Raw genomic sequence first — 225,997 nt, 5'->3', positions numbered from 1 at the left:
GGCGCGCCGCACGAAGCAACGCGTGGCGGGTGGACGTCGAGCTTCAGCTCGCCGGGCTTCAGCGAGCAGGCGGCCGCCACCAGCGCCGGGTCGATCTCCTCGCCGAAGCTGAGCGGCACCGGGGCGGCGAGGCGGGTGGCCACGACCGCACCGGCCTCGCGCACGATGTCCATCGGCACGAGGCCCGCTTTCTCCTCGAAGACCAGCCGGTCACCGCTCACCGGCCGGCCGTAGCTGGTGCCGGCGCGGGCCAGGACGAAGGCCGTGCCGACATTGGGATGGCCGGCGAAGGGCATCTCGGCCTTGGGCGTGAAGATGCGCACCTCGGCGGTATGGGCCGGGTTCTTCGGCGGCAGCACGAAGGTCGTTTCGGCGAGGTTGAACTCGGCCGCGATGGCCTGCATCCGTTCGCTCGACAGACCCTGTGCATCGGTGATCACGGCCAGCGGGTTGCCCCCGAACTGGCGGTCGGTGAAGACGTCGACGGTGACGAAATGGAGTTTCATGATTCCAAATCTGGCATGGCGCGCTAATCTCGACGCATGACCAAAGCTCAGGCCGCTCCCAAAATCTCCTACGATCACGGCGTCTCGGACAAGAAGCTGATCGGCGAGACGATCGGCGTCTTCTTCGACCGCACCGTCGAAACCCATCGCGACCGCGAGGCGCTGGTGGTCCGCCACCAGAACGTGCGCTGGAGCTGGGGCGAACTCGGCCGCCGGGTCGACGATCTCGCCGCCGGCCTTCTGACGCTCGGGCTGGAACGAGGCGACCGGGTCGGCATCTGGTCGCCCAACACGTCGGAATGGACGCTGGCGCAGTTCGCGACCGCCAAGGCGGGCCTCGTGCTGGTCAACGTCAATCCGGCGTACCGCCGCGCCGAGCTCGAATACGCGATGAACAAGGTCGAGTGCAAAGCGCTGATCCTGGCGCCTGCGCTCAAGACCTCGAACTATCTCGAGATCGTCGACGATCTCGTGAAGGCGAAGAAGCTGCCGCACCTCAAGCACGTGATCCGGCTCGGACCTGAAAAGACGCCGGGCATGCTGAACTTCGACGATGTGGCGACCGCCGGCGGCAACGCCGAGAAGGCCCGCATCGCCGAACTGGCGCCCAAGCTGCAGTTCGACGATCCTATCAACATCCAGTTCACCTCGGGCACCACGGGCTTTCCCAAGGGCGCCACGCTCAGCCACCACAATATCCTGAACAACGGCTACTTCGTGGGCGAAGGGCTGAAGCTCACGCCAGAGGACCGGCTCTGCATTCCCGTGCCGCTCTATCACTGCTTCGGCATGGTGATGGGCAACCTGGGCTGCCTGACCCACGGCTCGACGATGGTCTATCCGTCCGAGGCCTTCGATCCGCTGGCGACCCTGCTGGCCGTGGCCGAGGAGCGCTGCACGGCGCTCTACGGCGTGCCCACTATGTTCATCGCCCAACTCGACCATCCCGACTTCGCGAAGTTCGATCTCAAGAGCCTCCGCACCGGCATCATGGCCGGCTCGCCCTGTCCCATCGAGGTGATGAAGAAGGTGCAGAGCCACATGCACATGGGCGAGGTCACCATCGCCTATGGCATGACCGAGACCTCGCCGGTGTCGACGCAATGCGCCACCGACGATCCGGTCGAGCGCCGAGTCTCGACGGTGGGCCAGGTCCTGCCGCACATCGAGATCAAGATCGTCGACACCGAGGGGCGGGTGGTGCCGCGCGGCGAGACCGGCGAGTTCTGCACCCGGGGCTACTCGGTAATGAAGGGCTACTGGAATGACGAGGCCAAGACGAAGGAGGCCGTCGACGAAGCCGGCTGGATGCGCACCGGCGACCTCGCGACGATGGACGAGCAGGGCTACGTCAACATCGTCGGCCGCCTCAAGGACATGATCATCCGCGGCGGCGAGAACGTCTATCCGCGCGAGATCGAGGAATTTCTGTACCGCCACCCGAAGGTGCAGGACGTGCAGGTGATCGGCGTGCCCGATCCGCGCTATGGCGAGGCAGTCTGCGCCTGGATCAAGCTCCATGCCGGCCAGACCGCGACCGACGAGGAGATCCGCACCTTCTGTCAGGGCCAGATCGCCCACTACAAGATCCCGCGCTACATCGAGTTCGTGCCGGAATTCCCCATGACCATCACCGGCAAGATCCAGAAGTTCGTGATGCGCGAACAGACGATCGAGAAGCTCGGGCTCACGGCGCAGAAGACGGCTTGAGGCTTCCGAATTCACCGACTGTGAATCGATTGCAGGCATTCTTGTGACCCTTTGAGGGAAGGCGCAACGCGTCCGGTGGTCCGTCGTTGTCGGCGGGTCCGACATCCACCGGGGCGTGTTGCTCGTGAAGTCCGTCGCTGTCGTTTCCGCCGATCCGTTCGGCCACTCGCACAACAGATATCGTTCCGCTCGAAAGGCGCCGCTGGTTCGCATCGCGCAGCCCGCGAGTCGCTTTCCCGCTTTCGATCATCTTCGTGTCTTCGTAATCGCGCTCGTCGTCCTGCAGCATGTCGCGCTGGGCTACATGGCCGGCGGTCAGGCGGTGTCGGGCGGCTCCTACACCAATGGCAGCGCGCCGGTCGTGGACATGGCGCAATGGTCCGGCTTCAACGTCATCGTCACCTGGACCAACGGCTTCTTCATGCCGTTGATGTTCCTGCTGTCGGGCCTGTTCGTGCGTCCGTCGCTGGCGCGCAAGGGGCTGCGCCAGTATCTGCTCGATCGTGCCGTGCGGTTGGGGGCGCCCTTGCTGGTCGGTGTCGTGACGATCGTGCCGCTCTCCTACTACGCCGCGCACCTGTTGAGCGGTGGCGGCGACAGCTTCGCGACCTTCTGGAAACACATGGTGACGGTCGGACCGTGGCCCAGCGGGCCGCTCTGGTTCGTGGGCGCCCTGTTGGTGTTCGACGCCGCGCTGGCGATGATGCTCGCGCAGGATCGCGTGTGGGCCTTTGCGCGCCGTACCGGCCAGTTCCTCGACCGCATGCCGGCGGGCGCGTGGCTGATGTTCTTCATCGTCGCCTGTGCGGCGGCCTACCTGCCGTTCCATCTCGCCTTCGGCACGTCGCACTGGCTGACCGCCGGTCCGTTCGGCATCCAGTCGAGCCGCATCGGCCTCTACTTCCTGTCGTTTGCGGCGGGCGCTTTCGTCGGCCCGGAGCGGCTGGCGCGCGCCTTCGAGCGGCAGTGGGTGAGGTGGCCTGTGTTGGCCACGATCGCGACGGCCGCCTTCTTCGCGCTCGACGGACGGCAGGTTCCCGCGTGGGTCGATGGCGTGATGCTGGTGCTGTTCTCGACGATCACGGCGTTTGCTCTCCTGGCGCTCGCCGTCCGGTTCTCGCGTGAGTCGGGCGCCGTGGGAAACAGCCTCAGTGCCAATGCCTACGGCATTTATCTCGTTCACTGGCCGATCGTGCTGTGGCTGCAACTGTTCCTTGTATCGACGCCGCTTTCCCCGCTGGCCAAGGGAGCGCTCGCCGTGACGCTGGGCTTCACCTTGAGCTGGGCCGCCTCGAGCCTGCTTCGCCGACTGCCGGGCGTGGCGCGCGCCGTCTAGCCGGCCGTTGAAGCAGGATTTTCGGCAGGAGCGGGGGCGCAAGATCGATCCGTAGGCGGTACCATGGTACCTGATTTGGGGGGTGCGACTCCAGCTTCGATTGTTTCGTTTATTTCGGTTATTTCGTTTGCTGGTCAGGACGCTGTAGATTTTGCAGGCAAATCGGCGATTTTCGTGTTGCGAAGGATTCGCAATCGCGGTAGAAAGACCCGTCTTCGAAGGAAGATCGTAAGCGTCTCACGTGAGGCAACGCAGTCAATCGTCGTGGCCTTCAACGTCCTGGCCGCGACCCTGCGTGAGACATAAATCTTGTTTTCATATCTCGGATTGCGCCGTCTGCCGGCGCGTTACGCTGCGATCGTTCTGCCCCTCGTCCTGTCGCTCATCATGACCTTCGTCGTGTCGGGCATTTCGACGGCCCGCAGTGCCGGCCTGTCGCCCGGCTTCGTCGCGACCTGGATGAGCGCCTGGGGCCTGTCCTGGCTGGTCGCGTTTCCCGTTCTTCTTGCCGTCATGCCGGTCGTGCGGCGGATCGTCGGCCTGATCGTCGAGACCCGGCCAGGCTGACGAACGGCTTCCTCAGGGTCGGTGCGCCTCCAGGAACATCCTGATGTGGCGCACCGCGAGGGGGACGCGCTCGGGCGTGTCCTTCCACGGATAGAGCGTGACCTGCGAATTGGGCGCCAGCATCGCCACTTCCATCGCGACCTTGTAGGGATGCGGCGGGCTGTCGTCCGGCGCGACCAGGATCGGCGTCCTGCAGGCCTTCACGAACTCGCGCGGCACGGTGAACACGAAGTCGGACTTCTTCGTGTACATGTTGGTGAGGAACTGGCTCACCTGGTCCATCGTGACGTCGGGGCGCCTGGCCACGAAGTCCGGACCCCAGCCCTTCATGTTGTTGTCGTAGAACTGGTTCGGCAGCTCGGGCCGGAAGCCCGAGGGCTGCGTCAGCACGGCGGCGATCACGCGGTCGCCGACCCGCTTGATCAGGTTCCAGATCATCGGCTGCCCGATGCAGTAGCCCAACACCATGAACCGGTCGGCCCCGAGATGGTCCATCAGGCCGACATGGTCGTCGGTGAAGGCGTCCCAGGTGCGCTCGATGTCGAGCGGACCGGTCGACTGGCCGCCATTGGCGTTGCGCAGGTCGGCCACGATGCAGCGGAAGCAGTCGCTGAATTCCTTCATCGCGCTGAACGGATGCGTCCTGTCGAGCCCGCCGATCGTCGAGTTCAGCCCGCCACCCGGAATGATCAGCAGCGGCAGGCCCGAGCCCGCCTCTTCATAGTGAATGCGGACGTCGCCTTTTTCGTAGAACGGCATGGTGTTTCTCCCTGTCGGGAGCGTGCCACGCGGCGCATCAGGGTGCAAAGGCGAGGTATTGTCGCCAATGCACAATCGGCGGTAGTGCAGTCCTTCCCGTGACTGCTACGGTGACGCACGCGAGGGAGAGAGCAACGGATGAAGAGTCTGGGACGTCGTGAGGCGCTGCTGGTGCTCGGTGTGACAGTTGCGGGATGCACTCCCGAGCAGAAGGCCGTCACGCAGTCGAACGTGGCCGCTGGTTCACAGCGAAAGCTCGGAAGAGTCGTCATTGCGGTATCGGTTGGTGCGCAGCAGCTGACAGCCGCTCAGAACGCATCGCTTCTCCAGATCCCCGAACTGAGGAGAGCCTTCGAGGACAAGTGGCCACCTCTTGGAATCCCGGTCGAGGTCGTCGATGCCGAGCAGGCGGTCGCCTCCAACGCGAGCTTCCGAGCCAACCAGGTGCTCACTTTGTCTCAGGGGCGCGGCAAGATCCGCGGAAGTTTCGTCGAAGATTACGAAATCGCCGCGAACCTCTATGACGCCGCCGCGCGCAAGATAGTCTGGCGCGCGACGACCGAACTGCCGGATTTCTGGAGGGCGAGCCACACGGCCTCGGCGCGTCCGGCTGCGGCCGATCGCTATGTCGACAGCCTGACCGCGAAACTGAGGGAAGACGGATTCATCTGATGGAACCGCAAACATCCGTGTCGAGGCGGCGGCTCCTGCTGGGTGCGGGCATCGCCGTCACGGGTGCCGTTCTGGCGGCCTGTGCCGAGCCTTCTTTCGTGCTCGAGCCCGTCGCGGCGGCGCCCCCGCCCGTGAAGATGCAGCGCCTGCTGCTCTGGCTCCCGCCCGATGACAAGGCTGTCGACTGGCCAATCTTCGCGCGACAGCTCGCCTCGGTGCTCGCCCCCTATGGTGTGTCGGTGGAGACGGGCCGCTCCATCCGCCTGTCCCTCTCGCGCAGCGACGACCAGAAGGCGGCAATCGCCAGCTTCGATCCGACCTACCGGCTGGAGATCGACATCGCCGATGCGACGTCGGTGGGAAGCGGCACCGTCACGGCAGCATCGATCATCGTGATGGGCGCGCTCTATCGCGGCAGTAGCCGGACGCCGGTGGCCAAGTTCCACCATCACGCACGGTCCCGGACCGTGCCGGAACTCGTGCCGCAGCTCGTCGAGATGTTTCGGAAGGGGGGCTACCTCTAGCCCAGCAGCCGCTTCACCACGTCAAGCTGGATGTGGGCGGCGTCGACCATCTCGGCGATCGGCACGCTCTCGTTGGCGGCATGGCCCTGTGCGCCGGAGCCGGGGCCGAAGTTGATGATCTCGATGCCGTCGTCGGCATAGTAGCGGCCGTCGCTCACGCCGGTGGCGTTGAGGAACTTCACCTTGCGGCGGCTGTGGGCCTTCACCGCCGCCTCGAAGGCGCCGACGGCCGCGCCGTTCTCGGGCGCGAAGAAGCCGTTGGTGCCGGTCAGGAACTCGACGCCATACATCGACTTCGGCTCGCCGACGCTGTCGACCACCTTCTTCAGCTCCTTGAACGCGTCCTTCACCTTCTCGTTGGGCAGCAGGCGACGGTCGATCTCGACGGTGCAGGCCGAGGGCACGACGTTGGTGTTGTGCCCGCCATGGAACATGCCGATGTTCACCGTCGACTTCATCGCGCCCGAGACGCGATCCGCCAGCGCCTTGTCGTAATAGGAGCTGAGCGCGCCCACGAGGCGCATCATGCGCAGGATGGCGTTGTCGCCGGCCGCCGGATTGCCGGCATGCGCCGCGCGGCCCTTGGTGGTGAGGCGCGCCCACATCACGCCGCGCTCGGCCACGATCAGGTTGTTCTCGGTCTGCGCGCCCAGGATCAGGGCGTCCGGCCGGACCTTGCCGCTCTTGCGCAGGTACTCCATGCCTTCGGGCCCGAGATTCTCCTCGTCGGCCACGAAGGTGAAGATCAGCTCGCCGGCAGCCGGGCCGCCGCGGCGCGCGATCTCCTCGGCGATCCAGATCTGCACGGCCATGCTGCCCTTGCAGTTGCCGGCGCCCAGACCGTAGACCAGACCGCCCTTGACCAGCGCCTTGTAGGGATCGCTCTTCCAGTTGGCGCGTTCGCCGACGCCCACCGTGTCGACATGGGCGTTGAAGGCGATGACGGGGCCTTTCGCCTTGCCCTTCATCCGCGCCACGACATTGTCGACGCCCTTCTTGTGCGTCGCGATCTCGACCTTGTAGCCCGCCTTCTTGAGGCGCTTGGCCGTATAGGCGCAGATCTCGACCGAAGTGCCGGGCGGGTAGGGGCTCGGCAGCGCGATCAGGTCGGACAGGATCGAGACGAGTTCGGACTGCATCTTCTTCGACATGAATTCGAATTCCTTATTCAAACAATCCCGTCATCCCGAGCGCAGCGAGGGATCCTTATCGATCAACAAGGATCCCTCGCTGTGCTCGGGATGACACAGATCAACGGTTCGCCAGCTCGGCCAGCACCTCGACCAGGACACGGGCGCCGGCGGCGAGGTCCTGCGGGGTGGCGTTCTCGATTTCGTTGTGGCTGATGCCGCGCTCGCAGGGAACGAAGATCATGCCGGCGGGGCAGAGATGGGCGATGTGCATGGCGTCGTGGCCGGCGCCCGAGGGCATGTCCATGTTGGAGAGTTTCAGTTCGTTGGTCTTGGCGCGCACCAGGTCGACCACCATCGGATCGAAGTTGGTCGGCGGCACCGCGGTCACGCGCTCGATGGCGGCGGTGCAGGGCGCGGCCTTCGCCGCGACGATCTCCTTCAGCTTCTTCTCGTGCGCCTCCAGGACCGCATCGTCGGGATGGCGCATGTCGATGGTGAAGACCGTCTGGCCCGGCACGGTGTTGGGCGATCCCGGCGCCACCTCGACGCGGCCGATGGTGAAGCGCAGCGTGTCGTCCGTGTCGGTCGTGGCCTCGTACATCGCCTGCGCGATGCGCAGCGCCGTGGCGAAGGCATCCTTGCGGGCGGCGCGCGGTGTGGTGCCGGCATGCGCCTCCTCGCCGTGCGTGGTGACGATGTAGCGGCGGCTGCCCTGGATCGCGGTCACGACGCCGATCGTCTTGCGTTCGTTTTCCAGTCGCGGGCCCTGCTCGATATGGGCTTCCACGTATCCGTCGAGCGCGAAGCCGGGCTTGCCGCCCAGCATCGGCGCGGGGGCCGTGTTCAGGGTCTCGGCGAGCGCGTCCTTCAGGACGACGCCCTTCCAGTCCTTCGCCTGCAGCATCTCGGCGAGGTCGTAGTGGCCGGCGAACACCGCCGAGCCCATGGCGCCGGGCTGGAAGCGCGAGCCCTCCTCGTTGGTCCAGGCGACGGCGACGACGGGGCGGCGCGTCGTCACGCCGGCATCCTCCAGCGCTTCCAGCGCCTCGAAGGCCGCGAGCACGCCGTACATGCCGTCGAACCGGCCGCCGGTCGGCTGGCTGTCCATGTGCGAGCCGCTCATCACCGGCCGCGCCTTCGGGTCGGAGCCTTCGCGGCGCACGAAGAGATTGCCGATCGCGTCGGTCGAAACCGCGAAGCCGCGCGCCTTTGCCCAGGACCCCAGCAGGTTGCGGGCCGCGGCGTCCTCGGCCGACAGCGCCTGCCGGTTCACGCCGCCCTTGGGCGTGCCGCCCAGCTTCGCCATGTCGGCGTGGCGTTGCCACAGACGGTCTTCCCGGATCGCGTCGGCTGCGCCCATTTGGCCTCCCCAAGCTTGTCGCGCGAGCTATAGCCGCGCCATAGTCGCGCTTCAATCGCCCGACCGTTGGGCGCCGCGTTTCCGGGGGCCTCATGCACAACCATCTCGACCGCAACCTGATCGGCTACGGCCCCAACCCGCCGCATGCGCAGTGGCCGGGCGATGCCCGGATCGCGGTCAGCTTCGTGCTGAACTACGAGGAAGGCGGGGAGAATACGATCCTCAATGGCGATGCCGCCTCCGAGGTCTTTCTCACCGAGACGCCGGGCGGCACGCCGATCGAGGGCGGCCGCGATCTCTCGACCGAATCGATGTACGAATATGGCAGCCGCGCCGGTTTCTGGCGCATCCTGCGGCTCTTCCAGGAGCGCAACATGCGCTTCACCTCCTGGGCGGTCGGCCGCGCGCTGGAGCTCAATCCCGCGGCCGGCAAGGCGATGGCCGAGGCGGGGCACGAGGTCGCCAGCCATGGCTGGCGCTGGATCAACTACAAGGACTTCACGCTCGAGCAGGAACTCGACCATATGCGGAAGGCGGTGAAGGCGATCGAGCAGTCGGCCGGCCGCGCGCCGGTCGGCTGGTACACCGGCCGCTTCGGCCTGCACACGCTCGAAGCCGTCATCAAGCATGGCGGCTTCCTCTATTCGAGCGATTCCTATGCCGACGACCTGCCTTACTGGGTGAAGGTCGGCACCGAGCCGCACCTGATCATTCCCTACACGCTCGAAGTGAACGACATGAAGTTCGGGGTGGCGCCGGGTTTCACCGCGGGCGACGGCTGGCTGCAGGCGATGAAGGACAGTTTCGACGTCCTCTATGCCGAGGGCGCGCGCGCGCCCAAGATGATGTCGATCGGGCTGCACTGCCGCCTCGCCGGACGCCCGAGCCGCGCCGCCACCCTGGCGCGCTTCTTGGATTATGTGGCGTCGAAGCCCAAGGTCTGGGTCGCCACCCGCGAGGAGATCGCGCGGCACTGGATCGAGACGCATCCGGCCGCCAAAGCCTGATTCGGGGCGGCGCCGTTACAATTGAAACACGAAAAGACTCGCGGCCCGGTTGCGCCGCGGGACGCCGGGCGGGCGCCGCCAACGTCGCGAGGAACCATTTAAGCCCGGCCGGCCGTCATTTCATCGACATCGGTCTGGTCGCGGCTGGGCCTGCGCTGTCGCTGCAAATCCCGCCCGGCCGCCGGGCGGCCGGGGTTTACCCTGGGGATAAATTCGTGTGAACAATGACGGGCCGTGAACACTCTTCATCCCGCCACTCTGTCGATCCTGCTCGCCGCGCTCTGCGTCGGGCCGGGATGCGCGAGGAAGCCGCCGCAGACGGCCGCTGTGCCGCAAGGCCCGACGGAGCACGAGCTGTACGTCCAGTCGCGCAAGGATGAGGTCGTGCAGGCGCTTGCGGTCTGCGAGAGCGGAAGCTGGGGCCCGCATTCGACCCGCATCAGCGGCGGGCGGGGGTCCTATCACGGCCGCTTCCAGTACACGGCGCGCACCTACATCACCCTGCAGCAGCGCCGCGATGGCACGGTGCTCACGCCGCAGGAAGCGATCGAGGCGGCACAGGATTACGAGAAGGCCGCCGCCCTCACCTCATGGGTGATGTTCGACCAGGGCGAGACCTGGCACTGGCCCCTGTGCAACCGCAAGCTCGGCCTCACCACCAAGGTGCGGGAAATCAACGCCCTCTAATTCCAGGGCCGTCGTCTCGACCGAAGCCCCGAAGGGGCGCAGCGGAGAGACCTTCTCTCCACCAAAAGCTGGCTAATCGTCGAGAGAAGGTCTCTCCGCTACGCCTCGCTGCGCTCGGCTTCGGTCGAGACGACGGAATCTTCAATGCAGCTCGCTGCAGAACTCCTGGATGCGCGTGCAGCCCTCGCGCAGGCTCGCCATGTCGGTGGCGTACGAAATCCGGAAATAGGGGCTCATGCCGTAGGCGGCACCCTGCACCGTGGCGACATGCTTTTCCTCGAGCAGCGCCGTGACGAAATCGGTGTCGCTGGCGATCTTCTTGCCGCCCTTCGTCGTCTTGCCGATACAGCCCGCGATGTTGGGGAACACGTAGAACGCGCCTTCGGGCAGGTGACAGGTGATGCCCTTGGCGGCGCGCAGCATGGCCACGACCTCGTCGCGGCGCTTCTGGTAGTCGGCGGCGCGTTCCTTCAGGAGATCCTGCGGGCCGTTCAGCGCCGCAGCGGCGGCGGCCTGGCCGATCGTCGAGATGCCGGAACCGATCTGGCCCTGCATGTTGGTCATGGCCGCAATCATCGCGCGCGGACCGCCCGCGAACCCGACCCGCCAGCCGGTCATCGCATAGGCCTTGGACGCGCCGTTGACCGTCAGGGTGCGATCCTTGAGCGCCGGTTCGACCTCGGCCACCGTGCTGAAGACCGCGTCGCCGTACACCAGATGCTCGTACACATCGTCGGCCATCACCAGCACGTGGCTGTGCTTCAGGAGCACGTCGCAGATCTGGCGCATCTCGGCCGGCGAGCAGACCGCGCCCGTCGGGTTGTTGGGGAAGTTGAGCACCACCCACTTGGTCTTGGCCGTGATGGCGGCGTCGAGATCGGCGGCGCGCAGCTTGAACTGATTGTTCTCCGGACAGGAGACCGACACCGGCTTCGCGCCGGCGATCACCGCCTGGTCGGCGTAGGAGATCCAGCCGGGGGCGGGGATGATGACCTCGTCGCCCGGATTCACGCTGGCCATCAGCGCGTCGTACATGATCTGCTTGCTGCCGTTGGAGACCATGATCTCGTCCAGCGCATAGTCGAGATGGTTGTCGCGCTTGAACTTCCGCTGGATCGCCTCCTTGAGCGACCTCACGCCGTCCTGCGGCGGGTACTTGGTGTCACCTGCCAGCGCCGCCTGGTGCGCGGCCTCGATGGCATGGGCCGGGGTGGGGAAGTCGGGTTCGCCCGAGGACAGGCCCACGATCTTCACGCCCTGGGCGCGCAGATCGCGCACCTTGCGGGTCATCGCGGCCGAGGCCGACACCTTCACGTTCTTCAGACGATCGGCAACCTCGAACATGTGTCCCCTTGCTTCAGCTCTTCTTGCGAATGGTGAGCGCGATGCCGCCCAGGATGGCCGCCGACGCGAGCAGCAGCCGCGCGGTGATCGGCTCGGCGAGTAGCACCGCGCCCCCCAGCGCGGCAATGGCCGGCACGCATAGCTGTATCGTCGCGGCTGAGGTGGCGGACAGCGCCGGCAGCGCGGCGTACCACAGGACATAGCCCAGCCCGGACGTCACCGCGCCCGAGAGGACCGCGTAGATCAGGCCGGTCTGGTCGGGGCTGGTCCCCGTCGCGGCCGCCAGGCTGAGGATCGCGGCGAAGGGGACGGCGCGTATGAAATTCCCGCCGGTCGCCGCGGTGGCATCGCCGGCGCCGCGTCCCAGCAGGGAATAGATGCCCCAGGCGAGCCCGGCCGCCAGCATCAGCCCCGCCGCCAGCGGCGGCGGCGCCGAGAGGCCGGGCAGCAGCAGCCAGACGAGGCCTGCGATGGCGATCAACACACCGACCAGGCGGAGGCCTTTCAGCCGCTCGCCGGCGAACAGCCCGTAGCCGGTCATGGTGAGCTGTACCGCGCCGAACAGCAGCAGGGCACCGGTCGCGGCGGTGAGGTCGCGATAGGCGAAGGAGAAGCAGACCGCGTAGGCAAAGAGCATGGCCGCCATCGGCCAGCTGCCCGCCGCCAGCGGCCGCTTCCCGCGGGAGCGCAGCAGGATCCACAGGATGAGCGCGCCGGAGGCGAGGCGGATCGAGGTAAAGCTCGCGGCGTCGATCGAGGTGTCGCGCAGCGCCACACGGCACAGCAGCGAGTTGCCGGCGAAGGCCAGCATCGCGAAGACGATCAGGAGGGCGGTGCGCGCCGCTCCGCCCTCCCGGGCCATTTCAGTTCGCAAGCCCGTAGAGCTTCATCGCATTGTCGCGCACGATCTTGCGCTTCACCTCGGGCGAGACGCCGGTCAGTTCCCGGGCCAGGAAATCCTGGCTGTCGGGCCAGATGCCGTCGGGATGCGGGTAGTCCGAGCCCCACATGACATTGTCCTCGCCGAGATGACGCAGCAGTTCGATGCCCACCGGATCGGTCTGGTAGGTGGCATAGAACTGCCGGTGCCAATATTCCGAAGGCTTCATCTTGAGGTCGAGGTCCTGGAACTGGTCTTCCCATTCGAGGTCCATGTGCTGCAGCACATAGGGGATCCAGCCGAGTCCGGCCTCGCCGATCACGATCTTGAGGTTGGGATAGCGCGCGGGAGCACCCGAATAGATCAGGCCCATCAGCATGGTGCTCATGTGCATCTGAAAGCCGGTGATGTGCACGGCGAAGATGCGGCGCTGGATTTCGGGCGTGAACTTCGTGACGTCGGGCGAGCGGCCGCCGATCGTGTGGAAGTGCAGCGGGATGCCGGTCTCGTGGCCGAACTTCCACAGCGGCTCCCAGAACGGATCCCAGAGCGGCGTCATGTCGGGACGGTTGGCGATGTCGAGCCCCTTCACGCCGCGCTTGGCACACCGCATCGCCTCGGCGACCGACTCCTCCATGTCGTAGTTGGGGATATTGGCCAGGCCGACCAGCCGGTCGGGTGCCTGCGTGCAGAAATCGTGCAGCCAGTCGTTGTAGATGCGCAGCATGACGATCGCGGCTTCCGGATCGTTCAGCCGGCCGCTCGATCCCAGCACGCCATACAGCACTTCGGCCTGCACCCCGTCGCGGTCCTGGTCCTTCAGGCGATGGTCGACCTCGGTCAGGCGGCGGATGCCCTTCTTGCCGTCGCTGTAGAGGCCGGTCGAGGCCATGCGGTCGGAGCGATGGATGATGCCCGGCACGTACTCACGTCCCGCCGAGCCCATGCCGTTGACCAGTCCGAACTTGGCGCCGTTGGCGCTGGTCCATTCCGGTCCCTTGGGCCCGTCGACGACATGCGGCATGCGCCCTTTCATCGATGCGGGTGCGTTGCTGGTGAAGAGATCCGGCGGCAGCCAGATCAGGTCGATATGCCCATCCGCGGAAATCACGTCGTATTTCATCGTTGGTTCCTCCCGGGCGCCCATTCCTCTGGAGTCGTCCTTCTTCTAGAGTGCGCCGCCTGCCTGTCCGTCGCAATGGGATGACAATGACCGAAACCGAGTGGCTTACCGAGTTTGCGTCCGCGTTGAAGAGATCCGACATCGATGCCGCGACCGCGCTGTTCGCCGAAGAATGCTACTGGCGCGACCTCGTCGCCTTCACCTGGAACATCGTGACGCTCGAGAGCCGCTCTGCGATTGCTGAAATGCTCGAGGCGCGCCTCGGCGATGTGAAGCCCGAGTCCTTCGAGCTGTCGGGCCGGCCGGGCTGGTTCACCTTCGAGACCGCGCAGGGCCGCGGCACCGGGCATGTCCGTCTGAAGGACGGCAAGGCCTGGACCTTCTTCACCGCGCTGATGGAGCTGAAGGGCTTCGAGGAAAAGAAGGGGCCGTCGCGCGAGAACGGCACGCAGCACGGCGCCTTCAAGGATCGCGTGACCTGGACCGACCGCCGCAAGGCCGATGCGAAGGAACTGGGCTACGACCGCCAGCCCTACGTGCTGGTGATCGGCGGCGGGCAGGGCGGCATCGCGCTCGGCGCCCGCCTGAAGCGGCTGGGCGTCCCGACCCTGATCGTCGACAGCAATCCACGGCCGGGCGATGCCTGGCGCAATCGCTACAAGTCGCTCTGCCTGCACGATCCGGTCTGGTACGACCATCTGCCGTACCTGCCGTTCCCCGATCACTGGCCGATCTACACGCCCAAGGACAAGATGGGCGACTGGCTCGAGTCCTACACGAAGATCATGGAACTCGATTACTGGTCGTCGGCCAGGTGCAAGAGCTCGTCGTTCGACGAGAAGAAGGGCGAGTGGACGGTCGTCGTCGATCGGGACGGCAAGGACGTGACGCTGACGCCGAAGCAGCTCGTCATCGCGACCGGCATGTCGGGCTTCCCGGAGATTCCGAACTTTCCCGGCGCCGAGCGCTTCAAGGGCAAGCAGCATCATTCCAGCCACCATCGTGGCGGCGAGGGTTGGGCCGGCAAGACCTGCGTCGTCGTGGGCTCGAACAATTCCGCGCACGACATCGCCGCCGACCTGTGGGAGCACGGCGCCGACGTCACCCTGCTGCAGCGTTCGCCCACGCTGGTCGTGCGCGCCGATACGCTGGCGCGCAACCGGCCGCTCTATTCGGAGGAAGCGGTGGCCTCCGGCATCACCACCGAGATTGCCGACCTCACCACGGCCTCGATGCCGTACGGCGCCCTTCCGACGGTGGCGCAGCCGGTAATGGAGCGGATCCGGCACGAGGATGCGGATTTCTACGCGCGGCTGGAGAAGGCGGGCTTCAAGCTGACCTTCGGCGAGGACAATACCGGCATCGGCCCGATGTATCTCCGCCGCGGCTCCGGCTACTACATCGACGTCGGCGCCTCGGAGCTGATCGCCGACGGCCGCATCAAGCTCAAGTCCGGCGTGGAGATCGAGCGCCTGACCGAGGAGTCGGTCGTGCTGAACGACGGCACAGAACTGAAGGCCGACCTCGTCGTCTATGCCACCGGCTACGGCTCGATGAACCAGTGGGCCGCCCAGCTGATCTCGCCCGAGGTCGCCGACAAGGTCGGCAAGTGCTGGGGCCTCGGCTCCGGCACCGCCAAGGATCCCGGCCCCTGGGAGGGCGAGCTGCGCAACATGTGGAAGCCGACCGCGCAGGAGAACCTGTGGTTCCACGGCGGCAACCTGATGCAGTCCAGGCTCTATTCGATCTTCCTGTCGCTGCAGCTCAAGGCCCGCCTCGAGGGCCTGCCGACGCCGGTCTATGGCCGGGCGCCGGTGCATCACAAAGCGTGATCGAGGGCGGGGACGCCAGGCGGATTGGCGACGTAGACTGAAGAGCATGCATCGCTCGACCCGCCGCCTCGTCCTCTCGCTCGGCCTCCTGCTGGCCGCCGCGGGCTGCTCGTTCAACATGGGCGAGCCCAACCTGCCGCAGACCGACTTCCGCGCGGACCTGAGCGGTGCGCGCGAGGTGCCGGCGACCGACAGCAAGGGCGAGGGCTATTTCACCGCCACCTACCGGCCGTCGACCAAGGTTCTGGAATACAGGATCAATCTGGTGCGCCTGAGCGGCCCGGTCCGCCAGGTGGGGCTCTACGGCCCCGCCGCGCCCGACCAGAATGCCGCGCAGGTCGTCTGGATCGACATCCCGTTCTACGCCGACCGGTCGACCGTGAACGACGGCGTCACCCTCACCGAGCAGCAGGCCAAGGAAGTCCTGGCCGGCCTCTGGTACGTCAACGTGCTCACCGAGAAATATCCCGACGGCGAAATCCGCGGCCAGATCCTGCCGCTTAAAAGGTAGGTACCGGACCAAAAGGTCCTTGGTCACTCATTTGGCTGCGGTGAAGACGAAGGTTCAGATCTTTTCCCGAAGCCATTTCACGAGTTCATCGAAGCGAAAATTGCCAGTCTCGTGAAGATTCGAGATGAAAGCGTAGGTTTCGCCGGGGGGCACGTCCAATTCGACGTTGTTGATGGCCAGGAAAGTATAGACCGCTGCAAAGGCCGTGCGCTTGTTTCCATCAACGAACGCGTGACTCTGCGAAAGGCTTTCCCAGAGTGCGGCCGCTTCTTCGATAAGGTCTGCGTAATAGCCGGTCTGCGGCCGGAATAGCGCGGCTTCAAGAAGGCCCGGATCACGTAGGCCCGTTGATCCGCCGTATCGATCAATCTGGTCGGCGTGAATCGCCAAGACATCTGCAAGCGTGAGGTAATCCCTCACTGCGCCAGCTTCTTGTAGAGTTCCGCGTACTTCGCATGGCTGCGCTGATAGGCTTCCATCACATGAGAGCGTGGTCGGCCAAGTCGGCGCTTCTCGAGCAAGTCGATCAACGCTTCATCCACCAGCGCCTGAAGCTGGCGACCCTCTTTTTCAGCCAGGCGTCGCACTGCGGCCAAAGTCTTGGCATTGACCTGCGTCGCGAATTTCTCTCGGGTAGAAGCCATGTCCGCCCTCCATCTTGATGCATCATGATACATCAAGACGGGAGGCGCGTCAGTCGAACTTCAGCTTCCAGTCGATCCATTCGCACAGGCCGCGGCCCATCACGTCCTCGAGGTCGCGTCCCTTCAGCCAGGGAAGTTCCTCGGTGAAGAAGGTCACGCACTGGCGGTAGGTGCATTGCATGCGGGTGATGTCGGTGCCCCAGAAGAAGCGCTTGGGACCGAAGGCGTCGAAGATGCGGTGCAGACCGTCCTGGATGTTCCGGAACGGATAGCCCTTGGTGGAATAATGCGGCGCGCCGGTCGCCTTGACCGCGACGTTGGGCAGCTTGGCCAGCGCCACCAGCTTGTCGAGATGGATGAAGGCTTCTTCGTCCTGCCCGTGACGGTTGAGGCCGCAATGGTCGACGATCATCTTGAGGTTCGGGTGCTTCTCGGCGATCTCGCGGAACTTGTCGGGGAAGATGCCGCCCATCGTCGCGACCGGAATGCCTTCCTTCTCGGCGGCCGGCCACACCCAGTCGAGCAGCCCGTCGTTCAGCCACTTTTGCTCGGCCGGCTGCAGCAGCGCCCAGCGCAGGCCCATCATGCCGGGCTGGTCGCGCCAGCCCTTGATGCGGTTGCGACTCTCGGGGGCTTCCAGCGGGAACTGGCCCATCACCGCGAAGCGCTCGGGGTATTTCCGTGCGGCGTCGAGGGCCAGCTGGTTGGAGGTCGGATCCCAGCTGTAGGGCGGATGGATCAGCGCGGCAGCGACGCCGGCCTCGTCCATCTCCTTCAGCGCCTGCTCGGCCGTGAAGCTCTCGACCTTGCGATGCAGGCCCGAGGGCGGCGTGACGGTCTGCGACCAGATGTGGATCTGCGCGTCGACGATCTTCATTCGAGCTTCCTCAGTTCGGGGTCGGTGCCGCGGCGTCGAGCAGCTTCTCCTGCTTGAGCTCGCTCCACAGCTCGACCGGAATCTTCACGTTCATGTAGGCCACGTTCTGCTTCACCTCGGCGACGCTGAGCGCACCGGGGATGACGGAGCAGAAAGCCGGGTGGAACAGCGGGAACTGCATCGCCGCGGCACCGAGCGGCACGCCGTGCCGCTGGCACACCGCTTCGATCTTCTGGGCCTTCTCGACCAGGGGCTGCGGCGCGGCAACATAATCGTGCGTCGCGCCGGTCTTCACGTTGCCGGTCAGGATGCCGGAATTGTACGGCCCGCCCAGGATCACCGAGACGCCGCGCCGGGTGCATTCCGGCAGGAACTCCTCCAGCGCGCCCTGTTCCAGCAGCGTGTAGCGCCCGGCCAGCAGCATGCAGTCGAAGTCGCCGGCCTTGATGAAGCGCGTGCTGGTGTCGCTCTCGTTGATGCCGACGCCGATGGCGGAAATCACGCCGGCCTTGCGCAGCTCGTCGAGCGCGCGGAAGCCCGAGTCCATCACCGTCTTGAAGCGCTCGTCGAGGATCGCGCGGTCCTTGATCGTCCAGAAGTCGACGTCATGGACCAGCGCGATGTCGATCTTGTCGAGGCCGAGCCGGAAGTGCGAATGCTCCAGCGAACGCATCACGCCGTCGTAGGTGTAGTCGAACTGGGGCACGAAGCCCGGCAGGCCGTTCTCGCGAAAATCCTTGGGCAGCACTTCGCCCGGCTTCCGCACATGCAGGATCCGGCCGATCTTGGTCGAGAGCACGTAGCTGTGCCGCGGCTTTTCACGCAGCGCCGCGCCCATGCGCAGCTCGCTGCGGCCGTAGCCGTAGAACGGCGAGGTGTCGAAGTAGCGGATGCCGGACTCGTAGCCGTCGTTGGTGAGCTGCACCGCCTCCGCATCGGAGATGGTGGCGCGAAAGCCACCCATCGGCGCGCCGCCGAGACCGATCTCGGTGACTTCGAGTTTCGTTTTTCCGACGTGCCGGCGCTTGAGCGCTGTCATGTTCGTTTCCTCCGAGGACGGGGGAGAGTACGAATTGCCTCCGGCCAACGCCACAGGAGATCAAATGAGCGACGAGCGCCTCGTTCTGCACGGCAGTTTCACGTCGAGCTCGAGCTACAAGCCGATGCTCTTCCTCGCGCTTTCGGGCCTGCCGTTCTCGTTCCGCACGGTCAACCTGAAGAACGGCGTGCAGAAGGAAGCCGCGCACCTCGCGATCAACCGCTACGGCCAGGTGCCGGTGCTGCAACATCGCGGCCTCACGCTGGTGATGTCGAACGTGATCCTCGACTATCTCGCGCGCACCACCGGTCACTTCGAGCCGAAGACCGAGCAGCATCGCTGGCAGGCGCGCGAGTGGCTGTCGTGGGAGAACGACGCCATCACCAACGTGGCCCGCGTCCGCCATTTTGCACGCTTCCGTCCCGACGTGTCGCAGGACATCGTGAACTTCTTCCGGCCGGGCGCCGAAGCCGCACTCGACTTCGCCGACAAGTCTCTGGCCGGCCGCGAATGGCTGGTGGGCGATACCTGCTCGATCGCCGACATCGGCTGCTGGGGCCGCATGGTCTTCGCCCACGAAGGCGGCCTGTCGATCGATTCACGGCCCAACCTCGCGGCGTGGCGCGACCGCATCAAGGCGCTGCCGGGCTTCGCGCTGCCCTACGATCTGATCCCGAAGAAGGATACGGAGTTCGCGGGGCGCTGAACTCTCCTCACCTGCCTGCTTTCTTTTTGCCTAGATTGCAGGAATAGTTAACCCAGTGACCTTCCGCTCTTACCTCGCGCTGGCCTTTTTTCTTGCGATCGTGCCTGCCTCCGCTCGCGCGGCGGATTGCGTCAGTAGTCAAGCTGACTACGACAGTAAGGGGCGGTTCTCGGAAACCCTGTCGATCATTGCAGACACGTGCGGGCCGCTGAAGATCATCGATCGGCGTAGAGACGACGCGAGGCTCCAGGTCAATATCTACGCAACCTATGTTGTGTTCGATCCCCCGACGAACACTGCCGAACGGCGCTACAACGAGTGGGTGGAAAAGCATACCGAAAGTATGAATTTTTCCGACCCGATCGAGTCGCTGACCTCGACCGAAGTCGTCCACACTCTGGGCGGTTACTTGTATCGGTCACCGAATTTGCTTTCGGCATTGGTCGCCGGTTGGATTTGCTGCGGTGCTCATGGGAGCGCGTGGATGGACGCGCTTAATGTCAACCCTGAGACAGGACGAGATGTGGCATTGAGCGAATTGGTCGAAATCGAACCAACCGCAAATTTCTGCTGGGAGCAATTCGCACAACTCGCCGGTCCGATTGAGGATCAAGGCAAGATATTCAGCCAGCGCTATCCTCGTGAGGGATTCGTCGATGTCATGCAGCGGCTAGGCGTTTGGAGCGTGGGTGAGTACGGGCTCGGTACCTATTTTGGTTACTTGCTGGGTTTCGCTGGCGCTGAATTCGCCTGCATAATCAAGACGGAAGATCTGGCTCGACTGGTCAGACCCGGCATTTCCGTTCCGCCTTAGCTCTCTCAAACCAATCCTCGCGGCATGGCGCGACCGCATCAAGGCGATGGCGGGCGTTTGCGTTGCTCTACGAGAATCCCGAAGAAGGATACGGAGTTCGAGGGGCGTTAACCGTCATCTCGACCGGAGCCGCGCAAAGCGCGGCGTAGCGGAGAAATCTTCTCTCGACGATCTGCCGTCTTTTCGTGGAACGAAGGTCTCTCCACTACGCGCCTTCGGCGCTTCGGTCGAGACGACGAAACTGGTTAAGCCGCCTGCTGCCCTTCGACCGTCGGGCCTTCGCTCATGGTCGTGGTGCGGCGCATGTCGCGGACGATGTTGAGGTCGTCGAAGCGGCGGACGCGGTGCATGGTGGTACGGTTGTCCCAGATCACGAAGTCATGCTTCGTCCAGCGGTGGACGTAGACGAACTCGGGCTGCGTCGCGTGCTCCATCAGGTCGCGGATGAAGGCCATGGCCTCGGGCCGCGGCCAGCCGACGATGGCGCCGATATGGGCCGAGAGAAGGAGTGACTTTCGGCCGGTGACCGGATGCGTGCGCACCAGCCGGTGCAGCACCGGCTTCATGCGGTGGCGCTCCTCGTCGGTGAAGTTGGTGAAGCCGAGCTGGCCGCGCGAATAGATCAGCGAGTGCTCGCAGACCAGGTTCTCGATCTCGGCCTTGGTCGCGTCGTCGAGCGCGTCGTAGGCCGCGCGCATGTCGGCGAACTCGGTGTTGCCGCCGTCGCGGGTCACGATGCGGCCGCTCAGCAGCGAGTAGCGGGCGGGCACCACGCGGAAGGTGGCGTCGGAGTGCCACAGCCGGTTGCCGAGAGCGGCCATGCGGCGGCGGTCGTCGCGCTCCAGCTTCCTGTTCTCCTTGTCGAGGTTGGAGACGTCGGCGAAGGCATTGTGCAGGCGCATGTCGGCGGCCGTCATGGCCGTGTTGGCGCCCGCCTGCAACGGACCGAAGTTGCGCGTGAAGTCGAGCTGCTGCTCGTCGGTCATGTCCTGGCCGGGCAGCACCAGCACGGCGTACTTGTCCATGCCGGCCTCGATCGCCGCGACATCGGCCGGCGTCAGCGGCCGTGTCGCGTCGATCCCGGTCATCCGCGCGGCGAACTGGGGCTGCAATGGCTGGAGAGGTTCGATCTGCATTCGCCAAGATGAACATGGCGGGCCATGTCGAGAAACGCCTTTCCTGCAGGGCGGCCGCGCGCAAACCGCCGCCCGCCCGTCGGCCGCGTGCAAGGCCGTCGGAATCTACGGGCTGTCGGCGTCGCGAGCCCGGGCCAGGAACGCCCGGTTGATCGGGCTGTGGGGCTTCAGCGCCAGCCGCTCATGGGCAATCGCCTCAGCGGCGTCGGGCATCTTGCCGCGCAGTGCGGCCTCGGTCAGCGTCCAGTCGATGACATCCCGCTGGGCGTGACTGCCGCCGAAGGCGTTGGCGATGAAGCGCACGGGATGCAGCAGCTCGACCGCGGTGCGGTAGTCGCCGTTCCAGAAGGCGCTGAAACCCTCGATCAGCGGGAGTGCCGTCGCACGTCCCCAGCCGGCGCTTTCGCTCACGGCTCGGTTGTTCTCACGATAGGCCTTCGCCAGTCGCGCCACGTCCTCCTGCCGGTCGGCGCCGAGATAGGACATGACGGCGTGCCAGTCGTTGAAGGGATAGGTGTTCCCGTCGGCGTGCGCATCCCATGCGGCTGCCAGTTCGATCCAGCGATGGCCCACGTCATGGCCCGCCAGGTGCAGTCTCCACAGCAGCGCGCTGGCATCGACCATGTCGAGCGCCACAGCGCTCTTGTCCTTTCGGATCGGGCCGTCATAGAGCGCCAGCACCTGGTCTGTCTGAGCGAGGTCGAGATGATACAATGCACGGTGCCACCAGTTGTGGACCTTGAAGAAGCAGGCGTCACCCGCCCAGTAGGGCTCGCGCGCGCTCATCCAGCCAATTCCGTCCTGCGCCCGACCCTGCATCTCCATCACGTGAGCCACCGCGTGGTGGGCCCAGCAATCGAGAGGCTGAAGGTCGAGCGCGTGCCGGCCGGTCTCCTCCGCGCGGAGATAGTCGCCGGTCTCCTCCAGACCGAAGGCGAGCATGCCGAGCAGGATGGAGTAGCCCGGCATGTCGGTGGACCAGGAGGGCAGCGCGCGCGCGATGCGGTCGCGCAGGTTGCGCGCGTTGGCCCGGAAAAAGTCCATCTGGTGGCCGACCTGCAGCGCGATCAGGTCGTGCGGGAAACGCATGCTCAGCCGGTCGAGGGTCAAGGCCGCAAGGGTCCAATTGCCCGCCACCATGTGCTCGAGGGCCGCAAGGTGCCCCGCCTCGCGCTCATCAAGGGAGAGGTTCCTGATTTCGCCGATCGCGGCCCGCGCCTGGCCCACGGCGTCCGGCTCGGTCGCAAGTCCGAGCAGATGGGCTTGCAGCAGGTGCGCCATCGCGAAGAGCGGTGCAGCCTCAATTGCCTGCGCGAGCAGGGTCAACGGGTCGCCGTGATAGACGTTGAACGCCTCGACCGCCTTCTCGTAAAGCGCGGCCGCCTCGGCCGTCGCGCCTGAAAGCGCGTGTCCTTGCCGATCCTTGGTCATGGTGTCCTCCGCGGAACGGCGCTGCTTGCTGTTTCGGCCGCTAACGCAGGGCGGCCGCGATGTTACCACCGTCCACGGTCGTGACAGCGCCCGTCGTCTTGGCCGCCTTGGCCAGCGAAACGAAAGCCTGTGCGACATCGTCGGCCGTCACTTCGAGGCCGAGCAGGTTGCCGCCCATATAGTCGGCCTCGCTGAGGCCGCGCGCCTTCGACCGCTGGGCGATCATCTCGTCCGTCAGGAGACCGGTGCGGATGCGGTCGGCGTTCACGGCGTTGGCGCGGATGCCGTCGGCGCCATGGTCGAGTGCGTACTGGCGCATCAGGAACAGGGTCGCGGCCTTGGGCAAACCATAGGGGCCGAAGTCCGGGCCGGGATTCACCGCCTGCTTGGAGGTGTTGAACAGCAGGCAGCCGCCAAGCCCCTGGGTGCGCATGATGCGGACCGCGTTCTGGGCCACGCTCTGGTGCGCCCAGAAATTGAGTTCGAAGCTCTGGCGCAGCACCGCTTCATCGACATCGCCGATGCGGCCCTGCCAGGCAGCGCCCGCGTTGGAAACCACGATGTCGACGCCGCCGAAGGTTGCCGCGACCTTGTCGAAGGCGGCTCGCACCGATTTGGGATCGGTGACGTCGCAGGCGACGCCGAAGCCCTTCACCTTGGAGACGTCGCGATCGAGCACCGCAACCTCGGCGCCTTCGCGGGCGAAGGCGGCCGCCGTCGCGGCCCCGATGCCCGACGCGCCGCCGGTCACGACCACGATGCGCCGCGCCAGCGGCTTCTCGGCCGCGGCGCTGAGCTTGGCCTGTTCGAGCGACCAGTATTCGATATCGAAGATGTCGGGCTCGGGGATGCACTCGTAGGTGCCGAGCCGCTCGGCATCGGCGATCACCGCCACCGTCGTCTCCGCGAGATCGGCCGCGATCTTGGCGTCCTTCGACGTGTTGCCGATGCCGAACAGGCCGACGCCCGGCACAAGTGCCACGCGCGGGATCGGGTCGAGTTCCTTCTTCGCCGTGATCTGCTTGCCGTTGTAGCGCGTGAAGTAGGCGTGATAGTCGGCCGCGAATTTCTCGAGCGCAGCCTTCGTCTCGCTCTTGAACGTATCGAGCTTGCCGGCTTCCGGCGCGGGCGCGACGAAGGCCACGTTCTTGGTGCGGATCGCATGGTCGGGAGTCACCGGACCCTGCTGGCTGTAGCGCGCGATCTCCTTGCCGTTCACATAGGCCAGGATCTCGGGCGAGCTGCGGAACTCGAAGACGAACCGTTGGGCGGCTTCGCGGCCGCCGGCCTTGGCGGGCAGCGAGAACAGGCCGCGCAGGATCGGCGCGATCTCGGCGGCCGTCGCCGGCGTTGCGGGCAGGGTGGCGCCCGGGAAGATCTTGCGCGTGGCCTTGGCCAGGCGCTGCTCGGCCATCGTCACGAGATCGATCATGCGGACATAGGCTTCCTCCGCCGTCGCGCCCATCGAGAAGATGCCGTGCTTCAGCAGGATCAGCCCTTCGACGTCGGGATTGGCGCGCGCGATCTCGGCCGTCTTCTTGGCCAGCGCAAAGCCCGGCATGACGTAGGGCACCAGCGCCGCGCGCTGGCCGTAGAGATCGGCCGCCAGCTCGGCGCCGTCGGGCTGGTCGGTCAGCGCCAGCACTGCGTTGGAATGCGTATGGTCGATGAACTTGTGCGGCAGGAAAGCGTGCAGCAGCGTCTCGACCGACGGGTTGGGCGCCTTGCTGTCGAGCAGGTTGGCGCGCTGGACGTTCACCATGTCCTCGTCGCTCAGCGCCTGCAGCCCCTCCAGTTCGCGCAGCGGCGCGAGGCGGACGGCGGGCAGGCCGGGCGCTTCGATCGTGCCCATGTCCCAGCCGCTGCCCTTGACGCAGAGCACGTCGAGCGCCTGGCCGGTGACGTCGGCCATGCGCGTCTTCACCGAGGTGTTGCCGCCGCCGTGCAGCACCAGCTTCGGCTCGCCGCCCAGCAGGCGCGTGGTGTAGACCCGCAGGGCCAGGTCCTCGCCGATGCCCTTGGCGGCATGGCTGGCGATGGCTTGCTGGGCGTCGTCGTCGGACCAGAGGTTCTTCATGGCGCTGCCTATTCTCCCGGCTCGATCCCGGCGTCCTTGGCGATCTTCACCCAGGTCGCGATCTCCTGCTCCTGGTAGGGCTTGAACTGCGCAGGTGTGCGCGGCTCGACCGTGAAGCCCAGCTTGTCGATCTTCTCGATCACCTCGGGCTTCTGCAGGCTCTTCACGATCTCGCCCGAGAGGCGGTCGAGCGCGGGTTGCGGCGTTGCCGCCGGCGCGAAGAAGGCGGCCCACGACGAGGCGTTGGCGCCGGTCACGCCCTGCTCCTCGAGCGTCGGGACATCGGGGAGCTGCGGATTGCGCTTGGCGCTGCCGATCGCGATGGCGCGGATGGTGCCCGCCTTGATCTGCGCCAGCACGCTGGGCAGCGTCGAGTTGGAAATGTCGATGCGGCCACCGACCAGGTCCTGCACCAGCGGCGGCGCGCCGCGATAGGGGACCTGGGTCATCTTGATGCCGGTGCGGGCCATGAACAGCTCGGTCGAGAGGTGCGAGCCCGAGCCGATGCCGGTCGAGCCGTAGTTCAGCTCGCCCGGCTTGGCCTTGGCGAGCGCGATCAGCTCCTGGATGTTCTTCACCGGCAGGTCGTTGCGCACGACGAAGACATGCTCGAAGGCGCCGGCGCCGGCCAGCGGCGCGAAGTCCTTCACCGCGTCGTAGCCCGGGTCCTTCAGCATGAACATGTTGTTGCCATGCGTCTGGTTGTTGCCGAACGTGATCGTCTGTCCGTCCGGCTTGGCCTTGGCGATGGCGCGCGTGCCGATGGCCCCGGCGCCGCCCGAGACGTTCTCGACCACGACCTGCTGGCCGAGCGGGCCCGAAATGTCGGCGGCGACGATGCGGGCGATCACGTCGGTCGGGCCGCCGGCCGGATAGGCCACGACCATCTTGATCGGACCGCTCGGTTGCCAGGCCAATTGTGCGTTCTGGGCGAAGGCCGGCCCAGAGAAAACAGACTGGGCGAAGGGCGCGGCGAGCAGGCCGGCGCTGAACAGACGACGCTTGATCATAAATCTGCTTCCTAGGCGTGTGAAATGACGATCTTGCCGAAATGCTTCTGGCTCTTGAGATGCCGGTAGGCGGCCTGGGCTTCGGCGAACGGAAACACCTTGTCGATGACGGGCTTCAGGCCGTTCGCCTCGATGGCGCGGTTCATCGCCTCGAACATCTGCGTGCTGCCGACATAGAGGCCCTGGACCTTGAGGTTGCGGCGCAGGATGGGCATGGGATCGAGCGTCGCCATGCCAGACAGCAGTCCGATCACCGCGATCGAGCCGCCCAGCCGGGTCGCCAGGAAGGAGCGCGGCAGCGTGCCGGCGCCGCCAACCTCGACCGTGATGTCGGCACCGCGGCCGCCGGTCAGCTTCAGCGTTTCCTGGTCCCAGTCCGGCACCGTCTTGTAGTCGATCACCGCCTCGGCCCCCATCTGCTTCAGCCGTTCGGCCTTGGCGGCGGAGCTTGAGGTGCCGATGACGCGGGCGCCGAACATGCGGGCGAACTGCAGCGCGAAGATCGAGACGCCGCCGGTGCCCTGGATCTGCACCACGTCGCCCGCCTTGATATGGCCGATCTCGACCAGCGCGTTCCACGCCGTGACGGCGGCGCAGGGAAGGGTGGCGCCTTCCTCGTAGCTGAGATGCGCCGGCAGCTTCACGACGCCTTCTTCTTCCAGCACCGCGAGTTCGGTCAGCATGCCATCGATCGCGCCGCCCATGGCGGAGGGCATGGCGCTCTCGCTGATGGCGCCGCCGAACCAGCGCTGCATGAAGCAGCCCGCGACCCGGTCGCCGACCTTGACCCGGCTGACGCCCGGCCCCACCGCGACGACCTCGCCCGCGCCGTCCGACAGCGGGATCAGGTCGGGCTTGGGCGCCGAGCGCGCATACTGCGCCTCGATGGTCAGCAGATCGCGGTAGTTGAGCGAGGTCGCCATGACCCGCACCAGCACCTGCCGCGGCCCCGGCGTCGGATCCGGCCGCTCGGCCAGGGTGAGCGAGTCGATGCCCTTGGGGGCGGGGATGACGTAGCACTTCATGGGGTGGCTCCTGTAAGCGCAGGCGCTTGAATGGCGCACAGTATGACGTCCCGCACGATGGTGGCGGTGCAGGCGGGGTGCGCCGTCGTCACTTGGCGTCGCCCTTCAGTTCGATGATGGTCTTGGCCATGACCGCCTCCTGGTCCCAGGGGAACAGGATCCAGGTGTCCTGGCTGACTTCGGTCACGTAGCTGTCGACGATAGGCCGGCCGGCGGGCTTTGCATAGACCGTGGCGAAATGCGCCTCGGGCAGCATGGCGCGCACGGCGCGGGCGGTGACGCCGGTGTCAACCAGGTCGTCGACGATCAGCCAGCCGGCCCCCTTTTCCTGCTCGGCGGACGTGCCTTTCAACAGCTCGACCTTGGCGCCGCGCTCCATCCGGTCGTAGGTCGAGCAGCAGACCGTGTCGATCAGCCGGAGGTTCAGTTCACGTGCGACGATTGCCGCCGGCACGAGGCCGCCGCGGGTGATCGCGACCAGGCCCTTGAACGGTCCGAGGTCGGCCAGCCGCCAGGCGAGCGCCCGGGCGTCGCGATGCAGTTCCGTCCACGAGACGGGGAACATCCTGTTGTAGCCCGCGCTTCCCGCCATGCGATTTCGTCCCTGGACCCTGTCCGGTTTGGCTTGCCCCTTCGTGAGGGCTGCACTAACACCTTCGGCCGAAGCATAGAAGCATATGCCACAGGGAAATTCGGCAGGGGACCGCTGCATATGGGATTTGAGCTGACGCCCGCTTTCTGGAGCGGCCTGACCCAGATCATTCTGGTGAACATCATCCTGTCGGGCGACAACGCGCTCGTCATCGCGCTGGCCTGCCGGAACCTGCAGAAGAAGCACCAGCGGCCGGCCATCATCATCGGCAGCGGCGGCGCCATCCTGCTGCGAATCCTGTTCGTCCTGATCGTCGACTATCTCTTGTCGATCCCGTTCCTGAAGCTCTGCGGCGGCCTCCTGCTGCTGTGGATCGGCGTCAAGCTGGTGCAGGGCGAGGAAGAGAACGAGGACGGGGTGAAGGCCGCCAGCTCGCTAGGCTCGGCGATCCGCACCATCATCATCGCCGACGCGGTGATGAGCCTCGACAACGCCATCGCGATCGCCGCCGCCGCCAAGGGCGACACCACGCTGATGGTGCTGGGTCTCATCATTTCCATTCCGCTGATCGTGTTCGGCGCTACGCTGATCATGGCGCTGCTCAACCGCTTCCCGGTCATCGTCATCGCCGGCGGCGCGCTGCTGGGCTGGATCGCGGGCGAAGTGCTGGCCACCGACCCGGGCTATGCCGCCAAGCTCACCGCCATCACGCCGCATGCCAAGACGATCCTGGAAATCGGCTGTGCGGTGCTGGTCGTGGCCGTGGGCTACTTCCTCCAGCACCGGGCGAAGCAGAAGCACAAGGAGCACGATCCGGTGGATCTGGCGACCGACAAGGGCAAGGAGTAGCGACCATGCACAAGATCAATGCCATCCTCGTCGCGGTCGACGGTTCGGAGACCTCCGATCGTGCCGTCCAGCATGCACTCGACATGGTCGCCACCGGCTGCGCGGCCGAGCTGCATCTGCTGAACGTGCAGCCGAGCGTCGGCGGCGCCGTCTCGAGTTTCGTGTCGCGCGAGCAGATCGATTCCTATCACCGCGAAGAGGGCGAAAAGGCCCTCGCCTCGGCAGTGGCGATGGCCCAGAAGGCCTCGGTGACGGCCAAGACGCATGTCGGCGTCGGTCGCCAGGGCGAGATCGTCGCCGACTTCGTGCGGAAGCTCGGCGCGGGCCTGGTCGTGATGGGCACGCGCGGCCATACCGGCCTCACCGGCGTGCTGCTGGGCTCGGTGGCCCAGGACGTGATCGCCCACTCGAAGGTGCCGGTCACCCTCGTCAAGTAGCCATTTCGGCCGCGACGGCGTAGAACGCGGGCCCTGCAGGAGGACCGCGTTTGGCCGAGGAGATGTGGCGACACGAGGCACTGGCGCCCTATGCGACGCTGCCGTGGCAGAGCAAGGGGCGGTATCATCGCGAGGCCGAGTCGCCGAGCCGGAGCCCGTTCCAGCGCGACCGCGACCGCATCATCCATTCGACGGCGTTCCGGCGGCTGAAGCACAAGACCCAGGTCTTCGTGTTCCACGAGGGCGACCACTACCGCACCCGTCTCACGCATTCTCTGGAGGTCGCGCAGATCACGCGCACGATCTGCCGCGTGCTGCGCCTCGACGAGGATCTCGGGGAGGCGGTGGCGCTGGCCCACGATCTCGGCCACACGCCGTTCGGCCATGCCGGCGAGGAGGCGCTGCACGGCGTCATGAGCCCCTATGCCGGCTTCGACCACAATGCCCAGACGCTGCGCATCCTCACCAAGCTCGAGGACCGCTACGCCGAGTTCAACGGGCTGAACCTGACCTGGGAGACGCTCGAGGGCGCGGTCAAGCACAACGGCCCGCTGCTGACGCCCGGCCGGGCGCTGGGCGAATTGCCGGCCGCCATCGTCGACTATTGCAAGGACCACGACCTCGAACTGGACGGCCATGCCGGACCGGAGGCGCAGGTGGCGGCGCTGAGCGACGACATCGCCTACAACAACCACGACATCGACGACGGGCTGCGCGCCGGCCTGTTCGAGGTCGCGGACCTGCTCGACCTGCCGCTGGTCGGCGAGATGTTCTCGCTGGTGAGCAGCAAGTATCCCGGCATCGACCAGACCCGCCTGATCCACGAGGCGGTGCGCCGCGTGATCAACGCCATGGTCGAGGATGTGGTGGCCGAGACGCGCCGCCGGCTGGCCGAAGCCGCGCCGAAGTCGGTGGCCGAAATTCGTGCGCTCGGCCGGCCCGTCGTGGCTTTTTCCGAGGCGATGGCGGCGACCGAGAAGACCGTGAAGCGCTTCCTCTACACGCGCATGTACGAGCACTGGAAGCTCAACCGCTCGCATTCCAAAGCCCGCCGCGTCGTGGTCGACCTGTTCAACCTGCTTTTCGCCGAGCCCAACTGCCTGCCCTCGCCGTGGCGCGAGAAGGCCGAGCAGGCGGGGACCCACGCCCGCGCCCGCGTCGTCGCCGACTACATCGCCGGCATGACCGACCGCTTCGCCCTCGACGAGCACCGGCGCCTGTTCGACCTGTATTCCTGACCCTCAATGGAGCGCGCCACTCCGGTGGCGCTCGTGCTCATGAGGCGCCACCGGAGTGGCGCGCTCCAAGGGGCCAGGCCTACGTCCGGATGACAAAAGGCGCGGATTCGGCAATACCCGGCGCATGAATCCCTACCGTCATTTCATCGGCGAGATCGTCGCGGCCCTCCAGTCCATGCAGGCCGCGGGGGAATTGCCCGAAAAGCTCGATTTTTCCGCCATCACCGCCGAGCCGCCGCGCGATCCGGCGCATGGCGACATCGCGACCAACGCCGCGATGGTCCTGTCGAAGGCGGCGGGCAAGAAGCCTCGCGACATCGCCGAGCCGCTGCTGGCGCGCCTCAAGGCCAATCCCGACGTGGTCGACGGCGCGGTGGCGGGGCCTGGCTTCCTCAACCTCAAGATCGCCGACGGGTTCTGGCGCGCGCGTCTCGGCGACTGCCTGAAGGCCGGCATCGCCTATGGCGATTCGACGATGGGCAAGGGCGCCAGGGTGAACGTCGAGTATGTCTCGGCCAATCCGACCGGCCCGCTGCACGTCGCGCATGCGCGCGGCGCCATCGTGGGCGACGCGCTGTCCAACCTGCTGCACAAGGCGGGCTTCGACGTCACCAAGGAATACTACATCAACGACGCGGGCGCCCAGGTCGACAAACTCGGCCAGTCGACCTATCTGCGCTACCGCGAGTCGCTCGGCGAGAAGATCGAGTCGATTCCCGAGGGCCTCTATCCCGGCGAGTATCTGAAGGACGTGGGCGCCGCGATCGCAAAGCGCGATGGCGCGCGCTGGATCGGCAAGCCCGAGGCCGACTGGCTGCCCGAGATGCGCGCCTTCGCCATCGCCACGCTGATGGCCGAGATCAAGGCCGACCTCGAGACGCTGGGCGTCCATATCGACGTCTTTTCGTCGGAGCGCGCCCTGGTCGAGAGCGGCGCGGTCGATCGCGCCTTCGAGGAGCTGACGAAGCAGGGGCTGATCTACCAGGGGCGGCTGGAGCCGCCGAAGGGTCAGCTTCCCGACGACTGGGAAGACCGCGAGCAGACCTTGTTCCGCGCCACCCAGTTCGGCGACGAAGTCGACCGGCCGCTCAAGAAGTCGGACGGAAGCTGGACCTACTTCGCCAACGACATCGCCTATCACCACGACAAGTACCGCCGCGGCTACGCCGACATGATCGACGTGTGGGGCGCCGACCATGGCGGCTACGTCAAGCGCATGAAGGCGGCGGTCAGCGCCATCACCGGCAAGCAGGGCGAGCTCGACGTGAAGCTCTGCCAGCTGGTGCGGGTGATGCGCAACGGCGAGCTGGTGCGCATGTCCAAGCGCGCCGGCACCTTCGTGACCCTGCGCGACCTGCTGGACGAGGTCGGCCCCGACGTCGTGCGCTTCACCATGCTGACGCGCAAGAACGACGCGCCGTTCGACTTCGATCTGGTGAAGGCCACCGAACAGTCACGCGACAACCCGGTCTGGTATGTCCAGTATGGCCATGCGCGGACCCGCTCCGTGATGCGCCAGGCGATGGCCGCGGGCATCGCGATCGACGGTCTCGACAGTGCGCCGCTCGACCGGCTGTCCGATGCCGGCGAGCTCGCGCTGATCCGCATGATCGCCCAGTGGCCGCGCCAGGTCGAAGCGGCGGCGGTGGCCCACGAGCCGCACCGCGTCGCCTTCTATCTCTATGACCTGGCGGCCGCCTTCCACTCCCACTGGAACCGGGGACGGGAGGAGCCGGGCCTGCGCTTCGTGATCGAAGGCGACTCCGATCTCACGCGGGCGCGTCTGGCATTGGTACAGGGAATCGGATTTGTGATAGGATCAGGTTTAAAGGTCTTCGGCGTCACACCCGTCGATGAAATGAGATAACGAATGCATGTTCGCCGGTCCCCCTCCGGCGACGGACCAACGATCTACCGGCCCAACGAGTCGGTAGCTGTGCGGCTCGATCCTCCGCCTCGGCCCGTCGCGCATGAACCCGATTCCATTCCCCCGCCTCCCCGGGACTCGCTGCTCATGCGGGTCAACCGTCGACGCGGCCAGATCCTCACGGTGATGGTGTCCATCGCCGCGGTCGCGAGCTTCGGATCGGTGGTCTGGTGGGCGCACAACCAGGACGTCAAGGCGGGCGGTCGCGGGCTGGAACCGCTGGTCGTGCAGGCGCCGACGACGCCATCCCGCGTCAAGCCGGAGAATGCCGGCGGCCTCGTGCCGCCCAACCAGGACAAGGAAGTCTTCAACCGCATCTCGCCCGGCGCCGTGCCGACGCAACCCGAGAAGCTGTTGCCGGTCGCGGTGACGCCCAAGCTCCCGCCCACCGGCCTGCCCCTGCCGGCGGCGCCGAAGGAAGTCGAGGCGGCCAAGACGCCGACCCCGCTGCAAACGGCCTCGACCGCCGCAGCGCCGGCCGTCCCCGAACCGAAGGTGCCTGCCAATCCGCCGAACATGCAGCCGGCGACCAATACGCCGACCACCACCGAGAGCGGTCCCAGCATCGCCAGCCTGATCGAGAACATGTCCGGCCCGACCGGCGGCTGGCGAATCCAGGTCGCTTCGGTGAAGAACGAGGACGTCGCCAAGTCGACCTGGGCGCGCCTGCAGAGCGCCCACGGCGAGCAGCTGGCGAGCCTGCGCATGCAGGCGGTCCGCGTCGATCTCGGCGAGCGCGGCGTCTGGTACCGTGTGCAGGCCGGCCCGCTCGACGAGAAGCAGGCCCATTCCGTCTGCGCCTCGCTGAAGGCCCGCAAGACCGACTGCGTCTCGGTCCCGCCCGCGCGGTGAGGTCTCTTCGATGAGCCGGCCGCGCGCGCTGATCCTGGGCTGCGCCGGGACCGAGCTGTCGGCGGAGGAGCGCGCCTTCTTCCGCGACGCCGATCCGCTGGGCTTCATCCTGTTCGCCCGCAACATCGACACCGTGGAGAGCACCCGTCGCCTGGTCGACGACCTGCGCTCCTGCGTGGCGCGCGGCGAGGCGCCGGTGCTGATCGACCAGGAGGGCGGCCGGGTCGCCCGGCTGCGTCCGCCTCAGTGGCGCAAGGCGCCGCCCGCCCGGCTGCTGGGCGACCTCTACGCCCGCGATCCCGATGCCGGGCTCGAGGCGACCAGGCTCAATTCCCGGCTGCTGGCAGCGGACGTGGCCTCGGTCGGCTGCGACGTCGATTGCCTGCCCGTGCTCGACATCGCCTATCCCGAGACCCATGCCGTGATCGGCGACCGCGCCTATGGCGACCGGCCCGAGCCGGTCGCGGCGCTGGGCCGGGCCGCCGCCGAGGGGCTGATGGCCGAGGGCGTGATGCCGGTCATCAAGCACATTCCGGGACATGGCCGGGCCACGGTCGACAGCCACGAGGCGCTGCCGACGGTGACGGCCTCGCGCGCCGAGCTGGAGCGTACCGACTTCGTGCCCTTCAAGCTGCTGTCCGACCTGCCCTGGGCCATGACCGGGCATCTCCTGTTCGAGGCGATCGACCCGAAGGACTGCATCACGGTTTCGGCAGGCGCCGTGCAGGACGTGATCCGGACCCACATCGGCTTCGACGGGCTGCTTCTCTCCGACGACCTCTCGATGCAGGCGCTGGGCGGGTCGCTGGGCGACCGCGCGGCGCGGGCGCTGGCCGCCGGCTGCGATATCGCCCTCCATTGCAACGGTCGGATGGCCGAAATGGTCGAAATCGCGGGCCGTGCCGGCCCGATGACGGGGCTCGCCCATCGACGCTTCCAGGACGGGCGCAATTTCCTTGCCCGTCATCGCGACCCCGCCGGTGCCCGCGGGCTCGCCGAGGCGGCCTGCCGAGTCGCCGAACTCCTGCCGGAATGGGGATAAGGCAGGGCCAAATCATGTGGCGGTAGGCGCTTCCGCTGACTAAACCGGGACAGCATGACCGAACCCGCCAGCCCGCCCCCCGAGGAGGCGCCCGTCGCCGATGGCGCCGCTGCGCCGGCTGACGCGACTCCGGCCCCGGGCGCCGCGGCCGACGCCTTCGCCGCGACCGGACCCGACGTCATCGCGCCGGGCGAGGGCGAGCTGATCGTCAATCTCGAAGGCTTCGAAGGTCCGCTCGACCTGCTGCTGAGCCTGGCCCGCGACCAGAAGGTCGACCTGCGCAAGATCTCGATGGTGGCGCTGGTCGATCAGTACCTGGTCCATATCCACCAGGCGCGCCGCATGCGACTGGAGCTGGCGGCCGACTATCTCGTGATGGCGGCGTGGCTGGCCTACCTGAAGTCGCGCCTGTTGTTGCCGGAGCCGCCTGCCGGCGAGGAGCCGTCGGGCCAGGAAATGGCCGACGCGCTGCAGTGGCAGCTGCGCCGCCTCGAGGCGATGCAGGAGGCCGGCGCGCGCCTGATGGCACGCCCCCAGCTCGGCCGGGACATTTTCTCGCGCGGCCAGCCCGAGGGCATCGTCGTCGTGCGCCGCGCGGTGTGGGACGTGAAGCTCTACGACCTGTTGAGCGCCTACGGCTCGCAGGTCAGGCCGAAGGACGCCGACACCTACCAAATCAAGCCGATGGAGTTCTTCTCGGTCGAGGAGGCGGCGGAGCGTCTCGGCCGCATGCTGGGCATCGCCATCGACTGGCAGTCGCTCGAAGCCTTCCTGCCGGCCGGCCTGACCGATCCCGCGCGCCGCCGCTCGGCGATCGCCGCGACCTTCGTTGCCGGCCTCCAGCTTGCCAAGGACGGCCAGATCGAGCTGCGCCAGACCGAGCGCTTCGGCCCCATCCATTTGCGTAAACGCACCGACCAGCAGTGACGGTCCCCGACATGTCAGACATCGAAAACGTCCCCCCCGAGATCGAGGACCCCGACACGCCCGCGCTCGTGCCCGAACAGGCCGCCGCCAAGGACGAGGCTGGCAAGGACGACGACAAGAAAGAGGAAGAGGCCGTCGAGGACGATGCGCCGGACCAGTCCGATGACGATGATGATTCGGACGAAGACGACGAGGATGAGTCCGGCGACGACGAGTCGGACGATTCTGGTGACGATTCGGATGATGACGATGGGTCCGATGACGACGACGATTCGGATGACGACGACGATGATGACGAGTCCGATGACGACGAATCGGACGACGAGGACGAGGACGACGACGAGGAAGAAGACGGCGACGAGGACGGGGCGGGGGACGACGAAGAGGACTCCGACGGGCAAGAGAGCGGCGAGGATGGCGGCGATGCCGGGAAGCCGGCAGATGCCGCTTCGCTAGAGGAAACTGCGGCGTCCGACGCGCCGGTCGAGGGTGTGCCGGTCGAGACCGTGGCGGTTGAGGCGGTCGAGGCCGTTGCGGTCGCCGCCCTGTCCGCGGCGGCTGAAGATGCCCCGGCCGGCGAAGTGACCGATGTCGTGTCGCCCGATCATGCCCAGCATCTGCGGCTGCTCGAGGCCCTGATCTTCGCCGGCACCCAGGCGCTGGGCGAGAAGGAGCTGGTGGACCGGCTGCCCAACGATGCGGACGTGAAGCGCCTGCTGGCCGATCTCGCCGAACTGTATGCCGGTCGCGGCGTGAACCTGGTGCAGGTGGCGGGCGGGTTTGCCTTCCGCACGGCGCCCGATCTCTCCGAGAAGCTCAAGATCGAGAAGCCGGTGACGCGCAAACTGTCGCGGGCCTCGGTCGAGACGCTGGCCATCATCGCCTACCACCAGCCGGTGACGCGCGCCGAGATCGAGCAGGTCCGCGGCGTCGGTCTCAGCAAGGGCACGCTCGACCTGCTGTTCGAGCAGAACTGGATCAAGCCGATGGGCCGCCGTCGCGCGCCCGGCAAGCCCGTGACCTGGGGCACGACGGATTTTTTCCTCGAGCATTTCGGCCTGCCGAGCCTGGACGATCTGCCTGGCCATGAGGAATTGAAGGCCGCCGGCCTCTTGGATGCCCGCTCGCAGCCCCCCATATTCAGACCGGATGAACCCGATCTGCCGCTCGAACCGACGGAAGATGAGGCCGACGAGCCCCTCGCCGTCGAGGAAGGCCCCGCGGAGACCGGGCGCTGACGCCCCGGAACCACCTTATTCGATAGGTTGCCGGGGCTTCGGAACGGGTGCCATAATCGGCGCACGTAATTCGACACGCCGATTGCAATCGATCTTGGGAGCATTGTGAAATGGGAAGCTTCAGCATCTGGCACTGGCTGATCGTGCTGGCCGTCGTGCTGCTGCTGTTCGGCGGTCGCGGCAAGGTCTCGCAGCTCATGGGCGACTTCGGCAAGGGCCTCTCGGCCTTCAAGAAGGGCGTCGGGGGCTCGCAGGAAGAGACACCGCCGCAGGCTCAGCCGGGTACGCAGCCGGGCGACAGCGCCAAGCCGATCTCGGCTCAGGCGACGACCACGCCGCCGAACGGAACGGTCCACCACCAGGATAGCGCCGCCAAGGTCTAAAAGCGGCGTCGTGAGGGCCTGAACGGCCATGTTCGGTATCGATAGTCCCGAGTTACTGGTCATTGCGGTCGTGGCGCTCGTCGTCATCGGCCCCAAGGAACTGCCCGGCCTGCTGCGCAGCTGGGGCAAGTGGATGGCCCAGATGCGCGGCATGGCCTCGGAATTCCGGGGACATGTCGACGAGATGGTGCGCCAGGCCGACCTCGACGACGTGAAGCGACAGCTCACGGCCACCCCCGGCCTCGACCTGCAGGCGCTCGACCCGACGCGCGAGATCAAGAGCGCGTTGCAGGAAGGCATGGCCGAGGGCGAGAAGGCGATGGCCGAGGCCAAGGCGCAGTTCGACAATAACTTGGTCGACAATCCTCTGGCCGAGCCCGAGTCGGCACCGCAGGTCGCGGCCGAGTCCCAGCCGGCGCTCGAGAGCCCCTCGGCGACGCCCCTCGCGGCCTCCGACGCGACACCGGCGATCGAGCCGGCTGCCGCCGAGACGGCCATATCCGAAGCCCCGGCGCCGGTCGTTTCGACCGAGGACAAGCCGGCCAAGGCCGTCGCGGCCGGCTGAGCGCCAACTTGCGCTTTGAATTGCGCGCCAAAGGGCGGCATAACGCGGCTCCCAAACCGCGACGTACATTGTGACCCAGGCGCACGACGGACCCGAAGACGACAAGCCGATGCCGCTGCTCGATCACCTGATCGAGCTGCGCAAGCGGCTGATCTATGCGCTGATCTGCTTCTTCGCCGTCTTCTTCGTCACGTTCTATTTCGCCAAGCCGATCTTCTCGTTCCTGATCCAGCCGGCGCTGGCCGACGGCTACAAGGTCATCGTCCTCGACATCTTCGAGTTCTTCTTCGTCACGGTGAAGCTGTCGGCCTTCGTGGCGCTGATCGTGGGCTTCCCGCTGATCGCGGTGCAGATCTGGCTGTTCGTCGCGCCCGGACTCTATCGTCACGAGAAGCGGGCGTTCATCCCGTTCCTCGTCGCCACGCCGTTCATGTTCTATGCCGGCTGCGCGCTGATGTACTATGTCGTGCTGCCGTACGTGATCAACTTCATGCTGACGCAGTACGCGCCGCCCGACATCGAGAAGACGCTCCGGTCGTCGGACTATCTCGAACGCATCCTGCAGCTCGTCTTCGCCTTCGGCTTCGCCTTCGAGGTCCCGGTCCTGCTGACCCTGCTGATCCAGGTCGGCATCGCCACCACCGAGGGGCTGAAGTCCAAGCGCCGCTATGCCGTCGTCGTGGCCTTCGTGATCGCCGCCGTGCTGGCGCCGCCCGACGTGGTGAGCCAGATCGCGCTCGCGGTGCCGCTGATGGCCTTCTACGAGATCAGCATCCTGATCGGCGGCGTGATCGAGCGGAAGCGTGCGGCCGAAGAGAAGGCCACCGAAGAGGCCGAGAAGAAGGCCGAGGAAGCCGCAAAGGCCGACCAGGCGACCGGTAGCTAGCCATGCACGACATACGATTCATCCGGGAGACCCCCGAGGCGTTCGACGCCGGCCTGAAGAAGCGCGGCCTGGCGCCGCTGTCGGCCGAGATCCTGGAGATCGACCGGCGCCGCCGCGCGGCGATCTCCGACAGCGAAGCCATCCAGGCCAAGCGCAAGGCGCTCAGCCAGCAGATCGGCATGGCCAAGCGCAAGGGCGAGAACGCCGACGCGCTGATGGCCGAGGTCGCCGCCCTCGAGGAGAGCCTGAGGGCCGGCGAGCGCGAGGCGAGCCGCCTCGACGAGGAACTGCGCCTGCGCCTCGAGGTGGTGCCGAACCTGCCGTTCGACGACGTGCCCGAGGGGGCCGACGAGACCGGCAACGTCGAGATCCGCCGTGTCGGCAACCAGCGCAACTTCAGCTTCGCGCCGAAGGATCACGTGGCGCTGGGCGAGGCGACCGGCGAAATGGATTTCGCCGCCGCCGTGAAGATCTCCGGCTCGCGCTTCGTGTTCCTGAAGGCGCATCTGGCGCGGCTGGAACGGGCGCTCGCGCAGTTCATGCTCGACCTGCACACGGTCGAGGGCGGCTACACCGAGGTCAATCCGCCGCTGCTCGTGAAGGACACCGCCGTCTACGGCGTCGGCCAGCTGCCGAAGTTCGCCGAGGACATGTTCCATACCGACAACGGGTTCTGGCTGATCCCCACCGCCGAGGTCTCGCTCACCAACCTGGTGAACGACATGGTGCTGGACGAGAAGGAGCTGCCGCTGCGCTTCACGGCGTTCACGCCGTGCTTCCGTTCCGAGGCCGGGTCGGCCGGCAAGGACACGCGCGGCATCATCCGCCAGCACCAGTTCCCCAAGGTCGAGCTGGTCAGCATCACCACGCCCGAGCAGGCGGCCGCCGAGCACGAGCGCATGACGGGCTGCGCCGAGGAGGTGCTGAAGCGCCTCGGCCTCGCCTATCGCACCGTGGTGCTGTGCGGCGGCGACATGGGCTTCGGCTCGCGCAAGACCTATGATATCGAGGTCTGGCTGCCCGGCCAGAACGCCTATCGCGAGATTTCGAGCTGCTCGAACATGGGCGACTTCCAGGCCCGCCGCATGAATGCGCGTTACCGTCCGAAGGAAGGCAAGGGCACGCGCTTCCTGTGCACGCTGAACGGCTCGGCGCTGGCGGTCGGCCGCACCCTGGTCGCCGTGCTGGAGAACTACCAGAACGAGGACGGTTCGGTGACGGTGCCCGAGGCGCTGCGCTCCTACATGGGCGGGCTCGAACTCATTCCCGCGCCCCCTGCGGCGTCTGCGCCGGCCCGGAAATGAAGGTTCCCAACCTCGCCAAGGCACGCATTCTCGTCACCAACGACGACGGCATCCATGCGCCGGGTCTCGAGGCGCTGGTCGAGATCGCCACCCAGCTGTCGAGCGACGTCTGGATCGTGGCGCCCGAGGTCAACCAGAGCGGCGCCGGCCATTCGCTGTCGCTGTCGCGGCCGATCCGCGCGCGCGAGGTCAGCGATGGCAAGGTCGCGGTCGACGGCACGCCGACCGACTGCGTGCTGTTCGCCGTCAAGCACCTGATGAAGGACCGCAAGCCCGACCTCGTCCTGTCGGGCGTCAACCGCGGCACCAACATCGCCGACGACGTGACCTATTCCGGCACCATCGCGGGCGCCATGGAAGGCTGCCTGCTGGGCATTCCGTCGATCGCCTTCAGCCAGGCCTACACCCACGACCATCCGGTGAAGTGGGGCACCGCGACGGCCCACGGTGCCGCCGTGGCGCGCCGCGTGCTGGCGCTCGACTGGCCGCGCAACGTGCTGGTCAACGTCAATTTCCCCGATGTCGTGGCGGGTTCGGTGAAGGGCGTGCGGGTCACGCACACCGGCACGCGCGGCTTCGGTGGCCACATCGTCGAGCGCAAGGATCCGCGCGGCGGCACCTACTACTGGATCGGCTACGCCCCGCAGGAGAGCGAGATCGACGAGGCGAGCGACATCGCCGCCGTCCGCTCGGGCCACATCTCGGTGACCCCGCTGCACCTCGACCTGACGCACGAGAGCATGCGCCGGAAGCTCGTGGCGGAGTTCGAGGCGGCGCCCGTCGAACTCGACTGAGGGGGCTGCGTGAACGTCCCCGCCATGCAGCGCCTGATCGCCGAGCTGCGCAACTCGGGCATCACCGACGAGAACGTGCTGGCCGCGATCGCCTCGGTCGACCGCGAGCGCTTCGTGACCCAGACCTTCGCCGAACGCGCCTGGGAGAACACGGCACTGCCCATCGCCTTCGGCCAGACAATCAGCCAGCCGCTGGTGGTCGCCGCCATGACCGAGGCGCTGCGGGTCGGGCCGCGCATGAAGGTGCTGGAGATCGGTACCGGCTCCGGTTACCAGGCCGCCGTGCTGGCGCGGCTGGCGCGCCGCGTCTACTCGGTGGAACGCTTCAAGCCGCTCTCCAAGGCCGCCGAGCGCCTGCTGCTCGACCTCGGCATCTACAACGTCGTGGTCGACATCAACGACGGCAGCAAGGGCTGGCCCGGCCAGGCGCCGTTCGACCGCATCATCGTCACCGCCGCCGCCGAGGAGCGCCCGCAGGCGCTGATCGACCAGCTCGCCGTCGGCGGCATCCTGATCGTGCCGGTGGGCCGCGATCCCACCTCCCAGGTCGTCGAGCGCATCGTGAAGAACGAGAGCGGCCTGCAACGCGACACGCTGATGCCAGTGCGGTTCGTGCCTCTGGTTGCAGGCCCGCTGCCGGTCCTCGGTCAGGGCTGAGCGCGCGCGGACGCTCCGCTTTGGCGGAGCCCGCTGATGCGCTACACTTTGGGCATGAAGAACGCCCCTCGCTTCCCCTCGCGATGGGCCGGCCACGTGCATACGCTCGGTACAATGGCGGTGCTGTCGGTCGCGCTCGGCGCTTGCAATACCGTCATGGGTGCCCGTGAAGGCACCATGGAATATCCCGGGTCCGCCGCCGGCCCCAATGCCGTTCCCGTCTATGTCGTGAAGGACAAGGACACGGTCGACGGCCTGTCGCGCCGCTATGGCGTGCCGTCGCAGACCATCATCGACCGCAACAATCTCAAGCCGCCGTACACGATCAAGCCCGGCCAGTCGCTCGCCATGCCCGGCGCCCGTTTCGTGCAGGACAGCTACGGCGAGCCCGCCAGCCAGCAGACCGCCGCCGCCAATCCCAACGCGCCGTCCTCGGTGAAGCGCGAAGGGCTGGCGCCGCCGCCGGGCGCGCAGGGCCAGGGCGAGGCGCCGCGCTCCGCCGCGCCCGCGGGCGAGCCCACGCCGCTCAGCAAGGCCTCGCAGTCCGTCACCGTGCCGGCCACGCCGCCGGCGCGGATGATCTGGCCGGTCAACGGCAAGGTCGTCTCGAGCTACGGCACGTCGGGCGGCCAGAAGAACGACGGCATCGACATCGCCGCCGCCAAGGGCACGCCCGTGAAGGCCGCCGAGGGCGGCAAGGTCGTCTATGCCGGCGGCGAAGTTGCCCGCATGGGCAACCTGCTGCTGATCGAGCATTCCGGCGGCTACATCACCGCCTACGGCAACAACGAAGAGCTGCTGGTGAAGAAGGGCGACACGGTCAAGAAGGGCCAGACCATCGCCAAGGTCGGCAATTCCGGCGGCACCGCCAATCCGCAGCTCCACTTCGAGGTCCGCCGCTCGGGCAAGACCATCGACCCGACGACGGTGCTCGGCGCGCAGTGACGGGCGTCGTTCGCCGTCCCGTGCGCAACCCCCTCACCTAACCTCTCCCCCCTAACGGGGGCGAGGAACATGACTTTGAAACTCCTCTCCCCCGATAGGGGGAGAGGCTGGGTGAGGGGGTTACTCGAAGACCTCGGCCTAAACGATCTTCCCGATCATCTTGTACTCGCCCTTGCGGTCCTCGATTTCGAGGACCCAGAGGTCGGGATCGCGGGCGACCTGGCGGGCGATGTAGGCGTCGGCTTCGGGCTCTGTGACGGGCGAGGGGCCGGTACCGCGGCTCCAGGCCGGCTCGTCGCCCAGCGTGCTGGTCTGCGTGAACACGGTCACGCCCGCCTCGAAGCGGTTGATCTTCAGCAGCACCGTTCCGACGTCGGGATCGCCGCGCCGCACGACGGCGGCCGGAATGAACGCGCGGTCGCACAGACGTATTTGCGCGCTGACCCAGAGTCCGGTGGTGAGCCCCATTACCATGCGGCCTTCATGGCGGGCGCCGACCGGCCCGTCAAACGCGGGCTTCGCCCTTGCCCCAATACGGGCTTCGCCCTTGCCCCAACCCGGGCTTCGCCCTTGCCGAGGCGGACAGGTTCGGCCAATACAGCGCGCTCCATGGCCGATCCTCCTCTCCTTGCTCTCAGCGGCATCCGCTTCCATCTCGGCGACCAGTCCATCCTGGCCGGCGTCGATCTGGGAATCGGTCCGGGCGAGCGCCTGTCGCTGGTCGGCCGCAACGGCGCGGGCAAGTCGACCCTGCTGCGCATCCTGGCGGGCGCGCCGATCGCCGATTCCGGCGAGCGCTTCGCCCAGCCCGGCGCCACCGTCGCCACCCTGCCGCAGGAGCCGGACTTCACCGGCCACGCCACGGTCGGCGATTACGTCGCCTCGGCGCTCACCGATTCGCTGGGGCCGGACGATTATCGCGTCGCCGCCATCCTCGAGGACATGAAGCTCGACAGCGGGCGCGATCCCACCACCCTGTCGGGCGGCGAGGCACGGCGCGCGGCGCTGGCGCGCGTGCTGATCGGCGAGCCCGACGTCATGCTGCTCGACGAGCCGACCAACCATCTCGACCTGCCGACCATCGAGTGGCTGGAGGAGAAGCTCTCGAAGTGGCGCGGCGCCTATGTGCTGGTGAGCCACGACCGGCGCTTCCTCACCAACCTGACGCGCGCCGTGCTTTGGCTCGATCGCGGCATCGTGCGCCGCCTCGACAAGGGCTATGGCGAGTTTGAGGCCTGGTCGAACGACATCATCGAGCGCGAGGCGACCGAGCGGCACAAGCTCGACCGGCTGATCGAGCGCGAGACCGAGTGGGCCGGCAAGTCGATCCGCGCCCGCCGCACGCGCAACGAGGGCCGCCTGCGCGCGCTTGCAGCGCTCCGCCAGCAGCGCAGCCAGCAGATCGGCCCCGTCGGCCGGGCCAGCATCGAGGCCGGCAGCGCCGAGGCCTCGGGTGCGCTGGTCGTGACCGCGCGCAACATCACCAAGCGCTGGGGCGACAAGGTCATCGTCGAGGATTTCTCGACCCGCATCTTCCGCAAGAACCGCATCGGGCTCATCGGGCCGAACGGCGCCGGCAAGACGACCCTGCTCAAGATGCTGATGGGCGAGCTCGAGCCCGATAGCGGCACGGTGAAGCTGGGCTCGAACCTGATGCCGGTGGTGATTGACCAGCGCCGCATCGGCCTCGACCCCGACAAGACGCCTTGGGAGACTCTGGCCGACCGCAACGACCATGTGCTGGTGCGCGGTCATCTCACGCATGTGATGACCTATCTGCGGGAATACCTGTTCCGCGACGAGCAGGCGCGTCAGCCGGTGCGCACCCTGTCGGGCGGCGAGCGCAACCGCCTGTTGCTGGCGAAGGCGCTGGCCGCGCCGTCGAACATGATCGTGCTCGACGAGCCGACCAACGATCTCGACGCCGACACGCTCGACCTGCTGCAGGAGGCGCTCGACGATTACGACGGCACCGTCCTGCTGGTGAGCCACGACCGCGATTTCCTCGACCGGCTCGTCACCTCGACCATCGTGCTCGAAGGCGACGGCACGGCGACCGAATATGCCGGCGGCTACAGCGACTACGTGAACCAGCGCGGGCCGCGCGTGGAGCCAACGGGCGTCACGCCGTCACGCGCGAAGGACAAGCCGGCCGCGCCAAAGGCGGCAGGGCAGGGCAAGGCCCGCCTCGGCTACAAGCGCGAACGCGCCCTGGTCGAACTGCCGAAGAAGATCGAGGCGCTGCAGGCCGAGATCGCCACGCTACAAAAGGCGCTGGCCGATCCCGACCTCTACCGCCGCGATCCCAAGTCCTTCCAGTCCAAGACCACCCGCATCGGCACCGCCCAGGCCGAGATCGAAGCCGCCGAGACGGAATGGCTGGAACTCGAGATGCTGCGCGAGGAATTGAATTCGTGAATCGTGTTCCTCTCCCCCGATAGGGGGAGAGGTTAGGTGAGGGGGTTAAACGGGGTGCGTCGCCCCCTCACCCAGCCTCTCCCCCTATCGGGGGAGAGGAGTCTGAGTTCTACTTTTTCTTCCGCTCGTAATGCGCCGCGATCATCAGCGCGGTCGCGACGGTCACCTTCTTGCCCGTGGGAATGTGCAGGAACTCATTCGGCCCATGCGCATTCGAATGCGGGCCCAGCACGCCGGTGATCACGAACTGCGTCTTGGGGAACTTGTCGCCCAGCATGCCCATGAACGGGATCGTGCCGCCTTCGCCCATGTAGGCGACCGGTTGGCCGAACGCTTCCTGCGAGGCGTCGTTCACCGCTGTCTCCAGCCACGGTGCCAGCGGCGGCGCGTGCCAGCCGCTCTGGCCACCTTCGCCGGCATCGAACTCGACGGTGGCGCCATAGGGCGGATCGGACTCCAGCGCCTTCTTCATGGCCTTCACGGCCTCTTTGGCGTCGAGCGTCGGCGGCGTGCGCACGCTGATCTTGGCCTCGGTGTAGGGCAGCAGCACGTTGCCGGCATCGACCGGCTCGGGATAGCCCGCCATGCCGACCGTCGCGAGCTGCGGCCGCCAGGTGCGGTTCAGCACCATCTGGCCGAGATCCTCGACCATCGGCCTGGTCGTGCCGGCGAAGGGGAACTTGCGATAGACCTCCTCGCCCAGCACGCGCGCGGCTTCCGAGGCCTGGGCGATGCGCTGCGGCGGGATCTGCACGAACAGCTCCGGCAGCTTCATCTCGCCGGTCGCCTCGTCCTCGAGTCGCGTCAGCAGCGCGCGCGTGATGCGGAAGGAGGAGGGCACGATCCCCGACGCGTCGCCCGAATGCACGCCCTCGTTCAGCACGGTCACCTTCAGCGTGCCGGCCGCGATGCCGCGCAGCGACGTGGTGAGCCACATCCGGTCCCAGTCGCCGCAGCCCGAATCGAGGCAGACCACCAGCGACGGATCGCCGATCCGGTCGAGCAGGTGGTCGACATAGAAGGGCAGGTCGTAACTGCCGGATTCCTCGCAACCCTCGATCATGATGACGCAGCGGGCGCGCGGGATGCCCTGCTCCTTTAGAGCCAGGAGCGCCGCGAAGCAGGCATAGATCGCGTAGCCGTCGTCGGCGCCGCCGCGGCCATAGAGCTTGTCGTCCTTGCGCACCGGGATCCACGGCCCCATGCCCTCGGCCCAGCCCTTCATCTCGGGCTGCTTGTCGAGATGGCCGTAGAGCAGGACGGTGTCGCCGTTGTCGTCCCCCGGGATCTCGATGAAGATCAGCGGCGTGCGGCCCGGCAGCCGCACCACCTCCATCGTCGCGCCCGCGAAGGCCGCCACATGCGGCCGTGCCCAGTCGGTCATCAGCGTGACCGCCTGCTCCATGTAGCCGTTCTCCTCCCACTTCGGGTCGAAGGACGGCGATTTGTTGGGGATGCGGATGTACTCGGTGAGGGACGGCAGGATCTGGTCGTCCCAGAAGCTGCCGATGAAAGTCTTGAGCTGGTCGGGGTTCATGGGCGGAGTGTAGCGCCGGAAGTCGAGCGTGTAAGCCGCGCTATCTAGCTTGAGGAATTGTCAGACACCCAACCGAGGCGGAGTTCGATCCCGGCGAAGGTCTTGCTGGTGGAGATTGCTCCGGGCCTGATCACAGTCATCCCGATCTTGGTGGTGAACGCACTGAAATCCTCGAAGCATGCGGGTTTGAGCGGGGCTTCGGGTATTGCGGCGAAGGAGTGAACGAGGACGATGGCCCGTTTGCATTCGAACCGCTTGGCCTCGTAGATCGAGGCACAGGTTCGATGGAATAGTTGATAGTAGAAACCATCCGAGTCTGCGGGATTGATTTCCAGGATGCCGCAAAGGGCGTTGAAGCGTTCTCGTCGATTGCGTGTGCTTCTTTGGCGCGCTGCCGTGGCCTCGGGAGGTTCGCCCGCTTTCTCGTCGGGCTTGCCCTTGAGCCAGTCTTCCACCAACTCGCCGAATGGTTCGTCGACCTTTCCTTCAATCCCCAAAATGGCGTTGCCTTGCTTCAGCCGCACGAGTGCCAGCAAATCCGTCTGGCTGGGTCTGCCTCGTCCCGGCAGTTCCGTCTCACGCTCAAAAAACCCTTCTAACAAGTCTGCGTCTCGCCACTCGTCAGCTTGGTCGAGCACAGCTCTTACTGAGGGGGGAAAGCCCTTGGCTTGTATCCAAGAACTGGAAAGTTCGTAGGCGCTACGACCCTTTTTCCAGTGCTCTTTCTTGCCAAGGCTCGGGATGATTTCGTCGGGTTTTTCGATGGCAATCTGAAAGTTCGGCATCGATACAATATCCTCGCCCATTCAAGCCATCTCAACTCCGGGTATTAGACCTCCGGCAGTTTTTCACGTCCAGTCTTCTCCGTGACCTTGGAGTCTGGGGCCGCGTCCGCCTTCTTCTCCGCTTCTTCCGATTTCTCCGACTCGCCCTCCTGGGGCCTTTTTGTCTGTTCCTCGACGGGCTCTACCGGTTTTAGGGCCTCGTCCGTCACGGGCTTCTCAGTGTCGTCTTTTACTGGCTCTTCGGCTTCCGTATTCGCGGACTCCTCGTCCTCGACGACGGCTCTTGCCTCTTCATTCGCGGGCGTTTCGGCTTCCGAGTTCGCAGGCTCCTCGTCCTCGACGACGGCCTTTACCTCTTCTTTCGCGGGCTCTTCGGCTTTCGTGTTCGGGGGGCTCTCGGCCTCATCTTCGGCAGGCTTCTCCGCTTCGTCCTTCGCCGGCGTCTCGGGCTCGGGCGTCGCAGGCGCCATCGGCTCGATGTTGGCGGGATCGAACCATGTCGCTGCTTTGTCGAAAGCGGCGACGAGGGCGGCGGCTTCGGTCGGATCGACCAGGGTTTCGAAGCCGTGGAGGATGTTGTTGCGGATGCGGCGCAGCGTATCGAGCTGGCGCAGACGGTCCTTGGACAGGTTGAAGCGCGGATCCTCGAACAGGCTGTCGAGCGTGGCGGCCCGGTCGTCGGCCATGTCGGCCTGGCGCTTGACCTCGCGTTCGAAGTTCACGGCGGCGTTCAGCACCGCCTGGTAGGGCATCTTGAGGTCGAGCAGCTGCTTCGGCGCCAGCGCTTCCACGGGGGTCCGCTTGGTGGGGGCGTGGGCGAGGTTGCGGAACAGCGGGCGCTGGCCGTCTTCCGGCTTTTCCGGCTCGGGTTCGGGCAGGGCGCCCTGTTCCTTCAGCTCCTCGATGCCGACCCGGATGCTGACGAAATCGTTGGCGGGCTTGGGGGCAGGCTTTGGCGCGGGCTTCGCCGCAGGCTCGAGGGCGGGTGCCGGGGCGGGGACAGGGGCCGGCTCCTCGGCCGGCTTGGCGACGGGCTCGACGATGGGCTTGAGGACGGGCTCGACCAGTGGCGCGGCGATGAGCGCGGGCGCGGGCTCCGGTTCCTTCTCCTTCTCCGGCGCTTTCTCGGGGGCGGGGAGCTTCAGCGGCTCGGGAGCGGGGGCGCTGACGGCCGCCGGCGCCGGCGGCTCCGTCCGTGCCGTGCGTGCGGCGCGCAGGACCAGGCCCTGCGCCGCCAGGATGCAGAAGAACGCCACGCCACCGGCCGTCACGCCGTCGAGCGGCATCTGCTTCGCCTGCGCGACCAGCGTGCCGTAGGCGCCGCCGCCGGCCAGCGGGAGCACCAGCTCTTTCAGCACGCGTAGCGCGATTGGCGTACTGCCAGCCTTCTTCTTGTCCATCTGCCCCAATCCATTCGGCCCCGTCCATGCGGTCTGCTCCCGCGTGGCCGGACAAAGCCCGCGCCGTACTAACAAACCTCGGCAGTGCGACCAAGCAGCGGGCAAGCGGATGGCGGGGGAGAACAGGGTCCCCGGCTGAGTTGACGCCAACGGACCGGTCCGCTACCCCCTCGCCACCCCGAAGGACCCCCAAAAAGTGCCCGATTCCGCCGCTCTTCCCGCTTCCGACGCCCGTCTGGCCGGCCATCCCGCCGGGCTCAGGCGCACGTTTGCGATCATCTCGCATCCTGACGCCGGCAAGACGACGCTGACGGAAAAGCTGCTGCTGTTCGGCGGCGCCATCCATGTCGCCGGTGCCGTGAAGGCGCGCGGCGAGGCGCGGCGGGCGCGCTCGGACTGGATGAAGATCGAGCAGCAGCGCGGCATCTCGGTCACCACCTCGGTGATGCATTTCGAGTATGGCGGCGCCGTCTTCAACCTGCTCGACACGCCGGGCCACGAGGACTTCTCCGAGGACACCTACCGCACGCTGACCGCCGTCGATTCGGCGGTGATGGTGATCGATGCCGCCAAGGGCATCGAGGCGCGCACCCGCAAGCTGTTCGAGATCTGCCGCCTGCGCGACGTGCCGATCATCACCTTCATCAACAAGATGGACCGCGAGTCCAAGGACCCGATCGAGCTTTTAGACGAGGTCGCCTCGACCCTGGCGCTCGACGTCTCGCCCATGACCTGGCCGACCGGCTCGGGCCAGAACTTCAAGGGCACCTACGATCTCAACAACAACCGCATGCTGGTGTTCGACAACACCGACAGGAGCCGCATCGGCGAGGTGATCGAGAACTATACGATCGCCGATTCCGACTTCGCCGAAGAGGTCGAGCTGGTGCGCGCGGGCTATCCCGGCTTCGATCTCGAAAGCTATCGCGCCGGCCACCTGTCGCCGGTGTTCTTCGGCTCGGCCTACAACAATTTCGGCGTGAAGGAACTGCTCGACGCGATCGCGGCCTGGGCGCCGCCGCCGCGGCCGCAGCCCGCCGAGCCGCGGCCGATCGAGCCGACCGAGCCCAAGGTCTCGGGCTTCGTGTTCAAGGTCCAGGCCAACATGGATCCCAACCACCGCGACCGCATCGCCTTCCTGCGCCTGTGCAGCGGCAAGTTCCGCCGTGGCATGAAGCTGACGCAGATGGGCACCTCGAAGGTCCTGTCGGTCAATTCGCCGATCCTGTTCTTCGCCCGCGAGCGCGAGATCGTCGACGAGGCGTGGCCCGGCGACATCATCGGCATTCCCAATCACGGCGTGCTGCGGGTCGGCGACACGCTGACCGAGGGTGAGACGCTGAAGATCGTCGGCATCCCGAACTTCGCGCCGGAAATCCTGCGCCGCGTGCGGCTGGAGGATCCGATGAAGTCCAAGCAGCTCAGGCGCGCGCTTGAGGACCTGGCGGAAGAGGGCGTGACCCAGGTGTTCCGCCGGGTCATCGGCGGCGACCATATCGTGGGCGTGGTCGGCGAACTGCAGCTCGACGTGCTCAAGACCCGCGTCGAGGCCGAGTACAACGTCCATATCGACCTGGAGCCCGCGCCGTTCGAGACCGCGCGCTGGATCTCGGCCGAGACCAAGGCCGACCTCGAGGAGTTCATGTCGGCCAACCGCGGCGGCATGTCCGAGGACCGCGACGGCTCCCCGGTGTTCCTCGCGCGCAATGCGTGGGAGCTGGGCTACATCGCCGAGAAGAGCCCCAAGGTGAAGTTCTCGGACATTCGCGAACGCGCTTAGAGTCTCTCCGAGTCGGATCGAATCACCAACACCCACCTCATGCTGAGGAGCGCGCCGACGGCGCGCGTCTCGAAGCATGGGCACGAGCACCATGTCTGTTGCCGATCCTTCGAGACGCGGCCTGCGGCCGCTCCTCAGGATGAGGTGGTGCGGGTCATCTTGGCTCTGAATAGCAGCACGCCCATAACGCATGGCTCCGGGCTTTCCGTGCCCGGCCGGGTGTGAAAGTCTTACCGTCCCCTTACACAAGCAGCGGGACGGGCCATGCACGACATCGTCATCCGGGGCGGCACCATCGTCGACGGCACGGGCGCGCCGGCGTTCCAGGGCGATGTCGCACTCTCCGGCGACAGGATCGTCCAGGTCGGCGGCAAGGCGGGGCGGGCCAAGCGCGAGGTCAAGGCCGAGGGCCGGCTGGTCACGCCGGGCTGGGTCGACGTCCACACCCACTATGACGGCCAGGCCACCTGGGACCCCGTGCTGGCGCCGTCCTCCTGGCATGGCGCCACGACCCTCGTGTTCGGCAATTGCGGCGTCGGCTTCGCGCCGGTGCGAGCTGAGCACCAGACCGCCCTGATCGAGATGATGGAAGGGGTCGAGGACATCCCCGGCATCACACTCACCGAAGGCCTGAAGTGGGACTGGGAGAGCTTCCCGGAATATCTCGACGCGCTGGAGCGCCTGCCGCGCACCATCGATATCGGCGCCCAGGTCGCCCACCATCCGCTGCGCGTCTACGCGATGGGCGAGCGCGCCATCAGGCGCGAGAGGGCGACGGCAGAGGATATCGAGCTGATGGCGCGGCTCACCGAGGAGGCGCTGAAGGCCGGCGCCGTCGGCTTCACCACCAGCCGCACCGACCAGCACAAGACTCTGGCCGGCGATCTGGTGCCCGGCCGCTACGCCGAGCATGAGGAGCTGATCGCCATCGGCAAGGCGATGGGCAGGGCCGGCGTCGGCACCTTCGGCTTCCTGTCCGACTTCGACGACGAAAAGGCGGAGTGGAACTGGGTCCGCCAGGTCGCCAAGGAGAGCGGCCGGCCGGTGTGGTTCCTGCTGACCGACCGCAGCTACGACCCGCAGCGCTACAAGCGCCTGATGGAGGGCGTACGCGCCTGCCGCGCCGACAACCTGCCGCTCTATGCCCAGGTCGCGGGACGCCCCGTGGGCCTGACGCTGGGCCTCAACACCTCGCTCAATCCGTTCGGTCTGCGCGAAGGCTATGCCGAGCTGGCGCATCTGCCGCCGGCCGAGATGCTGGCGGAGCTGCGCACGCCGGAGGTGCGCCGCCTGATCCTGTCGCAGGAGGCCTCGCCGCGCCTGCTGGAAGTGCTGCCGCCGCTGTCGCGCCAGATCGCGACGCGCTGGGACCGCATGTATCCGCTGGGCGACCGGCCGGACTACGAGCCCGCGCCGGAGCGCAGCATCGAAGCGCTGGCCAAGGGCGCCGGCGTGACGCCGCAGGAATATTGCTACGACTATCTGGTCGGGGCCGAGAACCGCATGGTCTATTTCCCCGTCACCAACTACGTGCACGGCGATCTCGAGGTCGTGCGCGAGCTGATCGAGGATCCGCACACCATCCTCGGCCTGTCCGACGGTGGCGCGCATTGCGGCGTGATCTGCGATGCCTCGCTCAACACCTCGATGCTGCAGCACTGGGTGCGTGACCGCTCGCGGGGCCCGCGCCTCGGCCTCGAGTTCGTGGTCAAGCGCATGACCAGCAGCACCGCCGACTTCTACGGCTTCACGGATCGCGGCCGCCTGCAGGTTGGCAAGAAGGCCGACGTCAACGTCATCGACTTCGACGGCCTCAACCTGCACAGCCCGAAGATGATCTTCGACCTGCCGGCCGGTGGCCGCCGCCTGGTCCAGAGCGTCGACGGCTACGACATGACCATCTGCTCCGGCACGCCGATCTTCGAGAAGGGCGTCGACACCGGCGCGCGTCCCGGCAAGCTGGTTCGTTCGACGGCGTGAACGAAAGGGGAGCGCTTGGCGCTCCCTGTTTTGTCATCCTGAGCGTCAGCGAAGGATCTATCGCTCGCCAGGGAGTGCTCCGGTCGATCGGCAAGGTCCTTCGCTGACGCTCAGGACGACAGGGCTTTCCTACTTCTTCGGCGACCAGCCGTAGGCCTTGGCGCAGGCGCCGCCCATCAGCATCGCGCGTTCGCTGTCGCTGAGGGTCTTCGTTTCCAGGAACGGCTTCACCGCCTGCTCGTAGTTCACGACGGCGAAGGCGCGCGTCCAGTCGGTGCCCCAGAGGCAGCGTTCGAAGCCCCAGGCGTCGAAGATGCGCTTCAGCGGATCCCAGATATCGGGGAACGGATAGGGCTGCCTGGAGAGCGTGCAGGCGCCGCTGATCTTGATGACTGCGTTCGGGCGTTTCGCGAGGTCGAGGATCTTCGGCAGGTCGGCCCAGGGCTCGGCGGGCGCGGGCGGGACGCGCGGCTGCAGGATGCCGAGATGGTCGACGATGAACCGCGTCTCGGGATGGCGGTCGATGATCTGCATGCCTTCGCCGACCCGGCCCCAGAACAGGAAATTGAGCGGCAGGTCGTACTGGACGGCGGCCTTGCAGATGCGGTCGAGGCCGGGATGATCGGCGCCGCGCTTTTCCTCCTCGCGCAGGAAGATGCGGATACCGACCGCGCCCGGCGTCTCCTTCCACTTGGCGATCACGTCGGCCACCTTCTCGTCGTCGGGATCCACGGGCTTCACGATGGCCATGCGGGTCGGGTGACGGCGCGCTACGTCCTCGGCGTAGCTGGCGTCATAGCGGTACATGGCGAAAGGCGAGATCATGATCGCGCCATCGACGCCGACCGCGTCCATGGCTGCCACCATCTCGTCGCCCGTCACGTGCGCGGGCCAGTTCGGCACGGTGGCCCACGGCCGCTGCAGCGTGTTGGCCTCGTAGGCATGCACCTGGGAATCGATGATCGGCATGGCGTGTCTCCTTCCTTCTCATATTCCTCTCCCCCGCGAGGGGGAGAGGTTAGGTGAGGGGGCGAGTCGAGGCGTGCGTGCGCAACCCCCTCACCCAGCCTCTCCCCCCTATCGGGGGAGAGGAGTTTGAACACTACTTCTTCTTCCGTTCCGTCACCGGCACGGTGACGTCGTCGGCACGCAGCTGCAGCAGCTCGTCCGTCTTCAATCCAAGCAACTCGCCCAGCACGGCATCGGTATGCTGCCCGAGGGTCGGTGCAGGGCGCTTGATCTCCGACTTGCCGCCGGTGTGGAGGCGGATGGGCGAGATCGGCACGCGGGTCTTGCCGCGGCGCGGATGGTCGACATCAACCCAGAAACCGCGCGCCTCGAGGTGGGGATCGTAGGCGACCTCGCGCGCGGTCTTCACGGGAGCGCAGGGGACACGCGCCTCGGTGAGAGCGGCCAGCACCTCGTCCTTGGTCTTCGGCAAGGTCCAGGCGCCGACCATGTCGTCGATCAGGTCCATGTTCCGGGCGCGGCCCGGCGTCGTCATGAACTCGGGATTGGTCAGCAGGTCCTGGCGGCCCAGCATCTCGCACATCGACGTCCAGTGCCGCTCGGCGGAGGTGAAGATCGCGACATAGCCGTCGCGGCAGCGATAGGTGTTGTAGGGCGCCATCGCGAGGGCGGGGTGCCGGTTGCCGGTGCGGTCGGGCACGTTCTTGTCGCCATCCATCACCGCGCCCAGCGCCGAGGCGATCGAGATCGCACCGGCCTCGTGCATGGCGACCTCGACCCGCTGGCCCTTGCCCGTGCGCTCGCGCTGGACGAGCGCGCCCAGGATGCCGGCGCAGAGATGGATGCCCGCGAGGAAGTCGCAGACCGCGGCGCCGGCCTTGGTCGGCGGCCCGTCGGCGTCGCCGGTCGCATTGGTGATGCCGCTCATCGCCTGGATGGTGACGTCCATGGCGGCGAGGTCGCGATAGGGGCCGTCGAGGCCGAAGCCCGAGCTGCCGCCATAGACCAGGCGCGGGTTCAGCTTGCTCAGCACCTCGTAGCCGAGGCCGAGCCGGTCCATGACGCCGGCCGCGAAATTCTCGATCAGCACGTCGGCCTTCTCGACCAGCGCCAGGAACAGCTCCTTGCCGCGCGGCTGCTTGAAGTCGAGGACGACCGACTCCTTGTTGGAGTTCAGCATGACCAGCGGATAGGGCTCGACCTCACGCTTGCGCCGGCGCACCACGTCGCCCTCGGGCGGCTCGATCTTGAGCACGCGGGCGCCCATGAAGGCGAGCTGCAGGCCGCAATAGGGGCCGTTGTAGATCTGCCCGAGATCGAGGACGAGCATCCCGTCGAGCGGCCGTCGAATCTGGGGCTGGGTGGTCATGGCGTTTTCTCCGGTCGTTCCCCGGACTGTAACGCGATCCGACGGCGCAGGTAGCGCGCCGTGCGTTTCCGATCCGTTGTGCGAGCCGACAGCGGCCTTTAAGAGGGTGCAGCATGAGCACCATCACGCGAATCGACTGCGGCCCGCGCATGAGCGAGGCCGTCATCCTGGGCAACCGCATCCATTGTTCGGGCATGATTCCCGAGGATACCAGCCTCGACATCACCGGCCAGGTCCGGCAGGCGCTGGCCGAGATCGACTCGCTGCTGGCCAAGGGCGGCAGCGACAAGTCGAAGATCCTGACGGCCACGATCTGGCTGAGCGATATCTCGGATTTTGCCGCCATGAACAGGGTTTGGGACGCCTGGGTCTCGCCCGGCCACACGCCGGCCCGCGCGACGGTCCAGGCCCGGCTGAACGACCCGGCCATGAAGGTCGAAATCATGGTCGTCGCGGCGATCTAGCCTCTGCTAAGGTCCCGCCCGCTTTTGAAGTTTCTTCGAGGAGAGAGAATATGAGCATCAAGCGCATCAACGTCGGCGCCCGCATGAGCAGCGCCGTGGTCCATGGCGACACGGTCTATCTCGCCGGCCTCACCGCCGACGATCCCAAGGCGGACGTGAAGGGCCAGACCAAGCAGATCCTCGACAAGGTCGACAAGTTCCTGGCCGAAGCCGGCACCGACAAGTCGAAGGTGCTCTCGGCCAACATCTGGCTGACCGACATCTCTACCTGGAGCCAGATGAACGAAGTGTGGGACGCCTGGGTCTCCCCCGGCAACACCCCGGCCCGCGCCACCGTCGAGGCCAAGCTCGCCGCGCCGGGTCTCAGCGTCGAGATCATGATCCAGGCCGCCAAGTAAACGCGGACCTGTTTCAGGAGAAGGGCCGGCATTCGCCGGCCCTTTTGCTTTTTGGGACGCTGCCTTGACGGAATTGTCCAGCGTCGGCTTCTATCCGCCAGAACTCTGGGGAGAGGGTAGATGGTGGTGAAGAGCGTACTCGCAGGTCTGTGCCTCGCGGGACTGTCGTCGGTCGCACTGGCACAGGACAACCCGCAGCCTTACGGCAAGGGCTTCGACAGCTGGAATTTCTCGCGCGTGAAGGAGTCGAGCGGCGTCACCAACTGCCGGGCCTTCCGCCGCGTCGGCGGCCGCGACGACATCATGGCGATGCGCACCGACGGCCACTCCTATCTCAGCGTCCGCGCCGAAGGTCGCAAGGGCAAGTTCCCCAACTCCATCGTCGTTCCCCTGCGCGAGCCGGCGAACGGCATGCAATGGGATCTGCTGGTCGAGGCCGACGGGAAGCGCATGTGGATGACCCTGCCGCCGGCGGCGATCGAGACCATTGCCGCGAAAGGCGGCTACGCCGTCCTGCTGGGCGGCAGCGAGGATCGCGACGACGTCACCCTCGGCAAGAGCGCCCCCGCCGCCTGGAAGCGCGTCAAGGAATGCATCGTCGCCTCGGGCGGGTGAGTTCTCTCATCAACGGAGAAGGCCGGCGACTGCCAGCCCTTTAGTTTTTTATCTACTGTTCACCTAAGTAGTATCCTCATCCTGAGGAGGCCGCGCAGCGGCCGTCTCGAAGGATGGGCAACGCACCCGATCTACGTTCGCCTTTTGGCGAGCGTTTGAATGGACCCGAAGTCCCCACGGATCAGCGCCTCCTTTTTGGCGCGTGACCAGCCTTTCACTTGTCGTTCGACCGCAATGGCGTCGGTAATGTTCAGGAAGTGCTCGGCCCAGACGAGATGCACTGGCAATCGTTTCGCGGTGTAGCCACCATAGGCCCCGCTATTGTGCTCGGAAACGCGGCGATCGAGGCCAAGGCGCGCGGAGCCGACATAGTAGCTGTCGTCGGAACAATTCAGCATATAGACGTAGGCACCCGGCTCTTCTGACATTTGCACGATCTGGCCTGTTGCCCATCCTTCGAGACGGCCGCTGCGCGGCCTCCTCAGGATGAGGTTGTGGGGTGCTTATTCTTCGAGCCGATGAGGTTCGAAGCAAGTAACCCCGTCAACCTTTCAGTTGATCGGCCCGATGATCTTGCCCGGGTTCATGATGTTGTCCGGGTCGATCGCCTTCTTGATCGCGCGCATCAGCGACATCGCCTCGCCGTGCTCGGCGTAGAGGTACTTGATCTTGCCGAGGCCGACGCCGTGCTCGCCGGTGCAGGTGCCGCCGAGATGCTGGGCGCGGGCGATCATGCGGTCGTTGAGGCCTTCGGCGCGCGGCAGGTAGGTCGGGTCGTTCGGGTCGACCATCATGGTGAGATGGAAGTTGCCGTCGCCGACATGACCGACGATCGGCGCGTAGAGACCGTTGGCCTGGATGTCCTTCTGCGTCTCGAGGATGCATTCGGCGAGCTTGCTGATCGGCACGCAGACGTCGGTTGCCCACATGCCCCAGCCCGGTTTGTAGGCCTTGGCGGCCCAGGCGGCGTCGTGGCGGGCCTGCCACATCCTGCTGCGCTCCTCGGCCTGGTTGGTCCAGGCGAAGTCGCCGCCGCCATGCTCGGCGGCGATGGCCTGCACCATCTCGGCCTGCTCCTTCGTGCCGGCCTCGGTGCCGTGGAATTCCAGCAGCAGCAGGTTCTTCTGCGGCAGCGTGAGCTTGGAATACTGGTTCACCGTGTCGACGGTGTAGGTGTCCATCAGCTCGATGCGCGCCACCGGGATGCCGGACTGGATGGTCTGGATCACCGTGTTGACCGCGCCCTCGAGGCTATCGAAGGCGCAGGTCGCTGCGACCATCGATTCCGGCGTGCCATAGAGGCGCAGCGTGATCTCGGTGATGACGCCCAGCGTGCCCTCGGAGCCCACGAACAGCTTCACCAGGTCGTAGCCCGCGCTCGACTTCCGCGAGCGGCGGCCGAGCTGCATGATCCGCCCGTCGGGCGTCACGACCTGCAGCGACAGCACGTTCTCGCGCATCGTGCCGTAGCGCACGGCGTTGGTCCCGGAGGCGCGGGTGCTGGTCATGCCGCCGATCGAGGCGTCGGCGCCGGGATCGATCGGAAAGAACAGCCCGGTCGCGCGCAGATATTCGTTGAGCTGCTTGCGGGTGACGCCGGGCTGCACCACCACGTCGAGATCGGCCTCGTTGACCTGCAGCACCTTGTTCATGCGGCTGACGTCGAGCGAGATGCCGCCGTTGGGGGCGCTGATATGGCCCTCCAGCGAGGTGCCGGTGCCGAACGGGATGATCGGGGTCTTGTGGCGGGCGCAGAGCTGGACGATCTGCTGCACTTCCTCGGTCGATTCGGCGAAGACCACGGCGTCGGGCAGGTGCGCTTCGTGATACGAAATGTCCTTGCCGTGCTGTTCGCGCACGGCGTGCGCGGTGCTGACCCGGTCGCCGAAAAGCGCCTTCAGCTCGGCGATCGTGGCATCGACGTTGAGGGCTTTCGCCTGGGCCGCTACAGCCATGTTCGTTCTCCTAGCGTAAGCCGTTTGGATACGCTCAAATGGGTCCAAAGCCAACCTGAGGAAACCGACCCATGCGCGACGTCTACATGATCGGCGCCTACACGACCGTCTTCAAGAAGCACCCGGGCCTGAGCTTCGGCGACCTCGCCCGGGAGGCCTATCTGGGCACCCTGGCCGATGCCGGCATGGACCGGGGCAGCGACATCGAGACGGGCTGGCTGGGCAATTGCGGCATGGGCTTCTGGGGCCAGAACTCGATCCGCGGCCAGGCGCTGTTCCAGCCGCTGGTCGAGGAGGGGCTGTTCCCCGAGCGGGTGCCGATGTTCAACGTCGAGAATGCCTGCGCCACCGCCTCGACCGCCTTCATGGGCGCCTGGAAGGACGTGCTGGCCGGCACCCACGAGCTCACCTTCTGCCTGGGCGTCGAGAAGCTGTTCAGCCCGGAGGCGCCGGAGCGGACGGCGGGTCTCTTCAACCAGGGCTACATCACCAGCCAGCACGACCGGCTGGTCGAGGAGATGAACCGGGTGGGCAAGATGGTCGGCTCCGAATTCAAGCCGGGCGATGACCGCACGATCTTCATGGATACCTATGCCATGCAGGCCAAGTGGCACATGTGGAAGTACGGCACGACCCAAGCCCAGATCGCGGCCGGTGCCGCCAAGAACCACAATTACGGCGCGCTCAACGAAAAGGCGCAGTACCGCTTCCAGATGACGCCGCAGTCGGTGATGGAGGACCGTCCCGTGTCGTTCCCGCTGACCCGTGCCATGTGCGCGCCGATCGGCGACGGCGCGGCGGCGGCGCTGCTCTGCTCGGCGGAGTATCTCGCGAAGCAGCCCAAGCAGGTCCAGGACCGCGCCGTGAAAATCGCGGGCGTCGGATTCTCGGGCGGCATGTACCGCAACCTCGACGCGCCCGGCCTGACGCGTGCGGCCGCCGACAAGGCCTACCGGATGGCCGGGCTGGGGCCGGAGGACATCGACGTCGCCGAGGTCCACGACGCCACCAGCTTCTGCGAGATCTACCAGTGCGAGATGCTGCGCTTCTGCCCCGAGGGCGAGGGCGGCAAATTCGTCGAATCGGGCGCCACCGGTCCGGGCGGCAAGCTGCCGGTCAACACGTCGGGCGGCCTGGTCTCCAAGGGGCATCCGGTGGGTGCCACCGGCCTGTCGATGCTGGCCGAGCTCGCCACGCAGTTGCGCGGCGAGGCCGGCGAGCGTCAGGTGAAAGGCGCCGAAGTCGCGCTCGCCGAGAATGGCGGCGGCGTGATCGGCATGGAAGAGGCCGTGGCCTCGGTCGTAATTCTCACGAAAGAGTAGAGGACAGACATGACAATCCGCTTCGACAATCGCGTCGCCATCGTCACCGGCGCGGGCAACGGGCTCGGCCGCGCCCACGCGCTGCTGCTGGCCAGCCGCGGCGCCAAGGTGGTCGTGAACGATCCGGGCGGCGCGGTCGACGGCAAAGGCGGCGGTCACGCCGCGGCCGACAAGGTCGTGGACGAGATCAAGACGGCCGGCGGCCAGGCCGTCGCCAACTACGATTCCGTCGCCGAGGCCGCGACCGCCGCCAACATCGTGAAGACCGCCGTCGATGCCTTCGGCACGGTCGACATCGTGGTCAACAATGCCGGCGTCCTGCGCGACAAGACCTTCCACAACATGACGACCGAGGATTTCGAGTTCGTCGTGAAGGTCCATTTCCTCGGCACCGCCTATGTGACGCACGCGGCCTGGCCGATCCTGCGCGCCAAGGCCTATGGCCGCATCGTCGTGACCTCCTCGAACTCGGGCATCTACGGCACCTTCGGCCAGTCCAACTATGGCGGCGCCAAGCTCGCGGTCGTGGGCTTCATGAACGCGCTCCGGCTCGAGGGCCAGAAGTACAACATCATGATGAACGCGCTGGCGCCGATCGCGGCCACGCGCATGACCGAGAGCCTGATGACGCCCGAGGCGCTGGCCAAGCTCAAGCCCGAGTTCGTCTCGCCCATGGTCGCCTATCTGTGCAGCGAACAGTGCCAGCGCACCGGCGACATCTGGAGCGCCGGCGCCGGCACCTTCGCGCGCATCGAGTATCGCGAGGCCGAGGGCCTGCGCATCGACGGCCGCGCGCCGACGATCGAGGACGTGGCTGACAATATCGAGAAGATCGCCGACGTCTCGGCCAGTCGCGTCTTCCGCACCTCCGGCGAGGAAGTCGCCGCCGTCGTGAGCGGCTCCTGAGCGCCGAGGCGTCTACCGCCATCGCACCGGCAGCAGATCGGCTGCTGCCGGTCGCGAAATGGCTGATGCGGGAAGGCCGGCTCATCAGGAAGCCTGACACCTTCATCGAGCAGCTGATGAACCGCGTGCTCGAAGCCGGCGTGCCGGTCTGGCGCATGTATGTCGGCCTCCAGCTCGTCCATCCGCAGCTGCAGGCGATGGGTTATCTCTGGCGGCGCGGCCAACGCGTCGAATCCGTGGCGCGCGCCTACGGCATCCAGTTCACCCCGGCCTATATCGGCAGCCCGACGCAGGAGGTGCGTGAAGGCGGCACGCCCGTGCGTTACCGGCTCGACAAGCTGACCGAGCGTCACCATCACGTGCTGCACGAAGTGAAGGAGGGTGGCGGCACGGACTACTTCTCGCTGCCGATGCACATCCGCCGCGACGGGCCGCTGCCGGTCGTGGCCTTCGCGACCGACCGCAAGGAGGGGTTCAGCGAGGCCGATATCGACGATCTCACGCGCCTCGTCGACATGATGGGCGCCGTGACCGAGATGCACATCGAGGAGAGTGTCGCCCAGACCGTCGCACAGACCTATCTCGGTCGCCAGGTGGGCGAGCGCATCCTGCACGGCATGATCCGTCGCGGCGACGGCGAGGAGATCCGCGCGGTCCTGTGGTTCTCCGACCTGCGCGACTTCACCGGCCTCAACGAGCGCCTGCCGCCCGATCAGGTGCTCGAACTGCTGAACAACTACTTCCAGCTGGTGGGCGACGCGCTCGCCGGGCATGGCGGCGAGATCCTGAAGTTCATCGGCGACGGCGTGATGGCCTATTTCCCGGCCGAGGATGCGCTGTTCATGCCGATGGTGACGGCGGCCGCGCTCGATGCCGCGCGCCAGCTGATCGCCGATGCCGAGGCCGCCAACGAGGCGCGCGCGACGGCCGGCGCCGAGCCGATGAAGTTCGGCATCGGCCTCCATGTCGGCACCGTGACTTTCGGCAATATCGGTACCGAGGACCGGCTCGATTTCACCGTCATAGGCTCCGCCGTCAACCGCGCCTCGCGGCTGGAGGGGCTCACCAAGGCCCTCGGCGTCCGCGTCTGCGCCTCCGCCGAATTCAACGCCGATTGCCCGCGCCCGATGAAGTCGCTCGGCAAACACCGCCTGCGCGGGGTGCGCGATCCGGTCGAGATCTTCACGCTGCCGGATTGATTGAGGGGCCTTCAGACCTTCGTCTTCCAGCCTTCGATCCAGGTGAGGGCTTCCTCGTCGGGCAGGGGCTGTTCGGAGGCGTCGATTTCGAGGCGGTCGCCGACCTTCCGGGCGCCGCAGCGTTCCAGCGCCTGGTCGACCTTCTTGCCGCCGCCGCAGAACGTGTCCTGGTAGGTCATGTCGCCCAGCGCGATGACGCCGTAGCGATGGCCCGACAGGTCGGGCTTGTCGCGCTCGAGCGCCTCGACCAGCGGCAGGATGTTGGTCGGGATGTCGCCCGAGCCGTGGGTCGCACAGACCGCGAGGAGCACGTCGTGCGCCTGCAGGTCGGCGGCGGTCGCGGCCTTGTCGGTGACGTCGACGGCGTGTCCGGCACTCGCCAGCACGGGTTGCAGCGCGTCGGCCACCATCTGGGCATTGCCCGACTCGGTGCCGACCAGGATCAGGATCGTGGCCATGCTCCGGGATACGGGACCGAGTGCCGCGATGCGACGCGACCCGATGGCGCGGCAGATTCGGCCATGTCAGTCTTGCGCTCATGGAAGAAACGCCTGTTCTGTCCGCCCTCGAGGGCGGTGTATTGACCCTGACGCTCAACCGCCCGCAGCGGCTGAACGCCATGAGCCATCAACTGATCGACGCCATGAACGCCGAGCTGAAGCGCGCCCGCGAGGACGATGCGGTGCGCGCCGTGCTGCTGACCGGGACCGGCCGCGGCTTCTGCGCCGGTGCCGACCTGGCCGGCGGCGGCCCCGGCGATGCCTCATCCCAGGGGCCGCGCGACGTCGGCGCCGCGATGGATCGCATCTTCAATCCCATGATCCGGGCCATGCGCGACCTGCCCAAGCCGATCGTGGCCGCGGTGAACGGCGTGGCGGCGGGCGGCGGCGCCAACCTCGCGCTGGCCTGCGATATCGTGATCGCCGCGCGCTCGGCGCGGTTCGACCAGGCCTTCGTGCGCATCTCGCTGATCCCTGACCTGGGCGGCACCTGGTTCCTGCCGCACACGGTGGGCGACGCGCGCGCCCGCGCGCTGGCCATGCTCGGCGCCTCGGTGCCGGCCGAGGAGGCCGCACGCATGGGCATGGTCTGGCAGGTCGTCGACGATGCCGCCCTGATGGACGAGGCCGGCAACATTGCAAAGAAGCTCGCGACCGGCCCGACCCGCTCCTATGCCGCCATCAAGGGCGCGATCAACGCGGCGGCCACCAACACGCTCGACCAGCAGCTCGACCTCGAGCGCGACCATCAGCGCGAGCTCGGCAAGAGCGAGGATTTCAAGGAGGGCGTCGCGGCTTTCCTGGCCAAGCGCGCCCCCAATTTCACCGGACGTTGAGAGACGAGAATCAGATGACCTACGAGAAGATCCAGATCGCCAAGGAAGACGGACTCGCCACCCTGACCCTGAACGCGCCCGACCGGCTGAACGCCGTGTCGCGCAAGATGATCGGCGAGCTGAAGCAGTGCTGGGAAGAGCTCGCCGCCGACGCCTCGGTGCGCGCCGTGTTGCTGACCGGTGCGGGCCGCGGCTTCTGCGCCGGCGCCGACCTCGCCGATCCCGACCGCGCGAACGGCAATACGTCGGACTCGGGTGAGGCGCTCGACAAGTTCTTCAATCCCGTGATCCGCCTGATGCGCAGCGTGCCCAAGCCGATCGTGGCGGCGGTGAACGGTCCGGCGGCCGGCGTCGGCATGAGCTTTGCGCTCGCGTCCGACATCGCCATTGCGGGCAAGTCCGCCTCCTTCCTGCAGGCCTTCGCCCGCATCGGCCTGCTGCCCGACGGCGGCAGCACCTGGTTCCTGCCGCGCCTGGTGGGTGAGCAGCGGGCCCGGGCGCTGGCCATGCTGGCGCCGCAGATCAGCGCCCAGCAGGCCAAGGACTGGGGCCTGATCTGGGACGTGGTCGAGGATGCCGACCTCATGAAGACGGCCGGCGACCTCGCGCGCCGTCTCGCGGACGGACCGACGATGTCGCTCGCGCGCATCAAGGAGGCGATGAACCGCGCCAGCGGCAACACGCTCTCCCAGCAGCTCGATGTCGAGCGCGACTTCCAGCGCGAGCTGGGCAAGAGCGAGGATTTCAAGGAAGGCGTTGCCGCCTTCCTCGCCAAGCGCAAGCCCGCCTTCAAGGGCAAGTAATCAAGAAACCGACGGGAGAGACGACCATGACGACGCCGTTCAAGGAGATCGCCTCGGGCCTCAAGTTCCCCGAGGGGCCGGTGGCCATGCCGGATGGCTCGGTCATCCTGGTCGAGATCGCGCGCGAGACGCTCACGCGCGTCATGCCCGACGGCAAGCAGCACATCATCGCCAGGCTGGGCGGCGGTCCGAACGGCGCCGCGATGGGCCCCGGCGGCAAGATCTACGTGACCAACAATGGCGGCTTCAACTGGATTGAACGGCCCGATGGCCGGCTGTTCCCCGGCACGCAGCCCGCGTCGTACAAGGGCGGCTCGATCCAGGTGGTCGATCCCGAGACCGGCAAGTTCGAGACGCTCTACGACAGCTGCGACGGCCGCAAGCTGAACGGCCCCAACGACCTGGTCTTCGACGATGCCCGCGGCTTCTGGTTCACCGACTTGGGCAAGACGCGCGAATACGACAACGATCGTGGCGCCGTCTATTACGCCAGGGCCGACGGCTCGAAAATCGAGCAGAAAGTGTTCCCGCTGGAGCGGCCCAACGGCTGCGGCCTCTCGCCCGACGGCAAGACGCTCTACGTCGTGGAGACGCCGACGGCACGCCTCTGGGCCTTCGATCTGTCGTCGCCGGGTGTCATCAAGGACGCCAACGGCCCCTATCGTGGCGAGAAGGGCCGGGTGGTGGCGGGCCTCGGCGGTTACCAGATGTTCGATTCGCTGGCCGTCGATTCGGCCGGCCACGTCTGCGTCGCGACCCTGATCACCGGCGCCGTGTCCGACATCTCGCCCGACGGACAGTCGGTGACTCAGCACAAGCTCCCCGACCCGATGGTCACCAATATCTGCTTCGGCGGGCCGGACCTGCGCACCGCCTACGCCACCCTCTCGATGACCGGCAAACTGGTCAGCTTCGAGTGGCCGCGTCCCGGCCTGAAGCTCGAGTATCTAAATAAGTAGATGGCCGGGAGCGCGCCACTCCACTGGCGTGCCTTCGCTTGGATCATGATCGCGCCAGTGGAGTGGCGCGCCCCCAGCAGTGATCAGCCGGTCGGTACGGCGCTCTCGATCGCCGCGAGCGCCTTCGCGGCGTCGGCCGCATAGTAGGGATCGAGCGTCTCGCCGCTCCAGTCGACGATCCTGACGGGTGCCTCCAGGGGCGCCCCAGCATAGGTCTGCCGCACGATCTCGATGATCTCGAGCAGGTTGCGGGGCGCATAGACTCCCGTGCGACCGTTGACCGTGATCTCCTGGTTGAGCCGCTCCAGCAGCGAGATGTGGATGGCCTCGCCGATCGTCGTGTCGCGACGATCGTAGGAAACGGCCTCCTGCCGCCAGCCGGGTTTGGCAATCGGCCGGTTGGCCACGGCGCGCCAGGCGAAGGGAAACAGCTTGTAGAGGAGCGTGCGCGCGTCGTGATGACCGAGCCGTGAGCAGGCGCTGTCGGCATCCCGCCATCCGGCCGTTGTCCGGTCTATGGGGAAGTCCGGGCAATGGACAGCCAGCCGCTTCAGCATCCAGTCGAGCGTGACGTCATCCAGCGAGGCCAGGTCGGGATCGCTACGCCGGCGTTCGGCCGAGACGTAGCCGCCGCCTATGTCGGCATGGGCGCCGGGAAACCAGACCTGCTCGACCTTGCCTTTCAGCTTCTTGAAGCGGGGCCTGCGCCAGACGGCGGCACTGAACGGCCGGCGATGCTCGTCCACGGCCATCGCCTGCAGGTTCACTTCGGTGATCGACGAAAGCTCGACGTCGTGGAAGCCGTATTTCTCCCGATTGAGCCTGGAGAACCACCATTCGAAGGGGATGCCGAGCGCCCCGACCGTGTCGAAGACGCCGAGGCACTTCACGCGCACTTCCGCGCGGTCGTGCACCAGCCCGTCGAGCTGGACGCTCACGGCCGGCACCCGGTCGGCCGGTGGCGTGCGGTAGTTGCCCCAGGCCAGTGCCTCGTTCTTGCGGCTGCAGTTCTCGCGGGTCAGCAGGCCGGAGGCGCCAATGTATCCCACCAGCGAGCGCGCGGTGTAAGCGCCGCGCGAGAAGCCGAAGACATAGAGGTCGCAGCCCTTCTCGTAGTGATAGGAGACGAACTTGTAGGCCCGCCGGATATTGTCGTGCAGGCCGAGGCCCAGCACGCCACCCTTGAACCTGTCGAAGGCGCCCGTGCCCACGCCACGCTGGTAGAGGACGATGTTCTCCTGCCCGTCGGTGACGTAGCCGTGCGTGAGCTTGCCGACCGTGGCGGCGGTCTCGGTCGATGTCTCCCGCAGCGTGCGGACGATGAGGTCCTCGAGCCGCACGATGTTGGTGTCGTTGTCGCCGGCCGCCGGGTCGTTCCACGTGCCGTCGAGCAGAAGGATGATGCGCTTCTTCCGGGACTCAGGCGCGCCTGTCGCCCTCTCCGTCGGCGACATAGTCGTTCCCCGCAGGTGAGAGGAGAACTACATCATCAATTGCAGGGCGCGACCATGTTGGCCGCCTGTGCAGGGGCGCATATCAGCCCTTGGTCTGCCCCCGCACCTCGCGGCTGGCGACGACCTTGCCGGCGGAATAGGCCTCGTGGTTGGCATCGACGTCCGAGAGCTTGTAGCGGTAGTTCACCATCATCCCATAGGACTGCTTGAACCCGTTGGCGCTGGTGTCGCCCAGCCAGTTCAGCCGCTCGACGACGGCGCCGTTGCCGAGGTGGAAGTGCGCCACCCGGTCGAGCGCGCGGCCCTTGTCGGTGGCGGTGAGATAGACGGCGGCGAGGCGCGTCAGGATCGGGCGCAGTGCCTTGTCTATGGCCGGCACCTCCCACCAGTTGGGCCGGGCCAGCAGCTTGAGGACGGCTGCGGCGCCGTAGGCCTCGTCCGTCACCGGCCCCAGCGAGGCAATCTCGCTCGGGGTGAGCGCGCCGTCGCCTTCGGTCTTGAATCGGTGCTCGACATGCTGGCGAAGGCCCGGGATCGGCGACAGGGTGGCGAAGTCCTTGATGTTGGGCAGGTCGCGCGACAGCTGGTCGGCGACGCGCTTGATCAGGAAGTTGCCGAAGCTGATGCCGGCCAGACCCTGCTGGCAGTTCGATATCGAGTAGAAGATGGCGGTGTTGGCGCGCTTGGGGTCGTGCGTCTCGTCGCGCGCGTCGAGCAGGCGCTGCACGTTGCCCGCCATGCCGTCGACCAGCGCCACCTCGACGAAGATCAGCGGCTCGTCGGGCATGCGCGGATGGAAGAAGGCGAAGCAGCGGCGGTCCGAATCGAGCCGGTTCTTGATGTCGCGCCACGAGCGGATGGCGTGGACCGCCTCGTAGGTCACCAGTTTCTCGAGCAGCGAAGCGGGCGAGGCCCAGTCGATGCGTACGAGATCGAGGAACGCCACGTCGAACCAGGCGCCCAGCAGCGAGCGCAGATCCTCGCTCAGCGCCTTGGCTGCGGGATCGCTGCGTCCGAGAGCCAGCAGCTCGGCGCGCAGGTCCACCACGAACTTCACGCCCTGCGGCACACCGACGAACTCGCGCAGCAGCCGCACCGCCGGCGGCTCGAGTTCGCGAAGCAGCGTCCGGGCAGGGTCCTTGCCGGCGCGCCAATGGTCGACGGTCTTCAGCGCGGCCTCGCGCGGCAGGCCATAATCACGCGCCAGGGTCAGCAGGAATTTCTTGCGCCCGGCGGAGGTGAGCGACAGGTAGGCCTGTCCCAGTTCGGCGGCCCGCCCGCGACGCGCGGTCTCGCCGCCCTTGCCTTCGAGGCAGGCGTCGATGCGGCTCTTCAGGCGAGGGATGTCGTCGTCGGGAAGATCGGGCCGGAGCGGCGCGCCCACTGCCTCGCGGGCACCGCGGGCGGTGTCGATGAAGGCGGTCCGAAGTCTTTCGAGGGTACGGTCGACGGTATTGGAGAAGAGCAGGGCCATGCGCGGATTATGTCACAGCAAACGTGGCACTCCAGTGGCGGCAGATGAACGCGGCTTCATGTCCTTGTCGCGCCGTCATGCAGACGGCAGGTCGAGCACGCGCCAAAGGTACCAGCTCGCCACCGTGCGATAGGGACGCCACTTCTGGCCTGCCTTCTCCAGTTCCTTCGGTGACGGCAGGACGCGCTTACGGAAGGCCTTGGCGTATGCGTTGCGGAGACTGTAGTCGTCGAGCGGCAGCACGTCGGGGCGGCCCAGGCGGAACATCAGGAACATCTCGGCGCTCCAGCGGCCGATGCCGCGCACCGTCACCAGGCGCTCGATCAGCTCGGAATCGGGGATGTCCTGTGCCACGTCGAGAGTCGGCAGCTCGCCCTCCTCGACGCGTCGGGCGAGGTCCTGGACCGCCAACACCTTGGCGCGCGATAGACCGCAGCCTCTCAGGGCCTCGTCGGGAGTCTTCAGGATATGACGCGGCGTGAAGCCGTCGGGCGCGTCGGGATAGAGCGCCTCGACCCGGCCGTAGATCGTGGCGGCCGCCTTGTTGGAGAGCTGCTGATAGACGATGGCCTCGGCCAACGCGCCGAACAGGCTGCGCGATTGTTTCAGCTCCATGCGGAACGGGCCGACCGTGTCGATGATCGCGGCGAGTGCCGGGTCGGCGGCCTTGAGATGCGCGACCGCTTTCGCGGGCTTGAACGGAAATCCCGTCATGGCGCCGCGAACAGGGGGCCCGCGCCGACTTCGGGCGCACCCTCGATCTCCAGCATGCGCCGCTTGGTCGAGACGCCGCCATTGGCCGAGAAGCCACCCATCTTTCCGTCGGCGCCCAGCACGCGGTGGCAGGGCACGATGATGGCCACTGGATTCTTTCCCAGCGCCTGGCCGACCTCGCGCGACTCGTGCGGCACGCCGAGCCGCCGGGCGATCTCGCCGTAGGTCATGGTGCGGCCGGGCGGGATGGTGCGCGCCACCTCGTAGACCCTGCGGTGGAACTCGGGTGCGGCCTCGAGGTCGAGCGGGATGTCGGCGAGATCGACGGCATCGCCCGCCAGCAGCGCCTGCACGCGGTCGAGCGCGCGCTGCACGCCGGCCGGCACGGCTTCGGCCTCGACGGCGCCGGGCCAGCGCCGCTTCACGCGGGCCCGCGTGGCGGCGGCGGTCGGCTCGGGCAGCTGAAGACCCGCGATGCCGGGGCCGCTCCAGGCGATGGCGCAGGTGCCGATCGGCGTGTCGAACAGGGCAAATCCTTGGGCGCTCATGCTGAACCTTCCTGCCTAACCGGTCATCCCGTCAAGTCTGGAGAACCCACAGCCTGCCGTCATCAAACTTGCATCGACAACGGCTAGCGTCGGACGGTCGATATTGAGCCGGAGTCGATTGTTTGATCTATCCGCGGGCCGAGAGCCATTCGATCCTGAAGCAGGCGGTGCGCCGCCATAAGGTGCTGTCCCGCGAGGGACTGCTTGAGAAGCTGTTCGAGCGGCTGTTTCGCGGTCTGGTCTACGCCCAGATCTGGGAAGATCCCGAGATCGACCTCGAGGCGATGGCGCTGACGCCGGATTGCCACGTCGTGGCGATCGCTTCGGGCGGTTGCAACATCCTGTCCTATCTCACCGCCGATCCGTCGCGCATCACCGCCGTCGATCTCAGCCGCGCCCATGTGGCGCTCAACCGGCTGAAACTCACGGCGGCGCAGAAGCTGCCGGACTGGTCGGATTACTATCGCTTCTTCGGCGCCGCCGACTCAGCCGCCAATCCACGTGTCTACGACCGCCAGATCGCGCCTCATCTCGATGTCGAGAGCCGCGCCTATTGGGAGGGCCGCAGCTTGCACCGGGGGGGCCGGCGCCGCATCTCGATCTTTGCGCGCAACGCCTACCGTCACGGCGTGCTCGGCCGCTTCATCGGCGCGGCTCACGTTGCCGCCCGGGTCTACGGCGTCGACTTCGGCAAGCTTCTCGCCGCGCGCACGATCGAGGAGCAGCAGCGCTTCTTCGACACGGTGCTGGCGCCGCTGTTCGACAAGCCGGCCGTGCGCTGGGCCACGTCAAACCGCCTGTCGCTCTATGGCCTGGGCATCCCGCCGGCCCAGTACGAGGCGCTGGCCGGCGGCCGCGACATGGGCTCGGTGCTGCGCGACCGGGTCGAGCGGCTGGCCTGCGGCTTCAGCCTCGACGACAATTACTTCGCCTGGCAGGCCTTCGGCCGCGCCTATGCGCGCGACGCCAGCGGGCCCTTGCCGCCCTACCTCCGGCAGGAGAACTTTGCCGCGGTGAAGCGCGGCGCCGAACGGGTCGAAGTCATGAACCGCTCGGTGACGGACTATCTCGCCTCCTGTCCCGCCGGCTCGCGCGACCGCTACGTGTTGCTCGACGCGCAGGACTGGATGACCGATGCGCAGCTCAATGCGCTCTGGGCCGAGATCACGCGCACGGCGCGGCCGGGCGCCCGCGTGATCTTCCGCACCGCTGCCGAACCCTCGCTGCTGCCGGGGCGCATCGCGCCCGCGCTGCTCGACCAGTGGCACTACGAGGAAGAGGCGTCGCGCGCCTTCACCGCCCGCGACCGCTCGGCTATTTACGGCGGCTTCCATCTCTATGTGCTGAAGCCGTGAGCACGACCCTCGCCAATGCCGGTCTCATGGACCGGATCTATCGCCGCCAGCGCCACGTCTACGATTTCAGCCGGAAATACTATCTGCTGGGCCGCGACCGGCTGATCGACGGTCTCGCGCCGCCGCCGGGCGGTCGCGTGCTGGAGATCGGCTGCGGCACCGCGCGCAACCTGATTGCGGTGGCGCGGCGCCATCCCACCACGCCGCTGTTCGGCATCGACCTGTCGCTGGAGATGCTCGACACGGCGCGCCGTCGCGTCGAGCGCGAGGGACTGGGCGCCCGCGTCCGCCTCGCCCATGCCGATGCCACGCGCTTCGATCCGGCGCTACTGTTCGGCGTGCCGGGCTTCTCGCGCATCTTCTTCTCCTACACGCTGTCGATGATCCCGGAATGGGAGAGGGCGCTGGCGCAGTCTGTCGTCTGGCTGCAGCCCGGGGGCGAACTGCATCTCGTCGACTTCGGCGGCCAGGAGCGGCTGCCCGGCTGGTTCCGCGGCAGCCTGCGCCAGTGGCTGGCGCTGTTCCACGTCATCCCGCGCGACACGCTGGAGGCGGCCCTGGCGCGGCTGCCCGGCGGCATCGAGGTCCGGCGCTTCGAGCGGCCGCATCTCGGCTATGCCCAGTACGCCGTCTGCCGCCGCGCGACCTAGTCCGCCATCCCCTCAAAGACATGGCGCCCCTGTCCCAGGGGCATCGCGCGGGCCATTGGCAAGCGCCTAGGGCGGGTGCTAACCCGACAGCAACGATTGCCTGTGTCGGGAGTACCCAAGATGACTGAAGCCTTCATTTGCGACGCGATCCGCACCCCCGTCGGCCGCTACAACGGCGGCCTGGGCGCCATGCGGGTCGATGACCTGGCCGCCCATCCGATCAAGGCGCTGATGCAGCGCAACGCCAATGTCGACTGGGGCTCGGTCGACGACGTCATCTATGGTTGCGTGAACCAGGCCGGCGAGGACAACCGCAACGTCGCGCGCATGGCCGGGCTGCTCGCGGGCCTGCCGGTCGAGGTGGCGGGCGCCACCGTCAACCGTCTCTGCGGTTCCGGCCTCGAAGCGGCGGGCCATGCCGCCCGCGCCGTGAAGCTGGGCGAAGCCGACCTGATGATCGCCGGCGGTGTCGAGGGCATGACCCGCTCGCCCTACGTGATGGGCAAGCCCGAGAGCGCCTTCGACCGTTCGATGAAGCTCGAGGACACGGTGCTGGGCTGGCGGTTCGTCAATCCGCGCATGAAGGCGGCCTATGGCGTCGATCCGATGGGCCAGACCGCCGAGAACGTCGCCACCGAGCACCAGATCAGCCGCACCGACCAGGACGCCTTCGCCTATCGCAGCCAGCGTCGTTGCAAGGCCGCCCAGGAGCGCGGCTTCTTCGAGAAGGAGATCGTCAAGGTCTGCGTGAAGAAGGGCAAGACCGAGATCGTCGTCGAGAAGGACGAGCACCCGCGCGGCGACACGACGATGGAGACCCTGTCGAAGCTGTCGGCCGCGTTCCGCGATGGCGGCTCGGTGACGGCCGGCAATTCGTCGGGCCTGAACGACGGCGCCTGCGCGATGATCATCGCCTCGGAAGCCGCCGCCCGTGCCAACGGCCTGACGCCGCGCGCTCGCATCCTGGGCACCGTCTCGGCCGGCGTGCCGCCGCGCGTCATGGGCATCGGCCCGGTCCCGGCGACGCAGAAGCTGCTGGCCAAGCTCGGCATGACCATCGGCGACTTCGACACGATCGAGCTCAACGAGGCGTTCGCCGCCCAGGCGCTGGCCGTGCTGCGCCAGCTGGGCCTCGCCGACGACGCCGAGAACGTGAACCCGAACGGCGGTGCGATCGCGCTCGGTCATCCGCTGGGCGCCTCGGGCGGCCGCCTGATGATCACGGCGCTCAACCAGCTCGAGGCCACCGGCGGCAAGCGCGCGCTCGCCACCATGTGCATCGGCGTCGGCCAGGGCATCGCGCTCGCGCTGGAGCGTGTCTGAGGTCTCGACACCGAGACCTTTTCTGAGGCGTGCGGCGCCCGCGCTTCGGTCGCTTCGCTCCCTGCAGCACTATACGCCGCCGGCGCTGCGCCGGGGCGCAGCGCCTACGCCGTAGCGTTCAGATTGATGCCGGCGCGGCGCATGTCGCTCATCATGCGTTTGCGGCTGTCGTCGAGGTCGATGGCAGCCGTTGCTTCGACGACGACGGCCACGTCGAAGCCCGCCTGGCGCGCATCGATGGCCGACCAGGCGACGCAGTAATCGAGCGCCAGGCCACAGAAGATCAGTTTCGTGAAACCGCGCGCCTTCAGGTAGCCGTCAAGGCCGGTGCGCGTCATACGGTCGTTCTCGCGGAACGCCGAATAGGAATCGATGCCGGTGTGGAAGCCCTTGCGCACGATCATCTGCGCCTTGGTGATCTCCAGGTCGGGATGGAACGCGGCGCCCGGCGTGCCCTGGACGCAATGGTCCGGCCACAGGACCTGCGGTCCGTAGGGGAACTGCACGGTCGAGAAAGGCTCGGCGTCCTGCCACGAACTCGCGAACGAGGCATGGCCGGCCGGATGCCAGTCCTGGGTCAGCACGACATGGTCGTGGCGGCCGATCAGGCGATTGACTAGCGGGACGATGGCGCTGGCGCCGGCCACGGCCAGCGCACCGCCCTCGCAGAAATCGTTCTGGACGTCGACGACGATCAGGGCCTCGTTCGGCATCCGGTACGCTCCGCTACAGGGGTGGGATGTCGCCCAGCGCCTGGTCGCGCTCGAACGAGGCGATCCAGGACTTCAGGGTCTTGCTCTCGATGGCGCCGCGCAGCCCGCGCATCACGTCCTGGTAGTAGTGGAGATTGTGCCAGGTGAGCAGCATCGCGCCCAGGATCTCGTCGGCGCGGATGAGGTGATGCAGATAGGCGCGGCTGTGGTGTTTGCAGGCGGGGCAGCCGCATTGCTCGTCGATCGGCCGAGGATCGTCGCGATGGCGGGCGTTGCGCATGTTGAGCTCGCCGCGCCGCGTGAAGGCCTGCGCCGTGCGGCCGGCGCGCGTGGGCATCACGCAGTCGAACATGTCGATGCCCCGCTTCACCGCGCCCACGATGTCGCCGGGGCGGCCGACGCCCATCAGGTAGCGCGGCCGGTCGGCGGGCAGCATCGGCACCGTATAGTCGAGCGTGCCGAACATCAGCTCCTGGCCTTCGCCGACGGCGAGGCCGCCGACCGCGTAGCCGTCGAAGCCGATATCGACCAGCGCCTTGGCACTCTCCGCGCGCAGCTCGGGGAAGGTGCTGCCCTGCACGATGCCGAACAGGCCGTAGCCCGGCCGCTCCGCGAAGGCCCTGCGGCCGCGCTCGGCCCACTTCATGGAGAGCCGCATCGAGAAGGCCGCTTCCGGCTCCTCGGCGGGCCAGCTGGTACATTCGTCGAACGACATGGTGATGTCGGCGTCGAGCAGGCGCTGGATCTCGATCGAGCTTTCGGGCGTCAGGCGATGCTGCGAGCCGTCCTTGGGCGAGCGGAAGGTGACGCCGTCGGGATCGAGCTTGCGCAGCTCCTTGAGAGACATCACCTGGAAGCCGCCCGAATCGGTGAGGATCGGGCCCGGCCAGTTCATGAACTTGTGCAGGCCGCCCAGGGCCGCAACGCGCTCCGCGCCCGGCCGCAGCATCAGGTGGAAGGTGTTGCCCAGCACGATCTCCGCGCCGGTCTCGGCGACGGACTGCGGCAGCATCGCCTTCACCGTGCCCGCCGTGCCGACCGGCATGAAGGCGGGGGTCTCGATGGTGCCATGCGCGGTCGTGATGCGGCCGCGGCGCGCGGCGCCGTCGCTGCCCAGCAGCTCGTAGGAAAGGCTCATCGGCGCAACAGACAACAATCGCCGTAGGAATAGAAGCGGTATCGCTTCTCCACGGCATGCGCATAGGCCTGTTTCATGCGCTCGAGCCCGGCGAAGGCGGAGACCAGCATGAACAGGGTCGAGCGCGGCAGGTGGAAGTTCGTCAGCAGCAGGTCGACGGCGCGGAACTGGAAGCCCGGGGTGATGAAGATGTCGGTCTCGCCGCTCCACGGCTTCAGGGCGCCGTCATGCTCGCGGGCTACGGTCTCGAGCAGACGCAGCGAGGTCGTGCCGATCGACACGACGCGGCCGCCCAGGATGCGCGTCGCCTCGACGGCGCGGGCCGTGGCCTCCGAAACCTCGCCCCATTCGGCGTGCATCGTGTGCGCGTCGGTGTCGTCGACCCGCACCGGCTGGAAGGTGCCCGCGCCGACATGCAGCGTGACGCCCGCCGTGGTGATGCCGCTGTCGGCGAGCGCGGCCATCAGCTCCGGCGTGAAATGCAGGCCGGCGGTGGGGGCGGCGACCGAGCCTTCGTGTCGGGCGAACAGCGTCTGGTAATCCTTCCGGTCCTGCGCGTCGGCGGTGCCGCCGCGAATGTAGGGAGGGAGAGGTACCGTGCCTTCCTGCTCCAGGGCAGTGAGAAAGGCGTGACCCTCCTGGGCGAAGGCCAGCACCAGCGAACCGTCCTCTTCCTTGGCTTCGACGCGGGCGCGCAGACCCGCGAAGACCAGCGCATCGCCCGGCCGCAGTCGCTTTCCGGGGCGGGCGAAGGCGCGCCAGCGCCGGTTGCCGAGGTCGCGGATCAGCAGGGCCTCGACCGCCACGTCCTGGCGTATGCCCTGGCCCGGCCGCACGCCCTTCAGCCTCGCGGGGATGACCTTGGTGTCGTTGAAGACCAGCAGGTCGCCGCGCCGTAGCAGGCCGGGCAGGGACCGCACCGTGCGGTCGTGCAGGGTCTCGCCCGTGACGTCGAGCAGGCGCGCGGAGTCGCGCGGGGAGACAGGCCGCTGGGCGATCAGATCGTCCGGCAGCGCAAAATCAAAAAGGTCGACGCGCATTGTTTGAGGATCTGGCCTTTGTCAGGTCTGGCCGATGTCCATGACCACGCCATCCGAATCGTCGGTCGGGGGCAGCGTGTTGAGATCGGCCAGCGCCACGAAGCGGTGCACGCCGTCGATCACGACGCGCTTCACGCGCGCACGCGTCTCCAGGCAATGGAGATGCGCCAGGGTCTCGCCGAAGGCGAAGACGATCTGGTTGTTGTCGAGATGGCGCGGGAACAGGATCGGCACCATGTCCCAGCCGGTCGCGCCGTTCGGTCCCATGCGGGCGATCGCCACTTCCATGTCGTTCAGCCGCGCATCGTGATGGGCCACGAGCTGGTCGAGGCGCGTGTGCAGGCCGATGAACGGGAAGCCGTGGCTCGGCAGCACGAGGGCGTCGGCCGGCAGGCGGCGGAAGCGCGAGAAGCCGTCGAGGAACCAGGTCAGCGCATCGGCCAGCGGCTCGTTGGGCCACACGCCGACATTCGTGCTGATCTTGGGCAGCACCTGGTCGCCGGCGATCATCACGTTGAGCTCGGGGCACCACAGCGAGGCATGCTCGGGCGCGTGGCCGCGGCCGACGATGACGTCCCAGCGATGGCCGCCGATGGTGATGGGATGCGCATGGATCATGCGGCGGAAGGCGGTCGGCAGCGGCACCACGCCCTTGGCGTAGCCGCCCTTGTGGCGATGGAAGTTGGCGATGCGGTCGGCCGGCACGCCGTTGCGCGCGACATGGGCCGCCCGCGTCTCCTCGCTCTCGACGAAGTCGTTGCGCGCGGCCTGCGCGCTCATGTACTCGCCCAGCGTCATGTAGAGCGGCGCGTTCCACTTCTCGCACAGCCAGCCGGCGAGGCCGATATGGTCGGGATGGAGATGCGTGCCGATCACGCGCACCACCGGCTTGCCCTGGAGTTTCTCGGCGAAGATCTTCTCCCACAGGGTTCGCGTGTCCTGCGAATTGATCCCGGTGTCGACGATCGTCCAGCCGTCCTTCTCCTCGATCAGCCACAGGTTGATGTGGTTGAGCTGGAACGGCAGCGGCATGCGCAGCCAGTAGATGCCGGGGGCGACGTTCTTGATGTCGCCGGGTTCCGGCACGTCGCCGCAGGGAAAACGAAGCTGGGCCAGCAGGCGCTGGGACTCGGAGAGGGCGTCAGGCATGAGTTTGAAGCTAAAGCATCTTTCCGGCGGCGTCTGCCGGGAGCGGCGCATGCCAGCCTTTCAAACTCCTATCCCCCTATCGGGGGAGAGGAATATGAAAGATCAGGCCTTGAGCGCCCGCCAGGCGATGTCCTTGCGGTAGAAGCCCTCGGGCCAGTCGATCAGGTCGACCGCACGGTAGGCGCGGGCGCGGGCTTCCTCGACGGTCGGGGCCATGGCGCTGACGTTCAGGACCCGGCCGCCATTGGCCAGGATCTTCCCTTCGGGGCCGGCCTTGGTGCCGGCGTGGAAAATCTGCACGCCCTCGACCTTGGCGGCCTCGGCGAGCCCGCGGATCTCGCTGCCCTTGGGATAGGAATCGGGATAGCCCTTGGTCGCCATGATCACGGTGACGGCGGCATCGGGCGACCAGCGCAGGTCGAGATGCTTCAGCCCACCCTCGGCGCTGGCGAGCAGGGCCGGCACGAGATCGGACTTCAGGCGCATCATCAGGACCTGCGTTTCGGGATCGCCGAAGCGGCAATTGTATTCCACGAGTCGCGGGCCCTTGGCGTCGATCATCAGGCCGGCATAGAGCACGCCCTTAAACGGCGTGCCGGCCTTCGCGAGCGCGCGCACGGTCGGCAGCACGATCTCGTCCATCGTGCGCTGCTGCATGGCGGCGTCGAAGATCGGGGCGGGCGAGTAGGCGCCCATGCCGCCGGTGTTGGGGCCTGTGTCTCCGTCGAAGGCGCGCTTGTGGTCCTGCGCGCCGACCAGCGGCAGGACATGCTCGCCGTCGGTCAGCGCGAAGAAGCTCGCTTCCTCGCCCTGCATGAATTCCTCGATCACCACCGAGGCGCCGGCGGCGCCGAAGCGGTTGCCGGAGAGCATGTCGCGCACCGCCTCGATCGCCTGCTCGACCGTCTCGGCGATGATCACGCCCTTGCCGGCGGCGAGTCCGTCGGCCTTGATCACGATCGGCAGGGGCTGGGCCTTGATGTAGGCCTCGGCCGGCGCGACCTCGGTGAAGCGCTCATAGGCGGCCGTCGGGATGTTGTTGGCGCGGCAGAGTTCCTTGGTGAAGCTCTTGGAGCCCTCGATTCGGGCGGCAGCCTTGGACGGGCCCCAGGCCTTGATGCCGGCCTCGGCGAAGGCGTCGGCCATGCCGGCCACCAGCGGCGCGTCGGGCGCGATCACCACGAAGTCGATCTTCAGGCGCTGCGCCAGGGCCACCTGGCCTTCGATGTCCTCGGCGCCGACATCGACGCATTCGGCGACCTGCGCGATGCCGGCATTGCCCGGCGCGCAGTAGAGCTTCGTGCAGAGCGGGGAGGCCGAAATCGCCCAGCACAGCGCATGTTCGCGGCCGCCGCCGCCCACCACGAGGATTCGCATGGCGAGGCTTTGACCACAGTTTGCGCCGGGGGCACAAGCGGCTAGGTTCGGGCCGCATGGATAACCTCGACGCCCCCGCCGCGCCCTCGAACGTTCCGGAATTCTCGGTTTCCGAGCTTTCCTTTGCCCTGAAGCGCGAGATCGAGACCGCCTTCCCGCGGGTGCGCGTGCGCGGCGAGATCAGCCAGCCCTCCTTCCCGCGCTCGGGCCACTGCTACTTCCGCCTCAAGGACGAGAATGCCGTGATCGACGGCGTCTGCTGGAAGGGCTCGATCCCGCGGCTCGGCCTCAAGATCGAGGAGGGGCTGGAGGTCATCGCCACCGGCAAGCTCACCACCTATGCCGGCTCCTCGCGCTACCAGATCATCGTCGAGCGGCTGGAACTGGCGGGCGAAGGCGCGCTGCTGAAGCTGCTGGAGGACCGGCGCAAGAAGCTGCAGGCCGAAGGCCTGTTCGATGCCGGCGCCAAGCGCCCGCTGCCGTACCTGCCGCAGGTGGTGGGCGTGGTGACCTCGCCGTCGGGCGCCGTCATTCGCGACATCCTGCACCGCCTCAGCGACCGCTTTCCCTGCCACGTGCTGGTCTGGCCGGTGGCGGTCCAGGGCGAGAAGGCGGCGGGCGAGGTGGCCCGCGCCATCGCCGGCTTCAACGCCCTGGCCGAAGGCGGCCCGGTGCCGCGTCCCGACGTGCTGATCGTGGCGCGCGGCGGCGGCTCGCTGGAGGACCTTTGGGCCTTCAACGAGGAGATCGTGGTGCGGGCCGCCGCGGGCTCCGACATCCCGCTGATCTCCGCCGTCGGCCATGAGACCGACACGACCCTGATCGACTTCGCCTCGGACCGCCGCGCACCCACGCCGACCGCCGCCGCCGAGATGGCCGTGCCGGTGCGCGCCGACCTGATGACCGAGACGCTCGACTATGCCAAGCGCCTGGTCGGCGGCATGACGCGCCTCTTGCGCGAGCAGTCGATGGAACTGGCCGGCCTCGCCCGCGGGCTGGGAGATCCGCGCCGCCTGATCGAGGAACGCCAACAGCGGGTCGACGTGAGCGGTGAGCGGCTCTCGCTGGCAACAAATCAACTGCTCGGACGACTTGATCGCGAGCTTCTTTCAGCGCGGCTCATCAAGCCGGAGTTAGTGATTGCCGGAAAGGAAAAGGACCTGCTGGCGCACGACAAGGCTCTCGTGCGCGCGATGGACCGCTTCAAGAGCGACACGCTTCAGAAGATCTCACGGCAAGCTGATCGGCTTGAGCAATTCGGTGAGCGCTTGAAGCGTCACGGCAACGACCTCCTGCTGAACGGCCAGCGCCAGGTCGACCAGGCGGCCAAGCTCCTGGAAAGCTACTCCTTCCACTCCGTGCTCAACCGCGGCTTCGCCCTGGTGCGCGACCAGGACGGCCAACCCGTCCTCGCCGCCGCCGGCACCAGCGCCGGCCAGACGATCAGCATCGAATTCAACGACGGCCGCGTCGGCGCCCGTGTTACCGATGGCGCCGGTGCGCCGAAGCCGGTTGCGGCTCCGCCCGCACCGCCCAAGCGACGCGAGGGTGGCGGTGGGAGCCAAGGGTCCTTGCTGTAGCCTTCCCCCTCCCTAACCCTCCCCCGTAAGACGGGGGCGGGGACATGAATCTTATTCCCGCCCCCGTCTTACGGGGGAGGGTTAGGGAGGGGGAGAGCAACCGATGATTGTCTCCACGTCATAATTTCGCCTGAGCGCCATGGCTTGCTGACGGTGTGAAAAGCTACGCTCAGGATCTCCGCAACAATGCCACCGAGTCGGAGCGAGTCCTGTGGAACCGCCTCCGTCGCCGTCAGCTCGGCGGGTTCAAGTTCCGCCGCCAGCACCCGATTGGCCGCTACATCTGCGATTTCGTCTGCCTCGAGGCTGCGGTCGTCGTCGAACTCGATGGCAGCCAGCACGTGACGGACGTATGGTACGACGCCAACCGCGATGCCTTCCTGCGGTCGACCGGTTTTCGCGTGCTGCGCTTCTGGAATGGCGACGTGCTGTCCCGTACCGACTCCGTGGTCGAAACGATTTTCGAGGCGCTGTATCGTCCCGAGATGGAGGGGCGCTTCGATTGAAGTTTTCCTCGATGAATCGAGGAGAGGGCGCCAATGACCGCTGAACCGCTTTCGGCCGAGACGATCAGGAACTTCCTGTATGCGAGCACGGCGACCGTCTCGATGCAGATGTTGAAGCGCGGGTTTCGCAATGTCGCGGTGAACGGGGTCAGGCCGCTCAATCCGGCGGCGGCGCGGATCGTGGGACCGGCCTATACGCTGCGCTACATCCCGAGCCGCGAGGATATCGACAAGGCGCCCAGTCCCAGCGATCCGCCGAATGCGCAGCGCACGGCGATCGAGGAGTCGCCGCCGGGCTCCGTGCTGGTGATCGGCACCGAGGGCAACACGCGCTCCGGCACCCTGGGCGACATCCTGGCGCTGCGACTCAAGGTGCGCGGGCTCGCGGGCGTGCTGAGCGACGGGGCGATGCGCGATTCGCCGGTGATCGGCACGTTCGATTTCCCGGTCTATTGCTCGGCTGCTGCCGCGCCGCCCAGCATGGCCAATCTGCGGCCGGTCGAGGTGCAGGTGCCGGTCGGAATCTGCGGCGTTCCGGTCTATCCCGGCGACGTCATCGTGGCCGACGAAGACGGCGCCATCGTCGTGCCCCGCCATCTCGCCGACGAGGTGGCGCGCGATTCCTTCGAGCAGGAACGGCTGGAGAAATTCGTCGCGATCCGGGTGGGGCAGGGCCATCCCATCGCCGGCACCTATCCGCCGAACGACGAGACGAAGAAACTCTATCAGGCTTGGATCAAGGCCGGTGAGCCTGCCGGCGGGTGAGGAGGTTCTAATGCGTGTTTCATCGATCGCCGTGCTGCTGATGCTCGGCCTTGCCGCCTGCGAAGGCTCGAACGTGGCGATGGCGCCGCCGGGCCAGGACATCGCCGGCAAGCAGTTCGCGCCGCCGCCGCCCGGCATGGGGGCGGTCTATTTCTTCAATCCGTCGACGGCGAGCCCGGTGCTCAATGTCACGGCGAACGGCCAGGAAATCGGGCGTCTCGGCACGCAGACCTGGATGCGCACGGAACTGGCCGCGGGCCCCTACACGCTGCGCTGCCGCGGCGGCGGTTCAGGCAACGCGATGAACATGGACATCGCGCCCGGCAACATCCGCTACGTCGACGTCCAGATGCTGCCGGGACAATATGTCTGCACGATTCGCGAGACCGATCCCGGCTCGGGGCAGGCGGGCGTCATGAGCGGCAGCCGCGCGGCGCAGTACTAGGCCGCTGCCGCGGGAATGCGGGCGATCACCTTGATCTCGAAGTCGAACCCTGCGAGCCAGGTGACGCCGACCGCCGTCCAGTTCGGATAGGGCGCCTCACCGATTTCCTCGCCGCGCACTTTCATCACCGTCTCGAACTGCGCTTCGGGATTGGTGTGGAAGGAGGTGACGTCCACCACGTCGTCGAAGGTGCAGCCGGCGGCCGCCAGCACTGCGCGCAGATTGGTGAAGGCGCGCCGGACCTGATTCTCGAAGACCGGTTCGGGCGACCCGTCGTCGCGGCTGCCGACCTGCCCCGACACGAAGAGGAGATCGCCGGAGCGGATGGCCGGCGAATACTTGTGAGCGTTGTACAGGGCATGCCGGCCGTTCGCCGGGAAGACCGCGTCGCGTTTGGCCATGTCGTAGATCCTTCTTGAAGCCCTAACCCGGAGCATCGCCGTAGGGCTTGGTGATGAGTTCGAGCATGTTGCCGTCGCGATCCTCGAAATAGACGCCACGGCCGCCGTAGAGGTGGTTGATCTCGCCCGGGCCGCTCTTGTCGGGATGGGCGTAGTAGGGAATGCCGGCCTGCCGGATCCGCGCAAACGAGGCATCGAATTCCGCGTCGTCGACGAGGAAGGCGTAGTGCGTGGTGCGGGGATTTGTCGTGCCGATGAAGTCGAGGGTGACGCCGTTCGACATCTGCACCGGGCGGAACGGGCCCCATTGCGGGCCGGCTTCGACGCCCAGGATGCCGGCCAGGAACTCGGCCGACGCATCCTTGTCCTTCACGTGGACGATCAGATGATTGAGGGCGGGCATCGAAGTCTCCTGCGAGCTGTCCTCAACGTGGGGAGGCCGCCGGTGACTTCAACCGGTTACGCGCCGGTGAGCGGGTGAGGATCAGCCGTCAGGGCGATCAGCCGCCGCCCTTCTCGCAGACGAAGGCCTTGAAGGTGATGATGTCGCTGGGGACACCCTTCTGCTTGCAGTATTCTTCGAATTCCTGCGGCGTCACCGGCACCATCTTGATCGCGTGACGGCGGCTGCGCCAGTCGGACATGCGGCTCATCTCCTTCAGATGCCAGTCGGCATAGGAGCTGAGCGGATAGTGCTTCACGATGCGCTGCAGCACCTCGTGGTCGGATGCGGTCACTTTGGCGAAGTACTGGATGGCCATGCCGGTCTGCCCTCAGGAATGCGGACGCCGCATCTACCCTTCCTCAGGGGTGAGCCGCAACCCACAATGAGTGTGGGCAATATGTCGCTCAGGGCGCGGCGGCGTCGGGCACAACGCGATTGCGCAACGGTTGCCAGTGGCTGCGCGCAATGGGCTGAAGAGCCTGCAGGAACTGCCGTGCGCAGCGTTCCCAGGTGAAGGTTTCCGCATGGCGGCGGCAATCCTCGGCATTGCGCGAAACCGCGGCGAGGCAGGCGGTGCGCAGGTCCTCGTCGAGGGCGCCCACCCGGGGATCGGTCACGACGTCGAGCGGTCCGGGCACGGGATAACCGGCGACCGGAACGCCGGAGGCCAGAGCCTCGACCATGACGAGACCGAACGTGTCGGTGACGCTCGGGAAGACGAAACAATCCGCCTGTGCATAGCGATACGACAGCTCGTCGGTGCCGACCGAGCCGAAGAAGTGAACGCCGGCGTATTGCTTCTGCAGCGATTTGAGCTGGGGACCGCCGCCGACCACCCATTTGGTGCCGGGCAGGTCGAGGTCGAGGAAGGCCTTGATGTTCTTCTCGACGGCGACACGGCCGGCATAGAGCCAGATCGGTCGCGGTTCCCCGAGTTGCTCGCGCGGCTGCGGCTTGAACGCGGTGATGTCGACGCCGCGCGACCACGGCACGAGGTTCCTGAACCCGCGGGCAGAGAGTTCGTCGCGGATCGCGGGGGACACGACCAGCACCGCGGACGAAGGCGCATGGAAGCGGCGCACGAAAGCGTAGCTCCACGAGAGCGGCACGCGGATCCTAGCGCGCACATATTCGGGGAAACGCGTGTGATAGGCGGTGGTGAAGGGAATGCCGCGGCGCCGGCAGAAGCCGCGCGCCGCCCAGCCCAGCGGCCCCTCGGTGACGAGGTGGATCGCATCGGGCGCGAACAGGTCCAGCATGTGGCCGAGCCGCGACGAGGGAAACAGCGACAGCCTGATCTCGGGATAGGTCGGGCAGGGCAGGGTGCGGAAGCGGTCGGGGCCGAACACCTCGACCTCGTGGCCCTCGGCGCGAAGGATGCGCGCGACGGTTTCGAGCGTGCGGACGACGCCGTTGATCTGGGGCCGCCAGGCATCGGAAACGATGGCAATGCGCAAATGCCTACTCCGCGGCCAGTTGAACGTGGGGTAGAGGCAGGCGCGACGAGCGTCGGGCCATCTCGTCCGCCCAATGGACGATGCGCAGGCGGCCGTCGAAATCCTCGACGAGTGCGGTGCAGCTTTCGACCCAGTCGCCGTCGTTGCAGTAGAGCACGTCGTCGATCATGCGCATTTCGGCGTGATGGATGTGGCCGCACACGACGCCGTCGACGCCGCGGCGCCGGGCTTCGCTCGCCACCGCCTTTTCGTAGTCGTTGATGAACTGCACGGCGTTCTTGACCCGGTGCTTCAGAAACGCCGAGAGCGACCAGTAGGGCAGGCCGAGCTTGCGGCGGCCCCAGTTGAAGATCGTGTTGAGGCGCAGCGCCGCGGCATAGGCCCAGTCGCCGAGGATGGCGAGCCAGCGTGCGTAGCGCACGATGCCGTCGAACTGATCGCCGTGGATCACCAGCAGCTTCCTGCCGTCGGGCGTCTCGTGGATCGCCTCGTCCTCGACGCGCACGTCGCCGAAGGTGAGCTGGCAGTATTGCCGCGCCGCTTCGTCGTGGTTGCCCGGGATGTACACCACGTTGGTGCCCTTGCGGGCCTTGCGCATGATCTTCTGCACGACGTCGTTGTGGCTCTGCGGCCAGTACCACCAGCGCTTGAGGCGCCAGCCGTCGACGATGTCGCCCACCAGGTAGAGATGCTCGCTCTCGTTCCTCCGCAGGAAGTCGAGCAGCAGGTCGGCCTGGCAGCCGCGCGTGCCGAGGTGGATGTCGGACAGGAAGATCGCCCTGTGACGGGCGGGCTGGTTTCGCTCGGGGAGCGTCATGATACGGGCACGGTCATGTGGATAGTGTGGGGCCGGCACTAAATCTGTTGTGCGAGATTGCACGGTACGCATGGGATTGTGTAAGGGAGCCGTTGCGTGGAGGTGTATCGGTTGTGACTGTTCGATGACATTCGCCTCACTCACCGGCGTGGCCCCTTCGGTGCTCCTCATTTTCAATCCGACGGCCGGCCGTCGCCGCCGCGGGCTGGTCGATGCGGTGGTGCGCCGGGTCAGATCCCTGGGCTGGACGGTCGATGTCGTCGAGACGGCGGCGGCGGGCGACGCGCGCCGCCTTGCCGAACAGTGCGATGCCGCACGCTATGGCGTGATCGCCGTCGCCGGCGGCGACGGGACGATCAACGAGGTGGTGAACGGCCTCGCGGCCCGCGCCGCCACGGCGCCACCGCTCGCCCTCGTGCCGCTGGGGACCGCCAATGTGCTGGCGCACGAGCTGGGATTGGGCTCGAGCGCCTCGGCGCTCGCCCAGGCGATCACGTCCGGCCGCGAGGTGGTGATGCATCCCGGCCGGGCCAGCGGCGCCGGCCGTCCTCGCTGCTTCTCGCTGATGGCCGGCGCGGGCTTCGATGCCAAGGTGGTGGCGGGCGTCAGTGCGCCGCTGAAACGCCGCTGGGGCAAAGGCGCCTATGTCTGGCGCTCACTGGTCGAGGCGAGGCGTTACCGTCCGGTGCGCTATGCGGTGGAGATCGACGGCGTTGCCCATGAGGCGGCGTCGGTGATCGTGACGCATGCCCGTCACTATGCCGGCCCCTATGTCGTGGCGCCGCAAGCGTCGCTCGACGCCCCGCTCCTGCAGGTCTGCCTGTTCGAGCGCTGGGGCTGGATGCAGGCGCTGCGCTTTGGCGCGGCTCTGGTGCTGGGCACGCTGCCGAAGACGCCGGGCTATCGCGTCGTTGCCGGGCGCGAGGTCAGGATCTCGGTTCTGAACGACGCCGGCGAGGGGCGCCGTCAGCCGGTCCAGATCGATGGCGACGACGCGCTTACGTTGCCCGTATCGATCGGCCTCTCGACCGAGGCCGTGCGGCTGTTGAAGCCGGCTTAGCGCCGGCTCACTGGACGGCCTGCAGGCGGCGCACCGATTCCTGTGTCGGATGGCCGTCGGCCGGCAGGGCCTGTTGCTGCTGGAACAGGCGCAGGGCGGAGCGGGTCTTCGGGCCCAGGAGCCCGTCGGCCTCGTCCTTGTACAGGCCGAGTCGGGCCAGGCGCATCTGCATGTCGATGACGGTGTTGCGCGAGATCGGCGCGTCGTCGGCCGGCGCCTGCTGCTGCACCGGCGGGCCGCCCGCGATCTGGCGGGCCAGGATGCCGACCGACAGCGCATAGAGCGTCGAGCGGTTCCAGTTCATCACCGCCTTGAAGTTCGGATAGACGATGAAGGCAGGGCCGCGGAAGCCGGCGGGCAGCAGGATCGACGAGGCATCGTCCACCGCGGGCAATGCGCCGCCGTTCATCTTCTTGACGCCCATCGCGGCCCAGGCCTTCACCGGCTTCTCGACGGTCGTGTCGGCCTGGTCGAGCGGGAAGCCCGGGGGCAGCATCACCTCTTCGCTCGACGGCAGGCCGGGCTTGAAGCCGACGCCCCGCAGATAGTTGGACGCCGAGGCGAAAGCGTCGGGCAGGCTGTTCCAGATGTCGATCTTGCCGTTGCCGTCGCGGTCGACCGCCCATCGCGTGAAGGTCGAGGGCATGAATTGCATGTTGCCCATGGCGCCGGCCCATGAGCCACGCATCTGGTCGCTGGTCATGTGGTTGGTGTTGAGGATGCGCAGCGCCTGCACGGTCTCGTTGCTGAAGAACTCGCGGCGCTTGGTCATGCAGGCGAGCGTCGCGACCGAGCGCACGACGCGGAAGTCGCCCATGTAGGTGCCGTAGTTCGTCTCGATGCCCCAGAAAGCCATCAGGTACTGCGGCGGTACACCGTACTCGGCCTGCAGCTGGTCGAGCAGGGCGCGATGCTGCGCCAGCTTCTGCTGGCCCTTCTGGATCCGGTCGAGCGAGACGGTGCCGCCGACATATTTGGCATAGGTCAGCGAGAATTCGGGCTGGCGGTTGTCGAGATCGACGACCTTCTGATCGGGCGTCAGCCCCTGGAAGGCGCTGTCGACGATCGAGGCTGGCACGCCCTGTTTCAGCGCATCGGCCTTGATGCTGTTCAGGCACTCGCGGAAGCCGCCATCCTGGGCCTGCGCGGGGGCAATCCCGACCATCAGGGCGGGGCTGCAGAGGAGGGCCGTCGTTGCGGCGAGAATTCGTGCGTTGGGCATGAAGGTCATGCCCGGCAGTTTATCACGAGCCGGCGACGGTCAGCCCTTCAATTCTGACGGTCGGCGCGTTGGTCGAGCTCTTGAATTCGAGGTCGTTGGCGGCCGTCATGTTGAGGAACATGTCCTTCAGGTTGCCGGCGACGGTGATGCCGCTCACCGGCCAGGCAAGTTCGCCATTCTCGATCCAGAAGCCCGAGGCGCCGCGGCTGTAGTCGCCGGTCACGCCGTTGACGCCGAAGCCGATCATGTCGGTGATGTAGAGGCCGCTCTTGATGTCGCCGATCAGCTCCTTCACCGACAGCTTGCCCTTCTCGAGATAGAAATTCGAGGTCGTGGGCGAGGGCGGACCGGAGACGCCACGCGAGGCGTGGCCGGTCGGCTCCAGGTTGAGCTGGCGTGCGGCCGCGAGGTCGAGCAGCCAGGTGGTCAGCACGCCGTCGTCGATCACCGCGCGGCGCGAGGTCGCCAGGCCTTCGGCGTCGAACGGGCGGCTGCCCAGCCCGCGCTTGCGCAACGGATTGTCGAGGATGCGGATGCCTTCGGCGAACACGCGCTCGCCCATCCTGTCCTTCAGGAACGAGGTGCCGCGCGCCACGGCGCGGCCGTTGATCGCGCCGGCGAGATGGCCGATCAGGCCGCCCGAGACGCGGCGGTCGTAGATCACCGGCACGCGCGCGCTCTGCGCCTTGCGCGGGTTGAGGCGGCGCACGACGAACTTGCCGGCGTTGCGGCCGACCTTGGCGGCCGACATCAGGTCTTCGAGATGGACCGCGCTGGTCCATTCATAGTCGCGCTCCATGCCGGTGCCTTCGCCGCCCAGCACCGAGCAGGACAGCGAGAAGCCGCTGCGGCGATAGCCGCCGGAGAAGCCGTTGCTGGCGGCCAGCATCACCGAGGTGCGGCCCCAGCCGGCCTCGGCGCCTTCGGAATTGGTGACGCCCTTGACGGCGCGTGCCGCATCCTCGGCCTCGGAGGCCATGGCGATCAGCTGCCTGGCCGTGGGCCGCGTCCTGTCGTCGAGGTCGAGATCGGGCCACGAATGGGCAAGCAATTCTTCGGGCGCGAGGCCGCAGACCGGGTCTTCCGGCACGGCGCGGGCCATGTCGACGGCGCGGCTCGCCAGTTCCCGCAGCGAGGCGGGCGCGAAGTCGGTCGAGGAGACGAAGGCCTGGCGCTTGCCCACGAAGACGCGCAGGCCGAGATCGCGGCCCTCGCTGCTCTCGAGCTTCTCGCGCTTGCCCAGCCGCTGCGCCACCGAGATCGACTCGCCGTTGACGTAGAGCGCGTCGGCCGCATCGGCGCCGAATTCCTTCGCCCACTTCAGCAGGTCGGACAGGAGATTGGCGTCGGGCGCCCCGGCCGGCCGCGTATTGCGCACCATCTTGGCCACGGCCTTGGCGACGGGCTTGCGCGCTGGCGATTTCGCGATCTTCGGCGCCGGGCGCTTGGCGAGCTTCGGGGTGACCTTCGGAGCCGCCCTCGTCACCTTCTTGGGCGCGGGCTTCTTCGGCGCTGCCTTCTTGGGCGCGGACTTCTTCACCACCTTCCGGGTGGCGGGCTTCGCCGGCTTGCTTGCGGGCTTCTTCGGGGAGGATTTCGGAGCGGTCTTTTTCGCTTTGGCCATGACGCCGTTCTACGCGCTAACGGCCCGTGTCGTCGAGATAGTAGGAGAAGAACAACACACCGGTCGCGGCGATGCCGAGTGTCCAGAATGTGGCACGCACGATGTCGGCGAGGATGGTCTGGTCGGGCCACAGGCGAGCCACCGCTTCGGCGCCGAACTGGTAGCCGAGCAGGCCGATCATCGTGCCGAGCATGAGAGAGATCGCGGCGTTCCACAGATGACGAATGCCGCGCCGTATCGCGCCTTCCTGCCGCCGCAGGGCGGCCGTGGGCTGGGGAGGCAGCATATGGCTAGTCGCCTGCGTAGTTGATGCCGGCCTCGGTCTCGTTGATCGCCGCGTTGACCAGGTTGATGGCGCGCTCGCGATGGCCGCCCTTGTTGGGACGGGCCTGGATGAGTTCGGCACGGGCCGCCTGCAGGGAACTGAGGGCGGCCTGCATGTTGGGCTGGTTGGCGCCGGCAGCGCAGGCGCCGATGGCGGCGCCGATCGCGAGGCTGACGGCGGAAATCTTCACGGACGAGCTGAGCTTCATCTCTCCCTCCAAACGGAAACGGGCGGGGAAATCCCCGCCCGTGATGCTAGTCGCTCGCCGTGCCTTCGCGCAGCCTTATTTGGCGGCGGCGGCTCTGTTTGCAGCCGAAGTGACGGCTTTGAGCGAAGCGGCCACGATGTTCGAGTCCATGCCGACGCCCCACAGGACCTTGCCGCTCGGGGTCTCGGCCTCGATGAAGCTGACGGCCTGGGCGTCGGAGCCCGCGCCCGTGGCGTGCTGGTGATAGTCGCGGACGCGGATCTGGATGCCGCAATTCTTGCCCAGCGCGTCGACATAGCCCGCGATCGGGCCGTTGCCGCGGCCCGAGATGGTCGCCGGCTTGCCGTTGAAGGTCACCTTGGCATCGAGAAGCCGCACGTCGGGATGGTCGGAGTCGGGCACCGTGGTGTGGCTGTCGAACGCTACCGGGGACGCGTTCTCGAGATACTCCTTGCGGAACGTGTCCCAGATCATCGCCGGCTGGATCTCCTTGCCGGTCTCGTCGGCGATCTGCTGGATCACCTTGGAGAACTCGACCTGCAGCAGACGCGGCATGTCGATGCCGTAGTCGCTCTTCAGGATGTAGGCGATGCCGCCTTTGCCCGACTGGCTGTTGATGCGGATGATCGCCTCGTAGCTGCGGCCGAGATCGGCCGGGTCGATCGGCAGGTAGGGCACTTCCCAGACCTTGCTGTTCGACGCTTCGAGCGACTTGAAGCCCTTGTTGATCGCATCCTGGTGCGAGCCGGAGAACGCGGTGAACACGAGGTCGCCGCCATAGGGATGGCGCGGATGGACGGGCAGCTGGTTGCAGTACTCGACCGTCTGGCGGATCTCGTTGATGTTCGAGAAGTCGATCTCGGGATCGACGCCCTGCGTGTACATGTTGAGGCCCAGGGTCACCAGGTCGACGTTGCCGGTGCGCTCGCCGTTGCCGAACAGGCAGCCCTCGATGCGGTCGGCGCCGGCCATGTAGCCGAGCTCGGCCGCCGCCACGCCGGTGCCGCGGTCGTTGTGGGGATGCAGGCTGAGGATGATCGAATCGCGATTCTTGAAGTTGCGGTGGCACCATTCGATCTGGTCGGCATAGACGTTGGCCGAGGACATCTCGACCGTGGCCGGCAGGTTGAAGATCATCTTCTTCTGCGGGGTCGGCTTGTAGACGTCGGCGACGGCCGCGCAGATGTCGCGGGCGAACTCGAGCTCGGTGCCGGTGAAGCTCTCGGGCGAGTACTCGAACACCCACTCGGTCGCGGGATCGGCGTCGGCCATCTTCTTGACCAGCTTGGCGCCCGTCACGGCGATGTCGATGATGCCGGCGGTGTCGAGGCCGAAGACGACGCGGCGCTGCAGGGTCGAGGTCGAGTTGTAGAGATGGACGATGACGCGCCGGGCGCCGCGGCAGGCCTCGAAGGTGCGTTCGATCAACTCGGGCCGGCTCTGCGTCAGCACCTGGATGGTGACGTCGTCGGGGATCATCTTCTTCTCGATGAGCTCGCGCACGAACTCGAAGTCGGTCTCCGATGCGGCCGGAAAGCCGATCTCGATCTCCTTGAAGCCCATGTCGCAGAGCAGCTTGAACATGCGGGTCTTGCGGTCGGAGTCCATCGGCTCGATCAGCGCCTGGTTGCCGTCGCGCAGGTCGACGGCGCACCAGATCGGCGGCTTGGTGATCACGGCGTTCGGCCACTTGCGGTCGGGGAGGGGCACGGGCTTGAAGGGCACGTACTTCTCGGCCGCGTTCGGCATCATGGGCTTCTGGGGATTGGTGACGTGAGAGTTTTGGGATGACATGACGGGTAGCTCCTCGCGCCGCGCACGGCCGTATGGCTCAAACGAACACTGCGATGGATGGAATTGAGGCGGCGACTGATTGGGGTAAACAGAGACGAACGACAAGCGATCCGCAGGGCCCTTCCGGTTTTTCCGGTCGGGCGGCGGATCAGCCAATAAGTCGAAGCGTCGTCAGTCGCAGCATGTTGGGCGCGACAATCGTCGATTTGGTCGCGCCCGTCAACCCGTCTGCTCGGGCGTGAGAAGCTGCCCTTCGCGGATCACCGCAGGGGAACGTCGATCCCGATGCTGAGATTTCCGCCGCGCGGATAGGCCGGGCCATAGACCGGCGCGTAGGCTACCGGTGGGGCATAGACCGGAGCCGGGTAAACGACCACGGGACGGGGCGCGTAGTAGACGCGGGGCGGCGGCTGAACGACCACGACTTCGCGGTCGTAGTAGTAGTGCTCATGGTGCTTGTGGTGCCCCCGGCCCTTCTTCCAGTCGCCGGCCATCGCGGCGGAGGCGGTGAGCATGACGGCGCTGGCCATCGCAAGCGAACCAGCCAGACGCAGGACCTCGACGTTCATTTTTTCGGTCTCCTTTGCTGCAGAATGAAACGTCCTGCACGAGCCGGATGTTGCCTGTGAATTCGCCCGTGAAGGGTGACCAACTTGTGGTAAGCGGGAGTGAAGAAGCGGAGGAATTTTCAGATGGCAGGTCCGTTGGACGGCGTTCGCATTCTCGACTGCACGACCGTCGTGCTGGGTCCGTGGGCGGCGCAGCAATTGGGCGATCTCGGGGCGGACGTGATCAAGATCGAACCGCCCGAAGGCGACACCACGCGCGTGCTGGGACCGGCGCGCAATCCCGGCATGTCGGCCTTCTATCTCGGCTGCAACCGTTCCAAGCGGTCGATCGTGCTCGATCTCAAGCAGGAGGCCGGTCGCGCCGCTTTGTTCAAGCTGGCCGAGACCGCCGACGTCCTGATGCACAATTACCGCCCCGGTCCGGCCAAGCGCCTCGGCGTCGAATACGAGGCCTTCGAGAAGATCAATCCGCGCCTCGTCTATCTGGCGACCTACGGCTATCGCGCCGCCGGCCCGATGGGCGCCAAGGCCGCCTACGACGATATCATCCAGGCCGGTTCGGGCCTCGCGGCCCTGCAGACCGTGGTGGCGGGCCAGCCGCGCTTCCTGCCGACGATCGTGGCCGACAAGACCAGTTCCAACGGCGTGGTCTCCGCCCTGCTGGCGGCCTTGTTCGCGCGCGAGCGTACGGGCAAGGGCCAGGCGGTCGAGGTGCCGATGTACGAGACGCTCGTTTCCTTCGTCATGGTCGAGCATCTCTACGGCGAGACCTTCAAGCCGGCGCTCGACACTGCGGGCTACAAGCGCGTGCTCAACAAGGAGCGCCGTCCCTATCCGTCCAAGGACGGCTACTTCGCGCTGCTGCCCTACACCGACGGCCACTGGCGGGAGTTCTGCACTCTGGTCGGGCGCGAGGACCTCGCGCAGGACGAGCGGTTCCAGGGCATGGCCAACCGCCTCAAGAACGTCGAGCAGTACTACTCGACGCTCGCGGGCCTCTGTGCCGAGCGCACCAACGCCGAGTGGGTCGAGTTGCTCAAGAACTCCAACGTGCCGCACGGGCCGGTGAACACGCTCGACGACCTGTTCGTCGACCCGCAGCTCGAGGCGACCGGCTTCTGGAAGGAAGTCGATCATCCGACCGAGGGCAAGCTGCGCATGACCGACATCCCGCCGCGCTTCAGCAAGACCAAGCCGGAGATCACGCGCCTGCAGCCCCGGCTGGGCGAGCACAGTGTCGAGGTCCTGCAGGAGGCCGGGTTTACGCAGGGCGAGATCGACGCCATGCTGAAGTCGGGCGCGACCAGGACGGCTCCCTAGAAAAACGGGCCGTCCCCCACAACGAGTCGCCGCCCGCTGGGGGAGGCGACCATGATTCTGCGGACAACGCGGCGCGATCTGCTGCGCTACGGCTCACTCTCGGCGCTGGCGGCCTCGCTGCCGGCACCGGCCATTGCGCAGGCGTGGCCGGCCAAGCCGATCAGGATCGTCTGCACCTATCCGCCCGGCGGGCTCACCGATATCTTCGCCCGTGCCTACGGCGAGTACGTGGCCGAGAAGACCGGCCAGGCGGTGATCGTCGAGAACAAGGCGGGCGCGGCCGGCGCGATTGGCGCGGAGATCGTCAAGCAGGCGCCGCCGGACGGCTACACGCTGATGTTCACCAACTCCACGACGATGGTGCAGAACAAGGCGCTGTTCAAAAAGCTGCCGTACGACCCCGACAAGGACTTCGCCCTGGTCGCCTGGTTCAACACCGGTCATCTGCCGACGATGGTGAACAAGGACATACCGGTGAACAACATCGCGGAACTCGCCGCCTGGGCTCGGGGAAGGAAAGTCTCGCTCGCCACGTACGGCATCGGCTCCTTCGCCCATATCGTCACCGAGACGCTGAACCGCCACTACGGGCTCGCGATGGAACCGGTGCACTATCGCGGCGAGTCGGCGATGTGGCAGGACGTGGCCTCCGGCGCCGTCCAGGGAGCCACCGGCAGCTACGCGTCCGGCGCGGCCGTGTTGCAGGCGGGCAGCGTGAAGCCGATCGCGGTGCCGACCATGGTGCGCATGAAGAGGCTGCCCGACGTCGCCACCTTCTACGAGCAGGGGCTGACGGAGAAGGCGTTCCAGATCCGCGGCTGGGTCGGCTGCGCGGCACCGGCCGGGACGTCGCCCGAGGTGGTGCAGAAGCTCTCGGCGTTGATGGTCGAGGCTGGCCGCACCGAACGGGTTCAGAAGATCAACGACACCTTCGCCATCGACGAGGGCGCGCGCGACGCCGCCTATTTCCGCCAGGTCCTCGACGAGGAGGGGCCGGTCTCGATCGAGGTCATCAGGAGCCTCGGGATCGAGCCGCAGTAGGCCGACCGCCCTGCGACGCGGCCTTTACGCACTGCGAAATCGCGGCCATGCTTCCACCAGGCGCGCCCGAGACGGCCTGACCGTCAAAAAAATATCGCGCCGCAGGGAGGCAATCGATGATCGTGCGTGCGTCGCGACGTGATGTGCTGCGTTATGGCTCGGCCGCGGCAGCTGCCGCTGCTCTGCCGGCCCCCGCGATTTCCCAGGGAGCCTGGCCCAACAAACCCATCCGCATCATCTGCGGCTATCCCGCGGGCGGTCTCACCGACACCTTCGCCCGCGCCTATGGCGAGTACATTGCCCAGAAGACCGGCCAGCCGGTGTCCGTCGAGAACAAGACCGGCGCCAGCGGCGCGATCGCGGCCGAGCAGGTGAAGTCTGCCGCGCCCGACGGCTACACGCTGATGTGGACGATCTCGACCACGATGATCATGAACAAGGTGCTGTTCAAGAAACTGCCCTACGACCCGGACAAGGACTTTGTCCTGATCTCGTGGATGGATGCGGGGCACCTGCCGCTGATCGTGAATGCCAAGCTGCCGGTGAAGAACCTGGTCGAACTCGCCGACCATGCGCGCGCCACCAAGACCAGCCTCGGCACCTATGGCGCGGGGTCCTACAGCCATGTCGCCGTCGAGGCGCTCAACCGCCACTACAGGCTCGGCATGGAGGCCGTGCATTATCGCGGCGAGGCGCCGATGTGGCAGGACGTTGCCTCGGGCGCGGTGCAAGGCGGGAGCGGCAGCGTCGCGGCCGCCTCGGGCGTGCTGCAGTCGGGCAACGGTCGGCCGATTGCGGTTCCGACCAAGGTGCGGATGGCCAAGCTGCCGGACGTGCCGACCTTTTACGAACAGGGCGTGACCGACAAGGCCTTCCAGGTCCAGGGCTGGATCGGGCTGGTCGGTCCGGCCGGCATGCCGAAGGAGATCGTGCAGAAGCTCTCGGACCTGATGGTCGAAGGCGGAAAGAGCGAGCGCATCCAGAAGATCCTCGCCACCTTCGGGATCGACAATGCCGCCCGCGACCACGTCTTCTTCGAGAAGATCGTGGCCGAGGAGGGGCCGATCTGGATCGAGCTGGTGAAGGGGCTGAACCTCGAGCCGCAGTAGCACCGTCGCTGCCCCCGGGTTCGCCCTTCGATATCGCAGGCACCGTGTCGAAAAATCGCTGCGGATACGGCTGATTCGCGATTGCGCATCTGCTCGTTATGATTGTACGTGTGGAGAGAATTCCAGCGCTGCCGTTGATTGAATTCGAACGGAAGGAACCGGGGCGTCCATGGCCCTAGACGTTTATGTAGGGTCGCTCACGCGTTACTACGCCGGTGCCTGGGAAAATCTCGCCGAGACGACGGCCCGCAAGCTTGGGGCCCCGCGTCCGTCTGGATCCGGCAAGCCGACCGACACCGCCCAGAGCCACGACCAGATTCATCGGAAGGTGATCGCGTGGCGAACGAGGCTCGCCAAGGCGCTCGGCGAACGGATCGACGCTCCTCTCGACTGGGACGAGACCGAAGCGGCACGTTGGTTCACGCACCGCCCAGGCTGGGACGGGTTCGGCTCCCTGGTCCTGTGGGCCGCCTATGCCGAAAATCCCACCCTGCGCCCGCCCGAGACTCTTCCTGAAGAATGGGACGACGACGCAGCGCTTGCCCGGTCGACCGCGGAGGGCGTCCGCTCGCGCTATTCGCACCTCGTGCGGAATGTCGAAATGTGGCTGCCGGTCGCCTTCGAGATCACCTTCGAGGGCGAAGACGTCGACGGGCGCCGCGTCGTGATGGGGTCGGTGACGACGCTGCGCCGCCAGCTGGAGGACTTGAATGCGGCAACCTGGAAGGCTTCGGCCGCCGATATTGCGGAATGGGGCCGGATGCCGCCCGAGAGGCGGACCGTGGCGGGCTGCGCGCGCTATGCCTTCTCCCTCCTGACCGACCTCGCGCAGCGGGCACACGCCGACCGCCTGCCGATGAAACTCGACTACTGACGAAAACGCCCGCGGGGTGAACCGCGGGCGCCTCGTGGACAGGCCTTGTCGCTTGAGTCTCAGGACGCGCTGGGGGCCGGCGGCGTCTCGGTTGCCGGGCGGTTGCGGCGGTCGGCCATGAACTGGTCGAACTCGGCGCGGTCCTTGGCGGCGCGCAGCTTGTCGAGGAAGTCGCGGAACTCGCGCTGCTCCTGATCGAGGCGATTGATCGTCTCTTCGCGATATTCGTCGAAGGCGACGTTGCCGCTGCTGCTCGAGCGGCCCCAGCCGGAGCGGCGCTTCCAGCCGCGGAATTCCTCACGGCACGAACGGCCATCGGGCATGTTCCAGTGACCGTAGCGCTTAGAGCAAAACATGCGTCCACTCCCTTTGAGATAGATGAGAAGGGCCAGGCCGACGGGCCAGAACAGGATGAAGCTCAGCACCATCAGCGCGATCCACGCCGGCTTGCCGAGGTCGTCTATTTTTTCGATCAGGCCCATGTGGGAGCCCCCTTTGCTGATGTTAACGATGTGAATGTTAACGACATTTACATTGGGCATCGCGACCTCGAGAGTCAATAGGTCGGCGAAAAACTTTCAGCGCGAAGCGGGAAAACCCAGTCCCTGCAGATAGATGAGGACCTCGGATTCCAACAGTTCCTCGGCGGACATGGGCAGCGGCCGCCGGCCAGCATCGCCGCGGCCGAACAGGGAGGCGATGCCGTGCGACATCGACCAGATGTGCAGGCTCATCATCAGCGCAGGCGGGCGGGTGGCCGGCGGCAGAAGCGTCACGAGCTGGTCCGCGGCGCCCCGCAGCACGGCGAAGGCGCGCTCCGACGCGGCGCGCAGGTCGGGGTTCGCGTCGGGCGAGATGCCCGATTCGAACATCGCCGCGTAGTAGGCGGGCTCGGCCCGGGCGAAGGTGAGATAGGCCTTGCCGATATTGTGGAAGGCCGTGACGGGATCGGGTTTGCCGCTGGCCCAGCCGCTGGCCAGCATCGCGGCGAAGCGCTCGAAGCCCTCGCGCGCCACGTCGGCCATCAGCGCGTCGCGGTCGCGAAAATGACGGTAGGGGGCGGCCGGACTGACGCCGGCGGAGCGCGCGGCGTCGGCGAAGGTGAAGCCCGCGGGGCCCTTTTCCTTGATGAGCTCGCGCGCCGCCTTGATCAGCGCCTCGCGGAGACTGCCATGGTGGTACTTCCGCTCCTCGCCGTTGTTGCGCTTCCAGCTCATGTTAAGCGACTTTACATTAAACGCCGGGGCGGCAACAGGAACTAGCGCGAGACTTCGCCGACCAGGATCTCTTCCGTCACCTTGCCGGCAAGTTCTTCCTCCGGCTCGATCAGGCGCTTCTTCTTCCAGTCGCCCTTGGCGTAGAGGCAGAGGGTGATCAGCGCGGTGACGATGTTGGCGATCGGCAGCGCCCACCAGATTCCCTGCTCGTGCAGGTCCGTATGCTTGGAGAGCACGTAGGCCAGCGGGAACTGCACGACCCACTGCGACACCAGGGTCAGCACCATGGTCAGGACCATGTTGCCCGAGGCGCGGAAGACGCCGGTCAGCGCGAACTGCAGGCCGAGGAAGCCCCAGGCCAGCGACATGATGCGCAGGAAGCCGGCGCCGGCCGCGATCACGGCGGGATCGCCCGGCACGAAGAAGGCGACGAGCTGGGGCGCGAACAGGAAGACGATGATCCCGAAGACACTCAGGCTCGCGAATCCAAGCAGCCCGCCCAGGCGCCCGATCTGCGCCGCGCGCTCGATGTTTCCGGCGCCGATGTTCTGGCCGACCAGGGTCGAGATCGCCATCGACAGGCCCATGGCCGGGACCATGACGACCTGCAGGACGTTCGAGCCGACGCCATAGGCCGCCAGCGTGAGCGTGCCGAAACTGGCGATCAGGAAGGTCATCACCATCAGGCCCAGTGCCCGCGCCGAGAGTTCGATGGAGGCGGGGAGGCCGAGGAAGAACGCGCGCTTCACATAAGTGAAGTCGGGAATGAAGTCGCGCCGCCGCACATGGATGCCGTGCAGGCCGAGCCGCAGGATGGCGATGCCGATGATGGCGGCGATCGCCTGGGTGATCAGCGTGGTGATGGCGGCCCCCATCACGCCGTAACCGGGCACGGGGCCCCAGCCGAAGATCAGCAGCGGATTGAGCACGAAGTTCAGGAACACCGTGCCCAGCACGATGTAGACCGGCAAAGCGGGCTTGCCGATGCCGCGCATGATCGACTGGAAGACGAAGAAGGTGAAGTTGAAGACGATGCCGACGAACGACACGCGCATAAAACCCAGCGCGCCGGGATAGACGTCGGGCGCTACGCCCATCAGCTTCAGCAAACCGGGCGAGCTGATATAGCCGATCGTGCCGAGCACCAGCGAGACCAGGATGACCATCAGCAGGGTCTGGCCCGCGACATGCGCGACCATCTTCTCGTTTCGCGCGCCGACATACTGTGCGATCAGGGTCGAGCCGGCGAGCGACAGGCCCGAGCCAATGGCGAAGGTGAGGAACAGCACGGGGAAGCTGATCGACACCGCGGCCACCGCCGCGCCGCCCAGACGCCCGACCCAGAAGGCGTCGATGATCTGATAGGCCGACTGCAACACGTTTGCCGCCACGATCGGGACGGCCAGCGTCAGCAGCGAGCGGAGAATCGGACCTTCGAGGAGTTTGTTGGGAGCGGGGGGCACGCAGGTCCCTTGGACGGGCATTGAGACTTTTCTGCGGGCCTCAACGCGGGCGCAGCAATCGGGCTCCCGTCATATCGAGTGAGGAAAGGTCCCTCGCTACGCTCGGGATGACACGAGGCGGCATGATCAAAACCGTTGTCATCCCGAGCGCAGCGAGGGACCTTCAATTCACTTCGTCTTCGCGAAGATCGACGAATAGACTGACGCCTGCTTCGGCGACTTCAGCACCTCTTCGATCAGCGGGCGGAAGGTCTCGATCGGAAGGTTCGGATAGTTCTTGTCGAAGGACGGGCTATCGTACTTCTCGCAGAACTCGACCGTATCGTTGAAGTACGGGCTGTCCTTGTACTGGTCGCGCGCATTGCGATCGAGGCCGAGCTTGCCCCAGAAATAGTAGCCCTGGAACACGCCATGGCGCTGGACCATGAAATAGTGCCGGTCGTCGATGAACGGCCGCAGCATTTCGGCGACCACCTCGGCGTGATTGTAGGGCGCCAGCGTGTCGCCGATGTCGTGGAACAGGGCGCAGACCACGTACTCGGCGCTGCGCTTGTCGTTGTAGGCGCGGGTCGCGGCCTGGACGCAATGGTCGTAGCGGTCGATCGGAAAGCCGCCGAAGTCTCCCTTGAGAAGACTGAGATGCGCGATCAGGTGATCGCCGACCTTGCTCGCGATCTCGGCCTGGCCCTTGGCGATGGCCTTGAGGTCATCGACCGTTGCGTTCTCGAGATTGTCGAAGTCGTCCATCCGTAACGTCCCTGTTGTTGCCTTCCGTCAACGCCAAATCTTCCTGCCGGATCCCGGCAGGCCGAGCTTGTTCCACATCGCGTCGACCTTTTCGATCACCGCGTCGTCCATCCTGATCTGCCGGCCCCATTCGCGGTTGCTCTCGCCGGGGAACTTGTCGGTGGCATCGAGGCCGATCTTGGAACCGAGGCCCGACACCGGGCTCGCGAAGTCGAGATAGTCGATCGGCGTGTTCTCGATGACCGTGATGTCGCGCGCCGGGTCCATGCGGGTCGACAGCGCCCACATCACGTCCTTCCAGTTGCGCGCGTCGATGTCGGCGTCCACCACGATCACCCACTTGGTGTACATGAACTGCCGCAGATAGCTCCACACGCCCATCATCACGCGCTTGGCGTGACCGGCATAGGCCTTCTTCATCGACACGACGGCGATGCGATAGGAACAGCCCTCGGGCGGCAGCCAGAAGTCGACGATCTCGGGGAACTGCTGCTGGAAGAGCGGGATGAACACCTCGTTCAGCGCCTCGCCCAGCACGGAGGGTTCGTCGGGCGGCCGGCCGGTGAAGGTCGAGAGGTAGATCGGCTTGCGCCGCATCGTGATGGCGCTGATCGTGAAGACCGGGAATTGCTCGACGCTGTTGTAGTAGCCGGTATGGTCGCCGTAGGGGCCTTCGTCGCCATAGTCGTCGAGGCTGACATGGCCCTCGAGCACGATCTCGGCCTCGGCCGGCACCTTGAGCGGCACGGTCTTGCACGCGACCAGCTCGACCTTCTTGCCGCGCAGCAGGCCCGCGAACTGATACTCCGACAGCGTGTCGGGCACCGGCGTCACGGCAGCGAGAATGGTGCCGGGATCGGCGCCGATCACCACGGCGGCCGGCAGCGGCTCGCGCTTGCCTGACTTATGCCAGCGCTGGTGATGCTGCGCGCCGCCGCGATGCTTCAGCCAGCGCATCAGCGTCGTGTTCCTGCCCGTCACCTGCATGCGGTAGATGCCGAGGTTGAAACTGTCCTGCTTGTCGCCCTTCGGGTTCGGCCCCTGCGTCACCACCAGCGGCCAGGTGATCAGCGGCGCCGGCTCGCCTGGCCAGCAGGTCTGGATCGGCAGTTTCCCGAGGTCGATGTCGTCGCCGGTGAGGACGATCTCCTGGCAGGGCGCGGAACTCACCGTCTTCGGCTTCATCGCCATGACGGTGCGCACCATCGGCAGCATCTCGAGTGCCTCGCGCCAGCCGCCCGGCGGCTCGGGCTGGCGCAGGAAGGCCAGCGTCTCGCCCACCGCGCGCAACTGCCCCGGCTCGCGGTCCATGCCCCAGGCCACCCGCTCGACCGTGCCGAACAGGTTGACCAGCACCGGGATGTCGGAGCGCGTGCCGTCGGCCCGCACGACGTTCTCGAACAGCACCGCCGGGCCTTTCTCGGCCAGCAGGCGGGTCTGGATCTCGGTCATCTCCAGGTTCGGCGAGACCGGCGCGGTGACGCGCACGAGACGGCCGCTCTTCTCCAGCCGGTCGATGAAGTCGCGAAGCGAGGCGTATGGCATGCTAGGCACGTCGTTTAGAGGGGCGGACCGATGAGATCAAACGACATTCCGGCTGAATTCGAAGACCTGCTGAGCCGCGCCGGCCGGCGCGTGCTGGCGGGCACACATCCTTTGTGCGGGGCGCTGGCCAATCCGCGCACGCGCTTCCTGGCGGCGGAGGACCTGCTCGACCGCGCCAAGGTCGCACGCGTACGGCGTACGCTGGAGGCCGAGCTGCCGGAAACGATGGAGCCGATCGAGCGGCCGATCCCGCCCGACACGATCTTCGACATGAAGCAGGACTATGCCGAGCTGCTGCCCAAGAGCAGCCGGGCGCGCACGATCTATTTCGAGAGCCGCCGCGAGCCCGGCGTGAAGGCCGCCGAACGGATCGGCCTCGCCCGCATGATGCGCAGCCAGAGCTTCCGGGCCTTCGCCGAGGCGCTGGCGGGACGCAGGCTCAAGTCGGGCTGGGGCCTGCAGGTTCTTCGCTACGGACCGGGCGACTATGCCGGGCCGCACAACGATCACCATCCCGAGAACGAGGCGGCGAAGGCCGGATACATCGACCTGCATCTCAGCCTGTGCACCCCTGGCGTCGAGCATCAGTGGCTGGTCTACAGCCGCGCCGGCCATTTCAGCGAGATCGTGTCGGTGGCCGGCCCCTCGACCGTGACGGCCTATCGCCTGCCGTTCTGGCACTACACCACGCCGCTTGTGGGCGCGCCGAAGTCCGGCCGCTGGGTCCTGCTGGGGACGTTTTTGTATCGGTGAGGCGAAGGTTCAAGAAGGGTCCCTCGCTGCGCTCGGGATGACAATGGGTGGGGCAATAAACCCTGTGTCATCCCGAGCGCAGCGAGGGACCTTTGCCGTCTTGCTAGTCCCGGTCGGGTGCGCCCAGCGGGAAGAGGGGGCGGAACGGTCGCGCGTCGTCGACGCAGCGGGCGAAGGACGGTCGTGCGAGCAGGCGCGTGCGGTAGGCGCGCAGCACCGGATAGGATTCGGGAATCCTGTGCACCCAGTCGGCGTAGAACAGCGACGGTGCGGCGGCACAGTCGGCCAGCGTGAAGTCGCTGCCGGTGGCCCAGATGCGGCCGGCCAGCTCGGCGTCGAGCCAGGCGTAGGCGCGCTCCAGTTTCTCGATGGCCGCGTCGTGGCCGTCCTTGCGCTTGATCGGATCGCCGGTGAGGGCGCCGTCGACCGCGAGCTGCATCATGTTCATGACATGCAGGTCGAAGAAGCGGTCGAGGAAGCGCACGTCGAGCGCCGCCAGCGGGTCGGCCGGGATCAGGCGCACCGGGCCGGGATGTGCGAGCTGCAGATACTCGACGATGATGCTGGTCTCTACGACGGTGCGATCGCCGTCGACCAGCACAGGGAACTTGCGCAACGGCCAGCGCTTCAGCCACTCGCCGACATGCTCGGGCATTTCCTGCCCGAGCGCGCGGAACTCGAACGGCGTGCCGTTCTCGTAAAGCGCCATCAACACCTTCTGGGTGTAGGACGAAAAGAGATGGCCGTAGATCGCAAGCGACATTGCCAGGGGCTCCCGTTCAGCCGGTCTTCTTCCAGGAAGCGGCCCGCGCGAGCAAACGTTCCGCCCGAATGACGATCGGCAGGTCGACCATGCTGCCCTCGAAGGCCACCGCGCCCTCGCCATTGGCCTTGGCGACCTCGAAGGCCGCGAGCAGGCGCCGGGCGCGGTCGACCTCGGCGTCGGAGGCGCCGTATTCCTCGTTGATGATCGGCACGTGCGCGGGATGGATGCACGAGGCCGTGGTGAAGCCGAGCTCGCGGCCGCGCTTCAGCCCGGCGCGGTAGGAGTCGAGATCGTCGATCTTGGCGAGCTGACCCATCGAGCCCATCGGCAGGATGCCGGCGGCGCGGCAGGCGGCCAGTCCCTGCATGGCGAAGACGTACATGCTGTCGGCCGACGGGATCGCGCCCATGTCGGTGGCAAAATCCTCACCGCCGACCGACATGCCGGCCATGCGCGGCTCGGCGGCGATGGCGAAGAGATGCGGCAGGGCGGCCACCGTCTCGATCAGCACCAGGAAGCGCGTGTGGCCGATCTCCATGCCGAGCTGCGCCTCGCGCTCGGTCACCAGCTCGGCCAGCAGGCGCACATGCTCGGGCCCCATCACCTTGGGCAGCATCAGCGCCGAGACGCCGGGCATCACCGCGGCCTCGATGTCGGGGACGGCCAGTTCGAGCGGGCGGTTGATGCGGACCACGACGTCGGCGCCGTTCTGGGACACCCGCGGCACGGCAGCGGCAATCGCGGCGCGGGCCTCCGCCTTCTTCGACGGGATGATCGAATCCTCGAGGTCGAGGATCAGCGCATCGGCGCCGCGCGTATGGGCCTTGGCGATGAAGCGTTCGGCCAGCACCGGCACGAACATCAGCGAGCGCCAGTTCGGCGTGGGACGGGTATTCATTGAATGGTTCTCCGGAAGAAGTCAGCGCAGGCCGACGGGCACGACGCTGATCGAGTTCTGCGGGCTGCCCTCGATCACGCGGTCGGTGTAGGTGAGATAGATGAGGGCGCGGCGCTTGGGGTCGTAGAAGCGCACGACCTGCGTGGTCTTGAAGATCAGCGAAGCGCGCTCGCTGAACACCTCGTGCGGGCTCTTGAGCTTCTCGGCCTTGTCGCCGTCGATCGGGCCGACCTGGTGGCAGGAGATCGACGCATAGGGCGGGTCCTCCGCCAGGCCGACCATGCCCTTGAAGCCGCCGGTGCGGGCGCGCGCGAGATAGCAGGTGATGCCCCCGAGGTCGGGGTCGTCGAACGCCTCGACCACGATCTTGTCGTTGGGGCCCAGCCACTTGAAGCGATAGCCGACCGAGCCGATTTCTTCGGCCGCTGCCGGACCGGCAACCACGAGGGCGAGGACGGCGAGGATCGCGCGTTTCATGTCAGACTCCTTTGCTGGCCGGACGTGTGGCGAGGAACAGGCCGGGCAGCACCAGCACCGTTCCGATGAGATGATACCATTGCGGCGCCTCGCCGAGGACGATCCAGGCGAGAATGCCGACATAGAGCGGCCCGAGATACATCGATACGCTGGTGACCGACGGTCCCAGTTCGCGCACGCAATAGGCGAAGGCGCCGTAGGCGCCGACGCCGGGAATGACGGCCAGCACCAGGAACGACGCCCAGGTGCGCCAGTCGGCGAGGTCCGGCGCCTGCCAGAAGAGCGCCTCGCCGATCGCGAAGGGCAACAGAACGAGAGAGCCCGCGAAGGAGATGGCGCACAGCCTGGTCAGCGGATCGAGTGCGCTCGGCCGCGCCTTGAGCAGCACCGAGTAGAGGCCCCAGCAGGCCGCGGCGGCCGCGATCCAGAGGTCGCCCTCGGTGAACTGTACCGCCAGCAGATTTTCGAGACGGCCTTTTGCGAACACCGCGGCGACGCCGGCCAGGCAGAGCACGATGCCCGCGATGCGGCCGGCCGTCAGCCGCTCGCGATAGAGCAGGCGGCCCAGCGCCACGACCAGGATCGGCGAGGCTGCGTAGATCAGCCCGATGTTCAGCGCCGGCACCGAGCGCGCGCCGATATAGACCCAGGCGCCGCAGATCCACATGCCGATCGCGCCCAGCAGCAGCAGGTCGCGCCATTCGCGCGTGAGGGCCGCGCGATGGCGCACGAGACGCGGCCACGCGAACGGCAGCAGCAGAACGGCCACGAAGAACCACCGCCCCAGCGCCAGCGCGTTCGGCGGCACGAACGTGGCGTAGCGCGCCATCAGCATGTTGACGGCGAACATCGCGGGCGTGAGCAGCAACAGTGTCCAGGCGATGCGACGGCGGGTGAGGGACGACACGGCGGTGTTCTAGCACGTCGCGGCGTGAATCTTCCGGTGAAGGAAAGGTCCCTCGCTGCGCTCGGGATGACACCGTTTGCTTAATGGGCGCACTGAGCAGGTCCCGACAAAATTTGTCATCCCGAGCGCAGCGAGGGACCTTTAGCGGCGCCTGCAACCGTTGACAGGCTCAGCTCGGGCGCAACCCGTCCTTCGGGTATTCGCCGCCGGCATCCTTGATGGCCTGCTTGTAATTCTTCTCCGAATTGAAGGGCTCCATCTTCGGGAAGTCGCGCGGCTTGCCCGGGCGGATCTCGCCGGTCGACGGCGTCACGATCAGCAGTTCGCCCTTGCGGCCGAGCAGCGGAATCTCGCGCTTCCAGCGGGAGTAGACGCGCCGCGCCGTAGCCGAGTAGTCGACATAGGTCTCGAACTCGCTCGGATCCTTGATGAACAGCGCCTCGTAGGCGGTGATGAACTCCTCGACGAACGTGCGGTCGACGACCTCGAGGTTGGACATCATCCAGCAGCGGTCCTGGAACACCCAGTAGGTGCCGATGCCGACGAACTGCTTCTGCCGTGTCAGGTAGGGAAAGAAGGGGAAGCCGCGGCAGGCGATCGTGCGGTTGTCGCGCTCGCAGTGCCGCGCGCCCTTGCAGTGGATCGCCATGCAGTCGGAGGTCAGCTCCTCGACGATCATCCGGGTGGAATAATCGTAGGGCTTGAACTTGGACCACAGGTCGGTGCGGGTCTTCAGCAGCTCCCACTCGGCCATGTGCACGACCGGTACGGCGTTCTGCGTCGAACAGCAGACCGGCTCGCCGTCGTTCAGCGGCGCGCACTTGCGGCCACAATCGAAGCGCGAGACCGGCGCGTTGAAGCCTTCGTACAGGCTCGCGAAGTCGGCCGCGCTTATCTTTGATTTCTTGGTGCTAGGGGGCATGGCTTTGCTGTAGCCCGATCCGTCTGTGAAAGAACAGTTACGGAATTATAACAGCCCGCCGCCGAATAGCTTCACGAAACGGGCAGGACCCGCCAGACGACGGTCTCGCGCATGCCCCGATTCTCGAGCTGCAGCGAGGTCGGTATTTCATAGCGACCGCGCTCCTCGAGGCCCTGGGCGCTGAAATAGTTGCGACCCGGGTCGCCCAGCAGGACCAGCCGGCCCCGGGCGGCATGGCTGCGCAGCCAGGCCAGCGCCTGCACCGACATCTCGCGCTCGTAACAGACGTCGCCCGCGATCACGACGTCGGCCTCGGGCTCTCCCGGCACTCCGGCCAGCCAGTCCTCGCTGCTCGTCTCGATGGATAGACCGTTGGCCGTGGCGTTCAGGCCTGCGGCGACCAGGGACAGGCGATCGATGTCGTTGGCCACGACCGAGGCCGCACCGCAGCGCGCCGCCGCCAGAGAGGAGACGCCAGAACCGGCCGCGAAGTCGATCACCCGTTTGCCCCTGACCAGGTCGGGATTGTCGAGCAGGTGGCGCGCGATCGCCTGGCCGCCCGGCCAGCAGAAGGCCCAGTAGGGCGGATCGACGTTCTTCTCCTCCAGCCACGACTCGGTGGCCTGCCAGATCGGGACATACTCGCTGGCCAGCCAGAGTCTGAACTCCGGCACCATCGCCGGCGCTTCGAGGGCGGTGTTGGCGCGGATGAATCCTTCGGGATCGTCGGGGAGTCTCGACATCAATGGATCCTGTCGACGATGACGGCCGCCAGCATCAGCCAGCCGACCAGGCGATTGGACTTGAACCGCATCAGGCAGTCGGCCTGGTCGTGGGGTTTCAGCAGCGCGATCTGCCACACCAGGTGCGCGGCGATACCGGCCAGCAGGACGAAATAGCCGATGCCCAGCGGCGCGAGCAGGCCGGTCGCGATCCAGAAGCCGATCGCCAGAACCGCAAAGAAACTCAGCCAGCGCCGCGGCGCGGCGGCGAAGCGGCGTGCCGTCGAGCGCACGCCGACCACCGCATCGTCGCGCTGGTCCTGCATGGCGTAGATCGTGTCGTAGACCATCGTCCAGGCGACGCCGCCGAAATAGAGCGCGACGGTGGCCCAGGACAGCGTCTGGGTGACGGCGGCGTAACCCACCAGCGCGCCCCAGTTGAAGGCGAAGCCCAGCACCACCTGAGGCCAGGAGGTGATCCTCTTCATCGTCGGATAGATCGCGACCAGCAGCAGAGAGAGCAGGGCCACGCCGCCCGCGAACTTGTTGAGCTTGAACAGCACGGCGGCGCCCACCGCGCCCTGCAGCGCCATCCAGATCAGCGCGTGATGCAGCTTCAGTTCGCCCGACGGCAGCGGCCGGCCGCGTGTACGCTCGACGCCGGCATCGACCTTGCGGTCGACGATGTCGTTCCAGGTGCAGCCGGCGCCGCGCATGGCGATGGCGCCCAGCGCAAACAGCGCCATCAGGCCCGCCAGCCGGCCCCAGTCGGGCGCGGCGGCCAGTGCCAGCGACCACCAGCAGGGAAACAGCAGCAGCCAGATGCCGATCGGCCGGTCCCAGCGCGCCAGCCGCCCGTAGGGGCGCGCCCAGGGCGGCAGGTAGCGCAGCGTCCAGTGAGTCTGGTCGATATCGGTGAAGCCGGTTGTCCGCCCGGCGGTCATGGCGTCATCATGGGCGTCATCATGCAGCTATGCGCGACAATGATCCATGAAGGCAAATAGATGAGCAGGGATCCATGAGTATCGGGCGTCTCTTCGTGGAGGCCGATCTCGCGGCCGGGGCCGAAGTCCCGCTGGACGAGGCCCAGGTCCATTACCTGCGCCACGTCATGCGCCGGCCCGACGGCGCGCCGCTGCTGCTGTTCAACGGCCGCGACGGCGAATGGCGCGGCACCCTGTCGGCGCGCGGCAAGAAGTCGGCGGTCGCCGAACTGGGCGAGCGCACCCGCGAGCAGGCGCCCGAGCCCGATGTCTGGCTGTGCTTCGCGCCGGTGAAGCGCGCCCGCATCGACTATATCGCCGAGAAGGCGACCGAGCTCGGCGTCGCCGTCCTGCAACCCGTGGTGACGCGCCACACGGCGGTGGAGAGGGTCAATGTCGGCCGTCTGCGGGCCAATGCGATCGAGGCGGCCGAGCAGACCGAGCGGCTCACCGTGCCGGAGGTGCGCGAACCGGTCGATCTCGGAAAGTTGCTCGACGGCTGGCCCGAGGGACGGCGCCTGATGATGTGCGACGAGACCGGCGGCGGGCCGCCCATCGCCGAGGCGCTGTCGCGGCTCGACGACGCGGCGCGCGCGGCGCCCTGGGCGATCGTGATCGGTCCCGAGGGTGGCTTCGCCGAAATCGAGCTGCAGGCACTGCGTCGCATAAAGGATGTAACGTCGGTGGGCCTCGGTCCACGCATCCTGCGGGCCGACACCGCGGCGCTTGCAGCGCTGGCATGCTGGCAGGCGCTCCTCGGCGACTGGCGGCGCCCGACACCGCGTCTCAGCGGCGATTATAGCGCCTCCAGGGTTACCGTCTGAGCGCTTGCGCAGGCCCCCGGCGATGTGGGAGAGAGCGAATCGAACAGGATGAACCAGCCGCGGGCTCGCGTGAGAATTTCTCATGCGACCGCGCCGCTCCACCAACCCTCACAAGGTGCGGAGCGATCAGGGAGAGTTGATCGTATGTCCGCACCTCCGTCGGGCGGCGGCGCGCCGATCGAAAATCGGCGGCAGCTGATCGAGTATTTCGCGGCCGGCAACAAGCCCCGCGCCAAGTGGCGCATGGGCACCGAGCACGAGAAATTCGGCTACCACACCAAGACCCTCAAGCCGCTGGCCTATGACGGGCCGGACGGTATTCGCGCCATGCTCGAAGGCCTGACGCGCTTCGGCTGGGAGCCGGTGATCGAGGGCAACAATCCGATCGCGCTGCTGCGCGACAAGGCCAGCATCACGCTGGAGCCGGGCGGACAGTTCGAACTGTCCGGCGCGCCGCTCGAGACACTGCACGAAGCTGCGGCCGAGAACGCTCAGCACATCGACGAGGTGAAGCAGGTCGCGGGCGAGATCGGCGCGTCGTTCATCGGCCTGGGCTTCGCGCCGGAGTGGACGCGCGAAGACATGCACTGGATGCCCAAGGGCCGCTACAAGATCATGCGCGACTACATGCCGAAGGTCGGCACGCTCGGTCTCGACATGATGCTGCGGACCTGCACCGTGCAGACCAACCTCGACTTCGACTCCGAAGCCGACATGGTGAAGAAGTTCCGTGTCTCGCTGGCGCTGCAGCCGATCGCCACGGCCCTGTTCGCCAACTCGCCCTTCAAGGAGGGCAAGGAGGCCGGTTTCAAGAGCTACCGCAGCCACATCTGGACCGATACCGATCCCGACCGTTGCGGCATGCTGCCCTTCGTGTTCGAGGACGGCTTTGGCTTCGAGCGTTACGTCGACTACATGCTCGATGTGCCAATGTACTTCGTCTATCGCGACGGCAAGTACATCGATGCCTCCGGCCAGAACTTCCGCGACTTCCTGAAGGGCAGGCTGCCGGCGCGGCCGGGCGAGCTGCCCTCGATCAACGACTGGGCCGATCACATCACCACGGCCTTCCCCGAGGTGCGGCTGAAGCGTTACCTCGAAATGCGCGGCGCCGACTCCGGCCCGCTGGGCGCGCTGAACGCGCTGCCGGCACTGTGGGTCGGTCTGCTCTACGACCAGAGCGCGCTCGACGCGGCGTGGGACCTGGTGAAGGACTGGAGCACCGCGGATCACGATTTCCTGCGGGCCGAAACGCCGAAGTCGGGCCTCGCCACGATGTTCCGCGGTCGCGTCCTGTCGGAGTTGGCGCGCGAGGTCGTCGAGATCGCGCATGCCGGGCTGCGCGCGCGAAAGCAGCTCAATGCCGACGGTGCCGACGAGACCATGTACCTGGCGCCGCTCGACCGCGCCGTCGCCAGCGGCCAGGCGCCGGCCGACGAACTCCTCGCCAAGTGGCACGGTGAATGGAAAGGATCTTTCGCGGCGCTGTTCCGCGACTGTGCCTACTGAGGTAAGGTCGCGGCATGCTCGATCGATGCGACCGCGTCCAGATCGCCGTGCACGACGCCGCCAAGGCGGCGCAGCGCTTCGGCCAGTTGCTCGGCAGCCAGGTGTCGCGGCACGACCATAGCCGCCACCTCTCGGCCAGGCGCACCATCCTTGCCGTCGGCGAGAGCGAGTTCGAGCTCTGCGAGGCCGACGGCGCAGGCCTCACCCAGGATTTCCTGAGCCGGCGCGGCGAAGGCCTGATGACGGCGGGCTACTGCACCGCCGATCTCGACGGCATGGTGAAGCGCTGGGAAGGTCTCGGCATTCCCTACGATCTCGACAACGAGCAGCTCTATCTGTCGGCCGAGACGACCTTCGGTCTGCCGATGGTGATTTCCGAGAGCACCTATCGCCCCAGGGTCGGGCCGGTATCGTTCCTCTACGAGACCACCAACACGCTGATGAGCGACTGGCGCCGAGCCGCCGCCGTCTATGCCGGCCTGTTCGGGCTGGATCCGTCGCGCTTCAGCGCGATCGGCAGCGAGCGCTTCGGCTATATCGGCACGCTCACTCTGTTCGATCCGCCCAACCGGCTCGACCGCATCGAGCTCAGCCAGGTCACCGACAACGTCCACGCGATGGGCCGCTACGCCCACAAGCACGGCGACTCGCTCTACATGTGCTACGTCGAGGTCCACGACTGGCCGAACGTGCGCCAGCGCCTGCTCGACGCCGGCGCGCACTATACGCCGCGCGGATCCGATCCCGTCACCGATCCCGACGGTGGCTGGATCCACCCGAAGGAACTGCACGGAGTGCTGCTCGGTGTCTCGCGCACCGGGCTGGCCTGGGACTGGTCTGGCCGAGAAGAATTGGTGCCCCCCGCATGAGTTTGTTGAAGAGTATTGGCATGACCCGTCGTTCGTTCGTATTCACCGCTCCGGCCCTTTCGGCGGTGCCGACGGTCGCCTATGCCCAGGCGGCCGAATGGCAGACCGTGGTCGGTCCCGACCTGCGGTTCCGGCTGGAGATGCCGGCGCCGGCCAGCAAGAGTACGGCGGCCGAGAAGGAAAAGGGGCATGCCGGCGAGCGGGTCGCCTGGGCCGCCAAGCGCGCCGACGAGATGTTCGACTTCGACTATGTCGACTACGATCCCGGCTGGTTCTCGTCCAAGGACAGCAAGGAGATGGCGCGCGAGCTGGGGCGTGGCGAGGCCGAGAAGGCCTTCCCGCGCGCCACCTTCAAGTACGTGCTCGACGAGCCGGTGACCCTGCAGGGCTGGGACGGCTACGCGCTCGACATTGCCGACCAGCAGGGCGCGCTGGTGATGATGCGCACCTATATCGTGAAGGACCGGCTCTATCGCCTGCTGGTCACGGCCAAGAACGACGAGGAGACGAAGGCGGCCGCCGCGCGTTTCCTGGGCTCGCTCAGATTTGCGGAGAGCAAGGGCTAGGATGCGTATCTGCGTTTTCGGCGCCGGCGCGATCGGCGGCAACTATGCCACGCGCCTCGCGGCCGCCGGCAACGAGGTTTCGGTCGTGGCCCGCGGTCCCCATCTCGAGGCGATCCGGGCCAACGGCCTCACGCTCCTGACCGGCGACAAGACGATCGTCGCCAAGGTGAAGGCGAGCGACAGACCGGCCGATCTCGGTCCGCAGGACGTGGTGATCTCGACCCTGAAGGCCTCCAGCCTGTCGGCGGTTGCCGAAACGGTGTCGCCGCTGCTGGGCCCCGGCACGCCGGTGGTTTTCGCGCAGAACGGTATTCCCTGGTGGTACGGCCACGGGCTGGGCAAGGGCCGGCCCAGGGCGCCCGACCTGTCGCGGCTCGATCCCGGCGGCGCGCTGCTCAAGGCGGTGGGGTTCGACCGCACCCTCGGCGGCGTCATCACCTCGTCCAACCATGTCATCGAGCCCGGCGTGGTGCGCAACATCTCGCCCGAGCGCAACGTGCTGTGGGTCGGAGAGCCCGACGATCGCCAGACGCCGCGCATCGAGAAGCTGCGCGAGACCCTGATCGCGGCCGGCATCTCCTCGCCCTCGACCACCGACATCCGCTACGATATCTGGCACAAGCTGATGGCCAACTTCACCGGCTCGACGCTGTGCCTCATCCTGCGCCAGCCCACGACCATCCAGGCGACGCCGATGGTCAACCGCCTGGCCCGCCGAGCCCATGCCGAGGCGCTGGCCATCGCCGCCGCGCACGGCGTCGTGCTCGACGATTCGCCCGAGGTCCGCTACGGGCCGAAGCGCGTCTATCCCGACCACCGCCCGTCGATCCTGCAGGACTATGAGGGTGGCCGTCCGATGGAGGTCGAGGCGATCGTGCGGGCGCCGCTTGCCTTTGCGCGCAGCGCCGGCCTCGACACGCCCACCCTCGATGCCATCGAATCGATCTGCGTCAGCCTCGCGGAATCGAAGGGCCTCTATCGGTCCTGAACATGGGCGCCGCCGCTTCCGCGAACATCGACAAGCGCATCGCGGAGCTGGGCGATTGGCGCGGCGAGACGTTGGCCCGGGTGCGCGACCTGATCCACGCGGCCGATCCCGCGATCGTCGAGGAATGGAAATGGCGCGGCGTACCGGTCTGGGAACATGACGGCATCGTCTGTACCGGCGAGACCTACAAGCAGGTCGTGAAGCTCACCTTCGCCCGCGGTGCCGCGCTCGCTGATCCGAAGAAGCTGTTCAACGCCAACCTCGACGGCAATGCCCGCCGCGCCATCGATATTCCCGAAGGCGCCACGCTGAACGAGAGAGCCTTCAAGGCCCTGGTCCGCGCCGCCGTCGCCGCCAACAAACAGGCGCTGGCCGAGCGGGCTGCGAAAAAGAAGAAGCGTTAGTCCTGTGTGGAAAGACGAAAAGGTCCTTCGCTACGCTCAAGATGACAACTTCTTCTGAATCGACGCACGGCGTCAGTTCAAGAACCGAAGTCATCCTGAGCGCAGCGAAGGACCTTTGGTTTCTCAGGTCGCGGTGCCGCCCACGGTGAGGGCGTCGATGCGCAGGGTCGGCTGACCGACGCCGACCGGAACGCCCTGGCCGTCCTTGCCGCAGGTGCCGATGCCCGGATCGAGCGACATGTCGTTGCCGACCATGCCGACGCGGGTCAGCGCGTCGGAGCCGGCGCCGATCAGGGTCGCGCCCTTCACGGGGCGGCCGATCTGGCCGTCTTCGATCAGGTAGCCCTCGGTCACGCTGAACACGAACTTGCCCGAGACGATGTCCACCTGGCCGCCGCCGAAATTGGCGCAGTAGAGGCCCTTCTTGACCGAGGAGATGATCTCCTTCGGATCCTTGTCGCCGCCCAGCATGAAGGTGTTGGTCATGCGCGGCATCGGTGCGTAGGCATGGCCCTGGCGGCGGCCGTTGCCGGTCGGCTTCACGCCCATCAGGCGGGCGTTCATGCGGTCCTGCATCAGGCCGACCAGGCGGCCGTCCTCGATCAGCACGTTTCGCTGCGTCGGCGTGCCCTCGTCGTCGATGGTGAGCGAGCCGCGGCGGTCGTTCAACGTGCCGTCGTCGACCACGGTGACGCCCGGCGAGGCGACCATCTCGCCCATCAGGTGGGTGAACATCGAGGTCTTCTTGCGGTGGAAGTCGCCTTCCAGCCCGTGGCCGACCGCCTCGTGCCACAGCACGCCCGACCAGCCGGCGCCCAGCACGACCGGCATCTCGCCGGCCGGCGCGTCGACGGAGTCGAGGTTGACCAGCGACTGGCGGATCGCCTCGTCGGCTTCCTTCTGCCAGTAGGACGGCAGGAAGATGTCGCCATAGGCGGCGCGGCGGCCGCTGCCGGTGCTGCCGGCCTCCATGCGCGTGCCGTCGGCACAGACCACGCTGACGTTCAACCGCACCAGCGGGCGCACGTCGGCGGCGCGCCAGCCGCCGGCGCGCACGATCTCGACGACCTGCCACGAGCCCGACAGCGAGACCGAGACCTGGCGGGCCTTGGGCTCCTTGCCTCGGACGTAGGCGTCGATCTCCTGCATCAGCGCGACCTTCTGGGCGAAGGGCACGCCGTCGATCGGATTGTCGTCGGCATAAAGCAGCCGGTTGGTGCCGCGCGGCGACTCGTCGGAGGTGCCGCCGCGGCCCGAGCGCACGGTCTTCACCGTCTCGGTCGCGCGCTTCAGCGCCTGCTCGTCGAGCGCCGAGGCGTGCGCGAAGCCCGTGACGTCGCCCGCGACCGAGCGCAGGCCGAAGCCCTGTGAGGTGTCGTAGGAGGCGCTCTTCAGCTTGCCGTCGTCGAACGAGAGGCTCTCGCTCTGGACATATTCGAGGAACAGCTCGCCGTCGTCGGTGCCGGCCAGCGCGTCGTCGACCATCTTCTCGGTCTTGCGCTTGTCGAGGCCGCCTTTGCCGAAGAACAGGCCGTCGGCGGTGGCGAGATGGTTGATCGATTTGGTCATGCGGGCACCTTTTTCTTCTGTCGTCCGGTCATCCCGCCACCTTGTCATCCTGAGCGTAGCGAAGGATTTCGCGTCAGCTACTGACACCACCTTTGTGGCGAGGTCAGGTCCTTCGCTTCGGTCAGGACGACAGGCGGGCGGTCAGGGCAAACGCTGCCTCAGACGACCAATACGATCTTGCCAAAATGGGCATTGGCCTTCATGTGCGCAAGCGCGGCGGCGGCCTCGGACAGGGGGAAGGTCTTGTCGATCGGCAGGCTGAGCTTGCCCTCCTCGATGGCCGTCCACAGGTCCTTGCGGGCCGCCTGCACGATGTCGCGGACCTCCTCGGGGCTGCGGGTGCGGAAAGTGACGCCGATATAGTCGATGCGCTTCAGCGCATGCAGGTCGAAGTTGAACTCGCCCTTCATGCCGCCCAGCCGGCCGACATTGACGATGCGGCCGAGGATGGCGGCGGCTTCCATGTTCTGGTTCATCACGCCGCCCGAGACCTGGTCGACGATCAGGTCGACGCCCTTGCCGCCGGTCGCTTCCTTGACCTTGTCCGGCCATTTCGGGTCGCGCGTGTCGATCGCCACGTCGCATCCGAACTCGCCCAGCCGCGCGCGGCGGCCGTCGTTGGTCGAGCTGCCGAGCACGACCGAGGCACCCATGATCTTGGCGATCTGCATGCCGAGCAGGCCGACGCCCGAGCTGGCGCCCTGGATCAGCACGGTCTCGCCCTTCTTGAGACGGCCGGCGCCGACCAGCGCGTTGTGCATGGTCTGAACGGCCACGGGCATACAGGCGGCCTGCTCGTAGCTCATGTTGTTGGCCGGGATCTTGTGGGCGCGGCCGGAATCGGTGACGGCGTATTCCGCAAAACCGCCGGCCGCCGCGCTCATGACCCGGTCGCCCGGCTTGAAGTCCTTCACGTCGGGGCCGACAGCCTCGACTTCGCCGGCGCATTCCAGGCCTACGATGGTGCCCGGGCCGCCGATGCGGCCGTGCGAATGGCCGGACGCCACCGCGAGGTCGGCGCGGTTGAGCGACGCCGCCTTCACCTTGATCAGGATTTCGCCCGCCTTGGGCACGGGCTTGGGGGCGTCGGTGAACTGGACGCCCTTATCGGTGACGACGGCTGCTTTCATGGTGATCTCCCTAAACTGTGGAGACACCCTTAGCACATCGGCGAAGGCCGGCGACCGCCTAGGCGATCTTGCTGGTCCTGCCCTGCCAGTAGCGGTCGCGCAGCAGGCGCTTGTAGAGCTTGCCGGTCGGATGGCGCGGCAGCTCCTCTTCGAAGTCGACGCTGCGCGGACACTTGATGGCGGAGAGGTGCTGCTTGCAGTAGGCGATCAGCTCCTCGGCCAGCGCCGGGCCGGCGTCGGCCATGTCGCGCGGCTGCACCACGGCCTTCACTTCCTCGCCGAAGTCCGGGTTCGGCACGCCGAACACGGCGCAGTCCATCACCTTGGGATGGTTGATCAGCAGGTTCTCGCATTCCTGCGGGTAGATGTTCACCCCGCCGGAGATGATCATGAAGGCCTTGCGGTCGGTCAGGTGCAGGAAGCCGTCGGCATCGACATAGCCCACGTCGCCCAGAGTGCTCCAGCCCTTGGGATGGCGCGACTCGGCGGTCTTCTTCGGATCGTTGTGATACTCGAACGACCGGCCCTCGGCGAAATAGACCGTGCCGGATTCGCCGGTCGGCAGCTCGTTGCCTTCGTCGTCGCAGATCTTGAGCTTGCCGATGATGGCGCGGCCGACCGTGCCTTTGTGCGCCATCCATTCCTGGGCGTTGCACATGGTGAGGCCGTTGCCTTCGGTGCCGCCGTAATACTCCCAGATGATCGGGCCCCACCACTGGATCATCGCTTCCTTGGTCGGGATCGGGCAGGGCGCCGCGGCATGGATCACGCACTTGAGCGACGACACGTCGTACTTCGCGCGCACCTCCTCGGGCAGCTTGAGGAAGCGCACGAACATGGTCGGCACGACCTGCGTGTGCGTGATCTTGTGCTTCGCAATCAGCGACAGATATTCCTCGGCGTCGAAATGCTCCATGATCACCGAGGTGCCGCCCAGCCGCATGACGCTCATGTTGAAGCGCAGCGGAGCCGCATGATAGAGCGGCGCCGGCGACAGGTAGACCGTGTCGCTGTCGATGCCGTAGAGCCTGCGGCTGACCGCCAGCAGCGGATTGTCGAAGTCGATCGGCTGCCTCTCGACCACCGGCATGACGCCTTTGGGCCGTCCCGTCGTTCCCGACGAATAGAGCATGTCGTGACCGGCCGTCTCGTCGGCGATGGGCGTGGCGGGAAAGCGCGCGACCGCGTCCTCCCACGACTCGTAGCCGGGGATCGTGCCGTCGATCATGAAGCGATGCGGCGCACCCTTCATCAGTGGCACCAGCTCGGCAGCCTTCTCGGCCAGCGCCTTCGAGGTGACGAACAGCCGGGCGCCGCAATCCGTGACGATATAGTCGACCTCGGCGGCAGTGAGGCGAGAGCTGATCGCCGTGTAGACCAGGCCCGAGCGCTGCGCGCCCCAGCAGATCTCGAAGAAGCGCGGGTTGTTCTCGAGGAAGATCGCGACATGGTCGCCGGCCTGGAGGCCGAGCGAGCGGAAGAGCTGCGCGATGCGGTTGGACTGCTCGTCGAGCTGGCGATAGGTCACCGTCTCGCCGCTGCCGGCCATGATGTAGGCGGGCTTGTCGGGATGGGTGCGGGCGTGATGATAGGGATGCATGACGGCCGCATAAGAGCCGACCGGCACAGCACTCGCAAGCGTTGTGCCAGTTCCGCTCTTCGGTTCTGAATGCGCGCGCTTAGAGGGCGCGCGCGACAGCGTTGCTGCGCGAGCGAGTGTGCCTACTTGCGAGCCGCGACGCCGGCGCGGCGCAGGGCGTCGGCCAGCGCGCCGCCCGGGGAAGCCGCCTTCTGCGGTTGCACGCGGGCCTGATCGCGGCGGGACGCGCCGCCGTTGTCGGGACGGGACGAGCGCGGAGATTGGGCGCCGGCGTCGTCGTCGAGCCGCAACGACAGGGCGATGCGCTTGCGCGGCTTGTCGACGTCGAGGACCTTCACGCGCACGATGTCGCCCGGCTTCACCACGCTGCGCGGATCCTTCACGAAGGTCTTCGACAGCGCCGACACGTGCACCAGGCCGTCCTGATGAACGCCGATATCGACGAAGGCTCCGAAGGCGGCCACGTTGGTGACCACGCCTTCGAGGATCATGCCCGGCTCGAGGTCGTTCAGCGTCTCGATGCCGGCCTTGAACTCCGCCGTCTTGAAGGCGGGGCGCGGATCGCGGCCCGGCTTCTCCAGCTCGCGCAGGATGTCGGTGACGGTGGGCAGGCCGAACCGCTCGTCGACGAAGGCGCTGGGCGACAGCGCTCGCAGCACGGCGGCATTGCCCAGCACGGCATCGATCCGGCTCTTGGTCGCCTCCAGGATCCGGTGCACCACCGGATAGGATTCGGGATGCACTGCAGAAGCGTCGAGCGGGTCCTCGCCGCCGGGGATGCGCAGGAAGCCGGCGCACTGTTCGAAGGCCTTGGGCCCGAGACGCGGTACGTCCTTCAGCGCCTTGCGCGAACGGAAGGCGCCATTTGCGTCGCGATGGGAGACGATGCTCTGTGCCAGCGACGTGCCGATGCCGGAGACGCGCGCCAGCAGCGGCGCCGATGCGGTGTTCAGGTCGACGCCGACGCCGTTCACGCAATCCTCGACCACCGCATCGAGCGATCGCGACAGCTTGAACTCGCTGAGATCGTGCTGGTACTGGCCGACGCCGATCGACTTGGGATCGATCTTCACAAGCTCCGCCAGCGGATCCTGCAGCCGGCGAGCGATCGACACGGCGCCGCGCAAGGTCACGTCGAGGCCGGGGAGTTCCTCCGACGCATAGGCCGACGCCGAGTAGACGGACGCCCCGGCTTCCGACACCACGATCTTCTGCAGCTTGAGGTCGGAAAGCCCCTTCAAGAGTTCGATGGCCAGCTTGTCGGTCTCGCGCGAGGCGGTGCCGTTGCCGATGGCGATCAGCTCGACCTTATGCTCGCGCACCAGGCGCGCCAGGATGGCGAGCGATTCGTCCCAGCGCCGCTGCGGCTCGTGCGGATAGATCGTGCTGGTCGCCACCACCTTGCCGGTGGCGTCGACGACGGCGACCTTCACGCCCGAGCGATACCCCGGATCGAGCCCGAGGGTCGGCCGCGTGCCCGCCGGCGCGGCCAGCAACAGGTCGCGCAGGTTCGAGGCGAACACCCGCACCGCTTCTTCCTCGGCCGCCGTCCACAGGCGCAGCCGGAGGTCGATCGACAGCATGATGGTGATCTTGGTGCGCCACGCCCAGCGCACCGTATCGGCCAGCCACTTGTCGCCGGGCCGTCCCTGGGCGGAGATGCCGTAGGTCCGCATGATGCGCAGCTCGTAGGCGCTGGGAACCATCTGCGCCGCGGGCGGACGCGTCGCGGGATCGTCCGGCTCGACGGTCAGGCCGAGGATTTCCTCGCGCTCGCCGCGGCACAGGGCCAGCACGCGATGCGAGGGCATCTTGGCCAGCGCCTCGGAGAAGTCGAAATAGTCGCTGAACTTGGCGCCGGCTTCCTGCTTGCCGTCACGCACCTTGGAAACGAGGCGGCCGTTGGCCCAGAATTCCTCGCGCAGCGCGCCGATCAGGTCGGCATTCTCGGCAAAGCGCTCGACCAGGATGGCGCGCGCGCCTTCCAGCGCCGCTGCTGCCGTGGCGACGTTCTTGTCCTCCGAAACGAAAGGCTCGGCGCGGACCAGCGGGTCGACGGTCGGATCGCCGAGCAGCAGGTTGGCCAGCGCCTCCAGTCCCGCTTCCTTGGCGATCTCGGCCTTGGTGCGGCGCTTGGGCTTGTAGGGGAGGTAAATGTCCTCGAGGCGGCCCTTGCTGTCGGCCGCCATGATCGCCGCTTCGAGCGTCGCATCGAGCTTTCCCTGCTCGCGCACGGAATCGAGGATGACCTTGCGCCGGGCTTCGAGCTCGCGCAGGTAGCCCAGGCGCTCCTCGAGGGTGCGGAGCTGGGCATCGTCCAGCGAGCCGGTGACTTCCTTCCTGTAGCGCGCGATGAAGGGGACCGTCGCGCCGCCGTCGAGCAGTTCGACCGCGGCCTGGACCTGCTGTTCCTTGACCCCGAGTTCTCCGGCAATGCGCGCCTGGATGGATAGCACCAAGTAACACCTCTGGGTCGGATGAGAGAGACGGGAGCGCACGGGCGTGCCACTCCGGGGCGCGGATATGAACGGCGCGCCTGTGGGACTTCAAGCTGATTGTTCGCTTGCACAATGGCTTCCAAAGCGCTGTGCTCGGCACGGCCTTCCTGTATTCAGAAGGCCGTGTAGCCGTTGAGTGTGGTGAGCAGATGGCCGGTATGACGACGCGAAGCGAGCAGGCCTGCTTCGGCGGGACGATCGGCTTCTACAGCCATGCCTCGACGGAGATCGGCGCCGAGATGAAGTTCTCGGTCTTCGTGCCCGGCAAGGGCCCGGCGCGGCCGCTCCCGGCGCTCTACTTCCTGGCGGGTCTCACCTGCACGGAAGAGACCTTCATGATGAAGGCAAATGCCCTGCGACATGCCGCCGAACTCGGTCTCGTTCTCGTGGCGCCGGATACCAGCCCGCGTGGCCTCGGCCTGCCGGGCGAGGAGGACGACTGGGATTTCGGCACGGGCGCCGGCTTCTATCTCGATGCCGAGGCCGAGCCGTGGCGGCGGAACTATCGCATGTACTCCTATGTGACGCGCGAACTCCCCGCGCTGGTCGAAGCCAGCTTCCCGGTCGAGGCGGGGCGGCGCGGCGTGTTCGGCCATTCGATGGGCGGCCATGGCGCCCTGGTGGCGGCGCTGAAGAACCCGCAGGCCTATCGCTCGGTCTCGGCCTTCGCGCCGATCTGCAATCCCGTCGCCGTGCCCTGGGGCGAGAAGGCCTTCGGCAACTATCTCGGCGCGGATCGCGCGCGCTGGGCCGAGTGGGACGCGAGCGAGTTGCTGAAGCAGGGGAGCCGCCTGGCGGGGCCGATCCTCGTCGACCAGGGGATGAAGGACCAGTTCCTCGCAGGTCAGCTGCGGCCCGACGCCCTCGAAGCGGCGGCCCAGGGCGCCGGGCAGGAGCTGGTGCTGCGGCGGCACGAGGGCTACGACCATTCCTACTGGTTCATCCAGACCTTCATCGAAGACCATCTGAAATGGCACGCCGAGAGGCTCCGCGCGTAGGGTCGAAACCTGCCCGGGAGGGGCCGGACTCGGCCACCGCAGTTGACCCGGTTCCACCCTTCGGCTTTATTCCCCGCGCACGACTGTGTGCCCCCGTGGCGGAATTGGTAGACGCGCCTGACTCAAAATCAGGTTCCTCACGGAGTGTTGGTTCGAGCCCGACCGGGGGTACCATTTTGCCAGAATGCTAGCAGCCCAGCGGTTGCGAGCGATCGGCGCCCAAGGCGATCCAGCCTTACGACCTGCACCCAGTTTGAAATACAACGCGGCCAAAGCGGGTTTTCTCTTTCGGTCGGCATTCCCTGCGCCACTCGCTGGCCAGATGGTCCAACCCGTCACGCGCCGGCCGCGGGCTTGATCCTGGTTGCCGCCGCGGCCTGAACAGGGCCATCGTGACTCCGGGTAGGAGATTGCAGATGGGTGGAACGCAGAAGATCGCGGCCTTTTGCACGCAATGCCGGTCGCGCTGCGGCTGTGTCGCTGTCGTGGAAGACGGGCGGTTGCTGGGGATCGAGCCGTTGCCGGATCATCCCACGGGCCAGGCGCTGTGTCCCAAGGGGCGGGCGGCACCCGAACTCGTTTATCATCCCGAGCGCGTGACCCGCCCGCTGCGGCGCACGCAACCGAAAGGCTCAGCCGATCCCGGCTGGCAGCCGATTAGCTGGGACGAGGCGCTGGCCGAGATCGCCGCACGCCTGTCCGATATCCGGGCGACGCACGGCGCCGAACAGGTTGCGTTTTCCGTGACGACGCCGAGCGGCTCGCACATCTCCGATTCGATCTCCTGGGTCGAGCGCTTCATCCGCGCCTATGGCAGCCCGAACACGATCTACGGAACGGAGATCTGCAACTGGCATAAGGACTACGCCTCGCGCTTCACCTACGGCCACGATATCGGCACGCCTGATTTCGCCAACACCGGCTGCGTGGTGCTGTGGGGCAACAATCCCGCGGCCACCTGGCTGGCGCGCCAGGTGGAGATCCAGAAGGGCCTGAAGAGCGGTGCGCGGCTGATCGTGATCGATCCGCGTCCCACGGTGCTGGCAAAGCGCGCGACCCAGTGGCTGCGGGTGCGCCCCGGCACCGACCAGGCGGTTGCCCTCGGGCTCGCGAACCTGCTGATCGCGGGCGGACGCTTCGACCGCGACTTCGCGGCGACCTGGACGAACGCCAGCCTGCTGGTGCGCTCCGATACGGGACGCTTCCTGCGCGAGAGCGACCTTCGCGCCGATGGCCGGACCGATATCTTGTTTTCTAACGTCGAGGATGGCGGCGGCCTGCTGCCGTTCGATGCGACGCGCGGGAGCTGGGCTCCCGGACGCGCAATGCCCGCCCTGCGCTGGCAGGGCACCGTCGAAACGCTGTCCGGCCCCGTGGTGTGTCACACCGCGCTGGAGTTGTTCGCCCGGGCGGCCGCCCAATATCCGCCCGAGCGCGTCGCCGAGGTGAGCGGGGTCGAGCCCGCCGACCTCATGAAGGCCGCCGATATCATCGCCGGCGCCCCGTCGGTTGCCTACTACGCCTGGAACGGTGTCGGGCAGAGCGTCACGGCCACGCAGACCGATCGCGCGATTTCGATCCTCTACGCGCTCACCGGCAGCTATGGCCGCAAGGGCGGCAACGTGCCCGGCGGTGTGGCGCCCTTCGTCGATATTTCCGGCCAGGATCTGCTGCCCGCGACACAGCGCGACAAGGCGCTCGGCCTGGCCGAGCGGCCGCTCGGTCCTGGCCTTCACGGTTGGGTGACGGCCCGCGACGTCTACAAGGCGGTGCTGGCGAAGGCGCCCTATCCGGTGCGCATGCTGATGTCCTTCGGCACCAACCTCCTGGTGTCGCAGCCGGATACGGAGAGGGCCCGCAAGGCGCTGTCGGCGCTGGAATTCCATGTCCATGCGGACTTCTTCATCAACGCGACGGCGCGCTATGCCGACATCATCCTGCCGGTCGCGACCTCGTGGGAGCGGGAGGGATTGCGCACCGGGTTCGACGGCAGCCTCGAGGGGCTGCGGCACGTCCAGCTGCGGCCCCCGGTCGTGGCACCGGTCGGCGAGGCGCGCTCCGACACCGACATCGTAATGGGGCTCGCCGCAGGGCTGGGTCTCGCCGATCGGATGTTCGATCTCGATGCCGACCGCGGCCACGATGCTGCCCTGGCCAAAGCCGGATTGACCGTCGAGAGGCTGCGCCGCTCTCCGGAGGGCATCGCGGTCGAGGGAACGGTGCAGGTCGATGCCCAGTCGATCCTGCAGGACGGCCATCCGCGCGGTTACCCGACCCCGACCCGCAAGATCGAGATCTATTCGGAGCGGCTGCTGCTCTCGGGCTACCGGCCGATTCCCCAGCTCGACGCCCACGATCTCGCGCCACCGGAACCGGGTTACCCGTTGCGCCTCGGCAGTGCCAAGAGCGTCGCCTATTGCCACAGCCAGCATCGCAACATCGCCTCGCTGCGCCGGCTGGTGCCCGATCCGATCGTGGAGATGTCGCCGGCCGATGCGGCCGCCCGCGCCATCGTTCAGGGTGACTGGGTTCGCATCAGGACGCCGAGCGGTGACGTGGTCGCCCGGGCCGCCCTCGTGCCTGCTCTCGCCTCAGGTTCCGTGTTCGGCCAGCACGGCTGGTGGGTCGATGGCGGCGACGGCACGCCCTACGATCGCGCCCATCCCCTGGCGGCGAACCTGAACGGCGCCATCGGCACCGACCGGGCCGATCCGGTCAGCGGCTCGATCCCGCTGCGATGCTCGTGGTGCCAGATCGAGAAGATGTGAGCGCACAGGGGAATCGCATTGATCGCGCCAGGCACAGGCCGGGTGAAGACGCAGTCGTCCGAGTGAACTGACCACGTTTCTCGAGGCGTCAGATCGCGTCGCCGGTCTTTGTTTCTCCGTCGGTTCTGATCGGCGGCGGCAGATCGGCGACGTTCTCGCTGCGGTCGCGATAGAGGGCGGCGCGGCCCAGCAGCATCAGCGTGACCGGCGTGGTCACCGTCAGGAACACCGCGATCAGCACCTCGTGCAGCACCGGGCGCGATTGCTGAACGGAGAAGAAGAGGATGGACCCGAGCAGGATCCCGCCGGCCCCCCAGGTGGCGCCGAGGCTCGGGGCGTGCAGGCGATCGTAGAAGGTCTTGAGGCGCACCAGGCCGATGGCGCCGACCAGCGTGAAGCTGGCGCCCAGCAGGACCAGGAAGGAGGCGAGGAGGGCGGCCCAGGCCGGCAGGTCGGCGGCGTGGCTCATTCGATGATCTCCCCGCGCATCAGGAACTTGGCGAGCGCCAGGGTCGCGATGAAGCCCAGCAGGGCGATCACCAGCGCCGCCTCGAAGTAGAGCGTGCTGCCCGTCCGGATGCCGAACACCAGCAGCAGCAGCATCGCGTTCACGTAGAAGGCATCGAACGCCATGATGCGATCCTGCGCCCGTGGGCCGCGCAGCATGCGGAAGGCAGCGATCACCATGGCGAGCCCGAGCAGGACCAGGGCCGCCAGCAAGGACCAGGAGAGAATTGTTACGCTCATGCCAGGATCTCCAGCAGCAGCCGCTCGTAGCGGTTCTTGATCAGGTCGATCCAGTGCGTCTCGTCGACCAGGTCGAAGACGTGGATCAACAGTTTGTTGGCGGTCGAATCGTATTCGACCCAGGCGGTGCCCGGCGTGCAGGTCAGGATGCAGGCGAGGATCGCCAGCGCGGCCGGGTCGCGCAGCTCGAGCGGCACGATGACGAAGCCCGACACGCGCTTGTGCTGGCCGGGAAACAGGATCAGCCGGGCGACGGCGACGTTGGAGCGCCAGACGTCGAGCAGGACGATCGCCACGAGCTTGGGAATGAGATGCCAGCGCCTGATGCGCGACCTGTCCGGCTGCAGCGCGGCGGTCACGTTGGACGCGGCGACCGCGATCACGCTGCCCAGCACGAAATGTCCCAGCGACAGGCCGTTCAGGAGCAGCCACATCGCCAGCAGCGATACCGCCAGCAACGGATAGGGAAGGAGGCGGGTCATTGGAGGCCCGCCTTGGCCGGCGGAACGCGCGGCGCCGACAGAACGTCCTCGATATAGGAGGCGGGCGCCAGGACGGAGCGCGCGGTCTCCTCCATATATTGCATCACCGGTCCGCCCTTGATGGCGAGGACGAGCGTGAGCAGCAGCAAGGCGAACACGGGGGCGGCTTCGACGGCGAGAACCCGCGGCGCGACCGCATCGACCGGCGCCCAGAAGGCGCGGATGCCGACGCGCGACAAGGTCATCAGGCTCGCCACGCCGGACAGAAGCAGCAGCACGATGAAAACCCAGTTGGCGGGCGATATGCCTGCCGACGCCCCTTCGCCGGCCGGCGCGAAGAGCGCCGCCAGCAGGGCCAGCTTGGCCACGAACCCCGACAGCGGCGGCAGCCCGATCAACAGCAGGGCGCAGGCCGTGAAGCCGGCGCCGAGGAGGGCCAGCGTGCCGGGAAAGCCCATGCCCCCCTCGCTGCCGGCCTCTTCGTCGGGCTCGGCGCGCAGCGTTTCGGCGGTGACGGCGATCAGGTCGGCGCCTGGATTCTGACCGCGCTCGATCAGCTCGATCAGCAGGAAGAAGGCGCTGATGGTGAGGGTCGAGCTGACGAGATAGAACAGGGCGCCGCCGGTGACCTGCGCGTCGGACAGGCCGATGGCGGCCAGCACCGTGCCGGAGGAGATCATCAGGCTGAAGCTCGCGATCCGGGTCATGGCCTGCGAGGCCAGCACGCCCAGTATGCCGAAGGCGATCGTTGCCAGGCCGCCCGCAAACAGGAGCGTGGCGCCATAACCCGCGACCTCGCCGGCCTCGCTCCCGAACAGCAGCGGGCGCAGGCGCAGCAGGGCGTAAAGGCCGACCTTGCTCAGAATGGCGAAGATTGCCGCGACCGGCGGCGCCGCGGCCGGATAGGCGCTGAGCAGCCAGAAACCCAGCGGCCACATCGCGGCCTTCACGAGGAAAGCCATGCCGAGGATCGCCGCGCCGACTTCCAGCAGGATCCGGTTCTCGCCGGCAAGCGCGGGAATGCGCGAGGCCAGATCGGCCATGTTCAGCGTTCCGGTGACGCCGTAGATCAGCGCGACGCCGACCAGGAAGAAGAAGGCGGCGGTCAGGTTCACGACGACATAGTGCACGCTCGCCTGGACGCGCCGCGGCCCCGATCCGTGTAGCAGCAGGCCGTAGGACGAGGCCAGCATGACCTCGAAGAAGACGAACAGGTTGAACAGGTCGCCGGTGAGGAAGGCGCCGTTCACGCCCATGACGAGGAACTGGAAGAGCGTATGGAAGTGGGGGCCGACCGTATGCCAGCGCGCCATCGAGAAGACCAGCGACGCCGTCGCGAGGACGGCCGTCAGCAGGACCAGCATCGCCGAGAGCCGGTCGAGCACCAGCACGATGCCGAACGGCGCCGGCCAGTTGCCCAGTAGGTAGACGCCGGGCGCGTCCGTATCGGCGGCCTGCAGGAGCACGATGGCGATCGCCAGGTTCGCCAGGGTGGAGAAGAGGTTGATCAGTCCCTTCAGGAACTGCCGGCGCTCGTCGTAGACGGCCAGCAAGGCTCCCGCCACGAGCGGCAGCACGATGGGAGCGATGATCAGGTGACGTGCCCAGTCCGACATCACCGCTCCTGGCCGTCGACATGGTCGGTGCCGGTGAAGCCGCGCGCCGCCAGCAGCACGACCAGCAACAGCGCGGTCGTCGCGAAGCCGATGACGATCGCCGTCAGGACCAGCGCCTGCGGCACCGGATCGGCGTATTGGGCGAGAGTGCCTGTCTGGCCCGCGAGGACCGGCGGCGCGCCCGAGCGCAGCCGGCCCATGCTGAAGATGAACAGATTGACCGCCAGGGCGCAGAGCGAGAGGCCGATGACGACCTGATAGGTGCGCGGCCGCAAGAGAAGCCAGACGCCGGAACCGGCCAGGATTCCGATGCAGAGGGCAAGGAGGAGCGCCATTATGCTTCCTCCCGCGCGGGCTGCGTGGGCGTCGCCCGCGAGGCACGCAGGTTGCGGACCGACTGGTGGGCGAGCGCGATCAGCATCAGCACCGTCGCTCCAACGACCAGGCCGAAGACGCCCAGGTCGAAGAACAGCGCGGTGGCGGCCGGCACCGCCCCAATCAGCGGGATATCGACGTACTGCGAATGCGAGGTCAGGAAGGGATAGCCGTACAGCCACGACGCCATGCCGGTCATGGCGGCCAGCAACAGGCTCAGTCCGATCCAGTTGACCGGCAGGATGCGAAGCCTGTCCTCCACCCAGATCGTGCCGGACGCCAGGTATTGCAGGATGAAGGCGGTGGCGAGCGCGATGCCCGCCGCGAAGCCACCGCCAGGCAGGTCGTGGCCGCGCAGGAAGAGGTAGATCGCCAGCACGATGATCACCGGGAACAGCCACTTCATGATCACCGAGGGCACCAGCAGATAGTCGCCCAGCGTGTCACCTGCCTTGCGGTCGGGTTCGGCCTCGTCGAAGGCGTTCTGCCGGCGCTGCTGCAGGGGCGAGCCGATATTGTCGGACGCCGGCCGGAAACGGCGCAGCAGGGCGAAGATCGTGAGGGCGACCACGGCGAGCACGGTGATCTCGCCCATCGTGTCGAAGCCGCGGAAGTCGACCAGGATCACGTTCACGACGTTGCGGCCGCCACCTTCCGTATAGGCGCGTTCCAGGAAGTAGCTTCCGATCGTTTCCGGCAGCGGCAGCACCATGACGGCATAGGCAAGGGTCGCCATGCCGGCGCCGACGACGAAGGCGATGCCGAGGTCGCGCGAACGCCGCAGCCGTCGTCGCCACGGTTTTTCCTCCGTCGTGATCTCCTCGAAGCGCTTGGGCAGCCAGCGCAACCCCAGCAGGATCAGGATCGTGGTCACGACTTCGACCAGGAGCTGCGTCAGCGCCAGATCGGGTGCGGAGAACCAGGCAAAGGTGATGCAGGTGGCGAGACCCGCACCGCCCAGCAGGACGAGCGCGACCAGCCGATGATACTTGGCCTGGTAGGCCGCGCCGATCGCGCAGCCGGCGCCGGCCAACCAGACCAGGGCGAGCGCCGGGTCGAGGTCGCTCCAATCCGGTCCCTGCAAGCCGAGGCTGCCCATCGAGAACGGCACCAGTGCCGCAAGCGCGCCCGCCAGCAGGAGGATGCGGAGCTGGGGCTGCAGGCGGCGCGTGCTGAGGACCATCTCCGCGGCCCGCGCCCATTTCAGGGACAGCACGATCACGCCCCGTTCGAACAGGTGGCGCCCATTCAGGTGCCGCAGCACGGGCGGTCCTTCCGGGCTGTGCCGCAGGTAGTTCTTGAGCGCGAGGTAGAGCAGCGCCCCGACGACGAGGGCCACGGCGCTCATGATCAGAGGCAGGTTGAAACCGTGCCAGACGGCGAGACTGAAGACCGGCGTGCGGGTGCCCAGCACGGACTGCACGGCCGTCAGCAGGTAGGGGCCGACGGTCGCCGCCGGAAAGATGCCGACCACGAGGCAGGCCAGCACCAGGAACATGCTGGGCACGCGCATCCAGAACGGCGGCTCGTGCGGTTCCCGCGGCAGGTCGTCGGGCTTTCGACCGAAGAACACGGAGTGGATGAAGCGCAGCGAATAGGTGACGGCGAAGGTGCTGGCCAGCACCGCGACGTAGGGCTGCGAGGTGTCGAGCAACGAGTGGACATGGGTCTCGATCGCCTCGGCGAAGAACATCTCCTTCGACAGGAACCCGTTGAGCAGCGGCACGCCCGCCATGGCCGCGCTCGCCACCATGGCCAGCGTGGCGGTCACCGGCATGTAGTGGAATAGCCCGCCCAGTTTGCGCATGTCGCGCGTGCCGGTCTCGTGGTCGATGATCCCGGCCGCCATGAACAGCGAAGCCTTGAAGGTCGCGTGGTTCATCATGTGGAAGATGGCGGCAACCGCGCCCAGCGGGCTGCCGAGGCTGAGCAGCATGGTGATCAGGCCGAGATGGCTGATCGTCGAGTAGGCGAGGAGCCCCTTGAGGTCATGCTGGAAGATGGCGAAGAAGGCGCCCAGCACCAGCGCCGCCATGCCGGCGAGCCCCAGCAGCCAGAACCATTCGGGCGTGCCGGCCATCACCGGCCACAGCCGCGTCAGCAGGAAGACCCCGGCCTTCACCATGGTCGCCGAATGCAACAGGGCCGAGACCGGAGTCGGCGCCGCCATGGCATTGGGCAGCCAGAAATGGAACGGGAACTGCGCGCTCTTGGTCAGCGTGCCCAGCAGGATGAGAATCAGGGCAGGCAGATAGAGAACGTGCGAGCGGATCGCCTGGCCGGAGGCCAGCACCCGGTCGAGATCGTAGCTACCCACGATCTGCCCGATCAGGATGACTCCGGCGAGGAGGGCCACGCCGCCGAAGCCGGTGACGACGAGGGCCATGCGGGCGCCGTCGCGCGCGCCGGCCGTGTGGTTCCAGTATCCGATCAGCAGGAACGAGAAGATGCTGGTCATCTCCCAGAAGAACAGAAGGATGATCAGGTTCCCGGCGATGACGATGCCGAGCATGCTGCCCATGAAAGCGAGCAGGAACGAAAAGAAGCGCGGCACCGGATCGTTCGGCGACATGTAGTAGCGCGCATAGAGCACGACCAGGAAGCCGATGCCCGTCACCAGCAGCGCGAACATCCAGGCGAAGCCATCGAGACGCAGCGAAAACCCGAGGCCGAGTGCGGGAATCCATTCGGCTTCGCTGCGCAGCACCCCGCGCTCGACGATCGCGGGATAGGCGGAAATCAGCAGGAAAAGGCAGACGAGCGCGACGCCGCCGGCCAACCAGGCTTCCGAGTTACGCGCGTTGGGGCGGAACGTCGCAGCGAGGAGGCTGCCCACGAAGGGAAGTACGATCAGGATTGTCAGCAGTACGTCGTCGGTCATGAGCCTTGGCGATGCGTATCTGGGGTTTGTCTGCGGCTGACTCTAGCATTTTCGGCTCAAATAGTTCCCTCAGAGACGAGTCTGCGCGCGCGGATCTCGATCAGTGCTCCGCGAACCAGCCATTGCGAAGTTGCAGGCCGATCGTGGCGATGCGAGGGCCGCGGACGGGCCGCGATCGATCGGCTCCGCGCGTGCGAGGCGCGCACTGTACTTTGGTATAGGGCGCTGCCTGCTCATGTACGATGGCGGTGAGCGGCCTTCTGGGCCAACCTTGCGCTGCGTTTTCAATCGCAAGGGGACTTCACATGGCTTTCATCACGACGAAGGACGGAACCCAGATCTTCTACAAGGATTGGGGTCCCAAGGATGCGCAGCCCATCGTGTTCCATCATGGCTGGCCGCTGAGCGCCGACGACTGGGATACGCAGATGCTCTTCTTCCTCGGCAAGGGATTCCGGGTGATCGCCCATGATCGCCGCGGCCACGGCCGTTCGACGCAGACCGATACCGGCAACGAGATGAATACCTATGCCGCAGACGTCATCGAGCTCGCCGACCATCTGGACCTGAAGGGCGCCGTTCATATCGGCCATTCGACCGGCGGCGGCGAGGTGGCGCGCTATGTGGCGCGGGCCAAGCCGGGGCGTGTCGCCAAGGCGGTCCTGGTCAGCGCCGTGCCGCCGATCATGGTGAAGTCGGACAAGAACCCGAAGGGCCTGCCCATCGACGTATTCGACGGCCTGCGCTCTGCCCTCGCGGCGAACCGTGCGCAATTCTATCTCGATGTCGCCAGTGGCCCGTTCTACGGCTTCAATCGCGAGGGCGCGAAGGTCCTTCCGGGCACGATCCAGAACTGGTGGCGGCAGGGCATGATCGGCGGCGCCAAGGCGCATTACGATTGCATCGCGGCCTTCTCCGAGACCGATTTCACGGAGGATCTCAAGGCGATCACGGTGCCGACGCTCGTGATGCACGGTGACGACGACCAGATCGTTCCGATCGCCGACGCGGCCGAGCTGTCGATCAAGCTGCTGAAGCACGGCACGCTCAAGGTCTACAAGGGCTATCCGCACGGCATGCTGACCGTCCATGCCGACGTGCTCAATCCCGACCTGCTCGCCTTCATCAAGGCTTGAGTCGGTCGATCGACATCGATGCAGGAGCCTTTCCTGCATCGATGTCACGATCCGACTCAGCGTCGGTCGTCAGATCATCATCACCTTGCCCGTGGGCAGGTCGTAATAGGCGCCGACGACCTTGAGCTTGCCGGCCGCGACCATGTCGCCCAGGATCGGCTTCTCGGTCTGCAGGCGGCGAACGTTGGCCTGAACGTTGGCGATCATCGCGCGCTGCTGGAGATCGGCGCCCGGCGTCTTGAGCACCGGCTCGATGCCGGGCTTCATGGCGCGCACCAGGTCGCCGATGTGGCCGGGCAGGTTGTTTCCCTTCTGCAGGGCATCGACGGTCGCGTTCACGGCGCCGCAGCTCGTGTGGCCCAGCACCATGATCACCTTGGTGCCGAGAACGGCGGCGCCGTATTCGAGGCTGCCCAGCCCATCCGGGGTGACGAAGTTGCCGGCAACGCGCACGACGAAGAGTTCGCCCGGCGCCTGATCGAACGCCAGTTCCGGCGCCACGCGCGAATCTGCGCAGCCGAGAATCGCGGCGAAGGGCGCCTGGCCCTGGGTGCGGGCGACACGGCCGGCGGAAAAATCACGTTCCGACATCTGGCCGGAAGCGTAGCGCGCATTGCCTTCCATCAGGCGGGCCAGCGCCGCATCCGGCGTCTCGACCGAACGGACCGGCTGCGCCAGGGCCGACCTGGCTGCCATGGCACCCATCGCGGCCGTGACCGCAAGACTGCCCATTCCCGAAAGCAGACCGCGACGTGACGAACAGACTCTGCACATAGGCCTTTCCTCCAATGTTGGGCGCTCACCATACGTTCCATGTCTCGAGGAGCAACCGGCGTCGATGCATAGCTGAGCGGAATCAACGATCACGAATTGCATTGGCACCCGTCGGACACGCGGGCGCTTGAGAAATGCTCCGACACTGCCATGCTTGCGGGCCTGGAGGCTCATGTCGCCCAACGTGCTCGACCGCTTTCGTCTGACGAACCGCACCGCCCTCGTGACCGGCGCGCGCCGCGAGATCGGCCGCGCGATCGCGCTCGCCCTCAGCGGCGCCGGCGCTCGACTCGCGATCCATCATGCCGGCAGCGAGGAAGAGGAGGCCGATGCTGCCTCGGTCGTTCGCGAGATCGAGCAGGCGGGTGGCACCGCCCGTGCGTTCGGCCAGGACTTCTCGCTCGCGGAGGCGGGGCATAGGCTCGCGGACTCGGTCTCGACCTGGTCGCCCGTCGACATCCTGGTGCTGAACGCCTCGATCGAGATTCCGGAATCCTACGGGTCGATTTCGAGCGAGCGGTTCGACCGGCAGATCGCCGTCAACCTGCGCAGCCCGCTCGAGCTGCTGCAGGAACTCGTACCGCCGATGGGCCGGCGCGGCTGGGGACGTGTCGTCACCATCGGCAGCGTGCAGCAGGTGAGGCCGCATCCGCAGATGATGGTCTATGCCGGCACCAAGGCCGCCCAGTTGAACTGGGTCTGGAATCTCGCCCGGCAGTTCGGCGGGCAGGGCGTCACGGTGAACAACCTGGCGCCCGGCGCCATCCTGACGGCACGCAATCGCGAGCAGATGGCGGTCGAGGGCGAGGCGCTGGTGCAGCGCATCCCGGCCGGCCGCCTCGGCCAGCCCGACGACCTCGCCGGCGCGGCGTTGCTCCTGTGTTCGGACGCCGGCGCCTACATCAACGGTGTCAATCTTTACGTCGATGGGGGCCGCGCGATCGCCTAGGATCGCCCTGCACGTCACCAGGGTTCACATGGCCGCCGCTCCGCAAACACCCCTTTCCGCCGACGAAACCGACGCACTCAGGACAATCGCCGGAACGATGATTCCCGAAGAGGCCGCCCTCGGCATGCCGGGCGCCGACGATCCGATCATCCTCGACGACATCGTTCGATCGATGGGGCGCGATCTCCCGCTGGTGCGCGAGGCTCTGGCCGCGATCACGGTCAAAGCCGGCGAAGGCTTCGCCGGTCTGGAGCGCAGTGCCCGGGAGGCTCTCACCAACGACTGGTATGCCGTCGGCGGGGCATCCGCGGCCGCGCTCGGACGGGTGATCCTCGGCGCCTACTATCGCGACGATCGGGTTCTGGTGGCCCTCGGGCACGAAGCCCGCGCGCCCTTCCCGCAGGGTTACGTGCTCGAGCAGGGCGACTGGTCGCTGCTCGACGCGGTCCGCAACCGGCCGCCCTTCTGGCGCGACGATCGTATCGTTCCTGACGGAGAGCGCTGACATGGCCGCCAACGAGAAGGTCGATGTCCTGATCATCGGATCCGGCGCATCGGGTGCGGCGGTGGCCTGGAGTCTCGCCGAAACGAAGATGCGCATCCTGTGCCTGGAGCAGGGCGACTGGATGAAGTCGACCGACTTCCCGAGCAACGGCCGCGACTGGGAAGCGCGGCGCTACACGGATTTCGACATCAGCCCCAACCGGCGCGGGCGCGACACCGACTATCCGGTCAACGACGACAATTCGCTAATGAAGATCGCCAACTTCAACGGCGTCGGCGGCGGCACGGTGATCTACACGGCACACTGGCCGCGCATGCATCCCTCCGACTTCAAGGTGAAGTCGCTGGATGGCGTGGCCGACGACTGGCCCGTCGACTATTGGGCGCTCGAGAAGTTCTACGAAGAGAACGACCGGATGATGGGCGTGTCGGGGCTCGCCGGAGATCCCGGCGTGCCGCCGCGTCATCCGCCCATGCCGCCGATCGGGCTCGGCCGGACCGGCACCCGCTACGCCCGGGCGATGAACCGGCTGGGCTGGCACTGGTGGCCGTCGGATACCACCATCGCCACGACCGACTATGACGGACGGGCGAAGTGCATCAATCTCGGCCATTGCACGCCGGGCTGCGCGCAGGGCGCCAAGGCCAGTACCGACATCACCTATTGGCCGCTGGCCTTGCGCGCCGGAGTCGAGCTGCGCACGCGTTGCCGGGTCCGCGAGATCACCACCGACGAACGCGGCATGGCCGCCGGCGCGATCTACTACGATGCCGATGGCGTGGAGCATTTCCAGGCGGCCGAGGTCGTCATCCTGGCCTGCAACGGGGTCGGCACGCCGCGCCTGCTGCTGAACTCGGCCTCGGCGAAGTTCCCGAACGGCCTCGCCAATTCCTCAGGGCTCGTTGGCCGGAATCTGATGCTGCATCCCTGGCCGATCGTGAGCGGCTATGTCGAGGAGACGTTGGATGGCGGGCGCGGCCCCATCAACTGCATCTGGAGCAAGCAGTTCTACGAGACCGATCCGTCGCGCGACTTCGTGCGCGGCTACACGCTGCAGTTCGGCCGCGGCACCGGCCCGGCCACGCAGGCCGTGATGGGCGCCGCCTCCGGCCTGCTGCCCTGGGGCCGCGATCATCATCGCCGCTATCGCAGCATGCTCGATCACCGGCTGAGCATCGGCGTCGCCTGCGAGGATCTGCCCGAAGAGCATAACCGCGTCACGCTCGATCCGGTGCTGAAGGACAGCCACGGCATTCCGGCGCCGAAGATCGATTATGCGATCAGCGAGAACACGCGCCGCATGATGGAGCACGGCATCGCCCGCGCCGAGGAGATCCTCACCGAGGCCGGCGCCACCGACCTCTACGCCTCGCGCACGGCGCTCAACTATCCGGGCCACCTGCTCGGCACGGCGCGCATGGGCACCGATCCCGAGCGCTCGGTGGTGAACGAGTGGGGCCGCACGCACGATGTGAAGAACCTGTTCATCGTCGACGGCAGCATCTGGGTGACCTCGGGCGGCGTGAACCCGACCTCCACCATCCAGGCGCTGGCCCTCTACGTCGCCGACCAGATGAAGCAGCGCCTGTCGACGCTGTTCGACTGACTGAGGCTACACCGTCAGAAATCAAGAGGTGCGTTGTCGATGACCTCTTTCATGACGAAGAACGTTCTCGTCTGACGGACGCCGGGCAGGGCGATCAACTTCTCGCCATGCATACGGTTGAAGCCCTCGATATCCTTCACCCGGATCTTCAGGAAATAGTCGAAGTCCCCGGCCACCAGATGGCAGTCGAGGACGAACTTCAACTTGGCGATGGCCTTTTCGAAATCGCCGAAGCTTTGAGGAGTCGAGCGGTCGAGCACGACGCCGACGATGACCAGGGCTCCCCTCTCGACCTTCCGGGGCGCCACCGTCGCCCGGACGCCGCCGATATAGCCTTTCTCGAAAAGGCGCTGCGTCCGGCGATGGCACGTGGCGGGGCTGACGGCGGCCAGCTTCGCCAGCTCGGCATTGGAAAGCCGGCCGTTACCCTGAAGAAGCCGCAACATCCGGAGATCGATTCGGTCTAGCTGTTCTGACATGGAAGGATCTTCCGCAAATGGTCGATGACTCGGAAATATCGATCTGAATATTTATCAGTGATCTGCGGATCGGCCAAATGCAGCCCGGTATTCGAGAGCACCTTCTGAGCCGGTTTCGCTACGATCCGACCGGATTGAAGCGTTTCAGCGGAAGGAACTTCCATGCTGTCCAAGTTCGAGCGGTACCCCCTCACATTCGGGCCGACCCATATCGAGAAACTCGAACGGTTGTCGGAGCATCTCGGCGGCAAGGTCGAGCTCTATGCCAAGCGGGAGGATTGCAACTCCGGCCTCGCCTTCGGCGGCAACAAGCTGCGCAAGCTCGAATACATCATCCCCGACGCGATCGCCTCGAATGCAGACACGCTGGTTTCGATCGGGGGCGTGCAATCCAACCACACCCGTATGATTGCCGCGGTCGCTGCAAAGATCGGATTCAAGTGCCGGCTGGTTCAGGAGAGCTGGGTGCCACATGAGGATGCGGTCTACGATCGCGTCGGCAACATCATGCTCAGCCGTATCATGGGCGCCGACGTCCAGATGGTCGATGAAGGTTTCGATATCGGTATCCGACGGAGCTGGGAAGAGGCGATCGAGGACGTCAAGGCCAAGGGCGGCAAACCCTATGCGATCCCCGCCGGGGCGTCGGTCCACAAATATGGCGGCCTGGGCTATGTCGGCTTTGCCGAAGAGGTCCGGGAGCAGGAGAAGGAACTCGGCTTCGCCTTCGACTATATCGTGGTCTGCACCGTTACCGGTTCGACGCATGCGGGCATGTTGGTCGGCTTCGCCAAGGACGGACGCGAGCGCAAGGTCATCGGCATCGATGCGTCCTTTACGCCGGCGCAGACCAAGGCGCAGGTCCTCGAGATCGCGCGCAACACCGCCCGGCTGGTCGAGCTGGGCAGGGACATCGTCGAGGACGACGTCGTGCTCGTCGAGGATTACGCCTATCCGGTCTATGGCGTGCCGTCCGAAGAAACCAAGGAGGCCATTCGCCTCTGCGCCCGCCTCGAAGGGATGATCACGGATCCCGTCTACGAGGGTAAATCGATGCAGGGCATGATCGATCTCGTCCAGAAAGGCTATTTCCCCGAGGGCTCGAAGGTTCTCTATGCCCACCTGGGCGGTGCCCCGGCTCTCAACGGCTACGGCTACGCGTTCAGAAATGGATAGCATCCCGTGGGCGCCCTGATCCTCTGCACCTTCCCGGCGGACAGGGTCGATTTCCGGACGTGGATCCTCGACCGCGTCGTCGTGCTGGCCACCCGCAACGAAGCCGGCATCAAGTTCGTAGGAACGGAGCCGGGCGAGGGCACTGGATCGGCCCGGAGCACCGTCGGCGTTCAGGTTGCGAGTGTGACGCGCGCCAGGTCGATCGTCTCCGAATGGCGATCGGAAGAGAGTTTCATCCGTTCGGCCGACGTCAGACTGCTGCTGATGGAGGTGGTTGGTGGGAGCGAACATGCCGGCGCCCTGTTCCCCTGAAGAGTCCAGCGAGCGAGCCGCCCGGAGCCGGCTGTCGGCGGACATCGATCTCCATGCCGAGGGCAAGGCAGCGGGATTCGTGCGCGTGCCTCACTCGGTGCACCGGTCGGCGTACGGCTGGATCCCGGTGCCGATCGTGCGCATCCGCAACGGCGAAGGTCCGACCGTCCTGCTGGTGGCGGGCAATCACGGCGACGAGTGGGAAGGGCAGATCGGGCTGGGCAACCTGATCCGCAACATCGAACCTGACGATATCCGGGGGCGCCTGCTCATCCTGCCCTCCGCCAATTTCCCGGCCGCACTGGAGGGCCGACGCACGTCTCCGATCGACCAGGGAAATCTCAATCGCGCTTTCCCCGGGGACGCCAACGGCACCATCACGCAACAGATCGCCTATTGGATCGAACATGCGCTGCTGCCAGGCTGTGACTATGCCTTCGACTTCCATTCGGGCGGCAGTTCTCTGATCTACATTCCAAGTGCGCTGGTCGCGCACCATCCGGAGCCCGCAATACTGGAGAAGACCATCGGTCTGGCTAAGGCCTTCGGTGCGCCGGTCACCTTCATCTCGAGGGCCCCTGGTGGCGAGCGTGCGTTGACCTCTGCCGCGTCCCGGCAGGGCGTCGTTGCGTTGACGACCGAACTGGGCGGCGGCGGCTTCGTTACGCCGGCGTCTCTCTCCATTGCCGAGCAGGGCATGCGCCGCGTGCTGGCACATGTCGGACTGCTGCAGGGGCCCGTACCTCCGCCTGCCTCCACGCGGCTGACGGAAACCGTGGGCGACGACTACTACGTCTATGCCTCCGAAGGCGGCCTGTTCGAGCCGTTGGTCGAGCTGGGCCAGGAAGTGAACGCGCGTCAGCCAGCAGGTCGAATCCATTTCCACCACACGCCCTGGCGCGAACCGGCAGTCGTCGCTTTCCAGCGGCCGGGGCTCGTGATCTGCAAGCGCGTGCCGGCGCACTGCGAGCGCGGCGACTGTCTGTTCCAGTTGGCGACGACCACAAGCGCTTACTAGTCGAAGGTCAAAAGCCCGCCACGGGGAGGGTGGCCGGGCCCGGGCGCCGGGCCGCGGTGAGATGCCTGGCCTCTGCCTCGCGTCCGGTGGCCAGGTACGCCCGGAGCAGCGTCGCTTCCACCAGGTCGCCCTGCGCGCGGCTGCCGCCGATCCGTTCGCGCTCGGGCAGCATCGGCTCGATCAGGCGGATCGCCGTTGCGTAATCACCGCGCTGGTAGGCGGCGAAGGCACGGGCCACGGCGGGGATCACGGATCCGGAAGGATAGCGGCCGGCGTTGGCCAGATCCTCGATCGCCTGGACCCAGTCCTCGAGCGCGGCATCGTCGCCGGTGGCGGCAAGGGTGAGTCCGACATGCCAGTCGGCGAGCGACATGCCGGGGCGCGGCAGCTTCTCGCGCGCATAGTCCTTGAGCTTGGCCCAGCGGGCGGGATCGCGTGGATGGCCGGCCAGTTCGGAGCGCCAGAGGAAGGACGCCGAATCGGAGAGCTTCTGGTGGACGGCGCCGCGATGGTCGTCGGCGCAGAAGGCGTCGCCATAGAGGCGGAGCCCGCCTTCGAGGTTGCCGGCGTGCAGTTCGAACAGGCCGAGATGCCAGTTGAGATGGCCGAACAGCCCTCCGCCGCGATCGTAGATCGGCAGCCACTCGCGCAGGAAGGCGATGCCGGCATCGCGCTCGCCGGTCTCGTAGCAGAGATGGGCGAAGGCATGCGCCCCGTAGCCATTGCGCCGGTATTGAGCCAGCGAGCGCTCGATCATCGGGCGCGCCTCGTCGTGCCGGCCGATCTCCGACAGCGCCATCCCGCGATGCCCCTCGAACCACCAATCCTCGCCATAGTGCGGGGCGAGCCCGTCGAGGAAGTCGGCGAGGTCCTGCTCGCGGCCCGAGAGGCCGGACATGCCGATCAATCCGCCCTGGTTGGCGGCGAGGCTGAGCACCAGCGCGTCGCGCGGCCAGGTCTGCACATGGGCCCGCAGCGCCGCCAGTGCGGCGACCGGCTGGCCGGCGAACAGCGACCGAAAGACCTCGATCTGGCTGCGCTCTCGGGTCGAGACTCCCTCGGCGAGCGACGAGGCCGTGGCGAGGTCCGCGCGCATCGTCTCCATCTTGCCGGCAAGCTGGGAGGCCCGCGCCCGGCCGATATAGGCCAGCGCCAAGGCGGGATCGGCGGCGATGGCTCTATCGAAGGCGGCAGCCGCACCGGGGAAGACCGTCAGCAGCAGGTCGACACCTTCGACATAGGCATCGCGCGCGATGACGTTCGCGGTGGAGAGGGGAAGGCCGTAGCGGTCTGTCAGCATGTCGTCACCAGAACCCGTCATTGTCCGCCGTTACCGTGCGTCGGCCGAGAAACGCTTTCAAGCTTCCGGAAGAGCGGAAGTCATCGCATTGTGAGATTGGTATCGGGCAATCGCCCGGTTGCTTAAGGACGCATGCAATGGACTTCCTGCCCAATCTGGTCGGTCTCGCCACGATGCACCTTCTGATGGCAATGCTGCCGGGCCCGAACACGGTCGTGGTCGGGTGGTACTCGGCGACGCGCTCCCGCAGCGATGGTCTCAAGGCCGTCGCAGGCGTGGTCGTGGCCTCGCTGCTCTGGGTCGTGCTGGCCATCGGCGGCGTCGGGGCGCTGCTCCTCGAGGCGGGATGGCTCTATCGGGCGCTGCGCTTTGTCGGCGCAGCCTACCTGATCTATGTCGGCGTGCGACTGTTGCGGGCGGGGCTCGGCCCGAAGGGGAACGGACAGGGAGCGCCGCCGCAGCTGGCGGGGCGCAACCCCTTCATGGCCGGCGTCATGACCACGCTGAGCAACCCGAAGTCGGCGGTGTTCTGGACCAGCGCCTTCCTCGTGGCACTGCCGCCGCACGCACCGGGCTGGGTTTATCCCACGATCGTGGCAATCGTCGGCGTCCAGTCCGCGATCTGGTACGGCACGCTGGCGCTGTTCTTCTCGACCGGGGCCGCCCGGAAGCTCTACCAGCGCCTTGCGCGTTACCTCGACCTGCTCGCCGGCGGTGTCATGATCGCCCTGGGGCTCAAGCTCGCGGACGAGCTGCGACGCGAGATTCTCGTCAAGGCGGCGTCCTGACGTCCGAGGCGCCGTGCCGGCGCGTGAATGAGCGATGCGGCGTCATCCGCCTGTGCGGGTCGTTTGCCGCCTAGCCTGGTCGCCGGGTGGCCAGTGATCGGCATTCTGCCGCTTATTGCGCCAAAAGATGGACGTGCGGCCTCCCTCTGTTGCCCGTGTTTCGGCACCTCGGTGATGTTCGTCGCGATGGGGGCGCCCACTGCCTGATGGCCCGGTCTCGGGATTCCGCCACCGGTTGAGCCGCATGGCTAATTCACGGGCGGCAACCAATGTCGTCCCGGAATCGAATCGAGAAGACTCTTTGTGTAAGGATGCCGGGGCGACGCGAAGACTTCGGCGGTGCGTCCTTGCTCGACGATGACGCCACGCTGCATAACAGCGACCCGTCCGCAGACTTGCGCGGCGACCCGCAGGTCGTGCGTGATGAACAGCATCGTGAGGCCCAATCGCTGCCGGAGGTCCTCGAGCAGCGCCAGGATCTGCGCCTGAACGGAAACGTCCAGGGCAGAAACGGGCTCATCGGCGATCAGCAGTTCCGGTTCCATGGCCAGTGCGCGGGCGATGCCGATGCGCTGGCGCTGGCCGCCGCTGAACTCGTGCGGAAACCGGTCGGCGGCACTGGGATCGAGTTGCACCAGCGCCAGCAGGTCGCCAGCCTGGCGCAATGCCGCAGCCCTGGTCACACCGTGCGCCATGGGGCCTTCGGCGATGATCTCGCCTACGCGCCGGCGAGGGTTGAGGGAGGCGTGGGGATCCTGGAACACCATCTGGATGCGCTTGCGATAGGGCTTCCAGCTATGGCGCATCAGGCGCCGAAGGTCGGTGTCATGGAAGCGGATGGCGCCCTCCTCGGGTTTCACGAGGTTGACGATGCAACGCGCCAACGTGGACTTGCCCGAACCGCTTTCGCCAACCAATCCCAGCGTCTCGCCCTTGCGAAGCGCGATATCGGCATCCTGCACCGCCGACACCTTCACCTTGGGCGAAAGGAGGCCGCCGCTGCGCCAGTAGCTCTTGCGCACGCCGATCAACTCGAGCACGGGCCGTCCTGTCGGCGCCTCTTCGATGGCGCGGGCACGGTGCGGTACGGCGGCGATCAGCGCCTTCGTATAGGAATGCCGCGGTTCGTTCAGAACCTGTGTCGCGTGTCCGCTCTCGACGATACGGCCCTGCTGCATCACCGCGACGCGGTCGGCGATCTCGGCGACCACGCCGAAATCGTGCGTGATGAACAAGACGCCCATACCCCGGCGGGACTGGATTTCCTTGATCAATCCCAGGATCTGCATCTGCGTCGTGACATCGAGCGCCGTCGTCGGCTCGTCGGCAATCAGGACGGCCGGCTCGAGGGCGAGGGCCATGGCGATCATCACGCGCTGGCGCTGGCCGCCCGAGAGAAGATGCGGATAGGAGCGGGCGATACGGTCGGGATCGGGCAGATGCACCGCCTCGATCAAGTCCTGCACACGCTTGGCCGAACCCGCGACGCCGTGCATCTTCAGCACCTCGGCGATCTGGTCGCCGACCCGCATCAGCGGATTGAGCGCGGTCATCGGCTCCTGGAAGATCATGCCGATGCGACTGCCGCGCAGCAGGCGCATCTCCGCCGACTTCAGTCCGAGGATGGACCGGCCCTCGAAGTCGATGTCGCCGCCCAGGACTTTCAGGGCCGGCGGGAGCAGACCCATGATCGCGCCCGCCGAGACCGATTTGCCGGATCCGCTCTCGCCCACGATGCAGAGGATCTCGCCGGCATCGAGCGTGAACGAGACATTCTCGATGGCGTGCGGACGGTCTGCTCCCGGCGGCAGGGCAACCGTGAGGTTGCGGACGTCGAGCACGCTCATCGCCCGGCTCTCACCGACGCCGCGCCAGGCGGGGATTGAGTGCGTCGCTCAACCCTTCGCCCACGAGGTTGAGCGCCAGTACGGTCAGGAAGATCGCGACGCCGGGAAACACGCTCATCCACCAGGCGATGCGGATCACGCTTCGGCCTGCGCCGATCATGAAGCCCCAGGAGATCATGTTGGGGTCGCCCAGGCCCAGGAACGAGAGGCCGCTCTCCAGCAGGATGGCGCTCGCCACCATGAGGCTCGCGAGGACGATGATCGGCGACAGGGCATTGGGCAGAATTTCGCGGAACACGATCGCGGTGCGCGAGCGGCCCAGCACTTCGGCGGCCTGCACGAACTCGCGGCTGCGCAGCGACAGGAACTCGGCGCGAATGACCCGGGCGACCGGCGGCCACGACACGATCGCGATCGCCGCGACGATCGAGCTGAGGCTCGGCGAAAAGATCGCCACCAGCACGACCGCCAGCAGGAAGCTCGGCACCGTCTGGAAGAATTCCGTGAAACGCATGATGGCGTCATCGACCACGCCGCCGGCGTAGCCTGCGACGGCGCCCAGGGTGATGCCGACCAGCACCGCCACCGCGGTCGACACCGCGCCGATCAGCAGCGATACCCGGGCACCGTAGGCGATGCCGGCGGCGACGTCGCGTCCCAGGCTGTCGGAACCCAGCAGAAGATCCATTTCGCCGGGCCGCATGAAGGGCCCGCCCCGCATGTCCCAGGGAGAGAAGGGAAACAGCAGATCGGCCGTCGCGGCGGCCAGGCCCACGAGGGCGAGGACGACCAGACCGACCGCCGCACCGCGATTGCGCAGGAAAGTGCCAGCAAACTCGCCCAGCAATTGCTTCACATGACCTCCACGCGCGGATCGATCAGGGCATAGAGGAGGTCGGTCAGCAGGTTGAAGAGCAGCACCAACACCGAGGTGACCAGGAACACGCCGAGCAGGATCTGGTAGTCGCGCGCGAGCAGGGCATCGAAAGCGAGACGGCCGATCCCCGGCCATGCGAATACGGTCTCGACCAGAATCGAGCCGCCGATGAGCTGGCCGAGCTGCATCCCGGCCACGGTTATCACCGGCAGCAGGGCGTTGCGGAGAACGTGGCGGCGCTGCACGGCACCTTCCGGAACGCCCTTGGCGCGCGCCGTCCGCACGAAATCCTGTGATGCGACTTCGAGCATCGCCGCCCGTCTCAGCCGGGCATAGACCGCCATGTAGAAGAGGCCGAGTGTCAGAGCCGGCAGGAGCAGATAGCGCGCGGTATCCAGGACGGCGGCGAAGCCCGTCAGGTTGGCGCCCACGGTGTTCATCCCGAAGCTTGGCAGCCAGTCCAGCCAGACACTGAAGACGAGCACCAGCATCAGCCCGACCCAGAAGAGCGGTGTGGCGTAGAGGCCGAGCGCCAGGACGGTGATCAGACTGTCCGACGTTCGCCCGACGCGCCGGGCGGCGAGCGCACCCAGGGTCACGCCAAGCAGGATCGCCAGGACGAAGGCCGTTCCGGTCAGCAGCAGCGTCGCCGACAGACGTTCCGCGATCAGCCCGGCCACGGGGCGTTGCTGGCGATAGGACATGCCGAGATCGCCGTGCGCCACGTGGCTCACATAGAGCCAGAGCTGCGTCGACAGCGGTTGGTCGAGTCCGAACTGGGTGCGCAGCTGAGCCAGGAACTGCGGATCCGCCGCGCCGGCCTCACCGGCCATCACACTGGCGGGATCGCCCGGCGCCGCGTGGACCAGCAGGAAGTTGGCGGTGACGATGGCGAACACCATCACCACCATCTTGATCATGCGCTGGACGAGGAAGCGGGCGAGGTGCACGCCACCCATGTCTGCCGCCTACGACAGGAAGACGTTGTCGAACGAGGAATTCGGCCCTGTCGCGGTCTTGATCACATTGTGCAGTTTCTTGTCATGGATGGTCGGCCACGCCAGTTCGAGGAACCAGATCTGCGGGACTTCCTCGCACAGGATCTTCTGCACCGCGGTGAAGGCTTCCTGACGCACTTTCGGATCGTCGGCATCGCGCGCCGTCGTGAACAGCTCGTCGACCTTCGGATTGGCATAGCCTCCGGTATTGGTGAAGGTGACCTTCTTGATGTTGGTCGAGACGTAGCTGCGTTCGACGCCCAGGGTCGGATCGCCGAACTGCGACAGGAAATTGACGCTGGTCTCGTAGTCCCAGTCGCCGATGCGGCGCGCCCAGGCGCCGGCATCGACGGTTTCGAGGACGACTTCGATGCCTATCTGGCGCAGCGAGGTCCGGAAATACTCCGAGAAACGCGTCCAGACTTCGCCGTAGGGCAGCGGCATGTGCTTGATCGTGAAGCGGATTCCCTTGGCATCGGGCTTCAGCCCGGCCGCGTCGAGCAGCGCCATCGCCGCCTTCGGGTTGTGACCCGGAAGCTTCGCCACCGCAGGGTCGTAGAACTTCGTCGTCGAGCAGATCGGTCCCGTCGCCTGCTTGCCGATGCCGAACCACAGCCGGTCACGGATGAAGTTGCGATCGATCGCCATGTTGATCGCCTGGCGCACGCGCACGTCGCCCAGCGGTTTGACGCGATGGTTGATCTCGATCCAGGCAAGCTGCGAGGAATATTCCCAGCCGATGAGCTCGACCTCGAGATTGGGCATCGCCTTGAAGCGCGGTACGTCGAACGGCTCGATATCGTTGGCCTGGGTGAGCTGGACCTGGCCGGTCTGAAGCGCCAGCGCGCGGCTCTGGCTGTCGGGAATGATGCGGTAGATGATTTCGTCGAGGTACGGCTGGTCCTTCCCCCAGTAGTCGGCGAAGCGCTTCATGCGGATGAAGTTGCCGCGCTGCCATTCGACGAACTGGAACGGCCCCGTGCCGATCGGCTTCTGGTTCGCCGGATTGGTGCGGTAATCGGTACCGTCGTAGATGTGCTTGGGGACGATGGCGCAGGCAGTGGCGTCGAACATCAGCAGGAACGGTTCGAACGGCCTCTTGAGTGCGAGCACCACCGTCAGAGGGTCCGGCGCCGTCGCGCTCTCGATGTTGGCGAAGATCGGCTTTGCGCGCGGTGAGAGTTCGGTGTGGAACTTCATGATCGAGAAGATCACGTCGTCGGCCGTCATTGGATGGCCGTCGTGGAATTTCACATTCTCCTGGAGCTTGAAGGTGTAGGTCTTCTTGTCATCCGAGAGCGTCCAGCTTTTGGCCAGTTGGGGCAGAGGTTCGAGCTTGAACGAATACTGCAGGAGTCCCTGGTACAGCTTGCTCGCGGCGAGCTGGGTAGGGCCCTGGTTATTGACGCCGAGGACGAGCACGGGCGGCTCGGGTGTCAGGATCGTGTTCAGCGTGCCGCCTCTTTTGGGCGTTACGGCGGAAGTCTGCGCGCCGGCCGATCGGGAGATCAGTGCCTGGCTGCTCAGTCCCGCTGCCAAAGTGCCGGCCACCAGACCCTGCCGGGCAAGCGCCCGTCGCGTCAATTTACGCATTTTCGTCTCCTGTTGAGTGCAGTCGCGCCCGACATGCGGCGCGATGAGACTGGTCGAAGTCCTGACGACTTGCAGACAATGCAGCAATTCATGTGCCAGCCATGCCGCGCTCCCGTTGGCGACTCTGCGGCGTGGTTGCCTTGCATGCGGATGCCCGACGCCGCTTCGATGAGTTGCAGAACCGATCGGGACGCAATTGTCAGAGCTTGTGCCGTGTCTCTGGACACACCAGGAATAGAGCGGACGTCACGGGCAGGGGCTTTCGAGCAGCGCTTCGCTCGGTCACTATCGCCCCGCCCTCGACGGAAGAGAGCGACATGATCCGGCAGGCCGTGCCTAGTGGCGAACCCGAGGTGAGGACCTGTGCCGAGCAGGCCTATCCGCGCTACGTTCCGGCCATGGGCCGCACGCCCGTGCCGATGGTTGCCGACTTCCCTGCACAGATCGCCGGCGGCCACGTCTATGTAGCGACCGACGACAAGGGCGTCCTCGAGGCCTTCATCGTCTTCTATGCCGAGGAGGGGCATGTCATGCTGGAGAATGTCGCCGTGTTGCCCAGCGTCGCCGGACGCGGCGTCGGCAAGAGGCTGATCGCCTTCTGTGAAGACACGGCGCGGCCGCGCGGCTTTGGTGCCGTACACCTCTCCAACGAGAAGATGATCGAGAACCTCTCGATCTATACAAGGCTGGGCCATGTCGAAGTCGGGCGGCGTAGCGAAGCGGGCTTCAACCGTGTCTACTTCGAAAAGTCACTGGCCTGAAGGCAAGCCCTCGTCCGATCGCCGACGACGAACGATGCGCCGCCAACTTCGGATACTGCTCATCCTCGCGCTGACCCAGATCACCGGCTGGGGCACGATCGGCGTGCTGCCCGTGATCGCGCCACCGGTGGCGGCGTCCTTCGGCAGCGATTTGCCGTCGGTCTTCCTCGGCACCTCCGTGATGTTCGTCGCGATGGGCCTTGCCGCACCATGGGCCGGCCGCGCCTTCCGACGCTTTGGCCCACGATGGGCGATGGTCGTTGGTGCGGCCGGCATCGGGCTGGGGCAGGGGCTGCTCGCGCTGTCGCCGAACCTGGCGGTCTTCTGGACGGCTTGGGCGTTGATCGGAGGGGCGGGTGCCTTGTTCCTGACCACCGCGGCCTATGCCTACATCGCCGACCATGCCGGAGAGAGCGCGCGCAGCCTCATCGGCACGCTGATGCTGGTGACGGGTCTCGCGGGCAGCGTCTTCTGGCCCATCACCGCCTTCCTCGAACATCTGGTGGGCTGGCGCGGCGTCGGCGTGGTCTATGCCGCCGTGATGATCCTGATCGTCTGTCCGCTGGTGCGATTCGGCCTGCCGGCAACACACGCAGCGACGTCCGTGACGTCCGCGGCGGGACAGCTGCGCAAGGCACCGGTCTTCCTCCTGATGGTGGCCGCCATTGCCCTGAACGGCTTTGTGACCTTCGGTATCGACGCGTTGGGCATCCAGCTCCTGCAGGCGATGGGATTGGACCTTGCCGGTGCAGTGGCGATCGCCTCACTCATGGGTGTCTTCAAGGTCGGCGGGCGGGTGATCGACCTGCTGGGCGGGAGGCGATGGGATGGCCTGTCCACCGGGCTCGTTGCCGGGGCGATGATCCCCATGGGGTTGGCGGTCATCGGGATCGGCGGTTCGGGACCCGTGTCCGTCGGCGGCTATCTGGTGCTGTTCGGACTGGGCAGCGGCGCCTTCGCCGTTGCGCGGGCCACCATGCCGCTCGTCTTCTTCCAGAAAGCCGACTACGCCGCAGCCATATCGAGCATCGCCCTGCCCCTGAACCTGATCAACGCGCTGGCGCCACCCGTTCTCGCCGGACTCATGTCGGGGTTCGGTCCGCAGGCCACGTTCGCAGTCCTCGGCGCGCTGAGCGTGACGGCGCTCGCGATCCTGTTGCTGCTGAACCGGATGAGGGCAATTCCCCCATCCAGCTAGTGGCACACAGGCCGTTTGACGGTCATGCACAACGAGCGACTAATGCGCCCTATCGTGCCGGGTTTGAGCAGTGACTTATAGATGCAGAGACAATCCTCGATTTCCGCTGCTGAAAGGAAGTGAAATGCCGAAGGGATGGCGCTCTTCGGAATAACGTCACCCGTCAGGTTCAGGGCGCGTGCCCCGACTCGCGTCCCGGCATGGAGATAGACGAGGTCAGGCGCAAGTTTGAGGAATGCGCCAATTCGGTGCGAGAAATCGTAGATCGCAAGCTCGCCAATCCCGCGCAATGACCCTATCTGATTTGTAATTTGGTGATGCACTTCGTCAAACGACCGTGCTTCGCCCAGGCTCGCCGAGATGCCTTGTAGGCTCTGCTCGGCGGCCTCCAGCACATGCCCCGGAATCCGCCGCTGATGTGCATGGCGTTTGCCGTGGGCCGTCCGTGATAGTGCCGCCAATCGGATGGCCTCGCTCAAGGAGGGCTGCTCCTTATAGAAAGTCATCTCGGCGATGGCGGGGCCACGAAAGCGAGCAATGTAGTCGCTTGCGATGATCTCAAGAGGCATGGCTCGCTGTCCTAGACTTCTGGCAGGTCGAAAACTTCGCTAACAAACTCCAAGTCTAGGCCGCGCGCGCCACGTCCGCCGCCGCCAGCACCATCGCAGCGCACTTCTCGCCGATCATGATGGTGGGGGCGTTGGTGTTGCCGCTGGTGAGCGTGGGCATGATCGAGGCGTCGGCGACCCGGAGGCCGGCGATGCCGTGGACGCGCAGCTCGGAATCGACGACGGCGCGCGGATCGTTGCCCATCTTGCAGGTGCCGACCGGGTGATAGGTCGTCTCGGCATTGTTGCGCACCCATTCGAGCAGGTCGGCGTCGCTCTGGAGATGGGCGCCGGGGGCGATCTCCTGGCCGGTGACTTCCTTGAGCGGCGAGGTGGCCATCAGCTCGCGGCCCTTGCGCAGCACGTTCACGATGCCGGTGCGGTCGTGCTCGGTGGACAGGAAGTTGAAGCGGATCGCCGGCGGTTCGGCGGGATCGGCCGACTTGATGTGGACCGAGCCGGTGCTTTCGGAGCGCAGCACGTTCACGTTCATGGTGATGCCCTTCTGCGCCGAGACGCGGCGTTCCTTGCCCACCATCTCGTAGAGGAAGGGCGCGATCGAGATGGTGGCGTCGGGCGAGTCGAGCCCGACGCGCGTGCGGAAGTAGAGCCGGATCGGCACTGACGTGGAGGCAAGGAAGCCCTCGCGGAGCACCGCGTATTTCAGCGCCTCGCGGGCCAGCCGCCAGCCGCGCGCATTGTCGTTGAAGGTGAGGTTCTTGCCGGTGATCTCGAACTTCATGCGGGGCGAGTAGTGGTCGCGCAGATTCTCGCCGACGCCTGGCAGCTCGTGAACCGGCGTGATGCCGAGTGCGCGCAGCCGATCGCCCTGGCCGATACCGGAGAGTTCGAGCAGCTTCGGCGAATTGATCGAGCCGCCCGAGACGATGACCTCGCGCGTCGCCCGCGCTTCACGCTTCTGTCCGTTGACGGAATAGCGCACGCCGACGCAGCGTTTGCCGTCCAGGATGAGGGAGTCGGCAGTGGCGCCCTGGTCGATTTGCAGGTTGGCGCGGTTGCGGGCCGGATCGAGGTAGCAGAAGGCGGTGCTCTGGCGGCGACCCTTGGTGATCGTCACCTGGGACATGCCGATGCCTTCCTGCGTGGCGCCGTTCTGATCGGGATTGTAGGGCAGGCCCATCTTCTCGGCCGCCTCGATCATCTTCTCCAGCAGCGGGACCTTGTTGCGCGGCGTGTGGGTGACGGGGAGGATGCCGTCGCGGCCGCGGAACTCGTCGGAGCCGCCCTCGAAGCGCTCCATGCGCTTGAAGATCGGCAGCACGTCCTGGAAGCTCCAGCCGCGATTGCCGAGCTGGGCCCAGTGGTCATAGTCCTGCGCCTGGCCGCGGATATAGACCATGCCGTTGATCGAGCTGGAGCCGCCCAGCATGCGGCCGCGCGGCACGGCGATGCGGCGTCCGCCCGAGCCTTCGTCGGGTTCCGACGAGTAGCACCAGTTGACCGCCGGATCGTCGATCATCTTGGCGACGCCGACCGGCACCTTCGACCAGAAGAAGTTCGAGCCCTGGGTGCCCGCTTCGAGCAGCAGGACGCGATGCTGGCCGCTCTCGGTCAGCCGGCTCGCGACGACCGCGCCCGCGGACCCGGCACCGACGACGATGTAGTCATAGGTCGAGTCTCTCTGCATTTCGTTTTCTCCCTTGGGCCTCAGGGGAGCAGTCCGTACGCGTCCTGACAAGACATGCCGGGGCGCGAAGCGGTCTCGGGTTTCGCCAATGGGAACGAGACGTCGGGTCCCGCCCTGCGGAGTCGGGTTTGGTATCAATGTTGCTGGCTTCGGGGGGCTGCTCCTACAGTTCGAGGCGCTCCCCCATGTGTTTTCGCACGGTCCCTCCGATGCATACCCGCAAGAATTTTCTCCGGCTCGGCCTGGCGGCTGCGGCGACCGCCGGCCTTCCCCGGTTCGCGGCCGCACAGGACGCCTATCCCGACAAGCCGGTGCGGGTCGTCGTCTCCTATGGCGCGGGCGGTGCGATCGACGTCGTCGCGCGCATTGTGGCCGAGCATATGACCGGTACTTTCGGCAAGACGGTGCTGGTCGAGAACAAGCCGGGCGCCGGATCGACGATCGCCGCCGACCTGATCGCGCGCGCCGCGCCGGACGGCTACAATCTCCTGGTCACGGGCATGGCGCACTCCGTCATCCCCGAACTCTTCCCGCAGGTCACCTTCGATCCGGCGACGGCGTTCCAGCCGATCAGCCATCTCGGCCTGATGCCGTTCGTGCTCGCGGTTCATCCCTCCGTGCCTGCCACCGACTACAAGAGCTTCATCGCCTACCTCCGGGCCCATCCCGGCACCGTGAATTGCGGCTCCGCCGGTCCCGGCAGCTCGGCCGATCTGGCCCAGATGCTGCTGGCCAAGCTGGAGAACGTCGAGTTCACGCGCGTGCCCTATCGCTCGACGCCGGCGGCGATGAACGACCTCGTCGCGGGCCGGGTCGGCTTCATGATGGATTCGCAGAACGTGCTGGTGCCGCATGTGAGGAGCGGCGCGGTGCGCGCCTTCGCCGTCTCGTCGCTCGAACGCTCGCGGCTGGTGCCCGAGGTCCCGACGCTCGACGAACTCGGCCTCAAGGGCTTCGAGGTCGGCAGCTGGCAGGCCATGCTGGCGCCGGCAAAGACGCCGCGGCCGATCGTCGACCGCATCGTCAAGGCAGTGGATGCGACGCTGAACGATCCCGCCGTGCGCGCCCGCTACATCGAGCTGGGCTACAACCTGCCGCAGAAGACCGGGCCCGAGGCGCTGTCGGTGTTCCTTGCCGCCGAGGCGGCCAAGTGGGGGCCGCTGGCCAAGGCGACCGGCACCGGCGGCTGATCGCACAAGGAAGGGACGAGACACGTGAGCACGCTCAGCCAGGCCGAGGTCGACGCCTTTCACCGCGACGGGTTCTTTGCCCCCGTCGACGTTTTCACGACCGAGGAGGCGAGCGCCTGGCGCGCCGACCTCGAAGCCTTCGAGCGCACCCTGCCGCCCGGGCCGGTCTCGGCAGGCGACCGGCGCAAGCTGCATGTGCGGCTGCCCTGGGCGCGCGACCTCGTGGAGGATCCGCGGCTGCTCGACGTGATGGAGCAACTGCTCGGCCCCGACATCCTGGTCTTCACCAGCACCTTCTTCATCAAGGAGCCGAACACCGACGCCATCACCGCCTGGCACCAGGATGCGACCTTCTTCGGCCTGTCGCCCTACGAGCACGTCACCGCCTGGGTGGCGCTCTCCGAGGCCTCGATCGAGGCGGGCTGCATGGAGTTCGCACCGGGCAGCCATCGCCTGGGCCAGCTGGCGCACGGGCAGACGGCCACGCCGGGCACGATCAATGCCGGTGCCCGCTCGATCAGCGAGCCGCTCGATACCTCGCGCGCCGTCTTCGCACCGGTGAAGACCGGCCAGGTGTCGCTGCATCACACGCTGGTCGCGCACAATTCGCGGCCCAACCGCAGCGACGACCGCCGCATCGGCTTCGGCATCAGCTACATCCCCGCCCATGTGCGCCATGGCGGCAGCAAGCGCATGTCGGCCACGCTGGTGCGCGGCGTCGATCGCTACGGGCATTTCGATCTCGAGGACGATCCGCGGACCCTCGACGCCGACGCGCAGGCCGAGGCGCACAAGCGCGCCTATGGCCGCTATCGCGAAGGCCATGCCGAACAGCAGGCGCGCTACGGCGTCATTGCCTGAGCCCGGAGAGAGAATGAAACCGTTGCAGGGAAAAGTCGCCATCGTGACGGGCGCGTCGTCGCCCGTGGGCATCGGCGCCGCCGTGGCCCGCCGGCTGGCGGCATCGGGCGCAAGACTGCTGCTGGTGGCGGATGAATCGCCTGAGACGGTGGCGAAGGAATGCGCCGGTTTGCTGGGCGATGGAGATGTTGATACTGGCGGCGTCGTGCCGCTCACCGTCGATCTCGGCGATGCCGACGCGGTGCTGGCCATGGTCGCGGAGGCGGAGAAGCGCTTCGGTCGCGTCGACCTGCTGGTCAACAATGCGGCCATCCGCCTGAACCGCAATTTCGGCGAGTTCACTGCCGCGGAGTTCGACAAGGCCGTCGCCGTCAACCTGCGGGCGCCGTTCCTGGCCAGCCAGGCGGTGCTGCCGTCGATGCGGCGCCAGGGCGGCGGCCGCATCGTGCATGTCGCGAGCCAGCTCGGCTCGGTCGCTTATCAGACGCGCACGATCTACGGCATGACCAAGGCGGCGCTGATCCATCTCGCCAAGTCGATGGCGCTGGAACTGGCGCGCGAGAACATCCAGGTCAACACCGTGTCGCCGGGACCGATCGCCACCCAGCCGCTGCTCGACCGTGCGCGCGACCAGCCCGAGGAATCCGCGCGGCGCATGAACTACGTGCCGATGGGACGCTTCGGCCGGCCGGAGGAGATCGGCGAGGTCGTGCACTGGCTGCTGACGACCGATGCCTCGTTCCTGACCGGCCAGGATCTGATCGTCGACGGCGGCTACACGATTCACTGATCCGCGAGCACGGCAAAGACTGCTCGCTCGGGTTGCCCCGGCGCGGCTACCATGCGCGTCAACGCTGCGGAGTCTCCCCCTGATGTCGCCTTATGTCTCGGCGCCGGCCCGAACGAAGATCGTCGTGCCGATGCTCACGGCCATCGTCGCCGTCGCGATCTTCGTCGTCGACACGCTGACGCCGCTCGATATCGCCGTGGCGGTGCTCTATGTCGCCGTCGTCCTGCTGGCTGTCGATTTCGCGGGCTATACCGGCATCCTGGCCATCGCCGCAGGATGCGCCGTGCTGACGATCGTGAGCTTCATCCTCACGCACGATCTCACGCCGGGGACGGGGGCGATGCTGCGCTGCTTCGTCAGCCTTGCCGCCATCGCCATTACCGCGCTGCTGGCGGCGCGCAACCAGCTGGCCGTGGCGGCGCTGCGCGAGCAGGCGGACCTGCTCGACCTCACCCACGACACCGTGTTCGTGCGCGATCGTGACGACGTGATCCGGTACTGGAACCGCGCAGCCGAGGAACTCTATGGCTGGCGCAGCGACGAGGCGGTCGGCCAGCGGGCGGCGGTCCTTCTGAAGAAGATATTCCCGGTCCCTCATGAGACGATTCTCGCCGAGCTGGAGCGCAACGGCCGTTGGGAGGGCGACATCGTCCATACCTGCCGCGACGGCCGTCAGGTCACGGTGAGCACGCGGTGGTCGCTGCAGCGCGATTCGCAGGGCCGGCCGGCTTCCGTGCTCGAAACCAACACCGACATCACTGCCCAGCGCGCGGCCGAGGACAAGCTCGACCGGACGCGCAGCGAACTCGCGCACCTCTCGCGCATCTCCACGATGGGCGAGCTCACCGCCTCGATCGCCCATGAGGTCAACCAGCCGCTTGCAGCAATCGTCGCCAATGGCGAGGCCGGCCTGCGCTGGCTCGGGCGGACCACGCCGGACCTGGGCGAGACGAAGAAATCCATCGAGGCGATGCTGCGCAACGCGCAGCGCGCCAGCGACGTGGTGCGCCGCCTGCGTGCCCTGTCGGTCAAGTCGGCGCCGACGCATGCGACGCTCGACCTTGCGGCGGTCGCCGAGGAGACCGTCCAGCTCGTCGAGCGGGAATTGCGCGCGCAGGGCGTGCAGCTGTCCGCCGATCTGCCGGCGGGCCTGTCGCCGGTCGACGGCGACAGGGTCCAGCTCCAGCAGGTCCTGCTCAACCTTCTGCTGAACGCCATCCAGGCTCTGGGCGCGGTGCCCCCTGAACGGCGCACGATTTCTGTTAGAGTGCAACGTGGTGCGAGAGAGAGCCTGGGGGATGCCATCGTGGTGACAGTCGAGGATAGCGGCGCGGGAATTGCGGAAGCCGACCTTGTCCATCTGTTCGACGCCTTCTTCACGACCCGCAGCGACGGCATGGGCATGGGTCTCTCCATCTCGCGCTCGATCGTCGAAGCCCATGGCGGGCGCATCGAGGCCGCCAACCGGCCCGAAGGCGGGGCGTCGTTCCGCGTCTGCCTGCCGGTCGCCGGGAGGGCGGCATGAACCGCCGGCCGCCCGCGTCGGCCCCGGCGGAGGTGACGCCGGTGGTCTACGTCGTCGACGACGACGAGGAGCTGCGCCTGGCGCTCGACAATCTCTTCCGCTCCGTCGGCCTGCAGGCGCGGCTGTTCGGTTCGGCCGCCGAGTTCCTGAAGGCGGGTCCCGGCGACGCGCCCGGCTGCCTCGTCCTCGACATCCGCCTGCCGGGCGTGAGCGGCCTCGAATTCCAGGGACAGCTCGCCCGCACCGGCATCGAACTGCCCATCGTGTTCATGACGGGTCACGGCGACGTGCCGATGTCGGTGCGCGCGATGAAAGCCGGCGCCGTCGACTTCCTCACCAAGCCGTTCCGCGACCAGGACATGCTCGATGCCGTCTCCTCGGCCATCGAGGCGGACCGGCAGCGGCGCGCCGCGGCCGAGGCGGGGCGGGATGTGCGGTCGCGCTTCGAGAGCCTGTCGCCGCGCGAGCGGGAAGTGATGACCCTGGTCACGCGCGGCCTGATGAACAAGCAGGTTGCCGGGGAGCTCGGCTTGAGCGAGATCACCGTGAAGCTCTATCGTGCCCAGGCGATGCGGAAGATGAGCGCCGACACGCTCGCCGACCTCGTGCGCATGGCCGAGCAACTGTCCCTCCATGCCGGTCGTGGCTAGCACGCGCTCTGCAATTTCATAAACGTACGTATGGCTACCGGCGTCGCCGCACCTGCCGCAAGGTGGCGCTGCCATGTCGTCCCCTGCAGACCCCTCGAACCCGGACCCGTCGCCGTGCATCGCCGTCGTCGATGACGACGAATCGGTGCGCGAGGGCCTGCGCAACCTGCTGAGATCGGTGGGCTACGAGGTGCGGGCCTTCTGCTCGGCCGAAGAATTCCTCCAGCGGTCGGAGGGCCAGGCCTTTTCCTGCCTCGTAAGCGACATCCAGATGCCCGGCATGGGCGGCCTCGAACTGCAGAAGCGAATCGTGGCGTCGGGCACGCCGTTGCCGGTCATCCTGATGACCGCCTTTCCGCGTGATCACGTGCAACGGCAGGCCGAGGAGCAGGGCGCGGCGGGCTTCCTCACCAAACCGTTCGACGGCAACCGCATGATCGAGTGCGTCGAGCGCGCCCTGCGGCCGCCGGCGTAAGGCCCCGTCGTCTCGCCCCGGCCAGGCATCGGTCGAGACGACGGGTCTCCCGATCACCCGTGGGCGCGGGCGCTTTCGAACAGGAACCAGGTCCGGCGCTCGGTCTCGTCGATCCAGACCTCGACCAGGCTTGCCGTGGCGACGTCGCCATGCTCGTCGCACAATGCATGGACCTCGCGCAGGATGGACGTGAGCTGGCGGTTGTCGTCGCGCAGCTCGGCCAGCATCGTGCCCGGCGGAACGAAGTCGGCGTCGTTGTCGAGCAGGCGCTGCTGGCGGGCGATCTGGCCGATCGAGCGCAGCGTCGTGCCGCCGATCTTGCGGGCGCGCTCGGCGATCGGATCGGTCATGGCGAAGATCTGGTCGGCCTGTTCGTCGAGCATCAGGTGATGGTCGCGGAAATGCGGCCCCGACATGTGCCAGTGGAAGTTCTTGGTCTTCAGGTAGAGCGCGAAACAGTCGGCCAGCAGGGCGGTGAGCGATGCTGCCAGATCCTTGACGGCGTTTTCCGAGAAGGTGCTGGGCGTCTGCAGGGCGGCAGTCCTGCGATCCTGGACGGTGGTCATGGCTTACTCCTTCGTGGGTGGGAACGGGTGGACTTGATGCACCTGTTGGGATTCTCCCGACGTGGCGAAGGCCACGACGACAGTCAGCGTCATCGCGATGCAGACGATGACGAAAGCGAGGGCGAGATCGATCTTGAGCAGCTTGCGCATGATTGCCTCAGTGGGCCGCCGGGGCGTGACCACCCAGCCTGACCTTGCGCAGGGTGAGCGCGAGGGCCGCGGCCGAGAGGGAGATCGCCATGAGCGTCCAGAACACATCGATGAAGGCCATCAGCGAGGCCTGGGTCGCGACCTGCTGGCCGATCCAGGCGATGGCCTGCTTCTGGGCCTGCAGCGCCGAGCTGCCATGGCTCGCGAAGTAGTCGATCGCCTGGCGCAGAGTCTCCTGATAGGCGACGTCCGACGGGACGGCATGCTCGACCAGCCGGCTCTGATGGAACTGCCCGCGATGGGCCAGCACGTTTGAGGACAGGGCGATGCCGAGCGAGCCGCCGATGTTGCGCGCGACGTTGACCAGGGCGGACGCCTGATCGACCTTGTCCGCGGCAATGCCTTCATAGGAAGCGGCCGTGATCGACAGGAAGATCAGCGGCAGGCCGACGCCCAGCAGCATCCGAGAGTGAGCGAGGTACCAGAAGCCGACATCGCCATAGATCGACGTGAGATTGTACATCGACAGCGCGATGATCGAAGCGCCGGCGACGATCAGGACCTTGGGCTGAATCTTCGTCAACAGGCGGCCAGTGATGAACATCATCGCCATGGTCACGAGGCCGCCCGGCGACAGGACCAGACCCGCCCACGTTGCCGTATAGCCGAGATCCTGTTGCACGAGCTGCGGCAGGAACTGGGTGGTGGCGAGCAGGATGGCGCCGGTCGCCAGCATGACCAGGAAGCAGGCGCCGAACTGCCGCGTCGCCACCATGCGGATGTCGACGGCCGGATTGCGGCGCGTCATCTCCCACGGGATCATGAGGAGGAAGGCGAGTGCGCACACCGAAGCGACGGTGACGATGAAGCCCGAACCGAACCAGTCGTCCTCGAGGCCGCGGTCGCACACGATCTCGAGCGCGCCAAGAAAAGTGGCGACAAGAGCGAAGCCGACGAGGTCGAAGCCGCCGTCGCTCCGGCGCAGCCTCTGCCTCTCCTCGACCTGGGCCCGCGTCTCGCGCAACAGCAGGGCGATCGACACGATCGTGAACAGGCCGACCGGGCCGTTGATCAGGAAGCACCAGTTCCACGACACGTTGTCGGACAGCCAGCCGCCGAGCGTTGGGCCGACCACGGGCGCCACCACGACGGCGACACCGAACAGGGCGAAGGCCTGTCCGCGCTTGGCCGGTGGGAAGGTATCGACCAGGATCGACTGCGAGACCGGCACCATGCCGCCGCCGGCGATGCCCTGGAGGACGCGAAAGAAAAGCAGAGCCTGCAGGTTCCAGGCGAAGGCGCAGAGCACGGAGCTGACGGTGAACAGGGTGAGACACGCGATGAAGAAGCGCCGGCGGCCGATCCGGCGAACCAGGAAGCTGCTGGCGGTCAGGCTGATCGCGTTGGAGACCAGGTAGGTCGTCACCACCCACGACGCCTCGTCCTCGCTGACGCCGAGGCCGCCGGCGATGTAGGGCAGCGCCACGTTGGCGATCGTGGTGTCGAGCACTTCCATGAAGGTGGCGATCGCCACCACCACGGCGATCAGCCAGGGATTGGGCGCCCGGGGCGCGGCCACGCCGCTCACAGCCAGCTCCGCAGCCGCTCGTAGAGGGACGGCGCCGCGTCGGTCCGCACGGTCGGGACCACCGACATGCCCGGTCCCAGCGCGACGTCGGTCGGCGCCTGGTCGATCACGACCTTGACCGGCACGCGCTGCACGATCTTCACGTAGTTGCCCGTGGCATTCTCGGCAGGCAGCAGCGAGAAGGCGGTGCCCGACCCCGGCTGCACGCTGGCGACGTGACCGTGGATCTGGCGGCCGGGATAGGCGTCGATGCCGAAGCTCACCGGCTGACCCGGACGCATTGCGCCGAGCTGCGTTTCCTTGAAGTTCGCAACGACCCAGATCTCGTCGGGAACGAACATCGACAGCGCCGTGCCGGCCTGGGCGAACTGTCCGACCGCGCCGCCGAGCTGGACGATCCGCCCCGACTGTGCCGCCGTCACCGTCGTGTAGGAGAGGTTGAGCGAAGCCTGGTCGCGCCTGGCCTCGGCTTCCTGAAGGTTGGCCTGAGCCGTGTTGCGCTGCGCCTCGAGGGCGCTCAGCTGACGTTGCGCCACCGTCACATTGGCCTGTGCGTTCGAGACCGCGGCCTGCTGCTGGTAGAGCTCGGAGATGGCGAGTTCGCCGGTCTGATGACTCGTCCAGCCTTCCTTGGTGAGCGTGCCGTAGCGTTCGGCCTGCTGTTGCGCATAGACCAGCCGCGCTTCGCTCAGCTTCACCTGGGTCTCGCTGGCGGCGATCTGCGCCTTCTGGACCTCGATCTGGGCCGCGATGTTGGCGATATTCGCCTGTGCCGCGGCGATGGCCGCCTCGGCCTGGGCGAGCGCTACCCGATAGTCGCGCTGGTCGATGCGGGCGATCACGTCGCCCTGCACGACATGCTGGTTGTCGGTGACCGGCACGGCGGTCAGATAGCCCGGCACCTTGGGCGCGACGGCGAACTGGCGCGCGGCGATGAAGGCGTCGTCGGTCGTGGCGAAGTGCGCGTTGTAGTCGACATAGAGGCCGCCCGCCGAGACCGCGGCGATCAGGGCCAGAAGGCCGGCGCTACCCAGCAGGGCGCGGCGCCGCGTGAAGCCGCGGCGCGGGGCCTTCCCGGAGGCAGCCTCGTCGGTCTTCTCCGGCGCCTCGAGAAGCAGAGTCTCCTGGGCAGGCGGCGCGGCCACGGCCGGTGCGGCGGGCGGGGGGCTGTTCTCCGTCGGGCGGCGGAGCGGGATCAGGGTAGCAGGGCGGCGGGGCGACATGGCGGGGTCTCCTTTCGCGGGCCACGCACCGTTTGCGGGGCTGAACGAGAGGATAGAGACCGGGGCAAAACCGCCAATTCAGATGGACGTCTGATGCGGGCAAACTTTGGTATAGGCAGTCAGCGACCGCTTTTTCGCCGAAGATCAGCCACCTCATCGGACCGGGAGCAGGATCATGGCCGCGAACAAGCGCATACGACCCTACAAGCAGCCCGCCGGTGGATGGGGCGCCCTGAAGGCGCTGGGCGAGCATCTCGTCGAGCAGGGCATCGCGATCAAGGGATCTCGGACGCTTCTGCGCATGAACCAGCCCACGGGCTTCGACTGCCCGGGCTGCGCCTGGCCCGATCCCAAGCATACGTCGTCGTTCGAGTTCTGCGAGAATGGCGGCAAGGCGGTCGCCTGGGAATCGACCGCGGAACGTTGCTCGCCCGCGTTCTTCGCCGAGCACACCGTCTCCGAGCTGGAAGGCTGGGGCGACTACGAGCTCGAGATGGCGGGGCGGCTCACGCACCCGATGGCCTACGACGCGGCCAGCGACCGCTATCTGCCGGTGAGCTGGGACGAGGCCTTCGCGACCATCGGCCGGCACCTCGCGGCGCTACCCGATCCGAACATGGCCGAGTTCTATACCTCGGGCCGCACCTCCAACGAGGCGGCGTTCCTCTACCAGCTGTTCGTGCGCGAATTCGGCACCAACAATTTCCCCGACTGCTCGAACATGTGCCACGAGGCCACGAGCGTCGGCCTGCCGCTCTCGATCGGCGTCGGCAAGGGAACGGTGCTGCTGGAGGATTTCGACAAGACCGACTGCATCTTCATCTTCGGCCAGAATCCCGGCACCAACAGCCCGCGCATGATGACCAGCCTGCGCAACGCCTCGCGCCGCGGCGCCACCATCATGTCCTTCAACCCGTTTCGCGAACGCGCGCTCGAACGCTTCCAGGCGCCACAGGACCCGGTCGAGATGGTGACGCTCAGCGCCACGCCGATCAGCTCGCGCCTCTATCAGGTGCGGGTCGGCGGCGACGTCGCGGTGATCAAGGGGCTGATGAAGGTCCTGGTCGAGGCCGACGAGAGTGCGCGCGCCGCAGGGGGCGCGGCCGTGCTCGACTGGGATTTCATCCGCGAGCATACGCTTGGCATCGACGCGCTGATCGCCGACCTGAAGGCGGCGGACTGGCATTCGCTCGAGCGTCAATCCGGCCTCGTCCGTTCGGAGATCGAGGAGGCGGCGCAGGCTTACATGAAGGCGCCGCGCGCCATCGTCGTCTACGGCATGGGCATCACCCAGCACCGCCACGGCGCGCAGGCGGTGCAGCAGCTCGCCAATCTCTGCCTGCTGCGCGGCAACCTCGGCCGCGAGGGCACGGGTATCTGCCCGGTGCGCGGTCATTCGAACGTGCAGGGCGACCGCACGGTCGGCATCACGGAGATCCCGGCGGCCGATTTCCTCGCGCGGCTGGGCAAGCGGTTCGGCTTCACGCCGCCGTCGGCGCCGGGCCACAACGTCGTCACCGCGCTGCAGGCGATGGCGCGCGGTGATGTGCGGGTGTTCTTCGGCATGGGCGGCAACATCGTGGCGGCGATGCCCGACTGGCAGGTGACGCGCGACGCCTTCCGGCGGCTCGATCTCAGCGTCCATGTCTCGACCAAGCTCAACCGCAGCCATCTCGTGCGCGGACGGGAAGCGCTGATCCTGCCGTGCCTTGGCCGGACGGAGCTCGACGTCCAGGCGACCGGTCCGCAATCGATCACCGTCGAGGATTCGATGTCGATCGTTCATGCGTCGCTGGGCCTGAACGCGCCCGCCTCTAACGATCTGAAGAGCGAACCCGCGATCGTGGCCGGCATCGCGCGAGCGACGCTGGGCGCGCGTTCGGTCGTGCCGTGGGAGGAGCTGGTCGCCGACTATGACCGCATCCGCGACGCCATCGAGGACGTGTTCCCGATCTTCGAGAACTACAATGCCCGCATCCGCGTGCCGGGCGGCTTCCATCTGGTTTCGACCGCGCGCGAGCGGATCTGGAAGACCGGATCGGGCAAGGCCAACTTCCTGATCTACGAGGGCATCCAGGAAGACCCGGTGCAGAAGGATAATGACGTGCTGTGGCTGACCAGCGTGCGCAGCCATGACCAGTACAACACGACGCTCTATTCGATGTCCGACCGCTACCGCGGCGTCTACGGCCAGCGCGACGTCGTCTTCCTGAGCGCGACCGAGATCGAAAGGCTCGGCTTCGAGCCCGGCGACCGCGTCGACATCGTCGCGGTGAACGACGATGGCATCGAGCGGCGCGTGCGCGGCTACCAGCTCGTGGCCTACTCGTTCCCCGAGGGAAGCTGCGCCGCCTACTATCCGGAGACCAATCCGCTGGTGGCGCTGGACGCCCACGATCCGATGAGCTTCACGCCGTCCTACAAGGGAGTTCCCGTTCGGCTGGTCCGCGCCGGGGCGGGCGGCGCCTGACGGGAGGGTCTGATCGTGGCACCGGTCGAGATCGTCCTGATCCTGCTCCTGGCCGTGGTGGTGAGCGGCGTCTGCGCCCGCATGTTGCCGCTGCCCGCGCCCGTGCCTCTCGTCCAGATCACGCTCGGCGTGTTCGTCGCTGCCGTTGCCAATCTCGGCGTCCGGCTCGATCCACAGCTTTTCTTCGTGCTCTTCCTGCCGCCCTTGCTGTTCTTCGACGGCTGGCGGCTGCCCAAGGCCAGCTTGTTGCGGGACAAGGGGATGATCCTGGCGCTCGCGCTCGGTCTCGTCGTCTTCACCGTGCTTGGCCTGGGACTGCTGATCCATTGGATGATCCCGGCCATGCCGCTGGCCGTGGCCTTTGCACTCGCGTCGGTGATCTCGCCAACCGATCCGGTCGCGGTGAAGGCCATTGCCGCCCGTGTACCCGTACCGAAGCGGCTGATGCGGCTCCTGGAAGGCGAAGCGTTGCTCAACGACGCGTCCGGCCTGGTCTGCCTGCGCTTTGCGGTGGTCGCCGTGCTGACCGGCAGCTTTTCGTTGGCCGATGCCGTCGGGAGCTTCGTCTGGGTGTCGGCCGGCGGATTGGCGGCCGGCTTCGCCGTGACCACCGTGGCCGCGCAGGCGAAGAACTGGGTGTCGCGCCGTTACGGCGAGGATGTCGGCGCGCAGATCCTGATCAGCCTGCTGATCCCCTTCGGCGCCTACTTCCTCGCCGACCTGGTCGGCGCCTCGGGCATCCTGGCCGCCGTCGCGGCCGGCATCACCATGAGCTACGTCGAGCAGGGCGGCGGGGCGCTCGCCGAGACCCGCGTCCGGCGCAGCGCCGTCTGGGAGACGATCCAGTTCGGCGCGAGCGGCGTCATCTTCATCCTGCTCGGCGAGCAGCTTCCGCGGATCGCCAGCCGCGCGGCCGAGGTGGCCCGCGAGACGGGCCACGCCGAAATCGCTTGGCTGCTCTTCTACGTCGGGGCCATCACGTTCGGCGTAGCCGCGCTGCGTTTTGCCTGGGTGTGGGTGCTGGTGCGCGTGGCGTTGTGCCGGGCAACCAGCTGGCGTCTCGTCGCGGCCCTCACCGTCGCGGGCGTGCGCGGCACCGTCACCCTGGCGGGCGTCCTGTCGCTGCCGTTCATGCTGGCCGACGGCAGTTCGTTTCCCGCGCGCGACCTGGCGGTGTTTCTGGCGGCGGGTGTGATCATCACTTCCCTGATCGCGGCGACCGTCCTGTTGCCCGGCCTGCTGCGACACCTCGACTTCGCCGCCGAGCCCGGCGAGGAGGCGGCGGAGGACAGCGCGCGTGTCGCGGCCGGAGAGGCGGCGCTGGCGGCCATCGCCCGTGCCCAGGGTGGGCTCGTGACCCGCCCCGGCGACGCGGATCTGGGGGCGGAGGCGGCAACGCGCGCGATGGCGCCGTACCGCCAGCGTATCGAAGCGCTCTCGCGGTCCGGCGCCGAGGGCGATCTGGCCCGCCGTATCGAGGAAATCGAGCGCGAGCTGGAACTGATCGGCGCGCGGGCCGCGCGCGAACGCCTGCTCGAACTGGCCCGCAGCGGCCGCTTGTCGGACGAGGTGGCGCGCAAGCTCGTTCGCGAGGTCGATCTCGTGGAGGCGCGCATCGCGGGCGCCTGATGCTCACGCGTTCTTGACAGGGCAGCAGACACTGCCACAGCCATACTCCGCACGCCGACCAGCCAGGAGGTTCCCATTTCACGATCATCCCCCGGATCTTCCCGCAGCCCCCTCGCGTCCCTGGCCGTGATCGCGCTGGTCGTGGCGGGCAGCGCGGCCGCCTTCGCCTATACGGCAGGCTGGTTGTCGCCGGAGCGCCTGACGCCGACCAGGCTCGTCGCCGCGCTGGCGCCGGCCGGTGGGCCCGCGCTCGGCCACCGACGCAACCATGCCAAGGGGGTGTGCTTCACCGGCGAATTCCAGTCGAACGGCAATGGCGCCGCCCTGTCGCGAGCGCAGGTCTTCACGGCCGGCACCTGGCCGGTGCTCGGCCGTTTCAACCTGGCCACGCCCAACCCGAACGCCGCGGATGCGACGGTGCGCGTGCGCGGCCTGGGGCTCCAGATCACGACGCCCAACGGCGACGTCTGGCGCAGCGCCATGATCGACGCGCCGGTCTTTGCCGTGTCGACGCCGGAGGTTTTCTACGAGCTGCTTCAGACGGCGCCGAAGGGGGCGGAGGCGATGAAGTCGTTCATCGGCCGGCATCCGGAGTTCCTGGCCTTCGCCGGCTGGGCCGGGTCCGCGCCCTGGACCTCGAGCTATGCCGAGGACCCGTTCAACAGCCTCAATTCGTTCCTGTTCACCGACGCCGGCGGTACGTCGCGCGCGGTCCGCTGGTCGCTGCGGCCGGCGGCGACGCCGGTGCCGATCGCGCCCGACGAACTCGCCAAGAAGGGGCCGAACTATCTCGAACAGGAGATCGCGAGCCGGGTCGCCGCCGCGCCGCAGCGCTGGACGATGGTCGTGACCGTTGCCGAGCCCGGTGACAATACGGCTGATCCCAGCAAGGCCTGGCCGGCCGGTCGGCGCACGGTCGAGGTCGGCACGCTGGTGGTGAAGCGTGTCGAGGCGGAGCCTGACGGTCCGTGCCGCGACATCAACTTCGATCCGACGGTCCTGCCGCGCGGCATGAGCGTTTCCGACGATCCGTTCCCCGCCGCCCGATCCTCGGCCTATGCGCGGTCCTACGACCTGCGCACCTCCGAGGCCAAGGACTATCCCCGGACGGCCGTCACCGGGAGTGCCAAGCCATGAGCCGCCCGATGACCCCCACGGCGAACCACGAACGCTTCTCCGGCGTCCAGCGCCTGCTGCACTGGGCGATGGCCGCCGGCATCGTGGCGATGCTGTTCATCGGCGTCGGCATGCTCTCGACCGTCGCGCCGTCCTACGTGCCGCTGGTCGCCACCCACAAGACCCTGGGCGTGGCGCTGTTCGCGCTGGTGTTTGTGCGCCTCGTCCTGCGCCTGGTGCTGGGCGCGCCACCGCTGCCGGCCAGCCTGCCGCCCCTGATGCGGCTCGGCGCGGTCCTCTCGCACTGGGGCCTCTACGGGCTGATGATCGTCCTGCCGCTGCTGGGCTGGGCCATGCTGTCGGCCGCCGACTATCCGGTCGTGCTGTTCGGGAATTTCCGGCTGCCGCCGATCGTGCCGCAAAGCGACTCGCTTCACACGCTGCTGTGGGCCGCGCACCGCTGGCTGGCCTTCGCCTTCTTCGCGCTGATCCTGCTTCATGTCGCCGCGGCGCTCTTTCACGCCCTGGTCCGCCGCGACGGTGTCTTCGAGGCCATGTCGCCGCTGCCGGTTGCCAAGACGGAGCGGCAGGGATGAGGGCGTGTTCTCCCGTGTCTTGCGGAGTGCTATGGCGGGAGTAGTTCCTGGCCCTGTGAGAGACGCGTCGTGAAAGTCGTGGTGAAGAAGTCGAAGATTCACGGCATGGGCCTGTTCGCCGCGGAAGAGATTCCGTGGGGAACCAAGATCATCGAATACAAGGGCGAGCGGATTCCCGACAAGGTCGCCTTCGCGCGCATTGCGGAGGGTGCCGACTGCATCTTCGAGCTTGGAGACAATCAGAGCATCGACGGCGCCGTCCGCGGCAACGAGGCGCGCTTCGCCAACCACCGCCGCCGCAACCCCAACTGCTTCATCCTGCGCGACAAGGGCCGGATCTGGATCGTCGCGGGAATCGAGGGTGTCGCGGCGGGCGAGGAGATCACCTTCGATTACGGATCGACCTTCTATCCGCGCTAGCGCGTCCGGCTATCCCGCGAGAATCCCCTCGACGATCTCCTGAACGTTCAGCGCTTCCTCGAGGGTGGCGAGATGATGCGCCTCGCCGCGCGCCAGCTTCGCCACGCCCTCGAGCTGTCGCTTCAAGGCCAACGGCCGCGCCCGCTCGTTGGGCATGGCGTCGGGCGCGGGCTGCCAGGAGCCATCGGGCAAGCGCCTTTCGGCGATCGACCAGTCGCAGAGGCGTATGGCGCCGCGGTCGCCCTCCAGTGTCCAGACATTGTGATCGTCCTTCGTCGTCACGCCGACCGCGCCGGCGAGCGTCACCGGCAGGTCGCCGGAGCGCAACGTCGCTTCGATGCGCCGTTCGGACTGCCCCGCCTCGGGAAACGAGGCGCGTCCGGTCAGGCCGTGCAGCGGCCCTGCGAGACGTCGTGACAGGAACAGGAAATGCGAGACCACCTCGCGCGTGAAGCCGCCCTGCAGCGGCTTGTCGAGCCAGGCCACGGCATCGGCCTGCCAGGGACGCGGCCAGATCCTGAAGGCCACCTCGATGTCGATGCGCCGGGGTGTGCCGATCTCGCCCTTGTCGATCCAGTCGCGCAGCGCGGCCACCGCAAACGACGAGGCGAAGGGAAAGTTCACGGCGCCCCGATTGCCGGCTTCGGCCACGAAGGCGCGTGCGTCGGCGACGTCGACCGAAAGCGGCTTCTCGCCGAAGAAGCTCTTGCCGGCGGCAAGCGCCGCACGCGCGTGACCCAGATGCGAGGCCGGCGGCGAGGCCACATAGACGCAGTCGCTGGCCGCGATCACCGCCGCCGCGTCCGGGAGGCGCGGCACGTCGGGGAAGGTCCGCTCCATGCGCCGCATCGCGTCGGGCGAGGGATCCCAGATGCCGCAGACGTGAACCAGCGCGGGGTCCTGCTGGAGGATCGCCCCGAGCAGACGCTCGCCCATGATGCCGGCGCCGATGATGCCGATCGCCACGCTCTTGTTCGCCATTCGGTTCGTTCGCTCCGTCGATGTCGCGACAGACGTCGCACGAATCCAGCGAAGAAGGCAGGGGCATATCGTCTCCGCGGACCCGTCCACGGCACCGGTTCCGCCACGGACCTGCAGGGACCGTCTTGCCGCCCGCGCGGAACGTCGTACTCTCGCGCCATGATCTCCCGCCGAACCATCCTCTCCGGCCTGGCCGCCACGACGGCCGCCGCGTGTACCCCCCAACAGCCGGTTTCGACCGCCATGCCCTATCCGATCGCGCCGCCGCCGCCGGACCGGGCGATGCTGGGTCTGGACGCGGTGATCGATCTCAGCCGCAGCGTCACGGTCACGGATTTCCGCGCGGTACGCCGCAGCGGCATGCTCGGCGTCGTCCACAAGGCGACCGAAGGCGGCGACTATCTCGACACGGCCTATGCCGGCCGGCGGCCGCAGGCCGAGGCGGCGGGCCTGCTATGGGGCGCCTATCATTTCGGCACGGGCCAGACCTCGGGCGCGCGGCAGGCCGCCTACTTTCTCTCGGTGGCGCGGCCGGGCCCGCGCACCCTGCTGGCGCTCGATCTCGAAGCCAACGAGAACAATCCCAGCAACTCGATGCGGCTCGACCAGGCCGAGGAGTTCGTGCAGGCCGTGGCCACGGCGAGCGGCCGGCTGCCGGTGGTCTACGTCCATCCGACCTGGGCCAACGGCGATCCGCTGCCGAACTCCAACCTCAGCCTCGGCGCGCGTATCACGCCGGACTCGATCGTCGCCCGCTGCGGCCTGTGGATCGCCGACTATCACGACTCGCCCGAGATTCCCGTCGCCTGGGAGCAGACGGGCTGGCGACTCTGGCAATATGCCGGCGACGAGAGCGTGGGCAAGCCGGCCTACGGCCAGACCAACATCGTGCAGGGCGTCAGCCATTGCGACCGCAACCTGTTCAACGGCGGCGCGAGCGAGCTGCAGAGGTTCTGGGGCGCGTAATCGCTCCTCGATGCGAGGGTGATCTTGAAGCTGTGACCTAGCACGCGTTTTGCGTCATCCTCTCCGACGGCGCGGGTCGCCCGGAGGGATTGGCATGCTGGCAAACGTACGGCGCAGGGGCCTCGGTCATCTGGTCGGCGGAGCGGCGGCGGCGCTGCTGGCCGCGCTGCCCGTCACGGCGATGGCGCAGAAGCCGCCCTCGACCCTGAAAGTCGTGATGCATTCCGACCTCAAGGTGATCGATCCCATCTGGGTGTCGGCGCAGATCGGGCGCACGCATGCCTATCTCGTTTACGACACGCTGTTCTCGCTCGATGCCGACCTGAAGCCCCAGCCGCAGATGGTCGACAGCTACACGGTGAGCCCGGACGGGCTGGTCTATACCTTCAAGCTGCGCGACGGCCTCGCGTGGCACGACGGCGTGCCGGTCAAGGCCGAGGACTGCATCCAGTCGATCAAGCGCTGGGCCGAGCGCGACGGCGTCGGCCAGCGCCTGATGCAGCACACGCAATCGTTCGACGTCGTCGACGACAAGACGTTCAAGCTCACGCTGAAGAACCCCTACGGCTTCGTCATCGCCTCCCTGGCCAAGCCCGGCAGCACCGTGCCCTTCATGATGCCCAAGCGCGTCTCCGACACGCCCGGCACGCAGCAGATCAAGGATGCGACCGGCTCGGGCCCGTGGATCTTCAAGGCCGACGAATGGAAGCCCGGCGAGAAGGTCGTCTACGTCAAGAATCCCAACTACAAGCCGCGGCCCGAGCCGGCCTCGGGCCTGGCCGGCGGCAAGGTCGCCAAGTTCGACCGCATCGAATGGCTGGCGATGCCCGACATCCAGACGGCGGCCAACGCGCTGATGACCGGCGAGATCGATGCCATCGAGGCGCTGCCGCTCGACCTGGCGCCGATGGTCGAGAAGAACAAGTCGATCGCCTTCATGCGCGGCAAGTATCCCGGCCAGTACACGCTGCGCCTCAACTGGCTGCACCCGCCGCTCAACAACCCGAAGATCCGCGAGGCGATCGGCTATGCGATCGACCAGCGCCCCTATCTTGAGGCCCAGATCGGCAACGAGAAGTTCTTCCAGCTCTGCAAGGCCTACTTCATCTGCAGCACGCCGCTGGCCAGCACCACGGCGATGGACGGCCGGCTCGAAGGCAATGTCGCCAAGGCGCGCGAGCTCCTGAAGGAAGCGGGCTACGACGGCACGCCGCTGGTGGTGATGCACACGACCGACCTGCCGGCACTCGTGAACCTGGCGCCAGTGGCGAAGGCACAGCTCGAGCGCGCCGGCTTCAAGGTCGACATGCAGTCGATGGACTGGCAGACGACGGTGGCCCGCACCAACAAGCGCGACGCGCTGGACAAAGGCGGGTGGAGCGTCTTCCTGACGAGCTGGGGCGCGCTGGATTCGTCCGATCCGATCGTGTCGCAGAACCTCAACGCCTCCTGCGAGAAGGCAACGCCCGGCTGGCCGTGCGACAAGCGGATCGAGGAGCTGCGCGACCAGTTCGCCCTGGAAGGCGACGCCGCAAAGAAGAAGGCGATCGCCGACGAGATCCAGACCCGCGCCGTCACGCTCGGCACGCACTATCCGCTGGGCGAATGGTACGGTCAGTTCGCCTACCGCACGAGCACCAGGGACTGGTTGCCGCCGATGACGGCCATGCTGTTCTGGAACGCGGAGAAGACCCAGTAGCCGGGGTTCAGGGCAAGAAAGGGTCTGCCGGGATCGGCAGGCCCATGTTTTCGCGCAGGGTCGCGCCCCTGTAGTCCGGCGGACGCAGGCCGCGGCGCTTGAGCTCCGGCACGACCAGCTCGACAAAGTCGCGCAGGCTGCGCGGCTGGACGGGCATGGAGAGCATGAACCCGTCGCACGCCTTGCCGGTGTACCAATCCTCCATCATGTCGGCGACCTCGACCCGATCGCCCTTCACCATGTTGCCGCCCATCGACGGCAGGACGCGCTCGTAGGTGCCGCGTACGCTCAGGCCCTCGCGCGCCGCCATTTCCAGCACCGAGCGGCCGATCGCGGTGCCGCCGACGCTTTCGCCCGGGCTTGCCGGCATCGGCCCGTCGAGCGGCGCGTCGCTCAGGTCGAAACCCACCAGCTTCGACAGGTAGCTGACGGCCAGCGATGGGGCGATCAGGCCCTGCAGTTCTTCAAAGAGGTCGTCGGCCTCGGCGCGGGTGCGGCCGACGAACACGCTGAGCGCGGGCAGGATCTTCAGCGCGTCGGGTGGGCGGCCGTACTTGGGCATGCGGCCCTTGATGTCGGCATATTCCTTCTGGGCCTGCGCCTTGCTGCTGGCCGTGCCGAACAGGCCCTCGCCGCCATAGGCCGCCAGCTCCTTGCCGGCCTCCGACTGGCCGGCCATGAAGACCACGGGTTGGCCCTGCGGCGTGCGGGCGACATTGAGCGGTCCCTTGACCGCGAAATGCGTGCCGCGGTGATTGGTCAGGCGCACCCGCGCCGGATCGAGATACTGTCCCGTCGCCTTGTCCTGCAGGAACGCGTCGGTCGCCCAGGAATCCCAGAGCGCGCGAACGACATCGAGGCTTTCCTGCGCCCGCTCGTAGCGCTCGACGCGACCCATATGCTCGTCGCGGCCGAAATTCTTCGCATCCTCGACATACTGGGTCGTGACGAGGTTCCAGCCGGCCCGGCCGGCGCTCAGGTGATCCAGCGAGGCGAACTTGCGGGCGATGCTGAACGGCTCTTCGTAGGTGGTGGTCGCCGTGGCGACCAGGCCGAGCCTCGTCGTGTGCTGCGCCAGGGCGGCGAACAAGGTCACCGGCTCGAACACCGCCGGGCGATCGGACGGGCTATTGGCGGCGAACAGGGCCGGCTTGTCCATCTGCCGCACGCCATTGCCGTCGGCCAGGAACATCATGTCGAGCTGGCCGCGTTCGGCGATCTGCGCCATCTCGACCATGCACTGGAGTTGCATCGTGGTGGTCGGGAAGGCGTCGCGATGACGCCAGCCGCCGAGATGGCCACCCAGCGCGCCGCCGGTGAAGCCAAGAACCATCATGCGGCGCCGCGCTCCGCTTTCGCCGGCTCGCCCTGCCACTGGCTCGGCGCCTCGGGCAGGCCGAGATGGCCGCGCAGGGTGGTGGTCTCGTACTCCTTGCGGAAGATTCCGCGGCGCTGCAGCTCGGGCACGACCAGGTCGACGAAGTCGCTGAGGCCGCGCGGCTGGACCGGCGCCATGATGGTGAAGCCGTCGCCGGCCTTGCTGCGCCACCAATCCTCCATCTCGTCGGCGACCTGCGTCGGGCTGCCCTTGAACACCGGGCCGCCCAGCGCCGGCAGCGTGCGCTGGTAGGTCTCGCGGACGGTGAGGTTGTCGCGTCGCGCCATGTCGATGATGTAGCGGCGCAGGCTGCTGCCGCCCAGCGTCTCCTCTGCGAGGTCGTCGAACGGCAGCGGGCCGTCGAGCGGCAGGGTCTCGAGATCGTGCACCAGCATCTTGGAGAGATAGTGCACGCCCAGCGCCGGCGAGATCAACGACTGCAGTTCCAGGTACAGATCCTCCGCTTCAGCGGCGGTGCGGCCGGTGAAGACACTGACGCCCGGCAGGATCTTCAGCATGTCGGGCGCGCGGCCGTAACGCGCCATGCGGCCCTTGATGTCGGCATAGGCGTCGATGCAATCCTGCTTGGTGGTGCCGGCGCCGAACAGCGCGTCGGCATAGCGCGCCGCCAGTTCGACGCCGGGCGGAGACTGGCCGGCCATGAACACGATGGGCCGGCCCTGCGGCGTGCGCGAGATGTTCAACGGGCCCTTCACCGTGAAGTGCGGGCCGCTATGCTCGATGGGACGCACCCGCGTCGGGTCGAGATACTGGCCGCTCTCTTTGTCCTGCGGGAAGGCGTCGTCGGCCCAGCTGTCCCATAGGGCCGTGACCACCTCGTAGAATTCCTGGGCCCGCGCATAGCGGTCCTCGCGGCCCATATGCTCGCTGCGGCCGAAGTTCAGCGCGTCGCCGGCATTGGAGGCCGTGACCAGGTTCCAGCCGGCGCGGCCCTTGCTGATATGGTCCATCGAGGCGAAGCGGCGGGCGACCATCCACGGCTCGTCATAGGTGCTGGTCGCCGTGGCGACGACGCCGATATGTCTGGTGACCATCGACACGGCCGAGAGCAGGGTCGTCGGCTCGAAGAAGGACGGTCGCGCCGATGGATGATTGGCGGCGAACAGGGCCGGGCGGTCCATGTCGCGCACGCCATTGCCGTCGGCCAGGAACACGCAGTCGAACTTCCCGCGCTCGGCGATCTGCGACATCTCGATGAAGGCCTCGAGATTCATCACCGGCTTGTCGAAGGCGTCCCTGTGGCGCCAGCCGCCGAGATGGCCGCCAACGAGATTGGGAATGCAGGCGAGATGCATCATGGCATCGGCTCCTCGTTCGGGTATCGTCGGCCGCCGCTGGTACGGCATCACCGCTAGCCTCGCCGGACGCCGTCGCAAGAACCGGGCCTAAGAGGGCGTGCCTACGGTTTCGCTGCTACCGGCCAGTAATGGCCGTCGGGAGTCGAGCGCTTGCCGAAGATCGCCTCGCCGACGCGCACGACGTCGGCGCCCTGCACGATCGCCTCTTCGAAATCGTTCGACATGCCCATCGACAGTTCCCGGATCGCCGGATCGTGGCGAACGGCGGTGTCGCGCAGCTCGCGCAGGCGTTCGAAGCAGGGACGCACCTTGTCGAGATCGGTGCTGAACACCGCGAGCGTCATCAGCCCGCGCGGCTTCAGCCGCGGGAAGCGCCGGAGCTCGTCGAGATACGGGATCAGCTCGCCGGGCTGCAGGCCGTATTTGCTCTCCTCCGCCGACGTGTTCACCTGGACGTAGACGTCGAGGGAGCGATCCTCCCTGTCGAGGCGGGTATTGAGCGCCTCGGCGAGGCGCACGCTGTCGAGCGCGTGGAATTCGCGCGCGAAGCGGGTCAGGAACTTGACCTTGTTGGTCTGCAGGTGGCCCACGATACACCAGTCGATGGCGAGGTCCGAAAGCTCGGCGCGCTTGGCCACGGCTTCCTGGATCTTGTTCTCGCCGAAGTCGCGAATGCCAGCCGCATAGGCGAAACGCAGGACATGTGCCGGCACCGTCTTGGTGATCGGCAGCAGGCGCACCGACTCGCGCGGCCGTCCGGCACGCACGCAGGCCTGCACGATCCGCTCCTCCACCGAGGCAAGGTTGCGGCTGAACATGGCGAAGGGATCGGGTCCGAAGCGCTTGATGTCTTCGGGTGTCAGGCTTGCGGGTTCGGAAGAGGCGTTCATGGGTATCCAACCGGAGTGTCCGGCAGAGATACCCTAGTCGAGTTTGCGCGTCGCTATGAACACGCCGATGCCGACGGCGATCGACACGGTCGACACCACGATGACGACCGGCCACAACAGGCCACCCAGGATTTCCAACATGGGTGCCGAACGCACGTCGCGCCGCCGCGTTCCGGAGGTATTGCCGGTATTAGGGGTGGGTCATTCGCAAATGGCTTGGAAAGGCGGATCGGTTGGCGTTTCCAGGAAGGCGAAAGGTCCCTCACTGCGTTCGGGATGACAAATTTGTTGGGATTTGCGCCGTGCGCCTGTCAAACAGACGTGTCATCCCGAACGCAGTGAGGGACCTTTGCTTCATCTGCGATAGGCTTGGGGAATAGGGGCGGTGTTCGACGCCGACCGGCAGCATTGCTTCACTAAGACTGTCGAATGCTCCAGCGACAGCACCAGCCCCAGCCTGTATCTGCTGCTCATGACTTCCTCCCCGAAACGCAGGGGCGTGCCGTTCAGCATCAGCCTCGTGACGCTGATGCTCGTCGTGGTCGGCCTGTTGTCGGCCGCCCTTCTGCTTCTCGGGTGGCAGACGACCAGTACGCTTGAGGAAGCCAACATCGATCTCCGGATGGCGGCGCTCGACGAATCGGTGACCGGCTGGCTCAGCAGCAACATCCGCTCGACGGTCGATGTCCAGCAAGCGCTGGCCGTGACGCCGGCTTTCTCGCGGCGGGCGGGACCTGTGGAGAACGGCGCGAACGGGGTGGAGTCACGCCGGCAGCTCGCCATCCTGCTCGACCATCATCCCATCATGGCCGCGGCTTACGCGGGCTATGCGGATGGCAGTTTCGACTATGTCGGCCGGATCGCCGAGCTGCCCGAAGCGCTGCAGCGGGAACTGAACGTGCCGCGCACAGCGGTGCTGTTCGCGCGCTCGCTGCCGGGCGGCGAGGGCGCGCGTCCCGAGCGCTGGTTCTTCCTGGCGGCCGATGGCGCCGCGCTCTCGGAAGCCAGCCGCTCCCTCGATTTCGATCCCCGCAATCGCCCCTGGTACAAGGAGGCGAACGCAACGACCCGCTCGATCATCACCGAGCCCTACGCCTTCGCCGTCTCGGGCACCCAGGGCGTTTCGGTCGCGACGCAGATCGGCCGGCACGAGGGGGCGATTGCCTTCGACTTCACGCTGGACGCGCTGTCGCAGGTCACGGCCGGGCACAAACCGGCGCGTGGTGCCATCGTCATGGTGGCCACGGACGCCGGCAACATCCTGGCCGATTCGTCGAACTGTGCGGTGCGCGATCCCGCCTGCGTGCCGGCCGATCCGGCCATGCGCGAGCTGTTGCGTCGAGAGCTTGCCGACGTCTCGCACCACAGCGATCGCCGCCTCGACATACGGCTTCGGGTCGGCGGCATGGACTGGGAGATGCTCGTCGATCCGATGCCGGCGGTGTTCAACGAGCGCTTCTACGTCGGCGCCGCTGTGCCGATCGCCGAGATCACCGCCGAATCCCGCCGGCTGCTCCTCGTCTCGGGCGCGACGGCCGCCGTCTGCATCCTGCTCGCCGTGCTGGCGGTCCTTGCCGGCGCCGTGTTCATGTCCCGCGCGATCGGCCGCATCGCCCACAAGACCGACAGCATCCGCGACCTCGATTTCACCGATCGCACACCCATCGTCAGCCGGATCCGCGAGGTCCAGCAGCTCTCCGACGCCGTCGAGCGCATGCGCGACGGGCTGGAGATCTTCGGCCGCTATGTCGCAAAGAACCTCGTGCGCCAGATCATGCGCTCGCCGGAGACGGCGGGCGTCGGCGGCGCGCAGCGCCAGGTGACGGTGATGTTCTCCGACATCGAGAGCTTCTCGCGCATCAGCGAGGGCCTGTCGCCCCAGGTCCTGACCGGCCGCCTGTCGCGCTACTTCGATGCGCTGACGGCGCCGATCTCCGCGAGCCACGGCACGATCGACAAGTTCATCGGCGACAGCATCATGGCCTTCTGGAACGCGCCCGAGCCCGACGAGCGGCATGTCGAGAACGCCTGTCGCGCGGCGTTGCGGGCCGCGGCGGCGAGCCAGGACCTGGTCGAGAAATGGCAGCGGCGGGACCGGCCGGTCTTCCGCACCCGCTTCGGGCTGCACACCGGCCTCGCGGTCATCGGCAATGTCGGTGCCCGCGACCGCATCAACTACACGTTGGTCGGCACGATCGTGAACCAGGCCTCGCGGATCGAGGGGCTGAACAAGGTCTACGGAACCCATGTCCTGGCCAGCGGCGAGGTCGTGGCACTGACGCGCGAACTCTTCACCTGGCGCTTCATCGAACGGGTGATCCCGGCGGGCACCGACGATCCGATCGACCTCTTCGAGCTGGTGGCCGAGGGGCACGAGGGCGAAGGCGATCCGTTCACCGCCCTGTGGGATCGCGCCCAGGCGGCCTATTCCAAGGGCGCCTTCGCCGAGGCCTCGGCGCTGTTTCAGGAAGCCACGCAGCTGCGGCCCGGCGACGGACCGGCCCGGGTCCTGCTCGGACGCTGCAGACAATGGGTAGACGCGCCACCGCGCTCGCCGTGGAAGGCTACCTGGCGCTTCGAGACGAAATAGGAAGACGGCGATTCGTCGCCGGATCATTGGCGGCCGGCCGGCGTTATAGGCGCCATGTCGCCCCTTTTTCAGCCCGGACGCACCGTGTGGAAGGTCGAGCACGCCCCCAGGGCGGCCGTCCTGGTCGATGGCGCGGCGTTCTTCGCGGCTGTTCGCCAGGCCTTCCTGCAGGCCCGGCGCACGATCTTCATCGTCGGCTGGGACATCGACAGCCGGACCGAGCTGGTGGGGGAGCAGCCGCCCGAGGACGGGCTGCCGACCGACTTCGCGGGCTTTCTCACCGAGTTGCTGAAGCGCCGGCCGGAGTTGCGGATCCATCTCCTGCTCTGGGACTACTCCCTGGTCTACGCGCATGAGCGCGAGCCCCTGCCGCAACTCTTCCTCAACTGGCAGATGCCGCCGCAGGTCACCTTCTGCCTCGATTCGACGGTGCCCTTCGGATCCTCGCAGCACCAGAAGCTGGTGGTGGTGGACGATGCGCTGGCCTTCTCGGGTGGCCTCGATCTCACCATCCGGCGCTGGGACACCAGCGGTCACGATCCCGACAACGCCCGCCGCGTCGATCCCGGCGGCGAGCCTTACCGGCCGTTCCATGACGTCCAGATGATGGTCGATGGCCCGGCGGCGCGGGCGCTGGCGCTGCTGGCGCGGGCGCGCTGGTGCCACGCCAACGGCGGGGAGCCTGAGGTCCACCCGGAAGGCGATCCCTGGCCGAGCACCTGCGAGCCGCACTTCACCGACGTCGAGGTCGCGATCGCGCGTACCCAGCCGCGCTATCATCTCGAACAGGAAGTGCGCGAGGTCGAGGCGCTGTTCGTCGAAAGCATCGCCCGCGCCGAGCGCACGATCTACATCGAGAACCAGTTCATGACCTCGGGCGTGGTAGCGTCGGCGCTGGCCCGCCGGCTGCGCGAGCGGCCGGAGCTCGAGGTGCTGATGGTGGCGCCGCGCAGCCATGATTCGTTCATCGAACGGCGCACCATGCGCAATGGCCGCATCCGCTTCTGGCGCACCGTGAAGGCGGCCGGCGGCGACCGGGTGCGGCTGCTCTATCCTTCGATCGAGACGCCGGATGGCAAGGACGGCTCCTCCACCTACACGATGATCCATTCCAAGATCATGGTGATCGACGATTGGTTTCTGAGGGTCGGCTCGGCCAATCTCAACAACCGCTCGATGGGCGCCGATACCGAGTGCGATCTGGCGATCGAGGCGGCGTCGGACCGAGAGCGCGCCGCCATCGTGCGCCTGCGCGACCGCCTTCTCGGCGAGCATTGCGGCGTGTCGGCGGAAGAAGTCGCGGGCGCCCTCGCGCAGCGGGGATCGCTCGTGCGCGTGGCCGATTCGCTCTGCGGCAACGGTCACTGTCTCAGTCCGATCGACGATGGTCAGCCCGACCGCGCGCTGTTCGCGCGGCTGGCCGAGCGGGTTGCCGATCCGGCGCGGCCGCTGCGCCTCGGGCGTCTGGCCGGCCGCCTGCTGCCGCGCCTGCTGTTCCATGGCAGCCGGACCATCGGCCGCCGGCTCGCCAGGCGCGAGGACCGTCGCGCTGCCCGCGAGAACAAAGAGGTCGAGGCGCCGCGACCGCCAGCAAGCGGCGGCGAGAGCGAGGAGGGACTGCTGGGCCGCGCGGGCCTCGTCGTAGCCTGTGCCTTGGCGTCGATCGTCCTGCTGACGCTCGCCTGGCAGTTCACCGGGCTGAAGGACTTCGCCCATCCCGACCATATCCGCGAGCTCATGGAAGGAGCGCAGGGCGAGCCGTGGGCGCTGGGCGTCGTGGTGGCGCTGTTCCTACTGGGCGGTGCGGTGGCGTTTCCCGTCACCATCCTGATCCTGGCAACGGCGGCGGTGTTCGGCCCCTGGTGGGGCATGCTCTATGCCACCGCCGGCGTGGCGGCCAGTGCGGGGCTCATGTTCGCCATCGGCGCCCGCTTCGGGCAGGAGGTGCCCAGACGCCTGCTCGGCAAGCGCTGGGACAGGCTGCGCGACCGCCTCCAGCGGCGTGGTCTTGTCGCCGTGGTAGCACTGCGCGTGGTGCCGGTGGCGCCGTTCTCTCTGATCAATCTCGCCGCCGGCGCCGGCTCGATCCGCCTCGTCGATTTCGCGCTCGGCACGCTGATCGGCATGGGCCCGGGCCTGGTCGCGATCGCGCTGATGGGCGACCGCATCGCCAAAGTGCTCGCCAACCCCACTGCCGGTCAGATCGGCGTGCTGGCGCTTTGCGTCGTCGGCTGGATCGGCCTGTCCTTCGGGGCGCAGGCGATCGTGTCACGGCTGGGGGAAAGGACGTCTTGAACTCCGTCCGGTTGATGACATGGAACATCCACGGCGCGCTCGGGTGCAACCCGCGCTTCGACCTCGATCGCGTGATCGAGCTGGTGAAGAGCCATGCGCCCGACATCGTCGCGCTGCAGGAGATCGATTCGCGGCGCGTCCGTCAGGCCCAGGCCGGCAATCCCTTCGACGTGCTGCAGGAGGCCCTGGGCACTCACGGGATCGGCGCCAAGACCGTGGTGACCGCCGACGGCGAATACGGCCAGGCGCTGATCAGCCGCTGGCCGCTGGAGAACATCCAGATCCACGATCTCTCCTACCCCGAACGGGAGCCGCGGCGCGCCATCTGCACCGACGTTGTGACGCCGTACGGGTCGCTGCGCGTGATTGCCACGCATCTCGGCCTCGCGTTGCGCGAGCGGCGCAGCCAGACGATCGCGTTGCTCAAAATGCTCGGCCGGCTCGACCGGCCGACCGTCGCGCTGGGCGACTTCAACGACTGGCTCTGGGCGGGCTCGGTGCGCCGCGGCCTGGCGCGTGCGCTGCCGGCCTTCAGCCGCCATCGCACCTTTCCCGCAAAACTGCCGCTCTTCCAGCTCGACCGCATCTATCTGTCGCCCGCGTCGGCCCTGATCGGCAGCGCCACCGACCACCGTGCCCGCGAACTTTCGGATCACCTACCGGTGATCGCCGACATCGAGGTGTAGCGTGGCGCGCACGGGCACCGTGGCGATGGAGGCCCGGCAGGTCGACGGCCTGCCCGACGGCAAGGGTTGGCAGTACGAACCGAAATGGGACGGGTTCCGCTGCCTGGCGCTGAGGCACGGGGACAAGGTCGAGCTGCTCGGCCGCTCGGGCAAGAGCCTGTCCCGCTACTTTCCCGAGATGGTCGCGGCGCTGAGGCGCCTGAAGCACAAGCGCTTCGTGCTCGACGGCGAGCTGGTCATTGTCGTGGGCAAGGGCCTGTCCTTCGAGGCGCTGCAGATGCGGCTGCATCCGGCGGCCAGTCGCATCAAGCGCCTCGCCGAGGAGACTCCTTCGCTCCTCATCGCCTTCGATCTTCTGGAGGACGAGGCGGGACGCGACCTTCACGCCGAACCGCTGACCGGGCGGCGCGCGGCTCTGGAGCGTTTCTTCGCGGCGCTCGGCGAAGTCGAGGACCTGCGGCTGTCGCCCAGGACGACACGCCTTGCCGATGCCCGCAAATGGCTGAGCCGGGCCGGCAGCGGGACGCTGGACGGCGTCGTCGCCAAGCGTCTCGACGAGCCCTACAAGGCGGGCGAGCGCGCCATGCTCAAGATCAAGAACCTGCGCAGTGCCGACTGCGTCGTCGGCGGCTTCCGCTACGCCACGGCGACCAAGGGCGGCAAAAAAGAAGTCGGCTCGCTGCTGCTCGGCCTCTACGACGAGGCGGGCCGGCTCGACCATGTCGGCTTCACCTCCGCATTGGGCGGCCTCGACCGCAAGGCACTGACGGCGAAACTCGAGAAGTCGAAGGGCGGCGGTTTCACCGGCGATGCGCCGGGCGGTCCCAGCCGCTGGTCGACGGAACGCACCGCTCAGTGGGTGCCCTTGAAGCCCAAGCTGGTCGTCGAGGTGCAGTACGATCACGTGACCGGGCACCGCTTCCGCCACGGCACCGGCTTCCTGCGCTGGCGCCCCGATAAGGCGCCGCGTGACTGTTCGTTCGATCAACTCGTGCAGGAAGCGCGGCCGTCGCGGGTGATGCGTCTTCTCAAGTCGAAGTAGGAACGCGCCGACGCGGGCGCGCGCCGATCAGACCTTCTTCTTGCGATTTGCTGCCGTCTTGCGCTTCGGGCCGGTCTTCCTCTTGGCGGTGGTCTTCTTCCTGGCAGCCGTCTTCTTCTTCGCCGGCACCTTCTTGCCCTTGGTGCGTGCTTCCGAGAGACCGATGGCGATGGCCTGCTCGCGGCTCTTCACCGTGCCGCCCTTGCCGCCGGGTCCGCTCTTGAGCGTCCCCTTCTTGCGGCGCTCCATCGCGGCCTCGACTTCTTTGCTGGCGCTGCGGGAGTATCTTGCCATGGTTCCTCCATCTCGATGGGTTCAGTCGCAAACGGTGTGATCGCGTTTTGGCTGCATGCTCGCGCCGGCGAGAAGGCAAAGGAAAGCCCGCGACCCCCTTTGCACATTTTGCGATGGACGAAGGGTGCGGGCTTTCCGCAGGGGACGCCAGGAACGAAGCGTTCGACCGTCGCCAACGAAACGTGTGGCTCTCCTGCCCTTTATCAATGCGCGCCGGGACCGATCGGTTGCCGCCGACGGCAACGGAAGGCACGCGGGTGCATTCCTCCGGTGCCGGCGATCATGAGAGCGGCCGGTCCTACCCACGGAGGAGCGAATGACACGGCACGACGACGACCATCGTTTTCGCAACGACCCGCGCAATGATCGCGCGGACTCCCGCCCGCCTCAGTCCGGCAGTCGCCTTCATGGTCCGGGGGACGGCCCTTCCTATGGCCGCGGCGAATACGAACATGACGACATGTCCTCGGGCGGCGTGGCAGGCGGCGCGCGCGGCTACGGCTATGGTGACGGCTACGGTCCGGGCCATGGCGGCAACGGCCAACCCGGGCGTGGCAGCGCGGGGCGATACGGCAGCGAACATGCCGGCATGGGCGGAGGCTACGGTATTGGCGCCTCCGGCCAGGAAGATCACCGCGGCAAGGGGCCGAAGGGCTACAGGCGCTCCGACGACCGAATCCGCGAAGATGTCTGCGACTCCCTCACCGACGATCCGATGCTTGATGCCGGCGAGATCGACGTGCAGGTCAGGGACGGCGAGGTCACTTTGTCCGGCACCGTGTCCGATCGCCTGGCCAAGCGGCACGCCGAGGACATGATCGAGCGGGTGACCGGCGTGCGGGACGTCCAGAACAACATCAGGGTGAAGGAACGCGACGCGGCCGGGCGCTGAACGGGCAGGGCGCGCTGCGGCAGGGTGCGTGCCGCTCTCGCTTGCGCCTGCGAGCACCCCGCGTCAGGGGCGGGCGATCTCCGACATCGCGCGCTGCAGCGGTTCGCCGGAGATCCGCAACCAGCTGTGATGCATCGGATCGCCGAGCTGCAGGATCAGGAAGATCGCGCCCGTCACCGCGAGCGAGGAGAGAAAGAGACTCGCGACCACCGTCAGGTTGGGCGGGGCGAACACGCCGAAGCTCAGGTACACCAGGAACAGCCAGAAGATCAGCACGAAGAGGAACGGGGTGGGCACCGTCGTGCCGGGATTCTCCCACAACAGCCAGCGCTCGGCATAGATCTGGTTGGTGAGGCTGAGCGCCTGATTGGCCAGCGCCGTGTGCCGCCGGTCGGCAAGCTCGAGCGACATGATGGAGTCGGCAAGCCTGTCCAGAAGGTCGGCGCTGCGCCGCGCATCGACATGCGGCGGCGGGCTGGCGGGAAACAATTCCTCGCTCTTGTGCCCGGCATAGGCGCGCAGGCTGGCGCGCGCCTCGCTCGCCTCCGGCCCGTAGGCGCGCAGCAGATGGTCGAGCTGGACGATGTCGGCGCCGAGCTTGGTGACGATGCCGGCGTTGACCGAATAGGCCCCGTTGGCGGCCGACAGCATGAGCGCCAGGACGAGCGAGGTCAGCGACGCCACGATCGCCGCCGCCAGTTTGACCACGGCGCCCGACTCCTTGGTCAGGTGGTGCTCGGGCAGGGCACGCGCGACATAGAGCCCGATCAGTCCGCCACCGAACATGGCAACCAGCGCGAACAAGCAGATGATCAGGTACGAGCGATCCAGCATCCCACCTGATAGCAGGTCCGCACGCCCGGCGCCCGTTCCGCGTCGTGTTCCGCGGTCTCGCGTGGCGGGCTCGGTTTATTGCCTCGTCGAAGGCACCGGCCATAGTATCGCCCGCCCGCTTGCAGGAGGACGAAGAATGGCCGCGCTGCTGAACGAAACCGACCTGATCGATCGCATCCTGGCGCACATCGACGGCAAGACGACGGACAAGGGCAGTGTGGTCTGGCGCGAGCCGGTCGAGAACTATCATTCGCCCGAGCGCTTTGCGGCCGAAATCGAGGTGCTGCGACGTGTGCCGATGGCCTTCTGTCCTTCGGCGGCCTTGCCTGAACCGGGCTCCTACATCGCGCGCACGACGGTCGGCACGCCGTTGCTCGTCGTGCGCGGCACCGACGGCGTCGTGCGCGGCTTTCGCAACGCCTGCCGCCACCGCGGCATGAAGCTGGAAGAGGGCGAGGGCTGCAAGCGCGCCTTCGCCTGCCCCTATCACGCCTGGACCTACGGGCTCGACGGCTCACTGCGGCACATTCCGGGCGAGGACGGTTTTCCCGGCCTCGACAAGCAAGCGCATGGGTTGGTGCCGGTGGCTTCGGTTCAGGAGAGGAACGGCATCGTCTTCGTGACGCAGGACGAACCGCTGTCGGACGGACCGCTGGGCGACCTGCCGGAGGTGCTGACCGACGACTACGTGCTGTTCAACAAGATCGAGTTCGACGACAAGGCGAACTGGAAGGTGCTGGGCGAGACCTCGATGGAGGGCTACCACATCAAGGCGCTGCACAATCAGTCGTTCTTCCCCTACGGCTACGACAACCTCAACGTCGTCGAGCTGCACGGCCGCAATTCGCGCATCGTCTTCCCGTTCCGCCGCATCGAGAAGCTGCGCAGCATCCCGCGCGAGGAGTGGAGCACGCAGGGCCGCATCACCGATGTCCACCAGCTCTTCCCCAACACCCATGTCAGCGTGCTGTCGAGCCACGCCATCCTGATCATCCTCGAGCCGGTGTCGCCGTCGGAGACGCATTGGGTCGTCTACCAGCTCGCGCCGCGCATCAAGAACGGCAAGCCGCTCGACATCGAGCAGGCGCGCAAGGATGCCAACTTCGTGCAGGAGAGTGGCATCCTCGAAGACCGCCACGCCGCCCGCGAAATCCAGGCCGGCCTCGCGTCGGGCGCCAACACGCATTTCACCTTCGGTCACTACGAGCAGGCGATCGGCCACTTCCACCGGCACCTCGCGGAACATGTCGAGATGCTGAAGGCGGCACGAAGCTAACGAGCCAGCGCGCTGGCGGCCGTCGATGGAATCGCGTAGGGCCTGCGCACCCATCCACCCGTTCGCTCCGAGGTTCGCATGATCCACACGCTCGTCGTCTCCCAGTTCAGCAAGATGCTGGGCAATCTGCTGGTCATCCTGAACGAGGCCGAGAAGTATGCCGGCGAAAAGAAGTTCGATGTCGCCGTCCTGCTGCAGGCGCGCCTGGCGCCCGATCAGTTCAACCTGATCAAGCAGATCCAGACGGCCTGCGACACCGCCAAGCTCGGCGCCGCGCGTCTGGCGGGCACCGAGAAGGATGCCCCCGTCAACGCCGATACCGAAGCGACGCTGGGCGAGATCAAGGCGCGCATCGAAGGCACCGTCGCCTATCTGAAGGGCTTCACGGCGCAATCGTTCGCCGGGGCGGCCGAGCGCCGCATCACCCAGCCGCGCTGGAACGGCAAGTCGCTCTCGGGCGAGGAATTCCTCGTCCAGCACGTGATTCCGAATTTCTACTTCCACGTCACCACGACCTACGCGATCCTCCGCCACAACGGCGTTCCGGTCGGCAAGCGAAACTACCTGGGCGACATGCCCTATCGTGAACCGGCATAACGCACCGGGGACAATGAACGGAGCAACCGTTCCGAACGCGATGACGTAGGCGGCGAGGGCGGCACCGGTTTTTCAAGGGAAGAGACATGACTAAGCGGGTTGAAGGAAAAATCGCCGTCGTCGTCGGCGCGGGACAGACTCCGGGCGAAACGATCGGCAACGGCACCGCCATTGCCGGCCTGCTGGCACGCGAGGGCGCGTCGGTCCTCTGCGTCGACCGGAGCGGCGAGCGGGCAGAGAAGACGGCCAAGGACATCTCGTCCACCGGGGCCGTCGTCTCGTCGATGGAGGCGGACATCACGGTGGCCGACGATTGCGCCCGCATCGTCAAGCTCGCCATGTCGCGCTACGGCCGCATCGACATCCTGATCAACAATGTCGGCATCGGTGGCGGCGGCGATGGGCCCGCCCACCGCATCGAGGAACGCGTGTTCGACCGCATCCTCGACGTCAATCTCAAGGGCATGTGGCACACGATCAAGGCGGCGATCCCGGTGATGCGGGCGCAGAAGTCCGGTTCGATCGTCAACATCTCGTCGTTGGCCGCCACCAGCGGCGCGACGCAGATGGCCTACGAGATTTCGAAGGCGGCGGTGAACCGGCTCACGACGCATGTGGCCCAGTCCAATGCGCGCCACGGCATCCGCGCCAACGCCATCATGATGGGCTTCATGGACACGCCGATGGCGATCACCGGCATCGCCCAGGCGACCGGCCGCCCGACGGAGGAAGTCCGCGCCGAGCGCAACGCCATGGTGCCGCTGCGCGGCAAGATGGGCACCGGCCACGACACCGCCTACGCCGCGCTGTTCCTCGCCTCCGACGAGGCGCAGTTCATCACCGGCGAGATCCTGCGCGTCGATGGCGGCATGGGCCTGGGGCTCGCCTAGGCTTTCAGCGCAGCCTGCCGCGCCCGCAGTTCGTCGCTGGGGCGGATGTCGCGCGAGCGGCTGTAGACCGTCACGGCGAGCAGCAGCACCACGACCATGAAGCCGAACAGGGTGCGGTAGGCCTCCTCGGAGCGGGCGCCGTCGGGCAGGGGCGCGAAGGCGCCGACGATGACGCCCGACAGGGTCTGCATGCAGGCCACGCCCAGCATCACGCTGGTGTTCATGGTGGCGATGCCGCGGCCGATCAGCCGGTCGGGAAAGATGCCGCGGCCATGGGTCATCACCATGGTGCTGGAGGCGCTCAGGAAGCCGATGCCGGCGATCGCGCCCACCGCGACCCAGAGCGGCGCCTTCGCCCAGAGAGCGAGCGTCGCCAGGATCGCGGCGATCAGCAAGGTCCCGGTGATGGCGATGCGCTTGCGCGTGTCGAACACGCGGTCGAGCGGGCTGATGGTCAGCATGCCGATCTGGTAGGCGATCACCGCGACCAGCAGCACGTTGCCGGATTCCACGCGCGTCAGTCCGTGGACTTCGCGCAGGAACGGGCCGCCCCACAGGCCCTGCACGGTAAAGGTGCAGGCGTAGTTGCAGAAATTGAGCGCGATGATGAACTTGAGCTGCGGGTTCTTCAGCACCTCGCCCAGCCCCTGGATCATCTCGGCCGCGGTCTCGGGCGTGCGCGCGAGGAAGGGATGGCCGGGCGGCGCATCGCGCACGATCACCCAGACGCCGAGCGCCGCCAGCGCGGTGAAAGCCACCATGATCGCGAATACGCCGCGCCAGCCGATCATCTCGGTGCCCCAGGCGAGCGGCGTGGTGGCGAGCAGGTTGCCCAGCAGGCCGACCGAGAGCACGACACCCGCCAGGGTCGCGAACCGGTCGGGCGGGAACCAGCGCGAGATCACCACCATGCTGCCGATCAGCATGACGCCGAAGCCCGCGCCCATCAGCGCCCGGCCTGCCAGCAGCTGCGGCCAGGCCGGCGCCAGGGTGAACAGCGCCGCACCGATCACCGCGACCGCCAGCATCCCCGTCACCGTGCGGCGCGGCCCGTAGCGGTCGAACAGGAAGCCACAGGGGATCTGCATGGCCGAGAAGCCGAAGAAGAACGCGCCCGTCAGCGCGCCCAGCGCCTCCGGCCCAATGCCGAGGTCGCGCATCAGGTCGAGCCCGATCGTGACGTTGGCCGCGCGGAAGAAATGGCTGGCGACATAGGCGGTCGCCAGGGTCGCCACGATAATGACGGCCTGCCGCCGGATGGCCCTGCTCATGCCGGGCGACGTCACGAAGCGTTTCCTCTTTCCATTCCCGCTTTCTCATCCGGCCCAGCCGGTGGCGCGTTGGTTCGTTGACCTCAGTGCTATCGACAGAGGAGGGGCCCCGCAATCGCGGCGCGCCTCATCATTCCGCCCGCCGGATGCGGTTGCGGCCATGCGACTGCTTCCGTCGGATCATGCGGGGCGGCTACACACGCAGCGACCATGGCCTCCCTCGAACCGCCGCCGCTGCGCTTCCTCGAACGACTGGCGATCCATCCGTGGCTGATCGTCGGCGTCACCTGTGCCGGCGCATTCATCGGGCAGCTCGATGCCAGCATCGTGCAGCTTGCGTTACCGCGGCTGGCGGACGGGTTCGACGTGCCGGTGGACGCGGTGCGCTGGGTGGCCATCGCCTATCTGCTGGCCTTTGCCGCAAGCCTCGCTGTGTCGGGCCGGGTCTCGGAAATGATGGGGCGCAAGCTGCCCTATCTCCTGGGGTTCGCGCTGTTCACCGTGGCGTCGCTGCTCTGTGGCTGGGCCGAGACGCTGGATCAGCTCGTGGCGCTGCGGGCGCTGCAGGGCGTGGGCGGCGGGCTGCTGGGCGCCAACAGCATGACGATCCTGGTGACGGCGGTGCCCCCGGAGAAGCGCCCCCACGCGATCGGCTGGTTCACCACGGCGCAGGCGGTCGGCGTCAGCACCGGGCCGATCGTGGGCGGCTTCCTGCTCGAACTGCTGGGCTGGCGCTGGATTTTCTGGGCGGCGGTGCCGTTCGGCCTGCTGGCCTTCGTGCTGGGCTGGCTGGTCCTGCCGCGCTCGCGGGACGTGGACGTGAAGCGCGACGAGACCTTCGACCTCGCGGGTGCGGTCCTGCTGGTGCCGGCGATCGGGCTGGGCGTGCTCGCGCTGACGCAGGTGTCCGTCTGGCCGCTGGCCTCGCCGTCGATGCTGGCCTGCGCGGCTGCATCGGTCCTGTTCCTCGTGCTGTTCCTGAGGCGCGAGTGGAAGACGCGCTGGCCGGTGGTCGATATCGAGCTGTTCCGCGCGCGCGACTTCTCGGCGGGTTTCATCGGCGTGGTGATGGGCTACGCGCTGCTCTACGGCATGCTGTTCCTGATGTCCTTCGCCTTCGTGAAGGGGCTCGACAACAGGGCGCACGTGGCGGGGCTGAAGCTCGCCACCATCCCCATCCTGCTGGGGCTGGTGGCACCGCTCGGCGCGCGCCTCGGCCAGCGCTTCACGGCCCGCTGGGTCGGCGCCGCCGGCATGACGCTGTGCCTGGCGGCGATCCTGGCGCTCGTCGCGATTGCCTTCGGGCCCGACCGGCTGGTGGTGCGCCTGGTCGCGCTCGCTCTGTTCGGGGCAGGGCTCGGCCTGTTCCTGGCGCCCAACAGCCACGCCACCATCGATGCCGCGCCCAAGGGCCATGCCTCGTCCGCCGGCGGGCTGGTCAATCTCGGACGGGTGCTGGGAAGCTGCATCGGCGTCTCGGCCGCTTCCTCGATGCTGTCGTGGCGCCTCGGCCTCTCTGGCCATGACGACCGGATGGGGCCGGCCTTCGTCGAGGCGGTGGCCGGCAGCCTGCTGGTGCTGGCGGCCTTCGCCATCGTGGCGATCGTGGCGTCGCTGGTGTCGCGGCAGGCTGGCTCTACCGAGCGCTAACGTCCATTTCGCCAGCCAGGATCCACTCGCCGCCTGTCTTCCACATACTGCTGCCTCGACACATGGGCGAAGAAGCTCTTCGGAAGGCCAGCATACTCCAGCGCTCTCCACTCCAGCCAGTCCACGACATCCCGGGTCGGCTGCGACGGTTCGCTGTCGACCGTGAGACCGTCGTTCCAGAATACAGAGAGAGGGTTTGCCAATGCGCCATGCATGATCGGGATGCTTTCAGGTAATTGCGGCGACCGTGACCCCGAATGCCGACCATGGGCTCCGCTCGTCGCGGGATGTCGCCCATGAGCATGAGGCTGGAGCTTCATAGCCGTCCCTGTTTCTGTTGAGTGATGAGAAAGCACGGATTTGGCGATAACGGTTCAACGCCATTCAGGTTTGGCGTGAACCTCGATGACCAAAAACGGCTCTCGACGCTTGAGCGCGCGGCGCTCTCCACGCTCTTCCCGGAGACCGGCGATGCCGGAAGCAACCGGAATGGTTGCGATTCATGTCGAGTTTCGAGGGGCCGGCCTCTACAGCAGGACCGTCAGCGGCATGCTTCCCACCAGCCCTGACACCACCAGAGCCTCCGTGGCCCACACCACTTGAGGCTCATCGAGTTGCGATGGCCGGCTCCCCAAACATCCGGCCATCGCATTTCCCTTGATCGAAACCGGGGCTGGATCGGGGGCGACCAGGCAAGCACCTGGGACGCGGCGCCTATCGTCGGGGCGAGAACAGCCACCCGAGAGGGGCGCCGAGTTCTTTCCGTGTAAGGCTTGGGTTCTTGACCAGTCTGGAGACGAGCCGGCGCAGCTGCCCCAGGTTGATGGGCTTCCTCAGGAAGGCCACCACACCGGAGCGGTCGAGAGCCTCGCAAGGCACGAAATCGATCCGGCCCGACATCAGTATGACGGCAGCCTGCGGGGCGAGACGATGAACCCGGCCGGCAACGGTCATCCCGTCGATGTCCCGCAGGTGATAGTCGACGATGACGACCCTGGGGTCGATGTTCGCGACCCTGTGCAGGGCGTCCGAACCGCCCACCAGCTTCCTCACGGTAAAGCGTTGACGCGCCAGATGTGCTTCGATCTCATGGGCCTGAAGCACGTCGTCTTCGATCAAGAGAACGTCGCTGCGCTTTGGATGTCCGGGAGCGCCGTTGCTCGTCATGGAGCGCATGCCGGGGGCCCGCTCACTCGTCGGCACGCTGAGGGTCAGCTCCGCTGTAGAAGGTTACATAAGAGCGTATGAACGACTGGACCGTCTCGCGGCCCTTCTTCGTGAGATGCGCGGCAGCCCGGCGCCGGTCCTTCTCGTCCGGGGTCCGCAGGATCATGCCCTTGCTTTCCAGTTCATGGATACGCCGCAAGCCCGACGTCAGAGGCACGCCCGCCGAGCCCCCCAGCGAGGTCAGCGAAGTGAACTCGCTGCGCAGTTCGCTGACGTAAAGGTCCAGGAGAATCTCCCAGCTTGCCTCGACGGCCAGCCCAGGCGGCAGATGCTCGCTGCGAACGCGCCGAAGCTTCCTGAGATTGTTCAATACGACGATCGACATGGCATCGACATCGACGGATTTCGGTTGCGTGCGGGTATCGGGTTTTCCGGAGGCCGCCATATCGTGCCGATAGGGCGCGGCTTTCGACGGGGCCTGCACCTGTCGCTCCACCTGCACGTCCCTGATGGTCTGAATCAATCGTCGAAGGTCGATGGGCTTCGTCAGCAGATCGCGGGCGCGCAGCCGGATCGCATCGATCGCGTGACCGAGTTCGGCACTTCCGCTGATGAAGACGAGTTCGGGGATCTTCGACAGGCCCATCCGTCCGAGCCGCTCTGCAAGTTCCAGCCCATCCAGTTCGGGCATTCTGATGTCGGTGACCATGACGGAGGGGGGCGGGCCCTTCAGCAGGACTTCGAGAGCCTCCCAGCCGGTACTGGCGCCGACACACATCAGACCAGCCCTCTTCAAGCTTGCGACCAGGTCGCAGAGGCCCGCCTCGTCGTCATCGACGACGAGGACATCGAGTTTCTCGATGGGTGCGGCGGCCGGGATCGTCATTCGTTCGCCGGCTCAAACCGCGCAGGCCTGGGCCGAGGCGTGGGTGCCCGCCGCGTTGCGGCACGCTTCGATCGCTTGTCGCAGCTGTATCAGATCGATGGGTTTGCGCTGAAAGTGCGCCACGCCGAAAGACCTGGCCTGCTGCTCGTCTTCCGGCGTGCCGTGGCCCGTGAGAACGACTGCGGGAATGGTTCTGCCCGTGCGCCGCGAATGCTCGGCCGCACAGCGAAGAATATCGTAACCATTCACGCCGGGCATACGCAGGTCCGTCACGATCACGGTGATATCGTCGTCCGTGCACAAGGCGTGAATCGCCCTTTCACCGCTCGAGCAAGCCGTGAGGGAATAAAGCCGCCCCAAGAATAAGGAAAGCAGTTCAAGTGTGGCTTCATCGTCTTCAACCAGCAATATCTTGACGCCCGAGCGAGGTGAGACTCCCTCGCAACCAGCCATGAAATCTCCCCAAGACTTCCCCCAACCCACTTTCCACTACGCGGCGGCAGGACGATAGTTCAAGGCAATTCTAGCTCGCACTCGACGCCCATCCTTTAACCGAACTTGAAGAACCATAGTGGGACTATTTTCTTTGGCGCCGCCCTCGAAGCTGTGAAAAAGAAGGGGACACTTTCTGTTCGGAAGGCAGCCGCCGGAAGAGGGGGCGCTTGGGTTTTTCCAACAGGGGAGTACTGGGGCGAGGTAAGTGCTCTGCGTAGATCTGGCGATGGGTCCCGCACTCAAAGACCCTGACGCAAACTGCGTCACTATGTCTTTATAGTGGGGTGGCCGATGATCCGGACTGGTTCTGACGGCACGCTGGTGACTCTCTCGATAATTTCTCGACCTTCCTGGAGCCCCTCATTTTCGCCCCTGCCGGCCAAGTCGTCGCCCATCGAAGGCACATAGCGATATGGTCATGAGGTCCGACTCTCGCTCCGCACTCCAGGTGGCCGCGAGATTTGCAGTCGCAGTGCTCGCCATGTGGTCGCTCGTCGGCGCCTTCCTGTGGCAGCAGTACATGTCCAGCATCGGGAACGCAGAACGTTCCACCCGGCACCTTTCTCTCGTCATGGCGGAACTCGCGGATCAAAGCCTGACGGTCAACCAGCTGGTGATCGATTCCATGCTCGACTGGATCGCCGAAGAAGAGGTGGAGACCGAGGAGCAATACCGGCGAGTGGCGTCGAGCCGGAGCTTCTACGACCGGCTCGTCGGGCGCACCGCGAAGCTGCCGACGATCGACGTCGCCACATTCATTGCCACCAACGGCACGGTGCTGAACTATTCGCGGGGTTATCCGCCTCCCCCCATCAATCTGGCGGATCGCGACTACTTCATCGAGCAGATGAGCGACGGCGAACCTCCGGTATCCCTCGGTAAGGCCGTTCAAAACAGGGGGAGTGGAGAATGGACATTCTACCTGTCGAGGGACGTCCGCGGGATTACCGGCAGCAAGCTCGGGGTCGTGATCACCGGTGCCGGCGTTCCTTACTTCGCCTCTCAGTTCCGGCGCATGCTTCGGCGGCATCAGGATGGTGACTTGCACGATGGCGATGCGGCCTTCCTCGTGCGCGACGACGGTGTGGTGCTCGCGGCCACATCCGATGACGCACCCCTGGGGTCGCGCGTCTTTCCGAAGGAGGACACCGGCGGCGGTTTCGGCTCGTTGCCCGACGCTGCCGTCAGTCTGGGCCTGCCGTCCAACAGTCTGCTTTCCTCATCGCGCTTGGCGACGTTTCCCGCCTATGTCGTCGCGGTTGCCAACCCGGCCCCCTACCTGCTCGAATGGTGGCAGACCGTCTGGGCGATGGTCTCCGCAGGAGCCGTGTTGTCCCTGCTGTCCCTGGCCGTCGGATGGCGGAACTACCATCTCCTGCAGGCGCGGGATCGAGTCCTGCGGCAAGAGGGAGAGCAGCGGGTCCTTTCCGCGATCTTCGGGTCCCCCCTCGCTCTCGCGGCACTGGTGACCCGGGACCGCCGCGTCCTCTATTGCAACAGCGCCTTTTCGGCGGCCCTGGCTCCCGTCATTCGTGACGGCGCCCTGCTGTACGAGCCGGAGGTCGACGGCAGCGGCGCGTTGACGACTTTCCTGGAGGGCGACAAGGCCCGCGCCGATTTCACTTTACGCGTCCCCAGCAAGGAGTGCTCGCCGGCCTATCTCAGATTTTCCGGCGCCCGGGTGGATCGGGGACACGGCGATCACGAGATCGCCCTCCTGGGATACGACGACACGCAGAGGATGAAGTCCGAGGCGCACATCATCCAGTCGTCCAAGTTGATCACTCTCGGAGAAATGGCAACGGGTATGGCGCATGAGCTGAACCAGCCGCTCAACGTCATCAAGATAGCGGCTCAATCGGCCCTCTTCGAGTTCGACGACGGCGATGCGGGTGCGAGTCCCCACCTGCTGGCGTCGCCGGACTCCGTCATGTTCGTCAAGGCGCGCCTGCAGCGTGTCGTCGAGCAGGTGGATCGTGCGGCGACCATCATCGACCACATGCGAATCTTCGGCCGCGTTCCGCAGGGCCAGCCGCCCCTGATCGACGCCGCGGCCACCTGCCGGTCTGCGCTGCAACTGATCGGCCATCAGTTGCGCGACTCCCAGGTCGATGTCGTGCTGCGGTTGGGGGACGCACGCCAGCTCGTCAAATGCCACCCGGTGCTGCTCGAACAGGTCCTGGTCAACCTGTTGCTCAATGCGCGAGATGCAACGGCGGGCGTTGCGATGGCGGTACGTGAGATCCGCATCGACCTGCAGAGCACCAATGAAGAGGTGATCATCATCGTGTCCGACAACGGGCCCGGCATTCCGCCGGCGCTGCGAGACAGGGTGTTCGAGCCATTCTTCACGACCAAATCGGCGGAGAAGGGAACCGGGCTGGGGCTCTCCGTGTCCTACGGCATCGTGCGGGACAGTGGCGGCCGGCTGGAACTCCTGGACAGCGCGCAGGGCTGCAGCTTCCGAATCGTTTTCCCGGCTGTGACCGGCGCGGACACTCAAGCCGGATGACCGTCGTCGACTACGTCCAGCGAAGGATTCTCGTCGTTTCCCACGGCGGTGTCTGCCGAGCCCCGATGGCTGCCGGAGTTCTTTCTCACCTCCTGAGAGAGAGCGGTCGCGGCGACGCCATTCACGTGGCCGCGATCGCGATCAGCGACGTGCATGTCGGCAGGCCGCCGGACCCGCTGGCCGTCGAGGTTGCATCCGCTCGTGGTTACGACATTCGCGACTTCAGGGTCCGGCAGATCAAATCCAGGGACTTCTACGCGACGGCGACGCTTGCGACAGACGTGCTCATTCTCAACTCGCTCAGAAACATCGCGCCGCATGGGTGGGGTGACCATCCCCGTTTGCTGGCTCGCTACGCGGGGCTGGGCGTCGACAACATCGTAGATCCTTATGGGGGAACAAGGGGCGACTACGAGATGGCCCTCAATCTCCTCGAGGCATCGTGCAGGGGGCTGGCAGCGGCACTGCCCTGACATCGACCAGTCGATCGCGCCCGTCGGCGGCGACCTCCGGAAACTGCTGCCGCCAGGCTGGTCCGATGGGCCAGCAGCTGCATGATCCCTTGATCTGCTTTGTTGCAAAAGGTTATTGAAGGAGTCATGCAACTTGTCCCAGTCGGGCAGTATGCTTTTACGATACTCAGAAGCCCGTTGATCGCCGGCTTCGACAGAGATCTGGAGTAGAGAGATGAGATACGGGCCGCACGGTGTTCGACACCTCTCCCTCGGCCTGCGGCGGCTGGCGCCCGGTCTCCTTCTCGCGTTCGCCTTCGTCCTGCCGGCCGGCGCCCAGACCAAATCCGCCGAGAACGCGCCGCCGTTCGTGCTGGTGCGGCCGGTCGAGGTGCGGACCCTGGCGCCGCAGTCGGAGTATGTCGGCCGCCTCGCGGTGTTCGACAAGGTCGAGTTGCGGGCGCGGGTCAAGGGCGTGCTCGGCAAGCGGGAGTTCGCCGACGGTACCAAGGTGGCGGAAGGCCAGCTCCTGTTCACCATCGATCCCACGCCGTATCGTATCTCCGTGAACCAGAAGCGGGCGTTGCGCGACGGCGCGCAGGCCACGCTGATCAACGCCGACGCGCAGCTCAAGCGCGCGGCCGAGCTGCTGCGCACCAACAACGTCTCGCAGGTTTCCTACGACCAGCGGCTGGCCGAGCGGCTGCAGGCCAAGGCCGCCCTCGACGACGCCCAGGCGCAGCTCGACGATGCCGAGCTGCAGCTTTCCTACACCCAGATCACCGCGCCGATCGCCGGCCTGATCGGCCGCTCCTCCGTCTCGCCCGGCAACCTCGTCGGGCCGGAATCGGGCGTGCTCGCCACCATCGTGAACGAGCGTCAGATCCGCGCCCTGTTCTCGGTCCCGCAGGCGGACCTGCTGAACGTGCGCCGCGACCTGCGCACCGGCGAGGCGCTCGCCGTCCGGCTGCGCCTGGCCGACGGCAAGCTGTATCCGGAGAAGGGCAAAGTCGACTTCATCGACGTCGCGGTCGACCCCACCACCGACGGCCAGATGGCGCGCGCGGTGTTCGAGAATGCCGACGAGCTGCTGACCGACGGCCAGACGGTGCGGGTCATCGTCGAGGGCAACGAACCCGCGAAGGTGATGGTGGTGCCGCAGGCGGCCATGGCGATCGACCAGACCGGCCGCTACGTCTACGTCGTCGACGGCAAGGGTGTCGTCGAGCAGCGCCGCATCACCGTCGACTTCGTGCGCGACGGCATGATCGCGGTGACCAGCGGCCTCAAGGAGGGCGACCGGGTCATCGTGCAGGGCCAGCAGCGGGTGCGCGCCGGCATGGTGGTCGAGGCGCAGGCCGCGCCGGCCCCCGCCGGCCAGCCGAAGCGCTGATCCCATGGGCATCGCCGCCGTCTTCATCCGCCGTCCGCGCCTCGCCTTCGTCGTCTCTGCGATCATGGTGATCGCGGGCCTGCTGGCGCTGGGCAGCCTGCCGATCGCGCAGTTCCCCAACATCGTGCCGCCGGAAGTGACCGTCACGACCAGCTTCCCCGGCGCCTCCGCCCAGGTGGTCGAGGAGAGCGTGGCGCAGATCATCGAGCGCAACGTCAACGGCGTCGAGAACATGATCTCGATGAAGTCGACCTCGGGCAGCGACGGCAGCTACGCCCTCAGCATCTATTTCAAGGTGGGCTCGAACCCGCAGGATCACACGGTCAACGTCAACAACCGCATCCTGCGCGCCATGCCGCAACTGCCCGACGAGGTGCAGCGCAACGGCGTGCTGGTGAAGAAGCAGTCCTCGGCGCTGCTGCAGGTGGTCGCCGTCTATTCGCCCAAGGGCACGCGCGATGCGCTGTTCCTGTCGAACTTCGCCACCATCAACGTGCTCGACGCCATGCAGAGGGTGCCGGGCGTCGGCTCGGCCGGCCTGTTCGGCGGACTGGACTATGCGATGCGCGTATGGCTCGACCTCGACCGGATGTCGAGCCTCGGCGTCACCTCGCAGGACGTGGTGAAGGCGATCGAGGCCAAGAACATGCAGGCCGCCGTCGGCCGGGTCGGCGCCGCGCCGCTGCTCGACGGTGTCGACTTCCAGCTCAACATCACGGCCAAGGGCCGGCTCAGCTCGCCCGAGGAGTTCGGCAACATCACGGTGCGCGCCAACCCCGACGGCGCGCTGCTGCGCATCCGCGACATCGGCCGCGTCGAGCTGGGCTCGGCCAATGCCGACGTCACCACGCGCTACAACGGCAAGCCGGCGGCCGGCATCAACATCTACCAGCTCGCCGGCGCCAACGCGCTGGAGACCGCCGAAGGCGTGCGCCAGGTGCTGAAGGACCTGCAGGACCGGCTGCCCGAAGATGTCGCCTTCGAGGTCATGTACGACACGACGGTGTTCGTCGAGGCCACGATCAAGAGCGTGGTGAAGACGCTGATCGAGGCCTTCGTGCTGGTGGCCATCGTCGTCTTCCTGTTCCTCGGCAGCGTCCGCGCGACGCTGATCCCCATCATCGCCGTGCCGGTTGCGCTGATCGGCACCTTCGCGGTGATGCAGATGATGGGCTTCTCGCTCAACACCGTGTCGCTGCTGGCGCTGGTGCTGGCCATCGGCATCGTGGTCGACGACGCCATCGTCGTGGTCGAGGCGGTCGAGCATACGCTCGAGAAGGAGCCCCATCTCACGCCGGCCGAGGCTACCGAAAAGGCGATGTCCGAGGTCACGGGGCCGATCATCGCCATCACCCTGGTGCTGCTCTCGGTCTTCATCCCGACGGCCTTCATGCCGGGCATCGCAGGCAAGCTCTACCAGCAGTTCGCGCTCACCATCTCGGTCGCCATGGTGATCTCGGCGATCAATGCGCTGTCGCTGTCGCCCGCGCTCTGCGCCCTGCTGCTCACCCGTCGCGGCGCGCCGCGTGGCCTGATGGCGCGCATCCAGCGCGGCCTCGACGCCACCCGCAACGGCTACCTGAAGCTGGCGGGACCGCTGATCCGGCGCGGCGTGCTGGCGGTCGGCCTGGTCGCCCTGTTCGCGCTGGCCACCGGCGGGCTGCTGCGGATCGTGCCCACCGGCTTTCTGCCCGAGGAGGACCAGTCCTCCTTCATGGCCGAGATCCAGTTGCCCGACGCCGCCTCGACCAGCCGCACCCTGGAGGCGGTGACCGAGGTCGAGGCCATGTTGACGGGCCAGCCGTGGCTCCAGAACTTCTTCACCGTCAGCGGCAACAGCCTGATCGACGGGCTGAACCTGCCCAACCGCGCCATGATGATCGTGTCGCTGAAGCCCTATGCCGAGCGGCCCGGTCACGACATGTCGGCCTTTGCGGTGCTGGAGCGGCTCAACAAGGCGTTCCAGCGGGTGGCCGTGGCCAACATCTACGCCTTCAACCCGCCGCCGATCGCCGGCCTCGGCAACTCGGCAGGCTTCGAGTTCGAGGTGCAGAGCCTGACGGGCGCCCCGCCGGAGGAACTCGTGGCGGTGGCGCGCGGCGTCATCAACGCGGCGCAGAGCGCGCCCGAGCTGGCCGGCGTCTTCACCACCTACAGCGCCTCGACGCCGCAGATCCGGCTCGAGCTCGACCGCGACCGCGCCGAGACACTGGGCGTCGCCATCCCCGACATCTTCGCCGCCCTGCAGACCGCGATGGGCAGCCGCAACGTCAACAACTTCAACATGTTCGGCCGCACCTGGACGGTGCGCGTGCAGGCCGACGCCATCGACCGCCGCACCGTCGAGGACGTGAACCGCGTGCGCGTGCGCTCGGCGAGCGGCACGCTGGTGCCGCTGCAGGCGATGGCGACGCTCGAACTCACGACCGCGCCCGCCACCATCAACCGCTACAACAACCTGCGCTCGGTCACGCTGAACGGCGCACCGGCCGCAGGCTATTCCTCGGGCGAGGCGATCGCGGCGATGGAGCGGGTGGCGCGCGCCAGCCTGCCGCCGGGCTACGGCTTCCAGTGGGCCGGCACCGCGCAGCAGGAGAAGGAGGCGGGCAGCCAGACCGGCTTCGTGCTCGCCCTCGCCGTGCTCTTCGCCTACCTGTTCCTGGTCGGCCTCTACGAGAGCCTGGCGCTGCCGGTGGCGGCGCTGCTGTCGGTCATCGTCGGCCTGTTCGGCGCGCTGGCCGCGCTGTGGCTGACCGGCCTCGCCAACAACATCTACGCCCAGATCGGCATCGTCGTGCTGATCGCGCTGGCGGCCAAGAATGCCATCCTGGTGATCGAGGTCGCCATGCACGAGCGCGCGGGCGGCAGCGACCCGGTGACGGCCGCCACCTCGGCCGCCGGCCAGCGCTTCCGCGCCGTGATGATGACCTCCTTCGCCTTCATCCTGGGCCTGGTGCCGCTGGTGATCGCCTCCGGCGCGGGTGCCGCGACCCAGCGCGCGGTCGGCACCGCCGTGTTCGGCGGCATGCTGGCCGCCTCCTGTCTCGGCATCTTCGTGATCCCCGGCCTCTACGTCGCCTTCGAGAAGATGCGCCGCGCCGCACCCGAGTTGCTGCGGAAACCGTTTCGCGGCCCAAAGCGCCCGGAGAAGCACCAGAGCTGACACCTCTGTCCTGCTGGCAGCGGATTGAAAATGATTCGCATTGGCCTTAGAGGAGCAGGGTGGCTGACAAGGACATCCGGGCCCTGTTCCTGGCCCATCGGCGGGAATTGCAGGCCTATCTTACGGGCAAGGTGCGCGACCGCGAGACAGCCGCGGAGCTGACGCAGGAGGCGTTCCTGCGTTTCGCCGAGCAGCGCAGCCCAGGTACCGCGTCTGTCGTCCATCCGCGATCCTACCTGTATCGGACCGCGCACAATCTCGCCGTCGACCATGTCCGCCGCCAGCGCCGGGAGCGCACCGATCCGGTCCCGGTCGACGATATGGCGGGAGTGGCCGACGAACGGCCGTCGCCCGAGCGGGTGGCCGGCGGCCTGAGCGATGTCGCGGCGGCGCGGGATGCGCTGCTGGAACTGCCCGAACGCACCCGCCAGGTCTTTGCCATGACGCGTATCGAGGGCCTGACCTATGGCGAGGTGGCGCGGCGCCTCCAGATCTCGGACAGTTCGGTGCAGAAGCATCTCGCGAAGGCCGTGAAGCACGTCATGCAGCGGCTGCGCGGACGCTAGCCGCTTCGCTCAAATAATCTTCGCGATGGGTTACCGGATTGACGGCTGGACTCGTCTTACTGGCGTGGCGATCCCCCTATGTCGATGAGAAGGTCAAGCCCGGCGTGACTGAGCCCAGCGAGCAACAGGACGAAATCGACGAGCAGGCGGCGCGGTGGCTGGCGAAGCTGGGCGGTGGCCCGCTGGCGCCTGTCGAGCATCGCGCGCTCGAGCGGTGGTTGGCCGAGAACCCACGCCACTCGATCGCTTTCCGTGAGGCGCGGGAAGCCTGGGGTCTGATGGGCGAAGTGGCGAAAACGCCGGGCGCGCTGTTGCACGATGTGCAGGTTGCGGGCCTGTCGCCGCCGCGCCGCGCGGTCGGGCGCTGGCGCACGGTCGCAGCCTTGGCCGCGAGTCTCATGGTACTGGTCGCCGGCGCGATCCTGTGGACAGGCGACCCGATGGTGCTGGTCGCGGCCGACCATCGCACGGCGCCCGGCGAGCGGCGCACCGTGCATCTCTCCGACGGCAGCACGGTCGAGCTGGGGCCGGCCAGCGCGATCGCCCTGCACTTCGATGCGGTCGAGCGGCGGGTCGAATTGCTGAGCGGGCTTGCCTATTTCACGGCCGCACCGCGCGCCGGTGAGGAGCGACGGCCCTTCGTGGTGCAGGCCGCGGCGGGGAGCGCGCAGGCACTCGGTACGCAGTTCTCGGTGAATCGCTTGCCGGACTCCGTCGAGGTCGTCGTCGTCGAGCACGAGGTCGCGGTCTCGGTCGCCAATGCCGGAGGCCGTCCGGCGGAGATCGTGCTCTCGCCCGGCCAGTCGGTGCGCTATGCCGAGGCGGGCCTTGGGCCGCTGCGCCCGGTCGATGTCGAACAGGCGCTGGCTTGGCGGCGCGACCGCCTCGTGTTCGATCGCGTGACGCTTGGCCATGTCGTCACCGAGCTCAACCGCTACCGCCGTGGCCGCATCGTGATCGGCAACGCGAGCCTCGCGAACCGGCGCGTGTCTGGCGTGTTCGACCCCGCCGAGCCCGATACCGTCCTCGCCACCATCGCCCGCGAACTCGGCGTGCGCACGGCATCGGCGCCGCTGGTGACCGTGCTCTACTGACGCGCGCGGCGGAAAATAATCCGCCAACTCTTACCGACTCCCGTTTTCACTTCGTCTCAATCAAGGAGAGCCGAGCCGAACGCCAGGCACTGCAAAGCATAAGGGGGAGTGCGGTCATGGCGACGCGGGCAAAGGTGCTGAAGACTCTTATCGCGACGACATGCGTCGCGACGCTTTGCATCGCGGCGCCCGCCGTCCAGGCGCAAGGGGATGCGCCCGAACTTGCACAGGCCGTCGTGGCCTACGATATTCCCGCTCAGGACCTGAACACCGCGCTGCTCACCCTCGCCAGCCGCGCGGGCCTGCAGATCTTCTTCGACGTGCAACGCGTGCGCGGCCTGCGGAGCAACACGCTCGTCGGCACCTTTACGCCGCAGCAGGCCCTGACCCAGCTTCTGGCGGGCACGGGCGTCACCTTCCGGTTCACCGGTGCAAACTCAGTGTCGCTCGATCCGCCCGGCGCGACCGGTGGGGCGATGCAGCTCGATCCCGTTCAGGTGCAGGCCAACCTGGTGCCACCCCAGGCGATGATCGACAACCTGCCGCCGGCCTATGCGGGCGGGCAGGTGGCGAGCGGGGGGCAGGTCGGCATCCTCGGCGAACGCAGCTTCATGAACACGCCGTTCAACCAGACGAGCTACACGTCCGAACTCATGCGCAACCAGAATGCGCGCACCCTGGCCGATGTCGTCGCCAACGATCCGTCGGTGCGCAATTCCTGGTCGGCCTCGAGCTACACGACGCCGTTGATGATTCGCGGCTTCAGCTTCAACAACAACGACTGGGCCTTCAACGGTCTCTATGGCGTCGCGCCGCCCGTGCAGGTGCTGCCCGACTATCTCGAAAGGGTCGAGATCCTGAAGGGGCCGAATGCCATGCTGAACGGCATGCCTCCGTTCGGCAGCGTCAGCGGCAGCGTCAATCTGGTGCCGAAGCGCGCCGGCAACGAGCCGCTCAACCGGGTCACCGCCACCTATGCCACCGGGGCGCAGTTCGGGGGTGCCGTCGATTTCGGCCGTCGTTTCGGCGACGACAAGGAATTCGGCGTGCGCTTCAACGGCACCTATCGCAACGGCCAGACGGCGGTCGACCGCCAGACCCAGGAGCTGGGCGCCGCCGTTTTCGGCATGGATTTCAAGGGCGACCGTGTCCGGCTTTCGTTCGATCTCGGCTATCAGACACAGACCGTGAATTCGCCGCTGCGCCCCACCTATGTCGCCGCAGGCGTCGCCGTTCCGGAGGCGCCGGGTGGCCGCGCCAACTGGTTTCAGCCCTGGACCTACATGCAGACGGACGATCTGTTCGGCGCCGTCCAGGGTGAGTTCGACATTACGCCTGACTGGACGGCTTTCGCCGCGATCGGTGGCCGCCGGCAGAAATATTCCAGCCTGTCGGGTTTCGCCACGATCACCAATGCCAACGGCAACCTGACCGACGCGCCCTTCAACTTCCCCGGCTGGTCGAACGCCGACACGCAGACGGCGGGCGTGCGCGGTCGCGCCACGACTGGTCCGGTCAGCCACGCTCTGTCGGTCACCGGCACGCGGGTCTACCTGGAGAACGGATCGCTCTCGCCGGTGCTCATCTCAATCCCGTCGAATCTCTACAATCCCACCTTCGTCGCAAAGCCCTTCGTTCCGACTCTCAATGCGCCGAAGATCGCCGGCACGCAGCTCACGAGCCTCGCCGTGGCCGACGTGGCGTCGGTGTTCGACGAGCGCATCCAGTTCATCTTCGGCGGACGCCTGCAGCGTGTGCAGGTCACCAACTTCAGCAACGTGACCGGTGCGGTCACGGCGTCCTACGACCAGAGCGCCTTCTCGCCGGCGCTCGGATTCATCGTGAAGCCCTGGGACAACGTGTCGATCTACGGCAACTGGATCGAGGGACTGCAGCAGGGACCGACGGCGCCGGCCGGCACCGTCAATGCCGGCCAGATGTTCGCCCCCATGAAGACCAGGCAGTACGAGGTTGGCGCCAAGGTCGATCTCGGCAAGTTCGCGACGACGCTCAGCCTGTTCCAGATCGACCAGCCCTCGGGCTTCACCAACCCTTCGACGGCCACCTTCTCGGTCGACGGCATACAGCGTAACCAGGGGATCGAGCTGATGGTCTTCGGCGAGCCGTGGGAAGGCTTCCGGCCGCTGGGCGGCATCACGCTGCTCAACGGCAAGCTGCTCAGCACCGCGACGCCCCTCACGCAGGGCAAGACCGCACCGGGTGTTCCCAACGTCCAGCTCAATCTCGGCGCGGAATGGGATGCCAGCTTCCTGAAGGGTCTGACCTTCTCGGGGCGAGTCGTCTACACCAGCGCGCAGTATCTCGACGCGACCAACTACCAGAGCATTCCCGGCTGGACGCGCTTCGATGCCGGCGTGCGCTACGCCTTCGAGCGGCCCGGCGGCAAGCCGGTCGCGCTGCGCCTCAACGTCGAGAACCTGTTCGACGCCAACTACTGGGCCTCGGCGACCAGCACCTTCGGTCTGTCGATGGGCGCGCCGCGAACCTTCCTGTTGTCGCTGACGACCGACTTCTGACGGACGCATGGCACGGGACGACATCACGAGACTGCGGCGCTGGGCGGTGGTCCACAAGTGGACCAGCCTCGCCTGTACCGTGTTCCTGCTGCTGTTCTGCGTCACCGGACTGCCGCTGATCTTCGGCGACGAGCTGCGCGATCTGCTGAGCGACGAGCCGCCTTTTGCCGACCTGCCGGCGGGTATGCCGAACGCGAACCTCGACCTCATCGTCGCGGCGGCGAGGGAGAGACGGCCCGATCACCATGTCTGGTTCGTCTTCGTCGACGACGACGAGCCCAAGGTGCTGGTGGGCATGCTGCCGTCGCCCACCGCCGATCCGAAGACCGCACGCCGCTTGCGGTTCGACTCGCGCACCGGGGAGCTGCTGAACGAAATCGAGCCCGCCGACGTTCGGCCGCTCACCTTCCTGGACCTGATGCTGCGCCTGCATCGCGACCTGTTCGCCGGGCTGGCGGGTGAATTGTTCCTGGGCTTCATGGGGCTGGTGTTCGTCGTGGCCGTCGTGTCGGGCGGCGTGCTCTATGCGCCCTTTGCGCGGCGGCAGGCCTTCGGCGGATTGCGCAGCGCGTCGCGTCGCCTGTGGTGGCTCGACCTGCACAACATGCTGGGCGTGGTGACGATCGCCTGGGCGCTGGTGGTCGGCGCGACCGGCGTGATGAACGAGCTGTCGCAGCCGCTCTTCGCCGTCTGGCAGCGCACGGACGTACAGGAAATGCTGAAGCCCTATCGCGGACAGTCGGTGCCCGAGGTCGCGTCCTTCTCCTCGGTGCAGGCGGCGTTCGACCTGGCGGCCAGAACCCTGCCGGACCGGCATCCAACGAGTGTCGTGTTTCCCAACGGCCGGGTCGGCAGCCCGCATCACTACCTGATCTGGACGAAGGGCAATGCCGCGCTCACGGCACGCCTCTTCACGCCGGTGCTGGTCGAGGTGGTGAGCGGCAAGCTCACGACCGTCGTGGAGATGCCGTGGTACCTGCGCGCCTTGCAGGTCTCGCGTCCGCTGCATTTCGGCGACTATGGCGGCCTGCCGCTCAAGATCATCTGGGCGCTGCTCGACTTCGTGACGATCACGGTCCTGGGCAGCGGCCTCTATCTATGGCTCTCCCGTCGCCGCTCGCCGATCGAGCTGCGCCTCAGGGAAGAAGCGGTGCCGCCGGAGTCCGCGCGGTGAAGTGCTGGCGTTGGCCGCTCGTGCTGGCGGTGCTGACCGTCGTCGGCCTGCTGTCCGCGCTGCTGGGCGAGGGTGGACCCTGCTGGCTCGTTTCGTGGGGGGCGCTCTCGATGCCGCTGCTGGTCATCGTGCTTGCCGTCTTGCGATCACTCACACCGCGCAGTCGCTGATTGCAGGGTTGGAACACCGCCGCTACGCTTCCGTGCTTGGCGCTTCACCGGGAGATGCCACGTGTCCGCGAGAACCATCCTCATCACGATCGGGCTTTCGGCCTGGCTGCTGGCGTCGGCAGCGGCCTTTCTCTTCGTCGCCTATACGACCTTCTTCGGGATCGCCGTCATCGGCCTCGCCCTTTGCTGGACAGCCACACAGTTCGAACTGGAGGGGGATGCGCCGGTGGGCAACAGCCTCAACCCGGGATTCCTCGCGGCGCAAGTGCAGGCCAAGCGCGATCTGTCCCCGGAGCAGCGCCTCTCCGCGCAGCATGAGCAGTCGCTTGCCACCCAGTCGGCACGCTTCTTCAAGCTGTTTGGCTTGAGCCTCGTCGTCATCGGCCTGTGCGGCGGCCTGTACTACCAGCTCTGAGGGCTCATTCCCGTCGTCGCGACCGGGGTGAGCCGGCGAAGGGACCTTTCGTCGTCCGTCAGGGGCGTGACGGGTGGTGCAGCCGGTGCCGCAGGCGATCGGCGTGCGTGTGGAGGTGGTGGCGTAGCCCGCGAAGCAGGCCGCCTTTCGCCGTCGCCTCGAAGATCTCGCCGGGTCCCTCGGGATCGAGCACCTGGTTGTCGGCCAGCCAGGTCTCGACCTCGTGCAGGTCCAGGATCTCGTAGGGGCGCAACGACCGGCCCTCGCCGCGCAAGGTCTCGATGACTTCGATCAGCGAGCCCTTGGTCTCGATCGCGGCGGCGACCGTGTCGGCGGAGACGCCCAGATGCTCCGCGAGCAGGCTGTCGCGCAGGGAGCGGATCTCGCCTGCGGCAGCCTCGTTCCCGGGAAGGGCGGCATCGATGGTGACGTCGCATTCGGTGTCGAGGCGCATCGAGCGGTTGTTCAGGTTCGACGAGCCGACATGCAGCACTTCGTCGTCGACGATCGTCATCTTGGCGTGCACGTAGATCGGCTCGCCGGCTTGCGTGAAGGGGTGATAGATCCGGAACCGTCGATGGCAATCGAGATGTTCCAGCGCCCCGTAGAGCCGGGCGCGCGCCGTATCCATGGCGACCGGCTCCAGCCAGCCCTGCGACTTGAACGGATTGACCAGCACGATCTCGGGCCCGTCGGGCTCCTCCAGCCGGTGGGCGATCGCCTCGGCGATGCGACGCGACGCGAAATACTGACTCTCGGCGTAGATGTATTTCCGGGCGCGGGCGATCAGCGCGAGATAGGTCGCCTCGATCTCGCGCACCGGCGCGCCGCTCTTGCCGTCCCCCTCCGGTCGCGACCGGCAGATCGCCACCGCGATGTCGCGGAACTGGGCGTCGAGCCCATCGGGCCAGCAATCGCAGGCGCCTTCGACCGGGGCCAGCGCCGCGCCGCCGGCCGCCTGCCATCTCTGCCGCGAGAGCTCGCCCAGCGCCGCCGCCACCGGGCCTTCGAGGATGGTGGTCACATCGTGCCACGGCGCATAGGGGCTGCCGTCCGGGCCGACGCGGTGCGGGTCGTCGTCGCGATGCTCGGGCGTGTCCCAGCGGTTGCTGGTCATGTCGATGCCGCCGCAGAAGGCCAGGCAGTCGTCGATCACGACGATCTTGTGATGGTGCGAGGCGCCCAGGGTCACGGCACTGTCGAGACGGGTGTGGATGCGCGGGTGCGCCATCCACCGCATCAGGGTGAAGATGGTGGTGCCGCGGAACAGGGTCTTCACCGCGCCGATGTTCCAGCGCAGCAGGAACACTTCGAGCTCTGGATTGTGCTTCACCAGCCACAGCACGAACTCGCCCAGGGTACGGGGCTCGCCCGGCAGGCGCTCGTCGGAGAGCTCGATTCGGGCGTCGAAGTCCCAGCCGATCAGCATGATGCGCTTGCGCGCCTTCAGCATCGCCTTGCGGCCAACTTCGAAATAGGCCTTCGCATCGACGATCAGCCCGGCTCGAGTCGCGGTCTCCCGGCGCCAGTACGGGGCCGTCGTGTCGGTGCTGTCGCTTGCCTTCATCTGTCCAGTCTAGCGCATGCCAAGGAGAAGGGTGGGGCGCATCTGCCTCAGAAGTGCCAGGCGAGGCGCAGCGTCGCGCTCTGATTGACGTATGCCGTCCCGGCCGAAAGCCCGTAGGCCGCTTTGGCCTCGAAGCCATGGGCGCGATAGACCTGCAGCCCGGCCTCCAGGGTGGCGAGGAGGTTGGGGGCGGCCACCGTCGCCTGGAACGCGCCCAAGCCGGCCAGCGGGCCGGAGACGAACCAGGTCTGGAAACCCGAGCTGCTGTCGGGCAGCACCGTCGCCCCGGCCACGAGGTAGGGCCGCAGGATCGTGTCCTGGGCCATGTCGATGCGGCCGCCAACTTCCAGCGCCGGCACGATGGCCGGGCGAACCGTGCTCTCGCCGCCGAATCCCATCGCCAGCCCCGACCCGCCGGACTCCTGGAACGCCGGCCGGTTGAAGTAGCGCAGCTCGAGGTCGAGGCGCGGCCGCAGGTACCAGCCGTCGAAGGGAAACTCGTAGGCGCCGCGCAGCCGAGCGCTGCCGCCATAGGAGGTGCTCGCACCGGTGATCTGGCCCGCCTCGCGTTGCAGTGCGTTGACGCTCGCGCCGAAGGCCAGGCCCCCCGCCAGCAGCCACGGACCGCGCACCCACTTGAGCGCAACCGCGCCATCGTAGGTCTGGCCGGTGCTCGACACATATCCGCCGCCCGCCTGGCCCGACGCGAAGCCGATGCCCAGGAATCCGCCCAGGAACCAGTTGTCTGCCACCTGCTTCTGGCCGCCGAGGCGAAACACGGCTGCCTGGGACGTGCCGGCGGCGTCGCCGCTTCCCTGGCTGGTCCATTGACCGGACATGGTGCCCCACAGGCAGCCATCCTCGGTTAGCAGAAGCGATCCGCCGGCAAATACCGGGCAGCTGAAGGCCGGCGTCGGCGAGACCGCGGCGCCGGCGGCCGCACCGGCCGCCGCACCCGCCGCCGCTCTGGCCGCGGCGGTATTGGCGCCCGTGCCCATGGCACCCACGATCATCGCGGTCGCCACCACGACGTCGGCGACGATCGTCGCGTCCCCGGGCGGCAGGCCCTGCGAGGTGAGCGCGTTCTGCAGCGTCGAATCGATCCGGGAGATGGTCCCCGGCCTTCGGATGTCGTCGGCTCTGGCGGAATGCGTGCCCATCATGATTGTGCCGGCCAACGCCAGCAGGCCAATGCTTCGCACGATCCACGCCCTCTCGACGACTCTAACACCGGCCGATGCCCGCCGTGGGCATCGCCATTCCAACGCTGGTCATCTCGCACGAGCGGGGATTGGCGCCAAGCAAATATGCCCCCGTCTGGTCCGTGTCGGAACCGATCGTCCGTCCATCGCTGTCTCGGTGCTGGAGAGCCGGGGCCGTGCTATCTGGAGGCATGGCAACGACGGGATTGCGCGAAAAGTTCCAGGGGCTCTATTTCGGCGACGACCGGCAGGCCCGCCGGTTCCGCTACGGGCTCGTCGGCTTCGACCTCGCCACCATCGCCGTGTTCCTCCTCTCGCCGTTCGGGGGACATCAGCCGTGGATGATCGCCCTCGATCTCGTCATCGGGATCCTGCTGTCGGTCGAGTTCGGGGCGCGCCTCTGGGTGCAGCGCCGGCCGCTGCGCCACCTGTTCAGCCTCTCCTCGGCGGCGGACCTGATCGTGATCCTGTCGCTGCTGCTGCCGGTCTTCCTGGAGAACCTCGCCTTCCTGCGCATCGCCCGGGCGCTCCGGCTGCTGCGCTCCTACCACCTGCTGCGCGACCTGCGGCAGGACTCGGCGTGGTTCCGGCGTAACGAGGACATCATCCAGCGCACGGTCAATCTCGGCGTCTTCATCTTCATCGTGACCTCGGTGGTCTACGTCACCCAGCACAGCATCAACCCTCACATCGCCACCTACATCGACGCGCTCTACTTCACCATCACGACGCTCACGACGACGGGCTTCGGCGACATCACACTGACCGGGCCCGGCGGTCGGATGCTCGCCGTGATCATCATGGTGGTGGGCGTCGGCCTCTTCCTGCGCCTGCTGCAGGCCATCTTCCGCCCCAACAAGGTGCGCTTCGAGTGCCCGTCCTGCGCGCTGCTGGTGCACGACCTCGACGCCGTGCATTGCAAGCATTGCGGCATCGTCCTGCAGATCCCGAACGAGGGAATCTAGGGGGCCGCCTTCCCCCCCAATCACCCGTCGCCCCGACGGAGCGAAGCGGAGTGGAGGGACCTTCTCTCCTCAGTCTGACAGCTTTTGGTGGAGAGGAGGTCTCTCCGCTTCGCGTGGAGTTTACCCCGAGGTACTCGAGGGGCGCTTCGGTCGAGACGACGGAGTCTCTGGGGCGTCCTACAGCGCCGGTCCCGCCAGAATGCTCCTCGCCTCCACCGCAATCGTTTCGGCGATGGTGGCGTAGCTGTCGGCATAGGCCGAGCCGTCGCGCCACACCGCGGCGAGGGAGCGGGTGGCGCTCCAGCCGGCCATCGGGAGGCGCGTGACCATGTCGGCGCCGCCCACCTCGGAGCGCAGATAGAGTTCCGGCAGGATCGCGAAGCCCAGGCCCGAGCCGCACATCTGGCGCAAACTGTCGAGGCTGGTGCCCTCGTAATCCTCCAGCAGCGTGGCCTTGAGGTCGTCGCAGATCTCGCGGGCCTGGCGGTGGGCATGGTGGCGGCGGTCGAGGCTGAGGAAGCCGATGCCCGCCAGGTCGCCGCGGCGCACCTTGCCTGCGCGGCCCAGCGGATGCTCGGGCGGGCAGACGATGTGCAGCGGCTCGCGGAACAGCGGCTCGATGTGCAGGTCGCTGCCGGAAACGGGCAGGGGCGACAGCACCATGTCGAGCTCGCCGCGCGCCAGCTCGCGCGCCTGCTCGTCGGGAATGCCCTCGCGGATGTAGAGGCGCAGGTCGGGAAAGCGCCGGTGCAGCGAGGCCACGATGCGCGGCATCAGGTAGGGGCCGAGTGTCGGCGTGACGCCGAAGCGGATCGTGCCCGCGATACCGGCCCGCGAGCGCCGCACCATGTCCTCGGCATCCTTGACGTCGAGCAGGATGCGCCGGGCGCGCGTCACCAGGTCCCGGCCGATCGGCGTGAGCTGGACCGGGCTCTCGTTGCGCTCGACCAGGGTCACGCCCAGCCGAGCCTCCAGCGCCCGCAGCTGCTGGCTGAGCGTGGGCTGGGCGATGTGCACGGCGTCCGCGGCCCGCCGGAAATTCCGGGTGTCTGCCAGGGCCACTAGATAGGAGAGCTGACGCAGCGTGGTCATGGCGCGATCAGGAGAGGGCGATAGTCCATGGCTATCGACTCTGGCCTATTCTTTCTATTTTTACAATCGCCGGTCGGCGGCCATCTTGGCCCTCTCACCCGCAGAGGACGAACGACCATGACCCGCCGCCCCCACTGGACCGCCCTATGACCGAGCTTCTGGTCCAGCCCTTCCTCGGCACGCCCGTCTGGTTCTGGCTCGCCTTCGTGACGCTGGTGGCGGCGCTGACCGCCTTCGACCTCGGCCTCCTGCACAAGGAGGACCGGGTGATGGGCATTGCTGAATCGCTGAAGCTCTCGGCCTTCTACATCTCGATCGCGCTGGCCTTCGGCGCCTGGGTCTGGGTCGAGAAGGGCGCCGAGCTGGGCATGCAGTACTACACCGGCTTCTTCATCGAGAAGGCGCTGTCGATCGACAACATCTTCGTCATCAGCCTGATCTTCACCTTCTTCGCCATCCCGGCGAAGTACCAGTACCGCGCGCTGCTGTGGGGCATCATCGGCGTCATCGTGCTGCGCGGCCTGATGATCGCGGCAGGTGCTGCGCTGGTGAGCGAGGCCTACTGGGTGCTCTACCTGTTCGCCGCCTTCCTGATCGTGACGGGCATCAAGATGTTCTTCACCAACGACCAGGAGCCCGACCTCGCGAACAACGCCGCCATTCGCTGGATCTCCACCCGCCTGCGCGTGACCAAGGAACTGCACGGCGACCGCTTCTTCGTCTCCGCGCCCGACGAGCGCACCGGGCGGATGGTCCTGGCCGCGACGCCGCTGTTCCTCGCCCTGGTGGTGATCAACCTCGCGGACCTGGTGTTCGCGGTGGACTCGGTGCCGGCGATCTTCGCCATCACCACCGACACGTTCGTGGTCTACACCTCGAACATCATGGCGGTGCTGGGCCTGCGCGCGCTCTACTTCGCGCTCTCGGCCATGATCGACCGCTTCCACTATCTGAAACACGCGCTGGCCGCGGTGCTGGTCTTCATCGGCTCCAAGATCTTCGTCTCGGACTTCCTCCTGGACGACGCGAAGTTCCCGCCCGTCGCCAGCCTCGCCGTCACGATCGGCCTGATCGCCGCCGGCATCGCCTGGTCGCTGTGGAAGACACGGGAGGGGGCGGCGCAGCGGTGAGGGTGTGGGAACTCGCGCCAGCGCCACCCATGTTTGATATCGGTGGCCGGAATGCACTGGATTCGGTGAACAACCTCTATCTGTGGCTACAGTAGCAGTTTAGCTAACTGATCGAGTATTTGGCGCATGGCTGAGCCGGGGCCGAATAGAGCGGTAAGCCATGCCAGTTGCGTGGAGACCCATGCCAGTCCGGACCAATACAAAGCATCGATAGTACGCTTGCCGAGTTGCTTCGCCGCCTCCTCGGAATACTTATCGAGCATATTCCCGAGTACTTTCTTCGCTCCTACGAATGCGTGATTCAATCCACGGGCGCTGGCCTTCGATGCCACAACCGCAACTCGAACTACCTCGCGGGCAAAATTTCGAAGCCCTTCAAGGCGAAATGCGGATGATCGTTCATTGGCGCGACCGCTAAGTGCGAGGGCCCGTTGAGTATCTTGCAAAGCATCGATTGCTTCAGGAGTAGCTATATTGAGCTCTCTTGCAGCGCTTATGGCTTCGCGAGTTGCCTGTGCATTAGGTTCCAATAAGCGGTCGTCTGGACCGAGTCTCGCTGAATCCATTGAATCAAGGAACGGGTCCGTGCTGGCGTACACATTCCAGCCCTGTACTATGCCGCGTAGCTCGAATGATGCGGCGTCAGGCATCGGTGAATCATCTGGATCTCGGCTCTGACGGCGGCTTTCATCCAGCTCTAGCGCTAAGCGCAGCAGATTGCCTCTTAGGACCGCTAGAGCCGGCGCTATCTCGCCCGGGTTGCTGCCTAGAGCGTCGGTAAATCGCTGAGCGAGATCTCTCCATGGTGCAAGCTGATTGCTACTAGGTTGACCGGGTTCACAGCGGCGCAATAACGAGCCAAGCTGAGAGAGGAGTTCATCATGAAGTTGCCGCTGAAGCTCATCATCTCGAACTACATCTTGTCCCGCACGAGCGTCGATATCAATTCGCCCACTTTCATCTAGCGTAAAAACGATACTTGATGGTCGCTGAGCTTCAACAAGGTCTGGATCCAGGAGTTCCTGATCCGAAGTTTCCGATTTGCCACGTAAGTACTCGAAAACACGAACTGTTCGTGTGGGGTTTTCCAGCTTGGATACTCCTTACTCTCCTTCTTCTGTTTATAGCGTGCGTTCGAGCAAGAGAACTTCTGTGCGTACCTCTACAAGAGACCTACCACCGCCAACGCCTGCGTCAGATCCGCGATCAGATCGTCCGGATGCTCGATGCCCACCGACAGGCGGATCGTCGTGTCCAGAACGCCGATGCGGTCGCGGACATCGAGCGGGACGCCCGAGTGCGTCATGGCGGCGGGGTGGCTGGCCAGCGACTCGGTGCCGCCGAGGCTCACCGCGAGCTTGAAGAGTTTCAGCGCGTTCAGGAAGGCGAAGGCTTCCTTCTCGCCGCCCTTGATGTCGAAGGAGAAGGTCGAGCCGGCGCCGGTGCACTGGCGGTCGTAGAGCGCCTTCTCGGGCGAGCCCTCTTTGAGCAGGCCGAGATAATGGAGCTTCGCCACGCTGGGATGGGCCGCGAGCCATTCGGCGACCAGGCGGGCGTTGGAGTTGGCGCGCTCCATCCGCAGCCCCAGCGTTTCCAGCGAGCGGCCCAGCATCCAGCAGGAATGCGGGTCGAGCTGGGTGCCGAAGCTGCCGCGGAGCGCGCGGATCGGGCCCATGATCTCCTTCCGGCCCATCGACGCGCCGGCGATCAGGTCGGAATGGCCGCCGACATATTTGGTCAGCGAATAGAGCGAGACGTCGGCGCCGTGATCGAGCGGGCGCTGGAACACCGGCCCCAGCAGGGTGTTGTCGCAGACCAGCACGGGCGCGGGCGTGCCCTGCGCCGCGCCGATCTCGTCGGCGAGGCGGCGCAGCAGGGCGATGTCGACCAGCGTGTTGGTCGGGTTGGCCGGCGTCTCGATCATGATGACGGAGATGCGGCCTTTCGAGCGCGCCTGCGCGACGGCGGTGCGGATGGCGGGCTCGCTCACCCCGTCGATGAAGCCGATCGCGGAGATGCCGAAGCCCGACAGGGTCTTGGCCAGCAGGGTTTCGGTGCCGCCATAGAGCGGCTGGGAATGCAGCACCACGTCGCCGGGGCGCGCGAAGGCCAGCAGGGTCGTGGAGATCGCCGACATGCCGGAGGAGAAGAGGGCGCAGGTCTCGGCGCCCTCGTAGACCGCGAGCCTGTCCTCGACGATCTCGCTGTTGGGATGGTTGAAGCGCGAATAGACCAGGCCGGCGGCGCTGCCGGCGGGCGGCGTCTTGCGGCCCGCGGCATAGTCGAAGAAGTCGCGGCCTTCCTCGGCCGAGCCGAACACGAAGGTCGAGGTCAGGAACACCGGCGGCTTCACCGCGCCTTCCGACAGCGCCGGATCGTAGCCGTAGCTCAGCATCAGCGTCTCGGGCTGGAGCCTGTGGTTGCCGATATGGGTACGGTAGGGGCGCGGCGCGGTCATGGCGTGTCTCCTGTCGCAGGGGCGGGCCTCGTCCGCATGATGACGGCAAAGCGTTCGGCAAGTGTGTCGAAAAGGTGTGTCTGCCAGAAAAACAGACCTCACCCTGAGGAGCGGCCCGAAGGGTCGCGTCTCGAAGGGTGGGCACGCGCACCCCGTCTGTTGCCCATCCTTCGAGACGCCGCGCTATGCGCGGCTCCTCAGAATTTGTGAATCTTTGTCTTTCGGATGCCCGCCCGTGATGATTCCATCGAAGCGAATTTGGTGGAGGAGTTGATGCCGGAGAAGGGTTTGTTCGGCGATCTTCCGGAGCAGTTGGTGGCGAAGGCCGAGCACGGGTCGGGCAAGCCGCGGATGCGCGAGCCGGAGCGGCGGCAGGTGGAACTTCGGCCGGTAGATCTCGACAGCCTTCTGGCGGCGGATCATCCGGCGCGGGTGATCTGGCGGTATGTCGAGCGATTGGACCTGAAGGTGCTGGAGGACGCGATCGGGGCTCGCGAGCACACGCCGGGCCAGGCTCCGGCGAGCCCTCGTCTTCTGCTGGCGCTGTGGCTCTATGCGACGAGCCAGGGCGTGGGCAGCGCGCGGGCGCTGGAGCGGCTGTGCGCGAGCCACGATGCCTATCGGTGGCTGTGCGGCGGGGTGAGCGTGAACTATCACGGTCTGGCCGACTTCCGCAGCGGTCATGGCGAACTGCTGGATCGGCTTCTGACGCACAACATCGCGGCACTCATGGCGGAGGATGTGATCGAGCTTGCCGAGGTGGTGCAGGACGGGGTTCGGGTGCGGGCGGGCGCGGGAGCCTCTTCGTTCCGGCGCCGGCAGAGCCTGCACAAGCACCTGAAGAAGGCAGGCCGGCTGGTCGAGTATCTGAAGCGGGAACTCGACGAGGACCCCGACGCCAGCAACCGGCGCATCAAGGCGGCCCAGGAGCGGGCTGCGCGCGAGCGCGAGCAGCGCGTGGCGACGGCGCTCGACAAGCTGGCCGAGATCGAGGCCGAGCGGGAGCGACGCGGCAAGACCAACAAGAAGCAGGTGGCCAAGCAGAAGGAGCCTCGCACCTCGACCACCGATCCCCAGGCGCGCGTCATGAAGATGGCGGATGGCGGCTTCCGGCCGGCCTACAACTGCCAGATCGGCACGGTGGCCAAAGGCCAGATCGTGGTCGACGTCGCCATCGACACCACGGGTTCGGACCGCGGCCTGCTGCGGCCCATGCTGGAGCGGCTGAAAGAACGCTATCAACGGCAGCCCCGGCGCCATCTGGTCGATGGGGGTTTCAACAAGAACGAGGATACGGAAGAGGCGTTCAAGCAGGGTGTGCTGATCTACGGACCGACCACCCGGAACAAGCACAAGAGCGATCCCTATGCGCCGCGGCCCCAGGACGGCCCCGGCGTTGCCGCCTGGCGCCGGCGTATGCGAAGCCCGCACGGCAAGGGCGTCTACAAACGACGGGGGACGGGCGAGTGCATCAACGCCCGCTTCCGGCAGTGGGGCCTGCGCCAGTTCACCGTGCGCGGCGTTCACAAGGTCAAAACCGTCCTGCTCTGGTTCGCCCTCGCCAACAACATCATCGCCGGCCACCGCCTCAAGACAACCAATGCATGACCAGGCCATTCCGGGGCCTGCACCGCTACGGCCACCAACGCACCCCAAGACAACAACGGCGCCCGGCGTAGCAGCCCACGCCAATACACCCCCGAGAGCTTACCCAATACACTCACAAGCTCTCAGATTCTATGTGGCGACGAGAGGTCGAGAGGTAGGTTTGGAGTTGCGAGAACCGAACCTACGGAGAAGTTATGACGTCTTCACATCCCATAGACACCCCCGCCGCCGGCGAGAAGGATGCCACGTTGTACGTGGCGTTTGAACTGAGCAAGTCGAAGTGGCTGATCGGTATGGTGATGTCCGGCGAGAGCAAGATGAGCCGCCACCAAGTGGCTGGCGGCGATACGGCGGCGGTGTGGCAGCTGATCTCGAAGAAGCGCGCCCATGCGGAGAAGCATGGCCGGCCGGTGCGTGTGGTGAGCTGCTACGAGGCCGGCTATGACGGCTTCTGGTTCGATCGTTGGCTGGCCGGGCAGGGCGTCGCCAATCGGGTGCTCGATCCGTCGAGCATCGAGATGCCGCGGCGCGCGCGGCAGGCCAAGACGGACCGTCTGGACCTCGAGCGTCTGATGCGGGTGCTGATCCGCCACGAGGGTGGCGAGCCGAAGGTCTGCAGCGTGGTTCATCCGCCGACCCCCGAGCAGGAAGACGCCCGTCGGGTGTCGCGCGAGCGGGACCGGCTGATCGGCGAGCGCACCGCCCATGTCAACCGCATCAAGGGTCTGTTGCATGGCCAGGGGATCCGCGACGTGCATCCGCGCCGCAAAGGCTTCCTCGAGCAGCTTGCCCAGCTTCGGACCGGCGACGGCCGCGCCGTGCCGGCCAACCTGGCGGCCGAGATCCAGCGCGAGCACGCCCGTCTGGTGCAGGTCGGCGAGCAGATTGCCGAAGTCGAGAGCCAGATGACGGCGGAGCGTGCCGCCGCGGCGCCGGACAGTCGGGCCAGCCAGGTCAACCAGCTGATCAGCCTGAAGAGCGTCGGGCCGGTCGGCGGCGAGACGCTGGTCAACGAGGTATTCTGGCGCGACTTCCAGAACCGGCGCCAGGTCGGAGGCTATTTTGGCCTGGCCGGGACGCCGTTCGACAGCGGCCAGAGCTCGCGCGAGCAGGGCATCAGCAAGGCCGGCAACGCCCGCGCCCGGACCTTGGCCATCGAGCTTTCATGGCTATGGCTGCGCTACCAGCCCGCCAGCACCTTGAGCCTGTGGTTCACGAGCCGCGTCGGCGATCAAAAAGGCCGTGTCAGACGCATCGCCATTGTGGCCCTGGCGCGCAAGCTGATGGTGGCGCTGTGGCGCTTCCTCACCCAGGGCCTGGTGCCCGAGGGCGCCAGGCTGCGAGCTGCCGCACCGGCCGGCCGCTGAACGGCGGCGGCCCGGTGTGTTGCGCAGGAAGCTGATGATGACCGTCCTCATCCATGGACCATGCGGTACCGCTGTCTCAGAAGGGTCTCATCGTTTCCTGGGCAAGACCTCGACCGTGCATGAGGGATTTGGGTGCGGGGCGCAGCGACGCCCGACCGGATATAAGGTGATGCCGTCGACACAACGTGCATTGGCCAGACGCCCAGACTTCCAACGCAACGCGCCGAAGGCCGCCCCTCCACGCACCCCTTCCAGCGCCGCGCTCGCGCGCGGCACTCTCAAGCTTCCATCCCCGAGACGGTCCGATGATTGAGGGACAAAAAATCCAACCCGCCCCTTGACCGTTCAGCGCTCATATAAGGATGAGGTGGAAGTGTCCTAAGCCCCCATCAACGCCGCGATCTCGGCGCGGACGCCGGCCGAGCGGCGGTAATACTGATGAGAGCCGGCGAAGCCGGTGTCGTAGTCGGTGAAGCCGCTGCAATCGACGCTGCGGTAGGTGGCGGGCGGGAACAGGAGGGCGTCGCCGCCGCCGCGCGGCCCGTCCTGGCCGAGGCGATGGCAGGAGTTCAGCGTCTCGCTGAGTTTGTCGAGCACCTGGTCCCGCCGGTTGTGCAGGAAGGTGATGCGGCGGCCCAGCCGGCTGAGCGGCGCCAGGCTGTTGGTCACGGAAGCGTCGAAGGCATCGTCGACGATGTCGGCCGCGGCCATGAAGATATGGTCGAACATCTCGGCATCGCCATTGCCGTTGTCGAACCAGGCCTGCACCGCCGCCTGCAGCGCGAGGTTGCCCATGCTGTGGGTCAGCAGGAAGGTCCGCCGCCCGTTGCGCCGCGCCGTCTCGAGGATGGGCAGCAGGTTGGCGAAGAAGCGCATCAGCGGCAGGCCCGAGCCGCCGGCCATCCGCTGGTCCGAGCGGTAGGGCAGGGTCGGGAAGGGGATGGTCAGCAATTGGCCGCGCGAGGGCCAGCTGAAGGTCACGACGGCGGTGTCCGCATCGCCGACGCCCGACTGGGCCAGCCATTCGCGGTTGAAGGCGGCGCGTGTCAGCGCATCCGCGAAGCTGTTGGCGAAGCCGTGGACGAAGACGAGGATGTTGCGCCCACCCTGCGAGAGGTCGTCGATCGCCGTCTGGCTGAAGCCGCCTTTCTGCAGGTCCTGCAGCGAGCGGATGGCGCCCACCGTGTCGGCCGTCAGCCCGGCGCTGTCGACGAAGGCCGTGCCGTAGGTGACCTGCAGCGGGTTGTCGGGCGCGACCATGCTGAACGTGTAGTTCTCCGGCCGGTCCGCCGGATGGTTCGCCACACGATTGGTCGCGAAATAGACGGTGGTCGTCATGATGCTCTCCCCGCACGCACCATGCGAGCGTGATCGCGCAGCAATTCCTGTCAATGTGCATCCCTGCACATCTGTCGCGCCTTCCGTTTGGTGCGAAACTGGACGGACCGATACACTCTCAGATTGCAGGCAAGTCTACACCGCGATATGTGTCGTTGCGTCGGCACGCTGTTGGGGAGCAGTTTGCTGCCGACGCAATGCCGGTAACACAGGCACGAGCACAGCCTGACCGGTCTTGGGGGCAGCGTGGCGTTTCAGGCGGGCTTCGTTGAGGCGACTTGCGGCGACGGGCTGGGCGACCGGCCGATCCGCCATGCGACGTTCCCTCGCTGCGCGCTCCTCCTCACCCCGGTCCTCGACCTCACCCATTCTCACTTTTATTCCGTCGCGTAGGACATACCCATGCCCGGTACAGCCACCGCTATCCTGATCGACGGAACACCGACCAACTACAGCGATCCCTGGGTCGACAGCCTGGTCGGCGGCGGCGCCTGGAAGGACAATGACGGCGGAACCGTCACGATCCAGTGGACGGCCTTCCAGGGCACGATGGACGGCCAGAACTCCTATGGATGGACGTCGCCGGCCCTCAACGGGCTGCGCGAGGCGCTGTCGCTCTGGGAGAGCGTGGCGAACATCGACTTCGTCGAAGTGTCGAGTGCCGCCAATGCCGACGTGAAATTCTGGTGGGGTACGCAAACCCAGGCGGGCGGCGCCGGCGTGCTCGGGTGGAGCGATCTCGTGGGCTTCCCAGCGTACTACGAGAACCCGGCCTCCGAGACACGCGACGTTCTGTTCAACGCGCAGGATTCGTCAATGGCGGGCGTCCTGGGCAAAGGGGGCCTTGGGCTCGTCACGATGGTCCACGAGATCGGCCATTTGCTGGGACTCGCCCATCCGCATGACGGTGGCGCGGGCTCGGACGCAACGACCTTCCCGGGCGTTTATTCGTGGGATCCCTATGCGTACGGCACGGGTGGCCTGAACCAGGGCATCTACACGACGATGAGCTACAATTTCGGCTGGCCCACATTCTACTCTGGGAACACGTCCGAATCGTGGGGGCTGCAGTACGGCCCAATGGCGCTCGATATCGCGGCAATTCAGTCGATCTACGGGGCCAACACGAACTACGCCGCCGGCAACAACGTCTACAAGCTGCCGACCGTAAATCAGGTCGGGACGTACTGGTCGTCGATCTGGGACACTGGCGGCGTCGACACGATTTCCAACGAAGGCTCGTCCTACAAGGCGGTGATCGACCTTCGGCCGGCGGAGGCTGGCGTCAATGGCGGTGGGTACATTTCGTACAGCACGTCGCAAGACAGCACGCCTGGATGGACCGGAAAGATCGACGGCGGCTACACCATTGCCCGTGGCGTCATCATCGAGAACGCCATCGGCGGCAGCGGTGACGACACCATAACCGGCAACGCGGCCATCAACCGCCTCGAAGGGGGCGCGGGCAACGATATCCTGGATGGCGGCGCCGGCGCCGACACGATGATCGGCGGCTACGGCTATGACACTTATTACGTCGACGATGTCGGAGACGTGATCGTGGACAGCGAAAGCGATTGGGGAGCGGACAATGTCTATTCGTCCCTCGCCAACTTCACGCTCGCCGCAGGTCTGGAGAATCTGACCCTGACTGGCACCGCTTCGATCAACGGAGCGGGCAATAGCCTAGCTAATATCATAAATGGCAACGAAGGCGCGAACACACTCGTTGGCGGGGGCGGCGGCGACATCCTCAACGGTCAGGGCGGCAACGACCGGCTGCTCGTCAAGGATATGTCGTTCATGTGGGTCGACGGCGGCAGTGGTACCGATACAGCGGTTCTGGATGGAGCCGGGCTTTCCATCTACCTCCCCGCATCAACGGCGATTTCGAAGTTTCTGAACATCGAGCGCCTCGATATCACCGGGACCGGCAATAATGAAATCTGGCTCAGCCAGTCGATCGTGCTCAACAACATAGGCGAATGGGTCGGCGGCAAGCGCGTGCTGGTGGTGGAGCGCGACAAGGGCGACCTGGTTCACTTCGCCGATAGCGGCTGGATCAAGACAGGATCCTTCACCAGCGTGGACGGCACCTTCGATCGCTGGGTGTTCGGCAACGCCGAAGTTCATATCGAAAGGGAACGAGGCGAAACCATCGTCGGGACGGCTGGGGCCGATATCATTTCGACATCGGCAACCGTTCCCGGCCAGCCCTATGCAACCGACATCGACGACGTAATCGATGGCGCTGGCGGCGCTGATACGATGTCGGGCGGCGACGGGGACGACATCTACTACGTCGACAATGCGGGGGATCAGACGATCGAGGCCGCCGGGCGCGGCATCGACACGGTGCGCTCGTCGATTTCGTGGACGCTCGCCGACAATGTCGAGAACCTCGAATTGCTCGCAGGCGCCGTCAACGGCACGGGCAACGGGCTCAACAACAGGATCGGCGGTAACGCCGGCAACAACGTTCTCGATGGTGGCCTCGGTGCCGACGACATGGCCGGAGGCGCCGGCGACGATACCTACATCGTCGACAATGCCGGCGACGTTACCTTCGAAGTGGATGGTTTCGGTAGCGACACGGTCCTGTCATCGATCACCTGGACGCTCCAGGCGAATGTCGAAAACCTCACGCTCACAGGCTCGAGCGCGATCAACGGCACCGGCAACTGGCTGGCCAACTGGCTTGTTGGCAACGCGGGCATCAATACGCTGGCCGGCAGTGGTGGCAACGATACCTATGTCGTCGGCCTAGGCGATGTCGTTATCGAGCAGGCCGGAGAGGGCATCGATACGGTACGCTCGTCGGTGAACTTCACGCTGGGCGCCAACGTCGAGAATCTCACCCTCATCGGAAGTGGAGACATCAACGGCACCGGCAACAGTATCGGCAACGTGCTTTTCGGCAACGCCGGGAACAACGTGCTGGATGGCGGCGCCGGCAACGACACGATGTCGGGGGGACTGGGCGACGACACCTACTATGTGGAGACCGACCTGGACGTCGTGATCGAGGAGGCGAATGCCGGCCGCGACAAGGTGTTTGCCAGCTTCACCTACGTTCTGGGCGATGCCGTCGAAGATCTCACCCTCACCGGTACGGGGAGTATCTCCGCGATCGGCAATGCGCTGAACAATGCCCTTGTCGGCAATAGCGGGAACAACGCGCTGGACGGCAGCATCGGCGACGACACGATGGCCGGCGGACTGGGCGACGACATCTACTTCGTGGATTCGATCGCCGACGTCGTGATCGAGGGAGAGAATGCAGGCCGGGACAAGGTTTTCTCCAGCGTCAGCTATGTTCTGAGTGCCAACGTCGAAGATCTCACGTTGAGCGCCTGGATGCACGTCGATGGTACCGGCAATGCCCTGAGCAACACTCTTGTCGGGAACATCGGCAACAACGTGCTGGACGGCGGTGCGGGCGCCGACACGATGTCGGGTGGCCTGGGCGACGATACCTATCTCGTGGACGTCGTCGACGACGTCGTGACGGAGGGCGTGGGCGGGGGCAACGACACGGTCGAGGCGTGGCTCGGCTGGACGCTCGGCGCCAATTTCGAGCAGCTCCGGCTCATGGGCACGGCCGACCTCAAAGGCATCGGCAATGGCCTGAACAATGCGCTGTTCGGCAATGCCGGCAAGAACATCCTCGACGGCAAGGCCGGCGCCGACACAATGACGGGCGGGCTGGGCGACGACACCTATATCGTGGACCAGTCGGACGACCTCGTCGTCGAGGCGGCGGGCGGCGGGACCGATCTGGTGCAGTCGGCGGTGTCGTACCAGCTCGGCGCCTATGTCGAGAACCTGACGCTGACCGGAGCGGCCGAGCTGGCGGGCACCGGCAACGAGCTCGCGAACGTGCTGAAGGGCAATGCCGGCAACAACCGGCTGGATGGCGGCGCCGGCGCCGACACGATGAGTGGCGGCCTGGGCGACGATACCTATGTCGTCGACGACCTCGGCGACCTCGTGATCGAGTCGCCGAACCAGGGCACGGACACGGTGGAGGCGCGGGTCGGCTGGACGCTGGGCGCCAATTTCGAGCAGCTCAGGCTGATGGGCCTGGACGACATCGGCGGCACCGGCAACGGCCTGAACAACCTGCTCTGGGGCAATGCGGGTAAGAACGTGCTCGACGGCAAGGCCGGCGCGGACACGATGGCGGGCGGTCTGGGCGACGATACCTATGTCGTCGACGATGCCGGCGACGTCGTGACGGAAGCGGCAGGCGAGGGCACGGATACGGTCCAGTCGCGGCTCGACTGGACGCTGGGCGCCAACCTCGAGCGGCTGGTACTGACCGGGACGTCCAACCTCAAGGGCACCGGCAACGCGCTGAACAACGTGCTGACGGGTAACGTCGGCAACAACCTGCTGGATGGCGGTGCGGGCGCCGACGCGATGGCGGGTGGTCTCGGCAACGATACCTACATCATCGACAATGTCGGCGACGGGGTGACCGAACTGGCCGGTGAGGGCGTCGACACCGTGCAGTCGTCGCTGAACTGGACGCTGGGCGCCAACGTCGAGAAGCTGACGCTGACCGGAACGGCCAACCGCTCTGGCACCGGCAACGAGCTGGCCAACACGCTGACGGGTAACGTCGGCAACAACCTGCTGGACGGCAAGGCCGGGGCGGACACGATGGCCGGCGGGCTGGGCGACGACACCTATGTCGTCGACGCGGCCGGAGACGTGACGATCGAGGACGCGGCGGCTGGCATCGACACGGTGCAGTCGTCGGTCAGCTGGCGGCTGCGGGCGAACTTCGAGAAGCTGGTCCTGACCGGCAGCGCGAACATCGACGGCACCGGCAACGAGCTGGCGAACGGGCTGACCGGCAACGCCGGCAACAACCTGCTCGATGGCGGCGCCGGCGCCGACTCCATGACCGGCGGGCTGGGCGACGACACCTACGTGGTCGACAATGCCGACGATCGCGCGAACGAGAACCCGGGCGGCGGCATCGATACGGTACTGTCGTCGATCAGCCTGACCTTGCGAGCCAACCTCGAGAACCTGGTGCTGACCGGCGCGGCCGCGATCAACGGCTTCGGCAATGGCGAGGCCAATATCCTCACCGGCAACGCCGCCAACAACATTCTCGACGGCCGCAGCGGCGCCGACACGATGGAAGGCCGTGCGGGCAACGACACCTACATGGTCGACGATGCCGGCGACGTGGTGATCGAGGCGGCGGGCGGCGGTGCCGACGAGGTGCAGGCCTCGGTGAGCCACACGCTGTCGGCCAATGTCGAGCGGCTGAAGCTGGTGGGCACCGGCGATATCGACGCCACCGGCAACGGGCTGGCCAACAATCTCGTCGGCAACGCGGGCGACAACCGGCTCGACGGCGGGGCCGGCGCCGACACGATGGCGGGCGGGCTGGGCGACGATACCTACGTCATCGACAATGCCAAGGATCTGGCGAACGAGAATCCGGGCGGCGGCATCGACACGGTGCTGTCGTCGATCAGCCTTTCGCTGAAGGCCAACCTCGAGAACCTGGTGCTGACCGGCACGGCCTCGATTAACGGCAACGGCAACGGCGAGGCCAACACGCTCACCGGCAACGACGCGGCCAACGTGCTCGACGGCAAGGCCGGCGCCGATACGATGATCGGCGGCGGCGGCGACGATACCTACGTGGTCGACGATGCCGGGGACCTCGTGGTCGAGCAGGCCGGCGGCGGCTCGGACATGGTCCAGGCCTGGGTCAGCCATACGCTCGGCGCCAATGTCGAGAAGCTGAAGCTGTTCGGTACGGCCAACCTCGATGCGACGGGCAACGAGCTGGCCAACGGCCTGGTGGGCAACGGCGGGCACAACGTCCTCGACGGCGGCCTCGGCGCCGACACGCTGAACGGCGGCGGCGGCGGCGACACGTTCCGCTTCAGCACCGCGCTGGGCCCCGACAATGTCGATCGCATCGTGGCCTTCGATCATGCCGCCGACACGATCCAGCTCGATCACACGATCTTCGCCAGCCTCGGCCTCGGCGGGCTCGATGCCGGCGCCTTCGCTCTCGGCGCGGCGGCGACCCAGGCCGACGACCGCATCCTGTTCCACGCCGGCTCCAAGAGCCTCTACTACGACGCCGACGGGCTGGGCGGCGCCGCCGCCGTCAAGTTCGCGACCATCGACACACTCACCGGCACGCTCGACCACTCGGACTTCCTGATCGTCTAGCCGGTCCGCGACCGCGCGGTGCTCAAAGCGCCGGCGTTGCCGCCGACAGCAGCCGTGCCACCTCCGTCACGGCGCGATGGGCCAGCATGATCGCGGGCGGGTCGATCGGCGTGACGAGCGAGGAAAGCTTCACGATCACCAGCCCGTGGTCGGGCACCACGAACAGGTTCTGGCCGTGGATGCCCATGGCGAACAGCAGCCGCGGCGGGCCGTCGACGATGTACCAGCCGTTGCGATAGCGCGTGGTGCCGAGACCCATGGCGCCGAAGCTCGCGCCGAACTGGCCGGCGCGCCAGGCGTCGCGATCGCCGCCGGACCAGAGATCGTCGATCACCCGCGCCGGCACGGCCTGACGGGCGCCGCGGCGGCCGCCGTCGAGGACGAACTGTCCCAGGCGCGCGACATCGCGGGCGGTGGCAGAGACGCCGCCGCTGCAGCGCGCGGCGCCGCGACCGTCGACGGTGACGAAGGCGTCGTGCGCCGCCCCGATCGGCTGCCATAGAAGTTCGCTCACGAGCTCGGCGTAGGACCGGCCCGTCGCCCGTTCGAGGGCGAGGCCCAGCAGATCGGTGTTGGCCGAATCGTACTTGAAGACGCCGCCATGGGCGCCGGGCACCTGCGCCATGCCGGCGAAGAAGCGCGCGAGGTCGGCCGGTGGCGCGCCCGCGGGCAGGGCCTCCCAGCCCGTCGCGGCGGCATAGGCTGCGAGCGTCGCGGCATCGAGCGCGGCGCCGGCCCGCATGTCGAGCAGATGGCGCAGGGTCGCGCCGCGCCACGAGGTGTCGGCGATTTCGGGAAGGATCGCCGCGACGGGTGTGCCGAGGTCGAGTGCGCCGGCCTCGCCCAGCAGGCTGGCGACCAGGCCGGTCACCGCCTTCGACATCGACATCAGGATATGCGGCGTCTTGGCGTCGAGTCCGTTTCCGTAGCTTTCGTCGACGATCCGGCCGTGCTGCAGGACGAGGAAGGCATCGGTCGCCGTGGCGGCAAGCAGCGCCGGCAAGTCGAAATGCCGGTCTGGTGCGAGGGCCACGTCGAAGGCGCCGAACTCAGCCAACGGTCCTTCGGGCAGGTCGGACGGCGCGGCGGGGGCGGCCGCGATGCGCGCGGTCGGGATGAAGTCGGGGACGGTGCGGAACGCGGCGGCGATGACGCCGGGCGTGCGCCAGGTGGCGAGCGTGACCGGTGGGTTCTGGGACATGGGCTACGCTAGCCAGATCGGCGGCCTTCCTCTATCCGTGAGGCCCCGCTTTTCATTCGAGATCGTCCGAACGTGGATCCGCTTGGGCAGACCGTCGCGCTGCTGCGCCCGAAGGCCCTGCTGTGGAAGCAGATGCAGGCGAACGGCAACTGGACCGTGCACTTTCCGGCGAGCGCCGGTGTCGTCTTCTGCTTCGTCGCTTCGGGCCGGTGCGATCTAGGTGTTGAGGGCGAGCCGCCGCGCGCGCTGGAGCAGGGCGACTTTCTGCTTCTGTCGAGGCCGCCGCGCTGGCGTCTCGGGCGTGAGACGGACCCGGCCCGGCCGACGGTCGTGCTGGATTATGCCCCAAGGGCGCCCGGATCAGATCAGGCAGGCCCGGAGCGCGCGCGCTTCGTCGGCGATGCCTCCTGGCCGGCGGAGGTCGAGATCCTGGGGGGCCGCTTCGCTTTCGATCCCGCCAACGCGGACCTGCTGGCCGGCCTCGTGCCACGCCGGGCCGAGATCCTGTCGAAGGATTCGACGGCGCCGCGCCTGCATCATCTCCTGGCGTTGATCCGGGAGGAGGCCTCGTCGGAACGTGCCGGGCAGGGCCTTGTGCTCGAACGGCTGCTCGAGGTCCTGCTGGTCGAGGCGATCCGGCAGGCGCCCGCAGGCGCTGGCGTCGCGGAGCCGGGCCTGCTCGCGGGCCTCGCCGATCCTCACCTCGCCAGGGCGCTGCGCGCGCTGCACGGCGACATGCGCCGGCCGTGGACGGTCGAGCGGGCAGCCGGGGTGGCGGGCCTGTCGCGCTCGGCTTTCGCCGAACGTTTCGCAGCGATCGTCGGCCTCGCGCCGATGGACTATCTGCTGCGGCTGCGCATGGCGCTTGCCAAGGACCGGCTGCGCTTTGGCGGCGCGCGGCTGGCCGAAGTCGCGGAAGCCTGTGGTTATCGTTCGGTGAGTGCGTTCAGCACGGCCTTCCGCCGCGTCGTCGGCGTCGCGCCCGGCGCCTATGCCGCCCAGACGTGATCGTGGAACCGCGACCGTGCGATGGTGTATCGAGAGCCCGCTTCGTCGTGGTCCTGGGAGGAGTTTCCGTGAAATTGCCGATCGTTGCGCTGGTGCTCGGCGCATTGGCCGTGGCGTCCGGCGCCAGGGCGCAGGGTCTCCCCGAACAATCGCTCTGGAAGAACAGCAAGGGATCGCTGCTGCTCGTCACCAAGGTCGATGAGGCCGCCAGGAGCTTCCGCGGCACCTTCGTCAATTACGCCAAGGGCTATTCCTGCGAGGGCGTGCCGATTGCCGTGTCCGGAAGCTTCGACGGCGACAGCGTCTCGATGGTCGGCAGCTTCGCGCCCTGCGCGCAGACGATAACGATCTGGCAGGGCACGGTGAGCGGATCGACGCTGAACATCACCTTCGACCTGCGCTACGTCGACAAGCAGTACAAGTTCCAGGAGACGAAGGGGGCCGACACCTTCACGCGGCAGTACTGAAATCGCGGCTGCGGGTGCTAGGCTGGAGGGATGAAGAAGTCCCTTCGCGAGGCCTGGGCGAACTTGCCGCCCCGGCTGAAGCTGCTGCAGCCTGTGCCGTTCTCCGACGCGCAATGGGCGCTGCTCGAACGCCTGCACGCGGGCTTCAACGATCGTGAGGCGCATGCGAGCCTGCCGATGGCGATCGCCCGCTTTCCCGACGACACGGCAAAGGAGATCTTCGAGCGGGCGCGGCAGTTCGACGATGTCGTGACGGTCAATGTCGACGAAAGCTGGGAGGCGAGGGTTGCCGCCGGCGCGGGCGATCCCATGGCGGAATATGTGCGGCTCTACAACGAGGATGTCGACGCGATGATCGACGTGCTCGTTCCCTCGGCGCGCTATCGCAAGGAACACTATGCCTACGGCCGCTTCGTCTTTCCCGAACCGCACGGGCTGCATACCGACCATAGTCTGGAGGATCCGGCGGCCGGGGGCGAGCCGATCTGCATCGCCCGCATCGAGACCCTGGGCACGCACTATGTCGACGGCGATTACCGGACGCAGGACGCCGGGACGCAGAGCATGCTGAAGGCGCTACGCTACTGGATTCCCGTTCCCGAGGGCGAGCCCGAGCAGGTCTTCGAGGAGCTGCTGCGGCGCGGCACGCTGAAGACCATCCCGGTGAACCACGTCATGCTGATGGTCGCCGGCAACGCCGCGGACAACGCCCAGGTCACCCAGCATATTTCCGCCCGCCCGCCCGAGGGCGGCCTGCACTCGGCCTTCTTCCAGCGCCAGTACCGGTTGGCCTAACCCAACTGGCCTAGCCCAGCAGGCCGCTTCGTTTCGCGTGACGCGCCGGAGGCACGGCGTGTCATTGACCCTCTACGGGGCGATGCCTACTGTCTGCTCCAGAGCGACACCAGTGGAACGCCGTGCTCCGGGGGAGCCAGTCGTCCTTAGGGACGGGGCGTTGTTCGTGTCCGCCAGATCATCATTCCGACGTCGTCCCCGCCCGACTGAACTGCTGCCAATTTGGCAGTTCGTCGGCGCGGGCGCGTCTTTTCATGGGACGGCGGCCAGGTGGAGCAGCGAGCATTTCCGGCAGCGGACGACGAATGGAACGCCGGCCATCTCGGCTGCGGCCCGCTCGTGCTCGACCTGCGCAAGAAATTGAAGGCGATGCCCGGCGGCGTGCTGCGCGTGATCGCGCTCGACATCTCCGCGCCGCATGACATCCCGGCCTGGTGCCGGCTCACGAACAACCAACTGCTCGCGCACGATCCGGCGACCCAGAGCTTCTGGATCCGCTCGCGCGCCGACTGGTCCTGAAGTCAACAAGGAGGAGAGAGACATGCCCGGTTCATTCGTCGTCAGCCTGACCCACGCCAAGAACGACACCGACAAGGCCACGGTGGCCTTCGTCGTCGCCAACGCCGCCGTCGCGTCGGACAAGAAGACCATGGTCTTTCTGTCGATCGAGGGCACGCGGCTCTCGCAGAAGGGCTATGCCGACGACATCCACGAGGAAGGCTTCGCGCCGCTCAAGGACCTGATGAAGAGCTTCGTCGAGGCCGGCGGCCAGATCTTCGTCTGCTCGCCCTGCTTCAAGAAGCGCAAGCTCGACGAGAACAACCTGGTCGACGGCGCGCTGGTGGTCGGCGGCGCCAAGCTGGTCGAGTTCATGGGCGAAGCCTGTCCCAGCGTCAGCTACTGAGCGGACGGACGCCATGACGATCCTCAAGGCCAACCGCCGCGGCTTCATCGCCGCGTCGGGCGCGCTGTCCGTCGCCTCGCTGCTCGCCAGCCCGGCGATCGCGCAGGGCAAGAAGAAGTTGCGCTTCGGCGTCGGCCCGCTGATGCCCACGCCCGATGACACGAAGAAGGCCTATCTGCCGCTGTTCGCGCATCTCGCGAAGGAACTGGGCAACCCCGACTTCGACCTGGTCGCCACGACCGACTGGGCCGGCATGGCCGTCGCCATGGGCTCGGGCCAGCTCGATGTCGCCTGGATGGGGCCGTGGGGCTACATCATCGCCAACAACGCCACCGGCTGCCAGGCCGTGGCGACGGTGAAGTACGACGACAAGCCGACCTATCTCGGGATCATCGTTGCGAGGCCCGACCTGCAGGTGACGAAGTTCCCCGACGATACCAAGGGCAAGTCGATGTCCTTCGCCGATGTCGGTTCGACCTCGGGCTGGCTGATCCCGACCTACTACGCCAAGGAAGTCTGGAAGATCGATCCCAGGACCTTCTGGAAGTACAGCGAGGGCGCGACGCATCCGGCCAACGAGATGGCGGTGAGCTCGGGCCAGGTCGACATGGCCACTGACTTCGACCGCCAGCGCAACGCCATGATCGCCGCCGGCCGCATCAAGGAAGACAGCAACAAGATCATCTGGACCTCCGACCCGCTGCCCAACGACGCGATCGCCCTGCCGGCCAATGCGCCCAGGGAGATGGGCGCCGAGGTGCAGAAGATCCTGACCTCTATTACGGCCGAGCAGGCCAAGGCCCTGCTGCCGCCGCGCTACACCGGCTTCGTGCCGGCGACGCACAAGAGCTACGACATGATCGAGAAGGCGGGCATCGCCGTCGGCAAGATCAAGCCGAAGGCTTAGAGTCTTTCTGGGCACGATGGAAACACGTTCGGTTTTCCAACAAAGCCCTCATCCTGAGGAGCGCTCCGTAGGAGCGCGTCTCGAAGGATGGGCACGCGCACCTCGTTTGTTGTCCACCCTTCGAGACGCATCGCTGCGCGATGCTCCTCAGGGTGAGGTGAGTGGGTCTAGGACGGTCGACGTGTCGAGTATGCGTTGATGGCGAGCGCGGCTGAAAAGGCGCTCGCGGAACTGGAGGTGCAGGGGCTTGGCTTCAGTGTCCGACGCCTGCGCCTGTGGCTCGTCGCGGCACTCGTTCTCGCTTTCTATGCCGTGTCGTGGGACCTCGCGGGCATCGATCTCGAGCGGCTGGCAAACGGCCTGCCCAGGCTCGGCCACTGGATCGCGTCGGCCTGGCCACCCGACACGCGCGAGGTGCCGCTGTTCGCCTATCGCATCGCCGAGACGGTGGCGATGGCGGCACTCGGCACGACGCTCGCGACGCTGCTCGCCCTCCCGATGGCGATCCTGGCCAGCCGCAACATCACGCCGTGGCCCGCGCTCTATTACCCGGTGCGCTGGTTCCTGAACGCCTTGCGCGGCATCGACTCCTTCGTCTTCGCGCTGCTGTTCGTCGCGGCGGTCGGGCTCGGCCCCTTCGCGGGTGTGATCGGCATCGCGCTCCACACCTGGGGCAGTGCCGCCAAGTTCTTCGCCGACCATATCGAGAATGCCAATCTCGGGCCCCTCGAAGCCGTGCGCACGACCGGCGCCGGGCGCTTCACCGCGATCTGCTACGCGCTGGTGCCGGACATATTGCCGGTGATGCTCTCGACCACGCTGTTCTGGTGGGAGTTCAACATCCGCGCCTCGACCGTGCTGGGCGTGGTCGGTGCGGGCGGCATCGGGCTTGAGCTGAAGAACAGCATGGACCTGCTCGACTTCCCGCGGCTCTTCACCATCATCGCCATGATCCTGGTGGTCGTGACCGTGCTCGACCAGGTCTCGGCCTGGCTGCGCAAACGGCTCATCCGGGCATGAACGCCGCGCCGCGCCTCACCGCCGTCGGCCTCGGCAAGGCCTTCAAGGGCCATGCGGCGATCGACGACATCAGCTTCACCGTGCGCGAGGGCGAGTTCGTTGCCGTGCTGGGGCCCAGCGGTGCCGGCAAGACGACGTTGTTCCGTTGCCTGACCGGGCTGCTGCCGCCCGACAGAGGCGAGGTCCGCGTCAGCGGCGACGATATCGCGACGCTGCACGGACGCGCCCGCCGCCGGATCGCCGTCGTGTTCCAGCAGTTCAACCTGGTGAGCCGCCTCAGCGCCCTCGACAATGTGCTGGCCGGCCGCCTCGGCCATGTGCCGGCGTGGCGCGGCGTGCTGCGCCGCTTCGACCGCGACGACCGGCTGCTGGCGCTGGAATGCCTCGATCGCGTGGGCCTGCTGCGCCACGCCATGCAACGCGCCGACACGCTGTCGGGCGGCCAGCAGCAGCGCGTGGCCATCGCGCGTGCGATGGCGCAGCGGCCGAGCCTGATCGTGGCCGACGAGCCGGTCGCCAGCCTCGATCCCGCCGCCGGCGCGGGCGTCCTCGACCTGCTGCAGCGCATCGCGCGCAGCGACGGGGTCGGCGTCGTCTGCTCGCTGCATCAGGTCCATCTGGCGCGCACCTACGCCGATCGCGTCGTCGGCCTGTCTCAGGGGCGGAAGGTGATCGACAGTCCGGTGGCCCAGTTCGACGAGGCCGCGTTCGGCCACCTCTACGGCAACAGCGAGACCCCGACATGAAACCGACCGAGACACATGCGTTTCCCGAGGGCATCACCGGTCCCGACGTCAGCTTCGACGGCGGCGACCTCGATTGCGGCAACGGGCTCCTGCTGCTGATCCGCAAGCACATCGACCCGATGGCGCGCGGCCAGTTGCTGGAAATCCTCTCGACGGAAATCTCGGTCGACGAGGACCTGCCGGCCTGGTGCCGCCTCACCTCGAACGAGCTGGTCTCGTTCCGCAAGGTCGGCAAGCAGCGCAGCTTCGTGATCGCCAAGGGCAAGTTCGCCGAGCGCGGTGCAGGGGAAGAGCGCCACGGGAGTGGCGCGCACCGCACGACGGACGTTGCTGGAGCGCACCACTCCCGTGGCG

Annotated in this window: 214 protein-coding genes and 1 tRNA gene (2 of these 215 cut by a window edge); 116 read left to right on the top strand and 99 right to left on the bottom strand. The window is 66.9% G+C overall.

The annotated features are described in order from the left end of the window. On the bottom strand, nt 1–506 hold the 5' portion of the coding sequence (locus tag ACP15H_RS16875) for a PhzF family phenazine biosynthesis protein (protein ID WP_425067340.1). Its footprint begins 403 nt before the window's first position; the window shows 506 of its 909 coding nt (coding positions 1–506); the start codon lies at nt 504–506; the stop codon falls past the left edge of the window. A gap of 36 nt (nt 507–542) precedes the next feature. Here ACP15H_RS16875 and ACP15H_RS16870 point away from each other — a divergent pair, with 36 nt between their 5' ends. The 3 genes from ACP15H_RS16870 to ACP15H_RS16860 all read left to right on the top strand — a co-directional run bounded on the left by ACP15H_RS16870 (nt 543) and on the right by ACP15H_RS16860 (nt 4,119). Further along, nucleotides 543–2,216 (top strand): AMP-binding protein, encoded by a 1,674-nt coding sequence (locus ACP15H_RS16870; protein ID WP_425067339.1) that lies wholly within the window; start codon nt 543–545, stop codon nt 2,214–2,216. A 124-nt stretch (nt 2,217–2,340) separates the two neighbouring features. After that, on the top strand, nt 2,341–3,552 hold the full coding sequence (locus tag ACP15H_RS16865) for an acyltransferase family protein (protein ID WP_425067338.1): 1,212 nt from the start codon (nt 2,341–2,343) through the stop codon (nt 3,550–3,552). A 309-nt stretch (nt 3,553–3,861) separates the two neighbouring features. Beyond that, a complete protein-coding gene (locus ACP15H_RS16860) occupies nt 3,862–4,119 on the top strand; it encodes a DUF2798 domain-containing protein (RefSeq protein WP_422034310.1) in 258 nt (85 codons plus the stop codon). A 12-nt stretch (nt 4,120–4,131) separates the two neighbouring features. On the opposite strand, the gene ACP15H_RS16855 is transcribed toward ACP15H_RS16860, so the two are convergent. Next, nucleotides 4,132–4,878, bottom strand: a complete 747-nt coding sequence (locus tag ACP15H_RS16855; RefSeq protein WP_425067337.1) for an alpha/beta fold hydrolase — start codon at nt 4,876–4,878, stop codon at nt 4,132–4,134. Between the two features lie 138 nt (nt 4,879–5,016). Between ACP15H_RS16855 and ACP15H_RS16850 the strand changes: the two genes are divergently transcribed. Both ACP15H_RS16850 and ACP15H_RS16845 read left to right on the top strand, forming a co-directional pair. Then, on the top strand, nt 5,017–5,550 hold the full coding sequence (locus ACP15H_RS16850) for a hypothetical protein (protein WP_425067336.1): 534 nt from the start codon (nt 5,017–5,019) through the stop codon (nt 5,548–5,550). Next, nucleotides 5,550–6,074: a hypothetical protein gene (locus ACP15H_RS16845; RefSeq protein ID WP_425067335.1), complete on the top strand. Its 525-nt coding sequence runs from the start codon at nt 5,550–5,552 to the stop codon at nt 6,072–6,074. The genes ACP15H_RS16850 and ACP15H_RS16845 overlap by 1 nt, the downstream gene beginning before the upstream one ends. Here ACP15H_RS16845 and ACP15H_RS16840 read toward each other — a convergent pair. Beyond that, nucleotides 6,071–7,225 carry a M20 family metallopeptidase gene (locus ACP15H_RS16840; protein WP_425067334.1) on the bottom strand — a complete coding sequence of 385 codons (1,155 nt, stop codon included), beginning with the start codon at nt 7,223–7,225 and terminating at the stop codon, nt 6,071–6,073. The two genes, ACP15H_RS16845 and ACP15H_RS16840, sit on opposite strands and share 4 nt — an antisense overlap. A gap of 100 nt (nt 7,226–7,325) precedes the next feature. Continuing rightward, nucleotides 7,326–8,567, bottom strand: a complete 1,242-nt coding sequence (locus ACP15H_RS16835; protein WP_425067333.1) for a Zn-dependent hydrolase — start codon at nt 8,565–8,567, stop codon at nt 7,326–7,328. 92 nt (nt 8,568–8,659) lie between these two features. On the opposite strand from ACP15H_RS16835, the gene puuE reads away from it, so the two are divergent. Together puuE and ACP15H_RS16825 are read left to right on the top strand one after the other, a co-directional pair. Then, a complete protein-coding gene (gene puuE, locus ACP15H_RS16830) occupies nt 8,660–9,574 on the top strand; it encodes an allantoinase PuuE (protein WP_425067332.1) in 915 nt (304 codons plus the stop codon). Between the two features lie 234 nt (nt 9,575–9,808). Further along, complete coding sequence (locus tag ACP15H_RS16825) at nt 9,809–10,261, top strand: hypothetical protein (protein ID WP_425067331.1); 453 nt, start codon at nt 9,809–9,811, stop codon at nt 10,259–10,261. Nucleotides 10,262–10,402: 141 nt separating this feature from the next. On the opposite strand, the gene ACP15H_RS16820 is transcribed toward ACP15H_RS16825, so the two are convergent. The 3 genes from ACP15H_RS16820 to ACP15H_RS16810 are packed head-to-tail and all read right to left on the bottom strand — an operon-like array spanning nt 10,403 to nt 13,608. After that, nucleotides 10,403–11,605, bottom strand: a complete 1,203-nt coding sequence (locus tag ACP15H_RS16820) for a pyridoxal phosphate-dependent aminotransferase (RefSeq protein ID WP_425067330.1) — start codon at nt 11,603–11,605, stop codon at nt 10,403–10,405. A gap of 13 nt (nt 11,606–11,618) precedes the next feature. Then, complete coding sequence (locus tag ACP15H_RS16815) at nt 11,619–12,467, bottom strand: DMT family transporter (protein WP_425067329.1); 849 nt, start codon at nt 12,465–12,467, stop codon at nt 11,619–11,621. Nucleotide 12,468: 1 nt separating this feature from the next. Beyond that, on the bottom strand, nt 12,469–13,608 hold the full coding sequence (locus tag ACP15H_RS16810; RefSeq protein ID WP_425067328.1) for an amidohydrolase family protein: 1,140 nt from the start codon (nt 13,606–13,608) through the stop codon (nt 12,469–12,471). Between the two features lie 86 nt (nt 13,609–13,694). Here ACP15H_RS16810 and ACP15H_RS16805 point away from each other — a divergent pair, with 86 nt between their 5' ends. Together ACP15H_RS16805 and ACP15H_RS16800 are read left to right on the top strand one after the other, a co-directional pair. Continuing rightward, entirely contained in the window at nt 13,695–15,440 is a 1,746-nt protein-coding gene (locus tag ACP15H_RS16805; protein WP_425067327.1) for an FAD-dependent oxidoreductase, read from the top strand. 46 nt (nt 15,441–15,486) lie between these two features. Continuing rightward, the gene (locus tag ACP15H_RS16800; protein ID WP_425067326.1) at nt 15,487–15,951 is read left to right on the top strand and encodes a CHRD domain-containing protein; all 465 of its coding nucleotides are present in this window, start codon (nt 15,487–15,489) and stop codon (nt 15,949–15,951) included. Between the two features lie 54 nt (nt 15,952–16,005). On the opposite strand, the gene ACP15H_RS16795 is transcribed toward ACP15H_RS16800, so the two are convergent. From ACP15H_RS16795 to ACP15H_RS16780, 4 genes are read right to left on the bottom strand one after another with little or no spacing between them, the layout of a single operon-like run. Further along, nucleotides 16,006–16,371: a type II toxin-antitoxin system death-on-curing family toxin gene (locus ACP15H_RS16795; protein ID WP_425067325.1), complete on the bottom strand. Its 366-nt coding sequence runs from the start codon at nt 16,369–16,371 to the stop codon at nt 16,006–16,008. Further along, nucleotides 16,368–16,595, bottom strand: coding sequence for a hypothetical protein (locus ACP15H_RS16790; protein WP_425067324.1), 228 nt, complete (start codon nt 16,593–16,595; stop codon nt 16,368–16,370). The genes ACP15H_RS16795 and ACP15H_RS16790 overlap by 4 nt, the downstream gene beginning before the upstream one ends. A 49-nt stretch (nt 16,596–16,644) precedes the next feature. Then, nucleotides 16,645–17,472: an amidohydrolase family protein gene (locus ACP15H_RS16785; protein WP_425067323.1), complete on the bottom strand. Its 828-nt coding sequence runs from the start codon at nt 17,470–17,472 to the stop codon at nt 16,645–16,647. Nucleotides 17,473–17,482: 10 nt separating this feature from the next. Next, nucleotides 17,483–18,511 carry an aldo/keto reductase gene (locus ACP15H_RS16780; protein WP_425067322.1) on the bottom strand — a complete coding sequence of 343 codons (1,029 nt, stop codon included), beginning with the start codon at nt 18,509–18,511 and terminating at the stop codon, nt 17,483–17,485. Nucleotides 18,512–18,575: 64 nt separating this feature from the next. On the opposite strand from ACP15H_RS16780, the gene ACP15H_RS16775 reads away from it, so the two are divergent. Beyond that, a complete protein-coding gene (locus ACP15H_RS16775) occupies nt 18,576–19,217 on the top strand; it encodes a glutathione S-transferase family protein (protein ID WP_425067321.1) in 642 nt (213 codons plus the stop codon). Nucleotides 19,218–19,272: 55 nt separating this feature from the next. After that, nucleotides 19,273–20,031, top strand: coding sequence for a hypothetical protein (locus ACP15H_RS16770; protein ID WP_425067320.1), 759 nt, complete (start codon nt 19,273–19,275; stop codon nt 20,029–20,031). Nucleotides 20,032–20,276: 245 nt separating this feature from the next. Here ACP15H_RS16770 and ACP15H_RS16765 read toward each other — a convergent pair whose 3' ends face one another. The 6 genes from ACP15H_RS16765 to gpt form a co-directional block, all read right to left on the bottom strand. Further along, nucleotides 20,277–21,167 (bottom strand): TauD/TfdA dioxygenase family protein, encoded by an 891-nt coding sequence (locus ACP15H_RS16765; protein WP_425067319.1) that lies wholly within the window; start codon nt 21,165–21,167, stop codon nt 20,277–20,279. 105 nt (nt 21,168–21,272) lie between these two features. Then, nucleotides 21,273–22,598: a tetratricopeptide repeat protein gene (locus ACP15H_RS16760; RefSeq protein ID WP_425067318.1), complete on the bottom strand. Its 1,326-nt coding sequence runs from the start codon at nt 22,596–22,598 to the stop codon at nt 21,273–21,275. Between the two features lie 40 nt (nt 22,599–22,638). Beyond that, nucleotides 22,639–24,675 (bottom strand): bifunctional aldolase/short-chain dehydrogenase, encoded by a 2,037-nt coding sequence (locus ACP15H_RS16755; RefSeq protein ID WP_425067317.1) that lies wholly within the window; start codon nt 24,673–24,675, stop codon nt 22,639–22,641. 8 nt (nt 24,676–24,683) lie between these two features. Then, entirely contained in the window at nt 24,684–25,685 is a 1,002-nt protein-coding gene (locus tag ACP15H_RS16750; protein WP_425067316.1) for a Bug family tripartite tricarboxylate transporter substrate binding protein, read from the bottom strand. Nucleotides 25,686–25,696: 11 nt separating this feature from the next. Next, nucleotides 25,697–26,710, bottom strand: a complete 1,014-nt coding sequence (locus tag ACP15H_RS16745; RefSeq protein ID WP_425067315.1) for a zinc-dependent alcohol dehydrogenase family protein — start codon at nt 26,708–26,710, stop codon at nt 25,697–25,699. An 88-nt stretch (nt 26,711–26,798) separates the two neighbouring features. After that, nucleotides 26,799–27,302 (bottom strand): xanthine phosphoribosyltransferase, encoded by a 504-nt coding sequence (gene gpt / locus ACP15H_RS16740; RefSeq protein ID WP_425067314.1) that lies wholly within the window; start codon nt 27,300–27,302, stop codon nt 26,799–26,801. Between the two features lie 120 nt (nt 27,303–27,422). On the opposite strand from gpt, the gene ACP15H_RS16735 reads away from it, so the two are divergent. From ACP15H_RS16735 to ACP15H_RS16665, 15 genes are all read left to right on the top strand, one after another. After that, complete coding sequence (locus tag ACP15H_RS16735) at nt 27,423–28,151, top strand: TerC family protein (protein WP_425067313.1); 729 nt, start codon at nt 27,423–27,425, stop codon at nt 28,149–28,151. Between the two features lie 5 nt (nt 28,152–28,156). Further along, nucleotides 28,157–28,588, top strand: a complete 432-nt coding sequence (locus tag ACP15H_RS16730; RefSeq protein ID WP_425067312.1) for a universal stress protein — start codon at nt 28,157–28,159, stop codon at nt 28,586–28,588. A gap of 62 nt (nt 28,589–28,650) precedes the next feature. Beyond that, the gene (locus ACP15H_RS16725) at nt 28,651–29,826 is read left to right on the top strand and encodes a deoxyguanosinetriphosphate triphosphohydrolase (RefSeq protein WP_425069916.1); all 1,176 of its coding nucleotides are present in this window, start codon (nt 28,651–28,653) and stop codon (nt 29,824–29,826) included. Between the two features lie 124 nt (nt 29,827–29,950). Beyond that, nucleotides 29,951–31,693, top strand: a complete 1,743-nt coding sequence (gene argS / locus ACP15H_RS16720) for an arginine--tRNA ligase (protein ID WP_425067311.1) — start codon at nt 29,951–29,953, stop codon at nt 31,691–31,693. Nucleotides 31,694–31,840: 147 nt separating this feature from the next. Beyond that, entirely contained in the window at nt 31,841–32,605 is a 765-nt protein-coding gene (locus tag ACP15H_RS16715) for an SPOR domain-containing protein (RefSeq protein ID WP_425067310.1), read from the top strand. A gap of 10 nt (nt 32,606–32,615) precedes the next feature. Then, nucleotides 32,616–33,647 carry a beta-N-acetylhexosaminidase gene (gene nagZ / locus ACP15H_RS16710; RefSeq protein WP_425067309.1) on the top strand — a complete coding sequence of 344 codons (1,032 nt, stop codon included), beginning with the start codon at nt 32,616–32,618 and terminating at the stop codon, nt 33,645–33,647. Nucleotides 33,648–33,701: 54 nt separating this feature from the next. Beyond that, nucleotides 33,702–34,574 (top strand): segregation and condensation protein A, encoded by an 873-nt coding sequence (locus ACP15H_RS16705; RefSeq protein ID WP_425067308.1) that lies wholly within the window; start codon nt 33,702–33,704, stop codon nt 34,572–34,574. Between the two features lie 545 nt (nt 34,575–35,119). After that, on the top strand, nt 35,120–35,812 hold the full coding sequence (gene scpB / locus ACP15H_RS16700; protein WP_425069915.1) for an SMC-Scp complex subunit ScpB: 693 nt from the start codon (nt 35,120–35,122) through the stop codon (nt 35,810–35,812). A 110-nt stretch (nt 35,813–35,922) separates the two neighbouring features. Continuing rightward, entirely contained in the window at nt 35,923–36,195 is a 273-nt protein-coding gene (locus tag ACP15H_RS16695) for a twin-arginine translocase TatA/TatE family subunit (RefSeq protein WP_425067307.1), read from the top strand. Nucleotides 36,196–36,223: 28 nt separating this feature from the next. Then, complete coding sequence (gene tatB, locus ACP15H_RS16690) at nt 36,224–36,760, top strand: Sec-independent protein translocase protein TatB (RefSeq protein WP_425067306.1); 537 nt, start codon at nt 36,224–36,226, stop codon at nt 36,758–36,760. Between the two features lie 70 nt (nt 36,761–36,830). Further along, on the top strand, nt 36,831–37,646 hold the full coding sequence (tatC, locus tag ACP15H_RS16685; protein WP_425067305.1) for a twin-arginine translocase subunit TatC: 816 nt from the start codon (nt 36,831–36,833) through the stop codon (nt 37,644–37,646). Nucleotides 37,647–37,648: 2 nt separating this feature from the next. Continuing rightward, nucleotides 37,649–38,950 carry a serine--tRNA ligase gene (serS, locus tag ACP15H_RS16680; RefSeq protein ID WP_425067304.1) on the top strand — a complete coding sequence of 434 codons (1,302 nt, stop codon included), beginning with the start codon at nt 37,649–37,651 and terminating at the stop codon, nt 38,948–38,950. Continuing rightward, nucleotides 38,947–39,744, top strand: coding sequence for a 5'/3'-nucleotidase SurE (gene surE, locus ACP15H_RS16675; protein ID WP_425067303.1), 798 nt, complete (start codon nt 38,947–38,949; stop codon nt 39,742–39,744). The genes serS and surE overlap by 4 nt, the downstream gene beginning before the upstream one ends. A gap of 24 nt (nt 39,745–39,768) precedes the next feature. Then, the gene (locus ACP15H_RS16670) at nt 39,769–40,401 is read left to right on the top strand and encodes a protein-L-isoaspartate(D-aspartate) O-methyltransferase (RefSeq protein WP_425069914.1); all 633 of its coding nucleotides are present in this window, start codon (nt 39,769–39,771) and stop codon (nt 40,399–40,401) included. A 36-nt stretch (nt 40,402–40,437) separates the two neighbouring features. Further along, nucleotides 40,438–41,346 carry a peptidoglycan DD-metalloendopeptidase family protein gene (locus ACP15H_RS16665; RefSeq protein ID WP_425067302.1) on the top strand — a complete coding sequence of 303 codons (909 nt, stop codon included), beginning with the start codon at nt 40,438–40,440 and terminating at the stop codon, nt 41,344–41,346. Nucleotides 41,347–41,484: 138 nt separating this feature from the next. Here the strand turns inward: ACP15H_RS16665 and ACP15H_RS16660 are convergent, their stop codons facing one another. Beyond that, on the bottom strand, nt 41,485–41,820 hold the full coding sequence (locus tag ACP15H_RS16660; RefSeq protein ID WP_425067301.1) for a DUF1491 family protein: 336 nt from the start codon (nt 41,818–41,820) through the stop codon (nt 41,485–41,487). A gap of 135 nt (nt 41,821–41,955) precedes the next feature. Here ACP15H_RS16660 and ACP15H_RS16655 point away from each other — a divergent pair, with 135 nt between their 5' ends. Next, complete coding sequence (locus ACP15H_RS16655) at nt 41,956–43,764, top strand: ABC-F family ATP-binding cassette domain-containing protein (RefSeq protein ID WP_425067300.1); 1,809 nt, start codon at nt 41,956–41,958, stop codon at nt 43,762–43,764. A 109-nt stretch (nt 43,765–43,873) separates the two neighbouring features. Here ACP15H_RS16655 and ACP15H_RS16650 read toward each other — a convergent pair whose 3' ends face one another. Genes ACP15H_RS16650 through ACP15H_RS16640 form a run of 3 tightly spaced genes read right to left on the bottom strand, consistent with a single transcriptional unit; the run spans nt 43,874 to nt 47,486 of the window. Beyond that, nucleotides 43,874–45,301, bottom strand: a complete 1,428-nt coding sequence (locus ACP15H_RS16650) for a M20 family metallopeptidase (RefSeq protein ID WP_425067299.1) — start codon at nt 45,299–45,301, stop codon at nt 43,874–43,876. 44 nt (nt 45,302–45,345) lie between these two features. After that, the gene (locus ACP15H_RS16645) at nt 45,346–46,107 is read right to left on the bottom strand and encodes a DUF6946 family protein (RefSeq protein WP_425067298.1); all 762 of its coding nucleotides are present in this window, start codon (nt 46,105–46,107) and stop codon (nt 45,346–45,348) included. A gap of 23 nt (nt 46,108–46,130) precedes the next feature. Beyond that, nucleotides 46,131–47,486 (bottom strand): hypothetical protein, encoded by a 1,356-nt coding sequence (locus tag ACP15H_RS16640; RefSeq protein WP_425067297.1) that lies wholly within the window; start codon nt 47,484–47,486, stop codon nt 46,131–46,133. A 235-nt stretch (nt 47,487–47,721) separates the two neighbouring features. Between ACP15H_RS16640 and ACP15H_RS16635 the strand changes: the two genes are divergently transcribed. Both ACP15H_RS16635 and ACP15H_RS16630 read left to right on the top strand, forming a co-directional pair. Continuing rightward, complete coding sequence (locus ACP15H_RS16635) at nt 47,722–49,266, top strand: peptide chain release factor 3 (protein WP_422018213.1); 1,545 nt, start codon at nt 47,722–47,724, stop codon at nt 49,264–49,266. 264 nt (nt 49,267–49,530) lie between these two features. Next, nucleotides 49,531–51,246: an N-acyl-D-amino-acid deacylase family protein gene (locus ACP15H_RS16630; RefSeq protein WP_425067296.1), complete on the top strand. Its 1,716-nt coding sequence runs from the start codon at nt 49,531–49,533 to the stop codon at nt 51,244–51,246. A gap of 129 nt (nt 51,247–51,375) precedes the next feature. Here ACP15H_RS16630 and ACP15H_RS16625 read toward each other — a convergent pair whose 3' ends face one another. Together ACP15H_RS16625 and ACP15H_RS16620 are read right to left on the bottom strand one after the other, a co-directional pair. After that, entirely contained in the window at nt 51,376–52,215 is an 840-nt protein-coding gene (locus ACP15H_RS16625; RefSeq protein ID WP_425067295.1) for an amidohydrolase family protein, read from the bottom strand. Nucleotides 52,216–52,348: 133 nt separating this feature from the next. Beyond that, a complete protein-coding gene (locus tag ACP15H_RS16620) occupies nt 52,349–53,584 on the bottom strand; it encodes a CaiB/BaiF CoA transferase family protein (RefSeq protein WP_425067294.1) in 1,236 nt (411 codons plus the stop codon). Between the two features lie 113 nt (nt 53,585–53,697). On the opposite strand from ACP15H_RS16620, the gene ACP15H_RS16615 reads away from it, so the two are divergent. From ACP15H_RS16615 to ACP15H_RS16605, 3 genes are all read left to right on the top strand, one after another. Beyond that, nucleotides 53,698–54,048 carry a RidA family protein gene (locus tag ACP15H_RS16615; RefSeq protein WP_425067293.1) on the top strand — a complete coding sequence of 117 codons (351 nt, stop codon included), beginning with the start codon at nt 53,698–53,700 and terminating at the stop codon, nt 54,046–54,048. Nucleotides 54,049–54,098: 50 nt separating this feature from the next. Next, nucleotides 54,099–54,446: a RidA family protein gene (locus tag ACP15H_RS16610; protein ID WP_425067292.1), complete on the top strand. Its 348-nt coding sequence runs from the start codon at nt 54,099–54,101 to the stop codon at nt 54,444–54,446. Between the two features lie 120 nt (nt 54,447–54,566). Next, nucleotides 54,567–55,061 carry a hypothetical protein gene (locus ACP15H_RS16605; protein ID WP_425067291.1) on the top strand — a complete coding sequence of 165 codons (495 nt, stop codon included), beginning with the start codon at nt 54,567–54,569 and terminating at the stop codon, nt 55,059–55,061. 131 nt (nt 55,062–55,192) lie between these two features. On the opposite strand, the gene ACP15H_RS16600 is transcribed toward ACP15H_RS16605, so the two are convergent. After that, nucleotides 55,193–55,489 (bottom strand): GIY-YIG nuclease family protein, encoded by a 297-nt coding sequence (locus ACP15H_RS16600; RefSeq protein ID WP_425067290.1) that lies wholly within the window; start codon nt 55,487–55,489, stop codon nt 55,193–55,195. Nucleotides 55,490–55,612: 123 nt separating this feature from the next. Beyond that, nucleotides 55,613–57,016, bottom strand: coding sequence for an FAD-binding oxidoreductase (locus ACP15H_RS16595; protein WP_425067289.1), 1,404 nt, complete (start codon nt 57,014–57,016; stop codon nt 55,613–55,615). A 71-nt stretch (nt 57,017–57,087) separates the two neighbouring features. Between ACP15H_RS16595 and ACP15H_RS16590 the strand changes: the two genes are divergently transcribed. From ACP15H_RS16590 to ACP15H_RS16580, 3 genes are all read left to right on the top strand, one after another. Continuing rightward, on the top strand, nt 57,088–58,338 hold the full coding sequence (locus ACP15H_RS16590) for a thiolase family protein (protein ID WP_425067288.1): 1,251 nt from the start codon (nt 57,088–57,090) through the stop codon (nt 58,336–58,338). Between the two features lie 9 nt (nt 58,339–58,347). After that, nucleotides 58,348–59,244 carry an SDR family NAD(P)-dependent oxidoreductase gene (locus tag ACP15H_RS16585; RefSeq protein ID WP_425067287.1) on the top strand — a complete coding sequence of 299 codons (897 nt, stop codon included), beginning with the start codon at nt 58,348–58,350 and terminating at the stop codon, nt 59,242–59,244. 65 nt (nt 59,245–59,309) lie between these two features. Then, nucleotides 59,310–60,443, top strand: coding sequence for an adenylate/guanylate cyclase domain-containing protein (locus tag ACP15H_RS16580; protein WP_425067286.1), 1,134 nt, complete (start codon nt 59,310–59,312; stop codon nt 60,441–60,443). 11 nt (nt 60,444–60,454) lie between these two features. Here ACP15H_RS16580 and ACP15H_RS16575 read toward each other — a convergent pair whose 3' ends face one another. Further along, a complete protein-coding gene (locus ACP15H_RS16575) occupies nt 60,455–60,901 on the bottom strand; it encodes a flavodoxin domain-containing protein (RefSeq protein WP_425067285.1) in 447 nt (148 codons plus the stop codon). A gap of 80 nt (nt 60,902–60,981) precedes the next feature. Between ACP15H_RS16575 and paaG (ACP15H_RS16570) the strand changes: the two genes are divergently transcribed. The 3 genes from paaG (ACP15H_RS16570) to ACP15H_RS16560 are packed head-to-tail and all read left to right on the top strand — an operon-like array spanning nt 60,982 to nt 63,541. Further along, a complete protein-coding gene (paaG, locus tag ACP15H_RS16570) occupies nt 60,982–61,779 on the top strand; it encodes a 2-(1,2-epoxy-1,2-dihydrophenyl)acetyl-CoA isomerase PaaG (RefSeq protein WP_425067284.1) in 798 nt (265 codons plus the stop codon). Nucleotides 61,780–61,793: 14 nt separating this feature from the next. Beyond that, nucleotides 61,794–62,582 (top strand): 2-(1,2-epoxy-1,2-dihydrophenyl)acetyl-CoA isomerase PaaG, encoded by a 789-nt coding sequence (paaG, locus tag ACP15H_RS16565; protein ID WP_425067283.1) that lies wholly within the window; start codon nt 61,794–61,796, stop codon nt 62,580–62,582. A gap of 26 nt (nt 62,583–62,608) precedes the next feature. After that, nucleotides 62,609–63,541, top strand: coding sequence for an SMP-30/gluconolactonase/LRE family protein (locus ACP15H_RS16560; RefSeq protein ID WP_425067282.1), 933 nt, complete (start codon nt 62,609–62,611; stop codon nt 63,539–63,541). Between the two features lie 83 nt (nt 63,542–63,624). Here the strand turns inward: ACP15H_RS16560 and ACP15H_RS16555 are convergent, their stop codons facing one another. From ACP15H_RS16555 to ACP15H_RS16540, 4 genes are all read right to left on the bottom strand, one after another. Further along, the gene (locus ACP15H_RS16555; protein ID WP_425067281.1) at nt 63,625–64,995 is read right to left on the bottom strand and encodes a DUF2235 domain-containing protein; all 1,371 of its coding nucleotides are present in this window, start codon (nt 64,993–64,995) and stop codon (nt 63,625–63,627) included. Nucleotides 64,996–65,077: 82 nt separating this feature from the next. Then, the gene (locus ACP15H_RS16550) at nt 65,078–66,469 is read right to left on the bottom strand and encodes a malonyl-CoA decarboxylase domain-containing protein (protein WP_425067280.1); all 1,392 of its coding nucleotides are present in this window, start codon (nt 66,467–66,469) and stop codon (nt 65,078–65,080) included. A 75-nt stretch (nt 66,470–66,544) separates the two neighbouring features. Then, the gene (locus ACP15H_RS16545; protein ID WP_425067279.1) at nt 66,545–67,183 is read right to left on the bottom strand and encodes a DNA-3-methyladenine glycosylase family protein; all 639 of its coding nucleotides are present in this window, start codon (nt 67,181–67,183) and stop codon (nt 66,545–66,547) included. Further along, nucleotides 67,180–67,731, bottom strand: a complete 552-nt coding sequence (locus ACP15H_RS16540; RefSeq protein WP_425067278.1) for a methylated-DNA--[protein]-cysteine S-methyltransferase — start codon at nt 67,729–67,731, stop codon at nt 67,180–67,182. The genes ACP15H_RS16545 and ACP15H_RS16540 overlap by 4 nt, the downstream gene beginning before the upstream one ends. A gap of 125 nt (nt 67,732–67,856) precedes the next feature. Here ACP15H_RS16540 and ACP15H_RS16535 point away from each other — a divergent pair, with 125 nt between their 5' ends. The 3 genes from ACP15H_RS16535 (at nt 67,857) to pcaF (ending at nt 71,059) form a co-directional block, all read left to right on the top strand. Beyond that, nucleotides 67,857–69,086 carry a DUF3419 family protein gene (locus tag ACP15H_RS16535; protein ID WP_425069913.1) on the top strand — a complete coding sequence of 410 codons (1,230 nt, stop codon included), beginning with the start codon at nt 67,857–67,859 and terminating at the stop codon, nt 69,084–69,086. Next, nucleotides 69,083–69,736 carry a class I SAM-dependent methyltransferase gene (locus tag ACP15H_RS16530; RefSeq protein ID WP_425067277.1) on the top strand — a complete coding sequence of 218 codons (654 nt, stop codon included), beginning with the start codon at nt 69,083–69,085 and terminating at the stop codon, nt 69,734–69,736. The genes ACP15H_RS16535 and ACP15H_RS16530 overlap by 4 nt, the downstream gene beginning before the upstream one ends. Nucleotides 69,737–69,856: 120 nt before the next feature. Further along, complete coding sequence (gene pcaF / locus ACP15H_RS16525; protein WP_425067276.1) at nt 69,857–71,059, top strand: 3-oxoadipyl-CoA thiolase; 1,203 nt, start codon at nt 69,857–69,859, stop codon at nt 71,057–71,059. A 104-nt stretch (nt 71,060–71,163) separates the two neighbouring features. Here the strand turns inward: pcaF and pncA are convergent, their stop codons facing one another. The 5 genes from pncA to purD all read right to left on the bottom strand — a co-directional run bounded on the left by pncA (nt 71,164) and on the right by purD (nt 76,476). Further along, a complete protein-coding gene (pncA, locus tag ACP15H_RS16520) occupies nt 71,164–71,772 on the bottom strand; it encodes a bifunctional nicotinamidase/pyrazinamidase (protein ID WP_425067275.1) in 609 nt (202 codons plus the stop codon). A gap of 13 nt (nt 71,773–71,785) precedes the next feature. Then, complete coding sequence (gene tgt, locus ACP15H_RS16515) at nt 71,786–72,910, bottom strand: tRNA guanosine(34) transglycosylase Tgt (protein WP_425067274.1); 1,125 nt, start codon at nt 72,908–72,910, stop codon at nt 71,786–71,788. Next, nucleotides 72,907–73,950, bottom strand: a complete 1,044-nt coding sequence (queA, locus tag ACP15H_RS16510) for a tRNA preQ1(34) S-adenosylmethionine ribosyltransferase-isomerase QueA (protein WP_425067273.1) — start codon at nt 73,948–73,950, stop codon at nt 72,907–72,909. The genes tgt and queA overlap by 4 nt, the downstream gene beginning before the upstream one ends. A gap of 21 nt (nt 73,951–73,971) precedes the next feature. Further along, complete coding sequence (locus tag ACP15H_RS16505) at nt 73,972–75,099, bottom strand: MBL fold metallo-hydrolase (protein ID WP_425067272.1); 1,128 nt, start codon at nt 75,097–75,099, stop codon at nt 73,972–73,974. A gap of 102 nt (nt 75,100–75,201) precedes the next feature. Next, nucleotides 75,202–76,476 carry a phosphoribosylamine--glycine ligase gene (gene purD / locus ACP15H_RS16500; protein WP_425067271.1) on the bottom strand — a complete coding sequence of 425 codons (1,275 nt, stop codon included), beginning with the start codon at nt 76,474–76,476 and terminating at the stop codon, nt 75,202–75,204. A gap of 56 nt (nt 76,477–76,532) precedes the next feature. Here purD and xseA point away from each other — a divergent pair, with 56 nt between their 5' ends. From xseA to ACP15H_RS16480, 4 genes are all read left to right on the top strand, one after another. Continuing rightward, complete coding sequence (xseA, locus tag ACP15H_RS16495) at nt 76,533–78,056, top strand: exodeoxyribonuclease VII large subunit (protein ID WP_425067270.1); 1,524 nt, start codon at nt 76,533–76,535, stop codon at nt 78,054–78,056. A gap of 155 nt (nt 78,057–78,211) precedes the next feature. After that, a complete protein-coding gene (locus tag ACP15H_RS16490) occupies nt 78,212–78,562 on the top strand; it encodes an endonuclease domain-containing protein (protein ID WP_425067269.1) in 351 nt (116 codons plus the stop codon). A gap of 33 nt (nt 78,563–78,595) precedes the next feature. Beyond that, nucleotides 78,596–79,327, top strand: coding sequence for a ribonuclease activity regulator RraA (locus tag ACP15H_RS16485; protein WP_425067268.1), 732 nt, complete (start codon nt 78,596–78,598; stop codon nt 79,325–79,327). A 10-nt stretch (nt 79,328–79,337) separates the two neighbouring features. Further along, the gene (locus ACP15H_RS16480; protein ID WP_425067267.1) at nt 79,338–79,772 is read left to right on the top strand and encodes a hypothetical protein; all 435 of its coding nucleotides are present in this window, start codon (nt 79,338–79,340) and stop codon (nt 79,770–79,772) included. On the opposite strand, the gene ACP15H_RS16475 is transcribed toward ACP15H_RS16480, so the two are convergent. The 5 genes from ACP15H_RS16475 to ACP15H_RS16455 all read right to left on the bottom strand — a co-directional run bounded on the left by ACP15H_RS16475 (nt 79,769) and on the right by ACP15H_RS16455 (nt 82,892). Further along, nucleotides 79,769–80,173: a RidA family protein gene (locus tag ACP15H_RS16475; protein ID WP_425067266.1), complete on the bottom strand. Its 405-nt coding sequence runs from the start codon at nt 80,171–80,173 to the stop codon at nt 79,769–79,771. The genes ACP15H_RS16480 and ACP15H_RS16475 overlap by 4 nt on opposite strands. A 22-nt stretch (nt 80,174–80,195) precedes the next feature. Then, nucleotides 80,196–80,576, bottom strand: coding sequence for a VOC family protein (locus ACP15H_RS16470; RefSeq protein ID WP_425067265.1), 381 nt, complete (start codon nt 80,574–80,576; stop codon nt 80,196–80,198). Between the two features lie 97 nt (nt 80,577–80,673). Beyond that, entirely contained in the window at nt 80,674–80,934 is a 261-nt protein-coding gene (locus ACP15H_RS16465; RefSeq protein ID WP_425067264.1) for a hypothetical protein, read from the bottom strand. An 88-nt stretch (nt 80,935–81,022) separates the two neighbouring features. Then, entirely contained in the window at nt 81,023–82,075 is a 1,053-nt protein-coding gene (locus tag ACP15H_RS16460; protein WP_425067263.1) for a glycosyltransferase family 4 protein, read from the bottom strand. Nucleotides 82,076–82,079: 4 nt separating this feature from the next. Beyond that, the gene (locus ACP15H_RS16455) at nt 82,080–82,892 is read right to left on the bottom strand and encodes a UDP-2,3-diacylglucosamine diphosphatase (RefSeq protein WP_425067262.1); all 813 of its coding nucleotides are present in this window, start codon (nt 82,890–82,892) and stop codon (nt 82,080–82,082) included. 124 nt (nt 82,893–83,016) lie between these two features. On the opposite strand from ACP15H_RS16455, the gene ACP15H_RS16450 reads away from it, so the two are divergent. Next, nucleotides 83,017–83,952: a diacylglycerol/lipid kinase family protein gene (locus ACP15H_RS16450; RefSeq protein WP_425067261.1), complete on the top strand. Its 936-nt coding sequence runs from the start codon at nt 83,017–83,019 to the stop codon at nt 83,950–83,952. Between the two features lie 7 nt (nt 83,953–83,959). On the opposite strand, the gene ACP15H_RS16445 is transcribed toward ACP15H_RS16450, so the two are convergent. The 6 genes from ACP15H_RS16445 to ACP15H_RS16420 form a co-directional block, all read right to left on the bottom strand. Next, on the bottom strand, nt 83,960–85,183 hold the full coding sequence (locus ACP15H_RS16445) for a lytic murein transglycosylase (RefSeq protein WP_425067260.1): 1,224 nt from the start codon (nt 85,181–85,183) through the stop codon (nt 83,960–83,962). A gap of 13 nt (nt 85,184–85,196) precedes the next feature. Continuing rightward, the gene (locus ACP15H_RS16440) at nt 85,197–86,798 is read right to left on the bottom strand and encodes a TldD/PmbA family protein (protein ID WP_425067259.1); all 1,602 of its coding nucleotides are present in this window, start codon (nt 86,796–86,798) and stop codon (nt 85,197–85,199) included. A 16-nt stretch (nt 86,799–86,814) separates the two neighbouring features. Further along, a complete protein-coding gene (locus tag ACP15H_RS16435) occupies nt 86,815–87,084 on the bottom strand; it encodes a hypothetical protein (protein WP_425067258.1) in 270 nt (89 codons plus the stop codon). A gap of 4 nt (nt 87,085–87,088) precedes the next feature. After that, nucleotides 87,089–87,331, bottom strand: coding sequence for a hypothetical protein (locus tag ACP15H_RS16430; protein ID WP_425067257.1), 243 nt, complete (start codon nt 87,329–87,331; stop codon nt 87,089–87,091). A 75-nt stretch (nt 87,332–87,406) separates the two neighbouring features. Further along, nucleotides 87,407–89,125 (bottom strand): 2-isopropylmalate synthase, encoded by a 1,719-nt coding sequence (leuA, locus tag ACP15H_RS16425; protein ID WP_425067256.1) that lies wholly within the window; start codon nt 89,123–89,125, stop codon nt 87,407–87,409. 260 nt (nt 89,126–89,385) lie between these two features. Next, nucleotides 89,386–89,694 carry a hypothetical protein gene (locus ACP15H_RS16420; protein WP_425067255.1) on the bottom strand — a complete coding sequence of 103 codons (309 nt, stop codon included), beginning with the start codon at nt 89,692–89,694 and terminating at the stop codon, nt 89,386–89,388. 123 nt (nt 89,695–89,817) lie between these two features. On the opposite strand from ACP15H_RS16420, the gene ACP15H_RS16415 reads away from it, so the two are divergent. The 4 genes from ACP15H_RS16415 to ACP15H_RS16400 all read left to right on the top strand — a co-directional run bounded on the left by ACP15H_RS16415 (nt 89,818) and on the right by ACP15H_RS16400 (nt 94,038). Next, complete coding sequence (locus ACP15H_RS16415; RefSeq protein ID WP_425067254.1) at nt 89,818–91,014, top strand: CaiB/BaiF CoA transferase family protein; 1,197 nt, start codon at nt 89,818–89,820, stop codon at nt 91,012–91,014. A gap of 51 nt (nt 91,015–91,065) precedes the next feature. After that, nucleotides 91,066–92,055: a Bug family tripartite tricarboxylate transporter substrate binding protein gene (locus ACP15H_RS16410; RefSeq protein ID WP_425067253.1), complete on the top strand. Its 990-nt coding sequence runs from the start codon at nt 91,066–91,068 to the stop codon at nt 92,053–92,055. Between the two features lie 116 nt (nt 92,056–92,171). Continuing rightward, nucleotides 92,172–93,164, top strand: a complete 993-nt coding sequence (locus ACP15H_RS16405) for a Bug family tripartite tricarboxylate transporter substrate binding protein (protein ID WP_425067252.1) — start codon at nt 92,172–92,174, stop codon at nt 93,162–93,164. A 169-nt stretch (nt 93,165–93,333) separates the two neighbouring features. Beyond that, nucleotides 93,334–94,038, top strand: coding sequence for a hypothetical protein (locus ACP15H_RS16400; RefSeq protein WP_425067251.1), 705 nt, complete (start codon nt 93,334–93,336; stop codon nt 94,036–94,038). Nucleotides 94,039–94,097: 59 nt separating this feature from the next. Here the strand turns inward: ACP15H_RS16400 and ACP15H_RS16395 are convergent, their stop codons facing one another. The 5 genes from ACP15H_RS16395 to ACP15H_RS16375 all read right to left on the bottom strand — a co-directional run bounded on the left by ACP15H_RS16395 (nt 94,098) and on the right by ACP15H_RS16375 (nt 99,010). Then, nucleotides 94,098–94,520 carry a DUF2852 domain-containing protein gene (locus ACP15H_RS16395; RefSeq protein WP_425067250.1) on the bottom strand — a complete coding sequence of 141 codons (423 nt, stop codon included), beginning with the start codon at nt 94,518–94,520 and terminating at the stop codon, nt 94,098–94,100. Between the two features lie 96 nt (nt 94,521–94,616). Next, a complete protein-coding gene (locus tag ACP15H_RS16390; protein WP_425067249.1) occupies nt 94,617–95,255 on the bottom strand; it encodes a TetR/AcrR family transcriptional regulator in 639 nt (212 codons plus the stop codon). Between the two features lie 41 nt (nt 95,256–95,296). After that, nucleotides 95,297–96,739, bottom strand: a complete 1,443-nt coding sequence (locus ACP15H_RS16385; RefSeq protein WP_425067248.1) for an MATE family efflux transporter — start codon at nt 96,737–96,739, stop codon at nt 95,297–95,299. A gap of 147 nt (nt 96,740–96,886) precedes the next feature. Next, nucleotides 96,887–97,465 (bottom strand): HD domain-containing protein, encoded by a 579-nt coding sequence (locus ACP15H_RS16380; RefSeq protein ID WP_425067247.1) that lies wholly within the window; start codon nt 97,463–97,465, stop codon nt 96,887–96,889. Between the two features lie 27 nt (nt 97,466–97,492). Beyond that, nucleotides 97,493–99,010, bottom strand: coding sequence for a UbiD family decarboxylase (locus ACP15H_RS16375; protein WP_425067246.1), 1,518 nt, complete (start codon nt 99,008–99,010; stop codon nt 97,493–97,495). Nucleotides 99,011–99,040: 30 nt separating this feature from the next. Here ACP15H_RS16375 and ACP15H_RS16370 point away from each other — a divergent pair, with 30 nt between their 5' ends. Next, a complete protein-coding gene (locus ACP15H_RS16370; protein ID WP_425067245.1) occupies nt 99,041–99,763 on the top strand; it encodes a hypothetical protein in 723 nt (240 codons plus the stop codon). A 103-nt stretch (nt 99,764–99,866) separates the two neighbouring features. Here ACP15H_RS16370 and ACP15H_RS16365 read toward each other — a convergent pair whose 3' ends face one another. The 7 genes from ACP15H_RS16365 to ubiA form a co-directional block, all read right to left on the bottom strand. Continuing rightward, complete coding sequence (locus tag ACP15H_RS16365) at nt 99,867–100,526, bottom strand: glutathione S-transferase family protein (RefSeq protein WP_425067244.1); 660 nt, start codon at nt 100,524–100,526, stop codon at nt 99,867–99,869. 16 nt (nt 100,527–100,542) lie between these two features. Next, nucleotides 100,543–101,427: an HpcH/HpaI aldolase/citrate lyase family protein gene (locus ACP15H_RS16360; protein ID WP_425067243.1), complete on the bottom strand. Its 885-nt coding sequence runs from the start codon at nt 101,425–101,427 to the stop codon at nt 100,543–100,545. Nucleotides 101,428–101,448: 21 nt separating this feature from the next. Further along, nucleotides 101,449–101,904: a CreA family protein gene (locus tag ACP15H_RS16355; RefSeq protein ID WP_425067242.1), complete on the bottom strand. Its 456-nt coding sequence runs from the start codon at nt 101,902–101,904 to the stop codon at nt 101,449–101,451. 1 nt (nt 101,905) lies between these two features. Further along, nucleotides 101,906–102,811, bottom strand: a complete 906-nt coding sequence (locus tag ACP15H_RS16350) for a DMT family transporter (protein WP_425067241.1) — start codon at nt 102,809–102,811, stop codon at nt 101,906–101,908. A 169-nt stretch (nt 102,812–102,980) separates the two neighbouring features. Further along, nucleotides 102,981–103,733: a hypothetical protein gene (locus tag ACP15H_RS16345; RefSeq protein ID WP_425067240.1), complete on the bottom strand. Its 753-nt coding sequence runs from the start codon at nt 103,731–103,733 to the stop codon at nt 102,981–102,983. 71 nt (nt 103,734–103,804) lie between these two features. Beyond that, a complete protein-coding gene (locus tag ACP15H_RS16340) occupies nt 103,805–104,476 on the bottom strand; it encodes a class I SAM-dependent methyltransferase (RefSeq protein ID WP_425067239.1) in 672 nt (223 codons plus the stop codon). Then, the gene (gene ubiA / locus ACP15H_RS16335) at nt 104,476–105,399 is read right to left on the bottom strand and encodes a 4-hydroxybenzoate octaprenyltransferase (RefSeq protein WP_425067238.1); all 924 of its coding nucleotides are present in this window, start codon (nt 105,397–105,399) and stop codon (nt 104,476–104,478) included. Before ubiA ends, ACP15H_RS16340 begins: the two co-directional genes overlap by 1 nt. Before the next feature lie 74 nt (nt 105,400–105,473). Here ubiA and ACP15H_RS16330 point away from each other — a divergent pair, with 74 nt between their 5' ends. The 6 genes from ACP15H_RS16330 (at nt 105,474) to ACP15H_RS16305 (ending at nt 110,598) form a co-directional block, all read left to right on the top strand. Beyond that, a complete protein-coding gene (locus ACP15H_RS16330; RefSeq protein WP_425067237.1) occupies nt 105,474–106,262 on the top strand; it encodes a 16S rRNA (uracil(1498)-N(3))-methyltransferase in 789 nt (262 codons plus the stop codon). 144 nt (nt 106,263–106,406) lie between these two features. Next, on the top strand, nt 106,407–107,771 hold the full coding sequence (locus ACP15H_RS16325) for a glutamate--cysteine ligase (RefSeq protein WP_425067236.1): 1,365 nt from the start codon (nt 106,407–106,409) through the stop codon (nt 107,769–107,771). A gap of 14 nt (nt 107,772–107,785) precedes the next feature. Next, nucleotides 107,786–108,640, top strand: a complete 855-nt coding sequence (locus tag ACP15H_RS16320) for a VOC family protein (RefSeq protein ID WP_425067235.1) — start codon at nt 107,786–107,788, stop codon at nt 108,638–108,640. Between the two features lie 20 nt (nt 108,641–108,660). Further along, nucleotides 108,661–109,206: a hypothetical protein gene (locus ACP15H_RS16315; protein ID WP_425067234.1), complete on the top strand. Its 546-nt coding sequence runs from the start codon at nt 108,661–108,663 to the stop codon at nt 109,204–109,206. Nucleotide 109,207: 1 nt separating this feature from the next. Beyond that, entirely contained in the window at nt 109,208–110,194 is a 987-nt protein-coding gene (locus tag ACP15H_RS16310; protein ID WP_425067233.1) for a ketopantoate reductase family protein, read from the top strand. Between the two features lie 2 nt (nt 110,195–110,196). Next, on the top strand, nt 110,197–110,598 hold the full coding sequence (locus ACP15H_RS16305) for a DUF1801 domain-containing protein (RefSeq protein ID WP_425067232.1): 402 nt from the start codon (nt 110,197–110,199) through the stop codon (nt 110,596–110,598). Nucleotides 110,599–110,721: 123 nt separating this feature from the next. On the opposite strand, the gene tldD is transcribed toward ACP15H_RS16305, so the two are convergent. The 4 genes from tldD to ACP15H_RS16285 form a co-directional block, all read right to left on the bottom strand. Beyond that, on the bottom strand, nt 110,722–112,083 hold the full coding sequence (tldD, locus tag ACP15H_RS16300; protein WP_425069912.1) for a metalloprotease TldD: 1,362 nt from the start codon (nt 112,081–112,083) through the stop codon (nt 110,722–110,724). A 242-nt stretch (nt 112,084–112,325) separates the two neighbouring features. Then, the gene (locus ACP15H_RS16295) at nt 112,326–113,297 is read right to left on the bottom strand and encodes a zinc-binding dehydrogenase (protein WP_425067231.1); all 972 of its coding nucleotides are present in this window, start codon (nt 113,295–113,297) and stop codon (nt 112,326–112,328) included. Nucleotides 113,298–113,355: 58 nt separating this feature from the next. Further along, complete coding sequence (locus tag ACP15H_RS16290) at nt 113,356–114,897, bottom strand: AMP-binding protein (RefSeq protein ID WP_425067230.1); 1,542 nt, start codon at nt 114,895–114,897, stop codon at nt 113,356–113,358. Nucleotides 114,898–115,019: 122 nt separating this feature from the next. Continuing rightward, on the bottom strand, nt 115,020–117,353 hold the full coding sequence (locus ACP15H_RS16285; RefSeq protein WP_425069911.1) for a Tex family protein: 2,334 nt from the start codon (nt 117,351–117,353) through the stop codon (nt 115,020–115,022). A gap of 200 nt (nt 117,354–117,553) precedes the next feature. On the opposite strand from ACP15H_RS16285, the gene fghA reads away from it, so the two are divergent. The 3 genes from fghA (at nt 117,554) to ACP15H_RS16270 (ending at nt 121,161) form a co-directional block, all read left to right on the top strand. Continuing rightward, on the top strand, nt 117,554–118,393 hold the full coding sequence (gene fghA, locus ACP15H_RS16280; RefSeq protein ID WP_425067229.1) for an S-formylglutathione hydrolase: 840 nt from the start codon (nt 117,554–117,556) through the stop codon (nt 118,391–118,393). 89 nt (nt 118,394–118,482) lie between these two features. Next, nucleotides 118,483–118,567: transfer RNA gene (locus tag ACP15H_RS16275), tRNA-Leu, on the top strand. Nucleotides 118,568–118,809: 242 nt separating this feature from the next. Then, entirely contained in the window at nt 118,810–121,161 is a 2,352-nt protein-coding gene (locus ACP15H_RS16270; protein ID WP_425067228.1) for a molybdopterin-containing oxidoreductase family protein, read from the top strand. An 88-nt stretch (nt 121,162–121,249) separates the two neighbouring features. On the opposite strand, the gene mnhG is transcribed toward ACP15H_RS16270, so the two are convergent. Genes mnhG through ACP15H_RS16240 form a run of 6 tightly spaced genes read right to left on the bottom strand, consistent with a single transcriptional unit; the run spans nt 121,250 to nt 127,262 of the window. Beyond that, complete coding sequence (mnhG, locus tag ACP15H_RS16265; protein ID WP_425067227.1) at nt 121,250–121,630, bottom strand: monovalent cation/H(+) antiporter subunit G; 381 nt, start codon at nt 121,628–121,630, stop codon at nt 121,250–121,252. Further along, nucleotides 121,627–121,908 (bottom strand): K+/H+ antiporter subunit F, encoded by a 282-nt coding sequence (locus ACP15H_RS16260; protein WP_425067226.1) that lies wholly within the window; start codon nt 121,906–121,908, stop codon nt 121,627–121,629. Before ACP15H_RS16260 ends, mnhG begins: the two co-directional genes overlap by 4 nt. Continuing rightward, nucleotides 121,905–122,390: a Na+/H+ antiporter subunit E gene (locus ACP15H_RS16255; protein ID WP_425067225.1), complete on the bottom strand. Its 486-nt coding sequence runs from the start codon at nt 122,388–122,390 to the stop codon at nt 121,905–121,907. Before ACP15H_RS16255 ends, ACP15H_RS16260 begins: the two co-directional genes overlap by 4 nt. Further along, nucleotides 122,387–124,006, bottom strand: coding sequence for a monovalent cation/H+ antiporter subunit D (locus ACP15H_RS16250; RefSeq protein WP_425067224.1), 1,620 nt, complete (start codon nt 124,004–124,006; stop codon nt 122,387–122,389). The genes ACP15H_RS16255 and ACP15H_RS16250 overlap by 4 nt, the downstream gene beginning before the upstream one ends. After that, a complete protein-coding gene (locus ACP15H_RS16245) occupies nt 124,006–124,341 on the bottom strand; it encodes a Na+/H+ antiporter subunit C (RefSeq protein ID WP_425067223.1) in 336 nt (111 codons plus the stop codon). The genes ACP15H_RS16250 and ACP15H_RS16245 overlap by 1 nt, the downstream gene beginning before the upstream one ends. Further along, nucleotides 124,341–127,262 (bottom strand): monovalent cation/H+ antiporter subunit A, encoded by a 2,922-nt coding sequence (locus ACP15H_RS16240; protein ID WP_425067222.1) that lies wholly within the window; start codon nt 127,260–127,262, stop codon nt 124,341–124,343. The genes ACP15H_RS16245 and ACP15H_RS16240 overlap by 1 nt, the downstream gene beginning before the upstream one ends. 305 nt (nt 127,263–127,567) lie before the next feature. Between ACP15H_RS16240 and ACP15H_RS16235 the strand changes: the two genes are divergently transcribed. Continuing rightward, complete coding sequence (locus tag ACP15H_RS16235) at nt 127,568–128,398, top strand: alpha/beta fold hydrolase (protein WP_425067221.1); 831 nt, start codon at nt 127,568–127,570, stop codon at nt 128,396–128,398. A gap of 69 nt (nt 128,399–128,467) precedes the next feature. Here the strand turns inward: ACP15H_RS16235 and ACP15H_RS16230 are convergent, their stop codons facing one another. After that, nucleotides 128,468–129,172 carry a carbonic anhydrase gene (locus ACP15H_RS16230; RefSeq protein WP_425067220.1) on the bottom strand — a complete coding sequence of 235 codons (705 nt, stop codon included), beginning with the start codon at nt 129,170–129,172 and terminating at the stop codon, nt 128,468–128,470. Between the two features lie 172 nt (nt 129,173–129,344). Between ACP15H_RS16230 and ACP15H_RS16225 the strand changes: the two genes are divergently transcribed. From ACP15H_RS16225 to ACP15H_RS16215, 3 genes are all read left to right on the top strand, one after another. Further along, on the top strand, nt 129,345–130,121 hold the full coding sequence (locus ACP15H_RS16225; RefSeq protein WP_425067219.1) for an SDR family NAD(P)-dependent oxidoreductase: 777 nt from the start codon (nt 129,345–129,347) through the stop codon (nt 130,119–130,121). 97 nt (nt 130,122–130,218) lie between these two features. Further along, complete coding sequence (locus ACP15H_RS16220; RefSeq protein WP_425067218.1) at nt 130,219–130,626, top strand: hypothetical protein; 408 nt, start codon at nt 130,219–130,221, stop codon at nt 130,624–130,626. Between the two features lies 1 nt (nt 130,627). Further along, the gene (locus ACP15H_RS16215; protein WP_425067217.1) at nt 130,628–132,232 is read left to right on the top strand and encodes a GMC family oxidoreductase; all 1,605 of its coding nucleotides are present in this window, start codon (nt 130,628–130,630) and stop codon (nt 132,230–132,232) included. A gap of 14 nt (nt 132,233–132,246) precedes the next feature. Here ACP15H_RS16215 and ACP15H_RS16210 read toward each other — a convergent pair whose 3' ends face one another. After that, nucleotides 132,247–132,711 carry an Lrp/AsnC family transcriptional regulator gene (locus ACP15H_RS16210; protein ID WP_425067216.1) on the bottom strand — a complete coding sequence of 155 codons (465 nt, stop codon included), beginning with the start codon at nt 132,709–132,711 and terminating at the stop codon, nt 132,247–132,249. 162 nt (nt 132,712–132,873) lie between these two features. Here ACP15H_RS16210 and ACP15H_RS16205 point away from each other — a divergent pair, with 162 nt between their 5' ends. Genes ACP15H_RS16205 through ACP15H_RS16195 form a run of 3 tightly spaced genes read left to right on the top strand, consistent with a single transcriptional unit; the run spans nt 132,874 to nt 135,217 of the window. Then, nucleotides 132,874–133,887, top strand: a complete 1,014-nt coding sequence (locus ACP15H_RS16205; RefSeq protein ID WP_425067215.1) for a 1-aminocyclopropane-1-carboxylate deaminase — start codon at nt 132,874–132,876, stop codon at nt 133,885–133,887. Between the two features lie 6 nt (nt 133,888–133,893). Then, complete coding sequence (locus ACP15H_RS16200) at nt 133,894–134,199, top strand: hypothetical protein (RefSeq protein WP_425067214.1); 306 nt, start codon at nt 133,894–133,896, stop codon at nt 134,197–134,199. Further along, nucleotides 134,177–135,217, top strand: coding sequence for a succinylglutamate desuccinylase/aspartoacylase family protein (locus ACP15H_RS16195; protein WP_425067213.1), 1,041 nt, complete (start codon nt 134,177–134,179; stop codon nt 135,215–135,217). Before ACP15H_RS16200 ends, ACP15H_RS16195 begins: the two co-directional genes overlap by 23 nt. Nucleotides 135,218–135,224: 7 nt before the next feature. On the opposite strand, the gene ACP15H_RS16190 is transcribed toward ACP15H_RS16195, so the two are convergent. Next, nucleotides 135,225–136,538: a tetratricopeptide repeat protein gene (locus ACP15H_RS16190; protein WP_425067212.1), complete on the bottom strand. Its 1,314-nt coding sequence runs from the start codon at nt 136,536–136,538 to the stop codon at nt 135,225–135,227. Between the two features lie 116 nt (nt 136,539–136,654). Between ACP15H_RS16190 and ACP15H_RS16185 the strand changes: the two genes are divergently transcribed. Further along, nucleotides 136,655–137,305, top strand: coding sequence for a LysE family translocator (locus ACP15H_RS16185; RefSeq protein WP_425067211.1), 651 nt, complete (start codon nt 136,655–136,657; stop codon nt 137,303–137,305). Nucleotides 137,306–137,553: 248 nt separating this feature from the next. On the opposite strand, the gene ACP15H_RS16180 is transcribed toward ACP15H_RS16185, so the two are convergent. From ACP15H_RS16180 to ACP15H_RS16165, 4 genes are read right to left on the bottom strand one after another with little or no spacing between them, the layout of a single operon-like run. Beyond that, nucleotides 137,554–139,152 (bottom strand): ABC transporter ATP-binding protein, encoded by a 1,599-nt coding sequence (locus ACP15H_RS16180; RefSeq protein ID WP_425067210.1) that lies wholly within the window; start codon nt 139,150–139,152, stop codon nt 137,554–137,556. Nucleotides 139,153–139,162: 10 nt separating this feature from the next. Then, the gene (locus ACP15H_RS16175; RefSeq protein ID WP_425069910.1) at nt 139,163–139,996 is read right to left on the bottom strand and encodes an ABC transporter permease; all 834 of its coding nucleotides are present in this window, start codon (nt 139,994–139,996) and stop codon (nt 139,163–139,165) included. 8 nt (nt 139,997–140,004) lie between these two features. Next, nucleotides 140,005–140,988 carry an ABC transporter permease gene (locus tag ACP15H_RS16170; protein ID WP_425067209.1) on the bottom strand — a complete coding sequence of 328 codons (984 nt, stop codon included), beginning with the start codon at nt 140,986–140,988 and terminating at the stop codon, nt 140,005–140,007. Nucleotides 140,989–140,997: 9 nt separating this feature from the next. Continuing rightward, nucleotides 140,998–142,620: an ABC transporter substrate-binding protein gene (locus ACP15H_RS16165; protein ID WP_425067208.1), complete on the bottom strand. Its 1,623-nt coding sequence runs from the start codon at nt 142,618–142,620 to the stop codon at nt 140,998–141,000. A 317-nt stretch (nt 142,621–142,937) separates the two neighbouring features. Between ACP15H_RS16165 and ACP15H_RS16160 the strand changes: the two genes are divergently transcribed. Together ACP15H_RS16160 and ACP15H_RS16155 are read left to right on the top strand one after the other, a co-directional pair. Beyond that, the gene (locus tag ACP15H_RS16160) at nt 142,938–143,381 is read left to right on the top strand and encodes a GNAT family N-acetyltransferase (RefSeq protein ID WP_425067207.1); all 444 of its coding nucleotides are present in this window, start codon (nt 142,938–142,940) and stop codon (nt 143,379–143,381) included. Between the two features lie 34 nt (nt 143,382–143,415). Continuing rightward, a complete protein-coding gene (locus ACP15H_RS16155; RefSeq protein WP_425067206.1) occupies nt 143,416–144,579 on the top strand; it encodes an MFS transporter in 1,164 nt (387 codons plus the stop codon). On the opposite strand, the gene ACP15H_RS16150 is transcribed toward ACP15H_RS16155, so the two are convergent. Together ACP15H_RS16150 and ACP15H_RS16145 are read right to left on the bottom strand one after the other, a co-directional pair. Then, nucleotides 144,576–145,148 (bottom strand): hypothetical protein, encoded by a 573-nt coding sequence (locus ACP15H_RS16150; protein ID WP_425067205.1) that lies wholly within the window; start codon nt 145,146–145,148, stop codon nt 144,576–144,578. The two genes, ACP15H_RS16155 and ACP15H_RS16150, sit on opposite strands and share 4 nt — an antisense overlap. A 55-nt stretch (nt 145,149–145,203) precedes the next feature. Beyond that, on the bottom strand, nt 145,204–146,835 hold the full coding sequence (locus ACP15H_RS16145) for a GMC family oxidoreductase (RefSeq protein ID WP_425067204.1): 1,632 nt from the start codon (nt 146,833–146,835) through the stop codon (nt 145,204–145,206). A gap of 209 nt (nt 146,836–147,044) precedes the next feature. On the opposite strand from ACP15H_RS16145, the gene ACP15H_RS16140 reads away from it, so the two are divergent. The 6 genes from ACP15H_RS16140 (at nt 147,045) to ACP15H_RS16115 (ending at nt 152,326) form a co-directional block, all read left to right on the top strand. After that, entirely contained in the window at nt 147,045–148,025 is a 981-nt protein-coding gene (locus tag ACP15H_RS16140) for a Bug family tripartite tricarboxylate transporter substrate binding protein (protein WP_425067203.1), read from the top strand. A 24-nt stretch (nt 148,026–148,049) separates the two neighbouring features. Beyond that, on the top strand, nt 148,050–148,886 hold the full coding sequence (locus ACP15H_RS16135) for a phytanoyl-CoA dioxygenase family protein (protein WP_425067202.1): 837 nt from the start codon (nt 148,050–148,052) through the stop codon (nt 148,884–148,886). 13 nt (nt 148,887–148,899) lie between these two features. Continuing rightward, nucleotides 148,900–149,676, top strand: coding sequence for an SDR family NAD(P)-dependent oxidoreductase (locus ACP15H_RS16130; protein WP_425067201.1), 777 nt, complete (start codon nt 148,900–148,902; stop codon nt 149,674–149,676). A gap of 82 nt (nt 149,677–149,758) precedes the next feature. Beyond that, nucleotides 149,759–151,201: a sensor histidine kinase gene (locus ACP15H_RS16125; protein WP_425067200.1), complete on the top strand. Its 1,443-nt coding sequence runs from the start codon at nt 149,759–149,761 to the stop codon at nt 151,199–151,201. Next, the gene (locus ACP15H_RS16120; protein WP_425067199.1) at nt 151,198–151,851 is read left to right on the top strand and encodes a response regulator transcription factor; all 654 of its coding nucleotides are present in this window, start codon (nt 151,198–151,200) and stop codon (nt 151,849–151,851) included. The genes ACP15H_RS16125 and ACP15H_RS16120 overlap by 4 nt, the downstream gene beginning before the upstream one ends. 73 nt (nt 151,852–151,924) lie before the next feature. Beyond that, a complete protein-coding gene (locus tag ACP15H_RS16115) occupies nt 151,925–152,326 on the top strand; it encodes a response regulator transcription factor (RefSeq protein ID WP_425067198.1) in 402 nt (133 codons plus the stop codon). 53 nt (nt 152,327–152,379) lie between these two features. Here ACP15H_RS16115 and ACP15H_RS16110 read toward each other — a convergent pair whose 3' ends face one another. From ACP15H_RS16110 to ACP15H_RS16095, 4 genes are read right to left on the bottom strand one after another with little or no spacing between them, the layout of a single operon-like run. After that, the gene (locus ACP15H_RS16110) at nt 152,380–152,892 is read right to left on the bottom strand and encodes a Dps family protein (RefSeq protein ID WP_422016564.1); all 513 of its coding nucleotides are present in this window, start codon (nt 152,890–152,892) and stop codon (nt 152,380–152,382) included. Between the two features lie 3 nt (nt 152,893–152,895). Then, nucleotides 152,896–153,042, bottom strand: coding sequence for a hypothetical protein (locus ACP15H_RS16105; RefSeq protein ID WP_425067197.1), 147 nt, complete (start codon nt 153,040–153,042; stop codon nt 152,896–152,898). Between the two features lie 7 nt (nt 153,043–153,049). Further along, nucleotides 153,050–154,630, bottom strand: a complete 1,581-nt coding sequence (locus ACP15H_RS16100) for a DHA2 family efflux MFS transporter permease subunit (RefSeq protein ID WP_425067196.1) — start codon at nt 154,628–154,630, stop codon at nt 153,050–153,052. Then, a complete protein-coding gene (locus ACP15H_RS16095) occupies nt 154,627–155,853 on the bottom strand; it encodes an HlyD family secretion protein (protein ID WP_425067195.1) in 1,227 nt (408 codons plus the stop codon). Before ACP15H_RS16095 ends, ACP15H_RS16100 begins: the two co-directional genes overlap by 4 nt. 175 nt (nt 155,854–156,028) lie before the next feature. On the opposite strand from ACP15H_RS16095, the gene ACP15H_RS16090 reads away from it, so the two are divergent. The 5 genes from ACP15H_RS16090 to ACP15H_RS16070 all read left to right on the top strand — a co-directional run bounded on the left by ACP15H_RS16090 (nt 156,029) and on the right by ACP15H_RS16070 (nt 162,084). Next, the gene (locus ACP15H_RS16090; RefSeq protein WP_425067194.1) at nt 156,029–158,323 is read left to right on the top strand and encodes an FdhF/YdeP family oxidoreductase; all 2,295 of its coding nucleotides are present in this window, start codon (nt 156,029–156,031) and stop codon (nt 158,321–158,323) included. A 15-nt stretch (nt 158,324–158,338) separates the two neighbouring features. Then, entirely contained in the window at nt 158,339–159,952 is a 1,614-nt protein-coding gene (locus ACP15H_RS16085; RefSeq protein ID WP_425067193.1) for a Na+/H+ antiporter, read from the top strand. Between the two features lie 75 nt (nt 159,953–160,027). Further along, nucleotides 160,028–161,089: a catalase family peroxidase gene (locus ACP15H_RS16080; protein ID WP_425069909.1), complete on the top strand. Its 1,062-nt coding sequence runs from the start codon at nt 160,028–160,030 to the stop codon at nt 161,087–161,089. Further along, nucleotides 161,086–161,664, top strand: a complete 579-nt coding sequence (locus tag ACP15H_RS16075) for a cytochrome b (protein WP_425067192.1) — start codon at nt 161,086–161,088, stop codon at nt 161,662–161,664. Before ACP15H_RS16080 ends, ACP15H_RS16075 begins: the two co-directional genes overlap by 4 nt. A gap of 69 nt (nt 161,665–161,733) precedes the next feature. Next, nucleotides 161,734–162,084, top strand: a complete 351-nt coding sequence (locus ACP15H_RS16070; protein ID WP_425067191.1) for an SET domain-containing protein — start codon at nt 161,734–161,736, stop codon at nt 162,082–162,084. Nucleotides 162,085–162,093: 9 nt separating this feature from the next. On the opposite strand, the gene ACP15H_RS16065 is transcribed toward ACP15H_RS16070, so the two are convergent. Further along, a complete protein-coding gene (locus ACP15H_RS16065) occupies nt 162,094–163,065 on the bottom strand; it encodes a Gfo/Idh/MocA family protein (RefSeq protein ID WP_425067190.1) in 972 nt (323 codons plus the stop codon). A 159-nt stretch (nt 163,066–163,224) separates the two neighbouring features. Between ACP15H_RS16065 and ACP15H_RS16060 the strand changes: the two genes are divergently transcribed. After that, nucleotides 163,225–164,031 (top strand): glycoside hydrolase family 25 protein, encoded by an 807-nt coding sequence (locus ACP15H_RS16060; protein ID WP_425067189.1) that lies wholly within the window; start codon nt 163,225–163,227, stop codon nt 164,029–164,031. Nucleotides 164,032–164,125: 94 nt separating this feature from the next. Then, nucleotides 164,126–165,730 (top strand): ABC transporter substrate-binding protein, encoded by a 1,605-nt coding sequence (locus ACP15H_RS16055; RefSeq protein WP_425067188.1) that lies wholly within the window; start codon nt 164,126–164,128, stop codon nt 165,728–165,730. A 7-nt stretch (nt 165,731–165,737) separates the two neighbouring features. Here the strand turns inward: ACP15H_RS16055 and ACP15H_RS16050 are convergent, their stop codons facing one another. The 4 genes from ACP15H_RS16050 to ACP15H_RS16035 all read right to left on the bottom strand — a co-directional run bounded on the left by ACP15H_RS16050 (nt 165,738) and on the right by ACP15H_RS16035 (nt 169,473). Further along, nucleotides 165,738–167,066 (bottom strand): LLM class flavin-dependent oxidoreductase, encoded by a 1,329-nt coding sequence (locus ACP15H_RS16050; RefSeq protein ID WP_425067187.1) that lies wholly within the window; start codon nt 167,064–167,066, stop codon nt 165,738–165,740. After that, on the bottom strand, nt 167,063–168,427 hold the full coding sequence (locus tag ACP15H_RS16045; RefSeq protein ID WP_425067186.1) for an LLM class flavin-dependent oxidoreductase: 1,365 nt from the start codon (nt 168,425–168,427) through the stop codon (nt 167,063–167,065). Before ACP15H_RS16045 ends, ACP15H_RS16050 begins: the two co-directional genes overlap by 4 nt. Before the next feature lie 101 nt (nt 168,428–168,528). After that, nucleotides 168,529–169,317, bottom strand: a complete 789-nt coding sequence (locus ACP15H_RS16040) for a YggS family pyridoxal phosphate-dependent enzyme (RefSeq protein ID WP_425067185.1) — start codon at nt 169,315–169,317, stop codon at nt 168,529–168,531. A gap of 33 nt (nt 169,318–169,350) precedes the next feature. Then, on the bottom strand, nt 169,351–169,473 hold the full coding sequence (locus tag ACP15H_RS16035; protein ID WP_425067184.1) for a hypothetical protein: 123 nt from the start codon (nt 169,471–169,473) through the stop codon (nt 169,351–169,353). A gap of 316 nt (nt 169,474–169,789) precedes the next feature. On the opposite strand from ACP15H_RS16035, the gene ACP15H_RS16030 reads away from it, so the two are divergent. From ACP15H_RS16030 to ACP15H_RS16015, 4 genes are read left to right on the top strand one after another with little or no spacing between them, the layout of a single operon-like run. Then, nucleotides 169,790–171,907 carry an adenylate/guanylate cyclase domain-containing protein gene (locus tag ACP15H_RS16030; protein ID WP_425067183.1) on the top strand — a complete coding sequence of 706 codons (2,118 nt, stop codon included), beginning with the start codon at nt 169,790–169,792 and terminating at the stop codon, nt 171,905–171,907. Between the two features lie 54 nt (nt 171,908–171,961). Beyond that, nucleotides 171,962–174,202 (top strand): VTT domain-containing protein, encoded by a 2,241-nt coding sequence (locus tag ACP15H_RS16025; protein WP_425067182.1) that lies wholly within the window; start codon nt 171,962–171,964, stop codon nt 174,200–174,202. Beyond that, on the top strand, nt 174,199–174,888 hold the full coding sequence (locus ACP15H_RS16020; protein ID WP_425067181.1) for an endonuclease/exonuclease/phosphatase family protein: 690 nt from the start codon (nt 174,199–174,201) through the stop codon (nt 174,886–174,888). The genes ACP15H_RS16025 and ACP15H_RS16020 overlap by 4 nt, the downstream gene beginning before the upstream one ends. 25 nt (nt 174,889–174,913) lie before the next feature. After that, nucleotides 174,914–175,930, top strand: coding sequence for an ATP-dependent DNA ligase (locus ACP15H_RS16015; RefSeq protein WP_425069908.1), 1,017 nt, complete (start codon nt 174,914–174,916; stop codon nt 175,928–175,930). Nucleotides 175,931–175,957: 27 nt separating this feature from the next. Here the strand turns inward: ACP15H_RS16015 and ACP15H_RS16010 are convergent, their stop codons facing one another. After that, entirely contained in the window at nt 175,958–176,224 is a 267-nt protein-coding gene (locus ACP15H_RS16010; protein WP_425067180.1) for a DUF6496 domain-containing protein, read from the bottom strand. 316 nt (nt 176,225–176,540) lie between these two features. Here ACP15H_RS16010 and ACP15H_RS16005 point away from each other — a divergent pair, with 316 nt between their 5' ends. Next, entirely contained in the window at nt 176,541–177,116 is a 576-nt protein-coding gene (locus ACP15H_RS16005) for a BON domain-containing protein (RefSeq protein ID WP_425067179.1), read from the top strand. 63 nt (nt 177,117–177,179) lie between these two features. Here ACP15H_RS16005 and ACP15H_RS16000 read toward each other — a convergent pair whose 3' ends face one another. Next, nucleotides 177,180–177,950 carry a hypothetical protein gene (locus tag ACP15H_RS16000; protein WP_425067178.1) on the bottom strand — a complete coding sequence of 257 codons (771 nt, stop codon included), beginning with the start codon at nt 177,948–177,950 and terminating at the stop codon, nt 177,180–177,182. A 136-nt stretch (nt 177,951–178,086) separates the two neighbouring features. On the opposite strand from ACP15H_RS16000, the gene ACP15H_RS15995 reads away from it, so the two are divergent. The 3 genes from ACP15H_RS15995 to ACP15H_RS15985 all read left to right on the top strand — a co-directional run bounded on the left by ACP15H_RS15995 (nt 178,087) and on the right by ACP15H_RS15985 (nt 180,713). After that, complete coding sequence (locus ACP15H_RS15995; RefSeq protein WP_425067177.1) at nt 178,087–179,226, top strand: aromatic ring-hydroxylating oxygenase subunit alpha; 1,140 nt, start codon at nt 178,087–178,089, stop codon at nt 179,224–179,226. A 78-nt stretch (nt 179,227–179,304) separates the two neighbouring features. Then, entirely contained in the window at nt 179,305–179,823 is a 519-nt protein-coding gene (locus ACP15H_RS15990; RefSeq protein WP_425067176.1) for a DUF1993 domain-containing protein, read from the top strand. 86 nt (nt 179,824–179,909) lie between these two features. After that, nucleotides 179,910–180,713: an SDR family NAD(P)-dependent oxidoreductase gene (locus ACP15H_RS15985; protein ID WP_425067175.1), complete on the top strand. Its 804-nt coding sequence runs from the start codon at nt 179,910–179,912 to the stop codon at nt 180,711–180,713. Here the strand turns inward: ACP15H_RS15985 and ACP15H_RS15980 are convergent. Further along, nucleotides 180,710–181,999 (bottom strand): MFS transporter, encoded by a 1,290-nt coding sequence (locus ACP15H_RS15980; RefSeq protein WP_425067174.1) that lies wholly within the window; start codon nt 181,997–181,999, stop codon nt 180,710–180,712. The genes ACP15H_RS15985 and ACP15H_RS15980 overlap by 4 nt on opposite strands. A gap of 195 nt (nt 182,000–182,194) precedes the next feature. On the opposite strand from ACP15H_RS15980, the gene ACP15H_RS15975 reads away from it, so the two are divergent. Continuing rightward, nucleotides 182,195–183,634, top strand: a complete 1,440-nt coding sequence (locus ACP15H_RS15975; RefSeq protein WP_425067173.1) for an MFS transporter — start codon at nt 182,195–182,197, stop codon at nt 183,632–183,634. A 714-nt stretch (nt 183,635–184,348) separates the two neighbouring features. Here the strand turns inward: ACP15H_RS15975 and ACP15H_RS15970 are convergent. The 3 genes from ACP15H_RS15970 to ACP15H_RS15960 all read right to left on the bottom strand — a co-directional run bounded on the left by ACP15H_RS15970 (nt 184,349) and on the right by ACP15H_RS15960 (nt 186,140). Next, nucleotides 184,349–184,753, bottom strand: a complete 405-nt coding sequence (locus tag ACP15H_RS15970) for a response regulator (RefSeq protein WP_425067172.1) — start codon at nt 184,751–184,753, stop codon at nt 184,349–184,351. Nucleotides 184,754–184,823: 70 nt separating this feature from the next. After that, complete coding sequence (locus ACP15H_RS15965; RefSeq protein ID WP_425067171.1) at nt 184,824–185,687, bottom strand: response regulator; 864 nt, start codon at nt 185,685–185,687, stop codon at nt 184,824–184,826. Between the two features lie 12 nt (nt 185,688–185,699). Then, nucleotides 185,700–186,140 (bottom strand): response regulator, encoded by a 441-nt coding sequence (locus ACP15H_RS15960; protein WP_425067170.1) that lies wholly within the window; start codon nt 186,138–186,140, stop codon nt 185,700–185,702. Between the two features lie 523 nt (nt 186,141–186,663). On the opposite strand from ACP15H_RS15960, the gene ACP15H_RS15955 reads away from it, so the two are divergent. The 10 genes from ACP15H_RS15955 (at nt 186,664) to ACP15H_RS15910 (ending at nt 199,658) form a co-directional block, all read left to right on the top strand. Then, a complete protein-coding gene (locus tag ACP15H_RS15955) occupies nt 186,664–188,694 on the top strand; it encodes an ATP-binding protein (RefSeq protein ID WP_425067169.1) in 2,031 nt (676 codons plus the stop codon). Further along, entirely contained in the window at nt 188,691–189,167 is a 477-nt protein-coding gene (locus tag ACP15H_RS15950) for a hypothetical protein (RefSeq protein ID WP_425067168.1), read from the top strand. The genes ACP15H_RS15955 and ACP15H_RS15950 overlap by 4 nt, the downstream gene beginning before the upstream one ends. 214 nt (nt 189,168–189,381) lie before the next feature. After that, the gene (locus ACP15H_RS15945) at nt 189,382–190,539 is read left to right on the top strand and encodes an efflux RND transporter periplasmic adaptor subunit (protein ID WP_425067167.1); all 1,158 of its coding nucleotides are present in this window, start codon (nt 189,382–189,384) and stop codon (nt 190,537–190,539) included. Nucleotides 190,540–190,543: 4 nt separating this feature from the next. Continuing rightward, nucleotides 190,544–193,702 carry an efflux RND transporter permease subunit gene (locus tag ACP15H_RS15940; RefSeq protein ID WP_425067166.1) on the top strand — a complete coding sequence of 1,053 codons (3,159 nt, stop codon included), beginning with the start codon at nt 190,544–190,546 and terminating at the stop codon, nt 193,700–193,702. A 59-nt stretch (nt 193,703–193,761) separates the two neighbouring features. Continuing rightward, nucleotides 193,762–194,268, top strand: a complete 507-nt coding sequence (locus tag ACP15H_RS15935; RefSeq protein ID WP_425067165.1) for an RNA polymerase sigma factor — start codon at nt 193,762–193,764, stop codon at nt 194,266–194,268. A 104-nt stretch (nt 194,269–194,372) separates the two neighbouring features. Next, nucleotides 194,373–195,362: a FecR family protein gene (locus ACP15H_RS15930; protein WP_425067164.1), complete on the top strand. Its 990-nt coding sequence runs from the start codon at nt 194,373–194,375 to the stop codon at nt 195,360–195,362. 116 nt (nt 195,363–195,478) lie between these two features. Then, the gene (locus ACP15H_RS15925) at nt 195,479–197,899 is read left to right on the top strand and encodes a TonB-dependent siderophore receptor (RefSeq protein WP_425067163.1); all 2,421 of its coding nucleotides are present in this window, start codon (nt 195,479–195,481) and stop codon (nt 197,897–197,899) included. Nucleotides 197,900–197,906: 7 nt separating this feature from the next. Further along, complete coding sequence (locus ACP15H_RS15920; protein WP_425067162.1) at nt 197,907–199,073, top strand: PepSY-associated TM helix domain-containing protein; 1,167 nt, start codon at nt 197,907–197,909, stop codon at nt 199,071–199,073. Further along, nucleotides 199,070–199,243 (top strand): hypothetical protein, encoded by a 174-nt coding sequence (locus ACP15H_RS15915; RefSeq protein WP_425067161.1) that lies wholly within the window; start codon nt 199,070–199,072, stop codon nt 199,241–199,243. Before ACP15H_RS15920 ends, ACP15H_RS15915 begins: the two co-directional genes overlap by 4 nt. A gap of 61 nt (nt 199,244–199,304) precedes the next feature. Continuing rightward, entirely contained in the window at nt 199,305–199,658 is a 354-nt protein-coding gene (locus ACP15H_RS15910; protein WP_425067160.1) for a hypothetical protein, read from the top strand. Nucleotides 199,659–199,716: 58 nt separating this feature from the next. Here the strand turns inward: ACP15H_RS15910 and ACP15H_RS15905 are convergent, their stop codons facing one another. Together ACP15H_RS15905 and ACP15H_RS15900 are read right to left on the bottom strand one after the other, a co-directional pair. Then, nucleotides 199,717–201,225 (bottom strand): phospholipase D-like domain-containing protein, encoded by a 1,509-nt coding sequence (locus ACP15H_RS15905; protein WP_425067159.1) that lies wholly within the window; start codon nt 201,223–201,225, stop codon nt 199,717–199,719. 47 nt (nt 201,226–201,272) lie between these two features. Continuing rightward, nucleotides 201,273–202,427 carry an autotransporter outer membrane beta-barrel domain-containing protein gene (locus ACP15H_RS15900; protein WP_425067158.1) on the bottom strand — a complete coding sequence of 385 codons (1,155 nt, stop codon included), beginning with the start codon at nt 202,425–202,427 and terminating at the stop codon, nt 201,273–201,275. A gap of 191 nt (nt 202,428–202,618) precedes the next feature. Here ACP15H_RS15900 and ACP15H_RS15895 point away from each other — a divergent pair, with 191 nt between their 5' ends. Beyond that, on the top strand, nt 202,619–203,392 hold the full coding sequence (locus tag ACP15H_RS15895; protein ID WP_425067157.1) for a potassium channel family protein: 774 nt from the start codon (nt 202,619–202,621) through the stop codon (nt 203,390–203,392). 177 nt (nt 203,393–203,569) lie between these two features. Here the strand turns inward: ACP15H_RS15895 and ACP15H_RS15890 are convergent, their stop codons facing one another. Then, a complete protein-coding gene (locus ACP15H_RS15890; protein ID WP_425067156.1) occupies nt 203,570–204,484 on the bottom strand; it encodes a LysR substrate-binding domain-containing protein in 915 nt (304 codons plus the stop codon). 146 nt (nt 204,485–204,630) lie between these two features. Here ACP15H_RS15890 and ACP15H_RS15885 point away from each other — a divergent pair, with 146 nt between their 5' ends. Then, on the top strand, nt 204,631–205,614 hold the full coding sequence (locus ACP15H_RS15885) for a TerC family protein (protein ID WP_425067155.1): 984 nt from the start codon (nt 204,631–204,633) through the stop codon (nt 205,612–205,614). Between the two features lie 86 nt (nt 205,615–205,700). Here the strand turns inward: ACP15H_RS15885 and ACP15H_RS15880 are convergent, their stop codons facing one another. Together ACP15H_RS15880 and ACP15H_RS15875 are read right to left on the bottom strand one after the other, a co-directional pair. Further along, complete coding sequence (locus tag ACP15H_RS15880; protein WP_425067154.1) at nt 205,701–206,264, bottom strand: hypothetical protein; 564 nt, start codon at nt 206,262–206,264, stop codon at nt 205,701–205,703. Nucleotides 206,265–206,776: 512 nt separating this feature from the next. After that, nucleotides 206,777–208,072: a cystathionine gamma-synthase family protein gene (locus tag ACP15H_RS15875; protein WP_425067153.1), complete on the bottom strand. Its 1,296-nt coding sequence runs from the start codon at nt 208,070–208,072 to the stop codon at nt 206,777–206,779. 273 nt (nt 208,073–208,345) lie between these two features. Between ACP15H_RS15875 and ACP15H_RS15870 the strand changes: the two genes are divergently transcribed. Both ACP15H_RS15870 and ACP15H_RS15865 read left to right on the top strand, forming a co-directional pair. Then, entirely contained in the window at nt 208,346–209,680 is a 1,335-nt protein-coding gene (locus ACP15H_RS15870) for an IS1182 family transposase (RefSeq protein ID WP_425067152.1), read from the top strand. 194 nt (nt 209,681–209,874) lie between these two features. Next, entirely contained in the window at nt 209,875–211,047 is a 1,173-nt protein-coding gene (locus ACP15H_RS15865; RefSeq protein ID WP_425064641.1) for an IS110 family transposase, read from the top strand. A gap of 378 nt (nt 211,048–211,425) precedes the next feature. Here ACP15H_RS15865 and ACP15H_RS15860 read toward each other — a convergent pair whose 3' ends face one another. After that, the gene (locus ACP15H_RS15860; RefSeq protein WP_425067151.1) at nt 211,426–212,385 is read right to left on the bottom strand and encodes an alpha/beta hydrolase; all 960 of its coding nucleotides are present in this window, start codon (nt 212,383–212,385) and stop codon (nt 211,426–211,428) included. A 402-nt stretch (nt 212,386–212,787) separates the two neighbouring features. On the opposite strand from ACP15H_RS15860, the gene ACP15H_RS15855 reads away from it, so the two are divergent. Further along, nucleotides 212,788–218,595 carry a matrixin family metalloprotease gene (locus ACP15H_RS15855; protein WP_425067150.1) on the top strand — a complete coding sequence of 1,936 codons (5,808 nt, stop codon included), beginning with the start codon at nt 212,788–212,790 and terminating at the stop codon, nt 218,593–218,595. A 22-nt stretch (nt 218,596–218,617) separates the two neighbouring features. On the opposite strand, the gene ACP15H_RS15850 is transcribed toward ACP15H_RS15855, so the two are convergent. Beyond that, nucleotides 218,618–219,796, bottom strand: a complete 1,179-nt coding sequence (locus ACP15H_RS15850; RefSeq protein WP_425067149.1) for a serine hydrolase domain-containing protein — start codon at nt 219,794–219,796, stop codon at nt 218,618–218,620. Nucleotides 219,797–219,868: 72 nt separating this feature from the next. Here ACP15H_RS15850 and ACP15H_RS15845 point away from each other — a divergent pair, with 72 nt between their 5' ends. The 9 genes from ACP15H_RS15845 to ACP15H_RS15805 all read left to right on the top strand — a co-directional run. Further along, a complete protein-coding gene (locus ACP15H_RS15845; RefSeq protein ID WP_425067148.1) occupies nt 219,869–220,804 on the top strand; it encodes an AraC family transcriptional regulator in 936 nt (311 codons plus the stop codon). A gap of 68 nt (nt 220,805–220,872) precedes the next feature. Beyond that, nucleotides 220,873–221,271, top strand: coding sequence for a hypothetical protein (locus tag ACP15H_RS15840; protein WP_425067147.1), 399 nt, complete (start codon nt 220,873–220,875; stop codon nt 221,269–221,271). A 30-nt stretch (nt 221,272–221,301) separates the two neighbouring features. Further along, a complete protein-coding gene (locus ACP15H_RS15835) occupies nt 221,302–222,066 on the top strand; it encodes a hypothetical protein (protein ID WP_425067146.1) in 765 nt (254 codons plus the stop codon). A 270-nt stretch (nt 222,067–222,336) separates the two neighbouring features. Then, a complete protein-coding gene (locus ACP15H_RS15830; RefSeq protein WP_425067145.1) occupies nt 222,337–222,585 on the top strand; it encodes a sulfurtransferase TusA family protein in 249 nt (82 codons plus the stop codon). Nucleotides 222,586–222,607: 22 nt separating this feature from the next. Next, nucleotides 222,608–222,970, top strand: a complete 363-nt coding sequence (locus ACP15H_RS15825; protein ID WP_295145723.1) for a DsrE family protein — start codon at nt 222,608–222,610, stop codon at nt 222,968–222,970. A 13-nt stretch (nt 222,971–222,983) separates the two neighbouring features. Further along, a complete protein-coding gene (locus ACP15H_RS15820; RefSeq protein ID WP_425067144.1) occupies nt 222,984–223,877 on the top strand; it encodes a phosphate/phosphite/phosphonate ABC transporter substrate-binding protein in 894 nt (297 codons plus the stop codon). A gap of 198 nt (nt 223,878–224,075) precedes the next feature. Then, on the top strand, nt 224,076–224,897 hold the full coding sequence (phnE, locus tag ACP15H_RS15815) for a phosphonate ABC transporter, permease protein PhnE (RefSeq protein ID WP_425067143.1): 822 nt from the start codon (nt 224,076–224,078) through the stop codon (nt 224,895–224,897). Continuing rightward, nucleotides 224,894–225,643 carry a phosphonate ABC transporter ATP-binding protein gene (gene phnC / locus ACP15H_RS15810; RefSeq protein ID WP_425067142.1) on the top strand — a complete coding sequence of 250 codons (750 nt, stop codon included), beginning with the start codon at nt 224,894–224,896 and terminating at the stop codon, nt 225,641–225,643. Before phnE ends, phnC begins: the two co-directional genes overlap by 4 nt. After that, nucleotides 225,640–225,997 carry the beginning of a 5-methyltetrahydropteroyltriglutamate--homocysteine methyltransferase gene (locus tag ACP15H_RS15805; protein WP_425067141.1) on the top strand. Its footprint extends 1,181 nt past the window's final position, so only the first 358 of its 1,539 coding nucleotides appear in the window; its start codon is at nt 225,640–225,642; the stop codon falls past the right edge of the window. Before phnC ends, ACP15H_RS15805 begins: the two co-directional genes overlap by 4 nt.

The sequence above is a fragment of the Reyranella sp. genome (genome assembly GCF_965249915.1).
GTDB lineage: Bacteria > Pseudomonadota > Alphaproteobacteria > Reyranellales > Reyranellaceae > Reyranella.
Note: the sequence above shows the minus strand (reverse complement) of the source record. Positions and strands in the feature narration are given on the sequence as shown.

Coding starts and splice junctions, on each gene's coding strand:
- ACP15H_RS16870 (WP_425067339.1), top strand. CDS start 543: ATGACCAAAGCTCAGGCCGCTCCCAAAATCTCCTACGATCACGGCGTC.
- ACP15H_RS16855 (WP_425067337.1), bottom strand. CDS start 4,878: ATGCCGTTCTACGAAAAAGGCGACGTCCGCATTCACTATGAAGAGGCG.
- ACP15H_RS16850 (WP_425067336.1), top strand. CDS start 5,017: ATGAAGAGTCTGGGACGTCGTGAGGCGCTGCTGGTGCTCGGTGTGACA.
- ACP15H_RS16845 (WP_425067335.1), top strand. CDS start 5,550: ATGGAACCGCAAACATCCGTGTCGAGGCGGCGGCTCCTGCTGGGTGCG.
- ACP15H_RS16840 (WP_425067334.1), bottom strand. CDS start 7,225: ATGTCGAAGAAGATGCAGTCCGAACTCGTCTCGATCCTGTCCGACCTG.
- ACP15H_RS16835 (WP_425067333.1), bottom strand. CDS start 8,567: ATGGGCGCAGCCGACGCGATCCGGGAAGACCGTCTGTGGCAACGCCAC.
- puuE (WP_425067332.1), top strand. CDS start 8,660: ATGCACAACCATCTCGACCGCAACCTGATCGGCTACGGCCCCAACCCG.
- ACP15H_RS16820 (WP_425067330.1), bottom strand. CDS start 11,605: ATGTTCGAGGTTGCCGATCGTCTGAAGAACGTGAAGGTGTCGGCCTCG.
- ACP15H_RS16815 (WP_425067329.1), bottom strand. CDS start 12,467: ATGGCCCGGGAGGGCGGAGCGGCGCGCACCGCCCTCCTGATCGTCTTC.
- ACP15H_RS16810 (WP_425067328.1), bottom strand. CDS start 13,608: ATGAAATACGACGTGATTTCCGCGGATGGGCATATCGACCTGATCTGG.
- ACP15H_RS16805 (WP_425067327.1), top strand. CDS start 13,695: ATGACCGAAACCGAGTGGCTTACCGAGTTTGCGTCCGCGTTGAAGAGA.
- ACP15H_RS16800 (WP_425067326.1), top strand. CDS start 15,487: ATGCATCGCTCGACCCGCCGCCTCGTCCTCTCGCTCGGCCTCCTGCTG.
- ACP15H_RS16790 (WP_425067324.1), bottom strand. CDS start 16,595: ATGGCTTCTACCCGAGAGAAATTCGCGACGCAGGTCAATGCCAAGACT.
- ACP15H_RS16785 (WP_425067323.1), bottom strand. CDS start 17,472: ATGAAGATCGTCGACGCGCAGATCCACATCTGGTCGCAGACCGTCACG.
- ACP15H_RS16780 (WP_425067322.1), bottom strand. CDS start 18,511: ATGACAGCGCTCAAGCGCCGGCACGTCGGAAAAACGAAACTCGAAGTC.
- ACP15H_RS16775 (WP_425067321.1), top strand. CDS start 18,576: ATGAGCGACGAGCGCCTCGTTCTGCACGGCAGTTTCACGTCGAGCTCG.
- ACP15H_RS16765 (WP_425067319.1), bottom strand. CDS start 21,167: ATGCAGATCGAACCTCTCCAGCCATTGCAGCCCCAGTTCGCCGCGCGG.
- ACP15H_RS16760 (WP_425067318.1), bottom strand. CDS start 22,598: ATGACCAAGGATCGGCAAGGACACGCGCTTTCAGGCGCGACGGCCGAG.
- ACP15H_RS16755 (WP_425067317.1), bottom strand. CDS start 24,675: ATGAAGAACCTCTGGTCCGACGACGACGCCCAGCAAGCCATCGCCAGC.
- ACP15H_RS16750 (WP_425067316.1), bottom strand. CDS start 25,685: ATGATCAAGCGTCGTCTGTTCAGCGCCGGCCTGCTCGCCGCGCCCTTC.
- ACP15H_RS16745 (WP_425067315.1), bottom strand. CDS start 26,710: ATGAAGTGCTACGTCATCCCCGCCCCCAAGGGCATCGACTCGCTCACC.
- gpt (WP_425067314.1), bottom strand. CDS start 27,302: ATGGCGGGAAGCGCGGGCTACAACAGGATGTTCCCCGTCTCGTGGACG.
- ACP15H_RS16735 (WP_425067313.1), top strand. CDS start 27,423: ATGGGATTTGAGCTGACGCCCGCTTTCTGGAGCGGCCTGACCCAGATC.
- ACP15H_RS16730 (WP_425067312.1), top strand. CDS start 28,157: ATGCACAAGATCAATGCCATCCTCGTCGCGGTCGACGGTTCGGAGACC.
- ACP15H_RS16725 (WP_425069916.1), top strand. CDS start 28,651: ATGTGGCGACACGAGGCACTGGCGCCCTATGCGACGCTGCCGTGGCAG.
- argS (WP_425067311.1), top strand. CDS start 29,951: ATGAATCCCTACCGTCATTTCATCGGCGAGATCGTCGCGGCCCTCCAG.
- ACP15H_RS16715 (WP_425067310.1), top strand. CDS start 31,841: ATGCGGGTCAACCGTCGACGCGGCCAGATCCTCACGGTGATGGTGTCC.
- nagZ (WP_425067309.1), top strand. CDS start 32,616: ATGAGCCGGCCGCGCGCGCTGATCCTGGGCTGCGCCGGGACCGAGCTG.
- ACP15H_RS16705 (WP_425067308.1), top strand. CDS start 33,702: ATGACCGAACCCGCCAGCCCGCCCCCCGAGGAGGCGCCCGTCGCCGAT.
- ACP15H_RS16695 (WP_425067307.1), top strand. CDS start 35,923: ATGGGAAGCTTCAGCATCTGGCACTGGCTGATCGTGCTGGCCGTCGTG.
- tatB (WP_425067306.1), top strand. CDS start 36,224: ATGTTCGGTATCGATAGTCCCGAGTTACTGGTCATTGCGGTCGTGGCG.
- serS (WP_425067304.1), top strand. CDS start 37,649: ATGCACGACATACGATTCATCCGGGAGACCCCCGAGGCGTTCGACGCC.
- surE (WP_425067303.1), top strand. CDS start 38,947: ATGAAGGTTCCCAACCTCGCCAAGGCACGCATTCTCGTCACCAACGAC.
- ACP15H_RS16670 (WP_425069914.1), top strand. CDS start 39,769: ATGCAGCGCCTGATCGCCGAGCTGCGCAACTCGGGCATCACCGACGAG.
- ACP15H_RS16665 (WP_425067302.1), top strand. CDS start 40,438: ATGCGCTACACTTTGGGCATGAAGAACGCCCCTCGCTTCCCCTCGCGA.
- ACP15H_RS16660 (WP_425067301.1), bottom strand. CDS start 41,820: ATGGTAATGGGGCTCACCACCGGACTCTGGGTCAGCGCGCAAATACGT.
- ACP15H_RS16655 (WP_425067300.1), top strand. CDS start 41,956: ATGGCCGATCCTCCTCTCCTTGCTCTCAGCGGCATCCGCTTCCATCTC.
- ACP15H_RS16650 (WP_425067299.1), bottom strand. CDS start 45,301: ATGAACCCCGACCAGCTCAAGACTTTCATCGGCAGCTTCTGGGACGAC.
- ACP15H_RS16645 (WP_425067298.1), bottom strand. CDS start 46,107: ATGGGCGAGGATATTGTATCGATGCCGAACTTTCAGATTGCCATCGAA.
- ACP15H_RS16640 (WP_425067297.1), bottom strand. CDS start 47,486: ATGGACAAGAAGAAGGCTGGCAGTACGCCAATCGCGCTACGCGTGCTG.
- ACP15H_RS16630 (WP_425067296.1), top strand. CDS start 49,531: ATGCACGACATCGTCATCCGGGGCGGCACCATCGTCGACGGCACGGGC.
- ACP15H_RS16625 (WP_425067295.1), bottom strand. CDS start 52,215: ATGCCGATCATCGATTCCCAGGTGCATGCCTACGAGGCCAACACGCTG.
- ACP15H_RS16620 (WP_425067294.1), bottom strand. CDS start 53,584: ATGACCACCCAGCCCCAGATTCGACGGCCGCTCGACGGGATGCTCGTC.
- ACP15H_RS16615 (WP_425067293.1), top strand. CDS start 53,698: ATGAGCACCATCACGCGAATCGACTGCGGCCCGCGCATGAGCGAGGCC.
- ACP15H_RS16610 (WP_425067292.1), top strand. CDS start 54,099: ATGAGCATCAAGCGCATCAACGTCGGCGCCCGCATGAGCAGCGCCGTG.
- ACP15H_RS16605 (WP_425067291.1), top strand. CDS start 54,567: ATGGTGGTGAAGAGCGTACTCGCAGGTCTGTGCCTCGCGGGACTGTCG.
- ACP15H_RS16600 (WP_425067290.1), bottom strand. CDS start 55,489: ATGTCAGAAGAGCCGGGTGCCTACGTCTATATGCTGAATTGTTCCGAC.
- ACP15H_RS16595 (WP_425067289.1), bottom strand. CDS start 57,016: ATGGCTGTAGCGGCCCAGGCGAAAGCCCTCAACGTCGATGCCACGATC.
- ACP15H_RS16590 (WP_425067288.1), top strand. CDS start 57,088: ATGCGCGACGTCTACATGATCGGCGCCTACACGACCGTCTTCAAGAAG.
- ACP15H_RS16585 (WP_425067287.1), top strand. CDS start 58,348: ATGACAATCCGCTTCGACAATCGCGTCGCCATCGTCACCGGCGCGGGC.
- ACP15H_RS16580 (WP_425067286.1), top strand. CDS start 59,310: ATGCGGGAAGGCCGGCTCATCAGGAAGCCTGACACCTTCATCGAGCAG.
- ACP15H_RS16575 (WP_425067285.1), bottom strand. CDS start 60,901: ATGGCCACGATCCTGATCCTGGTCGGCACCGAGTCGGGCAATGCCCAG.
- paaG (WP_425067284.1), top strand. CDS start 60,982: ATGGAAGAAACGCCTGTTCTGTCCGCCCTCGAGGGCGGTGTATTGACC.
- paaG (WP_425067283.1), top strand. CDS start 61,794: ATGACCTACGAGAAGATCCAGATCGCCAAGGAAGACGGACTCGCCACC.
- ACP15H_RS16560 (WP_425067282.1), top strand. CDS start 62,609: ATGACGACGCCGTTCAAGGAGATCGCCTCGGGCCTCAAGTTCCCCGAG.
- ACP15H_RS16555 (WP_425067281.1), bottom strand. CDS start 64,995: ATGTCGCCGACGGAGAGGGCGACAGGCGCGCCTGAGTCCCGGAAGAAG.
- ACP15H_RS16550 (WP_425067280.1), bottom strand. CDS start 66,469: ATGGCCCTGCTCTTCTCCAATACCGTCGACCGTACCCTCGAAAGACTT.
- ACP15H_RS16545 (WP_425067279.1), bottom strand. CDS start 67,183: ATGACGGGATTTCCGTTCAAGCCCGCGAAAGCGGTCGCGCATCTCAAG.
- ACP15H_RS16540 (WP_425067278.1), bottom strand. CDS start 67,731: ATGAGCGCCCAAGGATTTGCCCTGTTCGACACGCCGATCGGCACCTGC.
- pcaF (WP_425067276.1), top strand. CDS start 69,857: ATGACTGAAGCCTTCATTTGCGACGCGATCCGCACCCCCGTCGGCCGC.
- pncA (WP_425067275.1), bottom strand. CDS start 71,772: ATGCCGAACGAGGCCCTGATCGTCGTCGACGTCCAGAACGATTTCTGC.
- tgt (WP_425067274.1), bottom strand. CDS start 72,910: ATGAGCCTTTCCTACGAGCTGCTGGGCAGCGACGGCGCCGCGCGCCGC.
- queA (WP_425067273.1), bottom strand. CDS start 73,950: ATGCGCGTCGACCTTTTTGATTTTGCGCTGCCGGACGATCTGATCGCC.
- ACP15H_RS16505 (WP_425067272.1), bottom strand. CDS start 75,099: ATGCCTGACGCCCTCTCCGAGTCCCAGCGCCTGCTGGCCCAGCTTCGT.
- purD (WP_425067271.1), bottom strand. CDS start 76,476: ATGCGAATCCTCGTGGTGGGCGGCGGCGGCCGCGAACATGCGCTGTGC.
- xseA (WP_425067270.1), top strand. CDS start 76,533: ATGGATAACCTCGACGCCCCCGCCGCGCCCTCGAACGTTCCGGAATTC.
- ACP15H_RS16485 (WP_425067268.1), top strand. CDS start 78,596: ATGACCGCTGAACCGCTTTCGGCCGAGACGATCAGGAACTTCCTGTAT.
- ACP15H_RS16480 (WP_425067267.1), top strand. CDS start 79,338: ATGCGTGTTTCATCGATCGCCGTGCTGCTGATGCTCGGCCTTGCCGCC.
- ACP15H_RS16475 (WP_425067266.1), bottom strand. CDS start 80,173: ATGGCCAAACGCGACGCGGTCTTCCCGGCGAACGGCCGGCATGCCCTG.
- ACP15H_RS16470 (WP_425067265.1), bottom strand. CDS start 80,576: ATGCCCGCCCTCAATCATCTGATCGTCCACGTGAAGGACAAGGATGCG.
- ACP15H_RS16465 (WP_425067264.1), bottom strand. CDS start 80,934: ATGGCCATCCAGTACTTCGCCAAAGTGACCGCATCCGACCACGAGGTG.
- ACP15H_RS16455 (WP_425067262.1), bottom strand. CDS start 82,892: ATGACGCTCCCCGAGCGAAACCAGCCCGCCCGTCACAGGGCGATCTTC.
- ACP15H_RS16450 (WP_425067261.1), top strand. CDS start 83,017: ATGACATTCGCCTCACTCACCGGCGTGGCCCCTTCGGTGCTCCTCATT.
- ACP15H_RS16445 (WP_425067260.1), bottom strand. CDS start 85,183: ATGACCTTCATGCCCAACGCACGAATTCTCGCCGCAACGACGGCCCTC.
- ACP15H_RS16440 (WP_425067259.1), bottom strand. CDS start 86,798: ATGGCCAAAGCGAAAAAGACCGCTCCGAAATCCTCCCCGAAGAAGCCC.
- ACP15H_RS16435 (WP_425067258.1), bottom strand. CDS start 87,084: ATGCTGCCTCCCCAGCCCACGGCCGCCCTGCGGCGGCAGGAAGGCGCG.
- ACP15H_RS16430 (WP_425067257.1), bottom strand. CDS start 87,331: ATGAAGCTCAGCTCGTCCGTGAAGATTTCCGCCGTCAGCCTCGCGATC.
- leuA (WP_425067256.1), bottom strand. CDS start 89,125: ATGTCATCCCAAAACTCTCACGTCACCAATCCCCAGAAGCCCATGATG.
- ACP15H_RS16420 (WP_425067255.1), bottom strand. CDS start 89,694: ATGAACGTCGAGGTCCTGCGTCTGGCTGGTTCGCTTGCGATGGCCAGC.
- ACP15H_RS16415 (WP_425067254.1), top strand. CDS start 89,818: ATGGCAGGTCCGTTGGACGGCGTTCGCATTCTCGACTGCACGACCGTC.
- ACP15H_RS16410 (WP_425067253.1), top strand. CDS start 91,066: ATGATTCTGCGGACAACGCGGCGCGATCTGCTGCGCTACGGCTCACTC.
- ACP15H_RS16405 (WP_425067252.1), top strand. CDS start 92,172: ATGATCGTGCGTGCGTCGCGACGTGATGTGCTGCGTTATGGCTCGGCC.
- ACP15H_RS16400 (WP_425067251.1), top strand. CDS start 93,334: ATGGCCCTAGACGTTTATGTAGGGTCGCTCACGCGTTACTACGCCGGT.
- ACP15H_RS16395 (WP_425067250.1), bottom strand. CDS start 94,520: ATGGGCCTGATCGAAAAAATAGACGACCTCGGCAAGCCGGCGTGGATC.
- ACP15H_RS16390 (WP_425067249.1), bottom strand. CDS start 95,255: ATGAGCTGGAAGCGCAACAACGGCGAGGAGCGGAAGTACCACCATGGC.
- ACP15H_RS16385 (WP_425067248.1), bottom strand. CDS start 96,739: ATGCCCGTCCAAGGGACCTGCGTGCCCCCCGCTCCCAACAAACTCCTC.
- ACP15H_RS16380 (WP_425067247.1), bottom strand. CDS start 97,465: ATGGACGACTTCGACAATCTCGAGAACGCAACGGTCGATGACCTCAAG.
- ACP15H_RS16375 (WP_425067246.1), bottom strand. CDS start 99,010: ATGCCATACGCCTCGCTTCGCGACTTCATCGACCGGCTGGAGAAGAGC.
- ACP15H_RS16370 (WP_425067245.1), top strand. CDS start 99,041: ATGAGATCAAACGACATTCCGGCTGAATTCGAAGACCTGCTGAGCCGC.
- ACP15H_RS16365 (WP_425067244.1), bottom strand. CDS start 100,526: ATGTCGCTTGCGATCTACGGCCATCTCTTTTCGTCCTACACCCAGAAG.
- ACP15H_RS16360 (WP_425067243.1), bottom strand. CDS start 101,427: ATGAATACCCGTCCCACGCCGAACTGGCGCTCGCTGATGTTCGTGCCG.
- ACP15H_RS16355 (WP_425067242.1), bottom strand. CDS start 101,904: ATGAAACGCGCGATCCTCGCCGTCCTCGCCCTCGTGGTTGCCGGTCCG.
- ACP15H_RS16345 (WP_425067240.1), bottom strand. CDS start 103,733: ATGCCCCCTAGCACCAAGAAATCAAAGATAAGCGCGGCCGACTTCGCG.
- ACP15H_RS16340 (WP_425067239.1), bottom strand. CDS start 104,476: ATGTCGAGACTCCCCGACGATCCCGAAGGATTCATCCGCGCCAACACC.
- ubiA (WP_425067238.1), bottom strand. CDS start 105,399: ATGACCGCCGGGCGGACAACCGGCTTCACCGATATCGACCAGACTCAC.
- ACP15H_RS16330 (WP_425067237.1), top strand. CDS start 105,474: ATGAGTATCGGGCGTCTCTTCGTGGAGGCCGATCTCGCGGCCGGGGCC.
- ACP15H_RS16325 (WP_425067236.1), top strand. CDS start 106,407: ATGTCCGCACCTCCGTCGGGCGGCGGCGCGCCGATCGAAAATCGGCGG.
- ACP15H_RS16320 (WP_425067235.1), top strand. CDS start 107,786: ATGCTCGATCGATGCGACCGCGTCCAGATCGCCGTGCACGACGCCGCC.
- ACP15H_RS16315 (WP_425067234.1), top strand. CDS start 108,661: ATGACCCGTCGTTCGTTCGTATTCACCGCTCCGGCCCTTTCGGCGGTG.
- ACP15H_RS16310 (WP_425067233.1), top strand. CDS start 109,208: ATGCGTATCTGCGTTTTCGGCGCCGGCGCGATCGGCGGCAACTATGCC.
- ACP15H_RS16305 (WP_425067232.1), top strand. CDS start 110,197: ATGGGCGCCGCCGCTTCCGCGAACATCGACAAGCGCATCGCGGAGCTG.
- tldD (WP_425069912.1), bottom strand. CDS start 112,083: ATGGTCGACGACGCGCTGGCCGGCACCGACGACGGCGAGCTGTTCCTC.
- ACP15H_RS16295 (WP_425067231.1), bottom strand. CDS start 113,297: ATGAAAGCAGCCGTCGTCACCGATAAGGGCGTCCAGTTCACCGACGCC.
- ACP15H_RS16290 (WP_425067230.1), bottom strand. CDS start 114,897: ATGCATCCCTATCATCACGCCCGCACCCATCCCGACAAGCCCGCCTAC.
- fghA (WP_425067229.1), top strand. CDS start 117,554: ATGACGACGCGAAGCGAGCAGGCCTGCTTCGGCGGGACGATCGGCTTC.
- ACP15H_RS16270 (WP_425067228.1), top strand. CDS start 118,810: ATGGGTGGAACGCAGAAGATCGCGGCCTTTTGCACGCAATGCCGGTCG.
- mnhG (WP_425067227.1), bottom strand. CDS start 121,630: ATGAGCCACGCCGCCGACCTGCCGGCCTGGGCCGCCCTCCTCGCCTCC.
- ACP15H_RS16260 (WP_425067226.1), bottom strand. CDS start 121,908: ATGAGCGTAACAATTCTCTCCTGGTCCTTGCTGGCGGCCCTGGTCCTG.
- ACP15H_RS16255 (WP_425067225.1), bottom strand. CDS start 122,390: ATGACCCGCCTCCTTCCCTATCCGTTGCTGGCGGTATCGCTGCTGGCG.
- ACP15H_RS16250 (WP_425067224.1), bottom strand. CDS start 124,006: ATGTCGGACTGGGCACGTCACCTGATCATCGCTCCCATCGTGCTGCCG.
- ACP15H_RS16245 (WP_425067223.1), bottom strand. CDS start 124,341: ATGGCGCTCCTCCTTGCCCTCTGCATCGGAATCCTGGCCGGTTCCGGC.
- ACP15H_RS16240 (WP_425067222.1), bottom strand. CDS start 127,262: ATGACCGACGACGTACTGCTGACAATCCTGATCGTACTTCCCTTCGTG.
- ACP15H_RS16235 (WP_425067221.1), top strand. CDS start 127,568: ATGGCTTTCATCACGACGAAGGACGGAACCCAGATCTTCTACAAGGAT.
- ACP15H_RS16230 (WP_425067220.1), bottom strand. CDS start 129,172: ATGTGCAGAGTCTGTTCGTCACGTCGCGGTCTGCTTTCGGGAATGGGC.
- ACP15H_RS16225 (WP_425067219.1), top strand. CDS start 129,345: ATGTCGCCCAACGTGCTCGACCGCTTTCGTCTGACGAACCGCACCGCC.
- ACP15H_RS16220 (WP_425067218.1), top strand. CDS start 130,219: ATGATTCCCGAAGAGGCCGCCCTCGGCATGCCGGGCGCCGACGATCCG.
- ACP15H_RS16215 (WP_425067217.1), top strand. CDS start 130,628: ATGGCCGCCAACGAGAAGGTCGATGTCCTGATCATCGGATCCGGCGCA.
- ACP15H_RS16210 (WP_425067216.1), bottom strand. CDS start 132,711: ATGTCAGAACAGCTAGACCGAATCGATCTCCGGATGTTGCGGCTTCTT.
- ACP15H_RS16205 (WP_425067215.1), top strand. CDS start 132,874: ATGCTGTCCAAGTTCGAGCGGTACCCCCTCACATTCGGGCCGACCCAT.
- ACP15H_RS16195 (WP_425067213.1), top strand. CDS start 134,177: ATGCCGGCGCCCTGTTCCCCTGAAGAGTCCAGCGAGCGAGCCGCCCGG.
- ACP15H_RS16190 (WP_425067212.1), bottom strand. CDS start 136,538: ATGACGGGTTCTGGTGACGACATGCTGACAGACCGCTACGGCCTTCCC.
- ACP15H_RS16185 (WP_425067211.1), top strand. CDS start 136,655: ATGGACTTCCTGCCCAATCTGGTCGGTCTCGCCACGATGCACCTTCTG.
- ACP15H_RS16180 (WP_425067210.1), bottom strand. CDS start 139,152: ATGAGCGTGCTCGACGTCCGCAACCTCACGGTTGCCCTGCCGCCGGGA.
- ACP15H_RS16170 (WP_425067209.1), bottom strand. CDS start 140,988: ATGGGTGGCGTGCACCTCGCCCGCTTCCTCGTCCAGCGCATGATCAAG.
- ACP15H_RS16165 (WP_425067208.1), bottom strand. CDS start 142,620: ATGCGTAAATTGACGCGACGGGCGCTTGCCCGGCAGGGTCTGGTGGCC.
- ACP15H_RS16160 (WP_425067207.1), top strand. CDS start 142,938: ATGATCCGGCAGGCCGTGCCTAGTGGCGAACCCGAGGTGAGGACCTGT.
- ACP15H_RS16155 (WP_425067206.1), top strand. CDS start 143,416: ATGCGCCGCCAACTTCGGATACTGCTCATCCTCGCGCTGACCCAGATC.
- ACP15H_RS16150 (WP_425067205.1), bottom strand. CDS start 145,148: ATGCCTCTTGAGATCATCGCAAGCGACTACATTGCTCGCTTTCGTGGC.
- ACP15H_RS16145 (WP_425067204.1), bottom strand. CDS start 146,835: ATGCAGAGAGACTCGACCTATGACTACATCGTCGTCGGTGCCGGGTCC.
- ACP15H_RS16140 (WP_425067203.1), top strand. CDS start 147,045: ATGCATACCCGCAAGAATTTTCTCCGGCTCGGCCTGGCGGCTGCGGCG.
- ACP15H_RS16130 (WP_425067201.1), top strand. CDS start 148,900: ATGAAACCGTTGCAGGGAAAAGTCGCCATCGTGACGGGCGCGTCGTCG.
- ACP15H_RS16125 (WP_425067200.1), top strand. CDS start 149,759: ATGTCGCCTTATGTCTCGGCGCCGGCCCGAACGAAGATCGTCGTGCCG.
- ACP15H_RS16120 (WP_425067199.1), top strand. CDS start 151,198: ATGAACCGCCGGCCGCCCGCGTCGGCCCCGGCGGAGGTGACGCCGGTG.
- ACP15H_RS16115 (WP_425067198.1), top strand. CDS start 151,925: ATGTCGTCCCCTGCAGACCCCTCGAACCCGGACCCGTCGCCGTGCATC.
- ACP15H_RS16110 (WP_422016564.1), bottom strand. CDS start 152,892: ATGACCACCGTCCAGGATCGCAGGACTGCCGCCCTGCAGACGCCCAGC.
- ACP15H_RS16105 (WP_425067197.1), bottom strand. CDS start 153,042: ATGCGCAAGCTGCTCAAGATCGATCTCGCCCTCGCTTTCGTCATCGTC.
- ACP15H_RS16095 (WP_425067195.1), bottom strand. CDS start 155,853: ATGTCGCCCCGCCGCCCTGCTACCCTGATCCCGCTCCGCCGCCCGACG.
- ACP15H_RS16090 (WP_425067194.1), top strand. CDS start 156,029: ATGGCCGCGAACAAGCGCATACGACCCTACAAGCAGCCCGCCGGTGGA.
- ACP15H_RS16075 (WP_425067192.1), top strand. CDS start 161,086: ATGAGCCGCCCGATGACCCCCACGGCGAACCACGAACGCTTCTCCGGC.
- ACP15H_RS16065 (WP_425067190.1), bottom strand. CDS start 163,065: ATGGCGAACAAGAGCGTGGCGATCGGCATCATCGGCGCCGGCATCATG.
- ACP15H_RS16060 (WP_425067189.1), top strand. CDS start 163,225: ATGATCTCCCGCCGAACCATCCTCTCCGGCCTGGCCGCCACGACGGCC.
- ACP15H_RS16055 (WP_425067188.1), top strand. CDS start 164,126: ATGCTGGCAAACGTACGGCGCAGGGGCCTCGGTCATCTGGTCGGCGGA.
- ACP15H_RS16050 (WP_425067187.1), bottom strand. CDS start 167,066: ATGATGGTTCTTGGCTTCACCGGCGGCGCGCTGGGTGGCCATCTCGGC.
- ACP15H_RS16045 (WP_425067186.1), bottom strand. CDS start 168,427: ATGATGCATCTCGCCTGCATTCCCAATCTCGTTGGCGGCCATCTCGGC.
- ACP15H_RS16040 (WP_425067185.1), bottom strand. CDS start 169,317: ATGAACGCCTCTTCCGAACCCGCAAGCCTGACACCCGAAGACATCAAG.
- ACP15H_RS16030 (WP_425067183.1), top strand. CDS start 169,790: ATGACTTCCTCCCCGAAACGCAGGGGCGTGCCGTTCAGCATCAGCCTC.
- ACP15H_RS16025 (WP_425067182.1), top strand. CDS start 171,962: ATGTCGCCCCTTTTTCAGCCCGGACGCACCGTGTGGAAGGTCGAGCAC.
- ACP15H_RS16015 (WP_425069908.1), top strand. CDS start 174,914: ATGGAGGCCCGGCAGGTCGACGGCCTGCCCGACGGCAAGGGTTGGCAG.
- ACP15H_RS16010 (WP_425067180.1), bottom strand. CDS start 176,224: ATGGCAAGATACTCCCGCAGCGCCAGCAAAGAAGTCGAGGCCGCGATG.
- ACP15H_RS16005 (WP_425067179.1), top strand. CDS start 176,541: ATGACACGGCACGACGACGACCATCGTTTTCGCAACGACCCGCGCAAT.
- ACP15H_RS16000 (WP_425067178.1), bottom strand. CDS start 177,950: ATGCTGGATCGCTCGTACCTGATCATCTGCTTGTTCGCGCTGGTTGCC.
- ACP15H_RS15995 (WP_425067177.1), top strand. CDS start 178,087: ATGGCCGCGCTGCTGAACGAAACCGACCTGATCGATCGCATCCTGGCG.
- ACP15H_RS15990 (WP_425067176.1), top strand. CDS start 179,305: ATGATCCACACGCTCGTCGTCTCCCAGTTCAGCAAGATGCTGGGCAAT.
- ACP15H_RS15985 (WP_425067175.1), top strand. CDS start 179,910: ATGACTAAGCGGGTTGAAGGAAAAATCGCCGTCGTCGTCGGCGCGGGA.
- ACP15H_RS15975 (WP_425067173.1), top strand. CDS start 182,195: ATGGCCTCCCTCGAACCGCCGCCGCTGCGCTTCCTCGAACGACTGGCG.
- ACP15H_RS15965 (WP_425067171.1), bottom strand. CDS start 185,687: ATGACGATCCCGGCCGCCGCACCCATCGAGAAACTCGATGTCCTCGTC.
- ACP15H_RS15960 (WP_425067170.1), bottom strand. CDS start 186,140: ATGGCTGGTTGCGAGGGAGTCTCACCTCGCTCGGGCGTCAAGATATTG.
- ACP15H_RS15955 (WP_425067169.1), top strand. CDS start 186,664: ATGTGGTCGCTCGTCGGCGCCTTCCTGTGGCAGCAGTACATGTCCAGC.
- ACP15H_RS15950 (WP_425067168.1), top strand. CDS start 188,691: ATGACCGTCGTCGACTACGTCCAGCGAAGGATTCTCGTCGTTTCCCAC.
- ACP15H_RS15945 (WP_425067167.1), top strand. CDS start 189,382: ATGAGATACGGGCCGCACGGTGTTCGACACCTCTCCCTCGGCCTGCGG.
- ACP15H_RS15940 (WP_425067166.1), top strand. CDS start 190,544: ATGGGCATCGCCGCCGTCTTCATCCGCCGTCCGCGCCTCGCCTTCGTC.
- ACP15H_RS15925 (WP_425067163.1), top strand. CDS start 195,479: ATGGCGACGCGGGCAAAGGTGCTGAAGACTCTTATCGCGACGACATGC.
- ACP15H_RS15920 (WP_425067162.1), top strand. CDS start 197,907: ATGGCACGGGACGACATCACGAGACTGCGGCGCTGGGCGGTGGTCCAC.
- ACP15H_RS15905 (WP_425067159.1), bottom strand. CDS start 201,225: ATGAAGGCAAGCGACAGCACCGACACGACGGCCCCGTACTGGCGCCGG.
- ACP15H_RS15895 (WP_425067157.1), top strand. CDS start 202,619: ATGGCAACGACGGGATTGCGCGAAAAGTTCCAGGGGCTCTATTTCGGC.
- ACP15H_RS15890 (WP_425067156.1), bottom strand. CDS start 204,484: ATGACCACGCTGCGTCAGCTCTCCTATCTAGTGGCCCTGGCAGACACC.
- ACP15H_RS15885 (WP_425067155.1), top strand. CDS start 204,631: ATGACCGAGCTTCTGGTCCAGCCCTTCCTCGGCACGCCCGTCTGGTTC.
- ACP15H_RS15880 (WP_425067154.1), bottom strand. CDS start 206,264: ATGCCTGACGCCGCATCATTCGAGCTACGCGGCATAGTACAGGGCTGG.
- ACP15H_RS15875 (WP_425067153.1), bottom strand. CDS start 208,072: ATGACCGCGCCGCGCCCCTACCGTACCCATATCGGCAACCACAGGCTC.
- ACP15H_RS15870 (WP_425067152.1), top strand. CDS start 208,346: ATGCCGGAGAAGGGTTTGTTCGGCGATCTTCCGGAGCAGTTGGTGGCG.
- ACP15H_RS15865 (WP_425064641.1), top strand. CDS start 209,875: ATGACGTCTTCACATCCCATAGACACCCCCGCCGCCGGCGAGAAGGAT.
- ACP15H_RS15860 (WP_425067151.1), bottom strand. CDS start 212,385: ATGACGACCACCGTCTATTTCGCGACCAATCGTGTGGCGAACCATCCG.
- ACP15H_RS15855 (WP_425067150.1), top strand. CDS start 212,788: ATGCCCGGTACAGCCACCGCTATCCTGATCGACGGAACACCGACCAAC.
- ACP15H_RS15850 (WP_425067149.1), bottom strand. CDS start 219,796: ATGTCCCAGAACCCACCGGTCACGCTCGCCACCTGGCGCACGCCCGGC.
- ACP15H_RS15835 (WP_425067146.1), top strand. CDS start 221,302: ATGAAGAAGTCCCTTCGCGAGGCCTGGGCGAACTTGCCGCCCCGGCTG.
- ACP15H_RS15825 (WP_295145723.1), top strand. CDS start 222,608: ATGCCCGGTTCATTCGTCGTCAGCCTGACCCACGCCAAGAACGACACC.
- ACP15H_RS15820 (WP_425067144.1), top strand. CDS start 222,984: ATGACGATCCTCAAGGCCAACCGCCGCGGCTTCATCGCCGCGTCGGGC.
- phnE (WP_425067143.1), top strand. CDS start 224,076: ATGGCGAGCGCGGCTGAAAAGGCGCTCGCGGAACTGGAGGTGCAGGGG.
- phnC (WP_425067142.1), top strand. CDS start 224,894: ATGAACGCCGCGCCGCGCCTCACCGCCGTCGGCCTCGGCAAGGCCTTC.